This window comes from Thalassotalea loyana (assembly GCF_030161435.1).
Classification (GTDB): Bacteria; Pseudomonadota; Gammaproteobacteria; order Enterobacterales; family Alteromonadaceae; genus Thalassotalea_G; species Thalassotalea_G loyana.
The window spans coordinates 115,344-346,029 of sequence record NZ_BSSV01000001.1; the positions used below are offsets into that span (position 1 = coordinate 115,344).

209 protein-coding genes and 2 pseudogenes (2 of these 211 only partly in view) are annotated in these 230,686 nt (G+C 40.2%); 123 read left to right on the forward strand and 88 right to left on the reverse strand.

The genetic code is table 11. The features are described 5' to 3' along the window. Window positions 1-1,609, forward strand: the 3' portion of a protein-coding gene (gene prsK / locus QQK05_RS00470) for an XrtA/PEP-CTERM system histidine kinase PrsK (protein WP_284295377.1). The gene continues 440 nt to the left of window position 1, outside the view; the window shows 1,609 of its 2,049 coding nt (coding positions 441-2,049); its start codon lies beyond the left edge, outside the window; its stop codon occupies window positions 1,607-1,609. A 19-nt stretch (window positions 1,610-1,628) separates the two neighbouring features. Beyond that, on the forward strand, window positions 1,629-2,978 hold the full coding sequence (gene prsR, locus QQK05_RS00475; protein ID WP_284295379.1) for a PEP-CTERM-box response regulator transcription factor: 1,350 nt from the start codon (window positions 1,629-1,631) through the stop codon (window positions 2,976-2,978). A gap of 25 nt (window positions 2,979-3,003) precedes the next feature. Here the strand turns inward: prsR and QQK05_RS00480 are convergent, their stop codons facing one another. From QQK05_RS00480 to QQK05_RS00505, 6 genes are read right to left on the reverse strand one after another with little or no spacing between them, the layout of a single operon-like run. Beyond that, a complete protein-coding gene (locus QQK05_RS00480; protein ID WP_284295380.1) occupies window positions 3,004-3,942 on the reverse strand; it encodes a glycosyltransferase in 939 nt (312 codons plus the stop codon). A gap of 10 nt (window positions 3,943-3,952) precedes the next feature. Beyond that, on the reverse strand, window positions 3,953-4,996 hold the full coding sequence (locus QQK05_RS00485) for an XrtA/PEP-CTERM system-associated ATPase (RefSeq protein WP_284295382.1): 1,044 nt from the start codon (window positions 4,994-4,996) through the stop codon (window positions 3,953-3,955). Window positions 4,997-5,000: 4 nt separating this feature from the next. Further along, entirely contained in the window at window positions 5,001-6,587 is a 1,587-nt protein-coding gene (locus QQK05_RS00490; protein WP_284295383.1) for a TIGR03016 family PEP-CTERM system-associated outer membrane protein, read from the reverse strand. Then, window positions 6,556-7,452 (reverse strand): XrtA-associated tyrosine autokinase, encoded by an 897-nt coding sequence (locus tag QQK05_RS00495; RefSeq protein ID WP_284295384.1) that lies wholly within the window; start codon window positions 7,450-7,452, stop codon window positions 6,556-6,558. The genes QQK05_RS00490 and QQK05_RS00495 overlap by 32 nt, the downstream gene beginning before the upstream one ends. Before the next feature lie 3 nt (window positions 7,453-7,455). After that, window positions 7,456-9,045 (reverse strand): XrtA system polysaccharide chain length determinant, encoded by a 1,590-nt coding sequence (locus QQK05_RS00500; protein ID WP_284295385.1) that lies wholly within the window; start codon window positions 9,043-9,045, stop codon window positions 7,456-7,458. Window positions 9,046-9,078: 33 nt separating this feature from the next. Next, window positions 9,079-9,681 (reverse strand): XrtA/PEP-CTERM system exopolysaccharide export protein, encoded by a 603-nt coding sequence (locus QQK05_RS00505; RefSeq protein WP_407704856.1) that lies wholly within the window; start codon window positions 9,679-9,681, stop codon window positions 9,079-9,081. Between the two features lie 250 nt (window positions 9,682-9,931). Between QQK05_RS00505 and QQK05_RS00510 the strand changes: the two genes are divergently transcribed. Next, a complete protein-coding gene (locus tag QQK05_RS00510; RefSeq protein WP_284295387.1) occupies window positions 9,932-11,335 on the forward strand; it encodes a TIGR03013 family XrtA/PEP-CTERM system glycosyltransferase in 1,404 nt (467 codons plus the stop codon). A 51-nt stretch (window positions 11,336-11,386) separates the two neighbouring features. Further along, a complete protein-coding gene (locus tag QQK05_RS00515) occupies window positions 11,387-13,093 on the forward strand; it encodes an asparagine synthase-related protein (protein ID WP_284295388.1) in 1,707 nt (568 codons plus the stop codon). A gap of 14 nt (window positions 13,094-13,107) precedes the next feature. Here QQK05_RS00515 and QQK05_RS00520 read toward each other — a convergent pair whose 3' ends face one another. The 7 genes from QQK05_RS00520 to QQK05_RS00550 all read right to left on the reverse strand — a co-directional run bounded on the left by QQK05_RS00520 (window position 13,108) and on the right by QQK05_RS00550 (window position 22,073). After that, window positions 13,108-14,271 carry a carboxylate--amine ligase gene (locus QQK05_RS00520; RefSeq protein WP_284295389.1) on the reverse strand — a complete coding sequence of 388 codons (1,164 nt, stop codon included), beginning with the start codon at window positions 14,269-14,271 and terminating at the stop codon, window positions 13,108-13,110. Between the two features lie 9 nt (window positions 14,272-14,280). Continuing rightward, window positions 14,281-15,258 (reverse strand): polysaccharide deacetylase family protein, encoded by a 978-nt coding sequence (locus QQK05_RS00525; RefSeq protein WP_284295390.1) that lies wholly within the window; start codon window positions 15,256-15,258, stop codon window positions 14,281-14,283. A 3-nt stretch (window positions 15,259-15,261) separates the two neighbouring features. Next, the gene (locus QQK05_RS00530; RefSeq protein ID WP_284295392.1) at window positions 15,262-16,425 is read right to left on the reverse strand and encodes a hypothetical protein; all 1,164 of its coding nucleotides are present in this window, start codon (window positions 16,423-16,425) and stop codon (window positions 15,262-15,264) included. A 306-nt stretch (window positions 16,426-16,731) separates the two neighbouring features. Beyond that, window positions 16,732-17,853 (reverse strand): glycosyltransferase, encoded by a 1,122-nt coding sequence (locus QQK05_RS00535; protein WP_284295393.1) that lies wholly within the window; start codon window positions 17,851-17,853, stop codon window positions 16,732-16,734. Further along, entirely contained in the window at window positions 17,843-19,189 is a 1,347-nt protein-coding gene (locus QQK05_RS00540; RefSeq protein ID WP_284295394.1) for a phenylacetate--CoA ligase family protein, read from the reverse strand. The genes QQK05_RS00535 and QQK05_RS00540 overlap by 11 nt, the downstream gene beginning before the upstream one ends. Before the next feature lies 1 nt (window position 19,190). Continuing rightward, window positions 19,191-20,699 (reverse strand): oligosaccharide flippase family protein, encoded by a 1,509-nt coding sequence (locus QQK05_RS00545; protein WP_284295395.1) that lies wholly within the window; start codon window positions 20,697-20,699, stop codon window positions 19,191-19,193. Window positions 20,700-20,717: 18 nt separating this feature from the next. Further along, the gene (locus QQK05_RS00550) at window positions 20,718-22,073 is read right to left on the reverse strand and encodes an O-antigen ligase family protein (RefSeq protein ID WP_284295396.1); all 1,356 of its coding nucleotides are present in this window, start codon (window positions 22,071-22,073) and stop codon (window positions 20,718-20,720) included. Window positions 22,074-22,179: 106 nt separating this feature from the next. Between QQK05_RS00550 and QQK05_RS00555 the strand changes: the two genes are divergently transcribed. From QQK05_RS00555 to QQK05_RS00565, 3 genes are read left to right on the forward strand one after another with little or no spacing between them, the layout of a single operon-like run. Next, window positions 22,180-23,280, forward strand: a complete 1,101-nt coding sequence (locus QQK05_RS00555) for a glycosyltransferase family 4 protein (protein WP_284295397.1) — start codon at window positions 22,180-22,182, stop codon at window positions 23,278-23,280. 12 nt (window positions 23,281-23,292) lie between these two features. Beyond that, window positions 23,293-24,801, forward strand: coding sequence for a hypothetical protein (locus tag QQK05_RS00560; protein WP_284295398.1), 1,509 nt, complete (start codon window positions 23,293-23,295; stop codon window positions 24,799-24,801). Continuing rightward, window positions 24,798-26,741, forward strand: a complete 1,944-nt coding sequence (locus QQK05_RS00565) for an acyltransferase family protein (RefSeq protein WP_284295399.1) — start codon at window positions 24,798-24,800, stop codon at window positions 26,739-26,741. Before QQK05_RS00560 ends, QQK05_RS00565 begins: the two co-directional genes overlap by 4 nt. A 72-nt stretch (window positions 26,742-26,813) precedes the next feature. Here the strand turns inward: QQK05_RS00565 and QQK05_RS00570 are convergent, their stop codons facing one another. From QQK05_RS00570 to QQK05_RS00600, 7 genes are all read right to left on the reverse strand, one after another. Then, entirely contained in the window at window positions 26,814-27,929 is a 1,116-nt protein-coding gene (locus tag QQK05_RS00570; protein ID WP_284295400.1) for a glycosyltransferase, read from the reverse strand. A gap of 115 nt (window positions 27,930-28,044) precedes the next feature. Continuing rightward, window positions 28,045-29,049 (reverse strand): THxN family PEP-CTERM protein, encoded by a 1,005-nt coding sequence (locus QQK05_RS00575; protein ID WP_284295401.1) that lies wholly within the window; start codon window positions 29,047-29,049, stop codon window positions 28,045-28,047. 153 nt (window positions 29,050-29,202) lie between these two features. Beyond that, window positions 29,203-30,462: an exosortase gene (gene xrt, locus QQK05_RS00580; RefSeq protein ID WP_284295402.1), complete on the reverse strand. Its 1,260-nt coding sequence runs from the start codon at window positions 30,460-30,462 to the stop codon at window positions 29,203-29,205. A gap of 114 nt (window positions 30,463-30,576) precedes the next feature. Next, window positions 30,577-33,291, reverse strand: coding sequence for an XrtA/PEP-CTERM system TPR-repeat protein PrsT (gene prsT, locus QQK05_RS00585; RefSeq protein ID WP_284295403.1), 2,715 nt, complete (start codon window positions 33,289-33,291; stop codon window positions 30,577-30,579). Between the two features lie 49 nt (window positions 33,292-33,340). After that, window positions 33,341-34,192, reverse strand: a complete 852-nt coding sequence (locus tag QQK05_RS00590) for a ThiF family adenylyltransferase (RefSeq protein WP_284295404.1) — start codon at window positions 34,190-34,192, stop codon at window positions 33,341-33,343. A gap of 13 nt (window positions 34,193-34,205) precedes the next feature. Further along, the gene (locus QQK05_RS00595; RefSeq protein WP_284295405.1) at window positions 34,206-35,033 is read right to left on the reverse strand and encodes a PEP-CTERM/exosortase system-associated acyltransferase; all 828 of its coding nucleotides are present in this window, start codon (window positions 35,031-35,033) and stop codon (window positions 34,206-34,208) included. A gap of 126 nt (window positions 35,034-35,159) precedes the next feature. After that, window positions 35,160-35,993 carry a patatin-like phospholipase family protein gene (locus QQK05_RS00600; protein ID WP_284295406.1) on the reverse strand — a complete coding sequence of 278 codons (834 nt, stop codon included), beginning with the start codon at window positions 35,991-35,993 and terminating at the stop codon, window positions 35,160-35,162. Window positions 35,994-36,109: 116 nt separating this feature from the next. On the opposite strand from QQK05_RS00600, the gene QQK05_RS00605 reads away from it, so the two are divergent. Next, window positions 36,110-36,868 carry a S1 family peptidase gene (locus QQK05_RS00605; protein WP_284295407.1) on the forward strand — a complete coding sequence of 253 codons (759 nt, stop codon included), beginning with the start codon at window positions 36,110-36,112 and terminating at the stop codon, window positions 36,866-36,868. Between the two features lie 12 nt (window positions 36,869-36,880). Here QQK05_RS00605 and QQK05_RS00610 read toward each other — a convergent pair whose 3' ends face one another. The 3 genes from QQK05_RS00610 to gpmI form a co-directional block, all read right to left on the reverse strand. Beyond that, window positions 36,881-37,564, reverse strand: coding sequence for a divergent polysaccharide deacetylase family protein (locus QQK05_RS00610; protein WP_284295408.1), 684 nt, complete (start codon window positions 37,562-37,564; stop codon window positions 36,881-36,883). A gap of 156 nt (window positions 37,565-37,720) precedes the next feature. Beyond that, on the reverse strand, window positions 37,721-38,857 hold the full coding sequence (locus QQK05_RS00615) for a murein hydrolase activator EnvC family protein (protein ID WP_284295409.1): 1,137 nt from the start codon (window positions 38,855-38,857) through the stop codon (window positions 37,721-37,723). A gap of 7 nt (window positions 38,858-38,864) precedes the next feature. Then, entirely contained in the window at window positions 38,865-40,406 is a 1,542-nt protein-coding gene (gene gpmI / locus QQK05_RS00620) for a 2,3-bisphosphoglycerate-independent phosphoglycerate mutase (RefSeq protein WP_407704840.1), read from the reverse strand. A gap of 185 nt (window positions 40,407-40,591) precedes the next feature. Here gpmI and QQK05_RS00625 point away from each other — a divergent pair, with 185 nt between their 5' ends. From QQK05_RS00625 to gpsA, 4 genes are read left to right on the forward strand one after another with little or no spacing between them, the layout of a single operon-like run. Further along, entirely contained in the window at window positions 40,592-41,020 is a 429-nt protein-coding gene (locus QQK05_RS00625; RefSeq protein ID WP_284295411.1) for a rhodanese-like domain-containing protein, read from the forward strand. 4 nt (window positions 41,021-41,024) lie between these two features. Further along, on the forward strand, window positions 41,025-41,282 hold the full coding sequence (gene grxC, locus QQK05_RS00630) for a glutaredoxin 3 (protein WP_284295412.1): 258 nt from the start codon (window positions 41,025-41,027) through the stop codon (window positions 41,280-41,282). 40 nt (window positions 41,283-41,322) lie between these two features. Further along, complete coding sequence (gene secB, locus QQK05_RS00635) at window positions 41,323-41,814, forward strand: protein-export chaperone SecB (protein WP_284295414.1); 492 nt, start codon at window positions 41,323-41,325, stop codon at window positions 41,812-41,814. 5 nt (window positions 41,815-41,819) lie between these two features. After that, window positions 41,820-42,824, forward strand: coding sequence for an NAD(P)H-dependent glycerol-3-phosphate dehydrogenase (gene gpsA, locus QQK05_RS00640; RefSeq protein ID WP_284295415.1), 1,005 nt, complete (start codon window positions 41,820-41,822; stop codon window positions 42,822-42,824). 40 nt (window positions 42,825-42,864) lie between these two features. Here gpsA and trmL read toward each other — a convergent pair whose 3' ends face one another. Continuing rightward, entirely contained in the window at window positions 42,865-43,329 is a 465-nt protein-coding gene (gene trmL, locus QQK05_RS00645) for a tRNA (uridine(34)/cytosine(34)/5-carboxymethylaminomethyluridine(34)-2'-O)-methyltransferase TrmL (protein ID WP_284295416.1), read from the reverse strand. Between the two features lie 139 nt (window positions 43,330-43,468). Between trmL and QQK05_RS00650 the strand changes: the two genes are divergently transcribed. Continuing rightward, entirely contained in the window at window positions 43,469-44,350 is an 882-nt protein-coding gene (locus tag QQK05_RS00650; protein ID WP_284295417.1) for a cation diffusion facilitator family transporter, read from the forward strand. On the opposite strand, the gene QQK05_RS00655 is transcribed toward QQK05_RS00650, so the two are convergent. The 6 genes from QQK05_RS00655 to rsgA form a co-directional block, all read right to left on the reverse strand. After that, entirely contained in the window at window positions 44,351-45,424 is a 1,074-nt protein-coding gene (locus QQK05_RS00655) for an alpha/beta fold hydrolase (protein WP_284295418.1), read from the reverse strand. Between the two features lie 27 nt (window positions 45,425-45,451). After that, on the reverse strand, window positions 45,452-47,272 hold the full coding sequence (locus tag QQK05_RS00660) for a M56 family metallopeptidase (RefSeq protein ID WP_284295419.1): 1,821 nt from the start codon (window positions 47,270-47,272) through the stop codon (window positions 45,452-45,454). 8 nt (window positions 47,273-47,280) lie between these two features. Beyond that, on the reverse strand, window positions 47,281-47,670 hold the full coding sequence (locus QQK05_RS00665) for a BlaI/MecI/CopY family transcriptional regulator (protein ID WP_284295420.1): 390 nt from the start codon (window positions 47,668-47,670) through the stop codon (window positions 47,281-47,283). 92 nt (window positions 47,671-47,762) lie between these two features. Next, window positions 47,763-48,509 carry a glycerophosphodiester phosphodiesterase gene (locus QQK05_RS00670; RefSeq protein ID WP_284295421.1) on the reverse strand — a complete coding sequence of 249 codons (747 nt, stop codon included), beginning with the start codon at window positions 48,507-48,509 and terminating at the stop codon, window positions 47,763-47,765. After that, window positions 48,509-49,336, reverse strand: coding sequence for an archaetidylserine decarboxylase (gene asd, locus QQK05_RS00675; protein ID WP_407704857.1), 828 nt, complete (start codon window positions 49,334-49,336; stop codon window positions 48,509-48,511). Before asd ends, QQK05_RS00670 begins: the two co-directional genes overlap by 1 nt. Before the next feature lie 57 nt (window positions 49,337-49,393). Then, the gene (gene rsgA, locus QQK05_RS00680) at window positions 49,394-50,428 is read right to left on the reverse strand and encodes a small ribosomal subunit biogenesis GTPase RsgA (RefSeq protein WP_284295423.1); all 1,035 of its coding nucleotides are present in this window, start codon (window positions 50,426-50,428) and stop codon (window positions 49,394-49,396) included. 126 nt (window positions 50,429-50,554) lie between these two features. Between rsgA and orn the strand changes: the two genes are divergently transcribed. The 3 genes from orn (at window position 50,555) to QQK05_RS00695 (ending at window position 55,346) form a co-directional block, all read left to right on the forward strand. Then, on the forward strand, window positions 50,555-51,103 hold the full coding sequence (orn, locus tag QQK05_RS00685; RefSeq protein WP_284295424.1) for an oligoribonuclease: 549 nt from the start codon (window positions 50,555-50,557) through the stop codon (window positions 51,101-51,103). A 128-nt stretch (window positions 51,104-51,231) separates the two neighbouring features. After that, entirely contained in the window at window positions 51,232-51,720 is a 489-nt protein-coding gene (locus QQK05_RS00690) for a DUF4442 domain-containing protein (protein ID WP_284295425.1), read from the forward strand. A 125-nt stretch (window positions 51,721-51,845) separates the two neighbouring features. Then, window positions 51,846-55,346, forward strand: a complete 3,501-nt coding sequence (locus tag QQK05_RS00695) for a hypothetical protein (RefSeq protein WP_284295426.1) — start codon at window positions 51,846-51,848, stop codon at window positions 55,344-55,346. A gap of 8 nt (window positions 55,347-55,354) precedes the next feature. Here the strand turns inward: QQK05_RS00695 and queG are convergent, their stop codons facing one another. Next, window positions 55,355-56,497: a tRNA epoxyqueuosine(34) reductase QueG gene (gene queG / locus QQK05_RS00700; RefSeq protein ID WP_284295427.1), complete on the reverse strand. Its 1,143-nt coding sequence runs from the start codon at window positions 56,495-56,497 to the stop codon at window positions 55,355-55,357. Between the two features lie 23 nt (window positions 56,498-56,520). Here queG and QQK05_RS00705 point away from each other — a divergent pair, with 23 nt between their 5' ends. The 12 genes from QQK05_RS00705 to QQK05_RS00760 all read left to right on the forward strand — a co-directional run bounded on the left by QQK05_RS00705 (window position 56,521) and on the right by QQK05_RS00760 (window position 70,093). Beyond that, complete coding sequence (locus QQK05_RS00705) at window positions 56,521-58,071, forward strand: NAD(P)H-hydrate dehydratase (RefSeq protein ID WP_284295428.1); 1,551 nt, start codon at window positions 56,521-56,523, stop codon at window positions 58,069-58,071. Continuing rightward, on the forward strand, window positions 58,043-58,516 hold the full coding sequence (gene tsaE / locus QQK05_RS00710; protein ID WP_284295429.1) for a tRNA (adenosine(37)-N6)-threonylcarbamoyltransferase complex ATPase subunit type 1 TsaE: 474 nt from the start codon (window positions 58,043-58,045) through the stop codon (window positions 58,514-58,516). The genes QQK05_RS00705 and tsaE overlap by 29 nt, the downstream gene beginning before the upstream one ends. 14 nt (window positions 58,517-58,530) lie before the next feature. Beyond that, entirely contained in the window at window positions 58,531-59,853 is a 1,323-nt protein-coding gene (locus QQK05_RS00715) for an N-acetylmuramoyl-L-alanine amidase (protein ID WP_284295430.1), read from the forward strand. A gap of 99 nt (window positions 59,854-59,952) precedes the next feature. Further along, a complete protein-coding gene (mutL, locus tag QQK05_RS00720) occupies window positions 59,953-61,791 on the forward strand; it encodes a DNA mismatch repair endonuclease MutL (RefSeq protein WP_284295431.1) in 1,839 nt (612 codons plus the stop codon). Window positions 61,792-61,797: 6 nt separating this feature from the next. Beyond that, window positions 61,798-62,733 carry a tRNA (adenosine(37)-N6)-dimethylallyltransferase MiaA gene (gene miaA, locus QQK05_RS00725; RefSeq protein WP_284295432.1) on the forward strand — a complete coding sequence of 312 codons (936 nt, stop codon included), beginning with the start codon at window positions 61,798-61,800 and terminating at the stop codon, window positions 62,731-62,733. Window positions 62,734-62,820: 87 nt separating this feature from the next. Then, window positions 62,821-63,090 carry an RNA chaperone Hfq gene (gene hfq, locus QQK05_RS00730; RefSeq protein WP_284295433.1) on the forward strand — a complete coding sequence of 90 codons (270 nt, stop codon included), beginning with the start codon at window positions 62,821-62,823 and terminating at the stop codon, window positions 63,088-63,090. Between the two features lie 33 nt (window positions 63,091-63,123). Continuing rightward, window positions 63,124-64,404 (forward strand): ribosome rescue GTPase HflX, encoded by a 1,281-nt coding sequence (hflX, locus tag QQK05_RS00735; RefSeq protein ID WP_284295434.1) that lies wholly within the window; start codon window positions 63,124-63,126, stop codon window positions 64,402-64,404. 122 nt (window positions 64,405-64,526) lie between these two features. Next, window positions 64,527-65,669 (forward strand): FtsH protease activity modulator HflK, encoded by a 1,143-nt coding sequence (gene hflK, locus QQK05_RS00740; RefSeq protein WP_284295435.1) that lies wholly within the window; start codon window positions 64,527-64,529, stop codon window positions 65,667-65,669. A 3-nt stretch (window positions 65,670-65,672) separates the two neighbouring features. Next, window positions 65,673-66,554, forward strand: coding sequence for a protease modulator HflC (gene hflC, locus QQK05_RS00745; RefSeq protein ID WP_284295436.1), 882 nt, complete (start codon window positions 65,673-65,675; stop codon window positions 66,552-66,554). Between the two features lie 59 nt (window positions 66,555-66,613). After that, complete coding sequence (locus QQK05_RS00750) at window positions 66,614-66,802, forward strand: DUF2065 domain-containing protein (RefSeq protein WP_284295439.1); 189 nt, start codon at window positions 66,614-66,616, stop codon at window positions 66,800-66,802. Between the two features lie 283 nt (window positions 66,803-67,085). Beyond that, window positions 67,086-68,381: an adenylosuccinate synthase gene (locus QQK05_RS00755; RefSeq protein WP_284295441.1), complete on the forward strand. Its 1,296-nt coding sequence runs from the start codon at window positions 67,086-67,088 to the stop codon at window positions 68,379-68,381. A 470-nt stretch (window positions 68,382-68,851) separates the two neighbouring features. Next, window positions 68,852-70,093, forward strand: a complete 1,242-nt coding sequence (locus QQK05_RS00760) for a malic enzyme-like NAD(P)-binding protein (protein ID WP_284295443.1) — start codon at window positions 68,852-68,854, stop codon at window positions 70,091-70,093. Window positions 70,094-70,148: 55 nt separating this feature from the next. Here the strand turns inward: QQK05_RS00760 and metJ are convergent, their stop codons facing one another. After that, complete coding sequence (metJ, locus tag QQK05_RS00765; RefSeq protein ID WP_284295444.1) at window positions 70,149-70,484, reverse strand: met regulon transcriptional regulator MetJ; 336 nt, start codon at window positions 70,482-70,484, stop codon at window positions 70,149-70,151. Window positions 70,485-70,651: 167 nt separating this feature from the next. Here metJ and metB point away from each other — a divergent pair, with 167 nt between their 5' ends. The 9 genes from metB (at window position 70,652) to argA (ending at window position 83,543) form a co-directional block, all read left to right on the forward strand. After that, window positions 70,652-71,812, forward strand: coding sequence for a cystathionine gamma-synthase (metB, locus tag QQK05_RS00770; RefSeq protein WP_284295445.1), 1,161 nt, complete (start codon window positions 70,652-70,654; stop codon window positions 71,810-71,812). 35 nt (window positions 71,813-71,847) lie between these two features. Then, complete coding sequence (gene metL, locus QQK05_RS00775; RefSeq protein WP_284295446.1) at window positions 71,848-74,286, forward strand: bifunctional aspartate kinase/homoserine dehydrogenase II; 2,439 nt, start codon at window positions 71,848-71,850, stop codon at window positions 74,284-74,286. Window positions 74,287-74,473: 187 nt separating this feature from the next. After that, the gene (locus tag QQK05_RS00780) at window positions 74,474-75,964 is read left to right on the forward strand and encodes a hypothetical protein (RefSeq protein WP_284295447.1); all 1,491 of its coding nucleotides are present in this window, start codon (window positions 74,474-74,476) and stop codon (window positions 75,962-75,964) included. 240 nt (window positions 75,965-76,204) lie between these two features. Beyond that, on the forward strand, window positions 76,205-77,245 hold the full coding sequence (argC, locus tag QQK05_RS00785; RefSeq protein ID WP_284295448.1) for an N-acetyl-gamma-glutamyl-phosphate reductase: 1,041 nt from the start codon (window positions 76,205-76,207) through the stop codon (window positions 77,243-77,245). Beyond that, window positions 77,245-78,018, forward strand: coding sequence for an acetylglutamate kinase (gene argB / locus QQK05_RS00790; protein ID WP_284295449.1), 774 nt, complete (start codon window positions 77,245-77,247; stop codon window positions 78,016-78,018). Before argC ends, argB begins: the two co-directional genes overlap by 1 nt. 51 nt (window positions 78,019-78,069) lie before the next feature. After that, on the forward strand, window positions 78,070-78,984 hold the full coding sequence (locus tag QQK05_RS00795; protein WP_284295450.1) for an ornithine carbamoyltransferase: 915 nt from the start codon (window positions 78,070-78,072) through the stop codon (window positions 78,982-78,984). 61 nt (window positions 78,985-79,045) lie between these two features. Beyond that, complete coding sequence (locus tag QQK05_RS00800) at window positions 79,046-80,281, forward strand: argininosuccinate synthase (RefSeq protein WP_284295451.1); 1,236 nt, start codon at window positions 79,046-79,048, stop codon at window positions 80,279-80,281. Between the two features lie 2 nt (window positions 80,282-80,283). After that, complete coding sequence (gene argH, locus QQK05_RS00805; RefSeq protein WP_284295452.1) at window positions 80,284-82,218, forward strand: argininosuccinate lyase; 1,935 nt, start codon at window positions 80,284-80,286, stop codon at window positions 82,216-82,218. 2 nt (window positions 82,219-82,220) lie between these two features. Next, a complete protein-coding gene (gene argA / locus QQK05_RS00810) occupies window positions 82,221-83,543 on the forward strand; it encodes an amino-acid N-acetyltransferase (protein ID WP_284295454.1) in 1,323 nt (440 codons plus the stop codon). 55 nt (window positions 83,544-83,598) lie between these two features. Here the strand turns inward: argA and QQK05_RS00815 are convergent, their stop codons facing one another. From QQK05_RS00815 to QQK05_RS00845, 7 genes are all read right to left on the reverse strand, one after another. Next, complete coding sequence (locus tag QQK05_RS00815) at window positions 83,599-84,612, reverse strand: alpha/beta hydrolase family protein (RefSeq protein WP_284295456.1); 1,014 nt, start codon at window positions 84,610-84,612, stop codon at window positions 83,599-83,601. A gap of 80 nt (window positions 84,613-84,692) precedes the next feature. Continuing rightward, window positions 84,693-85,571 (reverse strand): AraC family transcriptional regulator, encoded by an 879-nt coding sequence (locus QQK05_RS00820; RefSeq protein WP_284295458.1) that lies wholly within the window; start codon window positions 85,569-85,571, stop codon window positions 84,693-84,695. Window positions 85,572-85,691: 120 nt separating this feature from the next. Further along, window positions 85,692-87,443, reverse strand: a complete 1,752-nt coding sequence (locus QQK05_RS00825; RefSeq protein ID WP_284295460.1) for a sugar phosphorylase — start codon at window positions 87,441-87,443, stop codon at window positions 85,692-85,694. 31 nt (window positions 87,444-87,474) lie between these two features. Continuing rightward, window positions 87,475-88,695, reverse strand: a complete 1,221-nt coding sequence (locus QQK05_RS00830) for a glycosyltransferase family protein (protein WP_284295461.1) — start codon at window positions 88,693-88,695, stop codon at window positions 87,475-87,477. Then, the gene (locus tag QQK05_RS00835; protein ID WP_284295463.1) at window positions 88,688-89,560 is read right to left on the reverse strand and encodes an HAD-IIB family hydrolase; all 873 of its coding nucleotides are present in this window, start codon (window positions 89,558-89,560) and stop codon (window positions 88,688-88,690) included. The genes QQK05_RS00830 and QQK05_RS00835 overlap by 8 nt, the downstream gene beginning before the upstream one ends. Further along, a complete protein-coding gene (locus tag QQK05_RS00840) occupies window positions 89,553-90,419 on the reverse strand; it encodes a kinase (RefSeq protein ID WP_284295464.1) in 867 nt (288 codons plus the stop codon). The genes QQK05_RS00835 and QQK05_RS00840 overlap by 8 nt, the downstream gene beginning before the upstream one ends. A 155-nt stretch (window positions 90,420-90,574) precedes the next feature. Then, window positions 90,575-93,163, reverse strand: a complete 2,589-nt coding sequence (locus tag QQK05_RS00845; protein ID WP_284295466.1) for a penicillin-binding protein 1A — start codon at window positions 93,161-93,163, stop codon at window positions 90,575-90,577. A 125-nt stretch (window positions 93,164-93,288) separates the two neighbouring features. On the opposite strand from QQK05_RS00845, the gene QQK05_RS00850 reads away from it, so the two are divergent. The 9 genes from QQK05_RS00850 (at window position 93,289) to QQK05_RS00890 (ending at window position 102,226) form a co-directional block, all read left to right on the forward strand. After that, window positions 93,289-94,368, forward strand: a complete 1,080-nt coding sequence (locus QQK05_RS00850) for a pilus assembly protein PilM (protein WP_284295467.1) — start codon at window positions 93,289-93,291, stop codon at window positions 94,366-94,368. After that, window positions 94,356-94,940, forward strand: a complete 585-nt coding sequence (locus QQK05_RS00855; RefSeq protein WP_284295468.1) for a PilN domain-containing protein — start codon at window positions 94,356-94,358, stop codon at window positions 94,938-94,940. The genes QQK05_RS00850 and QQK05_RS00855 overlap by 13 nt, the downstream gene beginning before the upstream one ends. Then, window positions 94,937-95,530: a type IV pilus inner membrane component PilO gene (locus QQK05_RS00860; protein WP_284295469.1), complete on the forward strand. Its 594-nt coding sequence runs from the start codon at window positions 94,937-94,939 to the stop codon at window positions 95,528-95,530. The genes QQK05_RS00855 and QQK05_RS00860 overlap by 4 nt, the downstream gene beginning before the upstream one ends. Further along, entirely contained in the window at window positions 95,527-96,063 is a 537-nt protein-coding gene (locus QQK05_RS00865) for a pilus assembly protein PilP (protein ID WP_284295470.1), read from the forward strand. Before QQK05_RS00860 ends, QQK05_RS00865 begins: the two co-directional genes overlap by 4 nt. Window positions 96,064-96,080: 17 nt before the next feature. Next, window positions 96,081-98,117, forward strand: a complete 2,037-nt coding sequence (locus tag QQK05_RS00870) for a type IV pilus secretin PilQ (RefSeq protein ID WP_284295471.1) — start codon at window positions 96,081-96,083, stop codon at window positions 98,115-98,117. Window positions 98,118-98,393: 276 nt separating this feature from the next. Beyond that, entirely contained in the window at window positions 98,394-98,912 is a 519-nt protein-coding gene (gene aroK, locus QQK05_RS00875) for a shikimate kinase AroK (RefSeq protein ID WP_284295472.1), read from the forward strand. A gap of 3 nt (window positions 98,913-98,915) precedes the next feature. Then, window positions 98,916-99,983, forward strand: a complete 1,068-nt coding sequence (aroB, locus tag QQK05_RS00880) for a 3-dehydroquinate synthase (protein ID WP_284295473.1) — start codon at window positions 98,916-98,918, stop codon at window positions 99,981-99,983. Between the two features lie 13 nt (window positions 99,984-99,996). Further along, complete coding sequence (locus QQK05_RS00885) at window positions 99,997-101,343, forward strand: SPOR domain-containing protein (protein WP_284295474.1); 1,347 nt, start codon at window positions 99,997-99,999, stop codon at window positions 101,341-101,343. Window positions 101,344-101,395: 52 nt separating this feature from the next. Further along, complete coding sequence (locus QQK05_RS00890; protein WP_284295475.1) at window positions 101,396-102,226, forward strand: Dam family site-specific DNA-(adenine-N6)-methyltransferase; 831 nt, start codon at window positions 101,396-101,398, stop codon at window positions 102,224-102,226. A 6-nt stretch (window positions 102,227-102,232) separates the two neighbouring features. On the opposite strand, the gene QQK05_RS00895 is transcribed toward QQK05_RS00890, so the two are convergent. Beyond that, entirely contained in the window at window positions 102,233-102,424 is a 192-nt protein-coding gene (locus QQK05_RS00895) for a DUF2970 domain-containing protein (RefSeq protein WP_284295476.1), read from the reverse strand. Between the two features lie 240 nt (window positions 102,425-102,664). On the opposite strand from QQK05_RS00895, the gene QQK05_RS00900 reads away from it, so the two are divergent. Then, a complete protein-coding gene (locus QQK05_RS00900; protein ID WP_284295477.1) occupies window positions 102,665-103,282 on the forward strand; it encodes a PEP-CTERM sorting domain-containing protein in 618 nt (205 codons plus the stop codon). 111 nt (window positions 103,283-103,393) lie between these two features. Then, complete coding sequence (locus QQK05_RS00905; protein ID WP_284295478.1) at window positions 103,394-104,500, forward strand: MltA domain-containing protein; 1,107 nt, start codon at window positions 103,394-103,396, stop codon at window positions 104,498-104,500. A gap of 44 nt (window positions 104,501-104,544) precedes the next feature. Here QQK05_RS00905 and QQK05_RS00910 read toward each other — a convergent pair whose 3' ends face one another. The 4 genes from QQK05_RS00910 to QQK05_RS00925 all read right to left on the reverse strand — a co-directional run bounded on the left by QQK05_RS00910 (window position 104,545) and on the right by QQK05_RS00925 (window position 108,445). Next, a complete protein-coding gene (locus QQK05_RS00910; RefSeq protein ID WP_284295479.1) occupies window positions 104,545-105,696 on the reverse strand; it encodes a UDP-N-acetylglucosamine 4,6-dehydratase family protein in 1,152 nt (383 codons plus the stop codon). 33 nt (window positions 105,697-105,729) lie between these two features. Beyond that, on the reverse strand, window positions 105,730-106,539 hold the full coding sequence (locus QQK05_RS00915) for a nucleoside-diphosphate sugar epimerase/dehydratase (protein ID WP_284295480.1): 810 nt from the start codon (window positions 106,537-106,539) through the stop codon (window positions 105,730-105,732). Between the two features lie 94 nt (window positions 106,540-106,633). Next, a complete protein-coding gene (locus tag QQK05_RS00920) occupies window positions 106,634-107,812 on the reverse strand; it encodes a DegT/DnrJ/EryC1/StrS family aminotransferase (RefSeq protein WP_284295481.1) in 1,179 nt (392 codons plus the stop codon). A 21-nt stretch (window positions 107,813-107,833) separates the two neighbouring features. Next, window positions 107,834-108,445, reverse strand: a complete 612-nt coding sequence (locus QQK05_RS00925) for a sugar transferase (protein WP_284295482.1) — start codon at window positions 108,443-108,445, stop codon at window positions 107,834-107,836. A 189-nt stretch (window positions 108,446-108,634) separates the two neighbouring features. Here QQK05_RS00925 and QQK05_RS00930 point away from each other — a divergent pair, with 189 nt between their 5' ends. The 6 genes from QQK05_RS00930 to QQK05_RS00955 are packed head-to-tail and all read left to right on the forward strand — an operon-like array spanning window position 108,635 to window position 115,170. Further along, window positions 108,635-109,006 (forward strand): serine O-acetyltransferase, encoded by a 372-nt coding sequence (locus tag QQK05_RS00930; protein WP_284295483.1) that lies wholly within the window; start codon window positions 108,635-108,637, stop codon window positions 109,004-109,006. Beyond that, window positions 108,999-110,126 (forward strand): glycosyltransferase, encoded by a 1,128-nt coding sequence (locus QQK05_RS00935; RefSeq protein ID WP_407704841.1) that lies wholly within the window; start codon window positions 108,999-109,001, stop codon window positions 110,124-110,126. Before QQK05_RS00930 ends, QQK05_RS00935 begins: the two co-directional genes overlap by 8 nt. Then, the gene (locus QQK05_RS00940; RefSeq protein WP_284295486.1) at window positions 110,119-111,225 is read left to right on the forward strand and encodes a glycosyltransferase; all 1,107 of its coding nucleotides are present in this window, start codon (window positions 110,119-110,121) and stop codon (window positions 111,223-111,225) included. The genes QQK05_RS00935 and QQK05_RS00940 overlap by 8 nt, the downstream gene beginning before the upstream one ends. Before the next feature lie 6 nt (window positions 111,226-111,231). Next, complete coding sequence (locus QQK05_RS00945; protein WP_284295487.1) at window positions 111,232-112,545, forward strand: O-antigen ligase family protein; 1,314 nt, start codon at window positions 111,232-111,234, stop codon at window positions 112,543-112,545. A gap of 1 nt (window position 112,546) precedes the next feature. Further along, on the forward strand, window positions 112,547-114,058 hold the full coding sequence (locus QQK05_RS00950; RefSeq protein ID WP_284295488.1) for an oligosaccharide flippase family protein: 1,512 nt from the start codon (window positions 112,547-112,549) through the stop codon (window positions 114,056-114,058). Beyond that, entirely contained in the window at window positions 114,055-115,170 is a 1,116-nt protein-coding gene (locus QQK05_RS00955) for a glycosyltransferase family 4 protein (RefSeq protein ID WP_284295489.1), read from the forward strand. The genes QQK05_RS00950 and QQK05_RS00955 overlap by 4 nt, the downstream gene beginning before the upstream one ends. Window positions 115,171-115,222: 52 nt before the next feature. On the opposite strand, the gene QQK05_RS00960 is transcribed toward QQK05_RS00955, so the two are convergent. Both QQK05_RS00960 and QQK05_RS00965 read right to left on the reverse strand, forming a co-directional pair. After that, the gene (locus QQK05_RS00960; RefSeq protein WP_284295490.1) at window positions 115,223-115,576 is read right to left on the reverse strand and encodes a hypothetical protein; all 354 of its coding nucleotides are present in this window, start codon (window positions 115,574-115,576) and stop codon (window positions 115,223-115,225) included. A gap of 22 nt (window positions 115,577-115,598) precedes the next feature. After that, complete coding sequence (locus QQK05_RS00965) at window positions 115,599-116,717, reverse strand: heparin lyase I family protein (protein WP_284295491.1); 1,119 nt, start codon at window positions 116,715-116,717, stop codon at window positions 115,599-115,601. Window positions 116,718-116,934: 217 nt separating this feature from the next. On the opposite strand from QQK05_RS00965, the gene QQK05_RS00970 reads away from it, so the two are divergent. From QQK05_RS00970 to QQK05_RS00995, 6 genes are all read left to right on the forward strand, one after another. Next, window positions 116,935-117,774, forward strand: a complete 840-nt coding sequence (locus tag QQK05_RS00970; protein WP_284295492.1) for a mechanosensitive ion channel family protein — start codon at window positions 116,935-116,937, stop codon at window positions 117,772-117,774. Window positions 117,775-117,846: 72 nt separating this feature from the next. After that, the gene (locus QQK05_RS00975; RefSeq protein ID WP_284295493.1) at window positions 117,847-118,569 is read left to right on the forward strand and encodes an AzlC family ABC transporter permease; all 723 of its coding nucleotides are present in this window, start codon (window positions 117,847-117,849) and stop codon (window positions 118,567-118,569) included. Continuing rightward, window positions 118,562-118,879, forward strand: a complete 318-nt coding sequence (locus QQK05_RS00980; RefSeq protein ID WP_284295494.1) for an AzlD domain-containing protein — start codon at window positions 118,562-118,564, stop codon at window positions 118,877-118,879. The genes QQK05_RS00975 and QQK05_RS00980 overlap by 8 nt, the downstream gene beginning before the upstream one ends. A gap of 36 nt (window positions 118,880-118,915) precedes the next feature. Continuing rightward, on the forward strand, window positions 118,916-119,473 hold the full coding sequence (locus QQK05_RS00985; protein WP_284295495.1) for a YSC84-related protein: 558 nt from the start codon (window positions 118,916-118,918) through the stop codon (window positions 119,471-119,473). A gap of 54 nt (window positions 119,474-119,527) precedes the next feature. Then, complete coding sequence (locus tag QQK05_RS00990; RefSeq protein ID WP_284295496.1) at window positions 119,528-120,013, forward strand: hypothetical protein; 486 nt, start codon at window positions 119,528-119,530, stop codon at window positions 120,011-120,013. Window positions 120,014-120,032: 19 nt separating this feature from the next. Next, window positions 120,033-120,968 (forward strand): alpha/beta hydrolase, encoded by a 936-nt coding sequence (locus QQK05_RS00995; RefSeq protein ID WP_284295497.1) that lies wholly within the window; start codon window positions 120,033-120,035, stop codon window positions 120,966-120,968. A 13-nt stretch (window positions 120,969-120,981) separates the two neighbouring features. Here the strand turns inward: QQK05_RS00995 and QQK05_RS01000 are convergent, their stop codons facing one another. Next, window positions 120,982-121,683, reverse strand: a complete 702-nt coding sequence (locus QQK05_RS01000; protein WP_284295498.1) for a DUF2306 domain-containing protein — start codon at window positions 121,681-121,683, stop codon at window positions 120,982-120,984. A 178-nt stretch (window positions 121,684-121,861) separates the two neighbouring features. On the opposite strand from QQK05_RS01000, the gene QQK05_RS01005 reads away from it, so the two are divergent. From QQK05_RS01005 to QQK05_RS01020, 4 genes are all read left to right on the forward strand, one after another. Further along, complete coding sequence (locus QQK05_RS01005; RefSeq protein ID WP_284295499.1) at window positions 121,862-123,049, forward strand: helix-turn-helix domain-containing protein; 1,188 nt, start codon at window positions 121,862-121,864, stop codon at window positions 123,047-123,049. 206 nt (window positions 123,050-123,255) lie between these two features. Further along, the gene (gene ompR, locus QQK05_RS01010) at window positions 123,256-123,981 is read left to right on the forward strand and encodes an osmolarity response regulator transcription factor OmpR (RefSeq protein ID WP_284295500.1); all 726 of its coding nucleotides are present in this window, start codon (window positions 123,256-123,258) and stop codon (window positions 123,979-123,981) included. Between the two features lie 44 nt (window positions 123,982-124,025). Then, window positions 124,026-125,318, forward strand: coding sequence for a two-component system sensor histidine kinase EnvZ (envZ, locus tag QQK05_RS01015; RefSeq protein WP_284295501.1), 1,293 nt, complete (start codon window positions 124,026-124,028; stop codon window positions 125,316-125,318). Then, complete coding sequence (locus QQK05_RS01020; protein WP_284295502.1) at window positions 125,315-125,620, forward strand: SelT/SelW/SelH family protein; 306 nt, start codon at window positions 125,315-125,317, stop codon at window positions 125,618-125,620. Before envZ ends, QQK05_RS01020 begins: the two co-directional genes overlap by 4 nt. Here QQK05_RS01020 and QQK05_RS01025 read toward each other — a convergent pair. The 4 genes from QQK05_RS01025 to QQK05_RS01040 all read right to left on the reverse strand — a co-directional run bounded on the left by QQK05_RS01025 (window position 125,617) and on the right by QQK05_RS01040 (window position 130,782). Beyond that, window positions 125,617-127,464 (reverse strand): sensor domain-containing diguanylate cyclase, encoded by a 1,848-nt coding sequence (locus QQK05_RS01025; protein WP_284295503.1) that lies wholly within the window; start codon window positions 127,462-127,464, stop codon window positions 125,617-125,619. The two genes, QQK05_RS01020 and QQK05_RS01025, sit on opposite strands and share 4 nt — an antisense overlap. Window positions 127,465-127,592: 128 nt before the next feature. Further along, window positions 127,593-129,203, reverse strand: a complete 1,611-nt coding sequence (gene pckA / locus QQK05_RS01030; protein ID WP_284295504.1) for a phosphoenolpyruvate carboxykinase (ATP) — start codon at window positions 129,201-129,203, stop codon at window positions 127,593-127,595. A gap of 299 nt (window positions 129,204-129,502) precedes the next feature. After that, window positions 129,503-130,363 carry an Hsp33 family molecular chaperone HslO gene (hslO, locus tag QQK05_RS01035; protein WP_284295505.1) on the reverse strand — a complete coding sequence of 287 codons (861 nt, stop codon included), beginning with the start codon at window positions 130,361-130,363 and terminating at the stop codon, window positions 129,503-129,505. Window positions 130,364-130,368: 5 nt separating this feature from the next. Then, window positions 130,369-130,782, reverse strand: coding sequence for an RNA-binding S4 domain-containing protein (locus tag QQK05_RS01040; protein ID WP_284295507.1), 414 nt, complete (start codon window positions 130,780-130,782; stop codon window positions 130,369-130,371). Window positions 130,783-130,994: 212 nt separating this feature from the next. Between QQK05_RS01040 and gspC the strand changes: the two genes are divergently transcribed. From gspC to QQK05_RS01100, 12 genes are read left to right on the forward strand one after another with little or no spacing between them, the layout of a single operon-like run. After that, a complete protein-coding gene (gspC, locus tag QQK05_RS01045; protein WP_284295508.1) occupies window positions 130,995-131,873 on the forward strand; it encodes a type II secretion system protein GspC in 879 nt (292 codons plus the stop codon). 22 nt (window positions 131,874-131,895) lie between these two features. After that, entirely contained in the window at window positions 131,896-133,998 is a 2,103-nt protein-coding gene (gspD, locus tag QQK05_RS01050) for a type II secretion system secretin GspD (protein ID WP_284295509.1), read from the forward strand. 9 nt (window positions 133,999-134,007) lie between these two features. Continuing rightward, window positions 134,008-135,582, forward strand: a complete 1,575-nt coding sequence (gene gspE, locus QQK05_RS01055; RefSeq protein ID WP_284295510.1) for a type II secretion system ATPase GspE — start codon at window positions 134,008-134,010, stop codon at window positions 135,580-135,582. A gap of 6 nt (window positions 135,583-135,588) precedes the next feature. Further along, window positions 135,589-136,809: a type II secretion system inner membrane protein GspF gene (gspF, locus tag QQK05_RS01060; RefSeq protein WP_284295511.1), complete on the forward strand. Its 1,221-nt coding sequence runs from the start codon at window positions 135,589-135,591 to the stop codon at window positions 136,807-136,809. A 49-nt stretch (window positions 136,810-136,858) separates the two neighbouring features. Beyond that, window positions 136,859-137,302 carry a type II secretion system major pseudopilin GspG gene (gene gspG, locus QQK05_RS01065; protein WP_284295512.1) on the forward strand — a complete coding sequence of 148 codons (444 nt, stop codon included), beginning with the start codon at window positions 136,859-136,861 and terminating at the stop codon, window positions 137,300-137,302. Then, complete coding sequence (gene gspH / locus QQK05_RS01070) at window positions 137,302-137,895, forward strand: type II secretion system minor pseudopilin GspH (RefSeq protein ID WP_284295513.1); 594 nt, start codon at window positions 137,302-137,304, stop codon at window positions 137,893-137,895. The genes gspG and gspH overlap by 1 nt, the downstream gene beginning before the upstream one ends. Further along, window positions 137,885-138,259 (forward strand): type II secretion system minor pseudopilin GspI, encoded by a 375-nt coding sequence (gene gspI, locus QQK05_RS01075; RefSeq protein ID WP_284295514.1) that lies wholly within the window; start codon window positions 137,885-137,887, stop codon window positions 138,257-138,259. The genes gspH and gspI overlap by 11 nt, the downstream gene beginning before the upstream one ends. 8 nt (window positions 138,260-138,267) lie before the next feature. Continuing rightward, window positions 138,268-138,909, forward strand: a complete 642-nt coding sequence (gene gspJ, locus QQK05_RS01080; RefSeq protein ID WP_284295515.1) for a type II secretion system minor pseudopilin GspJ — start codon at window positions 138,268-138,270, stop codon at window positions 138,907-138,909. Further along, entirely contained in the window at window positions 138,909-139,904 is a 996-nt protein-coding gene (gspK, locus tag QQK05_RS01085; RefSeq protein WP_284295516.1) for a type II secretion system minor pseudopilin GspK, read from the forward strand. The genes gspJ and gspK overlap by 1 nt, the downstream gene beginning before the upstream one ends. Then, entirely contained in the window at window positions 139,904-141,118 is a 1,215-nt protein-coding gene (gspL, locus tag QQK05_RS01090) for a type II secretion system protein GspL (RefSeq protein ID WP_284295517.1), read from the forward strand. Before gspK ends, gspL begins: the two co-directional genes overlap by 1 nt. A gap of 2 nt (window positions 141,119-141,120) precedes the next feature. Beyond that, on the forward strand, window positions 141,121-141,591 hold the full coding sequence (locus QQK05_RS01095; protein ID WP_284295518.1) for a type II secretion system protein M: 471 nt from the start codon (window positions 141,121-141,123) through the stop codon (window positions 141,589-141,591). A gap of 5 nt (window positions 141,592-141,596) precedes the next feature. Continuing rightward, window positions 141,597-142,340, forward strand: coding sequence for a type II secretion system protein N (locus tag QQK05_RS01100; RefSeq protein ID WP_284295519.1), 744 nt, complete (start codon window positions 141,597-141,599; stop codon window positions 142,338-142,340). Between the two features lie 27 nt (window positions 142,341-142,367). Here the strand turns inward: QQK05_RS01100 and yrfG are convergent, their stop codons facing one another. Next, a complete protein-coding gene (yrfG, locus tag QQK05_RS01105) occupies window positions 142,368-143,042 on the reverse strand; it encodes a GMP/IMP nucleotidase (protein ID WP_284295520.1) in 675 nt (224 codons plus the stop codon). A gap of 98 nt (window positions 143,043-143,140) precedes the next feature. Between yrfG and nudE the strand changes: the two genes are divergently transcribed. The 3 genes from nudE to QQK05_RS01120 are packed head-to-tail and all read left to right on the forward strand — an operon-like array spanning window position 143,141 to window position 145,097. Beyond that, a complete protein-coding gene (gene nudE, locus QQK05_RS01110) occupies window positions 143,141-143,701 on the forward strand; it encodes an ADP compounds hydrolase NudE (RefSeq protein ID WP_284295521.1) in 561 nt (186 codons plus the stop codon). Further along, a complete protein-coding gene (cysQ, locus tag QQK05_RS01115) occupies window positions 143,694-144,518 on the forward strand; it encodes a 3'(2'),5'-bisphosphate nucleotidase CysQ (protein WP_284295522.1) in 825 nt (274 codons plus the stop codon). Before nudE ends, cysQ begins: the two co-directional genes overlap by 8 nt. A 9-nt stretch (window positions 144,519-144,527) precedes the next feature. Continuing rightward, complete coding sequence (locus QQK05_RS01120) at window positions 144,528-145,097, forward strand: YceI family protein (RefSeq protein WP_284295523.1); 570 nt, start codon at window positions 144,528-144,530, stop codon at window positions 145,095-145,097. A gap of 4 nt (window positions 145,098-145,101) precedes the next feature. Here the strand turns inward: QQK05_RS01120 and QQK05_RS01125 are convergent, their stop codons facing one another. The 6 genes from QQK05_RS01125 to QQK05_RS01150 form a co-directional block, all read right to left on the reverse strand. After that, window positions 145,102-145,344 carry a YheU family protein gene (locus QQK05_RS01125; RefSeq protein WP_284295524.1) on the reverse strand — a complete coding sequence of 81 codons (243 nt, stop codon included), beginning with the start codon at window positions 145,342-145,344 and terminating at the stop codon, window positions 145,102-145,104. Beyond that, the gene (locus QQK05_RS01130; protein ID WP_284295525.1) at window positions 145,341-146,315 is read right to left on the reverse strand and encodes a hydrolase; all 975 of its coding nucleotides are present in this window, start codon (window positions 146,313-146,315) and stop codon (window positions 145,341-145,343) included. Before QQK05_RS01130 ends, QQK05_RS01125 begins: the two co-directional genes overlap by 4 nt. Window positions 146,316-146,367: 52 nt before the next feature. Then, window positions 146,368-147,057: a flagellin gene (locus QQK05_RS01135; protein WP_284295526.1), complete on the reverse strand. Its 690-nt coding sequence runs from the start codon at window positions 147,055-147,057 to the stop codon at window positions 146,368-146,370. 102 nt (window positions 147,058-147,159) lie between these two features. Continuing rightward, window positions 147,160-147,288 carry a hypothetical protein gene (locus tag QQK05_RS01140; RefSeq protein ID WP_284295527.1) on the reverse strand — a complete coding sequence of 43 codons (129 nt, stop codon included), beginning with the start codon at window positions 147,286-147,288 and terminating at the stop codon, window positions 147,160-147,162. Window positions 147,289-147,448: 160 nt separating this feature from the next. Next, the gene (locus tag QQK05_RS01145; RefSeq protein WP_284295528.1) at window positions 147,449-148,168 is read right to left on the reverse strand and encodes a tetratricopeptide repeat protein; all 720 of its coding nucleotides are present in this window, start codon (window positions 148,166-148,168) and stop codon (window positions 147,449-147,451) included. Between the two features lie 77 nt (window positions 148,169-148,245). After that, a complete protein-coding gene (locus tag QQK05_RS01150; protein WP_284295529.1) occupies window positions 148,246-150,144 on the reverse strand; it encodes an ATP-binding cassette domain-containing protein in 1,899 nt (632 codons plus the stop codon). A 130-nt stretch (window positions 150,145-150,274) separates the two neighbouring features. On the opposite strand from QQK05_RS01150, the gene QQK05_RS01155 reads away from it, so the two are divergent. Then, window positions 150,275-150,469, forward strand: a complete 195-nt coding sequence (locus QQK05_RS01155) for a YheV family putative zinc ribbon protein (RefSeq protein ID WP_284295530.1) — start codon at window positions 150,275-150,277, stop codon at window positions 150,467-150,469. Window positions 150,470-150,498: 29 nt separating this feature from the next. On the opposite strand, the gene QQK05_RS01160 is transcribed toward QQK05_RS01155, so the two are convergent. Both QQK05_RS01160 and QQK05_RS01165 read right to left on the reverse strand, forming a co-directional pair. Next, window positions 150,499-150,735 carry a SlyX family protein gene (locus tag QQK05_RS01160; RefSeq protein ID WP_284295531.1) on the reverse strand — a complete coding sequence of 79 codons (237 nt, stop codon included), beginning with the start codon at window positions 150,733-150,735 and terminating at the stop codon, window positions 150,499-150,501. Window positions 150,736-150,760: 25 nt separating this feature from the next. Then, entirely contained in the window at window positions 150,761-151,759 is a 999-nt protein-coding gene (locus QQK05_RS01165; RefSeq protein WP_284295532.1) for a WD40 repeat domain-containing protein, read from the reverse strand. Window positions 151,760-151,881: 122 nt separating this feature from the next. Here QQK05_RS01165 and QQK05_RS01170 point away from each other — a divergent pair, with 122 nt between their 5' ends. Further along, entirely contained in the window at window positions 151,882-152,649 is a 768-nt protein-coding gene (locus tag QQK05_RS01170) for an FKBP-type peptidyl-prolyl cis-trans isomerase (protein WP_284295533.1), read from the forward strand. Window positions 152,650-152,715: 66 nt separating this feature from the next. Here QQK05_RS01170 and QQK05_RS01175 read toward each other — a convergent pair whose 3' ends face one another. Continuing rightward, on the reverse strand, window positions 152,716-153,570 hold the full coding sequence (locus tag QQK05_RS01175; RefSeq protein ID WP_284295534.1) for a S1/P1 nuclease: 855 nt from the start codon (window positions 153,568-153,570) through the stop codon (window positions 152,716-152,718). After that, a complete protein-coding gene (locus tag QQK05_RS01180) occupies window positions 153,567-153,947 on the reverse strand; it encodes a GFA family protein (protein ID WP_284295535.1) in 381 nt (126 codons plus the stop codon). The genes QQK05_RS01175 and QQK05_RS01180 overlap by 4 nt, the downstream gene beginning before the upstream one ends. A gap of 388 nt (window positions 153,948-154,335) precedes the next feature. Here QQK05_RS01180 and hemE point away from each other — a divergent pair, with 388 nt between their 5' ends. Further along, window positions 154,336-155,403 (forward strand): uroporphyrinogen decarboxylase, encoded by a 1,068-nt coding sequence (gene hemE / locus QQK05_RS01185; RefSeq protein ID WP_284295537.1) that lies wholly within the window; start codon window positions 154,336-154,338, stop codon window positions 155,401-155,403. 150 nt (window positions 155,404-155,553) lie between these two features. On the opposite strand, the gene putA is transcribed toward hemE, so the two are convergent. Next, the gene (gene putA / locus QQK05_RS01190) at window positions 155,554-159,357 is read right to left on the reverse strand and encodes a bifunctional proline dehydrogenase/L-glutamate gamma-semialdehyde dehydrogenase PutA (RefSeq protein WP_284295538.1); all 3,804 of its coding nucleotides are present in this window, start codon (window positions 159,355-159,357) and stop codon (window positions 155,554-155,556) included. 147 nt (window positions 159,358-159,504) lie between these two features. On the opposite strand from putA, the gene QQK05_RS01195 reads away from it, so the two are divergent. The 5 genes from QQK05_RS01195 to QQK05_RS01215 all read left to right on the forward strand — a co-directional run bounded on the left by QQK05_RS01195 (window position 159,505) and on the right by QQK05_RS01215 (window position 165,355). Beyond that, window positions 159,505-159,981, forward strand: a complete 477-nt coding sequence (locus QQK05_RS01195; protein ID WP_284296409.1) for a winged helix-turn-helix transcriptional regulator — start codon at window positions 159,505-159,507, stop codon at window positions 159,979-159,981. A 91-nt stretch (window positions 159,982-160,072) separates the two neighbouring features. Beyond that, the gene (locus tag QQK05_RS01200) at window positions 160,073-161,716 is read left to right on the forward strand and encodes a M28 family metallopeptidase (protein ID WP_284295539.1); all 1,644 of its coding nucleotides are present in this window, start codon (window positions 160,073-160,075) and stop codon (window positions 161,714-161,716) included. A gap of 131 nt (window positions 161,717-161,847) precedes the next feature. After that, entirely contained in the window at window positions 161,848-162,684 is an 837-nt protein-coding gene (locus QQK05_RS01205) for an HDOD domain-containing protein (protein ID WP_284295540.1), read from the forward strand. Window positions 162,685-162,978: 294 nt separating this feature from the next. Further along, window positions 162,979-164,403 (forward strand): sodium-dependent transporter, encoded by a 1,425-nt coding sequence (locus QQK05_RS01210; protein ID WP_284295541.1) that lies wholly within the window; start codon window positions 162,979-162,981, stop codon window positions 164,401-164,403. Window positions 164,404-164,470: 67 nt separating this feature from the next. Then, window positions 164,471-165,355, forward strand: a complete 885-nt coding sequence (locus tag QQK05_RS01215) for a class I SAM-dependent methyltransferase (RefSeq protein WP_284295542.1) — start codon at window positions 164,471-164,473, stop codon at window positions 165,353-165,355. A gap of 1 nt (window position 165,356) precedes the next feature. Here the strand turns inward: QQK05_RS01215 and QQK05_RS01220 are convergent, their stop codons facing one another. Both QQK05_RS01220 and QQK05_RS01225 read right to left on the reverse strand, forming a co-directional pair. Further along, window positions 165,357-165,965 carry a LysE family translocator gene (locus QQK05_RS01220; protein ID WP_284295543.1) on the reverse strand — a complete coding sequence of 203 codons (609 nt, stop codon included), beginning with the start codon at window positions 165,963-165,965 and terminating at the stop codon, window positions 165,357-165,359. A gap of 20 nt (window positions 165,966-165,985) precedes the next feature. Beyond that, window positions 165,986-166,837 (reverse strand): DNA ligase, encoded by an 852-nt coding sequence (locus tag QQK05_RS01225; protein WP_284295545.1) that lies wholly within the window; start codon window positions 166,835-166,837, stop codon window positions 165,986-165,988. Between the two features lie 100 nt (window positions 166,838-166,937). Between QQK05_RS01225 and QQK05_RS01230 the strand changes: the two genes are divergently transcribed. Next, window positions 166,938-167,423, forward strand: coding sequence for a hypothetical protein (locus tag QQK05_RS01230; protein ID WP_284295547.1), 486 nt, complete (start codon window positions 166,938-166,940; stop codon window positions 167,421-167,423). A 129-nt stretch (window positions 167,424-167,552) separates the two neighbouring features. Next, window positions 167,553-167,774 (forward strand): PGPGW domain-containing protein, encoded by a 222-nt coding sequence (locus QQK05_RS01235; protein WP_284295548.1) that lies wholly within the window; start codon window positions 167,553-167,555, stop codon window positions 167,772-167,774. Between the two features lie 41 nt (window positions 167,775-167,815). On the opposite strand, the gene QQK05_RS01240 is transcribed toward QQK05_RS01235, so the two are convergent. Together QQK05_RS01240 and QQK05_RS01245 are read right to left on the reverse strand one after the other, a co-directional pair. Next, a complete protein-coding gene (locus QQK05_RS01240) occupies window positions 167,816-168,523 on the reverse strand; it encodes a DUF3581 family protein (protein WP_284295549.1) in 708 nt (235 codons plus the stop codon). A gap of 91 nt (window positions 168,524-168,614) precedes the next feature. Next, the gene (locus tag QQK05_RS01245; protein WP_284295550.1) at window positions 168,615-168,890 is read right to left on the reverse strand and encodes a GIY-YIG nuclease family protein; all 276 of its coding nucleotides are present in this window, start codon (window positions 168,888-168,890) and stop codon (window positions 168,615-168,617) included. 102 nt (window positions 168,891-168,992) lie between these two features. Between QQK05_RS01245 and QQK05_RS01250 the strand changes: the two genes are divergently transcribed. From QQK05_RS01250 to QQK05_RS01275, 6 genes are all read left to right on the forward strand, one after another. After that, window positions 168,993-169,820 (forward strand): DUF2797 domain-containing protein, encoded by an 828-nt coding sequence (locus QQK05_RS01250; RefSeq protein ID WP_284295551.1) that lies wholly within the window; start codon window positions 168,993-168,995, stop codon window positions 169,818-169,820. A gap of 83 nt (window positions 169,821-169,903) precedes the next feature. Continuing rightward, entirely contained in the window at window positions 169,904-170,764 is an 861-nt protein-coding gene (locus QQK05_RS01255; RefSeq protein ID WP_284295552.1) for an HDOD domain-containing protein, read from the forward strand. Window positions 170,765-170,974: 210 nt separating this feature from the next. Continuing rightward, on the forward strand, window positions 170,975-171,313 hold the full coding sequence (gene glnK / locus QQK05_RS01260) for a P-II family nitrogen regulator (RefSeq protein WP_284295553.1): 339 nt from the start codon (window positions 170,975-170,977) through the stop codon (window positions 171,311-171,313). A 17-nt stretch (window positions 171,314-171,330) separates the two neighbouring features. Continuing rightward, entirely contained in the window at window positions 171,331-172,575 is a 1,245-nt protein-coding gene (locus tag QQK05_RS01265; RefSeq protein WP_284295554.1) for an ammonium transporter, read from the forward strand. A gap of 209 nt (window positions 172,576-172,784) precedes the next feature. Further along, window positions 172,785-173,705 carry a Dyp-type peroxidase gene (locus QQK05_RS01270; RefSeq protein ID WP_284295555.1) on the forward strand — a complete coding sequence of 307 codons (921 nt, stop codon included), beginning with the start codon at window positions 172,785-172,787 and terminating at the stop codon, window positions 173,703-173,705. 50 nt (window positions 173,706-173,755) lie between these two features. After that, on the forward strand, window positions 173,756-174,136 hold the full coding sequence (locus tag QQK05_RS01275) for a hypothetical protein (protein ID WP_284295556.1): 381 nt from the start codon (window positions 173,756-173,758) through the stop codon (window positions 174,134-174,136). A 25-nt stretch (window positions 174,137-174,161) separates the two neighbouring features. Here QQK05_RS01275 and argR read toward each other — a convergent pair whose 3' ends face one another. After that, window positions 174,162-174,635 (reverse strand): transcriptional regulator ArgR, encoded by a 474-nt coding sequence (gene argR, locus QQK05_RS01280; RefSeq protein WP_284295557.1) that lies wholly within the window; start codon window positions 174,633-174,635, stop codon window positions 174,162-174,164. 208 nt (window positions 174,636-174,843) lie between these two features. On the opposite strand from argR, the gene mdh reads away from it, so the two are divergent. Then, window positions 174,844-175,779, forward strand: coding sequence for a malate dehydrogenase (gene mdh / locus QQK05_RS01285; protein ID WP_284295558.1), 936 nt, complete (start codon window positions 174,844-174,846; stop codon window positions 175,777-175,779). A 223-nt stretch (window positions 175,780-176,002) separates the two neighbouring features. After that, window positions 176,003-177,994 (forward strand): methyl-accepting chemotaxis protein, encoded by a 1,992-nt coding sequence (locus tag QQK05_RS01290; RefSeq protein WP_284295559.1) that lies wholly within the window; start codon window positions 176,003-176,005, stop codon window positions 177,992-177,994. Here the strand turns inward: QQK05_RS01290 and QQK05_RS01295 are convergent. Continuing rightward, the gene (locus QQK05_RS01295) at window positions 177,978-178,388 is read right to left on the reverse strand and encodes a hypothetical protein (protein ID WP_284295560.1); all 411 of its coding nucleotides are present in this window, start codon (window positions 178,386-178,388) and stop codon (window positions 177,978-177,980) included. The two genes, QQK05_RS01290 and QQK05_RS01295, sit on opposite strands and share 17 nt — an antisense overlap. Window positions 178,389-178,527: 139 nt before the next feature. On the opposite strand from QQK05_RS01295, the gene QQK05_RS01300 reads away from it, so the two are divergent. Beyond that, the gene (locus tag QQK05_RS01300; RefSeq protein ID WP_284295561.1) at window positions 178,528-179,478 is read left to right on the forward strand and encodes a hypothetical protein; all 951 of its coding nucleotides are present in this window, start codon (window positions 178,528-178,530) and stop codon (window positions 179,476-179,478) included. A gap of 75 nt (window positions 179,479-179,553) precedes the next feature. On the opposite strand, the gene ispB is transcribed toward QQK05_RS01300, so the two are convergent. Then, window positions 179,554-180,525: an octaprenyl diphosphate synthase gene (gene ispB, locus QQK05_RS01305; RefSeq protein ID WP_284295562.1), complete on the reverse strand. Its 972-nt coding sequence runs from the start codon at window positions 180,523-180,525 to the stop codon at window positions 179,554-179,556. 222 nt (window positions 180,526-180,747) lie between these two features. Between ispB and rplU the strand changes: the two genes are divergently transcribed. The 4 genes from rplU to folA all read left to right on the forward strand — a co-directional run bounded on the left by rplU (window position 180,748) and on the right by folA (window position 183,303). Further along, window positions 180,748-181,059: a 50S ribosomal protein L21 gene (gene rplU, locus QQK05_RS01310; protein ID WP_284295563.1), complete on the forward strand. Its 312-nt coding sequence runs from the start codon at window positions 180,748-180,750 to the stop codon at window positions 181,057-181,059. An 18-nt stretch (window positions 181,060-181,077) separates the two neighbouring features. Then, complete coding sequence (gene rpmA / locus QQK05_RS01315; RefSeq protein WP_284295564.1) at window positions 181,078-181,335, forward strand: 50S ribosomal protein L27; 258 nt, start codon at window positions 181,078-181,080, stop codon at window positions 181,333-181,335. A gap of 211 nt (window positions 181,336-181,546) precedes the next feature. Continuing rightward, window positions 181,547-182,704 carry an Obg family GTPase CgtA gene (gene cgtA, locus QQK05_RS01320; RefSeq protein WP_284295565.1) on the forward strand — a complete coding sequence of 386 codons (1,158 nt, stop codon included), beginning with the start codon at window positions 181,547-181,549 and terminating at the stop codon, window positions 182,702-182,704. A gap of 107 nt (window positions 182,705-182,811) precedes the next feature. Next, entirely contained in the window at window positions 182,812-183,303 is a 492-nt protein-coding gene (gene folA / locus QQK05_RS01325) for a type 3 dihydrofolate reductase (protein WP_284295567.1), read from the forward strand. Between the two features lie 48 nt (window positions 183,304-183,351). On the opposite strand, the gene QQK05_RS01330 is transcribed toward folA, so the two are convergent. The 8 genes from QQK05_RS01330 to lptD all read right to left on the reverse strand — a co-directional run bounded on the left by QQK05_RS01330 (window position 183,352) and on the right by lptD (window position 193,428). Continuing rightward, complete coding sequence (locus tag QQK05_RS01330; RefSeq protein ID WP_284295568.1) at window positions 183,352-184,533, reverse strand: MFS transporter; 1,182 nt, start codon at window positions 184,531-184,533, stop codon at window positions 183,352-183,354. A 99-nt stretch (window positions 184,534-184,632) separates the two neighbouring features. Then, on the reverse strand, window positions 184,633-186,651 hold the full coding sequence (locus QQK05_RS01335; RefSeq protein ID WP_284295569.1) for a HAMP domain-containing methyl-accepting chemotaxis protein: 2,019 nt from the start codon (window positions 186,649-186,651) through the stop codon (window positions 184,633-184,635). Window positions 186,652-186,817: 166 nt separating this feature from the next. After that, complete coding sequence (locus QQK05_RS01340; protein ID WP_284295570.1) at window positions 186,818-187,630, reverse strand: symmetrical bis(5'-nucleosyl)-tetraphosphatase; 813 nt, start codon at window positions 187,628-187,630, stop codon at window positions 186,818-186,820. Window positions 187,631-187,646: 16 nt separating this feature from the next. Beyond that, window positions 187,647-188,033: a Co2+/Mg2+ efflux protein ApaG gene (gene apaG / locus QQK05_RS01345; protein WP_284295571.1), complete on the reverse strand. Its 387-nt coding sequence runs from the start codon at window positions 188,031-188,033 to the stop codon at window positions 187,647-187,649. A 5-nt stretch (window positions 188,034-188,038) separates the two neighbouring features. Further along, the gene (gene rsmA, locus QQK05_RS01350) at window positions 188,039-188,848 is read right to left on the reverse strand and encodes a 16S rRNA (adenine(1518)-N(6)/adenine(1519)-N(6))-dimethyltransferase RsmA (protein WP_284295572.1); all 810 of its coding nucleotides are present in this window, start codon (window positions 188,846-188,848) and stop codon (window positions 188,039-188,041) included. Next, complete coding sequence (gene pdxA / locus QQK05_RS01355; protein WP_284295573.1) at window positions 188,845-189,825, reverse strand: 4-hydroxythreonine-4-phosphate dehydrogenase PdxA; 981 nt, start codon at window positions 189,823-189,825, stop codon at window positions 188,845-188,847. The genes rsmA and pdxA overlap by 4 nt, the downstream gene beginning before the upstream one ends. Continuing rightward, window positions 189,826-191,136 (reverse strand): peptidylprolyl isomerase SurA, encoded by a 1,311-nt coding sequence (gene surA, locus QQK05_RS01360; RefSeq protein WP_284295574.1) that lies wholly within the window; start codon window positions 191,134-191,136, stop codon window positions 189,826-189,828. Between the two features lie 15 nt (window positions 191,137-191,151). Further along, window positions 191,152-193,428 (reverse strand): LPS assembly protein LptD, encoded by a 2,277-nt coding sequence (lptD, locus tag QQK05_RS01365; protein ID WP_284295576.1) that lies wholly within the window; start codon window positions 193,426-193,428, stop codon window positions 191,152-191,154. Window positions 193,429-193,574: 146 nt separating this feature from the next. On the opposite strand from lptD, the gene QQK05_RS01370 reads away from it, so the two are divergent. Genes QQK05_RS01370 through djlA form a run of 3 tightly spaced genes read left to right on the forward strand, consistent with a single transcriptional unit; the run spans window position 193,575 to window position 196,117 of the window. Further along, window positions 193,575-194,618: an aminoglycoside phosphotransferase family protein gene (locus tag QQK05_RS01370; protein ID WP_284295577.1), complete on the forward strand. Its 1,044-nt coding sequence runs from the start codon at window positions 193,575-193,577 to the stop codon at window positions 194,616-194,618. After that, window positions 194,615-195,304: an N-acetylmuramate alpha-1-phosphate uridylyltransferase MurU gene (murU, locus tag QQK05_RS01375; protein ID WP_284295578.1), complete on the forward strand. Its 690-nt coding sequence runs from the start codon at window positions 194,615-194,617 to the stop codon at window positions 195,302-195,304. The genes QQK05_RS01370 and murU overlap by 4 nt, the downstream gene beginning before the upstream one ends. Before the next feature lie 15 nt (window positions 195,305-195,319). Continuing rightward, window positions 195,320-196,117, forward strand: coding sequence for a co-chaperone DjlA (gene djlA / locus QQK05_RS01380; RefSeq protein ID WP_284295579.1), 798 nt, complete (start codon window positions 195,320-195,322; stop codon window positions 196,115-196,117). Between the two features lie 77 nt (window positions 196,118-196,194). Here djlA and QQK05_RS01385 read toward each other — a convergent pair whose 3' ends face one another. The 3 genes from QQK05_RS01385 to rapA all read right to left on the reverse strand — a co-directional run bounded on the left by QQK05_RS01385 (window position 196,195) and on the right by rapA (window position 200,731). Then, on the reverse strand, window positions 196,195-197,088 hold the full coding sequence (locus QQK05_RS01385; RefSeq protein ID WP_284295580.1) for a DUF3530 family protein: 894 nt from the start codon (window positions 197,086-197,088) through the stop codon (window positions 196,195-196,197). Window positions 197,089-197,160: 72 nt separating this feature from the next. Next, entirely contained in the window at window positions 197,161-197,826 is a 666-nt protein-coding gene (locus QQK05_RS01390) for an RluA family pseudouridine synthase (protein WP_284295581.1), read from the reverse strand. 4 nt (window positions 197,827-197,830) lie between these two features. After that, window positions 197,831-200,731 (reverse strand): RNA polymerase-associated protein RapA, encoded by a 2,901-nt coding sequence (gene rapA / locus QQK05_RS01395; protein WP_284295582.1) that lies wholly within the window; start codon window positions 200,729-200,731, stop codon window positions 197,831-197,833. Window positions 200,732-201,123: 392 nt separating this feature from the next. Between rapA and QQK05_RS01400 the strand changes: the two are divergent. From QQK05_RS01400 to QQK05_RS01430, 7 genes and pseudogenes are all read left to right on the forward strand, one after another. Further along, window positions 201,124-201,996: pseudogene (locus QQK05_RS01400) on the forward strand (PIN domain-containing protein); the annotation flags it as partial. A gap of 219 nt (window positions 201,997-202,215) precedes the next feature. Next, on the forward strand, window positions 202,216-202,416 hold the full coding sequence (locus QQK05_RS01405) for a hypothetical protein (RefSeq protein WP_138522003.1): 201 nt from the start codon (window positions 202,216-202,218) through the stop codon (window positions 202,414-202,416). Between the two features lies 1 nt (window position 202,417). Then, on the forward strand, window positions 202,418-203,800 hold the full coding sequence (locus QQK05_RS01410) for a PhoH family protein (protein ID WP_138522005.1): 1,383 nt from the start codon (window positions 202,418-202,420) through the stop codon (window positions 203,798-203,800). 194 nt (window positions 203,801-203,994) lie between these two features. After that, entirely contained in the window at window positions 203,995-204,360 is a 366-nt protein-coding gene (locus tag QQK05_RS01415) for a hypothetical protein (protein WP_138522007.1), read from the forward strand. Window positions 204,361-204,565: 205 nt separating this feature from the next. After that, complete coding sequence (locus QQK05_RS01420) at window positions 204,566-205,603, forward strand: hypothetical protein (protein ID WP_284295586.1); 1,038 nt, start codon at window positions 204,566-204,568, stop codon at window positions 205,601-205,603. Then, window positions 205,600-205,917 (forward strand): hypothetical protein, encoded by a 318-nt coding sequence (locus QQK05_RS01425; RefSeq protein ID WP_284295587.1) that lies wholly within the window; start codon window positions 205,600-205,602, stop codon window positions 205,915-205,917. The genes QQK05_RS01420 and QQK05_RS01425 overlap by 4 nt, the downstream gene beginning before the upstream one ends. A gap of 13 nt (window positions 205,918-205,930) precedes the next feature. Continuing rightward, entirely contained in the window at window positions 205,931-206,278 is a 348-nt protein-coding gene (locus QQK05_RS01430; protein ID WP_284295588.1) for a hypothetical protein, read from the forward strand. A 157-nt stretch (window positions 206,279-206,435) separates the two neighbouring features. Here QQK05_RS01430 and QQK05_RS01435 read toward each other — a convergent pair whose 3' ends face one another. The 4 genes from QQK05_RS01435 to QQK05_RS01450 all read right to left on the reverse strand — a co-directional run bounded on the left by QQK05_RS01435 (window position 206,436) and on the right by QQK05_RS01450 (window position 212,628). Then, window positions 206,436-209,636: an efflux RND transporter permease subunit gene (locus QQK05_RS01435; RefSeq protein WP_284295589.1), complete on the reverse strand. Its 3,201-nt coding sequence runs from the start codon at window positions 209,634-209,636 to the stop codon at window positions 206,436-206,438. An 11-nt stretch (window positions 209,637-209,647) separates the two neighbouring features. Continuing rightward, window positions 209,648-210,937 carry an efflux RND transporter periplasmic adaptor subunit gene (locus QQK05_RS01440; protein ID WP_100912751.1) on the reverse strand — a complete coding sequence of 430 codons (1,290 nt, stop codon included), beginning with the start codon at window positions 210,935-210,937 and terminating at the stop codon, window positions 209,648-209,650. Between the two features lie 53 nt (window positions 210,938-210,990). Further along, the gene (locus QQK05_RS01445) at window positions 210,991-212,208 is read right to left on the reverse strand and encodes a TolC family protein (RefSeq protein WP_100912752.1); all 1,218 of its coding nucleotides are present in this window, start codon (window positions 212,206-212,208) and stop codon (window positions 210,991-210,993) included. A gap of 84 nt (window positions 212,209-212,292) precedes the next feature. Beyond that, window positions 212,293-212,628 (reverse strand): hypothetical protein, encoded by a 336-nt coding sequence (locus QQK05_RS01450; RefSeq protein ID WP_284295595.1) that lies wholly within the window; start codon window positions 212,626-212,628, stop codon window positions 212,293-212,295. Window positions 212,629-212,821: 193 nt separating this feature from the next. On the opposite strand from QQK05_RS01450, the gene QQK05_RS01455 reads away from it, so the two are divergent. The 5 genes from QQK05_RS01455 to QQK05_RS01475 all read left to right on the forward strand — a co-directional run bounded on the left by QQK05_RS01455 (window position 212,822) and on the right by QQK05_RS01475 (window position 220,245). Then, window positions 212,822-213,724 carry a cation transporter gene (locus tag QQK05_RS01455; RefSeq protein ID WP_284295596.1) on the forward strand — a complete coding sequence of 301 codons (903 nt, stop codon included), beginning with the start codon at window positions 212,822-212,824 and terminating at the stop codon, window positions 213,722-213,724. Window positions 213,725-213,829: 105 nt separating this feature from the next. After that, window positions 213,830-214,432, forward strand: coding sequence for a class I SAM-dependent methyltransferase (locus QQK05_RS01460; RefSeq protein ID WP_284295597.1), 603 nt, complete (start codon window positions 213,830-213,832; stop codon window positions 214,430-214,432). Between the two features lie 438 nt (window positions 214,433-214,870). Then, the gene (locus QQK05_RS01465) at window positions 214,871-216,163 is read left to right on the forward strand and encodes a TolC family protein (RefSeq protein ID WP_138482544.1); all 1,293 of its coding nucleotides are present in this window, start codon (window positions 214,871-214,873) and stop codon (window positions 216,161-216,163) included. 52 nt (window positions 216,164-216,215) lie between these two features. Further along, the gene (locus tag QQK05_RS01470; protein ID WP_284295598.1) at window positions 216,216-217,106 is read left to right on the forward strand and encodes an efflux RND transporter periplasmic adaptor subunit; all 891 of its coding nucleotides are present in this window, start codon (window positions 216,216-216,218) and stop codon (window positions 217,104-217,106) included. 10 nt (window positions 217,107-217,116) lie between these two features. Next, window positions 217,117-220,245, forward strand: a complete 3,129-nt coding sequence (locus QQK05_RS01475) for an efflux RND transporter permease subunit (protein WP_138478163.1) — start codon at window positions 217,117-217,119, stop codon at window positions 220,243-220,245. 67 nt (window positions 220,246-220,312) lie between these two features. Here QQK05_RS01475 and QQK05_RS01480 read toward each other — a convergent pair whose 3' ends face one another. The 3 genes and pseudogenes from QQK05_RS01480 to QQK05_RS01490 all read right to left on the reverse strand — a co-directional run bounded on the left by QQK05_RS01480 (window position 220,313) and on the right by QQK05_RS01490 (window position 222,604). Beyond that, window positions 220,313-221,218, reverse strand: a complete 906-nt coding sequence (locus QQK05_RS01480) for a cation diffusion facilitator family transporter (RefSeq protein ID WP_284295599.1) — start codon at window positions 221,216-221,218, stop codon at window positions 220,313-220,315. After that, window positions 221,211-221,936 (reverse strand): transglutaminase-like domain-containing protein, encoded by a 726-nt coding sequence (locus QQK05_RS01485; protein ID WP_138478159.1) that lies wholly within the window; start codon window positions 221,934-221,936, stop codon window positions 221,211-221,213. Before QQK05_RS01485 ends, QQK05_RS01480 begins: the two co-directional genes overlap by 8 nt. 10 nt (window positions 221,937-221,946) lie before the next feature. After that, window positions 221,947-222,604: pseudogene (locus QQK05_RS01490) on the reverse strand (cation transporter). Window positions 222,605-222,682: 78 nt separating this feature from the next. Between QQK05_RS01490 and cadR the strand changes: the two are divergent. The 6 genes from cadR to QQK05_RS01520 all read left to right on the forward strand — a co-directional run. Continuing rightward, on the forward strand, window positions 222,683-223,072 hold the full coding sequence (gene cadR, locus QQK05_RS01495) for a Cd(II)/Pb(II)-responsive transcriptional regulator (RefSeq protein ID WP_138478157.1): 390 nt from the start codon (window positions 222,683-222,685) through the stop codon (window positions 223,070-223,072). Window positions 223,073-223,559: 487 nt separating this feature from the next. Then, window positions 223,560-223,940 carry a hypothetical protein gene (locus QQK05_RS01500; protein ID WP_284295601.1) on the forward strand — a complete coding sequence of 127 codons (381 nt, stop codon included), beginning with the start codon at window positions 223,560-223,562 and terminating at the stop codon, window positions 223,938-223,940. A gap of 106 nt (window positions 223,941-224,046) precedes the next feature. Beyond that, complete coding sequence (locus QQK05_RS01505) at window positions 224,047-224,544, forward strand: DUF411 domain-containing protein (RefSeq protein ID WP_138478153.1); 498 nt, start codon at window positions 224,047-224,049, stop codon at window positions 224,542-224,544. After that, window positions 224,544-225,956, forward strand: coding sequence for a TolC family protein (locus tag QQK05_RS01510; protein WP_284295602.1), 1,413 nt, complete (start codon window positions 224,544-224,546; stop codon window positions 225,954-225,956). Before QQK05_RS01505 ends, QQK05_RS01510 begins: the two co-directional genes overlap by 1 nt. Next, the gene (locus QQK05_RS01515; protein ID WP_284295603.1) at window positions 225,956-227,713 is read left to right on the forward strand and encodes an efflux RND transporter periplasmic adaptor subunit; all 1,758 of its coding nucleotides are present in this window, start codon (window positions 225,956-225,958) and stop codon (window positions 227,711-227,713) included. The genes QQK05_RS01510 and QQK05_RS01515 overlap by 1 nt, the downstream gene beginning before the upstream one ends. Window positions 227,714-227,727: 14 nt before the next feature. Continuing rightward, on the forward strand, window positions 227,728-230,686 hold the 5' portion of the coding sequence (locus QQK05_RS01520) for an efflux RND transporter permease subunit (protein WP_284296411.1). It continues 215 nt past the right edge of the window; only the first 2,959 of its 3,174 coding nucleotides appear in the window; its start codon is at window positions 227,728-227,730; the stop codon falls past the right edge of the window.

The window sequence follows — 230,686 nt, forward strand, 5'->3', positions numbered from 1 at the left end:
AGGGGAAGTTCGCTGGGCTATTTGGCCATTGGTGATTGCTATTGCTGGTGTTTCGTTGTTTGACTTCGTGCTATATGCGCAAGCCTCTATGCTAGGGCAGTTAGATTTCGATTACTGGTACAGTCGTGGCTTTATTGCTGTGATGGTCGCGCCGTTATTACTCATAAGTACTCGTCGTGTGCAAAATGGACAAGTACGCGTTTTTGTTTCACGCAATGTCGTTTTCTATTCTTCGATGCTATTAATTGCTGGCCTTTATTTGCTGGTAATGGCTTTCGCCGGATATGCAATAAACTATTTCGGTGGCGAGTGGGGAACTCTTGTATCAGTATCTTTCCTGATGTTAGGCGGTGTGGTTCTTGCTGCACTGTTGATGACTGAAACGTTGCGCAAACAAGTAAAGGTCTTTATTGCTAAAAACTTTTTTGCAAATAAATACGAGTATCGGGAAGAGTGGTTAGAGCTGATTGAGGAGCTTGAAACAACAAGCGCCGATTCGGCTTATCAAATGGCTAGCCAAATAATGATGGCCAAGCTTCAGGCAAAATCGAGTGTATTGATCAAAGACAATAGCCTTCATTATGGTGAATTGAAATTCGTTCATCAATGGGCGCTAAATGAAGTTGATATTGAAGAGTTTCAAGAGCAGTATGCATTAATTGTGAGCTTTGTTAAGCAAAACCAATGGCTGATTGATGTCGCTGAATATAAAAACTCGCCGAACCTTTATCAAGGGTTAGTGATTGATCACTCTTGGTGTGACAAACATCATGTCGAACTTATTATTCCATTATTTGTTGGTAAAGCGTTCTACGGCCTATTTATGTTAGGCAATCGTACGGAGACGAAATCATTGAACTGGGAAGATAGGGATCTGATTTTTGCGATTTCTAAACAGTTGATTAACTATATTTCATTACATGAAGCCAACGATAGACTTGCTGAGTCCAAGCAATTTGATGCCTTTAATCGTATGTCGGCATTTCTTGTCCACGATCTAAAAAATGTTCAGGCTCAGTTAGCGTTGATTAACGCTAATGCTAAAAAACATCGCGATAATCCCGAATTTATTGATGATGTATTTGAAACGATTGACTCTGCTACCTCTCGATTGGACAAGATGCTCTATCAATTGCGTAACAAAAAGGTCTTATCATCAAAACAAGGGCGTGTTGAGCTGAACGAGCTCATTTCTGATGTGGTAAAACAATGTAACGTGCGTCAGCCAGTTGTTGAGTATGTGTCGATTGAGCCCGTTGAAACCTTTATTGATGGTGAGACGATGCATTCTGTTTTGAATCATTTGATACAAAATGCGCAAGAGGCATCAGAGGTTGATCAAAAAGTTAGTGTGATGTTGTCGGTTGACAATGATATAGTAGAGTTAGTCATCTCAGACAGTGGGTGTGGCATGACAGAAAGCTTCATTGAAAAGCGTCTTTTCAAGCCCTTTGATACGACTAAAGGAAATGCCGGTATGGGTATCGGTGTGTATGAAGCCAAGCAATTTATTGAGTCATTAGCTGGTCGTTTAAGTGTGTACAGCCGCCCAGGAGAGGGCAGTAAGTTTACTTTACGTTTCCCAATAACCACTCGAGAACAAGAATAAATAAGGTTTAAAGTTGAACATGGAAAAAATACTTATCGTTGATGACGACAAAGGCATCCAAAAGCAATTGAAATGGAGCTTGTCAGACTATGACGTTGTATTGGCAGATGATCGAGAAAGTGCGATTGCTGCCGTTAGACGCTTCGAGCCAAGTGTTGTGACACTTGATTTAGGGTTACCACCTGATGAAGCAAATGCTTCAGAAGGTTTAGCATGCTTGCAGGAAATTCTAACAATAGCGCCAAATACGAAAGTGATTGTTATTACCGGCAATGATGACCGGACAAACGCACTGAAGGCGATTGCAGCTGGTGCTTATGACTTCTACCAAAAGCCGATAGAGCAAGAGGTTATTGAAGTCATTGTTTCGAGAGCAATGTCACTTTCGAGTATTGAGCTTGAAAATAGAAAAATGCGTGCTGTCGCAGGTAGTGACATTGGCATTATTGGTAATAGTGCAGCAATTGAACGCTTACGTATGATGGTCAAGCGGATCGCACCAACGAGCATTACTGCGCTATTGTTGGGTGAGAGTGGTACGGGTAAAGAAGTTACCGCCAATGCAATTCATTTAGCGAGTGATCGCAAAGAGAAGCCATTTATTGCAATCAACTGTGCGTCAATTCCTGAAACGCTACTAGAAAGTGAATTATTCGGTTTTGAAAAAGGTGCTTTCACCGGTGCTCACAAAACAACGAAAGGTAAAATTGAGTGTGCCGAAGGTGGGACACTATTTTTAGATGAAATCGGCGATATGCCGTTTAATCTTCAAGCCAAGTTATTACGATTTTTACAAGAAAAGAAAATTGAACGATTAGGTGGTCGTCAAGAAATAGCTGTGGATGTTCGTGTGGTTTGTGCAACAAACCAAAACTTACAAGAAATGGTTAAAGAAAAGACGTTCCGTGAAGATCTATTTTATCGTGTCAGCGAGATTACACTCGACATTCCACCCTTAAGAGCAAGGGATGAAGATATTATTATCTTGGCACAATATTTCTTAAATCTATACGCGCAAGAATACAACGCAAAAGCCAAAGGGTTTGCCGAGGATGCCTTAAAGGCACTTAGAAAGTACAATTGGCCAGGTAACATCCGAGAACTGCAGAATAAAGTGAAGAGCTCTGTCATTATGAGCACCGGGATTCAGGTTACGGCTTTAGATTTAGGCTTTTTTGATGATGTTGATGAAGACTATACGCTTGATTTGAATTTACGGAGTGTACGTGAGTCGGCAGAGACAATCGCTATTCAAAAAGCGTATGCTTTGGCAGAAGGAAATATGTCAAAAACGGCGGACTTACTTGGGATCACACGACCGACGTTATATAGTTTAATTGAGAAATACGAATTAAATATTAACAGTTAAAAAAAGTCGCTTTAAGCGACTTTTTTTATTTCCCATGAATAGTATTGTATTCATCGTGTTTGATGCCGAAAAAGCCGGCGATGGTACCTACTGCTGACCCTATTCGGAATAACCCATTAACAAAGGTTGTCTTATTTAGAGTAACCGTACCTACAACGAGATAAGCTAAACCACGCAATAATCGAACACCAGACAAGACACATGAGCGGGCAATCGCGGTTGCTTTGCTTTCCTCAAACAAATGGCTTCTTGTGTAACCTATGCCAGAACGGAAACCTCTGCGGATAAACCACTTTATTGTCGCGCGACTTGCTGGGAATTCTTCTATGACAGGAGCGTCAGTGTAGGTTGCGCTTGCCCCTCCTTTAATTGCTTTTAAAGCAAAGTGGTAATCACTAGAGCCCGTCATTGCAAAGCGAGAATCAAATAATGGCACATGCTTCTCTATGATTGCCCTAGTGAGCAGCAAGTTACCTGTATAGAAGGTTTGCATTGCTTGGCCTTCAACAAAAGGATTATTACCATAGATTAGGTCTATCGCCCATTTAGGTGTATCTTCTTCACCAACAGAAATTACATGACTTGCGATAACATCCGTTTGATACTTGTGCTGAGCGCTAATCATATTCATCGCCCAATGCTCATCTGATGGCCACTCGTCATCATCAATAAACAATAAATAGTTTGAATCAGTCACTAAAAACTGCTCTACACACTTGTTTCGCGCAGCAACAATGCCAGGGGTTTCTTCAGTATGATATGCAATTGGAAATGGTGATGCTTTATTAACATCATCCACGACAAGCTTGGCTTCTTCTTGGCAGGCGTTATCAACCACCAAGATTGTTAACTCAGTAGTTTCATTGGCTTGCTGCTTGGTGAGTGCAAGTAGCAAGCGTTTGAGCCATTCAGGACGACGGCAAGTAATAATTGCAATCGTTGCTTTTTGTTTTGTGTCTGTCATTGCGCGATCATTACTCTGGAGCGTCATTAGTATTTTGCTTGGCTAATTCATCAGACTTTTGTTTGAGAAGCTTATCAACATATCGAGCCATTTTAACTTTCTGCTTAATTGAACTATCTAAATAATCATCAAGCTCTTTCAATGTTGTTAGCATATGTTCAACATTAGTGTTATTGGCCGTAGGTAATTCAGCTTGTTTACTCGGTTCGATGCTCGGTAAGTTTTTGCCAGTTAATGAACCTGTTAACTCTATTTCCATTTCCTCCGCAACTTGACTCACAGACTCTACGTCGATGACTTCAAGTTCTTCTAGGAAACCAAACAGTAAAATTCGATCGACGAAAATGTTGATTTTACGCGGAACGCCCATCGTTTTTTGATGGATCACTTGATAAACACCCTCGGAAAAGACGTTTTCTTTTTGACAGTTAGCCTGCATCAACCGATGGTCAATGTACTCTCTAACTTCATCTTCTGATAAAGGCTTTAAGTGAGCCGAGGCGATAATTCGTTGTCTAAACTGTTCCATATCAGGCGCTTGAATGATGTCTTTTAACTCTTCTTGCCCTAATAAGAAACTTTGAATTAGCGGTTTATTATCGAGCTGGAAGTTAGACAGCATGCGTAGCTCTTCGACAGTCTCAGATGGCAGGTTTTGCGCCTCATCGACAATTAACAGCGCACGTTTTCCTTGCCTATTTAATTCAACCAAAAAAGACTCAATTGCTCGTAACAAATCGGCTTTTGTTGTCCCTGGATCTTTAATTTTAAACTCAGATGCAACTAACGCTAATAGTTCTTGCGGGTTTAAAATAGTGGTTACGAGTTGAACTGCAACGATATTATTATCATCAATATTACTTAATAGATTTCGAGCGATGGTTGTTTTTCCGGTGCCGATTGGACCTGTAATAACAATAAAGCCCTCACCTTGATCCAAACCATATTGAAGATAAGATAATGCACGTTGATGATGATTTGAGGCGAAGAAAAATCGCGGATCTGGGCTTAACTGAAATGGCCTTTCTTTAAAGCCATAATAACTCTCATACATGAGTTTAAAAATCCTTAACTACACTAATGTAAACTCGGCTTTCTTTGTAATTGAAACTAGCTTCATTAGATTGACGATTAATATGTGTTAGGCCTAACTTGGCATTGAACGATGCATTTAGCTTGCGATTATAGGTTGCGCTATATCGACGGTATCTATCCAGTCGCTCGTTATCTGTATCGATGTTAAAGTTCTCTTCATTGAACTCGATATTAAAGTCGACTGTTGAATAACCACTCACTTTTCGGCTAATTGAAAAGCTCGCTCTTTCTGATTTATCTGAAATTCTAGTTTCTAAGCTTTCTTTATCACCATGGCTTAATTGCAATGAAAAAGTCGTTCTCGCTAATGAAAGTGTCGAATTCCAAGAGGCGACTTTGTTTAAAGAAAATGTATTATCTTCTAATAGTTCATATTCATTTAATGTAATTAGCCTGAAATCGTCGAAATTGAAATCAGAGCCTGGTTGTACGTAACACTCTGAAGCTAATGTGAATTCAAGTGGACACCAAAATGCGCCTTGTGGCGTTAGTTGATAGTTATTACGCGTAAAGCTTTCAACTTTTTCATTGTAAGTGATTTTATTGGTTAGACGTCTGTTTCTGTGAGTAATGTTCAAGCCATAACTCTCACCATAAAAACGTTCACCGTAATCAGCTTCAACTTGGGTATGGGCTGTAGGTTGCCAACTAACACTCGCGTTTACATAGTCTTCTTGCGTGTTGCCATCTAAGTCTAACTGATCAGACTCAGGTCGGTTATAACTTACGTCCAAGAACAAGCGAGGGTTGACTAGCCAGCGAAGGCCAAGACCATATGAGTTTGATTCAAATGTTTGTCTGTTAGCAATTTGACCTGAATTATCTTCATAGAAATAGCGAACAAATGGATTGATCTTATAAGGGGTGATCAAACCAAGTTTGACATCTGCCACCGTTTGATTCGAATCGGCATCATCATTTTCGTAGTCAATATAGTTAGTATTAAGTGACCAAAACATTTTGCGCGATGCTTTACCGCTAGTCGTTGATAATTGAGCGGTTAAACCGTCTCTTTCACCAACACCGTCCTCAGCTTTTCGAATATTGTAAGAAGTATCGAAATTCAATAAAAAGTCGCTGTTTTCTATCGCGTACTCGACGCCTGCACTGTAGTTTTCTACTTGAACAGTATCGGCCGATACTAAGTCTGCTAGTGCATTCCTAGCACGGTTACGAGATTGGTTTTCTACAGTTGCACTAGCCGTTAGTGCGATACCATTAGGCCAAAGTAAGAAGCGACCAGATGTATTGAGGGTTAAGTAATCATCATCAAGATCGTGATCATGACTATAAGTTGCGTAAATATTCGAAGAATTAAACTCGAACTCAGCATGTTGAGAATAGTAAGCTATATCAAAGTTAACGCCTAACTGATTAACGAAACTTGAATCTTCATTACTACTTACTAAACCGACATTGTCGGTATAATTTCCTTCTACAAGCAATTGTGGAGTAATTTGTAAGTCACCTGCAAGCGCACTTGCAGATGACATCATTAAGCCACAAAAAACAAATTTTCTATTTACCGTACCCATAGCCATAATAGCCATACATATCCTTGTGTGATCTTATTGCTTTATTCACAACCAATCCTAGCGCGAGGTTCTCGTTTAAATTCTCAGTTGCTTTTTGAATGTCAGCTAATTTAGTTTTATTTTCTTCGACAACGACTACTGCTTGCCCCATTAGATTTGCTAGTACTAACGTTTCCGTTACACCAATCAATGGTGGGCAATCAAAAATTACGATTCGGTCAGGGTAGCGATCAGCGAGCTCTTGCGCTAATGAAGCCATTTTATCACTTGCAAGTAATTCGTTTGAAAGGTGATGAGGTGCGCCAGCAGGAATAAGTTTTAACTTTTCTATGCTAGTACTATAAATGATTTCATTAATGTTTTGCTTTTCACCGAGCAAGTATTCCATTAAACCGGGCTTAGTGGTGATCCCTAATTCTCGGTTAACACTTGGTCGTAAGACGTCGGCATCAACAAGCAACACAGTTTTATCTTGCTCAAGTGCAATACTCAAAGCCAAGTTAATAGAAACAAATGTTTTACCCTCATTCGGGGTCGAACTTGAAACCATCACCAAATTACTGTTGTTCAGTGTTTTGGCTGCGCTTCCGAAGGCATTGTTTAATAACTTACGCTTAATCTGGCGAAATTCGTCTTTGATGCTTTTACGTTCACCACTGTCGATCAAGTACCCTCGCTCTTCCATACTCTGAGTATTGATTTCTAAGCGTAAATCTTTACTCGTAATAGAAGAACTTGTTTGTGGTTTTACTTCTTGTTCAGCTGATGAAGTCTCTACTTCATTATTAACAGAGTTTTCTTCTGCATCCTGCTGGCCTGCTTTTTTGCCAGCTTTTTTGCCAGCTTTTTGTTTAGCTAATGCTTTTTCGATAGTACTCATGAGTTAAAAAAGCCTCTTAATTGGTGCTTGGATAGCCTCTGGGAAAAGGGAATATGCAACAAAGAAGCATAGTAAGCAGAGTAATAGAGAATTAGACAGGATAAATATCCAAGTTTTCTTTTTGTGCCATTGTTGTAAGCCCAAGTTCTCTGTTGCAGACACGATACCAAATACTGGGATCCCTGTAGCGCGAGATACTTGAGAGCTTGATGTAACAACAGGTGCTATTTGGCTGAATAATAATGATAAGCCAATACCTACACCAAAGCCAAAAATAGTCACAACGACGTATAGTAATAATCTTTTCGGACCTACAGGTTCTGTACCTGTTCTCGGTGGATCTATCACACGAAATTGAATCTTATTCGTTGTTTCATCGGCTTGTTGTGCTAATGAAGCGGTTTCTTTGCGAACTAATAACTCTTCATATTTCTTTTTCGTAATCTCATAGCCACGGTTAAGGGCTATTAACTCAGCTTCAATCTCAGGAAGAGTGTGGATTTTATTTTCTAAATCACTGACTTCTGCACGATAGTTTTGTGCGCGAACTTCTAATGATGCCACTTGATTTTCAAGGCTGTTGATTTGTATCTGAACACTTTGTACTACAGGGTTATTGCTAATCACTGTACTGCCACTTGACGAGGCTTGTTGAGCCGCTAAGTAGTCATTAATTTCTTTTGCACGTTGCTCTTTTAAGCTATCTAAGCGACGAGATACTTCAATAACCTCTGGGTGCTTGTCAGTGTAACGTAGATTTAATAAATCCAAGTTAGCTTCCAACTCTGCGATTCGCTGGTCATACGTTGTTTCTATGACGGTATTTTTAACCGCATTATCTGGATTTATTGTGTTTTGTGGCGTTGTATTAAGCTGTTGTCGAGCAGAGCTCAATTCAGTTTTTGTCTCTAATAACACTAACTCAATGTTTTTCAGTTGCTCTTTCGCAATATTGAGTTTTCTATAGTAACCACCTGTTTGGTCTGGCAATACGTCACTATATTTTTGTTTGAAGTCGGTTAGACGATCTTCAGCCGCAAGAAGACGTGATTCATATTCTTTAATTTGAGTATCTAAGAATCTTTGCGCAGCATCAGAATCACTGCGGTTTTCGCCTAAGGTATTTTCAATAAAAACAGTAAGTGCAGATTGGACAACATTTCGTGCCATTTCAGGATCTTTGTTTTTATAAGAGATTGTGAAAATATTCTCTCGGCGGCCACCCGTCTTCTTGATCGAGATTTCTTCTTTCAACTCGTCAATAAGCTCTTCATACTCTTTTGGCGTATTGGCTTGAACGTCGAGGTCTGTCATGCGAGTAATACGCTCCAGATTTGGACGACTCAACAATGTTTTTACCATCAGTTGAATCTGCACATCTGGATTGTTTTCTACCGTTATTCCTTTCAACAATGGGCGCAGTATAGACTGAGTGTCCGCGTAAACACGAGACTCAGACTCGTATACATCATTCAACACCGCTGTGATAGACCATCCTATTGGGCAGATAACCCATGTGGCAATCATGATGTAACGTCGCTTTATCCAAATTCCCTTCAGATAATCGATTACTTGCTCAAAAAGCTCTTGCATTCCTGACCTCTAACTACAAAATACTAGGAAAAATTAAAACCAAGTCTCAGGGATAACAATGATATCGCCTGGAAGAACATCAACATTTGCAGAAATGTCACCGTTTTTGATCAAATCTTCGATTGCAATGTCATATTGTTTTTGAACACCGCTTTCTATTCGTACTAATACAGCATCATTGCCGTCGGCAAACTCTGTTAAACCGCCTACTTGAATCATTACATCTAGTAATGTCATGTTTTGTGTATAACTAATTGCTTGAGGCTCAGCTGCTTCACCGATTACTCGTACTTGTTCGCTGAATGGGCCAACAAAATTATTCACTGTTACAGTGACAATTGGATCACGAAGGTAGGTGCCAAGTTTTGTTTCGATTAATCGAGCAAGCTCACTTGGTGTTTTACCTGATACTTCGATATCTTCAACGAGTGAGGTAGTGATCATGCCATCTGGACGAACAACGAATGTTCCTGACACTTCTGGGTTACGCCAGACAAAAATATTCAAAACATCTGCTGGACCGATTAAATATTTGTAATCTGCTACATTTTTAGTACCAGAAGAGTGGAGTGTAGCGCTTGGTAACGTTGAGTTACTGCTGCAACCTGCAAATAGTACTGTAACCACAAGTACCATAAAAGCATTAAGGGTTTTAGTTATACGTTTTTCCATGGTAACGACCTGTTTCAAAATTATTATTTCAATTTTTTACAATAACGTAACAGATTGTATTTTATTTTTATATACGTTGCACTGATTTAATAGTGTTAATGTTTTGTGATTAAATCACATCTAAAAGTATTGCTCTCCTTTACATTTACCTATCAATCAATTCTAATATTGTCTCAGGAAAATTAAGTAATAAATATAGGAAGACAATTCTCACATGGCTAGCCCCAAGTTTAGAGATGTATCAACAGGTAGTAAGTCTCTAGTTTTATTAGAATTACTTATATTTGCCGGTGCATTAGTAAGCACTATTTATCTTAACGGTAAATTAAATTTTGTAGAGCACAAAGAAATACCAACGAATGTTATTGTCATTTACGCGTTAGTCTTTTCGTTAATTGTTCAACTTTCTTCATTGGCACTTGGCTTATATAACTCTAAATTACGCGAGAGCTTTAGAGGTGTTTTGCGTCGTGTATTGGTCTCTGTCGCAATTGGCTTTTTCATCGTTACGATAATAAACCCGTTTTATGGAGATAATGCGTTACCAATTGAATTGTTGGCTATCGCTTCCTTTATAAGCTTTTTTGAAGTTGGAATTTTAAGGGCTATTACCTTTAAAGTTGACTTTTTTGGCTTTAATAAACGTAAAGTTCTTGTACTTGGCTCAGGCGAGCGTGCTTCGATTATAGAAAAAAGAATGCGTCGTGATGTTGACCGACAAGGATTCAATATTCATGGTTTTATTATCATGAATGGCGATATTGAAGACGGTATTCGCCATGAAACAAAAATAAGATTAGAAGACTCACTTGTTTCTTATGCATTAGAACATGAAATTGATGAAATTGTTGTTGCGAATGACGAGCGAAGAAATAATCTACCGGTTGATGAATTGTTTGCATGTAAGATTCGCGGTGTAGAAATTACGGAAATCCTAGATTTTATTGAACGTGAAACAGGCCAAATCGCGGTAAACTTGATCTACCCGAGCTGGGTTATTTATTCGAATGGTTTCTCTTCAACCAATTACTTGCGAAATACATTAGATTGGATCTTCAATGCCAGCATGGCTTTCTTCTTGTTTATTTTTGTTTGGCCAATTATGTTGATCACGGCCATCTTGATTAAGCTGGACGAGGGGATGAAAGCTCCTATTTTCTATCTTCAGGAACGCGTTGGCCTAGATGGTCAAGCATTCAATATTATCAAGTTCCGAAGTGTGCGCGTTGATGCCGAAAAACACGGTGCTCAAATGGCGACAGAAAATGATGACCGAACAACTAAAATTGGTAAGTTTATTCGTAAGTATCGCATTGATGAATTACCGCAAATTTACAACGTAATGCGCGGTGATATGGGATTTGTTGGTCCCCGTCCAGAGCGTCCAGAGTTTGTTCAAGGGTTAATCAAAAACATTCCTTATTACAATGAACGCCACAATGTTAAACCAGGTTTAACAGGTTGGGCTCAACTCAAATATCCATATGGTTCAACGGAAGAAGATTCATTGGAAAAACTAAAATATGACCTCTACTACATTAAGCACAGAAGCTTTTTATTAGATATGTTGATTCTAATTAGAACAGTAGAAATTGTCTTATTTGGTAAAGGTCGATAGTCGACCTTTACTTTTTCCTCACTGCAATATTTAGTCGAGAGATGTTCACGCATGAAGCATGATTTTTTATTAAAGTTACATCGGGTCAAGGATGGCAAAGCGAGTGAGGGTAGCCATCAATTATCTCAAAATATAGAACTCATCTTTGATAGTTCATTACCCCATTCAATAGAAGAAACAGATTCATACTTTTATTGCCGTATTGGCTTTCTCAATTGTTTCTCAGATGAAAGTGAAGCCGAGTTTGATCGCCAAATAGCGAAGCAGCTGTCAAATGCTGAACACTCAGCACCTGCATTAAACAGAGGGTATATTAACGTTTTCTTTTTTGATAAGAAAACGCAGAAAAGTCAGTTTTATTGTGATCGAATTGGTATCCATAAAACCTATTTTGAGTGCCATGATGGTACGGTGTTAATTTCTAATAATTTGAGTCATTTCGACTTTAATTCAATCGAAGCAGTGGACAACAATTGGTTAACTGAAGTTGTTAATTTTAAGATCTGTGCCGGTTCTCATACGGCAAATCCAAATGTAAGGCAGATGCCTGCAGGCCAATATGTCTCGTTTGACGAAAAGTTGGCATGCAGTGGCAATCATGTTTATTGGGAAACCAAAGACAGGGTTGAGCACAGTGAGTTATCAATAGAAGACGCGACGAGTGAAAGTTATCAGCTGTTGGCTAATCACCTCGCTTCGTCTGGTATCAAAAATAAACGTGTAGCGGTTCTGTTAAGTGGTGGCGTAGATTCATCTCTATTGGCAGCGTTAACAAAAGAACAAAATACTGACGTCGTTGCAATTACTCCAGTTTTTATGACCGGTGAAAACCCGGAACGTGAAGCTGCGCAGCTTATGGCTCAAGCGATCGACATCAAGCATGAAATCATGGAGATTAGCGACCAGGAAATTGGTGACGAATTCTCAAGTGTAGTCGACTTTATCAAACAGCCTATTCGTAGCCCACAAACGATAATTTTTTCAATTTTGATGAAAAAGTTTGAAGGTCGATTTGATGCTGTTGTATTTGGTGAAGGCGCAGATATGATCTTTGGCTATCATGCTGTTGCATTAGCTTCTAAACGTTATGAAAAATACCGCAAAGTAGCCTTCTTAAAGCCATTTTCTGGTCTTTTAAGGAGTCTGAGTAGTATCCCTCAAGTGAAGAAATTAGCTGAGCTTGTTGATGAGACTGTTGCCAGCCAAGTATTAGCCTCTTGGGCGATTGAATATCCGGATACGTTGAAAAAGCAGCTGCCAAATATGGAAGCGCAAGGCAACGATATAGAAATTATCGAGCAGCTAAAGTTGTTGGACTACGATGCAAAGAACTTAGATTGTCACGGTATCGAAAACCTTGTCCGAAAATTCATTATTCACGAAAGTTGTTTGTATCACTTTTATACGATGGGTGCTTTGGCAAATCGCAGTGGTATTCAACTCGTTTCGCCATTCTTTGATACGGATGTGGTAGAGTTTGCATCAAATTTTGATAACCGACTTTACTTTGGTGATGAATTTACTAAGCCTATTTTGCGTAGAATTGGTGCTCAGTTTTATGACAAAGCATTAATTTATGCGAAAAAGAAAGGGTTCCCAACGCCACATGAAATATGGCTAAATGGCCCGTTAAAAGACAAATCGGAAAGCGCTCGACAATATATCCTAGAGCGATTTGGCAAAGAAGCGAGCCAAAACAGTGAGTTCGTTTGGGTTGTGATGGCCTTTGACGAACTCGGCGTAAGAGATAAGTTCTAGGTAAGGTTCCTTACCTAGAATATTTTCTTAAAGACCGCTTTAAACAAACTGCCGAGCTGACGTAAACCTAATTTGATGGCCGGGAATGGGTCTCGCCACGAAAAATAAATAAAAATATGTCGTTTAGTCAGTCGGTTTTTGGTGTATTCCTTCAATATTGAGAACAGCTTTTCGCCGTCACGTAAGCGAGAAAAGAAATCTTCATAAAAACTAACAAACATCACATTCTCGACCATTTGTTTTTCTTGCTTCACAAACGTTCCCGATGCCATTTGATGAGTTAATAACGCATTATTAATACCACATGAAGTATCAAAGTAATTGCACATCCCTAAGCGAGGGTTGATTTCGATATATTTATAGACACCGTCTTTAGGATCTTTTTTAAACTCTATCATTGCAGGCCCGCAATAATTTAGGGCTTTACCAAGTTTTCTTGATAGTTCGATAACGTCCTGGTTGAGTTGGCTAACCGCATAACTTGTTACACCATAATGAGATGGTGATAATCTGAGACGGTTAAATGTGAACGCTTGAGTCAACTCACCTTCTTGATCAAAAAAGCAGTTACATACCCACTGGTTACTGTCTTCGCCACCGATGATTTCTTGGGCGATAACACTGGTTAGTACATCGCTAAATTTATCGAAGAATGCGTCAAGCTCTTGATCTGTGTTTATCACGATATTTTTGCTACCAAGCACCATATGTTTATGGGAACGAGGCTTAACAATGATAGGTAATTCAATACTCGCTAGCAGTTGTTCCTTACTCTCAATATGCTGAATGGTTTTTGGTAACGGGATGATTTCACCAATCGTCTTCGTCTCAGCTGCTTTATCTATCAAAACGTCGGATAAGTTTTCATCAGGGATGATAAAACGACAGTTTTGGCTCAATTGTTCCTGATATTCAGTGAGAAAAGATACAAACCAATCAGAAGTAGGAATAACAATTGTATCGCTTGGTTGTGCAGTTAAAAACTCAAGTAACCAACCATACTGCTCGCTATCACCTTTACCAACGATAGTATGTTTTGCGACTGGCAATCGAGATAAATGAGCCACATCGTCTGCTGTTCGGGTTACTATTTGACACTTGATGTCAGCTAAATCTAAACTTCTTAGTACCCCTAATCCATTTGGACCAGCCGCAAGAATAATAGTGTTTTTCATCATACTTCCTGCCTATTTATTGCGAACGACGACTGTTTTGAGTTGTTCTACAGTGCAGTTATCATCGACAGGTAGTCGATGGATTTGAAATTGGTTTTCTTTGGTTAATTCTGTCTCAATACCAGGAATAAAAGAAAATGCTACTTTGTAGTCTGCGTTTTTCGCCGCATTAATCGTTTTTGAATTAAAGGCTGCTGAACCACCAACAGGGTACGCAATGCTCGTAACTGGTTTACCGATGTGCTTCTCAATAATCGACTTTGACTGAGACACTTCATGATGTTGTGCGTCGTCTTCTAAATGAGAGAGGATATTATGGCTCATCGTATGTGAACCAATATGCATACCACTATTTGCCATTTCTTCGACTTGCTGCCAGTTAACAAAAAGTTGGCTTTCACGAATTTCCGTTGGCATTTCAGCATCACAAACTTGCGATAGTTCCTGGATTTTGTCTTCCATTGTACGGCTTTGGTCTTTCTTAATCGCTTTTAAGATAGCGCGTATCTGATGCTTTACGGAAAGGTTTGCAATATCAATCGCTTCATTCCAGTTAGATAACTTGATTACCGTTTGTTTAGAGTGACGAATAATCCATGCAATTTCATCCCACCATGGGATGTGTGGATCATCTAAGTAGTCTGTTGCGATATAAAATGCCGCCGGTGTGTTTAATCGTTTTAAAATTGGAAAAGCTAAGTTGTAGTTGTCAATATAACCATCATCAAAGGTTATCAGCGCATATCTTTTATCAAGTTTCTGATTTTTAGTGTACATCTCAATGAGTTGCTCAACGCTAATGACCGTAAAATGCTGATTATAGAAATTTACGTGCTTTTCAAACTGCGCTTCTGTGCAGCTGAAAACATTTGGGTCAAAGTCACTTTTATTGTGATCACCAATACGGTGGTAATTGAAGCAGTATAAGCCATTGGGTAAAAGTGGCCATGCGACAGTGGTATATAGTCTACTTAATATTGCTTTTAACATAGATTAAACAACCTTATAAGATGGAGCGCCTACAACATAATCACGATATTCGTTTGGATTCTCAGTTTCTCCAGCTTCCGCTGCCTTAACAATATTATACATTTCCCTAGCTGAAACATAATGTAGCGCATACTCTTTACCATCGTTGTATTTTTCATCGAGGTATTGACACATATCGTAAAATGGCTGGCCTAGTAATGTATCCATGTCTTGCTCTTGCGTGCCGTGAGTATGGATTTTAATAAATAGCCAATCTGGCTTTCCTTTTACTGATATGGCCGTATCAACCCATAAATCAATTCTATCTTTGGTTGGAGGCATCGATGCTCTAACATCACTATTTTCAATTTGCGGCATAAAACCTTTTTTACGCTGTTGCCAGTTTAAGCCCACAGGACCTGTGATTAACATAATATCACCCCACGGTGTACCGCCAACCTCGACAGGTCGACCTACATTGTGTGATTTAGGTCTTTCAGGGTCATCTTTTGCGTAATAAATTTCATTAACCATTGCAGGTTGGGTAGGGCTTGGCGCTGACGGGAAAGTAAAGTCAGCAAAACAACCTGTTTCACGTAAAATTATTAACTCATCATTCACGCCACACATTCTGCCGCTTGGTAGGCTGTTATCTAAACACCAGTTTCCATGGATGAAGGTATATTGTAGCTTGCCTGAGTCAGGGCATCTTACGAATGCACCATGGTTCTCATGGAGCGTTTCAGTAAACCGTTCAAGCGTGCGGCGCAGGTTCTCACTTGTATCATTATCATGATGCAAATGAACTTCTAGTTCACCCATTCCCTCTGCACACAGCTCAGTGATCTTATTTAAGTGTTCTACGCGATATTCTTCTTCAGGATAGAAAAAAGAATGCTTAGGATAGCAGCCATCGGCGTCTTTAAATTGTTTGGCAACTTTAGGGTAGTCTTGATACCAACGGTCAACACGAGCACACTCCTGCTCATAAGAAATATCTTTGCCCCACATCGGCTCGTAATGATCGACAAAACAAAACATGATGTGTTTTGTGCCTGCTACTTTTTCTTTTTTGCGAAGTCTTCGCTTTAAATAATGACCAAGCCATAAATGCATATGTTTCTTTCTAATAATCAACGTCACGGCGACGATGATGAGGAACAAAACAATAAAAAACGTGGACAGCATGATTCAATAATTCCTTAAAATGCCCTTTACTAAGGTTTGTTTGCTATGGCGTAAAAACACTTAATGACTATTCTTCGAGGTGCAGAAAAACAAAAATATATTAAGTAGTTTAGTTTTTAACACAATGCATTGTTTCGTGTAAATTTTTCGCTCACATCACACGTAAAATAATGTCTGTGGAAGCACAATTAATACATTGCTCATTTGTCTAGCGAACTTATCATATTAACTGATAAAAAGCAGTCATCTTAATGATAATTAATTACCTTAATAACTGATTTTTCAATATGCCCTGTGCATAGGGTGCTATTGAGATAATAGCTCAACAAGTTGTTGCTGGTTTTTTTCCCAAGAAAATTGCTGAGCATGTTCTTGGATATCTGCTTTAGACCAGTCATTAGCACTGATATGGTTCATCGCTAGATATACAGCGTCAGCACTTTTGATCGCGATGAGTTTGCCACATGTCGATTCGTTGACAACTTCTGGTATACCTCCGACATTAGACGCTATAACAGGGACACCACTGGCCATGGCTTCAAGTACAACATTTGGAACACCTTCGTGATAGCTTGGAAGACAAAGTGCGGTAGCGTGCTGCAACCACTGCGATACCTCACTGTGATTAATCCCGCCTAACAATGAAACTTGTTCAGATAACCCCAATTCTTTTGCGCGTGCTGTCAGAGTTGCTTTCATAGGACCATTGCCGGCAAAAACTAATTGATAGTCCTGTTGCGACGTGCCAAATTGAGCAAAGCCCTCTAATAACTCCATCACGCCTTTGTCAGGTTTCAAGTTACCGATAAATAGAAAATACGGTTTGTCTATTGGGCGAGGGTGCGCTTTCGAGAATCTTTCGTGATTTACACCGTTATAAATGACTTTTATTTTTCGCTCACTGACCCCAAAGTCGACCATCTTCTTTGCTAGCGCTTGGGATACAGAAAGAATTCCACGCGCAAAGGTACTTGCCTTTACGACTTGATTTGCGCGCTCTGGATGTTGGCACTGAATATCAATATCACTTCCGTGAACCTTAAAATAAAACTGAGCTTTGAGTCGTTTGCTAAATTTTTGTGCGGCCACCGCATCAGGAAATGCCCAACTCGCTAACACCTTTTTGGGTGATTTACGTTTGGCCCAACCGAATGAGTGCATCATCAGAGATATGAACATGAATATGCTGTAGAAGCGTCGGCCAATTTTAGGTGTAAAAAAGTAAGGGCAATATCTAATGTTGTCTGTTTGTTTGATGCTTTTTCTGTGCTTAAACCATTCAATGAACGCAACAGGGATAATGAAGGATGTGTCAAATTCGCTTTCTAATAAAGCGAACTGTTGCCGATTAAAGGTCGCACGATTAGGCTCCCAAGGTAAAGGATAAAGGTTAGTAATAATCAATAAAGCGTCTTTTTTAGATTTCACAAATAGTTACCTTGTGTTTACCTGCTTTTGTGAGTGGGATTTCATCAACAATATCAAAAACAACATCTAATGCGCCGTTATCGTATTTATTAATTTCAGCACGTATCATTTCTTTATCAGCGTCACTAAATTTGTCGTTACAAACCAACTTTATCGTAATGCCCGTTATTTCTTTTTGAATCACCTGAAATCGCTCTATCCCCTCAAAGTCCTTGAACATATGAGGAAATAATTCACCAGGAATTTTACCGCCATCGTTGGTTTTTATGATGTCTAACTTTCGACCATCGATACTACTGATAATGGGCAGAGGGTTACCACATGGACACGGTTGATCATCAATTGTCGCTTTGTCGCCATTTGCATAGCGAATAAATGGCATACCGTAATTGTACAGATCGGTGATGATCAGGTCTCCCGAGCTACCTTTGATAGGCGTTTGATTTTCATCTACCACTTCCACGATTAAATGATCATTGTTGATATGGAGAGATTTGTGCTCTTTGCACTCTGCCGCAATCAACATAAACTCACGACAACCAAACGTATTATATACGGGCGCGTTAAATGCTTTTTCTATCACTTCTCGCTGGAATTCATGTAAAGGTTCAGCACCGGTTAAGATTGTTTTGGGTGCATGTACCTTAATGTTATTGCTCAGAATGTATCGAGCAAGCTCAAAAAGCGGGTTAACATAAGAAACAATGGCAGTTGGTTTATAGCTATTTATGTCGTCGACATAGGTGTGCATATTACTGTTATTCATCGCAAAAGAGTTAAGCATTTTGCGATTATAAAAGCCGTGATAAAGCGCGTTTTTCAGCGTTTTAGATTTACTAGGGTTGCCAAGATCAGCGCCCCATAAGTAGAGGGTCTTTACACCTAAGCCTGCACCAAGCCAACCATAGCCTCGCCACATCACAGCTTCTCTGCGAGTATTGCTATTTAAATCTAACTCAAAAGAAAAGGGTTGTCCGGAAGAGCCACCTGTCGCTTTTTTTACATTATCTAAATGTTTATCACTTTGGAACGACTGATAATGCTCTCGAATATCCGATTTGGTAATAATTGGTAATTGCTCGAACGCCGCCATAGATGAAATATCTTCATAGGAGTCGATCCCCACTTCTTTCCATGCTTTTTTATAAAACTCGGTATGTTCATAGGCGTGTTTTAACAATTTTTGTAGTTGCTGCCATTGCCAATTCTTCAATTGTTCCGGAGACCACTTTAAATGACTCTCATAGTCATTTAGATGTTTAATTAATCCTTTGCCTTTTAGGTGATCATAAAATGGCATGATCACCTGACGAAATGCTGAAGTGTATAAATCCATATTATCTACTCGGTTTTAATAACGGTAGTTTGCTTAACACAATATCAAGAGACTTCCGTTTCATATCTTTGTTGAGGATTAGCAGCCAGTTAATAACGATTACACAAGGGAAAATAAGCAGGCCATAGACGACCAACATAAACCAACTATTTCCAACTTGTTCCATAATGACATGTTGACCAAATCTAGTAATAAGATAGGTGATAGTCACTGCAACTAAAAATGACTTAACGATTGGTAATAAATTGAAGTCATTATATTTTTTCACTAGCAACATATTTAAAATACAGTCAGTGACAAAAAAGCCAATACAGCAACCAATCGCAATACCCATAATACCGAAGTACTGAGACAATATAATGGAACTGACGATATTGATTAGGGCACCAAAGAGGTTCGTTAACGCAATAAATTTATGATTAGCTTGTGCAAGTAAAACACCTTTTATAGACCAGCTAAGTGCGCGACATAAAAATGAAAAAGCTAATATATTCATTAAGAAGATAGATTCAGTAAAATCTTCACCTACCCATAGGATGATAAATGAACCGCCAAAAATCAGTAACAGTTGATACAAAATGCTATAAACAGTGATATTGATTGTCGTAACATCAATAAACATTTTTTCCATGTCAGCATTCCGCGTCACCATTCTCGTAAATATTGGCTGGAAAATTCCAGTAATTGAAGAGGCAAACCCCTCGGTCAGCGTAGCTAAACGATTTGCAATGCTATAAATTGGGACCAAGGTCAGCTCGAAGAGCTTGGTGACTAAAATCGGCGCCGAGTTATTATTGATCGCGCGGGCAATACCACCAGTAATAACGTGTTTGGAAAAGTTAAATAGATCTTTGAGCTCAGCTACAGATACAAGTTCTCGGCTGAACTTTAATGGTTTATATAGTTTTTTAGCATAATAGACTTTTAATACGTTGCTAATGAAGTCCGCAGCTAAAGTTGCCAAAACCGCACCGAATATATTCATTTGAGGAATTAATAAATAAACCAGCAATGCTTTAATTAAAGAGTTGAGCGTTGAGATGTTCGCGTCGATGTCATATCGTAACATCCCAGCAAAAAAGCCATTAAAGGCATTCATTAAAAAGTCCCAAACCACTTTAATTGCTAATATCATTAAAGCGTAGGTAAAAGGCGTCATGCTATCGCCTTCAACACCAAATAGAGAAGGGTAGTTAGCGATAATAAGCAAGCTACCTGCAGAAAATAGTCCTAAGCCACCAAACAGCACAATACTGGTAGAAAATACGGTATTGACCTGTTTATCGTCGGCTTTTTCTAATGCGATGGTAATACTTCTTTGCACAGCCGCCGGAAAGCCCAAATCAATGACGTTAAACCAGCCTAGAATAGATAACGTGAGTAGCCATAAACCGTAATCTGCTTTACCTAACGTATCGATAAAATATGGTGTCAGCAATAATGATATTGCCACCATAATTATGTTTTCTAAAAACCTAAATGCTGAACTAGCGAACAACTGCTTTTTCATTGAAATCTCTTGTTTAAGTTATAAGCCGACTTTCATCGCGATGAATACCGTGAGAATAATAATCCAGCTGTACCACATACATTTGTGTATCATTTCGCCAGAAAATAGCGATTTGAGTTCAGGGTTTAATTTAAATACTCGAAGGAAACTTGCAGTTTGCAATCCTAAAAATACGAATAACAATATTGAGTAACTTCTACTCAAAAAGAAGGCGGTGATCATAAAACCAACCATAGAGAAAAACAGCGTTTTGTTAACTTTAAGCTCGGCCAAATAGTTTGCTTTTTCTTCGTCTGTCGCATCGGCTTTTTCTAATGTTTGGTATTTCTTCATTAACAAAAAGCTAGCTAACATAGTAACGATCAAAACGCTGCCCCAAATCGAATAGCCAATAAAGCCTAATTCTGCAGCAATATGGATGTACGAGTTATGCGCTACTAAGGAATGTTCCTCGATAAAGTTACCCATCCCTATGCCAAAAATAGGATGACTCATTAACATGTGAACACCCACATACCAAGCGTCAAGTCGGCCATTTGCTGAAGACTCTGAAGATGACATACCACCAAATGAAGCAAGCAAGGTAGCCACTAGAGGAGCTGAAATCATCGCGAAGAGTATTAATTTGGTGCCCGCTTTGGTGATAAGAAAGTACACACCGATTATGCCTACTACGCCTAATATTGTACCGCGAGAGCCTGTCATATAGACGCCATAAATTAACGCACTCATAACACCAAGCATAAGTAGCTTTTTAATAAAGCCACCTTGGTTGAATAGGTAGGCTGCGATAGGGAAGCTCATCACAAGAAACATCCCTAAGTCGTTCGGATCACTGAAAAACCCGAAATAGGTAATCCTTATTTCTTGGCGAGCGGCACTACCTACACTGTAACTATTACCAATACCTGTTCCGTATTGGCCATTATACGATTGGTATTGCAAGTGGCCGTTGTAAACCATCATCAGTGCAGCGGCCAAGCAAACATACATGATGATGTGCTGCCGCTTAATACTGGTTATACAATTACTGAATAAAAAGTATGGGATAACAGCACTTACTATCATTATATTGGCAAAGTGAATACCGCCGCCGAACCAACCGTTGAATATAGATGACAGCATTAAGACCGGTATTAATGAGAAGATTAAATAGTGCTGTGGTAGCAGGTGAATCGGGCGAAGTGTCATCACCGTTAATAAAATAGTAATAATTGCCAATACTTTAATGATTGCCATCTGTTCTGTTTGTGCAGAAAATTCATGCGGTCGAATAAAAATGAAAATCGTGTAAAGGAACAAAAAGAAAAATGCTAAAGACGCATTTTGTTCTTTTTTGATGGGCATGCGTCGGCGCTCGAATGAAGTTTCCATATGTACTATTTAATTTCTACTATTGGCAATTTATTGCATCCTAGACGCAATAAGAAAAATAACTCACCAATATGATTGGAAGTTAAAACAATGTTACAGCATAATAATGAAAATTTTGAGAACAAAATACGCAATGGGCAAAAATTATCAACTAAATTCAGTAATACATGTGGTTTCTAGTTTAGAAGTAGGTGGTGCCGAACGCTTTGTTATTGACTTATGCCAGTTGCAAAAGAAAGCAGGGATGTCTGTAGCGATTTTGTCTTTTGGCCAAGAAACTGATCCGTTAGTGGCTGAATGCAACGCCTTTAATATTGATGTATTCCACACGAGAGAAGGTCGCATAAAAAAGTGGCGTGATGCGATAAATGCATTATCGTCATTTGATATCGTGCATTTCCATACCCCTTATCCAGTCAAATTCCTATTACCATTTCTACCTATGCTTGCGAGCAAAACGTTAATATATACGCGCCATGGCGCTTCACCATTAGCTGGTTTAGGTTGGTCGGTTACGCATAAAGTTGCTAATTTTTTCATTGACCATATTACATTCGTTTCACAAGAAGGGGCTGAAATATTCACCGCGTCTCATGGGTGGCACAAGAAAACAAAGCATGTGATCGATAACGGTGTTAACTTAGACCAAGTGCAAGTCTCTCGTAAGCCAACTACGTTTCTTCGACTCGGCTCAGTTGGTCGGATGGTTGAGCTAAAGCATCAAATTTGCCTCTTGAGAGCGATTGCGATGCTGGCTCCCGAAATCCGCGAACAAGTCAAAGTAGAGTTTTTTGGTGATGGTCCGTGCAAGAGTGAACTCACGGCTTTTTGCCAAGATGAGGCACTGGATGATTTGGTAACGTTCCATGGCATGGTCAGTGATCGTGATGTGATATATAACAGCTTTGATGTCCTAGTTGTTGCTTCGGAAACAGAAGGCCTATCGTTGGCAATTATGGAAGCAATGGCCTACGAGTGTGCTGTTATTGCGACCGATGTGGGTGGGAATTCTAAATTAGTGCAAGACCAACAGAATGGCTACTTATTTAGATATGATGATCATGAAACATTGGCTTCGCACATTAAATCATTAATTGAATCACCTGATCGTATCAATGAGTTTGCTAGCAAGAGCAGGGGATTGATAGAGGAACAATTTTCTCTGGCGGTATCCTCAGATAAATATCAAAAGATTTATCAATCATAAAGGAGGTGATTAATGCGCTTATCGCTCGTGTTATGTTTATTCGTCTTTCTTTACACAAGTTCAAGCTTATCTAGTGTCCATGCAGACAATAAAACTGTTATCTTCTTGCCTGTTGAGGCTACAACGTATGCGTTACCTGTGCCTCATCAAAAACTGCCAATCAATTCTTATGTCGAGGTTAAAGTCGATGGAGAGCCTGTACAGTCAACGATAAGTTACGACCATTTATGGCCTGACCGACAAAGTGTCAGAACGCTAAATATTAGATTTAATAAAGCGCCGCTGTCATTTAGTAAGTTGTCACTCACTTGGTTTGAAGCAAACTCAACAATTAGCGCAAATACATCCCTAGATACTAGTGCTGTATTAATATTTCCTACGAAGACGTGGTTAAGAGAAGCATTTATGCTTACATCCAATGAAGCCACTAATGATGACTGGTACAGAGCCCCGCAAATTTTAAGAGCCGAATATTTAGCTAATGAACAGTTACTTACAAAAGATGGCTACCCGCCTGAAGTGGCTAGTCAGTGGCTTTATGATCGTGGGCAAGCATTTTATCAACTGTATTTTTCTAACCTTGAAGAAGAAAGGAAATCTCAGGCGGATGGTTTTGTCGCTTTTTACAAACAACATGTGAATGAATATGGCTTTTTTAGTTTAGCGAAAGATAAAGATGTTAAATATCTAATGGGTCGATCACTAGTTTATGATTATTTCTTGAACCCTGGTTCGGATGCTCGATCTGTCTTAGCACGCATGTTTAAAGCTTCATTAAGCTGGCGAGACCAATATAATGGTAGAGGCTTTTGGACCGAGCGTCATGCCGCAGCGGCATTAAATATTGCGGTAAGTTATTGGGAAGTTACCGGTAATAAAGACGCTAAGGAAAGAGTTAACCGCTTAATTTCTGGGTTAACACAAATGACGATGAATCCGGAATTTGGTTGGCAACAAGCAGGTTGCCCACAGCATACCTTTAAATCTCATGAAGGGTGGGGAGATAATTCTCCAGCTTGTTCACCGTGGATGATGGCGTTAGTTACCGATAGTTTATGGCGCTACTACCAGTTAACACAGTATGAACAGGCAAGTAACCTCATGCGATTGTTTGCCGATTTCGTAACGAATAAAGGGACGTATGTAGCGAATGAAGGAAAGATTAAAGGCCATATCATTCCTAAATATATCGTTTCGCTACATAATCCCAAGCAGGAAGAGCTCGATCCTTGGTCGGATAGGGAACATATGTGTGATGTTGCGACTATGGTTGGCCGAGGCGTTTACTTGAAACGATTATCAGGTCAAAAACATGAACGTTCGCTTCATTTATTCAGTCAATTAGCTCAGCAATGTAAAGCGATGTCGCTCGCAACGATCGAAAAATACAAGTATGTAAATATTGATTATCTTCGGAGTAAGCCGCCAAGAAAGTTTAATTGGCAGTACTCCACTACAGACGATTTACCATGGTTATTGGAAAAGTTGAATACAACAAAAGGGAAAGAGGAAGTTAAGTGAAATATCGTAGTGACATAGACGGCTTAAGAACCATAGCGGTTTTTACCGTGATCTTAAACCATGCTGGTTTTAGCTTTTTTTCTGGCGGGTTTGTTGGCGTCGATGTGTTTTTTGTGATTTCGGGATTTTTAATCACGTCAATTATCTACCCTAAAATTGTTGATAATACCTTTAATTTGGGCTGGTTCTTTTCAAGGCGTATTAAGCGGCTAATGCCAGTACTTTTTGTCGTCATCGGGGTTACTGCGGCTGTCTTTACTTTCGTTATGCTACCCCAAGATTTGATGAAGTTTTATCACAGTATCATTTGGGTTTTGTTGTATGCCGCTAATTTCTTTATGTGGATACATCACGGTGGCTATTTTGACGGTAATTCACAAGAAGTCCCATTGTTGCATATGTGGTCTCTCGCAGTTGAGGAGCAATATTATTTCGTTTGGCCGATAATGCTTATCTTGTCGATTAAGCTTTTTGGTCCGAGGTTAACTGCTTGGTTTTCTGCCGCGCTCTTTGTCGCCCTTACTGTGTTCTCACAGTGGGGTACTGAGGTAACGATTGGTGCAGCATACTACTTATTGCCAACCCGTTTTTTTGAATTGTTATTAGGATCATGCTTAGCGATTTTTTGGCATAAGCTACCGTCGCTGAACCAGGTATCGAAACATGGTCTTTCCTTGATTGGTTTAGCGCTTATTATAGGTAGTTCAATCCTACTTAATGACCATTCCCCATTCCCAGGCTATAACGCACTGTACCCGATTATTGGTACTGCGTTGATTATTTATGCTCAAGGTGGGGTTGTTAATAAGCTACTTTCAACCAAGCCGATGGTGTACACAGGTAATATATCGTACTCACTTTATTTATGGCATTGGCCTATTTTTTGTTTGATGCGTTACATGTCGATTGAACTAACATTAGGTGTTCAAATCGCATGTATAGGATTGACATATATCTTATCTGTAGCGTCTTATCACTATGTTGAACAGCCGTTTAGGCAAGCCAGTTACAATAATTTTAAGCCTGTCTTTCTTAAGCTTTATGCGCTTCCGACAGTGTGTATTGCATTATTTGCTTTTGCCGGAATTTACAAATCGGGATTTGAAACCAGATTTGCGCCTGAAATTGTTGCGATGGAGAAGTCACTAAATACTTTTAGTAGTGAATCTAGAGCGCGTTGTCATGCAGCATTCAGAGATCACGAGAGACAGCCCGATGATAGCTGTGTTTTCGGAGAAAAAAGCGAAGATAAAGGTGGTGTTTTCATTTTTGGGGACTCTCATGCAAATCATCTCGTTCCATTTGTGATAGAGCTTGCCGAAGATGCAAATACGTGGGGACAGGATTATACGTTAGACCGTTGTTTGCCTTTATATGGGCTCAACTGGGGCGGAAATCTTTATAAATCTCAACGTTGTAAAGCGCGAAATGACGTTGCGATTGAGCATATCCAACAAAATAACTTTAAGTATGTTGTCATGGCAGCATCTTGGCCGAGTGTTGAAACGCGTCGCATGTTTAGCGAATCCGGGCGTATTGAAATCCGTGATGAGAAAGCGCGAGTTTTTGAAGAGCAGCTTTTAGAAACAGTTGCCATTATTGTGGACAGTGGTGCGATTCCCGTATTGGTGGAAGATACACCTACTTTAATGGGAAAAAGCCCTAAGTGTCCTATCAAACAGCAAGTATTTAATGACGAGTTAGATTGTAATATCACTCTGACGCCCAACCCATTTATTACGGATATGTTTGAGTTAGCTAAAAACAAGCACCCAGAGATTGTCATAGTTAAGCCAAGTGAGTTATTTTGCCAAGGCGTCGAATGCGCAATGATGCTCGACAGCACGCCGCTATATCGAGATGATGATCACCTTAATGAAGATGGCTCAACGGTACTTGCAACCAAATACCTCAAAGAACAAGGTAACTTTATTCGTTAGGTTTAATTGGGCTTTAATGAAAAAAACCACCTTTATCTGAAGGTGGTTTTTTTTGAATCAACGTTAATGGGACTAGTGTTTTTTCCACAAGGAGGTTAAATCATCTGTTGTAAAATATTTCCACGTCGCGATGAGCGAGGCGTAATTTAGGCTACAAAAACTGATAGCAACACTGACAAAAGGAAGTTTGATTTGTCTAAATAAATAGCCAAAGGAAGCATATAAATAAAATGAAATTTGCAGCCAGAAAAAAACCTGGATTATATCGTGTTCGACATAAAAACTACTTATAAGTAATGCAATTAGCGCAAAAGGCATCACCAAGCGAAGTACTTTGTGTGAGATAAATTGGATAAACAAAGGATTTTGAGTAGGAGATAACAACCAAGGCAAATGCGAGATCAATTGGAAGTTACCGGCTAATGTGCGAACTTTTCGAGTAAATTCTTCTTGTGTTGTTTTTGAAGGAACATCATATGCGATTGCCTCTTCACAGAATTTTACTTGCTTACCTTGTTTGACGATATTTAAAGGAATGAACATATCGTCGAGTAACGAATCTTTTGGTATTTCAGGAAGCAAGTCTGTTTGTGCAATATAAATTGCGCCAGTTACACCAAGTAAGGAGTGTAAGTCGCTCTCTTTCTTTCTAATGGCTTTCTCGTATCGCCAATAAGCGCCAGGTTCTTCGCTACTGTCGCATGATTTTATTTCCAAGTTGCCGCTGGCTGCGCCAATATTGTCTTTGACAACAAGTGATGCTAACGCGCGTAACGCATTCTCATCGAATGTTTGTCGTATGTCTGTAAAGACAGTATATGGCGTAGTTATGAATTGCTGTGCAAAATTTAAAGCAAACGATTTGCCTTTATTCTCTTCATAACCTTTTATAGTAACGCGACTGTCACCAAGTTCATCTATCACATTTTCTGGGCAATCGGTAGAACCATCAGAAATGACCAAAACATTTAGTTTTTCAGCAGGGTAATCACTTGCTAATAAGTTGTCGATTCTCTGTCTTAGACTCTTCGAGCCGTTATAAATACAGAGCACAATGGTAAGGTCTGGTAACTTATGGTCCTCTAGTGGTTCACAAGGCTTTGTTGCTTTGACAAGCCTTAACAGTATTGGGTAACCAATAAACGTATAAACGATAATAAAAAAACTAATGTAGAAAAGAGTAAGCATTATTTAACAAAAGAAAAAAATATCTAATTGATATGTTAGAGGAAAATAGACAGGATGTATGTTTTTTTTACATAAAAAAAGCCGACAACTGTCGGCTTTTTAATTTTTCTATCGATTAAGATTTTTTGCGGCGAGCTAAACCGAAACCAATCATACCTAAGCCGAAGATAGCTAAAGTAGAAGGCTCTGGAACAGCTTGAATCTTAAATTGTGCGCTTAATACGTTTTGTTGCTCTTCAACAGTTACGAAACCGTAACATGTAGGCGCGCCGTTAGCACAAGTGTAGTTATCAGATAAAGTTGATAAACCTGATAAACGTGTAGTTACTAAGTAAACAACATCGCCCCAACCAGCTAATGGAAGGCCAGTGTTTTTGTCAGTAAGAACAAATGGAACTGTGAATTCAATGAAGTCGTCACCAACAACTGGTAAGAATGGAATTGCTTCTAAACCAGTGATTTCAAAGATGTCACCACAACCGTTAATGTTGTCACCAACACCGTGTGCGTTACCGTCAGGACAACCGTCGTTCTCAGGGTCGCCGTTAGGAGTTTCTAAGAAGTTGATGCCGAATTGTAATTGCGGTGCGAAGTACGGTGCGTTGTCTAATAAATCATCTTCATCAGAACCGTATGTGTTGTATGCAGTCGGTTGTAATGCTAATGCATCTAAAACTGTAGCAGATGTTAATGAGTCACCTACGATAATCCAGTTTTCGTGAGTGATGTCTGTACCGTCTACGTAATCAGTGTCGCCTGTTACGATAGTACCTTCAACAGGGCTGTCGATGTGCATACTGCTGCGTGGATCTGAGCTTAAGTTAGCTGGAGTACCCCAAGCAAGGCTAGTATTTAAAGCGTCGTCGTCACCGTTAATCATACCGTTAAGGTCTGTATCGATGATGTTACCAGCGTCGTCTTCAAGGTCTGTGCCTGAACCGCCTGCTGAGTTCATTGCTTGCGCGTTACCTAGTGAATCTTCACCAGCAGTAGCTTCTGGGCTCCATGCTGAAAAACCAGCTTGGTTAACGTATGTCCATTCTGTTACTAAGCCAGCATTAGCTGCGCCTGTAACACTGGCAGCTAAGATTGCTGCGCAAAGTTTAAGTTTCATTTTCATGCTATATCCTTAAGCCTAATATAATTTGGTCAATTGGGTAATTCTCACTCTAATAAGCATGAACCGTTCCAATATTTTATTTTTATTTAAAATCAAAGGTTTACTGAATTTGCGTTTAAGCCGATTAACATCGATGTAAAAAAAACTGACAATCTATTTTTCGCTGTTTTGTCGACTAACTTCCCATATCAAGCTAGTGTCACGCGTCCCTGTGAAAGCGTTTAATAGCATGGTTTTATTCAGATCTCGATACTGTCTTACTGGGGTATCACCACTCTTGAACAGCATCTCTACGGTAAATTCGTTCAAGCCATCTGTAACGATTAGCTGTTCATCATTACTTGTCGTTTTTACAATCTTAAAATCATTGGGAATAAATTCATTGGCGTAGTAATTAACTGCACTATCTAACTCAGCACCATCGAAAAAATAGGTCACTTGGGTTTTATTGCCTTCACTAACAACACATTGAACTGATTCATTTGCGATCGTTGGCAACGGAATGCCCTCTAAGATCGCGGTATTGCATGTTTGCGGTAACGTTTTTACTGGGTATAACATTTGCCACAAGTAAGTAGAGGTATAAAATATGATTAAACTAGGGATAGCAATACTGACTTTATTGATCGGTTTATCCTGCTTAACAACCTTTTCCTCTTTTTCTGTGGAAACAAGATAACGATTACCAAATGCAAAGAGAATGATGATGAATGGGATATAGATATACCAACCAAAGGTATTATGATCTTCCATTAAACCACTTTCCATATTGGTATAATTGCCAATCAATATAAGCAATGTAATTCTTATCCAGTTCGTTAATAACGCGCCTAAAATTGCTAATGTTAGAAAAGTAATTCCTTTGCCCCAGCTTCTAATGTTGAGGAAAATATAAAGACTTGAAACCGCTAAAGATACAATCATATAGCGTAAACCGCTGCACCCACCTGCTATTTCGAAAATACCAACAGGAATCGTAATGAAATTACCATCGACAAAAACCGGAATCGTCGTTAACGACATAATTTTTGTCACTGCGAAGGTCGAAAGGTTCTGTAACGGAGCAATTAACGCTCCCCAAATTGGGACAAGGAACACCAAATAAAAAGCAGGAAATAAAACCTTGATGGACGGTTTAAAAACACTCGCGATGAGTGCCATATAGGCGACAACGAAAAAGAGTCGATAACCAAAAGAAAAATGCGCAAAACTGAAAATTAACACAAGTGCAGTCGAAATAGTCAGGGCGACCAAAGCGACGATATTAATTTTTTTATTTACGGTGAGTATATTTTCTTTGTGTAGTTGCCAATATAAGAATGCAGAAATAAATGGAATAAGGTACGCATGTGAATAGGTACCATCATCAAAGCTATATTCCCAGAAGTTTTGCAGAATAGAAAATTGGCTCAAAAAGAAAAAAAATGAAACAGCAATTAGTATTATTAATTCTTGGTATTGCTTTATTTTTATCACAAAAATGCCCTGTTAAAGTTGAAGGCGGTGCATTTACCGCCTTCATTGCGCTTATTTGTTGTTAATCTGTTGTTCTAATTCATCAGCTAATTGAGGTTGATTATTCGCTTTATAAGCGGCTATCAAATGCTGGACTAATTCCTTGTTGCTAGGCTTAAGCTCTATCGCCTTTTTTAGGGTGTCAATGGCTCGTTCATATTGTCCAGTACTTGTCAAAGTAACCGCTAATGTATCTAACACTTGAACGTTGTTTGGTGCCAAGTTAACAGCTTTTTCAACGTATGTTAGTGCCTCGTCATAGTTTTCCATGCTGTGGTAAATCCAGGCGATGTTGTTAAGAGCGATAACATTATTCGGTACTTGTTGAATTAACTGTTTATAGTTTGCAATAGCTTTTTCTGGACTATTACTAATATAGAGCTCTGCAAGTAAAGATTGATAAGCATATAAATTCGGAGAAGACTGTAATTGTGTCTCCAAAAAGTCAATTGCTTCAGACACTTGATTAGAGTTCTTATACGAGATTGCAAGAAACAGTGCCGTGTCTTTATTTTTCTTTAGATCGAATGATTGCTTTAAGAAAGGAACAGCAGCTTGGTAATTACCTCTTGCCATTTCAAGTTGACCCTGAAGCCTCATGACAAAGGCATCATCTTTGTTACTTCGAGCTAAGCTATCTATCTTTTTAGCGGCAGACTCAAATTGCGATGTTGCAAGTAAATAATATGCTTGAAGCGACAGAAACTGGAAGCTTCTTGAGAATTTTGAAATTGATAACGCTCGCTCAGCTTCTTCTAATGCTTTTTGGTACTTATTTAATGAGTCGTAATGATTAATTAAACCAAGATAAGCCGATTCATTGTCAGATTGAGCTGTTTGCCACTTTTTATACATCGAAGGAATTTCGTCTAGCTGTTGCGATTTTTTGAGTGCATTAGCGTAAGCATAGAAAAATGCTACCGGTAATTCTTCATATGAGCTGAGCTGGCCAAGTAATTCCGCAGCATCATTTGGTTTATTCTCGATTACGTAACGTCTAGCCAGTGTTATGCGAGGCCAAACTGATTCAGGTGCTCCTTCGATCAACTTACTCAGCTTCTTCTCTAGAGACTCACTTTTATTTTCAGCCAAGGCGTTGGTGATTGCTAAACGGTAGGCATATGGATACTCGAGATTAGTCTCGAATATTTTGTCTAAATAATCATTTGATGCCTGATAATCTTTTGCGTCTGTTGCAATGACTGCCAGGTTGTACAATGGAACTATGTTGCTTCGATCCAATTCATAGGCGCGAATAAAGAAATCTTTAGCTGAGTCTGTCTTGTTAGAGCGCAATGCAACATTACCGTTTAAGATAAGTGCAGCAACACTTTCTGGGTTATCCGCTAACCACTTACTTGCAATTTCTTGAGCTTTCTGAGGTTCGTTATTTTTTAAATACCCCATTGCTAAAGCAATATTGGCAGTAACCGAGTTAGGATCAATTTCAAGTGCCTTTGTGAGCTCTTCGGTACCTGATTTATCATTTGTAGAGAGCTTAAAGATACCAAGGTTGGTATGAAGCTGGGCATCGCTAGGCGCAAGGTTTCGTGCTTTCTCAAACATTTCCTTGGCAGCTGCAGAGTCACCTTTATTAACAAGTTCGCGGCCAATGTTGGAATATAAGTAAGCATCTTCTCCTGACGATTCAGCAAGACTTGCTAAATTACTGCTTAACTCGTCTTCATAGCCAAGTTTTACCTGTAAAATAGCTAAAACTTTATTGACTTGATGATCTCTAGGTAAGCTATCGGCTATCGCATTCAACTGGTAATATGCTTGCTCATCTTCACCTAGGTTAAAGCTACTGAGGCCCGATATCATCTGGGCCAATCCATTATTAGTTTGGTTACTTACCATATTCGAAAGTTCTTTTGCTAAGGCGTAGTTTTCTTCAAAATATGCTATTTGTGATGCCAATAAATTAATGGTTGGGTGATTATCGTTAAGACTTCTCAGTGCATCGACATGGACTTTCGCTTGCTCAAATTCTCCTGCTCTGATCAGGTTGTGAGCAACTAACGTTCTAATACCAAAGTTTTCTGGCTGTTTTTCGAAATAAGTTAAATAAGCTTTCGCGGCCTTATCAAACTCCTCAATATTGCTATGAATACTGCCTTTTAGTAACCAAGCTTCTAGAAAGTCTTTATCATTCGCGACAAGAACATCCAGAATATCTAGGGCTTCGGCATATTTCTCTTCATAGCTTAAAATCAGCGCGGAACCTAATAGTGAGTATGGCGCATCTTCTGAAATAGCTTTTGCTTCTGCAATTTTAGTTTTCGCTTCGTCTAATTGATTTAACGATAAATTTGCTCTTCCTTCAATGAACAAGGCTTTTACTTGGAAGCTCTGGTTGCTGAAGGTTCTATTTTTTAATGTGTTGAGTGCATCATCAAAACGATTAAGTGTTAGTTGAGTGTGTGCTAAGGTCAATATAGCTTCATCTAACGTTGGTGCTAGCTCTACGGCTTTGCTTAGTTCTTTTTCTGCACTTAAAAAATTACTTTGTTCGAAGTAAAGCTTACCGAGCAACAGACGGGCTTGAGCATTTTGAGGATTTTCTTTGATGACATTCTTGATATTGATAGAGGCTTCAGCGATTTTACCTGCCTCAATATTTTGCTCCGCTAACGAAAGTGTTTCTTCTTCAGATAGAGGCTTAGAGCAAGCAGAAAGAATGGATAAGGTTAATGCACTTAATAGAACCTGTTTGCGAAAGTTCATATGGATAAATTCCTTTTAACAACGCAGTAGCGATAAATTAAAAGGAATATTACTTCGCAACTACCTTTTTAGCAATCATAAACATGATTCTGGGCAACAAACCTGCGTTGCCGAATGGACGCCATGTTTTGACAAATTTATTTCGATAGGCATCAAAATGCATGCCGTATGGAGCATGAAGAATTTCTCCGCGATTGAGTAGAATTTTCAGCGCATAGGTTTCGGCTATGCCAGCACATAAATTGACAGCCATGCCCGTCGATGGCCCTCGCTTTTCGTGAAAGCTTACTGCCGTTTCGTCGACGAGGTAAGGACGTTGAAGCATCGCTGGAGATAATCCAATAAGAAATTGGATAAGTTGATCATCTTCACTTTTCCCCTCAAAACGAAAATATTCTTCGTAGCTCATTTTTCCTGGCATAAAGCAAAGAAACGCGCAGCCCATACCTAAAGGAGCAGCGGTAACAACAGGGATGTTCTTTTCATAACATTTTTGAAATACAACTTTCCGTGCTTCTAGCGCAAAAAAATCGAGACTGTCAACGTATAAGTCAACGCCATCTAAAAAATCATCAACGTTGTGAGCAAAAATACCTTCTGGGTACGAGCGAATGTCAGCTTCTGGGTTGATATCTCTTGCCATTCTCTCCATGACGGCGACTTTATCTTCGCCAATTGTCGACATAAAAGCGCCAAATTGGCGATTGAAATTGTGAACTTCAAAGTCATCGAAATCAGAAATGCAAAAATTGCCTACGCCTAATCGAGCAAGGGTTAGCAAGTGTGCACCGCCAACACCACCGGCACCAGCAATTGCAACGCGTTTATTACGTAATGTTGCTTGCTCGTCTTTAGTTACCCAGCCAATGTTTCGGCTAAACGCTTTGTCGTAATCGAACATAGGTATCCTTGATTTACCCTTCGTTTGCTGTCAATAACAACTGCTCAGCTAAATCATCGTGAATTGCATCGTATAGCGCTCTAAATCCAGGCGTTAAGTTACTTAAAAAGATATCTGGATTGATATAGTAAGGACCTCGGGTACCATGATATTCCACGGGAGTACCCAAGGCTTCGAATTTTATGCCAACAAACTTCATACTGCGAGCAAGGCGAGGTTCCATCATTACGTAAACATGCTTAATGCCTGAGTCGATTGCCATTGAGGCGGCAACCATGTATAAACCGATTGCAATAAACGGGAAGCAACGAAGTTCTTTTTCCGAGTAGTTATGTTCACTGATAACACCCGTTGCTGAGCCTTTGAACTGATCCGTACGACGACGACGGAATTCATTTCTTACCGCAAGACGCGAAATTTCACAGATTTCATTTCGATTAAAATTGCGGGGATCGAGTTTTGGGTTTTCAATGGCCGCCGCACAATACTTCTCAATAGGCAGCAAGTCGCCCTCGTTTAGCGTTCGAACAATTCTTACACAACTTGCAAAATTATCTGACGGCTTGTGTTTGATCATGGCAAACAAAGCTTGCTTATCAAACTCATCAGTTTCCATACCATCGTGTCGAATTGGTTCAAAGCCTAACTCTTCACAATAAACGTTGTGTCTAATTTTAAATACTTCGTCTCGGAGTTCAGATGAATTGGCAAAAACAGGCTGCAAAAACTGCGTGAAATGCGAAGCAATATTTTGCGCATCACTATTGGCCTTCATAGAAGCAACTTTTTTAGTTACATCTCCAATGATGGGAGCGTTGAGTAGTTTTTTACTCCAGTTCATCCTGATTTTGTCCCCTTTACCCTCTATTGCAAACCATATTATGAAGAGGTGGCTTACATACTACATGTAAATTTAGTATATCGTACATTTCTGACCTAGCTAGCTTTTTTCTAGAATAATTGGTTTTTAAATATGATCTACACCCACTTTAACTGGTAAGACATCACATGCAGTTTGATATCCTGTTTGGTACAGCATTTCTTTTTTTTCACTTGTCATTGTAAAGTCAACCGCTGAGCTGTTTCCTGTATTAACAACAACGGTGTTATGCCAAAATGCTTCGTTAATGTATTCACGTGAAATTGTTGTCATAAATGTACGGATTAACAGTGTGATGTAGTTGAAAATTGGAAACATACCACTTGTGCTTAGCTCATCCGTTTCGTGTTCACCCCTCAATCTAAAGCATAGCACAGGGGTTCCATCTTTTGCCCAGTCTCTATGCAAAGCGTCTTCAGAAAGAATACTGCCATCCACCATTAGGTGTTTACCGAACTTCTTAAAGCTAAACACAAGCGGGATCGACATTGAAAATCTTACCGCTAATGATACTTTTAGATCAGGCGTGCGTTCCGCATCAAAAATTACCGGGCTTCCTTTTTTCACATCAGTGGCAACAATATGTAATTCTTTGTCTAATTCGCGAAAGGTTTTTCCTCGCAGCAAACGGTCAATCCATTGTTCAAACAAGTCGCCAGAGCTTAGTCCACCATTTCTAAGTAATTTAAATAACGAGAATTCGCGAAATTGGTTGTAGTTGGTATTAAGCGCTATGTGCTTGATTTCTTCACAAGTTAATCCGCTAGCATACAAGCTACTGATTATACTACCTCCTGACACACCAACGACATGATCAAAATCAACTTGATGCTCTTCTAGCGCTTTTAATATACCAACATGAGCAGGCAAACGAGTTCCTCCACCTGCAAAAATAGGCACGACTTTTCTTCTAGCTTGCATTTTACCCTTTGACTTGCTTGATTTTCTTTACATGTTATTAAGTATGGTCAAAAAGAGCATTTTTGCTCAAAATAAACGACAATTTTGTCTGGGCATATAGCCGGTAGGGGATTTAAATGAAAAAATGGGTTTTTATTGCGCTGATGTTGTTCATCACCAAATTCACTTTTGCCAACGAATTGGTGAATAAAATTAAGCAAATTAAACCATCTGTTGTCGGCATAGGAGTATATACGCCTACGGGCCGGCCACAAAGTCAAATTAATGGTTCAGGATTTGTCATTGGAAATGGTCGCTATATCGCGACAAACTACCATGTTTTGCCCGAATCTTTAGATGCCTCGCTTAATCAACAACATGTTGTTTTTGCTGGCAGTGGCAAACAAGTAAAAACAATCTTAGCAACGCTTGTTGGTTTCTCGAAGCAATATGATTTAGCAATTTTAAAATTAAATAAAGGTGAGCTCCCTGCCGTCAAATTGTCTGATACCCAGATGCTCGAAGAAGGCATTGATATTGCGTTTACAGGCTTTCCTATTGCGAGTGTCTTAGGGCTTTATCCAGTCACTCATAAAGGGATTATTTCGAGTGTCACACCAACAATTTCGCCAGTTGCTGATAGTAGGCAAATTAATGCCCACATGTTAAAGCGGCTCCGCAACCCTTACATGGTATATCAACTTGACGCTACCGCTTACCCTGGCAACAGTGGTTCAGCTATGTATCGTGTTGATACAGGGGAAGTTGTCGGTGTTATTAACAAAGTCTTTGTTCAGAAAAGCAAAGAAGGCGTTATCAGTAATCCAAGCGGCATTACCTATGCAATTCCGATCAAAAATTTAGTGACGTTGATGAACGAGCTAGGGGTAGAATAATTACCGACTGCGTTATTCAGATATAGCCACTTTACTATTCGATGAATCAGCATTAGCAAACAAACTTGAAATGGGTACAAGCTCGATATTGTGATTCGACAGTGTCGGTAATAGCGACTTTAGCGCTTTTATCGTTTCTGGGTGTGGGTGCGCTATCCCTATTGCAAATTCACTTCTTTTGGCTTTCTCAACTAGCTGATTAAATTGTTTTTCGATGTAGTCTGCATTTGTATGGTTGTCTAAAAATACATGACGGTGTAAGTGGGGTACTTCATAGATATGAGCCAGCGCGCGGGTTTTTGTTTGTGGTGTAGTCATACTATCGACAAAGAAGAGCTTGTGGCGCTTTAAAAACTTCATTGTGCTCGCCATTGGTTTTCTTAGTTTAGTCAGGTGACTTCCCATGTGATTATTAATACCAACAGCAAATGGAATTTCATCAAGGGCTAATGAAAGCTTATGGTTAATTAGGTCATCGTCCATGTCACTGGTGATTGCACCTGGACCTAATAATTTTCCACTCGTCGCTTCCATTGGAATGTGTAGCAAAACGTCTTTTTTCGATTGATTGACTTGTAACGCAAGTTCTTTAGCAAAAGGCGTGTGTGGTAAGAAAGCGTATGAAACATTCCCAGGGAGTGTTAATGCATGCTCATCTGTTTTACGGTAACCAATATCGTCGATAATAATCGCCACTTGTCCTGCATGAGCAGGTACCAAAAGTAAACAGATAAAGGTAATTAGGAAGAAAATTCTCACGGCGTTTATTATTATTTTTTATTTATTGTTAAGTAGCTTATCAGTGCAAATGATGAGAGTAAACCCATCCGGTTTGGCTCGTTGAGTAGGTTGTTATTTACACCATAACCTCGGATTAACGGCTTTACCTTTGTGACGAATTTCGAAATAAAGTCCTGATTCTGCTCTACCACCACTTTGTCCTGCAAGCGAAATAGGCTCGCCAGGTTCGACGCGATCGCCAACATTGCGTAATAATGTTTGATTGTGTCCGTATAAACTCATGTACCCATCACCATGATCGATAACAATGACCAGGCCGTAGCCTTTTAGCCAATCGGCGAATAAGACAGTGCCGCTATGAATCGTAGAGACGGTTCGACCCACGGGTGTGGCGATCATTACCCCTTTCCATTTTAGGTAACCTTGCTTTTTGGTGCCAAAGCGGTTGAGATGTCTACCTTTTACAGGCCAGGTTAATTTTTTCTTTAATTTGCTCAACCCGTTAAGCTCAGCAGCTTTACGAGAGAGCTTTTCTAGTTCTGCGAGTGCAGCAACTAAACTCTCTTCTTCGCGTTGTAAACGTTTAAGTTTATCGCCGTCTGATTCGATTGATTTATTGAGCTCTTTTATGCTTTCTGAGCGCTTACTCTTTTGTTGTTTAAGTGCTGATTGTTGATCTAATTGAGTCGCTTTTAATGCTTGGAGTTTTTCGGATTCTGCTTGTTGTTGTTCGGTAACATTGATCAATTTGGCGATGGTCGCTTCAAAGGCTTCAATTTCTTCAACACGAGCATCATTTAAGTATTGATAATACTTAAGTGTTCGTTGGACATCGCTGGTTTTTTCTTGATTGAGTAACAACTTCAAATAATCATGTTGGCCACTTGAATAGGCCGCTCTGAGTTGTTTGGCAAGTAAGCTCTCTTGTTGCAACTTCTGCTGACTTAATTGTTGTTGCTCTTTTTTTAATTCAACAATTTTAATACTCGTTTGCTTAAGTGATTGTTGCGTATTGTTTAGTGATTTAGCAACCTGAGCGATTGCAATATCATCTTGCCTCAATTGTTTAAGAATCTTTGCTCGTTGTTTGTTTGATTCCTTTAACGCCGCTTGCTGTTTAGCAATCGCCTTTTTGACGTCATCGAGCTGTTGGTTTGTCGAAGCTTTATCGTCTCCATAGGTAACAAAAGGCACTAATGCAGACAGACTGCTTAGTGCCAAAAGGAAAATTAAAGCGTTCATTTTCATGGGGGAGTTATTTTAATTGCATCAAGTTTTTACCAGTCATTTCTGCTGGTTGCTCTATTCCCATTAGGTTTAAGATCGTTGGTGCAATATCACTTAATGTACCTGAGTCTGCCGGCGTAGCGTCTCTACCAATATAAAGTAAAGGCACAGGCTCACAGGTGTGAGCAGTGTGAGCTTGCCCAGTTTCAGGGTTAAGCATCTGCTCTGCGTTACCATGATCTGCGGTAATTAAGCACTCGCCGTCGACTTTTTCTAATGCAGATAAAACACGGCCTATAGCTGTATCTACTGCTTCACATGCCTTAACTGCTGCATCAAATTTACCAGTATGGCCAACCATATCACCATTTGGGTAATTGCAGGCGATAAAGTCATATTCGCCACTCTCAATAGCAGCAACAAGCTCGTCTGTTAATTTTTCTGAGTTCATTTGAGGCTGCAAGTCGTAAGTTGCTACCTGCGGAGAAGGGACTAAAATACGTTTTTCACCCTCAAACTCATCTTCACGACCACCTGAAAAGAAGAAAGTAACATGTGCGTACTTTTCCGTTTCTGATATACGTAATTGTGTTTTGTTATGCTTTTCTAACCATTGGCCTAATACGTTATTTAGTGACTCTGGTGGAAATGCACAACTGGTGTTGATATCAGCGGCAAACTCAGTGAGCATAACAAAGTCAGATAAAGCTGGGCTAGATTTTTTGGTAAATCCGGTAAAATTTTCCTCGGTAAAACTACGCGTAAACTGACGTGCTCTATCGGCTCTAAAGTTCATAAAAATGATACTGTCATTATCATTGACTTTGATTGTTTCGCCTGCAGAGTTCGTAATCGCGGACGCACTAACAAACTCGTCATTTTCATCACGTTCGTAGGCAGCAGTTAAGGCATCAACGGAATTGGTAAATTGATACTTAGCTTCGCCACACACAACAAGATTATATGCTTGTTCAACGCGTTCCCAGCGCTGATCCCTATCCATTGCAAAATAACGACCACTGATTGATGCAACTTGACCACACCCCAGTGCCTTGAACTTTCCTTCAGCTTTTTCCAATGATGATTGAGCACTGCGAGGAGGGGTATCTCGACCATCAAGAAAAGCGTGTAGGTAAATTTTCTCAGCGCCCTTCGATTTAGCTAAGTCAATCATCGCAAATATGTGCTCTTCATGGCTGTGAACGCCACCCGGAGACATAAGGCCACAAATATGGACTGCGGCATCTTTTTCGACAGCTTTTTCTACTGCTGATACTAACGCTGGGTTATGATTAAATTCGCCATCTTCGATTGATTTAGTAATACGCGTAAAGTCTTGATATACGACGCGACCAGCCCCCAAATTTACATGGCCAACCTCAGAGTTACCCATTTGACCTTCGGGAAGACCAACCGCCATACCAGAAGTGTTTATTAACATATGTGGGTATTGTGCATTGAGCTTGTCCAAAACGGGTGTCTTTGCATGAAAAATTGCATTAGATTCTGTTTTTTCGCTGTAGCCCCAACCGTCTAAAATTAATAATACCGTTGACTTCTTGTTTGGCATTGCCATGTTCCTACTAGGTAAATGAAAAGTTGATAAGAAATTTAGCTTCTATTTTACACACAACAGGTAAAAATACACTGGCAAAATCATAGAATTTATATGATGAAAAGGAAATTATTATTCAGTTTGGTATTAGCGATTAAGCCTGTATACTGTAGCCAGTTTTTAACTTCTGGGAATTCTTTATGGAAGAGTTTTTTACCTTTTTAGCTAATAACCCGATACTTACAGGTGTTTGGCTAGTGTTATTTGGTTTAATTATTTTTACCAGTATCAAAATAAAAATGTCACCAATAAAACAATTATCTACACAAGAGTTAACGTTTTCCGTTAACAAAGAAGATGCGGTAGTTGTTGATATTCGTAGTGAAAATGAATTTAGAAAGCAACGCATTATCGATTCTGTTAACTGCACTAGTGAAAAAATAAACAAAGGTGAGTTAACAAGCCTTGAAAAATTTAAAGACAGACCCATCATTGTGGTATGTGCGCAAGGAATTTCGGCTAATAAAGCTGCTAATGATTTAGTAAAAGCCGGTTTCTCGCAAGTAAGTTTATTAAAAGGTGGTATGAATGCATGGGTTTCAGCAGGATTACCAACAATTAAGAAGTAAGATTATGGCAACTGTAGAAATTTATACTAAAGCGTATTGTCCATATTGTGTACGAGCTAAAGCGCTACTTGAGCAAAAGAATGTAACCTTTACCGAATACAAGATTGATCAAGAACCTCAACTGCGTGATGTTATGATTGAACGTAGCAAGGGTGGTTTTACAGTGCCACAGATATTTATTGATGATCATCATGTAGGTGGTTGTGATGATTTATATGCATTGCATGCCCGTAACAAATTAGATGAATTGTTAAACCCGTAATTTTTAGTATTGAGCCCCAAATTAACTATAGGAAGTAAAAATGGCTGACGAAATTCAATCAGGTGCAGAGCAAAACGAGCAGGCGCCACAATTCCACGTTCAACGTATCTACACAAAAGACATTTCTTTTGAGACGCCTAACTCTCCAGCTGTTTTTCAAGCTGAATGGAAGCCGGAAATCAAATTAGATTTAGATACGCGCTCGAATCGTTTAGCCGATGATGCATACGAAGTTGTTTTAGCTGTAACTGTAACAGCCGAGATCGACGGTAAAGTAGCATTTTTAGCGGAAGTACAACAAGCTGGTATCTTTATGATTGCTAACATGCAGGAAGGTCAAATAGCACACGCTATTGGCTCTTTATGCCCTGCAACTTTATTCCCGTACGCACGTGAAACAGTTGCGAGCTTAGTAAACAAAGGTTCATTCCCACAATTGAATTTAGCGCCAGTTAATTTTGACGCTTTATTTGCGCAATACGTTGAACAACAACGTGCTGCAGCTCAGGCGCAAAATACTGAGACTCACTAATTATTATGCAACCTTCGCATGATATCGTCGTAGTAGGTGCAGGATCATATGGTACTGCACTTGCTATTTGCTTGGCTCGAAACGGTAACAAAACCTTACTTTGGGGTCGAGATGAGCAACATGTTGCAAATATGCAACAACAACGTAGCAATGAAAAATACCTACCAGGGGTATCATTTCCCGAAAATCTAACGATTTCTAATAACCTTGAGCACGTTATTTCTTCAAGTAACACTATTCTTGTGGTTGTACCAAGTCATGCCTTTAGTGACATGCTGGATCAGATTAAGCCATACTTGCTATCTGAGGCGAAGCTCGCTTGGGCAACAAAAGGCTTAGATCACAAAACAGGGCGTTTATTGCAAGACGTTGCACAAGAAATTTTAGGAACCGACATTTCATTGGCCGTTTTATCTGGGCCAACTTTTGCAAAAGAAATGGCAGCAGGCTTACCAACAGCAATTTCAATGTCATCAACCGACGAAGATTTTGTCGAGGAACTGTCGCAAAGATTGCATTGTGAAAAGCGTTTTAGAGTGTATCGCAACAATGACTTTATCGGCATTCAGTTAGGTGGTGCGGTTAAAAATGTAATTGCAATTGCCGCTGGAATGGCGGATGGCATTGGTTTTGGTGCCAACGCTCGAACCGCGTTGATTACCCGTGGTCTAGTTGAAATGACGCGCCTAGGCGAAAAGCTTGGTGCACAACCGACGACATTTATGGGGATGGCAGGTTTGGGTGACTTAGTACTCACCTGTACAGACAATCAATCGCGTAACCGACGTTTTGGTCTCGCCTTGGGTAAAGGCCAAGATGTGGACACGGCGCAACAAGAGATTGGTCAAGTTGTTGAAGGTTATCGAAATACTAAAGAGGTGAGCATGTTAGCCCATCGACTGGGCGTAGAAATGCCTATCGTTGAGCAGGTTTACCAAGTGCTATATCAAGGAAAATCGGCAAAGGCAGCAGCACAAGAGCTGCTAGCGCGCGCACCTAAGACAGAGTAAGTTAGAGCGGTTTTGCACTCGCTCTAACGAAACTTATGGTCTAGACCGCGTTTGGAAAACCAAGTTGGCGCCAGCTTTCAAAGATAATTACAGCCGTAGCATTCGATAAATTCATGCTGCGGCTTTCTTTTAACATCGGAATTCTTATTTTATCTTCATCTGGTATTTGTTGTCTGACAGATTCAGGTAAGCCTTTTGTTTCACTGCCAAACAATAAATAATCGCCCGCTTTAAATTCGACGTTATGATGATAGTTAGTTGCCTTAGTTGTGATCGCGTAAACGCGCTGTGGCTGCTCGTTTTTAACGAAATCTTCATAGCTTTTATGGCGTTTTAAGTTGGCGAACTCATGGTAGTCTAATCCAGCGCGTTTCAGACGCTTGTCATCGATATCGAAACCTAATGGTTCAATAAGGTGTAAGCGATAACCTGTATTAGCACACAGGCGAATAATGTTACCTGTGTTAGGTGGAATTTCTGGCTGAAACAAAACAACGTCAAGCATAAATTAACTCTCAAATTTCTTTTCTGGCGGCAGTATATCATCAGCAATGTGTTTTTCTGTAATCAGTTTTGATTTAACGCATGAATATTTGTGCGCATTTAGACTATTCTTTGGATATAAGCTTTTGAAAAACAATCTGATGAATCAAGAATACTCAGCTGATAGCTACGCAAAATATGTTCGCTTTGCTGCGATTAGCGCCTTTATTGGTGCACTGTTGATGATCGTGATAAAGCTAAGTGCTTGGCTTATTACCGATGCGAGTGCAATGCTGGCCTCGGCAAGTGACTCTATTCTCGACCTCTTTGCTTCAAGTATTAATCTAGTCATTTTACGATACGCATTGGCGCCGCCCGACGAGCAGCATAAATTTGGCCATGGTAAAGCTGAAAGCTTAGCAGGGTTGTTGCAGTCAGCCTTTGTGATGGGGTCGGCTGGAATATTGATATTAGCTGGTATTGAGCGAATTATTGAGCCTGTTGTTATCAAGCAAATGTCGGTTGGTATTTGGGTAACACTAGCATCGTTGGCGATAACATTTATCGTGGTGCTTATTCAGTCGTGGGTGATTAAAAATACCAATAGTGTAGCGATAAGTGCCGATTCTTTGCATTACAAGTCTGATGTTGTATTGAACATTGGTGTTCTTGCTTCTTTAGTCCTTACTCAATATTTAGCACCAGAAGTTGATGGCTTGTTTACTGTACTCGTCGGAATTTATTTGTTTAAAGGGGGCTTTAGTATCGTCTCTACAAGTGTTCGCACATTAATGGATGAAGAACTGCCAGAAGAAGATAAAAAGAAAATCTCAACGATCATCAACCAGCACAAGCACGCTATCGGCTTTCATGATTTACGCACGAGAAAATCGGGGCCCACGCCTTTTATACAGTTTCACTTGGAAGTGTCCGGAAATATCACGCTTTATCAAGCACATGAAATTAGTAATGACGTTCAAGCACAAGTGAAGGCGCAATTTCCAAGTGCTGATATCATCATTCACTTGGATCCAATATGTTAATTAGTGATTGTTGCTATGTTGATTAAACCAGCCAATTACAGCATCGATCGCGGGATTTCTGATCTCGTCAACCTCAAAGAATAACTCATGATATGCACCGTCAAATACTTGTGGCTTGCCATTAAGACACGATTGAGGTTGAGCTTTATGTAGTTGCTCACAAAATTCGAATTGATCGAGGTTATCAACGACTGTATCCGCACCAGATTGAAGCACTGTCACAGGTGTCGTGATGTTGTTTAGTGTTGAAAATATTGTATCGCGCGCTATTAAAGCTTGTTTTAACCACATGTTAGTTACACCACCTAGTTGCAACTCAGGTGTCACATCGTACGTGTTTTTAAAGAACTCGAATCGTATTCTTGATTGTGTAAGAGCATTATCTTCAAAAGGATAATTACTATAATCGCCTTGGCCAATGAAATAGTTACTTTCGTCGTTGAAGTTATTATCCCACCAGACACGAGTATTGATGATTGATCGCCCTAGCCATACAGGAAGACCGCCAGTGTTGATGCCGATCATTGGCGATGCTAAAACTGCCGCTTGAATCTTTTCGCTGTATTTTGTCAAATAAAGTGCAGAAATGTTGCCGCCCATCGAATGGGCAAGAAGAAATGGCTTATTTTGAGAATTGCATGCTGGCGTTACTACGTTATCAACAAAATGATTCAGGTCGTCGACATAGTGTTCAAATGAATCAACATAGCCCTTGTGAGGGTTTTGTAACATACGGCCAGAAATACCTTGGCCACGATGATCAATAATGAACAGATTATATCCTTGATTGAACAAATCAAATGCTAGCTCTTGATACTTTAAATAACCTTCTGTTCGACCTGGCACAATAATTAAGCATTCTTTGTTCTCATTACGTGTAAACGACGCATAATTAATGCGAATGTTGTTCACACCTTCAAACGTCGAAAACTCTCCTTGTTTCCAAAAACCGTTGATCGCAGGAAGAGTCTGCTCAAAGTTATCTTCTTGAGTGTAATTGCTGGCGTGAATCGTCATGGTAAAAATGAGTGAGATAAAAATGCAAAGTCGAGTAAATGATGACATGAGTGGCATCGCAAATCCATTAGCTAATTATTGTTATTAAGGCACTAAACTAAATGAAAAAATCTTCGCCATTTGGCTCTCGACAGCTTCACCATTTTTCTGTGCTGGTTTAAAACGCCATTCGCTTAATGCGTGACGAATTGCTGTTCTAAAATAACTGACCTTAGGTTGGTATTCAAATTTTATATCTTTGACATAGCCCTGTTTATCGATTGTAAAGTTTACCAGCATTTCAATCTCTAGCTTTTTACGCTTAGCGGCGATTGGGTACTTAGGCTCCTGAGAATGAATCAGTTGAGCGGCAACTTCACGTGGTATTTCTTGCTTTGATTCAACAGGGAGAGCAATCGGTGCAGTTGAAGCTGCTGTTGGAGCAATAGATTTACTAACAGGTGGTTTTGCCAGTGCTTGTATTTCCTTCGCATACTTATTTGTCGGCATTGAGACGCTTGCTAATGGCTCAAGTTTTTGTGCTGGTTGCTCCGTAATTTGTTTAGTTACAGCAACATGTTCCGAAACTACGTTTTTGTTAGCGATAGTCGTTTGCTTTGGCTTTGAAAAGTCACTCGTTTGATGTTGTTGCGCAACCGTTTCTTCTTGTTCTGTGATAATGCCTTTCTCATTATCGTATTCAGAAGGAATCGTCGCTGGTCGAGAGTAACTGTTCGGTAATGAAGCGTACTCATCATCATTGAGCAATTGTTGCGCAATAGATAGAGGTGGCAAGGTTTGTCTATCAAATAATGCATTGCTTGCTTCAAATACGGTTAAGCTTTGTGGTTTAGCAACGCTATTAATGAGCAAACTTGGTGTCGAACTCAATACTAAGGAGTTTACTTTCGCGAACTGACTCGCGGCAAATAAACTAATTGATGTGATGATCACGATCGATGCAAGCCATTTACTCGTTTCATTGTTTTGCGTGCAATGGTGTGGTTGAACCAACCTTAAAATGCGCGCTTTCAAATCACCGCCAGATGCTGCCATAGCCATCATTGGAATAGAGTGGTTTCTGTGTTTATGACAAAGCGATGCAGTATCTGCTAATGTGTGAGCGTAAGCGATTGCATTACCACATTGCTTCACTGCCATGTCATCACTACAGAACTCTCTTTCTACTCTCATTTGCTTTGATATCCAGTAAATTACCGGATGGAAAAAGAGCACTATTTCAGTCACCGATTGTAATAAGTTAACTAAATAATCGTGGCGGCGAATATGTGCAAATTCATGCAATATAAGCATATCTAGCTGAGCTGGAGTTAAGCCAGTGATCATTGCGGCAGGTAACACGACCACAGGCTTAATGAAGCCAATCGCCATCGGTACTTTTGTTTTTAACGAGATTCGAAGTTTTGGTAACTTCGTTGTGAATCCCATGCGGTGACAAAGCTCAATAAAACGCTGTTCAAGCGATACACTCGCCTCGACGCTTTTTTCAAAGGGTAATCGCGTGACACTGCGCATTTCAAGTAGCAATTTAATTGCTAATAAGAACACAACGCTAAACCAAATGATGGTTAAGTGAGGAAGAGTTTCCGCAAAGTTTTGCTGCCAAATAGGTTGTTGACCTTGCTGTGATTGCAAATCAAATAGCGTAGCAATTGGCGCTAAGTGCGTTATTTGGTTGGCAATATGCTCTGGCTGGTATATATAGAAAAACGTAGCAAACGGTAATAGTAAGCAAGTGAACAGTGCAATAGTTGAAGCTAGATAGCGTGCTTGTGCATTAGACTTTGGCAGTAAAGCTAAAGCTATTTTTAGTGCGACAGCAACGGCTACACCTTGCCACAAAAAGTGGACAAGTGTTAACCCTATACTTGAAAGTAAAATGCTCTCGTCTAAAAATATTTGCATATCAGATGTTAGCTAACTTCTTGTTCGTATTTGTTTAATAAAGTTTTGATATCTTCAATCTCTTGCTTAGTTGTAGAGTCATCAAGTGCTCTCATGACTAAGTTTGATGTTGAGCCACCAAATGCTTTAGCGATTAGATCTTTTAACAAAGATGATTGTGTATGTGTTTGACTATTTGCAGCCGCATATACGTGTGCACGTTTGCTTTCGTCACGAATAACAAGATTTTTATCGTGCATTATTTGTAATATTTTGAGTACAGTTGTATAGCCAGTTTTTTGAGTTTGGCTAATTTTCTCGTGTACTTCTCGAACTGTCGCTGGACCTAAGTCCCACAGTACGTTTAACAACGAAAGTTCAGCTTCAGTTGGCTTGATTGCAGACTTATCTCGAGCCATTATGAGGATCCTTTACCTAAATTCTAAGACGTATTACGATGTTAATCGTATACGCTGGTGAAAATATCAGCAAGCAAAATGTTACATTTTGTTTAAATGCTACTACCTAGTTTTTCGATTACTTGGCGACTTTGTTTCGGAAAGTCGGTAAAAATACCGTCTACACCCAACGACATACACCATTTAATATCTTCTGGCGTATTTACCGTATAAACCCAAACGAATATCCCTTGGCTATGTGCATGGTCAATCATATCTTGATTTATACAGTCTATTGCAAGATTAACCGATGTTGCCGATAGTTCTTTTGCAAATGTTGCATAGTTAACGGGACAAGAAGCCGATAACGCGCCCAAATTAATTTCAGGGATGAGATTTCTAGCTTTTTGTAAAACGTGGTGATTAAACGAAGAAATGCTTAATTGCTGCCACGAATAAAGTTCTTGTGCCACAAGCTTTCGTACAATTGCATCAATTGCCAGTAACACTTGTTCGACTTGTCCTTTGGGGTGCTGTTCACTGTACAGTGATGCAGACTTTATCTCTATGTTCACATCACAGCGACCTGCAATTTTAATTAAGGCCGCATCAAGTGTTGTAAGTTTGGAGCCATCATGAAAAGTAATGGATGCTACTTCGGTCAACGATAAAGCGTTTAACGGCTTTACCTGTCCATTAAACATAACATACGCATCATGGCTGAGGACTAATTCACCACTTGGATGCAACTGCACGTCTAACTCAATTCCATCACAGCCCTCTATGATCGCTTGCTCGAAGGCGACGAGTGTATTTTCAACATGTGTGCCACTGGCGCCGCGATGAGCAATAACTTTCATTAGCCGATCAAATCTGCGTAATGTTCGCCCAAGCGTGTTACCGATTTCGGCCCCGCCGCTTGGTTAAATTCGACCATGTTCGGTGCAAACGTCGTGATCACGGTTGAACCCAGTTTAAAACGACCCATTTCATCACCTTTTTTGAGCTTAATCGCACCATGACCTGATGTTGGGTATGTCCATCTAAAAATATCCTTGCCCGCAGGTGGAGTGATCGTCCCCGCCCACACGGTTTCAATACTGGCAACAATAGTCGCACCAACAAGTACCATAGCCATCGGGCCTTTTTCAGTATCAAATACTGCTACTACACGCTCATTTCGGGCAAATAAGTCAGGTACATTATTTGCCGTAAGTGGATTAACAGAAAACAGTTCACCCGGCACGTAGATCATTTCCTTTAATGTCGCATCAATTGGCATGTGAATTCGATGGTAATCTTTTGGTGCTAGGTAGATACATGAAAATTTACCACCTTGAAAAGGCGCTGCTGTCTCTTCATCACCACCTAACAGGCTTTTGAGGCTGTAATCAAAGCCTTTCGCTTGAATTAGTTGTCCATCGACAATATCGCCTTGTTGGCTGATAGCACCATCAACTGGATAACAAATTGTATTTTCGTCAGCCAAAATTGGACGAGCACCTTCTTCTAACTCACGGGTAAAGAAGTCATTAAACGTTTTGAAGTCACTAGCATTTTTGTGTTTAGCTTCAGCCATATTGATATCGTAAGCTTTTATAAACCAAGCAATTGCTTTGGTGGTCAATGTGCCCATTTCGGCTGCGGCGAACTTGCCCACTAACCTTGAAATAAGGTGCTTAGGCATTATGTATTGTAAAGTGATTTTTAGTTTATCAATGAACACTTAACTATCCTTCAAAAATTACTGATTAAATCTTGTTGTTTGTAAACTTTCATGGATGCTATCCATGATACGTTGAAAGCTGGCGAGTCTTTCAGGATGAATCTTACCTGCTTCCATTGCTGCCACTAATGCACAACCTGGGTCGTTTTTGTGCTTGCAGTCACGAAATTTGCAAGTGCCGATAAAGTCGGCAAACTCGACGAAGCCATCACAAACCTGCTCTGGTGTCATGTGCCACAAACCAAATTCTCGAATACCGGGAGAGTCTATCAGATCTCCGCCCTCTGGAAAGTGATATAACCTAGCGACCGTTGTCGTATGTTGGCCCAATCCTGAATTTTCTGATACTTCTTTAGTTTCTAGTCCTAAATCAGGCATTAGAGAGTTAGTAAGTGTTGACTTACCTACGCCAGATTGACCAACGAAAATACTTACTTTATCTTTTAATTGCGCTCTGATGTCATCTAAGCCATCGCTACTTTCGCTGCTTGCGAGAATCACCTTATAGCCAATATCAAGATAGATTTGTAAGCTCTCTTGAATCACCTCAAAAATTTCTTCATCAAGTAAATCGATTTTATTTAACACAATAATCGGGGTGATCTGTGTTTGTTCACAGGCAACGATGTATCGATCGATAATGTCTGGATTGAATGCTGGCAATACCGATGAAACAATAAATATTTGGTTAATGTTTGCCGCTACTGGTTTTACGCCATCGTAAACATCTGGCCTAGAAAGTACGCTATCACGTTCGTGTACTGCTTCAATGACACCTGAAATAGCATGTTGCGTTTCTTTCCCGCGACGCCACATTACTTTATCGCCGCACACGAGAGAATCAATTGATCGACGAATATTACACCTAACAATTTCACCATCGGGGGCTTCGACATCAGCATGTTGACCGAACCGGCTGATCACTAAACCCTGCAACGGCTCAGACAATTCATCATCTTGCCATTGAATTTGGTCTTGTTTAGCGATCTTTTTCTGTTGATTCGCTTTTATGCGACGCAATTGACCTTTAGTTAATTTTTTTGATTTAGCCACGAATACTCAATAATGTTGGTGATTTTTGTGTTGTACTAGGGTACATCTGGCGTATTATACTGTTTTATTGTTAAATCATCTAATGCTTGTCTACATTTAGAAGAAGTAAAGTATTTAAGGAAAGTTATGAGCCAAAGCAATGACAGCAATTTAATTTGGTTGGATCTGGAGATGACGGGGTTAGATCCGGCGACTGATGTTATTTTAGAGATTGCGTCTATTGTTACCGACAGCCAACTAAACATTCTAGCTGAGGGACCAGTCTTTGCTATCCACCAAAGCGATGACGTACTTGATAATATGAGTCAATGGTGTATTGAACATCATGGCAAATCAGGGTTAACTCAACGTTGCCGAGAGAGTAAAACTGATTTAGCAACAGCAACGAAAGAGACCCTTGCCTTTGTAGCAGAATATGTACCGGCAGGTAAGTCGCCAATGTGTGGTAACAGTATCGGACAAGATCGTCGATTTATTAATCGTTATATGCCTGAATTTGAAGATTATTTTCACTACCGGAATCTCGATGTTTCAACAGTTAAAGAATTAGCTCGTCGTTGGAAGCCTGACGTATTAGCGAAAGTTGATAAGAAAGGTGTTCATTTAGCACTAGACGATATTCGTGAATCAATTGAAGAGTTAAGAGTGTATCGAGAACATTTTTTTAATGTGTAAATATTGTCGATAAAAAAGCCCCTGTTTGGGGCTTTTTTCTTCTCTGTGTTTGCAGGTCAGACCAGTTTCGTGCAGAATGTGATGACATACATTTTCGAAACGGTACTAAAAGGCGAAAGGACCATATCATGGCAAATAGATTTTCAACGATTGTTAATCGTATCAATAAAGGCCCAGCATCACTGCGCTCGTTCTTATTGACGAAGGTGTTTAACTCACAAGTAAAATACGCGAAAACTTCTAATATCAAGCTTATTAGCGTGACGAATCATGCCGTTGAGTTAAAAGTCGAAAACAAGAAACGTGTTCAAAATCATATTGGTGGTGTTCACGCGATTGCCGCTTCTTTATTGGCCGAATCGGCAACAGGAATTGTGTTTGGAATGAATGTGCCTGATTCTCATTTGCCGTTATTGAAATCAATGAAAGTCGAATATCAACGACGCATGGTTGGCGATTTGACCGCACATGCAACTTTATCTGACGAGCAAATTAAGCTTATTGAAAATGAAGAGAAAGGTGACATGATGGTACCAGTGACAATTACTGATGAGTCTGGCCAGCAACCGATTGAGTGTTTTATGGAGTGGGCTTGGGTGCCTAAAAAACGCAAGTAATAAACGGTAACCGTGACAAAATGTGTCGATAAACTGTTAAAATTCAATTTCCCTAAAAACCTACTTATTTTATAGTAGGTTTTTTTATTGCAAAAATAGCTAACTCTTCAAATAAGGAAATTGTTTTGACTGATCATAAGTCAAGCTCACAACTACTTCAGCCAAAAGCTTTAATCATCGGATTGCTTGTAATTATTATCGTTGCGCTCAGTGGCGTTTTTTTGTGGCAAAGCTTCGAATATGATCGCCAGGTAAGTCAAAATTATTTACCTAAATTGGCGAAGCAAAAAGCGATATCGATAAAAATATCTGAATTACAAGATGAGCTTTCTGAGTTATCGATTGGTAATGGATCGGTTTCGTTATCGAGTACGCATCAGCAAATCATTGAAAACCTGAGAAATTTAAAATCTGAAGGGCGCTATTCCAGGGAGTTTTTTCCGCTATTAGAAAATGATGAGATTGATAACCTTGCTAATCGACTTGTCAGTAATGAAACACGAAATAGCACCTTAACGGATGAAGCACTAGGTTTAATTAATCTTATTAATCACTCCATGATTGATTTGTTGGCGGTCATGAGAGATCGTCAAGCGAATCTTTATAACCAAGTCTTAGCCGATAAAGTGAGCGATCGCGTGACGGCTTCAAGAGCGATTGCTCATACGAATGTCAGTCATGATATTCAAGACTATCAAGAAGCAAACCGTCATTTAAATAAAGTCTCGGCGACACTTGAGGAAATGTCATTTCTGTCCAAGTCTGATGATATTGATCTGCTTGAGCAAAGTGCTGAAAAATTCAATCAATGGCAAGGCGTTTATCAGGATCAGTTAGCAGCAGAAAATGATGAGCTTGCCAAGCAATTAACCTTATTAGATGATTTACTGTTTAATGATGACCGATTGATAGCCAAGTGGCGAGGGCAAGTTCGTCTAGCACAGGACTACTTAATCGCGATTGATGAACAAAATGCGAAACTTGGCTTGTTGTTTGAGCGCAACCAACGAGCTATTTCACCACCGATTCCAGCATTATCTAATTTCCTAAAAAGTTACCAACTCAACTTAGCGAATCAAGACATTTATATTGGATTGGCTATTGTCATTACGATGCTGCTCTTTGCAGTTTTCCTTGTATTAAACGCGATATTGCGACGTACTACCAAGCTTGAGCAAGAAACTGAGCAACTTGTTGGTGTATCAATAGGGAAAAATGAAGCGACTCTTCAAGCACTGTCGACACAGAGTCAACACCAAATCCAGTCAATGCTGAATGATGTGATTCAGCCGGAGCATGATGAATCAGCCTACCAAGCGTTAAAGCAGCAATTGGAACTATTCCATCACATGTTATCGACTTATGGTAATGGGTTATACATTCAGGACGACGCATTTAAGGGAAGTAATATCTCACTTAACGAGAGCTCGTTTAATTGGTTAATAACAATGACAAGTGTCGATTTATCATATCGATCGACATTTAGCTGGAGGCGTCTGGTTAGCGTTAAGCAAGCTCGTGAAATTGTCGAGAGCGTTCGTCGACTTAAACAGAATAAAGAGTTGGCTACACAACTTAATTTAGCCTTTGATAATGGGAAGTATGCTTGTCTTAACTTAATAGCCACTGAACGTGGTATATCCGTTTTCATTTTCGATGAAACCGAACGAAGCATCGAGGTTAACGAGTTAAATCAAACGATCGAACAACTACAAATCGACGAACAAAAACAGTGGCAAGGCGAGCAACAAGTATTTAGCCATATACATCGTAAACTGGCTTCTGCCTGTCTCTCGCAACAGAGTTTGGCTCGAATCGATAGGGCTTCTTTGCGTCATGCACAACAATTGAATCAATTACTTAAATGGTGCGAAGGAGGGCAACTTTGGGCGAGAAATCACATAGACAAAACCAACCCAGAGTTTACCGAGGTGAGACTAGCTCAAGCGCTCTCGGGCATGGTATGTGAAGCGCAATATCAACGAAATCACTTATTTGAAGATCTTCAACAGTCGTTAATATTTGAGCATTTAGACAATGAAAATATGGCCTTAGAAAGCGCGACTGTATTGCTTGATATGGCTAATTATCATTATGTCCTGTCATATTTACTCGACATTCAATTTGTTAGACAGCACGGTGATCTGACATTAAAAACTAAAATTGTTGATCAAAATGCTGCACAGCTAATGGTTAAGTATCATTTCACCTATGAACAAGAACAACCATTAGAAAACCTGCCGGCAGCAATGTTATTAATTAGTCATCAAGTTGAAAGCCAGCCAAAAGCATCGACGTTTGATCAAGGTTACTTTGCCAGAGCGTTACTAGACTACTTGCATGTTGATAAAATTGAGCTGACTCAACAGTCCCACGGCTGGCAATTTTCTTTCGAATTGCCGCATTCAACGCGCCAAAACATTGAAAAAATTAAAGCCGAATATGAAGCGCCAAGTCTATCAACTCGCATCGTATTAATCGTCAAAGAGGAAGCTAATCGCAAACATTTAGACTCGCTCCTCAAACCATATTCAACGGAAGTGATTGCCGTAAGTAGCTTAGAGCATGCTCGCGGATTTTTTGACGTTAATCGCTTGGAGAAAAAGAAAATTGGCCTTGTGATAACAGCTGATGAAGCAGGGCATCATGATACTCACCAATTGTTATCCTTGATAGAGCAACTGCCAGAACGCTTGACGCCAAAATTGTTCGTGCTTGATGATGTTTCGACACTACCATTAAGCCAGTACGACACCCATGGTTTCAATCTTAATCTAAAGCTTGGTGCGAATTTATTAGACGTGCTCAGTCAGTTTATGCAGTCTGAGGCATATTATAACCGAGTATTCGATCATCAAGATTTACAATCACTGAATTGTCAAAAAAATAATATCAGTGTGCTTGTTGCGACGGACCGATTTAGTGAGCAACATTACATTGGGGCATTATTGAACTGGCTTGGGTTTAAAGTGTGTGTCGCAACGTCAATAGAACAAGCTAAATCACAATGGCAAAGTGGCTTACATCGTATATTGGTAACTGATTACCCATTAACCGATGTAAACTCGATAAAATTGAAAAAACAGCTTAGGCGAACAGCTATTTCATTATCTAAGACAGAATTTAAAGGAAGTGATGCGCTAAGTGTTTTCAATATGCAAGCCGATGCATCAGTTAAAGAATGGCTTGAAACTTTATCGCCATGGTTGGCTATTAAACCTCAAAAAGTCGCTAAGACTATAGCTCATGAGGCACCAACAGCTAGCGTCATCGAAAGCCCGAAGCAAAACGAAGCGTCATTGCTAAGCTTCGATGTGTCTCAGTATGCCCAGAATGTTGGGGGCCCAGAACTCGCCGCAATAATGGCAGATGAGTACTTTGAGCAACTAGAAACTTTAGTTGAGCAATTAAAATATTCTCTAGCAGTCAAATCAATGGTAGGCGCGAAGGATCAGGCCGTTAAGCTTGAACAAATTAGCAAAATAATAGCGAGTAAAGAATTGTTAGCCTGGAGTGAGCAATTAAGCCATTGTATTGAGCAACAAGCAATGAGCGACGCAAGTCATTTGCTTCCTGAGATCGCGCGAGATATTCAAGATCTGAAACGCTTCGCAGAGGCAATTTAATCTCGCGTTTATGCGTCTCTAGGCATGCCTTTTTCTATACTGCGAATGAGGCGAGCTTGGAGTCGCTCATTGGTTGGGATGATTTGTTGCTTCGCCTTTATCTCATGCTGTTCCAATGCCCAATCGATATGTTCGATAACCATTGGTGTGGAATGCTCCCGCTTGGCCTTTAAGGCTTGTACTATCGACAAATCATAGGGGGCATTGCCCAGTGCAACTGCAATATTTCGTTGCCAGCACTCAAAGCCGATACGTCTGATTGGTGAGCCTTGCGTTTTCGATAAAAAGCTATCTTCGTCCCATGCAAATAAGGTTAGTAACTCAACATTGTCTAAATGCTGTCTTGGACTAAAATCATCTTCTTGGGTTAATTGACCAAATTTATTCCACGGACAGATAAGCTGGCAATCATCACAGCCATAAATTCTATTACCCATTAAAGGTCTTAATTCTTTAGGAATAGCATCACGAAGCTCAATTGTGAGATAGGAAATACAGCGTCTAGCATCAACAACATAAGGTGCAACGATCGCTTGCGTTGGGCAAATTTTTAGGCATGCGACACAATGTCCACATTGATTATCGGCAGGTGTATCAATAGGGAGTGGTATGTTGACTAATAGCTCTCCCAAGAAAAACCATGAGCCTGCTTTGGGATTAATCAACAGGCTATGTTTGCCTACCCAGCCCAATCCGGCATTTTGAGCTAATGGTCGTTCCAAAATAGGTGCAGAATCAACAAAAGGTCTGAATTCGAACTCTTGACAGTAGTCTTTTATGCGATCACCTAGTTGCTTGAGTCGCTTACGCATTAATTTGTGATAGTCACGCCCCAATGCATAACGACTGACAAATGCGTGCTTGGGTTGCTTTAGTATTTTGGCAAACTTAGCTTCAGCAGGTAAATAATTCATTCGTGCGCTAATAACGCGAATCGAGCCGGGGTGAATAGCTTGTGGTCGAGCACGGTCCAAGCCGTGTTTGGCCATATATTCCATATTGCCATGATAGTTATTGTCCAACCATGCTTGCAGCTTTTCTTCATGTTCTGTCAAGTCAATATCACAAATACCAACCTGCGCAAAGCCAAGCTCTTGTCCCCAAAGCTTGATTTTTTCAGCCAGTTCTTGATAGTTAATAGATGAATTCACAAACACGTAAATGACGAATAATTATGGTGACGCGAAGTTTACCACAGCATGCCTATTCAGGCACGGCCGTGTTACGTAATGAATCAAAAGTGGCACATCAGGAAAATGTTCCGATGTTCGAGTTAATGAAAAGTGCAGGTCAATCGGTATTTGATTTTCTTCAACGGCACTACTGTCAGCAATCAATGATGATTTTTTGTGGCAAAGGCAATAACGGGGGAGATGGCTTTATTGTTGGTTATTTAGCATTGTGTCATGACATTAATGTTGAAGTTATCCTGCTCGCGCAAGACGCTGATTTAAAGGGAGATGCGCGATTAGCTTATCAGCAATACATAGATGCTGGCGGAACCGTGACTGCATGCCTGTCCATTGAGGAATCACAAAACCTTCAATTTGGAAAGAACAACACCATAATAGTTGATGCTATCTTTGGTATTGGGTTTACTGGTCAACTACCTGAGTTAATCGCAAGCATTAGTCGAGCGATTGAATTGTCAAATCTTCCTGTCATCAGCATTGATGTTCCTTCCGGTATCGATGCGTCTTCTGGCGCAGTATCACCTTTTGCTATTGAGGCAGACGCAACGGTCAGTTTTATTGCCTTAAAACAAGGGCTATTAACGGGAAATGCAACGCATAATGTTGGTAAGCTCATTTTTGAACCGCTATTAATTGGCGACGTATTTTGCCAACGTGTTGAAAGTCAGTGTTTTGTCCAGCGGTTTAATAATCTTCCGTCGCTTAGTGCGAGACATAAGAACCAACATAAAGGAAGCTTAGGGTTATTGTTGACCATAGGTGGTAAAGCAGGAATGCCCGGTGCGATTCGTCTTGCAAGTGAAGCTGCGCTGAGATGCGGTGCTCCTCTTGTTGCTGTCGCAAGTGCTCAGGAAAATCACCAAGCCATTACAGCCAACCGTTATGAACTTATGTTAGCTGAATCTAGCCCTGAATTGCTGAGCAAAAGTGGACATCTCGATAAAGCGAAAGCCTTGTTAATTGGTCCAGGCCTAGGGCAATGTCAATGGGCGAAGGCATTGTTTACTTGTGTCATATCAGACGATAAACCGGTGGTGATTGACGCCGATGGACTGCATTTGCTCAATGCGTATATGCCTAATGGGGTGGCCAAAGGCACAAATAATCAATGGGTATTAACGCCGCATCCAAAAGAAGCAGCTGCATTGCTCAATACCTCTGTAGCAAACATTGAAGCCAATCGCTTTGATGCTGTGGTAAAAATAGCTAAGAAATATCGTTGTATTTGCGTGTTAAAAGGTGCTGGCTCTCTTGTTAGTGACGGTAACCAGACATGGGTGAATACATCAGGAAATCACGGCATGGCAACGGGTGGAATGGGGGATGTACTGGCTGGTGTCATTGCCGCGACCTCGATGCAGACTAAAAATTTACTCGAAGCAACCCGATTAGCAGTTTATCTTCATGGGAAAGCAGGTGATAATATTGCTGCTAAAAAAGGCCACATAGGTTTGTTAGCAAGTGATTTATTTGAACAGTTTCCACGATTATTGAAAAGTGTATATGAACCAATATCAAGCGACATTAGTTGATGAGCAGGCTACGATAGCTTTGGGCTCAACGTTAGCTAATATCATTAAAAATGAGTTAAATCATGGTGTTGTTGCCTATTTAAATGGGGATTTAGGCGCCGGAAAAACAACATTAACAAGAGGTTTTGTCCAAGGTATGGGACATTCAGGCCATGTTAAAAGTCCAACCTATACGCTCGTTGAGCCATATGAACTGACTCCATGGCAGGTTTATCACTTTGATTTATACCGGCTGGCGGATCCTGAAGAGCTTGAATATATGGGCATACGAGATTATTTTAATGAAACTAGTTGCTCGTTTATCGAGTGGCCAGAGCGTGGTGGTGGCATGATTCCATCAGCTGACTTTATCATCAACTTATCGTATTGTGGTGAACATCGTGAGGTTGAGGTGGTTGCTCAATCAGCATTGGGTGATAAATTAGTTAATCAACTTAAGGCGTAAGTAGTAGGAAAAGTATGGGTTTTCAGCGTAACGTTGGCAATATAATTCGCTTTGTATTATTGAGCTTGTTGTTACTTTCATTTGGTAGCAAGGCCGCGAATACTATTGACTCTGTGCGTGTCTGGCCTGCGCCCGAGAATACCCGAGTTGTATTTGATTTAGGTAAAAAGCCGGAATACAAATATTTTACACTGACCGCGCCTCACCGATTGGTTATTGACTTTGAAAACTCAAAAAGAAATGTAAATCTCGCTAAAATTGGTAAGAACGACCCTCGTATCCGAAAAATCAGGACGAGTAAGTCAAAGAAAACGGGCACAACTCGGCTTGTTTTAGAGCTCAACGCAAAGTATAAAACAACGGTTTTTCCACTGGCGCCCGCTGGCCAGTATGGTCATCGTCTAGTCATCGATTTATTCGATAAAGAACAAAAAACACATGTCGCCGTTTCTCCACCAAAGCAAAAACAAGATATTGTTATCGGCATAGATGCAGGTCATGGTGGTGAAGATCCAGGCTCGATCGGTAACAAAGGGACGTATGAGAAACATGTAACCCTCGCTATCGCAAAACGCCTGAAAAAGTTAATCGACAAAGAAAAAGGATTAAAGGCAGTTCTCATTAGATCTGGGGATTATTACATCCACGTTAACGACCGCTCGAAGATTGCCCGAAAAAAGAATGTTGATTTCTTGGTTTCTATTCACGCAGACGCTTTCCGCACACCTCAGCCTAGCGGCGGTTCAGTATGGTTAGTGACAAACCGACGTGTTGAATCAGAATTATCTCGATGGTTAGTGAATCGAGAAAAGAACTCTGAACTGTTAGGTGGCGGTGGCAGTGTGATAAAAAATACTGCGGATGACAATTTGGCGATTACGATAGCGGATATGAGTAAAGAGTATTCACTTGAAGTAAGTCACGGTGTCGCCTCAAGTGTTATTAGCCGTATGCGTAAAATTACCAAAATGCACAAACGAACGCCGCAAAATGGTAATTTTGCCGTGCTTAAAGCATCTGATATTCCCTCAATTTTGGTCGAAACGGGCTTTATTTCTAACCATCAAGAAGAGCGCAACTTGATATCGCCAAAACATCAGCAAAAGCTGGCTAAGTCGATATTTGATGGCATTCGAAATTATTATTTAGATAATCCGCCAGCAGGCAGTTATTACGCAACTATTGCAACCAAGAAACATACGGTTAGTAGAGGAGAGTCTTTATCTGTGTTGGCACAGCGATATAACGTTTCCGTGAGTAAACTGAAAAAGGCAAACAATCTACGCTCAAATGTTGTTAAAGTTGGTCAAACGTTAAAAATACCACGTGCCGATTAGCAAACGTGATCTCGAGATTATATCTGTCGATTCAATAATAAAAAGTAAGTTTATGATGGCGTTAGCTAACTCTTTAACCAGTACTGGGGTTATTTTTTTATGACAATTCAAATATTACCTGCACGTTTAGCTAACCAGATAGCTGCAGGTGAGGTTGTGGAGCGCCCAGCATCGGTTGTTAAAGAACTCGTTGAAAACAGCTTAGACGCCGGTGCAACCAAAATTAAAATCGACATTGAAAAAGGTGGCGCTAAGCGAATACGTATTGTTGATAATGGCAAAGGCATTATTAAAGATGAGCTAACGCTGGCATTAAGTCGTCATGCAACATCAAAAATTAAAGATCTCGATGACTTGGAAGCTATTGCAAGTTTGGGCTTTCGAGGCGAGGCGCTAGCAAGTATCAGCTCAGTCGCGCGCTTAACATTGACGGCTAAACCTGAAGCGCAAGATCAAGCATGGCAAGCCAGAGCGGAAGGCCGGGATATGGCTGTAGAAGTGCTGCCAGCTGCTCATCCCAATGGAACAACTGTTGATGTTGTTGATTTGTTTTTTAACACGCCCGCCCGTAGAAAATTTTTAAGAACAGAAAAAACTGAATTCACCCATATTGAAGAAGTCATTAAACGCATCGCATTAGCGCGTTTTGACGTGAGTTTCATATTGACTCACAACGGCAAACAAGTGAAGCACTACAGACAATGCACCTCTCCAGAGAGCTTTGCCAAACGCATCGGACAAGTTTGTGGACAACCTTTTCTCAATAATTCTGTTGAAGTAAAAACGGAACATCATGATATCAAGCTATGGGGTTGGATTGGCTTGCCAAGCTTTTCACGTAATCAGAATGACCTATGCTATAGCTATGTAAACGGTAGGATGATGCGTGATAAGTTAATTAATCACGCGATTAAACAGGCATACAGCGAATATTTGCCAAGTGATCAGTATCCGGCATTTGTTTTGTTTCTTGAGCTTGATCACCGTGAAGTTGATGTTAACGTGCATCCAGCAAAGCATGAAGTGAGGTTTCATCAGGGACGTTATATTCACGATTTTATTTATTCTGTATGCCACAAGGCGATTGTACAAAGTGCAGAATTGATAAACGAAGCGCTGCCAGAACACACAGGTAACCCTATAACAACTGACTTTACTGGTCTGCAATCTCAGCAAGGTGAAGTACGTGATTATGTGAGCCCGTTGAAGAGTGCTCAGACGAGTGGTTTAGGTGCTACTGGATCACAGTACATACCAGAATATCGGAGCGCTCCGGCGGTATCAAAACAAGCCGCGACAAATTATCAACAACTAATGACACCAGCTCGTTCGGGTTCTGAAACGCCTAATGCTAACGACATTAATGTCACCGGTGGAGAAGATGAGACGCTTCAGTTAGTGGGCGTTATCGAAGATGACTACGCTGTAATTATTGATCAGCGTAAGTTGCGAGTATTCCATGCGCCTACTTTAGCGAAACAATCAAAAGTGGCATTGCTCACTCAAAAGTGGTCAACAGGACTGGTGAGTCAACCCTTGCTATTACCAATAAAAATAAGTCTTGAGAAAGAACAAGTTGAATTGCTTACTCAATTTGAGCGGTTACTAAAACAATCAGGCGTCCAGCTAGCTTATCAGCAAGGCGTTATTGTGAAGCAGTTTCCTGCATTATTTCGTCAACTAGATATTAATGAATTTTTTCAAAAAGCATTAACTTTCTTAAGCCAATTGACGGATGTCCAGCAGCAAGAAAAGACCGTTGATGACTATTGGTTAGGCTTCTTAGCTGACTATTTATTACCAGAAGAATACACGTTGAATGCTTACTTGCCGATATGGCGAGACATGCAAAATCAGCATCCAGATGATTTTAATCAATATATTGGCTTGAATTCGACTATAGTTGACCTTACATCCATAGTGAGTCAATTAAAGTAGTAAGTTATGTCCACTGAAATAAAATTACCGCCCGTTATTTGTTTAATGGGGCCAACAGCATCAGGTAAAACTGCATTAGCAATGGAGCTATATGATGCGTTGCCGTGTGAAATTATCAGTGTTGACTCTGCGCTCGTATTTAAAGGCATGGATATTGGTACTGCAAAGCCCACGTTGGCTGAACAAGGAAAATATCCTCACCGGTTAATCGATTTGATTGACCCAGCTGATAGTTACTCGGCGGCGGAGTTTTGTAAGGACGCTCTACAAGCAATAGATGAAGTTCGTCAAAGTGGTCGGATTCCTTTATTGGTTGGAGGCACTATGATGTACTTTAAGAGTTTGATTGATGGAATATCACCACTACCAGAAGCTGACCCGAATATAAGGCAGCAGATTGAGTTAGAGGCAAACGAAAAAGGCTGGGATGCTTTACACCAAGAATTAGCGATGATCGATCCAGAGTCGGCTGCTCGTATTCACCCCAATGACCCTCAACGTTTGACTCGTGCGCTTGAAGTGTTCCGAATCACCGGAAATACTTTGACACAATTAACTGCAATTAAAGGTCAACGTTTGGAAGGGGATGTTTTACAATTCGCGATTACGCCAAAAGAGCGTAAAACCTTGCACGAACGCATTGAGTTACGTTTCAATCAGATGATTGAGCAAGGATTTAAAGACGAAGTTATTAAATTGAAAGCTCGTAAAGATTTGCATGAAAATCTGCCATCGATTCGCTGTGTAGGCTACAGACAGATGTGGCAGCACCTAAATGGTGACTATGATTTTGATGAAATGATCTTTAAAGGGGTATGTGCCACTAGACAATTGGCTAAACGTCAATTAACTTGGTTGAGGGGATGGGATGGACTTACTTGGTTGGACATGGAAGATAACAACAATTTACAAGTAATTACATCGCAGATAAGCAAATTATAAACAATTGTGTATAATGATTGTTAACAGTAAGTTAACTTACTGAATTGAAAAATTTATTTTCACTAACAATAAGAAAAGGGGCCAATAATGGCAAAGGTGCAATCTTTACAAGACCCATTTTTGAATGCATTACGTCGTGACCGCATTCCAGTGGCAATTTACTTAGTAAACGGCATCAAGCTACAAGGTCAAGTCGAGTCTTTTGACCAATTTGTTATTTTATTAAAGAACACGGTAAGTCAAATGGTGTATAAGCACGCTATTTCGACGGTCGTACCGGCACGTGCTGTAAACACTAATCCTGCTCCAACTGGTAACCAAGGTGGCTATAACCAGCCAATGGACAATCAGGATTAATGCTTGTAGTACCAACAATTAGGAGTACTTCATTTGTTTGATCGTTATCAGGCAGGTGAGCAAGCAATATTAGTTCATGTAGATTTTCCTGATGAAGGTAGTCGAGAAGATCTACAAGAATTTGAAATGTTAGTGTCATCATCAGGTGTTACGGCACTTGATGTGATTACTGGCAAGCGAAACACCCCCCATAGCAAATACTTTGTCGGTTCAGGTAAGGTTGAAGAAATTGCGGAAGCAGTAAAACTACACAATGCTAATGTTGTGTTATTCAATCATAGTTTGAGCCCATCACAAGAGAAAAATGTTGAAGCAGTTTGTGAGTGTCGCGTTGTTGATCGCACAACACTCATTTTAGATATATTTGCTCAGCGAGCTCGTACCCACGAGGGTAAGTTGCAAGTTGAACTTGCTCAGTTAAGGCATATTAGCACACGTTTAATTAGAGGCTGGACCCACCTTGAGCGTCAAAAAGGTGGTATCGGGATGCGTGGTCCAGGTGAAACACAGCTTGAAACTGACCGTCGCCTTCTTCGTGAGCGTATGAACAGTATTCAAAAGCGCTTGGATAAAGTTGAGAAACAAAGGCAGCAAGGTAGACGATCTCGAACGAGAGCTGAGTTACCAACTGTATCGTTAGTCGGTTATACAAACGCCGGCAAATCAACCTTGTTTAATACGATTACTCAGGCTGATGTTTATGCCGCTGACCAACTGTTTGCAACACTTGATCCGACTTTGCGTCGTATTGACGTAGAAGATGTTGGACGCGTTATCTTAGCGGATACTGTGGGTTTTATTCGTCATTTACCACATGATTTAGTGGCTGCGTTTAAAGCAACATTAACGGAAACGAGAGAAGCACAATTGTTACTTCATGTCGTCGATATTTCTGATGAAAGACGCCAAGAAAATATGGAACAAGTAGAAGATGTGCTTACCGAAATTGATGCTGGCGATGTCCCACAATTATTAATTTGTAACAAAATAGATAACCTAAATGATATTGCGCCACGTATAGATAGAGATGAAAATGGTGTCCCTATTCGGGTGTGGTTATCTGCGAGAGCCAATCAAGGTATTGAGCTGCTTTATAAAGCGTTAGCAGAACGTTTAGGGATACAGATTGTACAGCACACATTAAGGATTCCGCCATCTGCAGGTAAGTTACGAGGTGAGTTTTACCAACTCAATTGTATAACGAAAGAGACCTACGATGAGCAAGGCAACTGTATTTTAGCAGTTAAGTTACCGGAAAAAGAGTGGAATAGGATCGCAAAGACAGAAACGCTCGAACACTTTATTGAACATTAATGGCAATGATATTTTTATTTTCATTGCTATAACAGCCTGATATATTGTTTTTTCTTCCTGTTTTGTCGAAAATGACAATATCATCAGCATAATAATTTTTTAGTTACTATTCGGAGAGCATCATGGCTTGGAATGAACCGGGGAAAGACGATAAAGATCCCTGGAAAAATAAAGGTGGTAATAACCAGGGACCACCTGATTTAGATGATTTATTTAAAGACTTAGGTAATAAGTTTGGCGGTGTTTTTGGTGGCTCGGGTGGCTCATCAAGCAAATCAAATAATAGTTTCCCAAGCGCTGTCATTATATTAGCTATGTTAGTGGCAGTGGTTGTTTATGCTTATTCTTGTATCTATACCATTAAAGAAGCTGAACGTGGTGTTAAGTTACGTTTTGGTGAATATGTTGGATTAGTAGAGCCTGGTTTGAGCTGGAAGTGGACGTTCATTGAAACGATCATCCCTGTTGATGTTCAAACAACTCGTGATTTACCGGCTGCTGGTTTCATGCTAACGCAAGATGAAAATGTTGTGCGTGTTGAAATGCAAGTTCAGTATCGTGTAGTTAACGCGCGTGATTACATCTTTAGCGTGACAAATGCTGATGATAGCTTAAGTGATGCGCTTGATAGTGCGCTACGCTATGTTGTTGGTCATGCGAATATGGATGATGTATTAACGAGTGGTCGTGAAGCTGTTCGTCAACAAGTTTGGGCAGAGCTTGACAGTATCATTGAAACCTACAACTTGGGTTTATTGGTGGTAGACGTTAACTTTAAAGATGCACGCCCACCTGAAGAAGTTAAAGATGCGTTTGATGATGCAATTGCAGCTCAAGCGGATGAAGAACGTTACATTCAAGAAGCAGAAGCGTATGCATTAAGTATTGAGCCACGTGCACGTGGTCGTGTTAAGCGCTTGGAGCAAGAAGCATTAGCATACAAACAACAAACCGTTTTAGATGCAGAAGGTGCTGTAGCTCGATTTGATAAGCTACTCCCTGAATATCAAGCTGCTCCTGAAGTTACACGTCAACGCTTGTACATTAATACAATGGAAAAAGTGTACAGCAATACTTCAAAAGTTATGGTTGATGTCGATGGTGGCAACAACATGATGTATTTACCACTTGATAAGATCATGACGCAACAGCAAAATGCGCCTCGCGTTATTCAGCAACCGGTGCAGTCGGTGCCGCAGTCAGTACCTAGTAAAGTGAATACTTCTACTGGTCGTAACGATCGTTTTAACAGTGGGAGAAACTAAGCAATGAAGAACTTTTCTGTATTACTACTTGCTGTTGTTTTTGTTCTTGGTGTTTCTAGCGTTTTTGTTGTCGCAGAAGGCCAACGCGGTATTGTATTCCAATTCAAAAAAATTAAGCGTGATAGTGCCGGTGAGATGGTTGTGTATGAACCAGGCCTACACTTTAAAGTCCCGTTTATTGAATCAGTTAAAAAGCTTGATGCTCGTATTCAAACACTCGATGAAGCGCCAGATCGTTTTGTAACGGCAGAGAAAAAAGACTTGATGGTCGATTCTTACGTTAAATGGCGTATCGTAGACTTCTCTCGCTTTTATTTACGTACATCAGGTAACTTTGATAATGCATCGGCACTATTGAAGCAAAAAGTGAACAATGGTCTTCGTACTGAATTTGGTACACGCACTATCCAAGAAATTGTTTCTGGTGAACGTGACGACCTCATGGCAAAAGCACTAGAAAGTGCGGTAAGTAGCCGTGATGATCTAGGTATTGAAGTAGTTGATGTTCGAGTAAAAGCGATTAACTTACCGAATGAGGTGAGTAACTCAATATTTGAGCGTATGCGCGCAGAACGTAACGCGGTAGCAAAAGAGCATCGCTCGAAAGGTCAAGAGCAGTCTGAAGTTATTCGTGCAACCATTGATGCTAAAGTGACAGTTATGTTAGCCGACGCACAGAAGAGCGCTTTTGAAATTCGAGGTGAAGGTGATGCATTAGCAGCGAAAGTATACGCGGATGCATACAACAAAGACCCTGAGTTTTACAGCTTCTTCCGTAGCCTAGAGGCTTACGAAAAGAGCTTTAATAGCAAAAATGATATTATGGTTGTTAAACCAGACAGTGATTTCTTCCATTATTTGAAAGATACCGCTAAAGCGAAATAAGCAATATTTAAGAAGCCATGACAGTGTCATGGCTTTTTTGTATCTGTGACATAGATGATATGACGATAGAACTTTTTATCACAGCTCTTGCATTCGCATTTATTATTGAAGGCATTGTACCGGCATTGTTTCCCAATAAATGGCGTGCATATGTTGCAAGAATGGCCCAAGAGCCAACAACGACTATTCGAAATACCGGTGTATTGATAATGGCAATCGGCGCAATCGTATTATGGCTGGTGAGCTGAAGCATGAAATTAAATAAGCTCAAACGCTTGCCGTCGAAGTTAAAAGTGCTGCTGTAATTTTTACATTGGTAAAAACACTGCCCAATGACTTATCAGTGCAGGATTAATATTTATTTTCATTCTAATTATCTCCTCAATCGACATTCAACTTAGCTAAAACAACCGTTTACAGACCTACCAAATTATTAAATGTTGGTTTGGTTAAAAAGTGGTCAATAAATGCTTTTACTAGCAAGCGATATTTGTTAGAATCCCCGCCTAATTTTCTTACCAACATGTGAAAATGGGTAAAAACGTCGTAGTTCTGGGCACCCAATGGGGTGACGAAGGTAAAGGTAAAGTTGTTGACTTACTAACGGATAAAGCAAAATTTGTTGTTCGTTATCAAGGTGGTCACAATGCAGGTCATACATTAATCGTAAACGGTGAAAAAACCGTTCTTCACTTAATCCCATCAGGTATTTTACGAGATAACGTAAAGTGCTTGATCGGTAACGGTGTTGTGCTTTGTCCAAAAGCGTTAATGACAGAAATCAAAATGTTAGAAGACCGTGGCGTTCCAGTGCGTGAACGTTTACTTATTTCTGATGCTTGTCCATTAATTCTTCCATACCACAATGCATTAGATGCTGCTCGTGAAAAAGCACGTGGTAGCAAAGCTATTGGTACAACAGGTCGTGGTATCGGTCCTGCGTATGAAGACAAAGTTGCACGCCGCGGTTTACGTGTAGGTGACTTGTTCTGTCAAGAATCATTCGCCGCTAAGTTAAAAGAAATCATGGAATACCATAATTTCGTATTAACGTCATACTACAAAGCAGAACCAGTGAGCTACGATGAAGTTTTAGCTGATGTAATGGCTGTTGCAGATATCATTAAAGATATGGTTGCAGACATTGCTGAAACACTTGATCAAGCGCGCTTAGCTGGCGATTCAATTATGTTTGAAGGTGCACAAGGTACTTTATTGGATATTGACCACGGCACGTACCCATACGTAACTTCTTCAAACACGACCGTAGGTGGTGTAGCAACCGGTTGTGGTTTCGGCCCTCGCCATATTGACTACGTTTTAGGTATTACAAAAGCCTACACAACACGTGTTGGATCAGGTCCATTCCCTACTGAATTAAACGATGAAGTTGGTAATCACCTTGGTACTGTTGGCCATGAATTTGGCGCAACCACAGGCCGTGAGCGTCGTTGTGGTTGGTTTGATGCTGTAGCTATGCATCGTGCAGTGCAAGTAAACTCTATCAGCGGTTTCTGCTTAACTAAGTTAGATGTTCTAGATGGCTTAAAAGAGTTAAAGATCTGTACAGGTTATAAAACTGAAGACGGTGAAGTTATTACTGTTCCGCCGACAGCTGCTGAAGGCTACGAGAAAATTACGCCTGTCTATGAAACGCTTCCTGGTTGGACTGAGTCAACGGTTGGCGCAACTACCGTTGAACAATTACCGGCAAATGCTCGTGCTTACATTAAGCGTCTTGAAGAAGTGACTGGTGTACCGATTGATATCATTTCAACCGGCCCAGACCGCGTTGAAACAATGATTTTAGTGAATCCATTCGAATAAGCTAAAATTTATTATCGCACTGAAAAAGCCAGCTATATGCTGGCTTTTTTGTATTCACGTCATATCAATTTTATAGAACATAGCAAAAAATTATAAATATATCTGCGTACATATTTATGTTAACTCGCCTCTATCTACAGTGCGTCATTAGTGAAAAATACGGCAGCGAATGTGCAAAAAAAAATCGTCGATCTCAGGCGAATATTCACTATTTGGTGTAAATCGTCGAAAAACGTCGTGAACTACGTTTTGAAAGTTTTTAAATTATTGGCTTGTTTGATAGCGAATATTTAACAAAATAATGTGAATTTTACGTAGAGCTGTTGCACTATTTTCTTGGTACTGGCAACTGGTAGGCTTTGTCAGCTCTTGAATTGCGAGAAAGCAATCACTTACCATATACATGTTTGGAAGTCTCGAGAAAACTTTCACCTTCATTTTTATCTACCGTTAGCATTTTAGGAAAAGCCATGACAGATATTCGTCAGCAAGCTCTGGATTATCATGAATACCCAACACCGGGCAAAATTAGCGTTGAATTAACAACACCTGCGGAAACATCGAAAGATTTATCGCTCGCCTATAGTCCAGGTGTCGCAGAGCCAGTGCGTGAAATAGCTGAAAATCCTGACGACGTATATAAGTACACAGGTAAAGGAAATACTGTAGCGGTTATCTCAAATGGTACGGCTATCTTAGGATTAGGTAATTTAGGTCCTATGGCATCGAAACCTGTAATGGAAGGGAAGGCTCTTTTATTCAAGCGATTCGCAAATATCAATTCTTTTGACATTGAAGTCACTCACAATACGGTGGAAGAATTCATTTCTACGGTGGCGAATATTGCAGATAGTTTCGGTGGAATAAATCTAGAAGACATTAAAGCGCCAGAATGTTTTCAGATTGAAAAAGCGCTAATCGAACGCTGTAAAGTGCCAGTTTTTCATGATGATCAGCATGGCACTGCGATAGTGACTGCGGCAGGCATGATAAACGCGTTAGAGATTCAAGGTAAAAATATTCGTCATGCTAATATTGTTTGCATGGGCGCTGGAGCAGCGGCAATAGCTTGTATGGAGCTATTAATTAAATGTGGTGCTCAACGTGAAAGAATATATATGCTCGACACGAAAGGTGTCGTTCATACGCGTCGCGATGATTTGAATGAATATAAAAAGCTTTTTGCCAACAATACTGATAAACGCACATTGGAAGAAGCAATTGATGGTGCGGATGTCTTTGTTGGTGTCTCTGGACCAAACTTATTATCAGCTGAGCAATTAAAACTAATGGGCCCTAACCCTGTTGTTTTTGCCTGTTCGAACCCGGATCCTGAAATTAAGCCTGAGTTAGCTAAGTCAGCTCGCGATGATGTCATTATTGCAACAGGCCGCTCTGATTACCCTAATCAGGTGAATAATGTTCTTTGTTTTCCATTTATTTTTAGAGGGGCACTAGACGTACGTGCAACGAAAATAAACGACGAGATGAAGATCGCCGCAGTGAATGCTATTCGTGAGCTTGCTAAAGAGCCTGTACCAGAAGAAGTCTTAGCGGCAAGTGGTGAAGATTCACTGGTATTTGGCAAGGACTATATTATTCCTAAGCCAATGGACTCTCGCTTGTGTGCAAGAGTTGCTCGCGCGGTAGCAAGCGCTGCTGTTGAGTCTGGTGTTGCACAAATAGAGATGCCAGAGAACTATTTCTTATAAATGAAGTCCTGTGTATAAAAAAAACGCGCCGTTTGGCGCGTTTTTTATATCGTTTCTATGATTCGGCTTCGTCATCTTCAAAGATAGAGAAGTCAGTAATCCCATTTTCTATTAGGACTTTTCTTACACTCTCAGGGATTTTTTCAGGGTTGTCTTTAGCTAAATCTGCGTCATTTGGTAGCGGTTGACCGGTAAAAGCGTGAAGAAACGCTTCGCAAAGAAGTTCACTGTTGGTAGCGTGACGTAGGTTATTTACCTGGCGGCGCGTGCGTTCATCAGTTAATACTTTAAGGACTCGTAAAGGAATGGATACCGTTATTTTTTTTACTTGTTCGCTTTTTTTACCATGCTCGGCATATGGGTTTATATATTCGCCATTCCACTGCGCCATGAAAATACCTCTAAAAGTTTTTAAACCATAAGAATTGTACTGGTTGTACAACAACAGTCAACTATGAATGTGTAGAAGGTTAGACGGCTAAAAATCGCTTGACCCAAAATATGTTTGCGTTTAGAGTTATAGACGTCTAAACGCCTATTTGAATCTGGATATCAGTTATGAGCAAACAACACATCGAAACACAAGCTGCGCGCGGTGGTATAAATATTGATAAGCACCATGGGGCAGTGGTTGCACCGTTACATTTATCCAGTACGTACTCATTAAAAGGCTTTAATGAAAAGCGTGACTTCGATTATTCACGCACAGGAAACCCTACACGTGCGACATTTGGTCAAACAGTAGCTGAACTTGAAGAAGGCTCGACTGGTATCGTGACGAGTACAGGCATGTCTGCCGTTCATTTATTACTTCAACTTGTCAATGTTGGCGATAAGGTGCTCATTCCTCATGATTGTTACGGTGGAAGCTATCGCTTGTTTTCATTTTTGGCAAAGAAAGGCAATTTTGAATTAATTGTAGTCGACCAAAGCGATGATCTGGCGCTTGAGCAAGGTTTGTCGCAACAACCTAAATTAGTGTTAATTGAAACCCCAAGCAATCCGCTATTACGCATTGTCGATATCAAAAAAATTGCTTCACAAGCAAAGGCTAAAGGTGCACTTGTTGCGGTAGACAATACTTTTTTGTCGCCTGTTATTCAAAAGCCCCTATTACTGGGGGCGGATATTGTGTTCCACTCAACAACGAAATATTTAAATGGGCATAGTGATATTGTTGGCGGCGTGTTGGTGACCAAAGATGAGTCACTTGGCGAAGAGTTGGCATGGTGGGCGAACTGTATCGGTATTACTGGATCTCCATTTGACAGTTATTTAGCGTTACGAGGTCTGAAAACATTACCTTTGCGCATTGCTCAACACCAAGAAAATGCCAAGGCTGTTGCACAATTTTTGGCAACTCACTCTGCCATTGAAACTGTTTATTTTCCCGGCCTTGAAGATCACCCTCAGCATGACTTAGCAAAACAACAACAAAACGGCTTTGGCGCAATGTTAAGTTTTGAATTAAAAGGTGGTGTCGATGCTGTTAAGGCACTGTTTGCTAATGTTTCCTTGTTTACTTTAGCGCAATCGTTAGGTGGCGTTGAAAGCCTAATTAGCCATCCATCAACAATGACGCATGCTGGCATGGACATTGAGGCGCAAAAAGCAGCTGGAATAAGCCAATCTTTAGTAAGAATTTCCGTCGGTATTGAACATATTGATGATATTATTGCAGATCTGTCACATGCGTTAGCATGTAGTCAACAAGCCTAATTAAATTCAATAACCGATTTATTAGTTGAAAAAACATGACCATTGAAAACCTAATTAAACACTCAAATGCTAAACCTGGGAAGCTCGCAGTAAACGTCCATAAATTTGGTGGTAGTAGTCTAGCAACGAGTGAGTGTATTGAGCGTGTTATTGATATTATTTGTCGTCATTGTCAGATTAACGATATCGTTGTGGTGTCTGCCAATGGCGGTGTTACTGATCAGCTTTTTACCCTTTGTCAGTTAGCAAAAGATGATTTAAGCGTTGAGGAACCTCTTGAGAGTTTGCAATTTCAATTACAAGGGCTGATTGCACAATTACTCAATGAACAAAATAGTGCCTACTTAACTCAACAATTACATGATGATTTTCAATTGTTGTCCTCTTGGCTCGCTACTGACGTTAAGTCTCATCGTAATGATATTTTAGCGTTCGGTGAAATATGGTCTGCTAGGTTATTGTCTGCCGTTCTAAATGAACGAATCTGCCCAAGTCATGCCGTTGATGCACGTGATTTCATTCAAATTCAATCAGAACAAAACACAGCGGTAAATTATGACATTAGCCGAAATCAATTTGAGCAGATAAAACAAGCTCATCAACTCACGATAGCGACAGGCTATATTGCAAGAGACCTTGAAGGGCGCTCATGTACACTAGGTCGCAACGGTTCCGATTATTCTGCGACTATAATGGCTGCGCTCACAGGGGCTGCGAATGTTACCTTGTGGACTGATGTTGACGGAATATATAGCGCTGATCCTCGTATAGTGCCAGCTGCTAGAAAACTACATAGGCTTCCTAATGGTGTTGCCAGAGAGTTAGGTCGTCTGGGTAACCCAGTTTTACATGTAAACACATTAAAGCCGCTTGATGAGCATGCCACTCATTTGCATGTGGCAAGCTCATTTGACAGTGAAACCAGTGGAACCGAAATAGGCAAATTTGGTTTTCTTGCCAAACAAGAACTTTCAGTGACTTATTCTAATGACGTGCTGTTGGTTTCTAGTGAGCAATTGAACTCGATGACATTAAGTGAAGCAACGGAACGCTTTTCACCGATTTGCTTTGATGAAAGAAATGCGTTGATGGTCATTAAGCAAGAGCAACAAAAGACCGTCAGCCAATGGTTTGCAAGCAAAGTAGGTGAAGTCACCTTTAAACCTGTCGCAATTATTGCTGCGGTAGGACACAAAGTTGCATCGAGAGGTGACGTAAAGGCAAGATTTAAGCGCGCATTAGAAAATACTAAGACCTTAGATATTGTATCTTCGACATCAGAACATAGCATTATTAGCGTACTGCCTGACACATGTAGTCCAGAACTGACGAATTTGGTTCATCATGAGATGACGAAAGACGCTAAACATATTGGCGTTATTGTCGCTGGTTTAGGTAATATTGGTGAGCGGTTCTTAGAGATTTTACCTGCTCAGATCAAGAACCAATCCGTGTTAGAAAATGTGCATTTAGTTGGGTTACTGAGTTCACAAAAAGCATTGATTAACACCGATGGAATCAACCCAAAACATGCGTTGGTCCAATTTGAAAAGCAGGCGAAAGACTACGATGAAGAACAGTTACTTACCTGGTTAAAAAGTCACCCCTATGATGAACTTATTGTCATTGATATTACGCCAAGTGAACGTTTTAGTTTGCTCTACCGTGAGTTTTTCAAAGAAGGGATTCATGTGATTGGTGCAAACAAATGGGCTGCATCGAGTTCTACGGAATACTTCAACGGTCTCACGGCCTTGGCTGCACAAAATGGTAGTGTGTGGCTGGGTAACACTACCGTTGGTGCCGGCCTGCCAGTAAATTTTGCGATTAATGATTTACGTCGAAGTGGAGATGAAATAGGCGCCATTTCAGGTATCTTTTCTGGCACCTTGTCCTGGCTTTTCGAACAATATGACGGAAGCCAACCGTTCTCGAAATTACTTTTAAGTGCACTTGAGCAAGGCTTAGCTGAGCCAGATCCAAGAGAGGACCTATCGGGTCGAGATGTTCAGCGTAAGTTGCTGATTTTAGCACGATTAGCTGGTTTTACGTTGTCGTTGGAAGATATCGAGTGTCAGTCACTGGTACCCGAAAATTTAAGCCACTTGTCGACACAAGAGTTTCTGGCGCAAGCGGATGAATTAGATCAACCTTTTGCCGAGGAGCTCGAGCGCGCAAAAGAACAAAATAATTGTCTTCGTTATATTGCTAAATTTACCATTGAAGATGGTAAGTTGAATGCTAAAGTCGGCCTAGCGTTTGTTGACCTCGAGGATGCTTTTGCCAACCTGAATCCTTGTGACAATATTTTTAAGGTAGAAAGTCAGTGGTATCAAACGAATCCACTAATCATACAAGGACCTGGTGCAGGTAGGGATGTTACCGCAGGTGGGATACACTCAGATCTTGTGGCAATTTGTGAACAACTCTCGACTAAGCAGCATCAAGTAAAAATTAAGGGTATTAACGAATAACCAATTAGCAGCTAACGCGATGCGATCTAAAAGTCGTGTGTTTCTTACATCAATTTTATGACCTTGTTGCTTATCAAATTTGTTAAGTAACAAGGTGTAATAATTCACAGGAATAGCTTGTTATTGTTGGGTTTATTAACTAGCATTTTTGTATAAATTCAAAAATTTATGCTAATTGACATTTTTAATGGTAAAGCAAGTACTCCAAGATTTAATCATCACAACCCAGATCAAACGATTGCTAAACAAAATATATGGTTTAGGGCCTAGTGATGATTCCATTCTTAAACGAGCGATTGATTTTTACGATCAACAGCCAGCACGAGAGAGCCAGCTCCTTGAGCTCGAAGATAACGTCATCGAACAAAAAGCTAAGCTTGAAGCTGCTGTTACGAGTAAAGTCAAAAATCGACAAAATGCGTTCGAACATGCCCAATTGCAATTGGAAGAGCTTAAACAAGAATTGGACGCAGAACGGTTTGATAGGCATCGACATTTTCTTGAAATAGCGAGAGAAGTGATTAGTTTAACTGAAGGGGATAATCACGAAGATACGATCAGAAAATCCTCTTTATTGCTTGGGACTATTCAACTATTAAGCCCGACCGAAGGGAGTAAAATCGCTGAATTGAATGAGAAGCACAAGCCGTTATATAAAGCAGTACTGTCATTGCGATTACTTGATGAATTATTGGCACAGGAACAGCTTGCTGACGAATTTATCAATAATTATTTAATCGATATTCCGGCAGAGCAATACCACGAATTCCAGAGTATCAACCCAGAAGCATATGAATATTTCTGTGAGCAAGTGAAGATCAGTGTAGTAACCGCCGCACTTGCACAAGACATTGGAAACTTTCACCCTGAAGCTAGACTGATACTTTGTGGAGAAAGTGGTAAAGAAAGTCCATATCGCATGCTAGAGATGGAACAGCGAAAAGCGTTATTGCAAGTTTCTTTTCGTGAAACGATGAAATATGTCAATGAAGGTTTAGGAACGCTGAACTATATTGGCAATTCTAAAGAAGATCGTGACCGCTTTGTTAGGGACGAAAAAGCCAAGTTATTGTTTGTCAAAAAATTACTGAAAAGAGCGGTGAACCCGCAACAAAGTATTGGCAATGTTTTAAAAGTACCACAAATCTACACATCGATAGTGCTATCGACAAAAGATAGTTACAACTACAAAGTATTACCTAAAGTGTTCAGTGTATTAAATACCAATGCTGAAAGAGGAGCGTGTCATCAAAGAGTCGTTGATAGCTTTTATAAAGTTGTTGGTATGTTTCCACAAGGATATGGTGTCACTTATATTCCTAAAGCGTCAGACGGTAACTATATGGAAAGCTATGAATACTCTATTGTCTGCTCTTTATATCCCGAAAACCCAGAAGAGCCTATTTGTCGACCGGCGACAAGGGGCTTAACCTTTATCAGCCATGGACAAAATACCGTGATTGATACTGCAAGTAATTTACATTTTACTGACACCGCGAAACGGTTAGCACGGGTGAGCAAGAAGCGCTTACTCGAGATTTTAGAGGTGATTTCCTCTAACTATGAGGAGCGTAAGGAGCTTGATGTGCTTCCTCGGTGCTGGTATCCCAACGATTATTTTTCAATAAAAAACAACCAAAAACTATGGAATCGTTCTGTTTATGAACAAGAGCGATAACTAATAATACCTTTTTAATAAATAATTATTCATTTTTATTGCATTTATATTTTGTAATTGTTATCTTCACCCTAAATATTACATAGCCATGTTTTTAGGTAGATAAAATGCACACACTAAAACTTCGACGATAAGTCTTATTTCATGTTGTTTATGCGTAATACGCAATTCGCGTATAAGCGCACTGTCGTTTTCTTGTTTGAATTTTTTAGTGAATAAAATTGCATTTTAGAGGTTTTCGTGAAAAAAGTAGCAATAATTGGTGCTAGTGGTTATGTCGGTGCTGAGTTAGCAGGGTTGTTAGCTCAACACTCAAAAGTTTCGATTGAACATTTAGTGATATCGGAAAACAGTACTTCCTATGGAAAACACTTTGCGGACTTACATGCTCGCTGGCAGGGGGTTATCGATGTACCTCTGCTCACTTTTTCAACGCAATGGTTTGAACAGTACGGAAGTCAATTAGACGCAGTTTTCTTTGCGACACCACATGAATTTAGTGCGCAATGGGCGACTAAATTCGTCGAATGTGGCGTTAAAGTCTTTGATCTTTCTGGAGGCTTTCGTTTAAAAGATATTTCTGCGTACAGTCAATACTACGGGTTTGATCATCAATACCCCTCTTCTGTAGCACAAGCTGTTTATGGATTGGCAGAATTCAATGCCAATGCGATAGAAAGAGCTTCTTTAATTGCTGTGCCTGGGTGCTATCCAACAGCAAGTCTTTTGGCAATAAAACCATTAGTAAATGCTCATTTAATTGACGAACAACAACTTGTCGTAATCAATGGCATCAGCGGTGTGAGTGGTGCAGGTCGAAATGCAAACTTAGCGACAAGTTTTAATGAGGTTAGCCTTAAGCCATATAACATTCTTCAGCACAGACACCAGCCAGAAATTTCTCAAGAAGCAGGCTGTCAAGTCATCTTTAATCCGCATTTGGCGCCTTTTAAACGTGGATTACTATCAACAGTGACCATGTCTTTAAAAGCAGGTGTTACCAAAAGTGATGTTAAACAAGCGTTGACCAACGCATACAGCAATGCGCCGTTGATTAGGTTGAAAAACAACTGGCCCCAAATTGATCATGTTGCTCATACCCCATTTGCAGATATTTATTTTGAAGTTGATGAGAAAAACCAAGTAGCAGTTATTAGTTGTGCGATTGATAACTTATTGAAAGGTGCGGCATCTCAAGCTGTTCAGTGTTTTAATTTAAGCTATGGCCTACCTGTGCAATTACACCTATTACCTAGCCAAGTCACTTTAGGAGAAGGCTAATGAAAAAACCTTTAGTCATTAAAGTCGGTGGTGCGATCTTAACAAATGAGGATGCGTTGACATCTTTGTTTGGCGTGATCAAACAAGCAAAAGATCAGCAGATCGTTTTAGTTCATGGTGGTGGTTATGTGGTGGACAACATGTTATGCCAAGCAGGATATAGCACAAAGAAAATAGATGGCCTGAGGGTTACACCTAAAAAGCAAATTCCGACCATTACTGGTGCACTTGCTGGCTATGTTAACAAAACGCTGGTGGCAAAGGCCTCGCAACAACAGTTATCTGCGGTTGGCTTGTCATTAGCTGACGGCCAAATGACAAGCTGTACACTAGCTAATCCAAAACTTGAAGCGGTAGGTCAGGTAGCCCCTAACTCAAGCCAGTTATTAGATACACTATTAAAGTCAAAATGTTTGCCGATTATTTCATCAATAGGTGCGTTAGAAGATGGTCAACTTGTTAACGTGAATGCAGATGACGCGGCTGTTGTTATCTGCCAATTGTTGAATGCTCAATTATTACTGTTAACTGATGTTAATGGTGTTAAAGGCGCCGATGGTGAGTATCTTTCGGCATTAACTCAATCTCAAGCCAATCAACTGATAGAGCAAGGTGTTATTGCTGGGGGCATGACGGCCAAAGTTAACGCCGCTTTTGAGGCTGCCAATCATTTACGACGAAGTATCGCGGTTGCTAGTTGGCAATCGCCCGAGCAAATTTTATCGCTCGTTGCTGGACAATCTGTAGGTACAAAAATCCAACCTAACAGCTAGTCCGTTATTTTCAAACTTTGTCTCAATAATTTAAGAATTTAAGGAACCAAAATGTCTTTATTACATTTTTTGGCAGATGATCAGCAGTCTCAAAACCAAGTCAACGAGCTAATCGCATTAGCAAAAAATATCAAAGCAAAGCCAGAGGATTACACACAAGCATTAGCGGGAAAATCCATCGTTATGCTTTTCGAAAAGCCTTCGTTACGCACACATATTAGCTTTGATATTGGTATTCAAAAACTTGGTGGTCACGCACTCTATATCGGGCAACAAAATGGTCAACTAGGTGAACGCGAGCGTGTCTATGATGTTGCTAAAAATCTCGCTTGTTGGTCAGACGCTATCGTTGCTCGTGTCTTTGAACATCAGGTATTAGAAGAGCTCTCAACACATTCGGGAATTCCTGTCATTAATGCACTTTGTAACCTGCATCACCCTTGTCAGGCGTTGGCGGACTATTTAACGGTTGCTGAACACTTTGACGATTTATCTCAAGTGAATTTTGCTTATGTTGGTGACGGTAACAATGTCTCAAATTCGTTAATGCTTACGGCTGCTGTACTAGGCATGAATTTTACTATGGCAAGTCCTAAAGGCTTTTCGGGAGAAGCTCAAATCTTTGCAAAAGCACAACACATCGCCGAGAAAACAGGTGCGAATATCAAACTCGTTAGCAACGTTGCAGATCTTGGCCAGCAAGATGTTATTTACACCGATACATGGGTATCGATGGGAGATGATGCTAAGAGTGCAAAAATATTAGATAAATTTGCAGCATTCCAGGTCAATCACCAACTCATGAAAGCTTGTGGTGCGAAATTTGTCATGCATTGCCAACCTGCACATTTAGGGCAAGAAATTACACAAGAGCTGTTTGACAGTGACTATTCGCTAGCCGATCAACAGGCAGAAAACAGAATGTGGGCACAAAACGCTGTTTTAGTCACTTTATTTGGCGAATAAACAGCACACTGACAAACAGACAAAGAATTAAACGATATTAAAACGAATTTAGGTAAAGAAAATGGCTTTAGCAAAAAACAAACAAGTAAAGAAAGTAGTATTAGCGTATTCAGGCGGTTTAGATACGTCAGCAATCATTCCATGGTTAAAAGAAAACTATGATGGATGTGAGGTTATTGCCTTCTGTGCCGATGTAGGACAAGGCGAAGAAGAGCTTGCTGGAATCGAGGAAAAAGCGCTCGCATCAGGAGCGAGTGAGTGTCATGTTGTTGACCTTAAAGAAGCATTTGTAAACGATTATATCTACCCTATTCTAAAAACGGGAGCAGTTTACGAAGGGCAATACCTATTAGGTACATCAATGGCACGTCCTGTTATCGCAAAAGCACATGTAGAGGTTGCCAAGAAAGTGGGTGCTGATGCACTTTGTCACGGATGTACGGGTAAAGGAAATGATCAAGTGCGCTTTGAAGCATGTTTTGCTGCTCTAGCTCCTGAACTTACTGTTATTGCACCATGGCGTGAATGGGATATGGTGTCACGTGAAGACCTGCTGGATTACTTAGCAGAGCGTGATATTCCGTGCTCTGCATCACTAACAAAAATATACTCTCGTGACGCAAATGCTTGGCATATTTCTCATGAAGGTGGCGAGCTGGAAGACCCATGGTGTCAACCATCAAAAGAAGTTTGGACAATGACCGTGGATCCGTTGGACGCGCCAAATACCCCAGATTATGTGACATTGAGCTTCAATCAGGGCGTGCTAACGCAAGTAGATGGTAAATCTTTATCACCATTTCAAGCATTGATGTATTTGAATGATAAAGCCGGTGCACACGGTGTAGGTCGTATCGATATTGTTGAGAACCGTCTCGTCGGTATGAAATCGAGAGGTTGTTATGAAACTCCGGGTGGTACAGTGCTAATGGCCGCCTACAAAGGGTTAGAGAGCTTAATCTTAGATAAAGAGTCGTTGAAATTTAGAGAGTCAGTTGGCTTAGAGTTTTCACACGTGATTTATGACGGTCGTTGGTTTACACCATTAGCAAAAGCTCAGTTAGCGGCAGCCGAATCACTATCTGAAAATATTACGGGTGATGTTGTTGTTCAATTATACAAAGGCCAAGCAACAGTAACTCAACGTCAATCGCCAAACAGCCTATACTCAGAGGCATTCGCTACTTTTGGTGAAGACGACGTTTACGACCAAAAACATGCTGAAGGATTTATTCGTTTATACAGTTTATCAAGTCGCATTGCAGCATTATCGAAGCAGGCGAAATCGGAGAAATAATTATGGCGTTATGGGGTGGTCGCTTTAAAGAGCAAGCGAGTGCGCAGTTCAAAAAGTTCAACGATTCTTTGCCCGTTGATTATCGTTTGGCAGTGCAGGATATTGTCGGTTCGATTGCTTGGGCCGGCGCTTTGAACCAGGTTGGTGTGCTGAGCGACGAAGAAGTTGCAACGCTTGAGTCTGCTCTACTTGAACTTAAAGTGTCAGTTGAAGAGAACCCAAAGCAAATTCTGCTATCTGATGCAGAAGATATTCACAGCTGGGTTGAAATTCAACTCATTGAGAAAACCGGAGATTTAGGTAAAAAGCTTCATACGGGCAGAAGCCGTAATGACCAAGTTGCCACTGATCTTAAGCTTTGGTGCAAGGAAACTGGCGGGGAGCTTCTATTTGCGTTGGTTAATCTTCAACAGGCGCTGATGAATTTGGCTGAACGCGAAAGCAATACGGTTTTACCCGGTTATACCCATTTACAGCGTGCGCAACCAGTGACTTTCGGTCATTGGTGCCTAGCTTATGTAGAAATGTTTAATCGTGATATCGGTCGTTTGAAAGATGCGTTATACCGTGCTGATACTTCACCTTTAGGGTCTGGTGCACTCGCTGGAACAGCTTATCCAATTGATAGAAACCTATTGGCGCAGAACCTAGGCTTTAGAACTGCCACGATTAATAGTTTGGATGCGGTCTCTGATAGAGACCACGTCATTGAATTACTTGCGACGGCAAGCGTAAGCATGATGCATTTGTCACGTTTTGCAGAAGACTTAATTTTTTATAATTCTGGGGAAGCTGGCTTTGTGGAAATGAGTGACCTGGTAAGCTCAGGTTCATCATTAATGCCCCAAAAGAAAAACCCAGACGCATGTGAGCTAATTCGGGGTAAAGCAGGGCGTGTCTTTGGCTCGTTAACTGGCATGCTAACGACGATGAAAGCCTTAGCATTGGCATATAACAAAGATATGCAAGAAGACAAAGAAGGCTTGTTTGACGCATTAGATACTTGGCAGGAATGTATGGAAATGGCTGTACTTGTTGCTCAAGGGTTAAAGGTTAATAGCGCCAGAACATTAGCTGCAGCTCAACAAGGTTATGCAAACGCAACAGAGCTTGCTGATTATCTTGTCAGCAAAGATGTACCATTTAGAGAAGCTCATCATATCGTTGGTGAGGTTGTGTTAGCGGCAATTGATAAAGGTGTACCGCTTGAAGACCTGACATTAACTCAGCTTCAGAATTACAGTACTAAGATTGAGCAAGATGTATATCAGCACCTGACAATTGAGTCTACGTTGGATAAACGTGAAGCGTTAGGCGGTACGTCTAGAGCACAAGTTAAAAAAGCGATTGCTGATATTCAAAGTGACCAACAACAACTGTTAAATACACAAGTTGTCGGGGCGCCAGGTAAAAAGCAGATAGCGTTTGCATTAAGACAAGTTCAACAACGTTTGAATGCACAACGTGCAGCGGCAATGTCCGTGCGCCGGGCAAAAATGTCAGACGTTGATAAGATTCACCAACTCGTCGATGACTGGTCGAATAAAGGCGAGATTTTGCCAAGAACTCGTGACAATATCATTCATGATATCCAAAATTTCGTTGTTGCAGAACTCGACGGTCAGGTGGTTGGCTGTGCGTCGCTTTACATCTATCAAACGGATCTAGCAGAAATCCGCTCGGTCGTTATTGATGAGGCATTTCATGGTCAAGGACAAGGTCAAGCGCTTGTACAGTACTTGCTTGAGTTTGCTCATCAAATGGAGTTAGGAAAAATAATTGTCTTAACTTATATACCAGAGTATTTCAGTCAGTTAGGTTTTAGTTTGATTGAGAAATCGAGTCTTCCTGAAAATATTATTGAAGATAGCGAACCGAGCCCACATAAAAACCCTGAAGATGAATTGGCAATGGAATATTCGGTGGGTGCCTCGTAATAATGAACACCCCGAATATTGATCAGCCTAGTTATGTAAAATGGTTCAGAAATGCTGCGCCATACATTAATGCTCACCGAGGTAAAACGGTGGTCATGATGTTTGGCGGAGAAGCGGTTTTGCATCCCAACTTCTCTAATATTATTCACGATATTGCCTTGCTCAGAAGCTTAGGTGTAAAGCTAGTATTAGTGCATGGCGCAAGACCGCAAATTGATCAACGCATGCAGTTATTGGGTGCTGAGCAACAATTTGAGAACAACTTAAGAATTACGGATAGCGAAAGCTTGATGGCCGTTAAAGATGCGACGGGTGCGTTGCGGCTTCACATTGAAGCATTGCTTACCATGGGGTTGGCGAATTCACCAATGCACGGCAGTGAAATAAGAGTGAGTTCAGGCAACTTTGTGATTGCTAAACCTATCGGGGTCAAGCGCGGCGTTGACTACAAACATACTGGATTGGTTCGTCGTGTCGATACAAAAGGGATTAATAACCAACTTGATTTAGGGTCGATTGTTTTGCTGTCGCCTGTTGGCTATTCACCAACGGGTGAAGTCTTTAATTTGGCATTAGAAGATGTCGCGACTCAAGCTGCAATTTCGCTAAAAGCTGACAAACTTATTGCCTTTACGGAACAGCAAGGCTTGTTGTCATCATCTGGCGAATTGATTCGTAGTTGTAGTGTGCGAACAGTTAAATCCATGTTGTCAGAGAATGAAGATTTTACGCAAGAATTACTCCTTCGAGCGATTATTCAAAGTGGCGAAAATGGCGTAGAACGGTGTCATTGTGTTAGTTATCAAAGTGACACAGCGCTGTTGCAAGAGCTATTCACTCGAGATGGGGCAGGCACACTTATTGCGAAAGATCATAAAGAGCAAATCTCAACCGCATCAATTGATGATGTCGGTGGGATATTAGAGCTTATTGAACCTTTGGAAGAAGAGGGTATTTTAGTCAAACGTTCTCGTGAGCTTTTGGAATTAGAAATTGACCGCTTTTTAGTGCTGAAAAAAGAAGATGTGATTATCGCTTGTGCAGCATTATATCCTTATCCTGAGTCAGGCGTAGGGGAACTCGCTTGTGTTGCTATTCATCCAGATTATCGTAAAGGTAGCCGAGGTGAGCATTTACTCAATGCCATTGAAGCTTTTGCTAAACGACAGAAACTCAATGAGCTATTCGTTTTAACAACCGTCAGCGCGCATTGGTTTTTAGAGAAAGGATTTATCGAAAGCTCTGTTGATTACTTACCTGAGAGTAAAAAGCAGATTTATAACTTGCAGCGCAAATCTAAAGTCTTTGTAAAACGCCTACTATAAATTCAAGAAACAGCCCCAATAGAAATACTTCTGGGGCTGTTTTAGTTAAGAAATTTTAGCCGTGCTCACGCGCTATAAAGCTAAATACATGACCTAGTAATTGTTGTTGAATGGCTTTGCGGTCAACCCCTTCTCTGTCTTTGCATAATGAAACACCTTTTGCTTTGTGTTCGTGTTGACATGTATTGATGTAAACAAAGTGACCAGCACCTTGCTTAATACCTATTAACTGAGCGTTATCAATATGTTCAGCGTAATGTTTTGCATGCTGTTCATAGGGTAAGAAATCATTTTCAACGGAACCAATGATCAAGGTAGGCACGTTAATTTTTTGTAGGCTGTTATCATTAACTGCATGACCTAAGGCTGGGTCTAGGGCAATGATGGCATTAATCCTATTATCAAACATTTTTGCTTGATGAGTGGTCATTTCCGCTAAGTTCAATGCGTTTGATTTAGGCGTTGAGCCATAATCACAGCTTTTATCTCGTGCTGCTTTTACTGATTGGCAATAGCGTTCAGTTTTTCCCGCTTCTAAAGTAGAGCCAGCCAGCGCTAACGCTGTAAAACCACCTGCAGAATGCCCTAACATCAAGATGTTATTGGTGTCGACAGTAATACTCAGCAAGCCGGGCTCTGAGAGTTTATCGATAGCAAAACTTATCTCTTGCGGTCGTTGCCAAAACCTCATTAGCACACTTGGATCGATAGACTGTTTTCCGTACATCCAAGACTCACCATAATGGGCAACGCCAGCGACTAAGTACCCTTGCGAAGCCAAGGCATATCCCAGCCAATTCATTTCAATTGGCGAGCCAAATGCGCCGTGTGAGATCATCGCAACTTTCCGCTTACTTTGATGAGCCGCTAAACAGATTTGAGCACTGCATTCTTCAGCTTGGCTTTGATACCAAAATTTCACTTTTACGGGCTGCTGTGTTGTTTGGTTGTAAAAATCCACTTCAGTGCTTTTTAGCGGAAGCTGAGAAGATGCGAACACATGAGTACTGAAAACTAAGAGTCCAATTAAAGCGATAAATTTTAGCGTATTCATAGTGTTGCAAGTCATTATTATTCCTTGTTTGTCATTTCTTAGCATACTGTACCGACAATTAATATTGAGATCTGTGCAGAAAGTGCGATCTTCAGTCATGGACTTTCTGGGTTCTCGATAGCAAAGTAGAGTTTGGTAAGTAAACTCTCTTCGGGAGTTTGTAGCGGATTGTTGATATAACGCTGAACGATTTGCTGGTCTTTTAGTTTGATATTGTTTGGAAGAACCCATTGGGCATAAACTTGAGAAATGGTCTGCCACATCGTTGCGTGACTACCTATATGAGTAAAACACGCCCATTGACCTGCTTGCCAAGCAAATTCCTCTAACCGATGATCCGCGTTGAGACCATGGGTAAAGCCAGCAAAAAAAGTACTTTGAGTTTGTTCACCAACCCACGGATTATCGATGGATACTCCAATAGGTTTCAGCTGCTCAAATGTTAAGGGTAATGCCATGTCAGTTAGTTGCTTATAGAGTTCAGCAGCTATTCGAGAAAACGACTGTTGATCGAAGCCTTTTCCATAAAGTCCAAGGATAGTTTGTTTGGGGAGAGTTAATAATTGCGGCTCAAGCACACGGCTGAACTCTGAGTGTTTGGGTGCTAATATTCCCGCTCTTGGAGTGTTCGGCAACAAGCCCTGATTTGCTTGGCGAGGCGTTATCCCAAAGTTTTTCTTGAACGCACGAGAAAAAGAAGATGGAGAGTCATAGCCTGTTATTAATGCGACTTCGAGAATTGATTTATTACCCTGTTTAATTAGGTGCATTGCTTTCTCGAGCTTTTGCCGTTGGATGAAGTCTCCTAACTGAAAGCCTGTGGCAGCGGCGAATATTCGATTAAAATGGTATTTTGAATAGCCGGTATAGTTAGCTAATTCCTCAAGGCTAACTTTTTCTTCACTGTGATCAAAAACATATTGAGCCACTTGGCTAACAATTGTCGAGTGGGCTTGGCTAATAGAGCAATCCATCGCGCTTGATAAATTCCATTAAAAGTAAAAGTTACAATAACTTATCTTAGAGCATGATGGATTATCAAGTAGGTTTTATCTAAAGTCTATTTCACAACCTAAAGTAAACTGGGCGATGTATTACTCATTAGTATTGGTCAGCCATACAGTTTGATAGGGCGCGAGCGTTAGTTGTTGATTGAAACTATCGATCTCATCACCACTGATTAGGTCAAACCAAGATTCCGTGATAATCAAATTGAGTTCACTTACCGGTACTATCTGAACGTCCTTGGTAATGTTTGAAATGCAGAAAATACTTTGCTTTCGATCTAACGATTGTCGCCAAAAACCAAATAACGATAAACCGACATTGAGCGTAAACTGAGTTGCATTTGGGTGAAATGCGCTCTGTGCTTTTCGGATGTCGATTAACTTACGCATCGTTTGTAGAATGCGGGCGTGTTGGCTATCTTCGTTTTGTAAATGTTCGTCTAACAAGTGTTGATGCCAGCGTCGTCGGTTGATAGAACGGTTATGGTGTGTGTGATTTAATTTTTCATAATCATTGTTAGTGCCTAAGAGGCTATGAATATAAATACCCGGTATGCCTTCAAGCCCCAACATAATTGCATGTGCACAAATAAAACGTTCAAAACCGAATTCATCAGCACCATCAACGGTCCCTTTTAACGCATCTACTAGGGCAATATTCATTTCATAAGCTTTTTGTTTACCATCTGGTGTAGAACGCCAAGAAATGACACCGCCAAAACTTTGCATGGTTGAAATAAGGCTGTCGGTTTCATCTTCAGATAATATGCCTTCTACGGGCCGTAAACCAACACCATCATGAGAGGCGATAAAATTAAAATAGGTCGTACCGTTTTGTGCAGGTGGCATACTCATTAACCAACGTTTCAAGTGTAAGCAATTACCGGTAATTAAGGTATTGATGAGCAACGGAGGTAATGAAAAGTTGTAGATACAATGCGCTTCATTGGCGTTACCAAAGTACGTTAAATTCTGAGTGTTAGGAATATTTGTTTCGGTAATAATGACGGCATTGGGTTCAGCATGTTCAATTAAGCTTCTTAGCAAGCGAATGATTTCATGCGTCTGTGCCAAGTTGATGCAGGTCGTGCCCAGTGCTTTCCATAAGAATGCGACAGCATCGAGCCTAAATATAGTCACGCCTGCGTCCAAGTATTGGCGAAAGATTTTAACGAATTGTGCGAGCACAGCAGGATTTCTGAAATCAAAATCTACTTGATCGTGACTGAATGTACACCATACATGCTTTTCACCATTTGCAGTCATTGTCGGTCTAAGCAATGGCGATGTTCTTGGTCTTACAACTTTACTGGTATCGACGTTCGGATCACAAGTAAAGAAATAATCATGTCCGGTACCTGAGCCCTTAATAAAATTTTCAAACCACATGCTTCGACTTGAACAATGATTAATGACAACATCAGCCATTAATCGACGTTCATTGGCAATCGCTCGAATATCAAACCAGCTGCCGTGTGCTTCATTAACGCTAGAGTAATCGATGACTGAAAAGCCATCATCTGAGCTATAAGGAAAAAATGGCAGGATATGAACACTATTGACTGAAGAACCCAAATACTGGTTCATGAAACTGCGAAGGGTAACTAATGGTAGTTGCCCTTCTTGGATCAGACTATCCGCATAGGTGATCATGATTATATCCTGCTCTGACCAATGATTCTTATACGGTTCTGGGCTTTTTACGGACACAGATATTTGCATCAATTCAATGAGCTCTTGAGCAAAACCAGCGTAATCTAAGTCAATATCGACATCGCGATATATGATGTCGAGTTGACCACTAATCTTCTGGGCTAAGTTATCTAATACCGTTGTCATTTTTATTCCTTGAGTTTGAACTGATTAAGAATTAACTAAATTCCATGTGATCTTGTTCAACCGCATCTTTTAGCTCTTCAAGAATGTCCGGCACAGCGCTTTGTACTCTGTTCCATGTTGGCATAAAAGGAGTTTCCATCGGACGATCTAAGAACATTTGTCCTGCTGCCACAATATTTTTAGCAAACATTTCGATTGCTTTTTCTTCATTGTGAACGTCCAGTGTTAAGCCATTCATCAGGGCGTCATGTCGATAAGCTTCGACATAATCGAGCGCGATTCGAAAGTATGTCGCCTTTATCGAGCGGAATGTTTCTGTGCTAAATGTCTGTCCTTGTGTTGCTAACTTTCTAAAAAATGCTTTGGTAATATCTATCGACATTTTCGATAGTCCGGCGTTTTGATTGTCCAAGGAGAGGTCTTGATGTTTATGATCGTAGATATCTGCGATGTCGACTTGGCAAATACGATTATGTGCATAATTGCGTTGCATCTCACTTAACACACCGATTTCTAATCCCCAATCACTTGGAATACGAAGATCAGATAATACGTCTCGTCTAAACGAAAATTCGCCAGCTAACGGATAGCGAAAGCTGTCCATATAATCTAAGTATTCATTGCAGCCTACTGTGCGTTTTAATGCTTTTATTAACGGGGTGACAAGTAAACGTGATACGCGACCATTGATTTTTCCATCGGCAATACGCGCATAAAAACCTTTACTGAATTCATAGTTAAATTGTGGATGCGCGACCGGATATATTAGTCTTGCGAGTAAGGACTTTTCGTAGGTGACTATGTCACAGTCATGTAGGGCGACAGACTCTGCTTTGTCTGTTGCTAAAATATAGCCCATGCAATACCAAACATTTCGACCTTTTCCTAATTCCTTCGGCGCGAGTCCGAGTTTTTCGAGCTTTGCATCAAGCGCTTTTAAACGTGGGCCATCATTCCACAAAATACGATGATGTTGCGGTAATTTGTTGAAGAATTTTAATGCGTGCTGATATTGGGCTTGGTCAGCTCTGTCTAAACCGATAACTATTTGGTTTAAATAGGGCACAGTGGTCAACTCATCTACGATAGCTGGTAATGCTTCACCTTCTAATTCTGAAAAGAGTGAAGGAAGAATAAGTCCCAGTGGTCGCTGCTTTGTGAATTTAAGTAAGTCTTGCTCAAGAGATTCATGACTACGTTTTGATAAGTTATGTAAGGTGGTAACGACCCCGTTTTGATAGAAATCAGCCATACTTTCTCTCCTCTAGCATGATAGTGGTGTTGTCTGGATTTAAAATGTCCTGTGTTAAAAAGGTAATTGCCTCTACCCAACCTTGTGGGCCATATCCTTGTGTTTGGTAGATGAAACTTGCGTTATTGAGTGTTGGAAAACTGTGAACGGGTGATCGCACTTGAACCGATAGGTGAGCTGCTTCTAGCATGGCGGTATCATTATCGCCATCACCAAGGGCAATCGTTGTCTGCTGTTGTGATTTGTCAGTGTGGTACAGGGAAGCAAGCCATTCCAAGGCGCGGCCTTTGTCCGTGAAGTCCCCAACATGAATGAAGCGGCCACCACGAAGTACGTTGGCACCGTGTGCTTTTATATGGCTAATGAACTCGTCAGCTTTATCTTCATTGTCGTGCCACAATACAGGCTCATTGAACATGCGTTGATTTGCTTTTTCTGCATCTTCTAGCGCTAGTCCTGTTAAGTTTGCAATCGTTTTTGCGGATAACTCCGAGAATCCTTGAAATTGATCACTATAGATAGCGCCTTGTGCTTTCAATAACTCAATCCATGTTTCTCTGGGTTGGCTAAACGTTTTCATCCAGTAGTTTTGGTAGCTATGGCACTCTTTTGGACAATCGATGAATAATGACTTAGGCAAGAAAACCGCGGCGCCATTCTCGACAATAAAAGGTGCCTGTATACCAAGCTTTGACTGCAAGTCAGTCACTTCGGCGAATGTCTTGCTGGTATTGATAATAATTGGAATCCCAGCATGCTGTAAGACGGGGATGAGTTGATCAGCTGGTGCATGACTGTAACTAAAATGGTCAAGCAAAGTACCGTCTAAATCGGTGAATATTAGGTAACTTGGTTTATTAGACATGCTTATTCCTTAGCGCTGATATTGTGCGGTTGTGTGATAACTCAAAGACGAAATCGCAAGTAGCAGGCAACGAGTTCAACCCATGACAGGTCAGTCGTTGAAAATATTGAATAAAGCGGGCGACATCAGATTGACTCATGATCTTGGTATTTTGAGTCGTGCCTTGGCTTTCCATCAGTTTTTGCTCCTGCTGCCAACGCCATTGATGAACACAGTCAAAAGAGGGAGCTTTGAGCATCAGCCAAGTATCCATTTGCTGATAAAATGCAAGGTAGTGTTGTAGTTGCTGATTGACGTAATGACGCCATTTGCCTTGAGTATCTTCATTACGCTCGAGGTCATTACAAGGCAAATCAAGCTCGTTACTGTTTTGAGGTGCAACACCCCAACACCATCCCTCCATGATAACAACATCAACAGCTTCAACTTCCGGCCATAGTTCATTAGGATGAGGATTATCTGTCGCTTTATTAAAACGAGGTAACTTGGTTTTTTGATTATTTGCTAGCTTGTTTAAGACATCGTTAAGCAAATCAAGATCGTGTGTCCCAGGCACTCCCCTTGTGCTCAACAACGGATGGATATCTTTTGCTAATAATTGTCTACGCTGTGAAGTGAGGTAAAAGTCGTCTAATGAAATTACGGCTACATTGACCGCAAAATGTTCTGCGAAGTATTGGGCAATAAAATCAGCAAGAGTTGATTTACCCGAGCCCTGACAACCGTTAATACCAATAAAGAAAGGCTTTTTTTGTGAAAGGTGGCTAGATAGTTCTTTTGTGACAGGTATAAACCATTGTGTTGCTGTTTCAGCAAAACTTGCCGGTAACTTGTGCTGTAAAATGAAATTATCAAGCATACGTGTTCCTTTTCTCTCTAAGTATGAAGAGAAACAACTAATATGCCACTAATAAATAAGCCCTAAAAATCAGTGTGTTACTGATTTTTAGGGCTAAGTGATGTAGTTTTTCGGTGAATTAATCAGCCTTTTTGCACCATGATGGTGCGAATTAGCTAAAATATTTCTTCTTCTTCCGCTGTCTCGAAAATCTCGTTACTGGTATCTTTGCTAACAAACTCTGTTGGTTCAGTACCTAATTTGAAATATTCGAATACTGTTGTTTTATCCGTTTTATCGGTGAGCTTACCTGTTGCCTTATCAATGCGAACCGTCACAATATCGACAGGTTGTTCAAAAGGCTCGTAAGGATATTTCTCAAGCGCTTTTTCCATAAAGGTAATCCAAGCGGGTTGGGCCGATTTTGCACCAAACTCTTTACCGGTTATCTGGTTTTCACCAAGGTTACGGTTGTAAATTGTTTGACCAAGGTCTCTAGAAGGATCATCAAAACCAATCCAACTGGTTGCTACGATTCTACGACTATAACCAGAGAACCATGCGTCCTTTGCCGCATTAGTGGTCCCTGTTTTTCCTGCAATATCACGGCGTTTTAGTTTACGACCTCTAAATCCCGTACCTTGCCAACCAGGCTTATAGGACCAATCTGCACCCCATATCGCACTATTTAGTGCTTCAGTCATTAGGTACGCATTTTGTGGACTGATAACGCGTTCTGCTTGAATAGTGGGTTGCTCATTGGCGATATCTTGATCCTGTGCTGATTGAGACAATTCGCTGACTAAGCCTGCTGGCGTTTTTATTTCATTCATTGTCTTGGTTTCTTCAGCGACTTCCTCCTTTTGATTGACGATTTCGCAAGGATCGCAAGCTAAAGCAGGATTAGCTTGATAAATTGTATCGCCAAAAGAGTCTTCAATACGCTCGATCAGGTAAGGCTGTACTAAGAAGCCACCGTTAGCGAAAGTTGCGAAACCTGTGACAACCTCCATAGGTGTTAATGAGGCTGAACCAAGTGCTAGCGACTCATTACGCGGTAATTCGTCAGGTGCAAAGCCAAATAATGATAAATAATCAATGGTATTGCTAATGCCAACTTCTCTTAATAATCGAACGGCAATAACGTTTTTGGATTCAGCGAGTGCTTGTCGAATTCGAATAGGTCCAGCATATACTGCTGGCGAGTTTTTCGGGCGCCATGCAATGCCAGACTTTCTATCCCATTTGTTAATCGGTGCATCATTAACAAGCGAGGCTAACGTCATTCCTTTCTCCAAAGCGGCAGAATATAGGAATGGTTTAATATTTGAACCAACTTGACGTTTGGCTTGCGTTACTCGGTTAAATTCACTTTGCTTAAAGCTGAATCCACCTACGGTAGCTAGAATAGCACCGTTATCTGGATTCAAGGCGACAAGCGCACTTGATACTTTGGGTAACTGGCTTAATGCAAATTGCTCGTCATTAATTGACTTAACAAAAATTACGTCGCCAACTTTAATAATGTCATCAGGTGTCTGTGGTGGTGGACCTTGCTTATAGTCGCTAATAAACTCTCTAGCCCAGCTCATGCCACTCCATGGAATTTCACCTTGACTTAAGTCTTTGAAGGTTATCATCGCCATTTCTTCATCGACGTAAGTGACAATCGCAGGAACAAGCGATTGGAACCCTTTCATTTCTGATAATGTTTCAACAATTTCTTCCTCAGATAATGGGGTATCAGGAGAAACTTCAAGCGTTTGACCCACTTCAAGTGTTTCAGGAATCGGGCGTAATTCCTTAAGCGGTCCACGATAGCCATGGCGCAAATCATATTCGAATAAGTTTTTCACCACGGCTTGTTGAGCTGCCATTTGCAGGTCTGCAGGCACGGTGAGAAATACTTTATAGCCGCCTGTATAGGCCTCTTCTCGACCGTAGCGCGTTAACATTTCTTGATGCGCCATTTCTGCAACATATGGAGCATTAACCTCTATTTCAGCACCATGGCGTTTACCTGTTATTGGCGCATTTTTAGCTTCGGTATACTGTGCCTGAGTAATTTTTCCCGTTGTTAGCATTCGCTCAAGAACAACAGCTCTGCGGTCCTTTGCTCGTTTTGGCGAACGTATTGGATTCATGGTTGATGGTGCTTTAGGTAAGCCTGCCAATACGGCGATTTGTGCTAACGTGAGATCTTTGACTTCTTTCCCGTAATAAACTTGAGCGGCAGCACCAAATCCAAAGGAACGATGACCGAGTGCTATTTTGTTCATGTATAGCTCAAGAATTTCGTCTTTTGTTAATAGACTTTCGATATGCAAAGAGATGAATATTTCTCGAATTTTACGCGTATAGGTAACTTCGCGTGTCAGAAAGAAGTTTCTTGCTACCTGCATTGTGATTGTTGAACCACCGCCTTTGTTTTGGCCAATGATCTGGCCGAACACAGCACGAGATAGGCCAATTGGATCAATACCAAAATGATAGTAAAAGCGTTCGTCTTCGGTTGCTAATATAGCATCGATGAGCTGTTGAGGCATGTCATCGAGTGACAAAGGAATTCGCTTCTTCTCGCCAAATTGCGAAATCAATTTGCCATCAGCCGTAAAAATTTGCATCGGTGTTTGCCACTTTATTTCTTTAAGTGACTCTACACTTGGCAATTCATCACGCATACTGATATAAATTACTATAAGTGCGATAACACCAGCGAAAAATCCAATGCATGCTAATTTAAATAAGTTTTTTAACGAAAACACAAATTAAGCCTAAAAATTTGTCAAAAAAGTTCATATATCGCTAGTATATCGTGTAAAACCATGTAATAAATGTATTTATACATATAAAATGTCATAAATAATTATAAAAAAGCTAGTAGGACGTTATGCTAAGCAGCCTATGGAAAAAGAAAGCACCGATGATGGTGGGCATTGATATTGGGTCTCACAGTATCAAGGCAGTATTGCTAGGGCAAGATGCTAACGGCTATACCTTAGAGGCTATAGCCGTTGAAGCGATGCCTCGCGGGGCCGTTATCGACAGGGAAATTCAAGATATTGAAGCTGTCGGTAAAATTCTATCTAAAGTGCGCAAAAAAATCGCCAGTAGCATCAATCAAGCTTCTGCGGCGGTGTCTGGTCAAACCGTTATCACAAAAGTGATATACATGGATGTCAATCTGACAGAAGAAGAATTGGCGAACCAAATTGAAATTGAAGCCGATAGCTTAATTCCTTACCCTCTCGATGAAGTTAGTCTCGACTTTGAAACGCTCGATGTAAACGAGTCTGATCCAAGTAAAGTTAATGTTTTATTAAGTGCAGCGCGGACTGAGTCTGTTGAAGCACGTGTCTCGGCACTTGAGGCTGGTGGTTTTCAAACTAAAGTGATTGATATTGAATCATATGCCGTTAGTCGCTCTTATGATCTGTGTTTACCTTTGCTGCCTAGTGACGCTGAAGAAAAAGTCGTAGCGCTTATTGATATTGGCGCAACGATGATGTTGTTTTCGGCAACAGATAAAGGCCAACATATTTACAGTCGCGACCAAATGTTTGGTGGTGAACAGTACACTCGCTCTATCGTTTCATACTACAACAAGTCTTTTGAAGAAGCTGAATTAGCAAAAATATCTAAAGAGCTGCCGCCGAACTATACTTTTGAGGTACTTGCTCCATTTCATACCATGTTAGTGCAACAAGTAAGACGTGCAATACAGATGTTTTTGACGACAAGTGGTAAGAGTAAAGTAGATTACGTTGTTGTTTCTGGTGGAACAGCGATGGTGGAAGGTTTACAGGAACTATTATCAGAAGAGTTAGGTATTCATACGGTGATTGCTCAGCCGTTTAAAGAAATGATGATTGCAGAAACTGTTGATAAGAACTTACTAGCGGGCGTGGAACCTCAATTAATGGTTGCCGCAGGTTTAGCAATGAGGAGTTTTAGCCCATGGCATATATAAACCTTCTCCCTTGGCGTGAAGAAGCGCAAAAGGCAAAACAGCGAGAGTATTTTAGCGTTCTCGCAGCCGTGGTTTTTGGTGCGCTTGCGATAATTTGGTTAATTGGTGAATTTTACCAGCTTAGAATCAATGGTCAGTCTACTCGCAATCAATATTTACAAACGGAAATTCAAAAGCTTGATGTACGCATTGGTCAAATTCAGAATTTGAAAGAGAAAAAGTCTGAATTGGAAAAGCGTATTGCAGTAATTGAGCAACTGCAGTTGAGCCGTAATGTGGGTACACAGGTATTAGATGAGTTAGCTAAAATAGTACCCAATGGTATTTATCTTACGAGCCTAGAGAAAAAAGCTAATATGCTTGAGGTGATAGGAAAAAGTGAATCCAATAACCACTTAGCCAATATGATGAGAGCGATTGAACGCTCAGATTTACTAACAGATGCTAGCTTGGAATCTATCGTCAATAACGACAAAGAAAGTAAGTTGTTAAGTAATTTCACAATGAAAATTAGAATCAAAGGGATTACTGACAATAAACCAGCACCACAACCTCAAGGAGATAATGCGTGAACATAGATCTTTCGCAATTTGACAACCTTGAATTAGACAACATTGGTCAATGGCCCAAGGCTGCTAAGATTGTTTTAGCGGTTTTTCTTGGCGTGTTAACCATTGCATTGGGTTTCTTTTTAGTTATTAGTGACAAAATTAAAAATTTAGAGTCAGTGACTCAACAAGAGCAAACATTAAAACAAGAGTTTCAGGCAAAATATCATATCGCGGCCAATTTAGAGACATTTCAACAGCAAATGATTGATGCTGAGGCAATGTTTGCATCTCAATTAAAAAGTTTACCCGAAAGTCATGAAACACCAGGTTTACTTGATGATATTACGTTTGTTGGCACGACGAGCGGATTGAATTTTAAACATATCAACTGGCAACCAGAAATCACTCAAGAGATATACATTGAATTGCCAATAGATATCGAAGTGATTGGTGACTACCATGATTTTGGTAACTTCGTTTCTAAGATTGCAGGCTTGCCTAGAATCGTAACGATTCAAGATTTTAAGATGACGATCAATAAAGAGTCTAAAGATATATTAACGTTGAAGATACAAGCCAAGACCTATCGTTATAGGGAGAGCCAATCATGAAAAAGCTTTTAATTGGTTTATCTTCAATTGCATTAACGGGCTGCTTTGGTGATACGTCTGACTTAAATACCTATACCGAACAGGTAAAAGCTAATACGACAAATTATGTTGCGCCAATGCCTGAAGTCATGCCATTTAATCATTTTTCATATTCTGCCCAGCAGTTGCGCAGTCCGTTTGTTGAGCCTCAACCTGAAGCTATTCAAGAGAAAATGCAACAAATGGCAGGTTGCTTAAGCCCAGATCCTCGTCGAAGAAAACAACCGCTTGAGAAGTATGCGATTAGTAGCTTAACAATGCGTGGAACTTTAGGAGAGTTGGGTGTTACGTGGGCACTGGTAGAAGCATCCGATGCAACATTGCATAGAGTGACAATCGATAGTTATTTAGGCCTATACCATGGTCGAATTACCGATGTTACAGACGATTATGTTACAGTGATTGAATTAATACCTGATGGCACAGGTTGTTGGTCTGAAAGAGAAACTACGATTGCTATTAGCGATTTAGCGTCACAAGGGCAAGGGAAGTAAACTTGTTAGATAACATTATGAATAAGAATAATTTAAAATACAAAATGCTAAGCTTACGTGCACTGTTGGTGACAACACTGCTGTTACCATTTTCTTTATTAGCTGCGCAATTAAATGGTATTTCCTACAATACATTGCAAAACGATGAAATCGAACTTCGTTTTAGTCTATCTGAGAATATTTCAAAACAGCCGACGGTAAAAACGTCGATGTCTCCGGCGCAAATAAAAATTACATTCGAAGCAGATAGTTACGACCCTCAATTAGCCAAAACAATGGTTGAACATGCTGGTGTTAATCATGTCACGGTTGAAAAGCTTGCAGGCAAAGTTGTCGCGACAATTCATTTGAACAGCTTAAGTATTTTTGATGTTAAACAATCTCAAAACACGTTTTCATTGTTGCTGAATAAAGCGGTAGAAAGCTCACCAGTGACAAAAATAAGCCCGGTAGGTAGCAACTTCATTAACCGTGTAGATAGCATTGATTTTCGTAAAGGGCGAAACGAAGAAGCTCAGTTATTGGTGTTTCTTGAAGACTCAATGGTTGCGGTCGATGTAAGCGATAAATTAGGTAAGTTATTTATCGAATTTCACAATACACAAATTGCGGAAGACCTACTGTATAAATTAGACGTTACAGATTTTGGCACTGTTGTATCGGGTATCGAAACGTTTAAAGATGGTCGCAACGCACGTTTAGTTGTTGATATTGATGGACCTTTCACTTTTAAACACCAGCAAGTAGGTAATGTATTTTCGTTAGCGGTGGTTAAAGAGGTTAAAGTGCCTGGGTACCTGGGTGATAGTGAAGACTTTACAGGTCGCGCAATTTCATTAAATTTCCAAGACATCTCAGTTCGTACCGTGCTACAAATCATTGCCGATTATAATGGTTTTAACCTAGTAACCAGTGATACGGTAAGTGGTAACATAACGTTGCGTTTAGATGGCGTACCTTGGGACCAAGCACTTGATATCATCCTTAAGGTCAAAGGTCTTGATAAGCGTATGGAAGGCAACATACTGATGGTTGCTCCAAGTGATGAACTAGCTGCACGTGAAGCGCGAGACCTACAAGCGAAGCAGCAGGTTGCTGAGCTGGCACCACTTTATTCTGAGTACGTGCAAGTAAACTATGCAAAGGCAACGGATATTGCTGATCTGGTTAAAACAGAAGAAAACAGTATCCTGTCACCACGTGGCAGTGTGAGTGTTGATGAACGTACAAATACGCTACTTATTCGTGATACTGCAAAAAGTATTGAAGATATCAAACGTATGGTAACTGTTCTTGATATTCCAATTCGCCAAGTTGTTATTGAATCACGCATGGTTACTGTAAGAGATAATATCAATGAAGAAATTGGCATTCGTTGGGGTATTACAAGTACTAATGGCGAAAACTCAAGCTCAGGTTCATTAGGTGGTGCTGATACAGCAGGTACTGGTGCCGTGCCTAGCATTAATGACCGTATGAATGTAAACCTACCAGTAGCTAACCCAGCAGGTAGCATTGCATTTCAGGTTGCTCGTTTAGCAGACGGGACGATTCTTGACTTAGAGTTAAGTGCGTTAGAGCGTGAGAATAAAGGTGAGATCATAGCGAGTCCACGCATTACCACGTCTAATCAAAAACAAGCGTATATCGAGCAAGGTGTCGAAATTCCATATCAAGAAGCTGCATCAAGTGGCGCAACAACGACGCAGTTCAAAAAAGCAGTATTAAGCTTAACGGTAACGCCTCATATTACGCCAGATGATCGCATTATTTTGGATTTAATTGTGACGCAGGACACTGTATCTGAAATTTCAAACGGTAGTGCACCAGCGGTAGATACTCAGCGAATTGGTACGCAAGTATTAGTCAACAATGGTGAGACAATTGTGTTAGGTGGTATTTACCAACAATCGATTGTTAATACGGTTTCTAAAGTGCCGGTTTTAGGTGATATCCCATATTTCGGTTGGGCGTTCAGAAATACTAATAACTTTAGTGAAAAGAAAGAGCTGCTTATTTTTGTAACGCCGCGCATCGTTACAGAACGTTTCTAAGCATCACAAAAAGCGCGAGTAAACATAAATAGGTAAATGCTAATTTACCTATTTAACGAGAAGTCTTAGATTTTTCTTTAAGATATTGAAAAATCTTTGATTTTATCTCGCTAGTAGAGCACGGCTGGCTTGAGTTTGCAGGTAAGTAACTACTTTTATTAACACCTACTTGCATTTTACCCTCAACAATTGCGATAATTGCGCCCTTGAAAAAATCGCGAGGGAGTTCCCTCTTACCCTAAATCAAATTATTTAAGAGTTGTAAGTAAGTCGAAAATGGCAGAGAAGCGTAATATTTTCCTTGTTGGCCCAATGGGCGCTGGCAAAAGTACCATCGGTAGAGAATTAGCAGATAAATTGCATTTAGAATTTTTTGATTCGGACCAAGAAATTGAGCGTCGCACAGGTGCTGATATTTCGTGGGTATTTGATCTTGAAGGTGAAGAAGGATTTCGCAAAAGAGAAGAATCAGTAATTGACGATTTAACTGGTAAGCAAGGTATCGTTTTAGCAACCGGTGGTGGTTCAGTAATTAGTAGTCATGTTCGTAACCGTTTATCAGCTCGTGGTATTGTTGTTTACTTAGAAACGACAATTGATAAACAAGTAGCGCGTACGCAACGTGACCGTCGTCGTCCTCTTTTACAAACTAAAGAAGACCCTCGCACTGTATTAGAAAACTTAGCAAAAGATCGTAACCCTCTTTATGAAGAAGTCGCAGATGTCGTTGTTCAAACTGACGATCAAAGTGCGAAAGTTGTTGCGAATAAAATTGTTGAGCGTTTAGACTTTTAATCAATGGCTACTTTAGTTGTTGATCTGGATGATCGCAGTTACCCAATTTACATTGATTCAGGGCTATTATCTGACAATAGCCCTTTAGCTTCACATATCAAATCAACACGCGTTTGTATTATTACTAACGATGTTGTTGCCCCCCTTTATCTCGATAAAGTAAAAGAGTTACTTGATGGCTTTAATATCGATGAAGTGATTTTACCCGATGGTGAAGCAGAAAAGAGCCTAACTAACTTCGAAAAAATCATGTCTCACATGCTCTCAAAAGCGCATGGAAGAGATACTACCGTTATTGCATTGGGTGGTGGTGTTATTGGTGATATCACTGGCTTTGCTGCCGCATGTTATCAACGTGGCGTACCATTTATCCAAGTGCCAACAACATTACTCTCACAAGTGGATTCTTCAGTTGGCGGCAAAACGGCCGTCAATCATCCGCTAGGTAAAAACATGATCGGTGCATTTTACCAGCCTCAAGCCGTGATTATTGATACTGACAGTTTACTGACTCTGCCGGTACGTGAGTTTAATGCGGGTATGGCAGAAGTAATCAAATACGGTATTCTTGGTGACGGCCAGTTTTTCGATTGGTTAGAGCAGCATAAAGAGGCCATTAAAGCAGGTGATAAAGCAATACTTGCAACAATGATTGAACGTTGTTGTCAATGTAAGGCTGACATTGTTGCTTGTGATGAAACCGAAGCAGGTGTTCGCGCCTTACTAAACCTAGGTCATACATTTGGGCATGCGATTGAAGCCGAAATGGGATACGGAAATTGGCTTCATGGCGAAGCTGTTGCTACTGGCATGGTACTTGCCTCTTCTTTAGCAGAAACGTTAGATTTGTTAAGTACGTCAGATTGTCGACGCATTGAAACGCTTATCAAGTATTTTGATTTGCCAATTGAAGCTCCGGACAGCATGGGTTTTGAAGAATTTATCAAGCATATGCGCCTCGACAAGAAGAACTTAGCGGGAAAAGTCCGCTTGATTGTGCCAACTGCGATTGGTCAATCAGAAATTCGCGATGATATAAGTGAGGATGTGCTTAAACAAATCTTATCTTAATTGAAGGTTTGTTATGTCAGCACTGAAAAGCTTTACCCAAATTGCTCAAGCATCTGAGACAAAGGCGCCTACGCCTAATCAACCCGTAACGAATATCAGTGTGCATGCTCGCGTCGATTACACGCTAAGATTTTCGACACCTGCCGTTTATGTACTTGGTGAAGATGCTTCAGCATATAGTCACGTAGCGTCTCATTATATTGGCTCAATCGACAATGCTCGCAATGTTGCATTTATTGCGTGCTCTAGCCAACTTAACAACATTCAAATTCGTTGCCGCATCGTAGAACAGCTTTTTGGTGACCAGTTGTTCGATCCTGAGCAGCCCTTATCTGTTAGCATCATTAATTTAATGAAAAAACAGGTGCAACCACTTGCCATTGTCTTAGAGCATAGTCAGTTTTTATCACTACAAATTACTCACGAGCTATGCCAACTGGCGCAAATTGCAAAGAAAAGCCATCTCGATATTCAGGTCCTCATGGTAGGGACGGCCGAAACCGGGTACTTGATTGGCGAAAATGCGTTACTTTTCAAAGATAAAGTAACCATTGTTCAATCAGATAATGCACAGCTTATCAATCTTCAGTCAAAAGTATTAAAGCGACCTTCAAGCTTTATTGCATTACCCAAAAGTGTCAAAGTTATCTCATCGTTTGCGCTATTTTCCGGTCTAGTGCTCGCTGCAACTTATGCGTTGTGGCAACTTGACGTTGTTAACTTTTCATCATTGCCTTCAATGACTCATAGCCAACCGCAAGATAGTACTAATGAGATGGTTTTAGCCAATCAAAAAAGTAATCTAAACGGTAATAATGCTTCGATTCAACAACCTATCGTTAGTGCAAGTACACAAGACATTCTTAACGCGATAAATGGTGTTATTGAGTTACCTAAACAAGAAACAACACCTGCACAGCCTGCTAAACCACAAGATATTCTGTCTGCAATAGAAAGTCTTGATAAGGTTGCAGAAGCGCCGGCGCTAGATACGAGCAAGACTATTGCCTTATCTAGCATTGAAGAAAAGGTTGAGGCACCTGCTCCTGTCTGGGCAGAGCATGACGTGTTTACTCGTGAAGATAGTGGATTTGTTATTCAATATGGTGCGTTCACTTCAGACGCAGTGAAAGCTGGGTTTTTAAGTCAATATCAAGTGGGTGAGTATCATACTTATCAACGAGAGCTGAACGGTAAAAATATGTCTGTTATTACATCACCAATATATAAGACAAAGGCGCAAGCTCAAGAGGTTTTGCTTAATCTTCCATCAACGCTTCAAGATAGAGGTATTTGGGTGAAAGACATTAAGGCAATAAAAGATGAAATCTCTGCTTTTGAAAGCTCCCAATTGCAGTAAATACAAGATACAATCTAGTCTTTGTGGTTAATATTAGGCAGTTAAGGCTGTAATGAAGAAAAAACAGCGGGCATTTCTGAAGTGGGCTGGTGGTAAATACAGCTTAAGTGATGTTATCAATAAAATGTTGCCTAAAGGGGAAAGGTTGATTGAGCCTTTTGTAGGTGCTGGGTCAATTTTCTTAAATAGTGATTACGACAACTATTTACTTAATGACATTAACCAAGACCTTATTAACCTGTATCAAATTCTTCAACAAAAGCCTGATCAATTTATCGAAGATGCTCGTCAGTTTTTTACGCCTGAAAATAACGACGCTGAAGTCTATTATCAATTTAGAAAAGAATTTAATGAAAGCGAAGATAAGTACTTTCGTTCATTGATGTTTCTATACATGAACCGTCATGGTTATAACGGTTTATGCCGATATAATAAGTCAGGCGGGTTTAACGTACCGTTCGGCAAATATAAAAAGCCCTATTTCCCTGAGCAAGAGCTCAATTTTTTCGCAGAAAAATCACAGAAAGCGACATTTGTATGTGAAAGCTATCGCCAAACCTTTACTCGTGTGAAAAGCGGAGATGTTGTTTATTGTGATCCTCCTTACGTGCCGCTGAGCAAAACAGCAAGCTTTACAAGCTATGCGGGTAATGGTTTTGGATTAGATGAACAAGCAGACCTAGCGAACGCTGCCGAAGAGGTCACTACTGATGTTGAAAATACATCTGTGTTGATCAGTAATCACGATACGATTTGGACGCGGAAAATTTATGAGCATGCCAATAAAATTAAAAAGCTAAAAGTTGCCAGAACGATTAGCCAAAAAGGCAGCAATCGTAAAAAGGTTGGTGAATTGTTAGCGCTGTATAAATCTAAAAGTTAACATTTGCTACGTTAATACCAACTTTACAATCAACACTAAGCTTAATACGAATAATACGACTGCAATTAATCCGATAATGATAAACGTTATAGGATTACCTTGAGTGAAGTCCTGTTCTCTATTTTGATCGCTTTGGACGCCCAAAAGTGCCCAAAGCACACTTTGGATGGTTTTACTTAACCGCTGTTCATTTCGCATAACTATTTCCTTATATGAAAGCATTTATTGCTTTTACATGTCTTCTTAATTGAAACCTATAACGGGCTCAATCTTTTGTCTAGTTTTTGACCGATCTTTCGCATGGTTATATGAAATAAGGAAAAAATGTGAAAATAAATTGTAAAAATTCTTGTTAATTTTCTGTAAAAATGAGATAAAACGCACAATCGAGGTTGTACCAGATCAACGAATAAAAAGAATCTAGGCTGGAGAGAGCAAATGAAGAAGTTTATCTTAGCTATTGTTGCTTGTTTTAGTATGTCTGCGAATGCAGGGTTAATTGAAGAGTCAAATTACGTTATTGATACTGATCAGGGTCTAGATTGGTTACGTTGGGATGAAACTAATAATCGCTCGTACAATGATGTGCTGAGTAATTTAGGTGCCGGTGGTGATTTTGAAGGTTGGCAGTTTGCAACAGCCGATCAAGCTGAACTATTTTTAGGTGGGCTTGGATTAACTAATTACTCATCAGCTACCCAAGTAACAACGTCAGATATTTTCCAAGAACTCGCGAGATTGATGGGTGTTGAGATGACACCTACACAGTCATGGATTTATGGTATGGTTGAAACGAGTGGCACGAAAGCACGTACCTACAGCCAATACGATTATTCGTGGAAAGCAGCGCCAGAGTATAAAATTTTCAACCTAAACAAAACATATTCTGCAGGTTTCTTAGGGAGCTTCTTGGTGCGTGACACATCATATGTCCCACCTGGCACTCCGTTAGTACAGCCGATTAATCTACCTGTTCAAGTTACCGAGCCAGCAACCTTGATGTTACTTGTTCTTACACTTGGTGGATTACTTACTTTTAGAAAGCGCCGTCAGTAAGCCACAGCATAATTCTTATATCTCGCAAAAAAGTAGCTTCGGCTACTTTTTTGCGTTTTAGCGTAAGGAGTATGTTATCTTGCTTTTATCTTTACAAAACCAATTTTCATTATGTTGAAGCAAGCCATATCGTTGATCATTGTCGCTCTCTCATTCTTTTCCGTGCACGCATATTCTAATATTTTTATTAAACAAACTAACGTCGATATCCCGCCGTTTGCCAAGCTAAATACCGATGACTTATGTAAAGTTGCACAGAGTGTCGTTGACTATCAATCAATAGAGCAATCTGATTATGCATGGCGTGAAACACCGCTAATACCTGATGAGTTTTCCCCAGAAAGGGTAAAGGACACGTTAACGTTTATTTGTAAGCTTGTGAAAGAAGGTCGCGGTGATTTATTGACTAATACCGATTTTCTTAATCAGCATTTTACTTTCTATCAATGGATGCCTGACCTAGTTAAAGCAGGTGAGCTTGCTACTGCCAGTAAGAATAAGCGTAAAGCAGAAATGCTTAACGCGATCCCTTCGGATAAGATATTTCTGACTAAGTATTACACCAAACGACTGTTAGGTAGCGATGTTAAAACAGCTGAATTTCCCGTTGCCTTATATCAATTGCCGTATGATGAAATCGGTATGTCAAAGAAAGAGGCTGTAGAGAAAAAGAACACGTTAACCCGATTCAAGTATACGCGTCAGGAGATTATTAGTGGGATCTTAGAGCAAAAGAACCTGGCTAAACCCTTGATTTGGTTATCGGAGGAGGGTTTGCACGATGTATTACTTCAGGGGACTGGTGTTTTAGACGTTGATGGTAAAATTAGATACTTTAATGTCCATCGCAATAATGGGATTGCCTACGACTATACGTTAGGTAAATCGGAGCAAGCTAGGTATTGGTATTTTTCAGAGGTAAATGGTATCAAAGGCTATGGCCATGCCATTGAATCGAAGATAGATTTAATGCCTAGAGTCAGTTTCGCAGGCAATATTAAGCAATTAGGGTTAGGTAAACTGATTGTGGTAGGGTTTAACGACAAAAAGCTAAGACGTTCATTTATGGGGGTGTTAGCTGACGAGGGCGGTGCCTTTGATAATAATTTATTTCAATTGGATTGGTTAGTTGAGAGCTACTTCGGTTGGCATGATTATCATCAATCTAACAAGCAATACCCTGACTATGCCAACGCATGGTTATTAATTAAAAAATAAAAAACGCCTCTTCATGAGGCGTTTTTTTAAGTATTATTGACTGACTATGGTTGTTGAAAAGCAACGACGTTAGAAGTAAACGTTGAGGCCGCTTTGAGTTTCGCCTCTGCTTCCGCAATATCCACTTCGGGAACAAGCTCATCTTTTTCAATAGGTGCCTCTGCCGAGCTTACAACTGGCTTGTCGCTGTCTTTTGGTTGATAACCTAAAGGCGCATCCATTAAGAGCTGTTTTATCTTACTAATGTCCTCTTCTTCCATTGCTTCTGTTAATCGCAACAGAATTCTCGACACTTCCATCCAACTAATCGACTTTTCGTTGGCAGTAAGAATTCGCTGATGATAGGTTTCTTGTGCATTATCATCAATTAGCAGTTCCTCGTAGAGTTTCTCACCAGGACGAAGACCACTAAACTCGATTGCAATTTCACCGTCAGGATTTTCTTTATCTTTAATGGTTAAACCCATTAAGTGAGTCATCTTATAAGCAAGATCGACTATTTTTACTGGGTCACCCATATCTAGCAAGAATACGTCACCACCTTTGCCCATGGCACCAGCTTGAATTACTAACTGAGCGGCTTCAGGGATCGTCATAAAGTAACGGATAATATCTGGATGAGTAACGGTTATTGGTCCACCCGCACGTATTTGTTTCTTAAAGAGTGGCACAACAGAGCCTGATGAACCTAATACATTACCAAATCGCACCATGACAAAACGCGTACTATGATCACGCTTTGCTAGCCCTTGAAGCACCAACTCAGCCATGCGTTTTGTCGCACCCATGACATTGGTTGGCCTTACTGCTTTATCGGTAGAAATGAGCACAAAGGTTTCAACTTCACAAAACACGGCGGCTTGTGCGATTTCATAAGTACCTAAAATATTGTTGGTAATACCGGCAATAACATTGTTTTCTACCATAGGAACATGTTTGTAAGCGGCCGCGTGGTAGATAGTCTCTACGTTATGCTGCGTAAAAATACGCGTCATTAGCATACCGTTTTGTACATTACCAATCAGGGGAACAAGTGGGATACTTAGCGATTGCTCCGCCAGGTATTCGGTTAGCTCTTGGTTGATTTCGTACAGGAATGCTTCACTAACATCGAGAAGGATTAATTTGGTAGGTTTTTGTCCGATGATTTGACGACAAAGCTCTTTACCAATGGAACCACCAGCACCTGATACCATAACCACTTTTTGGTGGATGTTTTCTGCTAGCAGCTAAGGAATTGGTGTAACGGCTTCGCGACCTAATAACTCGTCGACAGATACTTCTCGTAACTCATCGATTTTACGTTTACCCGAAACAATATCTTGCATACTTGGTATTGTTAAGAGCTCGAGTGCATAGGGTTCAAGTAGCGCGATAATATCGTGAATTCGAGAAGGCTCTACATTACTCAGTGCTAAAAGGACTTTAAACTGGCCATGTTTCTTCACAAGCTTATCTAAGTCTTTCGTAGAATAGGCTTTTAAACCGTTAAGTGTTCGGCCATGAAAGCGGCTCTTCTGGTCAATAAAGGCAAGCGGTTGATATTTCTTACCTTGCGCTAAAGTAGCTGCAAGTTGACGGCCAGTTGATGTCGCACCATAAATTACCACGCCTTCGCGCTCTTCTAGCCAATGCTTCTCTGCGGCTAAACCGACAAGTGCACGAGCGCCAGCAATCAAAAAGAATGAGAGTACGAAGAAAATGATTGGGATTGAGCGAGGAACAAAGGCATCGAAAATAAACCCTGAAATAGAGCATACGATGCTAGTAAACAATAGTAAGAATAATAACTGAACCTTGTTCTTGGCGTTAAAATAACGCACAACAGCACTATATATGCCTGTGAAATAAAACAAGCATATTGCAGTTACAGCGGTTATGGAGAAGGTTATAAACTCTCCGCTGCTGAAGGTTACTTCGGCAATCCCTAGCCTGATTATATAAGCTGAAAAAAATGCTAGCGTTAGTGCGAATAAATCGTAACTGATTGATAGCATTAATTTTACTGAGCTTGGAATTAAGTCAATTGGTCTTGCCATTACATCCAGCCTCTATTTTAATGTAGATAAGGCTACTACCTCTCCCCATTGTGACAACATTTTGTTACAAAGTCATTAACTGATTTGTTACATCTTATAATTCAGATAGTTTTATAAACACCTGATGTATGACGTCACAGGTTTTTTCAATTTCTAGTTCAGTTAATGTTGGGTGAACTAAAAACATTAAACTGTTGTTACCTAAAGTGACCGCATTCGGTAGCGGTTCGGCAGGTTTAAAACTTGTATTATCAAACGCTTTTTCTTTATAAACCTCAGAACAACTACCACTAAAACACGGCACGCCTGCTTGACTGAATTCAGTGATAATATCATCTCGAGAGACGCCATTTGGCAATAATTCTGGTTTTACTTGGACATAACATTTGTAGAACGCATGCTCGATATCTTTTGGTATAACGGGAACATCAATAAAGTCGAAAGGCTTACAGGCATCGAAAATACGCTGAGCGTACTTGTTTCGCATCGTAAACCACGATGGCATACGTTTAGTTTGGATGCGACCAATTGCCGATTGCATCTCGGTAAGGCGCCAATTCGTACCAAACGATTCGTGTAACCAACGATAGCCAGGCGGATGTTCTTTCTCATAGACCGCGGCATATGATTTACCGTGATCCTTATATGCCCATGCTTTTCGCCACAGTGACTCATCATTGGTGGTTACCATGCCACCCTCGCCACCAGTCGTCATAATCTTGTCTTGGCAAAATGACCAAGCACCGAAATGACCAATAGAGCCGACAGAGCGCCCTTTATATTTAGCACCATGTGCTTGTGCACAATCTTCAACAATATAAATACCACGTTCTTCAGCAAGTGCCATAATTGGGTCCATGTCACACGGCCAGCCTGCTAGATGGACGCATACAATGGCCTTAGTTTTTGGTGTTAACACTGCTTTGATTGTTCGCGCACTAATGTTTTGACTGTCGAGTTCTACGTCAGCAAAAACCGGTGTTGCGCCGGCATTAATGATTGAGCTTACTGAAGCGATAAAGGTTCTAGAAGTCACAATAACCTCGTCGCCCTCGCCAATATCCAACGCCGCGAATGCTAAATCTAGCGCTAACGTCCCATTAGCCACTGCAATTGCATAGTTGCTATCGGTATAACGCGCGAATTCCTGCTCAAATTGTCTACCTTCTTGCCCCGTCCAGTAATTAACTTTGTTCGAAGCAAGCACTTTACTTACAGCATCAATTTCTTCTTGTGTAAAGCTTGGCCAAGGTGAGAATGGGGTGTTTAACATATTGATAACTCTTTGAATAATTTATTGATTAGGCTTTGAACCGGTAAACTTGGGCATGGTAACTTCGCCCTCAGCACTAATGCCTTCTTTGATAAAAACTTTTTTAACCGTTAAAAACAAAATTTTAATATCGAGCCAAAGTGACATATGTTCAACATACCAGACATCGTATTCGAACTTTTCTTCCCAAGTTAAGGTGTTACGGCCATTAATTTGTGCCCATCCTGTAATTCCTGGTTTCACGTCATGGCGTTTTGCTTGATGCTCGTTATAAAGCGGCAGATACTCCACTAAAAGTGGTCGAGGCCCGACTAAACTCATATCACCTTTTAGTACGTTCCATAGCCCAGGTAACTCATCTGCGCTTGAATTGCGTAATTTGTGGCTAAATGGTGTCATGCGTTCTTCATCAGGTAACGGCTGACCGTTTGCATCATTTGCATTTTTCATGCTTCTAAATTTATGCATGTTAAATACTTTGCCTTTTAGGCCTGGGCGAGGTTGTGAAAATATGACGGGACTACCAAGGTTCTTTTTTACTTTAAAATAGACAATTATGTACAGTGGTGAAAGCAATAGTAGTGCGCTTGCAGCACAAATAATATCAATCAAGCGCTTAACAAATGGGTACATCAGAAACTCTTTTTGTTGTTATTGTGGTTTTAATACCTTGTTTAGCTGTTTTACATCGTTTTTACTTTATTTTCCACAATAACCAGAGTAAATTGGCGAAACAACAATAAAAATTTTCAATTAGTCATGCATGCAGTAGTTCGTTGGTATTATCTATCTCGTCGCCTTTATCTAAAAGGTGTGCCCATATTGCCTCAAATTATCTGGAAACTTATTCGAATTATTTTTGCATGTGACGTCAAATATACTGCCCAAATAGGTCAGAATGTCGGTTTTTTTCATAATGGATTAGGTGTTGTTATTCATAAGGATGCAGTGATCGGTGACGGTTGTATGCTGTACCAAAATGTAACAATTGGCGGTAATGGAAAAACTGGTGACGCCAATGGTGCTCCCGTAATAGGCAATAACGTGTTTATTGGTGCTGGTGCCGTTATTTTAGGGCCAATAACCATTGGCGATGGTGCTAAAATAGGTGCCAACTCAGTTGTACTGCATGATGTGCCTGAGGGTGCAACTGTTGTCGGTATGCCAGCTAAAGTGGTTAAAATGCATGATTGAAACCCCATCAGATAATCAAACAAAAAGAGTGCTACATGTTTTAGTTACTCTAAATCTTGGGGGCGCGGAAAGTCGGGTTATGGACTTGTTTCGCAATCAAGAAAACAGTCAACTGCAACATGATTTTGTTATCATGACCGAAGACCCCTGTTATTACACAAATGAAGTATTGGAATCTGGTGGCGTAATTCACATTGTTAGAAATCCAAGGCAGGAGTTTTTCAGTCATATATTTGACTTATATCGGCTGTTAATAAAATCTCCTAAGTATGATGCGATTCATGTTCACACTTCTTTTCATGCCGGTATTTGTTTGTTTATAGCAAAATGTGCTGGTATTAAAGCGAGAGTCAGTCATGCTAGAAACATCAGCACGAGTACTCCTTCCAAATTTTATAAAGGGATGATGTGTATTGGTCGAACTCTTATTTCTATGTTTTCGACCCATCGATTTGCAATCTCAAAAGACGCCGGCAAGTATCTATTTGGTGACAGGGATTTTGAGGTCATTCCAAATGCTTTTCATTTCGAAAAAATCAAACATAAGTCGGAAGTGACTCAAAAAGATCGAGACGATTTAGGCCTATTACCTGGTATTAATATTGTCGCTATTGCTCGATTTTACCCTGTAAAAAATCACGCATTTATGTTGCAGGTCCTTGTTGAATTGCTGAAAGTTAGATCGGATATCTACGTACACTTTATCGGAGATGGTGAGTATCGAGAAGAAATTGAGCTGCAAGTTGCAAGTATGAAGTTAGAAGAACACGTCACTTTTTGGGGTAGAAGAAGTGATGTCTATCAGATTTTGCCATGCTTCGACCTCATGCTAATGCCAAGTATTACGGAAGGCTTAGGGGTCGCAGCGTTGGAAGCGCAAAAAGCAGGTGTGGCTTGTTTAACTTCTGATGCGCTACCAGAAGAAGCGGATATTGGCGCAGGTTTATACGCTAAACTGCCTCTTTCAGAGCCCGCTAGTACTTGGGCAAAGCAATGTTTATCAATGATAGAGCGAGATGTCGCGAGCAAAGCGCAATTAGACTCGTTATATAAGCAAAAAGGCTATGAGCTTAGTTATAGCGAAGAGAAATTTTATAAGGCGTATTCTTACGATGGCTAAACCAATCAGAGTATTGCAAGTTATTCCTCAACTAGGTGCCGGTGGTATTTCATCTGTTGTGATGAATTGGTTGAGGGAAATAAATAACGAAACGGTTACATTTGATTTTATTTGTTTTAATGATGGCCAATACCGTGAAGAGTTAGAAAACTTAGGGTGTAGCGTATTTTTACTTCCTACCTTTAAAAGCTCACCCATTAAACACGTTAATGAAGTTAATCGTATTTTCAATGAAAATACCTACGATGTTATTCATGTTCATAACAGTTTTAAGAATTTCGTCATGCTTGGCCTAGCCAAGCGTCACAATATTCCTGTCCGGGTATGTCACTCACATACCTCTGGTTTAGAAAGCACGTGGCTTGCGCCAGTGTTTGGTGTGATTAAGCAGATCACCAAAAGCTTCAGTAACCAATACGTTGCATGTGGCGATAAAGCCGGTAAATTCTTGTTTGGCAGAGACAATTTTATCGTGTTAAACAACGCGATAAAGGTCGAAAAGTTTCTACCTGCAGAAGACAAAAAACAACAATATGCTGACGTTTTAAAGAAGTACAATTTACCAACGAACAAAAAACTCATCTTACATGTTGGACGTTTTAGTACGGTAAAAAATCATCAATTCTTGTTAGTGTTAGCCAATAACCCTTTGCTAGGGAAAGACATTCATTTTGTTTGTGTCGGTGATGGGCCCTTAAAGCAAGATTTTGCAGCAAGTATTGTCGAGTCTAGACAAAGCGAACGTTTCTCATTATTGCCTGCAAATGATGACATTCCACAGTTATTGGGTGGAGCGTCGGCATTTATTATGCCGTCTTTGTTTGAAGGGGTTTCTGTGGCATTGCTTGAAGCACAGGCGGCAAAATTACCATGTTACATCTCAGATACTATCTCGCTGGAAGCAGATATGGGATTAGCATTGGTAGAGCTTTTGCCTCTAGATAGTCCTGAAGACTGGGTACAGCAACTTAACCATCTTCAGCCGGCATTATTAGATGATCAGATGGTAAAGCAAGCCTTTAATATCAAAAATTATAGTATCGATGCGGTGACGGAACAGCTAATTAAACTATACAAAGACGGCATAGAGGTATCTTAAGCTATCATGCTTAAAAGACTGGTATATTGTCCTGAGCTGATAGTCATTGGCATTCTTATATTATTGTTTGGCATCACCCAAGCGCATGCTTTGCTGCTTATCGTCGTGTTAATGGGTGTGGCGATAAGCTTCGCATTACCGTTTTACCGTTCAGTCCAGTTAGCCTTCTTTTTGATTCCTTGCTTGAATGTCTTTGTTGGCTCTCCTTACATATCGATTTCATTAGCGACCCTGATTTATTTGGCTATTTTTGGGCGCTACATCATGACACAGTTATTTCATACTCAATATTTCATTCCTGGTGTAATAGCGACCATTGTTGTCGTGGGGTATGAATTGATGCACCTAATTTATAATCCTGTGATGCTATCGACACAGACAGTGCGCTGGATGATTTTATTCGTTTTTGTCTCTTTATTATTGTTTGATAAGCGAAAATACATCGAGTTTGGCCAATTGCGCTTTGTCGTTTTGATAGGTTTTATTACGTCGACATTCTATGGTCTGCTCAAAGATATATTTCATCCAGTTACGTTTTACCATGCAGACGCCATCGCGCGGTTTGCTGGTGGTGCGGGTGATCCGAACAATTTCGGTTTGCTGTGTTTATTGTTGATCTTTTTTTATTTACCAAGCGTGCCAAAACAGCCGATCAAATTAAGTCAATTGATGATACTTGTTGGTCTGCTCGCTGCAGGTTCACTTACCGTATCGCGTAGCTTTTTCTTAGTATCGTTTTTCAGTTTGTTTTTGTACTTTTTATTGTATTTTCGGGCCGCGATAGGGGAGATATTTTTTAGAACCTTATTCGGTATTTCTTTGGGAATACTCGCAGGTATATTTGTTGTACTTTCTGGAGCAACGGAGCATATCAATTTAGATATTATGTCTCGTTTTGATTCTGATAATTTATCTGAGTTGACGGGGGCTAGGAGTGATATCGCTAAAGAATACGTTAAAATGTTTTTGGCCCAAGAGCCTGACTATATGTTGTTTGGTGGCGGTATTAACGGCTACTTAGGCTATTACAATTATTATTTTGGCGTAGAAAAGATTTTTGAAGAAGTTGTTGGCCCACACAATACTTTTCTGGAAATGCTAGTAAGCTTGGGCATTCTTGGTAGCTTCGTATTTATCTATTTTGTATATGCAGGGTTTAAAGCGGAGAAAATACGGACGCGAAATTATTCGTTTTATCGCTTGTCCTATTTGCCAATCATTGTTTTTTTGTTGTATTGCCTTAGTCTGCAAAACCTTGGTAAATACAGTAGTTACTTTATCGTTATGATGATCATTTATAACACTTACCGGAAAGATTAAGATGGAAGCAGCACAACAACGTAAATTTGGTGTTTTGCTCGGCTATCTTTCGATTGCTATTCGCAATATTCTTGGGCTATTGCTGATTCCTTTTATTATCCATCATGTTGGTGTCGAACAATATGGTGTTTATAGTCTTGTTTCATCGATTATTTTATATTTGATTATCTTGGAAATGGGGCTGGCGAATACGGCGATTCGATTTCTTTCCAAGTATCAGGCACAAAAAGACTTGTCCGGGCAGGCCAGATTCATTGGCTTAATGCTGATTATATATAGCCTAGTAACTGTTATCGCAATGCTTGTTGGCGGTGTTTTTTATCACCAACTACCTGATATTTTCTCGGGCTCGATGTCAGTTGATGAAATCGCTTTATTGCAACAGACCTTTTTCATTCTGCTCATCAACATTGCCATTACCTTGATGAGTAATACGTTTACTGGTGTTATCAGCGCAAAAGAGAAATTTGTCTTTGAGACCGGCACTCAAATTCTATTGTTTTTACTCAGGTGCACAGCAGTTGTTGTTGCGCTATACCAAGGTGGAGACATCGTCGACATTGTTATTATCGATACGTTAATCAACCTAACGCAATTAGTAATAAGACTTTGTTTTGTTTTTGGTCGACTAAAAATTAAGGTATCGTTTACATCAATAGATTCTGATTTAGTGAAAGAAGTCTTTGGCTACACGTTATTTATTGGTCTAAATGTAATCGTCAATCAAATTAATTGGCGGGTAGATAATTTTATTATCGGCGTGATGGTAAGTAGTGCAGCAGTTGCAATTTACAATATTGGCAACCAATTGGTATTAAGTTTTATCGCTTTTGCAAGTGCGATATCCAATGTTTTTGTCCCGAAAATTGTAAAGCTTGTCACCCTTGATGCGCCATTATCACAAGTCACAGATGAATTGATTCGCATCGCACGCATGCAGATGATGGTGCTCGGTTTCGTATTATCTGCATTTATTGTATTTGGGCCATTATTTATTTCCTTATTCGTTGGCGAAGAATTTAAACAGGCATTTTTAGTTGCACTTTTACCTATGGTGCCATTTATATTTGTTTTGGCACAAAGCTCAACTAATGCTGTTTTACAAGCGATGAATAAACATAAAGTAAGAAGTTTAATATTACTAGCAACAGCAGTAATGAATATCTTAGTTTCCATACTACTGGTTAAGCAGTATGGATTGATAGGCGCAGCGTTTGGCACCATGGTTACGCTTATTATCGGAGAGTTGGTTTGCGTTGGACTCTACCTGTCCCGTGTAATTGGCTTAGAAATGTCACGTTTTTATCGCCAAGGTTTAGGCTTTATTTTACCTACAATGTTCGTTGTTGTTGGGTTGGGTTCATTTATTGAAAGTTATTTTTCAAGAGACTGGATAGGCCTTATGCTTGGTGTCTTTATTCTTCTGGTATGCTACGCGGTGCTTGTGTTCTTTATCGCAGCGAATTCCGCAGAGCGCCAATTTCTCGCATCAATAATAAAAAGAGCAAAATGATGAAAGTAGCTGTAATAGGGGCTTACCCTGACTCCATAATGAGTTTTCGTGGTGCAATGATAAAAGCGATGGTTGATGCTGGGCACGATGTCTTGGTTATGTCTGCACCCGCTTCAGCGAAAGTTGTCAAGGATGTGGAGTCATTAGGTGCGAGATTTCAAGCGTATGATGTACAACGCAACGGTTTAAACCCCATTGCTGATTTAAAAACGTTTTGGCAATTAAGGAACATGCTAAAAAGCTTTCAACCAGATAAAGTATTAGCTTATACCATCAAACCCGTTATATGGGGCGGCTTGGCATGTCGGCTTCATCGCAATGTTGAGTTTTATGGCTTGATCACGGGTTTAGGTTACGCGTTTGAAAAAGGCAGCTTGTTACGTAACCTGGTTAATGGATTAGTGAAATTTCTCTATCGTATTAGTCTTAAAAAAGCGCGACATGTTATCTTTCAAAATAATGATAATCTGGCACTTTTTGTCAAGCTTGCGCTTTGTAAAGACGCACAAACTAAACGAGTGCATGGTTCAGGGGTTAGCTTGAGTCATTACCCATTCACCCCGCTGCCTGAACAGCCTCCTACCTTTTTGTTGATTGCTCGATTGCTTGGCGACAAAGGAATTCGTGAATACGTGGCGGCAGCTGAGACCGTTAAGAAATCCTATCCTGACTGCCGTTTTGTTTTGGTGGGGCCTGAGGACAGTTCCCCGGACAAAATAGAAATGAGCTTGATTCATCAATGGCATGAGCAAGGAGTTATTGAATATTTGGGAGAAACCAAAAACGTATTACCCTTTATTCAAAGCTGTCATGTTTATACCCTTCCTTCATATCATGAGGGACTCCCGAGAACCGTACTTGAAGCAATGTCTGTTGGACGGCCTATTCTTACAACCGATGCTGTTGGGTGTCGTGAGACCGTTATTGATAATAGAAACGGTCGATTAGTCAAAGTGAAAGACAGTCAAGCATTAGCAGAGGCTATGCAATGGTTTCTAGCAAACCAAGAGCAGTGGGGAGAGATGGCGTCAGCTAGCAGAGAGTTTGCAACAGAATTATTTGATGCCGATAAAGTAAATACTGAAATTTTATCTATTTTGAATTTAAACTGAGGCTAATAGTAGCCTGCATAATGCAATAAGGTGCAGGCTACTAGGTGGTTTTTTACTGATGGACATAGACCATGCTTGCCGATGGAAATGGGCCTCCGACCATTGCAGGTGTACAAGCACCATCTAGCCAAAATGCGATCTTTTTATTATGTGCATGTGCGAGCATAATCGAAGCGTATAGCTCATTAAAGTTGTCTCGTGACGTTGAAACCGCGACAGCTGTAGACTCACCAGTACCATTACATTGTGCGTTATCAATGAACTTTGTTGGAGAAAGCGCATAGACCACAATCCTGCTCTCATCTATTTTGTAATAGTTAATATTTGCCTGTCCAGAGTTGTTTTGAGCAAAACTCGCATGACTCATAAACACGAAGGCAGCTATTAGGATAAGTGTTAGACGCATGAATTTTTCCTTATTGTTGTTTTTATCTTGGGGTAACGATTGAAAAGCCAGTATTACTGTCGCCTTTCCAGAGCCTCAAAGGGCCCAAATACTTAGTCATGTAACGATGAGCAGCATCGACTTCTTCTTGCACGTTGGTACGCTCATGTCGATAAACACCTAATCTAAGATCAGGACTCGGTATCGGGAATTGGTAGTTGCTCGGGTATGTGTACATTGTGGGACCATAAAAGCTCCAGTTAGGTGCCGTTGAGCTACTTGCATTGCTTATTGGGTTATTGGTTTGATCAAATATCCAAATTTTCAAAAAGCCATCAGCCTGCTGAGAATACTTAATTTGTGCAATAAAATCATACCATTGATCCGTTTGAACCTCGTGAGGATGGAGATAAACATTATTCTCTGGTACTTGCCATGACAATGGTGTTCCTTCTCGGATTGAAACTTGATAGTGCAATTGACCATTAACCGGTGTTGTAATAATGCCGATTGCTGGACCTCCCGTTGTATAACCAGCTTGTGTGATGCTATTGATTGAAGCTTCGTCATAGCCTTTTTCAGCAAGGTCCGTGTTATTTGGTTGATTTCGGAACTGAAACACGGTGGTTATTTTTTCTTTATCAAGGTGCGAGTATTTTTCTGACCAACCTATCCAGAGAGTCGTGCCCTCTGCAATATCCATTTTTTTTAATGTACTTTTGATATGGATTTCTGCGCGCGACATACCAATCACACCAGCGTTAGTTTGACCGAAGTCAGTATAAAACTTGACGTTTTTACTGTTATTACTTCTCGGGGTGATAGAAGTATCGCCAAACTCGATTTCTATACCAAACTCCTCACCGTTAGGGCCTGAAAACCCTGGATCAGTTTCTGAATATGGCCTTACATTGGGAATCGGCATGCCTTGTGTGCCTGGATACCTATCACTAACTCCCCAGAGCTCATAAATCGGTCTGTTCCAGTTTCTGGTTGCTTCGCTAACGACTGTATCGTTTGGACCGTCCCATAAAAATTCTTGGAAGTTGATTTCTTTTTTATTGAACGCGAGTAGGTATTGGGTAGCAATTAAACTTGAGTTTGCTGAGCATGAAAAAATGAAAGCTACGATTACTACACAGAGATTAATTATACATCTCATATCATTACTTATTGTTATTATTATAAAATTTGGTTTAATGATGTTAATTCTTTATGGCAGCATCGTAAACTACTTGATTCAATTATTTTACAGTGAGGCGCCACAAAGTCATTGAACGTCCATCAAGCGATGGTGTTGTAGATTAATGGATTTGTCACATACTAATTCATTATTTATCTATACTATTTGGAAAGAACAAAAACAGGTGAATCTCAAAATGGATTTCAAAACAGAAGAAATAGAACAGTATGCTCAGCTTGTGACCGAGATGGGTATTCAATTTGGCACTAAGTTACTAACGGCAATAATCGTATGGTTTATTGGTGCCTGGATTATTAAAAAAGTTGTGAAGTTATTAGACGTTGCGATGACGAAAAAGAAAGTAGAGGTCACGCTTCATCAGTTCCTGTTGAGCATTTTCAATATTACGTTAAAAGCCATTCTCGTGATTATTTTTGCGTCCATGGTGGGTATTGAAACAGCGTCATTAATTGCAATGCTTGGTGCAGCTGGTTTAGCCGTTGGCTTAGCATTACAGGGGAGTTTGTCTAACTTCGCTGGCGGTATCTTAATCTTATTCTTTAAACCGTTCAAAGCAGGGGATGTCATTGATGCCCAAGGTTATGTAGGTACTGTTGATGAGATCCAAATTTTTAATACCATTATTAGAACACTAGATAATCAACGTGTGATTATTCCTAACGGCTTATTGTCAAATGGTTGTGTGAAAAATGTATTTGTTGAGCCAACACGCAGAGTTGATATGACATTTGGTATTAGTTATGACGATGACTTAACGAAAGCAAAAGCCATTTTACGCGACATTTGTGATAATGATGAGCGCATACTTAAAGATCCGATTGCAGACATCTTTATTTCAGCTCATGCCGATAGTTCAATTAATATCTTAGTGCGTCCTTGGGTTGCGTCTGAGCATTATTGGGAAGTTCACTTTGACGTTATAGAAAAAGTGAAATTAGCCTTTGATGAGCAAGGTATTACGATTCCTTATCCGCAGCGCGACGTACATATTTATCAGCAAAATACTAGCAATTAACACGCTTTGTTTTGGGGTGGTTATAAAAGCAAGTAACGTTAGTTACTTGCTTTTTGTTTTTAGGGACAAAACATGAATCAACAATTTCGTGTCATGTTAAAAGGTGCGCAACAATCAACACCTTTGATTGTTGCTGCAATGCCTTTTGGCATTATTTATGGCGCACTAGCGCAATCTGCTGGCTTATCTGAGTGGGCGATCATTGCTATGTCAGTGTTTGTTTTTGCAGGTAGTTCGCAATTTATTGCAATAGGGTTACTTGCTGCTGGCGCAAGTGTACCTGTCATTATTTTAACGACGTTTTTTGTCAATATTCGTCATATGTTATATGCGGCCAACCTCTTACCTTTTGTCAAAAAGTACAGTCAGAGGGTCCGATTGCCAATGGCCTTTTTACTCACTGATGAAACGTTTGCCGTGTCGTCGCACTACCTGCGCAAACACCCAAAGACTGAGTACTTTAGTTGGTTCTATTTTGGTTCAGCGTTGTTCATGTACGGTAACTGGATATTTTGTAGTTTGATTGGCCTTTATCTATCGCAAACTGTACCTAATATGTCAGAGTGGGGCCTTGATGTTGCGATGGCGGTTGCCTTTATCGGTATTGTTGCACCAAGTCTTCACAATAAACCTACTGTTATGTGCGCGTTAATTGCCGCGATACTGTCTGTACTAACCTATCATTGGCCAAATAAAGTGGGTTTGTTGGTTTCTTCCATTTGTGCGATTGCAATCGCTTTGTATTTGGAAAAACAGGCATCAGCTACACTAGTTAAGGAGCAAGCTCATGAATGAAGTACTATTGATCGTTGGTATGTTAGTTGTCACGTTTTCTACTCGTTATGTGCTTTTTGCGTTTGCCAACAAAATTGCATTACCAGAGGGGCTGCAACGCGCGTTGAACTACGTGCCTATTGCTGTGCTATCGGCCATCATTGCGCCAGCAGTATTAATGCCAAAGGGAAGCGTGGATATATCGATAACTAACGCTTATTTAATCGCTGCAATCGTAGCTGTTGTTGTAAGCTGGTATAAAAAGAATATGTTATTGACGGTAGTGTGTGGGTTAGTCGCTTTTGCTTTAGCAAAGTATTTTATAAGCTAACCTTATTTATATTAATCATTTAGTTGAGAGCATCGTATGAGAAGCCTGATTGTTTTAACCTTATTGTTATTTTTACAAGCGTGTCAATCTACCAGTGATGATTTGACTCCTGCACAGGAACGTTCTGAGATCAGATTAATGCGTCACAATGTTTTGAATGAACTGACAAAAATATCGCCTCAAGCTAAGCAAGAAATTGAACGCAGTGCAGGTTATGCCGTGTTTAGTAATGCACAAATCAATATTATTTTTGTCGCGGCGGGCACAGGGTATGGCGTTGTAAAAAATAATCTTACTGGCAAAGAAACGTTCATGGAGATGGGAGAGGCAGGTCTTGGTTTGGGCTTAGGTGCGAAAGACTTTAGAGCTGTTTTTGTGTTTCATACAGAAAAAGCGCTTAACCAATTTGTTGAGAAAGGCTGGGCTTTTGGTGCAGAAGCAGATGCCGCGGCAAAATCCAATGATAAGGGTGACCAAGTTAGCTACGGTGTAACGCTTGGCAATATTACTGTCTATCAATTAACTGAAAATGGTATTGCATTGCAGGCGACAGTCAAAGGAACTAAGTATTGGCAATCTGCAAGATTAAACTGATAAATCAGGTGTGATAAAATCAGGCGTTACTAATAAATTAATTTGGGTCATGCAATGAAATCGTATGCAATCAAATATCTATTGCTGAGTTTTGGGATTTCTCTTACTGTAAATGCTTCTATCGCGCAGGAAAATTTATCTGAACAAGAATACCATCAATGGTTGAAAGATAAGTTTAGTGATCAGCATGAGCGGCTTATCCCTGTTGTTGCTGTAGCTGATATGTATTTTGCTTGTAATAAAGTGAAAAAGATCGACCCTGTCCCATATCGCGTTCCAGATTTGCTTAAACGAATGGATCGTGAACAATTGGCAGAAAAGCTTATTGAATGCCTTGGGACTAATGATATTCAATCAGATATTGCTATTAACTATGGTTTAGAAGGTTGTTTTTATGAGCAACTTGCAGATAAGCCAAAACAAGAGCGCGATGAAAAAATGAAATTGGTTAGGAAAGCAATAGCGTCACTATCTCGAGAAGAGAGGCAGAAAAGTTTGACGCAATGTGTAACTAGCCAAGCTATTGCATATTTAAAGTAACTTTTAAGATAAATCCTGTATGAAAATCATTGCTTCAATTGTTTTATGCTTTGTTGTTTGGGTCGCAAGTGTTGATGCTCAACAAGTCACCAGTGGTCGGTTAGTTGAGATTACAAAGGATGTTCCTTCATCTCTTGCACCACGTAAAGTTCATGTTTGGTTACCTGACGACTATGAGCAAAACGGTAAACATGATGTGTTATATATGCACGATGGCCAAATGCTGTTTGATGCGAAAACAACGTGGAATAAACAGGACTGGGGTGTTGATGAAATAGCAGGACGTTTAATCAACGAGCAAAAAACTAGACCATTTATTGTTGTTGCCATAGATAATGGCGGCACTTCTTTGCGCCATAGTGAGTATTTCCCTGAAAAGCCGTTGTCATATTTAACACCTAGTTTTAGGGAAAGTTTGTATGAAATAAAAAGGGGGCCTAATACTCCATTATTCGGTAAACCTGTTCACAGTGATGACTATTTATCATTTATAGTGTTTGATTTAAAACCCTATATTGATAGCAATTTTAATGTCAATACTGGCCGTGAGTACACGTTTTTGATGGGCTCAAGTATGGGAGGGCTTATTTCCCTATATGGCGTTTTAGAATATCCAAATATCTTTGGCGGTTCAGCGAATATGTCGACGCACTGGCCAGGCATTTTTCCCAAGAATATTGGTGATGTAAACCCAGTGTCTGGTGCATTTTTTAGCTACATTGCAGACCATTTACCCAAACCAAATCAACATAAAATTTACTTTGATTACGGTGACAAAACATTAGATGCCTTTTATCCTCCGCTTCAAAAACAGGTCGATAAGCTTTTCATTGAGCAAGGCTATGATAAAGAGCACTTCACCAGCGATTTTTATCCTGGAGCTTTACACGATGAAGTCTCGTGGCAAAAACGCTTAGACCAACCTTTACTCTTTTTATTTGGTAAAGAAAAATAATCATTTACACCATTTAGGCGCAGTGATGATATTGCGCCTTTTTCACGTCTATATTTACACCTTTTCGCCATATCAATTCAACAATAAACAAGTTCATCCCTATTCCAACTAAACGACCATAGTCATATTGAAACGTTGTTAATATAGTTAATATCTCGGGAAAATTGGTAAATAACAGATAGATTACAATATCAAGAAATAATGGTGTTACGGCGGCTAAAGTAATAGCGACGGCGCGCGCCATCCAACGTTTATGCTCGGTAATATTTCTTTTCAATACATAACCAAGCGCAATACTAAAGCTAATGCAAATTAACAGGCTTGTTATGATTAAAACGAAGTAACGTGCTCCTTGTGATTCAGGTGATAAAACGTTGTGCATCCAAATGCCTGACAACGCCATTGTGTAGGCTGAGGCTATAGCAAATTTGCCTAAGGTACGATGATATCGGGGAAACTTAATTCTAAGTTTGGAGGAGAATTGAAATGGCATGGTTAAAAAGAAAACAATGCCAGAGCCCCCGTGAACGATAACGGCAAGCGGGGTATTGAAATGTGCTTGATTAATAAAAGCTGAGGCGCTTCCCATTGTATCGGGCCCCATGGCGACGAGTACGACAATAAAAATGGCTGGAATTCCAGCAATACCTGTAAGGAACAAAAGGCCACCGACGACGGGCCAGTTATAGGTATGTGTAGCTGTGTTGTTATTCATGCGTTTCATTCTGATGTTGTGGCTTAGATGAAACTGATTATGTATGATTGTTAAAACGCAGGCGTCCGGGCGTGTTAACTCATACCTTTTGGGCGTTTGAATATGTAGGATTGGACGGTTTTTTGTCTGATAACTCTATGAAATATATAGTCTTACAAGGTAGTATGAGAAAAAGTATATGGATAGCCCAGTACTCTTCGCACTGAATTTATCAACCCTAGTCATCATTATTTTTAGTGCTAATCTGTTATTTTTACGCGCGACGAAACGCCAAGTTTATTTTCCGCTCGGGCTATGTTTGTTGTGTATTGGAATCGTCGTGTGTCAACCGACATTAACATCTCTTCTGCCCAATTTACGCCCAAATGTGTTGATCCTTGCATTGCCGGCAGTATTACTTATCGCACCCTGTTTTTGGTTTTACGTTGAAGGTATTACGGCTAAATCGCCTTGGCAAATTAAGGCAATCAAACGAAGACATTTTATCTTATCTGGTTTAGGGGTAATCATTGCATTACTCGCTGTGTTGTTACCCCCAGAACTGAAATATTCGCTGCTAATTGAGGGCAACGAAAATGTATTGAAGGATCAAGAAGGGGTCTCGCGCTATGTTGCCGTTTTTTGTCTCATTGCAACATTGATCTTAGTGCTTGCTTGGGTAGTCCAATCGGGCTTTTATTTTATAAAAATAGTGAACCGTTTGAGGCAGTACCGTTTGCAATTAAAAAACGTGTTTGCCAGTACTGACACTAAAGAGGTGAGGTGGTTAAGCTGGGTCATGTTAGCTATCGGTCTTGTTTGGACAGCAGCCGCGGTAAATATTGTGCTTGATAATCTATTTTTTACGACACAATACAATGCGACAGTCGCTCATGCTGTAATCTTGATCATGATATGGAGCGTTGCGCTTTGGGGATTAAGGCAAAAGCCTGGGCTAGAAGAGCTATATAGTGAAAACGAAGCTATCGATGTTTTGGTTGATGAGACAACGCCTCCTCGTGAAAAATATCAGCGCTCTGCATTAGAGCATGCTCAATCACAAAAAATAGCGGAAAAGCTTGATGTCGCGATGAAACAAGACAAGCTATACCTTGACGCTTCACTTTCCTTGCCAAAACTTGCGAAGAAAATAGGTAGTACCCCAAACTACATCTCTCAAACCCTCAACGGCCAACTCAACACCAGTTTCTTTGACTATATCAATCATTATCGTGTGCTAGAGGCCAAAGAAAGATTGACCAACACTGAAGATACGGTAGTGGAAATTGCGATGGCCGTCGGATTTAACGCGAAGTCATCTTTTTATAGCGCGTTTAAGAAAGAAACACAGCAAACGCCTAGCCAGTTCCGGAAATCTGGGCTGTAAGTCAGGGCGTTTATGTCGTGTATTTACGGATTAGATCGGGTAAATGTTTCAAAATAATAATTTTTTAGTCTCAATTTTGGGTTTCTTATACGGAATAGTTTATATTTTGTAACAATTTGCCGAGTCAAATTACGGCATTGTTGTTTATTAAATCAGCTTTTTTCACTTATAGTGTTACCAATGCAAGATAAAAGAATGGAAATGTTATGGGCCAAGAAACTCCAAAAATACTCGTTGTTGACGATGATATGCGCTTAAGAGCGCTTTTAGAACGTTACTTAGTAGAGCAAGGTTTTGTTGTGAGAAGTGCTGCTAACGCTGAACAGATGGACCGATTATTAGAGCGCGAGAACTTTCACTTGCTTGTGCTTGATTTAATGCTACCTGGTGAAGATGGTTTATCAATTTGTCGTCGTTTACGTCAGCATAATAATGATATTCCTATCGTGATGCTGACAGCTAAAGGTGACGAAGTCGATCGTATTATTGGTTTAGAGCTAGGTGCTGACGATTATATGCCTAAACCATTTAACCCTCGTGAATTATTAGCGCGTGTAAAAGCGGTATTGCGTCGTCGTGTGCAAGAAGCCCCAGGTGCTCCTTCACTTGAAGAGAACATTGTTTCATTTGGTGATTATCAGTTGAACTTAGCGACCCGCGAAATGCGCCAAGGAGAGACGAACATGCCATTGACCAGTGGTGAGTTTGCGGTACTAAAAGCGCTTGTTCAGCACCCTCGGGAGCCGTTATCACGTGATAAACTAATGAATCTCGCACGTGGTCGCGATTATTCTGCGCTAGAGCGTAGCATTGATGTTCAGGTTTCACGTTTGCGTCGAATGTTAGAAGATGACCCAGCAAAACCTCGTTATATTCAAACAGTTTGGGGCCTAGGTTACGTATTTGTTCCTGATGGGCAAAAAGTAGCTTAATATTATTATCTTTTTGAAATTTGACTGTGAACATAGGTGAATAAATGAAGTTAATGCCTCGTAGTGCTTTTGGGCAAACGGTTTCATTAATTGGGGTACTTTTATTGGTAAACCAAATAGTCGCTTATGCATCGATGGCTATTTATATTATTCAGCCAAGTTCACAACAAATAAATCAGTTACTCGCGAAACAAATTCGTGTTGTTTTCATCGACATCAAGGATGTTGTAATGAGCCCTCAAATGGCTCAGGCTTTTCATCGTGAAACCGGTATCGGTGTTTACCGTGAGCATGAAGCCATGCAATTAGGGTTGGCAGAAGCCGATTATTATCCTTATCGTTCGATGGAAATGAGTAAATTATTGAATGGTCCAGCAGAAGTAAGAATCTCGCAGGGAGAAGAGTACTTGTTCTGGATACGACCGCCTCAAGCACCGTCATTGTGGGTCAAAATCCCATTATCAGGCTTGGAAGAGGCAAATCTGCTACCGTTAATTGTCGTTTTGATGGTGATAGGCGGCATGAGTGTTGTTGGGGGCTGGCTCTTTGTTCGGCAACTCAATCGACCGTTAAGAGCACTTCAAAGAGCTGCCAATCAAGTTGGGCGAGGTGAATTTCCTGAGCCATTAGAGCCTCAAGGTACCAGCGAAGTTGTTGCTGTAACGCATGCATTTAATCACATGTCTAAAGGGATTAAACGATTAGAGGCAGATCGAAACCTGTTAATGGCAGGTATTTCTCATGATTTACGTACCCCGTTAACACGTATACGTCTTGCGAGTGAAATGATGTCAGAGCAAGAAGCTTTCTTAAAAGAAGGAATAGAAAGCGATATTGATGACATGAATAACATCATTGACCAATTTATTGATTATATTCGCCACGACACTTTGGATAAACGAGAGCTTGCTAACGTTAATGAGTTAGTTGATGAGGTTGTTCAAGCTGAACGAATTTCAGGGCGAGAATTTGAAGTGAGTATGGACGACACACCGCTAGTGCCGATTAAATATATCGCAATTAAGCGAGCACTCGTTAACTTAGTGCAAAATGCCTTGCGGTACACTCAGGGTAAGATTTACATCTCTACCGGTTTTGATAAACAAGCAAAAATGGTTGCCATTTGTGTTGAAGATGAAGGTGAAGGCATGACAAGTGAAGAGGTCGAGCTGTTATTTACGCCTTTTACACAAGGTGATAAGGCCCGTGGAACAGAAGGCTCAGGCTTAGGTCTTGCGATAATCAAACGAATTGTCGACTCTCACGGCGGCCAAATTACCTTAGCGAACCGTGAGCAAGGCGGTCTTAAAGCAACCATGAAATTACCAATAAAATGAATAAGATAGCGATAAAATATTGTGCAAAATGCCGCTGGATGATGCGCTCTACGTGGATGGCACAAGAACTGTTGACCACCTTCGATGGTGATATTGATGAAATGTCTTTATTACCAGGTACCGGAGGGGTATTTGAAGTCTATGCGAACGACAACCTTATTTGGTCGCGCAAAGATCAAGGACGCTTTCCTGAAATCACCGAGTTAAAGCAGAAAGTGCGAAATGTTATCGCGCCAGATAAAGATCTCGGTTGTATAGATCGAAAAACACAACACGCAAAAGCACAGCTCGAAGATAACTAGTTAGCACTGACCTTGGATGCTTGAATAATGTTGTTTGTCGCGTCAAGTTGTTTGGCAATGACAATATTCTTGCCTTGCTGTTTGCCTTGGTAAAGTGCTTCGTCAGCTGTGTTCATTAATTGCGTTAAGCCTATACCATTTTGCGCTTGTGTTACGCCAAACGTTAGCGAAATCTTAAATTTTTGATCTTTATATTCAAACTCTTGTGCTGCAATGGTTGCTCTTACTTTGTCGAGTAAGAACTGTGCATTTTCTAAATCTGTATTAGGCAACATGAAAACAAATTCCTCGCCTCCCCATCGTGCAACAATATCTTGCTTGCGAATATTTGAGATAAAGGTTTTTGCTACGGTTTTGAGAACAAAATCGCCACAGTCATGACCATAGGTGTCATTAAAAATTTTGAAATTATCGATATCGGTAATAGCAACACATAACTGGCTGTTGTTTCGTTCGACTACGGCAAGTTGATATTCTGCTTTTTCAACGAATGCCCGGCGATTTCTTAGCTTAGTTAAATAGTCAGTATTTGATGCTAACTTCAATTCACGGTGAGTGAGTGCATTGTCAACAGCGATTGCAGTATATGAGGCAATGCTTTGCATCATGTTAAGTTGAAATTCATTAAAACTACCCACTTGCTCTCGTTGCACTGTTATACAACCGACGATGTTTTGCTCAACCATCAAAGGAATATAGACAATCGACTGCATCATACCACCCGCTGCAGCCGTCTGTTTTGTTTTAACATATTTATCACTGTCTGATATTTGGCTCAATACAACTTCCTTACGATTACTGATACACCAAACAGCTAGTCGTTCAGTATCCTTCATATGGATTTGGTAGTCTTCAAGGGCCTTTCCTTTTTCTATTGTAAAAGGAAAATCAATGAGCTCTCTATTTTTATCGTAGATACCTATTGAAAATACATCTGCATCAAACAACTCTTTTATATGACTATAGACATATTCAGCGACAGTATTGAGTTCTAAACTTGAGGTCACTTGTCGACCGATAACGCTAATGGTGTTGATGTGCTCTTGTTGTTGGGCAATACGTGTGTCTAAGTGTGCTATTTCTCTTTTTTTAGAATAAAGGTGCCAGATGGTAATACCAAGTATTAGTAACGCCAAACCACCAAAAGACTGCCATACAGCGACATTGTTTAAAAAACCAATAGCAGAGTTAGTTTGCTCTGGCGGCACCAACAGTGCCAAACGTTCTTGAGCATGACTAAATTGAGCGATTGAATCATCTATCCATAAATATGGCTCAGCTATACCATAGTAAATACCCACTAACTGATTCCAACGCTGATGCTGCAAAATGATTTTGAAGGAAGATAAATACGCGCTCATTGCCTTTTCATTTTGATTTAACGCGCTATAACTTCTTGCCATTGCGACATAGATATTGGCCAACATTTTCTGATCATTTATTTGTTTAAAATAAAGTAAGCTAGTTTCTAAGTAGGCGAGTGCCATATGATGGTCACGACTATCAAAAAAGTTATTTGCAATAACATAATTAGCTTCAGCTAGTTGGTTTGGGTGGTTGCTTTTTGTCGACAGCTCTACAACATATTGAGCATTGCGAATCGACTCATTAGTTTTCCCTTGTAAATAGGTAACTTGTGCCAATAACAAGTAGGCATTGATTTTATCGTCGAGTGTCAGGTTCTCAGGCTTAGTGAGTAAACCATTGAGTTTTTGTTCCGTTTGTTGAGGAGCTTGCAAGGCTTGTTGCTGCAATATGTCTAACGTTTGCTCAGAAGCCTCACTGTTGGTCATGAGGAATGCTAGTAATAGGGCTGCAAAAATTGCTTTAGCAGTAGTCGTCATAAATACTTAATAAATGAATTTTAACTAACTATAGCTGATATCTTGTTGACTAGGACACTAATTACAAAAATATTGGGTAGAAAATAAAAAAAGCCGCAATAGCGGCTTTTTTTACGTAGAAAAATTAATTATAACTGAGGACCAGCTGTAACTAACGACTTGCCGTGCTCTGTATCAGTAAACTTGTCGAAGTTGTTTACGAAACGACCCGCTAAGTCTTTTGCTTTACCTTCCCAATCTGCAGCATTTTCGTATGTATTACGAGGGTCAAGGATATTGCTATCTGCACCTGGTAATGCTGTTGGAACGTTTAAGTTGAACATTGGTAATTCAACCATTTCTGCATTCTCAATTGAACCATCTAAGATTGAATCAATGATGGCACGCGTATCTTTGATTGAAATACGTTTGCCAGTACCATTCCAACCTGTGTTTACTAGGTAAGCTTCAGCACCTGCCGCTTCCATACGCTTACGTAATACATCTGCGTATTGTGTTGGGTGTAGGCTTAAGAATGCCGCACCAAAACAGCTTGAGAACGTAGGTGTTGGTTCAGTAATGCCACGCTCAGTACCTGCTAATTTAGCCGTGAAACCTGATAAGAAGTAGTACTCTGTTTGCTCAGGCGTTAGCTTAGCAACTGGTGGTAATACGCCAAATGCATCTGCCGTTAAGAAGATAACTTTCTTTGCATGACCTGCACGAGATACAGGCTTAACAATGTTATCTATGTGATGGATTGGGTAAGAAACACGTGTGTTTTCAGTTTTTGAGTTGTCGTCAAAGTCAATTTTACCATCAGCATCAACCGTTACGTTTTCTAGCAATGCATCACGGCGGATTGCATTGTAGATATCAGGCTCGTTTTCTTTTGAAAGGTTGATGGTTTTTGCGTAACAACCGCCTTCAAAGTTAAATACACCGTTGTCATCCCAACCGTGCTCATCATCACCGATTAATTCACGTTTAGGATCTGTAGATAATGTTGTTTTACCTGTGCCTGATAAACCAAAGAATACTGCAACATCACCTTCTTTACCTACGTTTGCACTACAGTGCATTGACGCGATACCTTTAAGCGGAAGTAAGTAGTTCATCATTGAGAACATACCTTTTTTCATTTCGCCGCCGTACCATGTACCACCGATTAACTGCATTTTCTCAGTTAAGTTGAACGCAACAAAGTTTTCTGAGTTTAAGCCTTGTGCTTCCCAGTTAGGGTTTGTTGTTTTTGCACCATTCATTACTACGAAGTCTGGTTCGTAGTTTTCTAATTCTGCATCTGTTGGGCGAATGAACATGTTTTTCACGAAGTGTGCCTGCCATGCTACTTCCGTAATAAAGCGCACTTTTAAGCGAGTATCTTCATTTGCACCACAGAATGTATCTACAACGAATAAACGTTTGCCAGATAATTGAGTCACCACTAGATCTTTTAAACTTGACCACGTTTCTGGTGTCATTGGCTTGTTGTCGTTTTTACCTTGGTCTGCCCACCAAACTGTATCACGAGTCACATCGTCGCGAACGATGTATTTGTCTTTTGGTGAACGGCCTGTAAATATCCCTGTATCAACTGAAACTGCGCCAAGTTCAGTTACATAACCTTTGTCATAACCTTCGAGGCTAGATTTCGTTTCTTCTTCAAACAATAAATCGTAAGACGGATTGTAAACAACCTCAGATACGTTAGTGATGCCGTATTGAGTTAAATCAATCGTTTTTGCCACAGTTGACATAGTTCATACTCTCCAATGGGTATAAATAAGTTAAAGGTTATGTGTCAGAGGTTTTGTGGATCTCTCTGAGGGCGCCAATTCTAGGGGATAATTAGCTAAAAAAAAAGCAATAATTTTTTGTGACTGAAAGTTTTCATCTTTTACTACAGTCTTTGGTTAATTTGTACGTTTTTGTATGTAAAAAAACTACAAAATAAATAATTTGACCTGAGTTTCTAGAATTCGCGAGTGCGTAAAAGACAGGGGAAAGATATAAAAAAGGGCGCAAAAAGCGCCCTTGATATTAAATATTCATGAAACTAATGTTTTTTATCAGAAAAGTAGTCAGCAAAATGGTCTTCAGTGAAGCGATAAGTTGTTAAACAGAAGTCACAGCTTGTTGCAATCTCGCCTTGTTCAGCAAGAATATCTTTGATCTCTTCTTGGCCTAGCTGGCTGATGGCAGTTAACACCTTGTCTTCGGAGCACGAACATTGGAAATTAACATTTTGCGGCTCAAAAATGCGAACCTCTTCTTGGTGGTACAGACGGTAAAGTAACTCTTCTGCTTCTAATGAGAAAATTTCTTCTTCTTTGATGGTTTGGGTTAATTGACATAAGTGATTGTAGTCAGAAAGCTGTTGCTCTTTGTCATCACTGTCAGGCAAAAGCTGTACTAATGCTCCGGCAACTTTTTGAGTGCTCATATCAGTAAATAACCAGACCGACGTTGGAATTTGATCTGAGGTTTCAAAATAGTTAGCTAAACAGTCGGCTAATGTATCTTTCTCTAACGCAACAATACCTTGATACGGCTCACCTGACTTAGGGCGAATCGTAATAACCATAGTACCTTTACCGATCAGATCTTTAAGACCAAAAGCATTTGTTTGTTGTGCTAATTTTGCAACACCACGCATGTTTTGCTGATCGTCACCGTTTATCGCAAGGTAACTCACCGGGCCGTCACCTTGAATTTGCACGGTGATTTCACCTTCAAATTTTAACGTGGCCGTTAATAAACATGTCGCAGATAGCATTTCACCCAATAAAGCTTTTACGCCTTCAGGGTAATTATGGTTAGCGATAATATCTTGATACGTTTTTTCTAATTGAACAAGCTCGCCTCGTGCGTGCATGTTATCAAATAAGTAACGATGTAAAACATCTTGCGTTGACATAAAGGTTATATCCTTTCTTTCAATTGTCGAATTTGTCGACGTTGCTTTTTATCTGGTTTTGTTTCACTTGCTGGGCTAAAAAGAATGCCTTGTTTACGAGCAAGCGCAGTGTCCTCACGTGTCTTGAGGCTCGAATCTGTCTCTTCATAGAGTGTTTGGGCAAACGTTGCGTTACTGCGTTTATCAGCGAGCGCGATAACAATAACTTCTTTTTCATCATAGCCCTGGCGCAATTTTATTTTGTCACCAATTGTGACCGCTTTACCTGATTTTGTGCGTTGGCCATTATAAAATACTTTACCACCATCAATCATTTGTTTTGCGATGGCGCGTGTTTTATAAAAGCGCGCTGCCCACAACCATTTATCGAGGCGGGTAACGCTGTTTTCAATAGTGTTGTCGGGATTTTTTTTACCCATAAATTCTCATTCCAAAGCTCGTTAATCTCTTTGTCATTTTTCAACGATACACTCACTGAGCGAGCCAAATTAAGCGAAAAAATCGCTAGGTGCTTGTTGATACGTAAAACGTCAAGTATTATCGAAGCGGTAAAAGACAATATATACCTGAACTATTATAAGAAATGTCACTCCAACAAACCATTAAACCTTTAACATCTGCATTGGAAAAAATGCCTCAGAAAACAGTTGCGACTTTAATTAGTGGTGCGTTGCTTATATATGTTGCCTTTTTGCTGGCGAAAATGACTTGGTTACTGATGCCCAATGAGCAAGTCGCTAACCAACTTCCTGCCACTAAACCGGGTGTCCAAACGAATGCTAAGACGTCATCGTTAGATGTTGCCGGTATAAAAGCATTGAATTTGTTTGGCCAATTTAACGGTCAAGATAATAAACCTAAGGTTGTTGAAGTAAAAGATGCTCCACAAACGAAATTAAATCTAACGTTAACTGGTGTAGTTGCCAGTAGTGATGAACGTTACGCATCTGCAATTATCGAAAGTGGCGGCAGTCAATATACCTATGGTATTGGCGATAAAATAGAAAAAACCCGCGCTACCTTAGAGCAAGTATATAGTGACCGGGTATTAATTAAACAGTCCGGTACACTTGAAACCCTAATGCTTGATGGTGTTCGCTACAAAAAAAATGATAGTCGCTCGAACAAGCAAACCGCTAATCGAGAGCGCTCACTGGCACGTAAACCAGTAATAGATCAACGTCGAAACGAAGACTTAGCACGCCAGGCAACCGTATTAAAAAAAGATTTAACGCAAAATCCAGCAAAAATAGCGGATTATTTACGTATTTCTCCTCAACGCGCTAATGGCCAGTTGTTGGGATATCGATTAAACCCTGGTAAAGACCCAGAATTTTTTAAGTCATCAGGTCTAAGAGCTGGTGACATTGCTGTTCAAATGAATGGCTTAGATTTAACCTCGCCACAAGAAGCGAGTAATGCTTTAAAAGCATTGAGAACAGAATCAGAAATTACGCTACTCGTCGATCGCGGTGGTGAGTTAACTGAAATTCTATTTAGTATTAATTGATTTCATAAAAAGGATTACATTGATGCGCAACGCTAATCGCGCGAGTTTGTTTAAAGCCATGGCATGTTCAGCACTAACTGCAATTACAGTGAGTGCGGCATCTTTGAGTCTCCCACTGCAAGCGGCAGAGCCTACGACGTTTTCGCCAAACTTTAGAAATACTAAAATAACTGAATTTATTAATACCGTTGGCAAAAACTTACAAAAGACAATGATTGTCGATCCGCAAGTAAAGGGCACGGTAAATGTTCGTAGTTATGATTTACTTACTGAAGAGCAATATTATCAATTTTTCTTAAACGTGCTTGAAGTACACGGCTTCTCTGCAGTCGAGATGGATAATAATATCGTTAAGATTATCCGACAAAAAGATGCAAAGAGCGCGTCTATTCCTGTTGTTGATGAAGTCAATGCCGGCATGGGTGACGAAATGATCACGCGTGTTGTTGAAGTAAAGAACGTGACGGTGCGTGAGCTTGTACCATTGCTACGCCAGCTTAATGATCAAGCCAGTGGTGGTAACGTGACAAACTACGACCCAGCCAACGTTATCATGATCACTGGTACGGCTGCTGTCGTTAATCGCATTGTTAAGATTATCGAAAAAGTTGATAAAGCGGGTGACCAAGACGTTCAAATTATTCGACTTCAGCATGCGTCTGCTGGCGATATGGTTCGTATTATCGAGTCGATGAACAAAGTGTCGGCAAGCAAAGCCGCAGCTAAACCTACTTTCTTAATTCCTAAAATTGTTGCTGATGACCGTACCAATAGCGTCATCATTTCAGGTGAAGTTCAAGCCCGTGACCGTGTTGTAAAGCTTGTAAAGCGCCTTGATGCTGAATTGGAAACTAACGGAAACACCAGAGTTTACTATTTAAAATACGCAAAAGCTGAAGACATTGTCCCTGTACTTAAAGGGGTGAGTGAATCAATTGAAGCGGAAGAAAATGCCAATAAAACGGCGAAAAACCGTTCAAGCAAAAGCCGAAATATTTCGATTGAAGCACACGCTGATACCAATACTGTCGTGATCACGGCAAAGCAAGACATGTTACGTTCACTTGAGGCTGTAATTCGTCAATTGGATGTACGTCGTGCACAAGTACTTGTTGAAGCGATTATTGTTGAAGTATTCGAGGCTGATGGCGTTAATTTAGGTGTTCAATGGTTTACGGAAGAAGGTGGCTTCACGCAGTTTAATAATGGTCCTGTACCTATTAGCCAGTTAGCGGCTGCAGCTGAGGCAGCTCAATCATCTCCCGGTACTCCAGGCTCTACCTTCACTGATGGTAATGGTAATGTTGTTGTTAATGATCCAGGTCCAGATGTTGAAGGTGACTACACGTTATTGGCCCAAGCACTAGGTTCAGTGAGCGGTATGATGTTTGGAATTGTGCAAGATGATTGGGGTGCAATTATTCAGGCGGTGAGTACTGACACCAACTCAAATATTCTTGCTACACCGAGTATTACGACGTTAGATAACGAAGAAGCGTACTTCATTGTTGGTCAGGAAGTGCCGATTCTGACAGGTTCAACAACCGGTAATAATAATGACAACCCATTCCAAACGGTTGAGCGTCAGGAAGTTGGTATCAAACTTAAAGTAACGCCGCAGGTAAATGAAGGTTCAGGTGTTCAGTTAACGATTGAACAAGAAGTCTCTTCAGTAAGTGGCGCAACGGGCGTTGATATTGCAATCAACAAACGTGAAATCAAGACTACTGTGATGGCAGATCACGGCGATACCGTTATTCTTGGTGGTTTGATCGATGAAGATGTACAAGAAAGCCAGCAAAAAGTACCTTTATTAGGTGATATTCCGCTACTAGGTCACTTGTTTAAGTCAACAGGTAACACAACGCGTAAGCGTAACTTGATGGTGTTCTTACGCCCGACGATTATTCGTGATGGTGAAATCATGAATGAAGTGACGAAAAACAAATACAACTACATTCGTGCGCAAGAAATTTTGCAACGACAAGAAGGCTTATCGTTGATGGATGATGAGAAACTTCCTTTGTTACAAGAATGGAATGATCAATTGACCTTGCCACCATCATTTGATGAGTACATGAAAGAAAAAGCGCAAGATAAAGCTGAAAAAAGTAATAAAGAATAGGGTTGATTGATGAGCCAAACACCAGAATCAACCCAAGAAAGTACGTTAGACGTTGTTGACACCGTTGTTGATGCATTTGATGAGGCTGATGAAATCGAAGCATCTGATGAGCATCATTTAAAGTATCGACTGCCTTTTGGTTTTGCTAAGCGCAACAGCGTTTTAGTACAAGAACAAGAGGCTGGCTTTGATGTTTACTGTTTAGCACAGACTTCTCCTGATGTGCTAAATGAAGTACGACGTGTACTAAAGCAGTCATTTACTATTCACTGTTTATCAGAAGATGAATTCGAGGCTATGTTAACGCAAGCATATCAACGTGATTCATCTGAAGCACAACAGATAATGGAAGATATTGGTAACGAAGTTGATTTGTATTCCCTTGCTGATGAAGTCGGTGAAACACAAGACTTGCTGGAAAATGAAGACGATGCACCAATCATCAAGATGATTAATGCAATGCTATCAGAAGCGATCAAAGAAAATGCCTCTGATATCCATATTGAAACATTTGAATCTAGCCTACAAATTCGATTTCGTGTTGATGGTGTCTTGCGCGAAGTCTTAAAGCCAAATCGAAAACTTGCCTCTTTACTGGTATCTCGCATTAAGGTCATGGCAAAGCTAGATATTGCTGAGAAACGTATTCCTCAGGATGGCCGAATCTCTTTACGTATTGCGGGGCGCGCCGTTGATGTGCGTGTATCGACAATGCCTACGGGGCATGGTGAGCGTGTTGTATTGCGTTTACTCGATAAAAATGCCGCCCGTTTAGATTTACAAGACCTTGGGATGACGGATAAAAATCGTGCGTTGTTCTCTGAGCTTATCGATAAACCACATGGCATAATCTTAGTTACAGGTCCTACCGGTTCAGGTAAATCAACAACACTTTATGCGGGCCTTAGTCAAATTGATTCTCGTGAACGCAACGTACTAACGGTTGAAGATCCTATAGAATTTGCAATTGAAGGTATCGGTCAAACACAGGTCAACACCAAAGTTGATATGACCTTTGCTCGCGGTTTACGTGCAATATTGCGTCAAGATCCTGATGTGGTAATGGTTGGTGAGATTCGAGATCTAGAAACAGCGCAAATTGGTGTACAAGCCAGTTTAACGGGTCACCTAGTTTTATCTACCCTGCATACCAATACAGCGGCTGGCGCTATAACGCGTATGGAAGATATGGGCGTTGAACCATTCCTACTGTCTTCAAGCTTACTTGGTGTTTTAGCACAACGCCTTGTACGGACCTTATGTCCAGATTGTCGTGAAAGTCATATGCCAGATGATGAAGAGCGCAAGTTATTACAGTTAAGTGATGATGACCAGCGACCTATTTATCGTGCAACGGGTTGTAGCGAATGTAATTTTAAAGGATTCAAAGGACGTACTGGTATTCATGAACTGTTAGTCGTGGATGATAAAGCCCGCGAAATGATTCATAACGGTAAAGGCGAACAGTCAATCGAAAAGTATATTCGTAAATCTACACCGAGTATCCGCCAAGATGGTTTTGATAAGGTCATGGCAGGAATTACCACGATAGAAGAAGTATTGCGCGTTACCCGAGAAGATTAACCTGTTATGGCAGCATTTGATTACCAAGCGGTTGATAGTCGCGGAAAAAATAAAAAAGGCGTTATTGAAGGCGATAGCGCCAAGCAAGTGCGTGGGTTACTGCGAGAGCAGGGGTTGATTCCAATGGAAGTGAACCCTGTACTTGCTAAAGCAGAATCAACTGACAAGACCAAACGCTTTGGCCGAGGAAAAATATCAGCAACTGAGTTGGCATTAATAACCCGTCAATTATCAACCTTGGTGGAATCTGGGCTTCCCATTGAAGAGTCCTTAGTTGCCGTTGCAGAGCAGTGTGATAAGAATCGCATAAAAAGCATGATTATGGCTGTTCGAACCAAAGTTACCGAAGGTTATAGCCTTGCAGAGAGCATGGCAGAATATCCTCAGATTTTTAATCGCTTGTTCAGGGCGATGGTGGCTGCTGGTGAAAAGTCAGGACATTTGGATAAAGTACTGAGTCGATTGGCTGACTATACTGAGCAACGACAACAAATGCGCTCTGCATTGATACAAGCGTTGGTATATCCGATTATCATGACGGTCATCGCAATATCGGTTATTGCTATTTTGCTTACTTATGTTGTTCCCGATATTGTTGGTCAATTCGAGCATATGGGGCAAAATCTGCCTGGAACGACGTTATTTTTGATTGCAACCAGTGATTTTTTAAGAAATTACGGCCTCATTATCTTGTTACTGATATTTGCGTCAGGGTTTATCTTCGGTCAGGTAATGAAGAAGCCTGCAATTCGTATAAAAGTACATCAAAAACTATTGAAGCTTCCTTTTGTTGGCCGTGTTGCAAAAGGCATAAATACCGCGCGTTTTGCTCGTACGTTAAGTATTCTTACTGCATCGGCAGTGCCCTTGCTTGAAAGTATGCGTATTGCTGGTGAGGTGCTGGATAATTTATATATTAAACAAAGAATAAAAGAAGCTGGTGATAAGGTCCGTGAAGGAACGAGCTTACGAGTTTCTCTTGAACAGACGAAATTATTTCCGCCGATGATGTTACATATGATAGCAAGTGGTGAAAAAAGTGGTCAGCTTGAACATATGTTGGGCAGGGCCGCAGATAACCAAGATAGAGACTTTGAAGCACTCGTTAATATTTCATTAAAAGCGTTTGAACCCGCGTTAATGGTAACAATGGCGGCAGTCGTTTTATTTATCGTATTGGCAATTCTGCAGCCAATTTTGCAATTGAATACCATGATCGGCGGATAACTATTTAGTTTGTCCGACGATTAGAGAATTTTAGAATAGAGGATGTATCATGAAAGTTAATTACTCTCCAAAAAAAGTACAAGGTTTTACCCTTTTAGAAGTCATGGTTGTGATCGTGATTTTGGGTATTTTGGCTAGCCTTGTTGTTCCAAACTTAATGGGTAGCCAGGACCGCGCGAATATTCAAAAAGCTGTTTCTGATATTACCGCTTTAGAAACGTCATTGAGTATGTACAAAATGGATAATTATAACTATCCATCAACAGAGCAAGGTTTAGAAGCGTTGGTTGAGCAAACGGATATTGATCCGATTCCTCGTCGCTTCCCTGAGGGTGGCTATGTTAAACGTTTACCAAAAGATCCATGGGGCAATGATTACCAGTTACTAAATCCTGGTGAGCAAAGCAAAATGGATGTGTTTTCGGTAGGTCCAGATGGTGAAGCTGGTACCGAAGATGATATCGGTAACTGGAACTTAGGCGAATACCAGTAATGAATCATAGGCAATCACATTCAAAATCAAAAGGTTTTACCCTGATTGAAGTCATGCTTGTGATTGTCTTGATTGGCATCTTTGTTACTACTGTCCAGTTTAATTTCTTCTCAAATAAGCCAGAAAAACAACTTGAGCAACAGGCGCAAAAATTCTATGCGTTGTTTACCCTCGCAGCAGAGTATTCGTTGCTGAATAATGTTGAGCTTGGCATTTTATTTACAAAACACAGTTATCAGTTTGTTGGCTATGATGGTAAGGAATGGGTCGCGTTACCTGACCAAGAGCATTTGACCTTGGTAGAGTTACCTGAAGAAATCATGTTGAAGTTAAAACTTGATGATTTACCACTTGATGACGGCCCATTGCTTTTTGATCCTAAGGCATTAGTGCCTGAAGAAGATAATTTTAGAGATGAGGAAACACCACCAACACCTCAAGTGTTTATTCTTTCGGGTGGTGATATCAGTCCTTTTCAACTAACTTTCTCGTTTGATCCTGTCGCCGATATTGATTTCGAACAATATTACCAAGTAACCGGTGTATATAGTTTACCGATAAGCCTTGAAGGTCCATTGACGGATGATAGCTAAACCACGAGGGTTCACGCTTATTGAAGTACTGTTAGCAATGGCATTGTTTGCAATTGCTGGAGTTGCTTTGCTTGGTGTTGCAGCAAATAGTGGTGGAAACCTTCAGTACCTAGAGCAAAAAACCTATGCGAATTGGGTCGCGTCAAACCAACTCACTGAAGCGGTTTTAAATACTCAATGGCCACCTCAAAACAATAAAAAAGGTAAAGTCGAATTGGCTGGGCGCGAGTGGTTTTGGCAACAAAAAGTGTTGAAAACGACGGATAATAGTTTGCGGGCGGTTGTCGTTGAAGTGCGTCTCAACGAAAAAGATGAATTGCCAAGCGCAAGTTATATGACCTACGTAGCGAAGCCTTCATCATGACCAGGCCAATGACTGTTAGGAAATCGCGTCAACAAGGCTTCACTTTATTGGAGCTACTTTTGGCGGTCGCTATTTTTGCCTTAGTTAGCTTAGCCGGCTTTTCTGTTTTTGATACAGTGCGAAATTCAGATCAACTGAGCAAACAGAAGCTAAATGAGTTGAATCAGCTTCAAACACTATTTCTATTGATGGAGCGTGACTTTAGCCAGATCGCTCGTCGTCATGTACGCCTTGATGGCAATGAGTCAAGTGAAGACTATATCCATACGCAATCATTCAGTTTTACTAGCCAAAGTGATGCCATCGCTTTTGTACGTCATGGTTGGACTAATCCTAATCTCGTCATTGCACGAAGCTCTTTACAGTCAATTGCTTATCGAATTGAAGATGATGTGCTGCAGCGCCTGCACTTTAATCACGTCGATGCAATACCCGGGGAAGAACCTAAACAACGCGATTTATTGACGGATGTGACTGATTTACGTTTTAAGTTTTACTATCAAAATAAATGGCAAGAAAACGCGCCTAAAGGCGGTTTACCTAAAGCGATAGATGTTGAAATTGTCAGTAATCAATTTGGTACAATTAATCGAAAGTTTCTGATTGCTGGCGATGAAGTGATTGCAACTAACCAAGGAGATGATGGTTAGTGAAACGCATCGTAAATACCCGACAAAAAGGGGTCGTGTTGATCTCTGTGCTACTCATTGTTGCGTTGGCAACAATTGTCGCCACGCAAATGAGTACACGCATTATGGGACAATTACAACGAGCATCAAATTTAGAGCTCAATCAACAAGCATATTGGTATGCGCTAGGTGCTGAAGCATTTGCCAAGCGCGTTATCCTGACGGTTGTTGATGAAGACCCTGAATTTATCAATTTGAGTCAAATTTGGGCGCAGGGGGAAACCACTTACCCTGTTGATAGTGGCCAAATCGTCGGTGAGATTAGTGATATGCAGGCGTGTTTCAATTTAAATGCGTTACGCACTGATGAAGACAATAGCGATAATACGAATAAGTCTGTCCAACGACTCGGATTTGAAAGGTTACTTGTGAATTTGAGCTTAGATGATATTGATGAGTTTACGGCAGAATATATGGCGGATGCTTTGGTTGATTGGCTTGATAAAAACTCTAGCATTGTGAGCGCGGGTGGTGCAGAAGATAATGATTATGCGGGAAGAGAGTTTCCTTATTTAGCGGCAAATCATTATTTAGCCGATGTCTCCGAACTTCGGGTGATAGAGCATTTTACGATGCAGGCGATTAACGATTTAAAAGAGTATGTTTGTGTCCTACCCAATACAGACTTACACAAATTAAACGTCAACACTATTTCGGAAGAACATGCGGTACTATTGCAGTCTTTCCTTGATATTTCACTTGAAGATGCTCAAGAGATTATTAGTGAGCGCGGTGAAGACGGTTTTGAAAATATTGATGATGTGTTAGCTTTGCAAGTATTAACAAATGCAAAGTTAACAGCAGAAGAAAAAGAGCAACTTACAGTAGATAGTGATTACTTTAAGCTTGCTTCACGCGCTAGTTTTAATAACAGCTACTTTACGCTAGCCTCGACGTTTAAAGTTGAAAATAATAAACGTGTCGATGTGATTAGAAGAAGCATAGGAAAAAATTAATGGTTGAAACCTTATATATCAGATTAGGTAGTCAAGTGCAGGACCCGATATCTTGGTTGATATATTCGTCACGTGAGCGCGAAATTATCGCAAGTGGTGAACTGCCTAATGCTAGTGCCTTATCTGAATTAACAGAACGAGCAAAAGAGCGCCAAGTCACCGTGTTCGTCAATGCAAGTGATATTAGTTTTCACAGTTTAAAAGTGCCAGCAAAATCACAACGTGCAATGCGCCAAGCTGCTCCATTTATGGTTGAAGAACTTTTAGCTCAAGATGTTGAAGAGTTGTTCTTTGCTTATGGTCAGCTACCTGACGATGAAACCGGCCATAATTGTTATCTGGCGGGGGTTGCTAAACCACAACTCATGGCTTGGCAAACATGGTTACAAGAAGCCAAGATAAAAACAGATACGATGATCCCTGATGCGCTCGCATTACCGTATACGCATGAAAAGTGGAGCCTGATTAGCCTTGGTGACCAAGTATTAGTTCGTCAAGGTTTATGGCAAGCCATGTGTTTGGATGAAAATACGTTCAATCATGCAATGTCGCAGTGGCAAAATGATGAAAACATCACGTTGGCAAATTACTCACCATTTGAATTTACGCAACGGACGCTAGCTTGCGCTGTCGAACCTCAAGAAGAAGAGTTACCGCTTGCTTTACTTGCTCAACATGCTGACGCAGCGCCAGTCAACCTGTTGCAAGGCGAATTTCAAGTTAAATTGACAAAATCGAACAATAAACAACACTGGTTAATTGCAGCGAGTATTGCTGGTTTTGCATTGTTTGCCCACTTAGCTTATACCGGCTTGACGCTTTATAAAGTTAATCAAGAACAGCAAGCGATAGAGCAAACTATCGTTGCTACATATAAAAAAGCTTTTCCAGACGCTAAACGTGTCAAGGTAACCACAGTTCGTTCTCAAATGAATCGTAAATTAGCTGAACTAGGTGCTGGTGGACAAGATGCGAGCTTTTTGAACCTGCTTAATAAAGTCCAACCCGCTTTTGCTAGTGTTCCTCAAATTAAGCCTGAATCCGTTAAGTATGATGGCAAGCGCAATGAGATTCGATTAACGGCGGTTGCACAAAATTATCAAGCATTTGACCAATTCAAAGCAGCACTTGAAAAACTTCAATTGGAAGTTAACATTGGCTCGCAAAACAACCAAGGTCAGCAAGTGGTTGGCTCGATGAGTATTAAGGGGTAACCATGAAAGAAAAATGGCAAGCACTGCAACCAAGAGAGCAACAGCTTGTTGCTGTTATGGCGATATTTGTTGGTCTCTTCCTGTTTATCACTTTGGTATGGCAACCGTTACACAGTGGTTTAGAGGCAAGTCAGAAGAAGTTGACGCGTCAACAAGAATTACTGGTATGGTTACAAGACAAAACTGCTATATATCAACAAAATGCAGGTAATAGTCAGGTTCGCCCAAGTTCAGGCAGTTTATCGAGTATTACGAATCGAAGTGCGACTCGCAATCAAATCACGATTACGCGTATCCAACCACAAGGGGACGATCTCCAAGTTTGGATAGATGAAGTGAGTTTTGATCGCTTGGTAGATTGGTTGGCCATGTTATCTGCCTCAGAGGGTATTCGCGTCAAAGGTATTGATTTAACCAATACCGATCAAAGCGGTGTGGTAAGAGTACGCCGACTACAATTAGGAAAGAGTTAACCAACATGAAGAAGTGGTTTGGATTTGGTGCTGTTTTTATCGTTTGTTATCTAATATTTTTAATAGCAACAGCACCTGCAAGTCTTGTATTAAACCAAGTTAAGTTACCTAAGGATGTCATGGTTCAAGGCCTGTCTGGGTCAATTTGGCATGCTAAAGCACAAAAGGTGTATGTGCAAAACACGGTTATTGAAAATGTTAATGCTGAACTCGATGTAATCTCTCTATTGAGTTTTAGTCCAAGCGTTGATGTCACTTTTGGTGACGCTATGTTACCTGGGCCGGAAGGCGCTATGGCGGTTAGCTTTGTTTCTGGTAACCTTCATATCAATGATGCCAATGTGTTATTACCTGCCAATATGATTGCTCAGCAATTACCTCTTCCAATACCTATGGCCGCACAAGGCGTTGTGGAACTTGATATTCCAAGCTATGAGCAAGGTAAACCCTTGTGCCAAAGCTTAACGGGGTCAGTTAACTGGCGACGTGCTAAAGTTAATGCGATGGAACAATCTATTACTTTAGGTCGAATCGGTGGGGATTTACGCTGTGACAAAGGTGCCATAGCGTTAGAAATAAAACCTGATAACACACTAGGCTTGTCATACAACGCGTTTATCGGTGCTAATTTTAAGGTGTCGGGTAATGGTTATTTGACGCCGGGAAATGAATTTCCTGAACAGTTAAAAGACGTGCTTCCTTTTATCGGCTCGCCAGACCGTCAAGGCCGTTATCGATTGCGCCTGTAGCCATAGTTTACAGACGCAGATTTGCTACTATGACACCGGATTTGCATTAATCTGTGATAGTAAATCAGAAAAATCTTCAATAGCCGGAAATTGCGTAATTGTCCGGCTATTTTTTTTACTATCGGGGTTAGCAACTGCCAATAAATGTTTGATACCAAAGGTTTGCGCAGATTGAAGAATATCGAGGTTGTCATCAACAAATAACGTTCGCTGCACATCAAAAGGTTGTTTGTTTTGTAAACGCTGCCACAGCACTTGGGACTCTTTTGTTGCGCCAAATTCATGGGTTGAATATAACTTGTCAAAATACCGATCTAACTGGGTTTGCTCGATTTTCAACGATAAGCTATCAGGGTGAGCATTGGTAACGAGGATAACCTCCCGACCAGTATTTCTTAAGCTGGTTAGAAAGTCATGTGCATCATCTCGGAATCGAATTAAATGCTGTACTTCTCTCTTTAAATCATTAATTGGCAGGTTTGTTTGCTCCGCCCAGTAATCTAAACAATACCAAGCGATCGTACCGGATACTTTTTCATAGTGAGATGTTAAATCTTGTTGTGCTTGTTCAAAAGAAATCTGCTTTTGTTGGGCATAACGTTTTGGTAAATGTTCGAGCCAGAAGTGATTGTCATAATGTAAATCGAGAATGGTGCCGTCCATATCGAGCAAAACAGTTTTAATTTCTGACCAATCAAGCATAGATTTATTCCTTAAAAACAATTTATGATAGACAGTATATCGAACATGTCTCGTGAGTGTGGCATATTCTTTAAAGAACAGAACATTAGCAGGATGTTATGACTAAAAATAAAACACTACCTACGATTACCAATACAGAAGAATTAGTGCAGAGTCGATTTTTTGCGGTCGAACAACTCGCGTTAACCTTTTCTAATGGTGAAAAGCGCTTGTATGAGCGAATGAAAGGTGGTGGCAGAGGTGCTGTGATGGTCGTGCCTTTTAAAGACCATGAGACTGTTCTACTCGTGCGAGAATATTGCGCAGGCACACATAGTTATGAACTGGGTTTTCCCAAAGGTTTAATTGACCCAGGTGAAGAGGCTGTTGAATCAGCTAATCGTGAGCTTAAAGAGGAAATTGGCCTTGGCGCAAAGCAGTTTGAACACCTGCAACAAGTGATGCTGGCGCCAGCATTTTTTAATGCAAAAATGGAAATTTTTGTCGCGCAAGATTTATATCCAGAACAATTAGAGGGTGATGAACCGGAGCCACTTGAAGTCGTAGAGTGGCCAATAGCTGATTATCATCGTCTTTTGGCGCAGCCTGACTTTAATGAAGCCAGAAGTATAGCCGCATTAATGCTCGTTGTTGATCGGTTAAGGGGGGCTAATGAATAATGAAACGTATTTAAATATCGCAATCGAAACCGCTAAAAAAGCAGGCAAAGAGGTACTCGGCTATTACAAAAAAGGCGACTTTACTGCTGAGCTAAAGTCAGATGAAAGCCCGGTAACGAGTGCGGATATCGCCGCAAATAACACAATTATTGATTGTCTTAAAACGCTTACGCCAGATATTCCGATTATTTCGGAAGAGACATCCGCAGAGGATTTGTCTAAACGTGCTAACTGGTCTAAATATTGGTTATTAGATCCCATCGACGGTACCGGCGAATTTATTCTCGGAAGTGGTGACTTTGCTGTAAATATTGCTTTAGTTGAGAATAATTGGCCAACGATAGGCGTTATTCATGCACCCGATCATAAGTTAACTTATTTTGGACAATCTGGTGCAGGCTCTTTCAAAGAAAATGCGCAAGGTGCAAAACAGATTTTTGTTAGCCCTTATCAAGCGGGTAAACCAATTAAGGTGGCAATTAGCAGACGACAAGAGTTGGGATTAATGGGCCAGTACTTGAGAGATGATTATGCCTATGAGTATGTGGCATTGGGTAGTTGTTCACTCAAAAACTGTTTGATTGCAGAAGGGGGCGCTGATTGTTATTTGCGCATTGGGCCAACCGGAGAATGGGATACAGGGGCGAGCCAATGTATTTTAGAAGAGGCTGGTGGCACGATTTTAAGTAGTAACTTCGACCCGCTCAGTTATAATCTACGAGACACCTTAATGAACCCAGACTTTATCAGCTTAGGTGATCAGCAGTTCCCATGGCGCGACATTGTTATTCCGCATGTCGCTAGTCGAAAGTTATAAGGAAATATTATGCGTATTTTGCTCTTAATTACAGGTTTATTGTTGTCTAATATTGCGCTTGCCGACTGGCAAGTAGATAACAGCAAATCAAGTCTTCACTTCATCTCAGTGAAGAAAAATAGTATCGGTGAGACCCATACTTTTGAAACCTTATCAGGTTCGGTAGCTACCAACGGCGACGTTAAATTTGACATTGATTTAGCCAGTGTAAATACCAACATTGCAATACGTGATGAGCGTATGCGTAAGTTTTTGTTTGAAACCAATCAATTTGCAAGTGCCACGTTCAACGGAAAAGTTGATAGCAAAGCATTGGCTGCACTCGCCAAAGGTAGTGTGACGACGATGGCGCTTTCAGGCGATATTTCATTACACGGTCAATCACAAAAAGTGAGCTTATCTGTAAGCGTTGTAAAACTTGCTAATGGCGATTTAATCGTCAGTAACATTAAACCTCTCGTTATCCAAGCAGAACAATTTGCGTTAACTAAAGGTTTAATGAAGCTTCAAGAGCTTGCTGGCCTGCCAAGTATTAGCTCAGTTGTGCCCGTATCGTTTAGCTTATATTTAAAGAAGTAAGATGCTAATCGTTTAAATCTAGTGCCTGCATTTGTTCATATTTATCTGCAGGCACAATATTGACGGTCTCATGTAATTGAGAGTAAACCAGTAATGCCGTTTTTTGCTTCAATTGACGTTTTACAGCGGCAACCTTCTCCTCCAAACTAACATCATGTAAGCCATAGTCGGTTCCTTCCTGTAGTACGTGTGCTTCGACAATATTGTTGAGAATTTCCTCAGATAACTCTTCTAATGGAATAATCATAAATGTTCCGATAAAAAGGCAGGAATACGTTGCTCTAACCAAAATGTTGGCTTGAATGGGTTGTTGCCACTGACAAAACCCACATGTCCACCTTTCTTGCTAACTTCGAATCGAATGTGGCTAGGCAGTGGAGTAGGTATGTCGACGATATCAGCGTGACTCAAAAACGGGTCGTCTTCCGCATGAATAATCAAGCAAGGCTTATTAATCTTAGCCAAGAACTGCTTGCCACTTGATTTAGTATAGTAATCAATTGCATTTTTAAAGCCGTTAATTGGCCCCGTCACGTAGTCATCGAATTGCCAAATTGAACGTAAAGCGTTTACTTTTTCGCTGCAAAGTTCAGGCAGCTTCTTGGCTTGCATCTTGGCAACAGTGCTTTGTTTAAGCATATTCAGCAAATAGTTTTCGTAAACTTTTGAAAACCCTTGGCTAATTCGTTTGCTACAACTTGCTAAATCAAGCGGGGCACATATAGCGCTCGCAGCTTTATATGGTGAATGTTCTACCTCACCCAAATATTTTATTGTTACGTTCCCACCCAGCGAGAAACCGATCAGTGCTTTAGGCGAAGTAGGGAATTGCTGTTCTAGCCAACGACTAAATGAGTGGATATCTCTGGTATCGCCACTATGATATGAAGCGCCAAATCGATTTTGCTCATCACCGCACCCCCTAAAATGCATCAATACACCATGCCAGCCTTTTTCTGCAATAGCACTGAGCATCCCTTTGGCATAGTGGCTATCTTTAGAGCCCTCTAAACCATGTAGTAACACAACAATTGGCGTGTTGTCATTGGCTAATGGTTTACTCGTCCAGGCTAGCTCGACGAAATCACCGTCTGTCGTCGGAAATTGCTCGGTAATTAATGGGACTTTTTGCTTACGCTTTAAGTACTTTGCCAGCATTGTCTGGCTATGGGCATTTGACAGCCACCATGCGGGTTTAAATTGACTAACTGAAATCACAATTTGTTATTAATAGTTAACTAAATGTTTATTATCGAGCAAAACTGGTTAGTTAAACAAGCTGATTTATTAGTAACCCTTTACGGGCCTCTTCTTCTTTTTTGGTCGTAATAGTTGCTTGTAGTAATGCGTCAAGTTTTGCCTGTTCACTGCTCGCTTCGGCGAAATCTGTATCTACTATACGAGAGCGTGACTCAGATAGATTCACAACAGAGGTTTCATTGGTAGCCACTTGGCTCGTTAGCGCGTTGCTCGCTGCGCCAGTTTGGCTAGCTGAGGTGGCTACGGTATCTAAGGCCGACTCAATCGCTGCTTGACTGGCCGCAGGATCACTGGCATCTAGGCCTGAAAGGAAATTATCTTGGCCCAGTGCGTCGCTCGCTAGCGCATTAACTTCATCCGTTATTTGGCTAAATTCATCTTGAATAGCGCTTTGATCGGCGAGTGGATTACCCGCTTGTACAGCCAACACACTTGCTCGTTGCAAGCTATCAGTAATTGACGAAAACTGGGCGCCTTGAATGTTGTTGAGGTTAATTTGATCTTGCGCGTTTACACTCAGCTGAGTATTACCATTGATTTGACTGGTTAAGCGATTTGATATTTGCAAGCCTGCAGGATCATCTGCGGCATCGTTAATACGCTTACCAGAGGCAAGTTGTTCTTGCTTTTCATCCTTTTCTTCATTTAAGCGATTTAATGTATTAATGCTTGATGAAGGTGAGTTGATTGTTAATGGCATGAGCTGCTCCAGCGACAACAGTTATTTTCATTATAGCAAAAAAGTTGTCGCGCGCAGCTATAGTCGTTTCTCAACGTTTACAAGGTTAAGTCACGTACTCAGTTAATTGTTTTGTTCAATATTCTTAATGAAAAAGTAAACGTAGTATGCACAAATTAACAGAACAATTGCTAAACCGCCGAAAGAGAATAATACGACAGGATCGTTTAATAACATTTGGAAAAAGTTCATGAGAAAGCTCCTTATTTACTAACTGTAACCATTGTATATAAGGAGCAAATTTCGAACTGTGATACAGATCAAATAGTCGTTAATATTATGCTAATTGGTCTTGTGCTAAATGCCCTAGATTAGATGCGACACATAGTGATAAACGTAGGGCATCTATTCATTACAAAGAGCGTTGTGCTTTCAACTCTTGCTGGTTCTTAATTTGTCGACGTTTACGTTCAACGTCTGAGCGAATCTGTTTGATTTGCGTTTCATTCAATTGCCTTTGGTCCATTTCGGCACTTGTAATCGCATCTTTGTAGCCACTATAAGCAGCCATCAGGTTCCAAAAGTATGACTTTTTAACATCACGATTAACGCCCTTACCTTCGTAGTACATTAATGCGAGATTAAACTGCGCAAGCACATAATTTTTATTCGCCGCTTGCTCATACCACCACACTGCTTTTTTCTCATTCTTATGCACGCCTTCACCATTGGCATACATCACACCAAGATTAAACTGAGCCGCAACAAGATCTTTGTTGGCTGCTCTTTCCATTAACTTAAACGCAGTGGTTAAGTCTTTTTGTGTCATTTTACCTTCAGAGTACATCAAGGATAATTGAAACAACGCATCAGGATAGTTTTGTTCGGCAGCTAAGGTGAATAAATCAAAAGCTTTGCGTGCATCCTTTTTTACGCCCCACCCATTTAGGTAGACCTCGCCCATTTGATATTGGGCAGGAGCATATCCTTCGGCGACAAGTGGTTCAAACTCAGAAATCGCCTGATGAAATTCACCTTTGTTTAGTTTCGATACACCTGCATCATAGTCTGCAGCATAAAGTGGAGTTGTTACTATGCTTAGTAACAAGATTGATTTTATAAGTGTTTTCATAATCAGCCTCGACAGCTATTTCCTTGATTTTAGTGTAGCAAGTGTTTGCAACTTGCACCGCATTTGTTTGTAAATGATTATGACCCTGACATGATCTCTTCTATTTGTTCAGCGAGCTCAAGCCATAACATTTCATGTTCTTCAATATTTGATTTTAGACTGGCTTGTTGTTTCAGTAGTTCATTTAATTTTTCTTTATTTTCAGCATTATAGAGCTCAGTATTATTTAGGGAAAGCTCTATTTCAGCCAGTTCTTCTTGCCATTTATTGGTTTTCTTTTCTAATTTATCTGCTTGTTTTTTTAACGGCGCAGCTTTTTGTCTCAATTGTGCTTGAGCCTGGCGCTGTGCTTTTTTATCAGCCGTTGCTGGTACGGCTTTTTTACTTGCCTGGCCCGTTGCCTTTTTATCATCGTTTAACCATTGTTGGTAATCGTCTATGTCGCCTGAAAATGGCTCAGCTTGATCATTGGCAACAATATAAAATTCGTCTACACATGATTCGAGCAGGTATCGGTCATGGGCAATCAGGATGATTGCACCAGTAAACTCTTGTAAAGCGAGCACAAGTGCTTGACGCATTTCTAAATCTAAGTGGTTAGTTGGTTCATCAAGCAGCAGCAGTTGAGGCTTTTCTAACACGATAAGCGCTAACACGAGGCGTGCTTTTTCACCACCTGACATTGTCGCAACATCACTGAGTGCTTGTTCACCTTGGAAGCCGAAGCTACCAAGATGGGTGCGTGCCTGAAGATCTGTCATGTCTTTATGGACACGAAGAATATGTTCGACGCCATTTGAACCGTGGTGCAGTTGCTCAAGCTGATGTTGTGAAAAGTAACCTATTTTTAGCTCTTGTGCTTGATGGCGGTCACCAGACAGAATTGGAATGTCACCAGCCAATGACTTAATTAAGGTGGATTTACCTGCACCATTTCTACCAAGTAAACCAATACGGCTACCGGGTACGAGAGTGAGTTTTGCATGGTTAATAATTATGGTATCGGTGCCGTAACCACAGTTTGCTTCATCTATCGAAAGTAACGGATAAGGCATATGGTCTGGTTGCTTGAAGCTAAACGTAAATTGGCTGTCGACATGAGCAGGCGCTAAATCGGGTAATTTTTGTAAACGCTTTAAACGACTTTGAGCCTGTTTAGCTTTACTGGCTTTAGCGCGGAACCTATCGACAAACGCTGTTAGATGCGCCACTTCTTTTTGTTGCTTTTGATATTGGGCTTCTTGCTGCGCTAACTGTTCGGCTCGTTGACGTTCAAAGCTTGTATAGTTACCGCCGTATAGCTTGGCTTTTTGGTGCTCAAAATGCAGGATTTGGCCGACAACGTCATCTAAAAAGTCTCTGTCATGGGAAATAAGTACTAGTGTGCCTTCATAACGCTTTAACCAGCGCTGTAGCCATATAACCGCATCTAAATCCAAGTGGTTAGTCGGTTCATCAAGTAGTAATAAATCAGCACGTGAAATCAAGGCTTGTGCTAAATTTAAACGCATTCGCCAACCACCAGAAAATTCTTTTACTGGCAGCGCCAATTGCTGTTGTTCAAAGCCTAAACCATGTAGTAACTCACCTGCACGCGCTGGTAAGCTATATCCATTTATCGTATCAATTTGGTTAATAATTAAGGCTTCTTTGTTGCCGTTATCCTCTAATCGCGCTTGCTCTAGTTGAGCCTCTAATTGGCGAAATTCAACATCACCGTCCATCACGTAGTCAATTGCTGATTGCTCGAGTGCCGGTGTTTCTTGCTTAACTGTTGCTATTTTCCATTGGCTTGGCAATGTAAGGTCACCCGCTTCTGGTTGCAGGTGTCCAAGCAATGCTGCAAAAAATGACGACTTACCACAGCCATTTGCGCCAACCAAACCAACTTTATGTTTCGGGTGAATGGTAAAGCTTGCATCCGTGATCAGGTTTTTCGTTCCGCGATCAAGTGTAAGTTGGTTGGCATTAATCAAAGGATTTCCTCAAAGATAAGATTGGTAAAGCAATTAATACTATTGTCGCTTTTACCCGTAGTGTTATTCAAGGTAAAATACAATCACTAGCTAATTATTTATTAGTGATAGACAAACATAAGAGAAGATTGTGAAAAAACGATTTATTGCTGGCGCAGTTTGCCCTAAGTGTAAAGCGATGGACACCATGGCTTTAACGAAAGAAAACAATATTGAAAAAGTTACGTGTGTTAGCTGTGGAGAGCAGATGGTGCAGCCAGAAGCTCATGTTGAAAAAGCGACGCGTGAAAATGAACAAATGATTGGCATTTTCACGCCAGAATAAGCGAGGAGGTTTTCCTCGGCGAACACCAATTAATAGTGTGGTGGTGGTGGCTCATCTTCTGGGCGAGCCATAATACTGTTGTTGGCATTTGATTTAATTCGTTGTGCAATAAGCTGAATATGCTCCTGCAATTCAGCAATATGTTGTTGATGGATGGCCAACTCTTGATTCAGTTGCTCAATAACATCATCTTGAAATGCATTTCTAGCTTCCAGAGCATCGATACGCTCTACAAGGTGATCTAATTGAGTGTGCTTATCTGTCATTTAAGGTTACTTCTGCTTTATGTGATTAGTTGTCGAGTAACCAGCGCTCAGCGTAGCCCGACGAACTCTCGGTGATAATGACATTATTATCGCCAAAAGCGGCAGCGTAAACAACTGCACCAGCAGGCCTAATGTCTTTGCGTGGTGTTACTCTCCATGAGGTTAAACGTTCACCCGTCGCTATATCCCAGACACTGACTTTACGAGATGGAGCACCTGTTAGTAATCGCTTACCATCTGGAGAGAAGCTGACTGAGCTGAATACCTCCTGGCGATTAGTATACTTCAGCGAACTAATTTTCTTACCTGTTTTTAAGTCCCAAATATGTGCATCTTTTTTGCTATCTGCACTAAAAGCAAATCGGCCTTTTGGATCCAAGGCAACTTTGGTAACGCGAGATGGGTGATTAAATCGATAAACAACCTGACCTGATTGTGTATCCCAAACATAGGCGACAAAGTCATTTGAGCCTGACATGGCAATCCGCCCATTAGGTAACATGTCGATAGAGTTGATCTTTTCTTGGTGGCCTAAAAATTCTAACCGACGGCCTGTATCGATAGTGACATGAACGACTTTTGCATTTGATTGGCCAATGAGGACATAGTTGCCGTTATTCGCCACCGCAACATCTCGAATATTAGATTCACTAATTTGCCAAAAACCTTCTGACTGACCGGTTTCCATATTCCAGAGGGAGAAGTTTTCTCGGCTTGCTGTTACAGCGTGACTATTGTTATCAGCGATATCGATAGCTAACACTAAGTTATCGCTCGTGTTTTGTTGCTGAGACCATGTGTACTTTAACGCATTGTCTTTTAAGTCCCAGACACTAATCCCATGATGAATTGATGAAACGACAGATAGCGAGGCATCGTTTGATATATCAGCATCATAAGCCCCTTCTGCAGCATGCTGCCATTGGGAGAGTGGTTGCTTACCGACGTCTTGACATGCAAGTAAAAACGAAGAAACAACCACCAATTTTAAAGTTCTGAAACACTTATTGCGAAAGCACAACATATTAATACTTTTTTATCCTTTTGTTTCTCGTTAGTATAAGGTGTTTTTCACTATATAGATCAAGATATTTATCGTGGTACTTGAGGAATTTCTTCAAGCAAGCGGTTTAAACGGAGAATTCGATGAAATTATTAAAACCTACCCTAGTAGCGGTAGCTCTTGTATCAGTATTAGGCTGTCAGCAGGAAGCCAAAAAAGAAGAAGTGGTCGCAAAGCCAGTATTAGAAACTGAAATTCAAAAGCAGGCTTACGGTTTAGGTGCGTCAATCGGTATGTACATGGAGCGCAACTTAGAAGAACACCAACGTATGGGTTTAGCGCTTGATAAGCAATTAATCATTGACGGTTTTGTAGAGAGCATCAATGGCGAATCACAAATTGCTAAAGAAGATATCCAAGGCTTATTAATGGCTTTAGATCAGCAAATGAAAGCTAAGCAATCAGAAATGGCACAATTAGAAGCAGAGAAAAGCTTAGCTGAAGGCCAAAAGTATTTAGATGAAAATGCGAAACGTGAAGGCGTTGCAGTGACTGAATCTGGTATTCAATATGAAGTGTTAGTGCCAGCTGAAGGTGACAAGCCGGCAGCAACTGACACGGTGGTTGTTCACTATAAAGGTACTTTCTTAAATGGTGAAACGTTTGATAGCTCATACGATCGTGGTCAGCCAGCAGTATTCCCTTTAAATCGTGTGATCGCAGGTTGGACTGAGGGTGTTCAGTTAATGTCTGTAGGTTCGAAGTACAAGTTTACGATTCCTTCAGACTTAGCATATGGTCCACAAGGTAACCCACCACGTATTCCTGGCAACTCAGTGTTAGAGTTTGAAATTGAATTGTTAGAAATTCAAAAGCCTGATGCACCAGCTGAAGTAGGTGCGGGCGAGTAATTTACTCGACATTATCGAGAAAAAAGCCAGTCGTATGACTGGCTTTTTTGTTTCTGATTTATCACTTTAAAGACTTTGCGCGAGTATGTTGGCTAATCGTAACGCTGCGCGTTTTATTTGTTGTTCAGCGATGGGCAGATGTTGATCTATATAAGTTTGGTCTATCACTAGTTTTTCTTTATAGGGAAGACATTGGCCATCTTTGTCTTGGCAATAGCTGACTGATTCTGACTTTACTAGATGATAACTTTCATCCGCCCAATGCCAAACCAGTTCAGGTGACCATGGTGTTGTAAGATCAAAGCGTAAATCTTGACTGAGCACATTAGCGTATTTTTCTACACTCAAATTTTTAAACATGACCAAGCATTCATCCCAGTACCAATGTAGGTTTGTGCATTTGGCCTTTGACAGCGTTTTGTCATAAGTGATTTTTGTTCTATTACCACCTAGGTCACTTGCGTAGCTGACGTGTAGCGGTTGATGAAGATCTGCAATCCAGTGGCCCAAAAATGATAAGGCCTGTGCTTTTTTTAAGCCAGATTTTGCCTGCACAAATTGTTGTTGGTGATAAATAATGCCCTTAGCTACACAGTTTCCTTTGCAGTCTAATGTTGTTATTTCTTGGTCATCACGTGCTGTGTTTAAATAATGCCAAGGCTTGTATTTGTCATATTTGCTGAAGCGTTTGATTTTATCAGGCCAACTGCATGCTTTAGCAAAGGTTAAAGGCTTATGTCCCTTAACGAGTAGTTGCTTCTCTTTATTGGGCAATGCTTGAACGATCGTATTTAATGTTTGCTGCTGGTCTTGGGGCAAGGCATTAAAGGCCATTTGACAAATTAATTCGTGACCGTAGCCGCCAAAAGCAAAGGCCTTCGGGCAGGCGATGACTAAGAGAGTAAGGAGAATTTTCTTCATTGTTGACTCTTGTAGGCTAATGTATGTGCGTTCTCTTCCCAGTTTTGACCATCGAATTTCACGATCGTCATGCTTTTCGGTTTTGTGTCCAAACAGCGAACATTGATATCAACACCGTCAGGATTAGAGCGTGGGATATAAAATGGTTTCACCCCGCAATGCTTGCAAAATGTGTGCTTGGCAATACCGGTATTAAACGTGTAAGTCGAAATATCCTCGTGACCGGTGAGCAAGGTGAATTTACTTTTCGGGACAATCAAATGCAAAAAGCCGACTTTATTGCATATTGAACAATTACAATCTTCAACTTCCAGTTCTTCGGCTGCCTCAACTTCGAATGTTATGGCATGACAATGACAGCTGCCTCGATATATCAAAACTTCACCTTTTTTCAGAAGATTTACGTTTGATTATTTTAGAGTTATGAGAAAATTGCAATGAGGAAAATAAAAAGGCCTTACCAAGGTAAGGCCCGAAATGCTCGCTGTGTGGTCTAGTTAAAATCTAGCTTCTTGTATGTTGTTCTTTACTAGCGCAGACATTTTATAACAAAGCGTTTTCGTCATAGCAACAAGTTTATTAGAGCATTTATACCACGAGTTTTTTCGTAAAAAAGCCAAATTCCCGCTAGCCTACGACAGTATTGCTGGTTAACCAGTAAACAATTTTTTAAATAATTTTGAATAGCTTTTGACCTGCCTCATGGTACTTGTATTGAGACAATGGTAGAATGCGCCCCATCAAATTTTGGAGAGCTAGATTTTAATGACTGAATTAAAAAACGATACGTATTTGCGTGCATTATTGCGAGAGCCTGTTGATTACACGCCGGTATGGATGATGCGTCAAGCAGGTCGCTATTTACCTGAATACAAAGAAACGCGAGCACAAGCAGGTGACTTTATGTCGCTATGTCGTAACACCGAGCTTGCTACTGAGGTAACAATTCAGCCATTAAGACGTTTTGATTTAGATGCTGCTATTTTATTTAGTGATATCTTAACTATTCCTGATGCAATGGGCTTAGGTTTATATTTCGAAACAGGTGAAGGCCCTAAATTTGAGCGTCCAATCACATGTAAAGCAGACGTAGAAAAAATAGGCTTGCCGGATCCTGAAGGTGAGTTGAAATATGTGATGGATGCAGTGCGTTCAATTCGCAAAGAGTTGGATGGCAAAGTGCCACTTATTGGTTTTTCTGGCAGTCCATGGACATTGGCTACCTATATGATTGAAGGTGGTAGCTCAAAGGCATTTACGAAAATCAAAAAAATGATGTTTGCTGAGCCGCAAACGTTACACCTTTTGTTGGATAAATTAGCTGATTCTGTCATTGAGTATTTAAATGCTCAAATCGCCGCAGGTGCTCAATCTGTTATGGTTTTTGATACCTGGGGTGGTGTGTTATCTCCGCGTGATTACAATGACTTTTCTCTACAATATATGGCGAAAATCGTTGATGGTTTAACGCGTGAAAATGATGGCCGTAAAGTGCCAGTGACGTTATTTACTAAAAACGGTGGTATGTGGTTAGAGAAAATTGCGGCGACTGGTTGTGACGGTGTTGGTCTTGATTGGACGATTGATATTGAAAACGCAGTTGCTCGTGTTGGTGACAAAGTGGCGCTTCAGGGTAATATGGACCCATCAATGCTATATGCGCCAAAAGAACGTATTGAGCAAGAAGTGGCTAAAATTTTAGCTGGCTTTGGTGATAAGGCAACTGGTCATGTCTTTAACTTAGGTCATGGTATTCACCCAGATGTTAACCCTGAGCATGCTGGTCACTTTATCGAAGCGGTGCATCGCTTAAGTAAGCCATACCATAAGTAAAACGACTATTTAGTTTAAAAGGAAAAACCCGTATTCATTGAATACGGGTTTTTTATTATCTGACTACTAGGGGAGTGTAGCCAGACAAACTGGAGGCCAAACTACAAAGCGTATGGTATACACTCGCTTGTAGCTTGGTAATACCTAATGTTATGCAACGTTAGATTCCATTGTCATCAGCGATGCATTACCACCAGCGGCTGTTGTATCAATGGTAATCGTTTTCTCAGTCACTAAACGATGTACTAATCCATGATTTGTATACGCAGTGATGAGTGGCAAAATAGCGCCTGAACGAGCAGCAACAGCTTCACCAGCAAATGGCTTTAACTTAGAGCTATTATCTACTACTGCACCTGCTAGTTCAGGGGCAGCTAAAATATTAGCAACCTGGTTTAGCTCAACGACGTCAAATGCGCCTTGAGTAATGCCAATCTGCTTCAATAACTTCGCGATTGCTAGTGTTTCTTTTGTGAAGCTAGGTTCTACCACGGCGATTACACAGTTACCCGTTGCTAATGCACTGATTAATGACGTTAACCAGAAGGCAAAAGGTGTATCTTTGCAGCGTAAACAAGCTAATGTGCCACGTGCTTCTAAGTGCAACGTGTTAGACTCACCGGTAGGCCCTGGTAGTTGTGTTGGATTAGCGAGTGTTTTCTCGATAAAGGCTAATTGCTCCTGACTGTCCTTTAACGCAACTTCAATATCTTGCTCTTGCGCCAAAATTACTTTGTTTGACGCAAGCTGTGCTAATAGTTGACGTAAAATCGATGTACGATCGTTGAGTGAACTAAATTGCCAAGCCAACTCTGCGTGTTTAGCTTGATTCACCATCGCCCATGTCTTACTGGCGCTCGTTTGGTCAATTTGGAACAATTCACGTAGTTGCGCTTTCTCTTCGTCACTCATGGTCACATCGACTGAAGGCATGTTGTCTTTAACTAGGCGAGTTAAATACATTGGGCCACCAGCTTTTGGACCCGTACCAGATAGGCCGCGACCACCAAATGGTTGAACACCAACGACTGCACCAATCATGTTACGGTTAACATAAACATTACCTGCACGCGAGCGCGCTGCTAAATAGTGGCTCTTTGCTTCAATACGCGTGTGGATACCCATTGTTAAACCAAAACCGGTGCCGTTGATTTGCTCAATGACTTGCTCTAATTCATGAGCTTGGTAGCGAATAACGTGAACACATGGACCAAAAACTTCTTTTTTCAGCACTGATAAGTTATCAATTTCGTATAAGCGTGGTACAAAGAAGTTGTGATCAATGTCGTCAGCCAGTTTTGGTGCATCGCAGGCATAGTGCAATGTACCACGAGACTTCAAGTACTCAACGTGCTCGTTAAGTGCGCCAAGCGCTTTTTTGTCGATAACTGGACCAACATCCGTAGAGAAGAATGCAGGGTCACCAACGGTTAATTCAGCCATTGCGCCTTTGATCATCTCAATGATTTTATCGGCAACGTCGTCTTGTAAGAACAATACACGTAATGCAGAGCATCGTTGACCAGCACTTTGGAATCCTGATGCAACTACGTCATCAACGACTTGCTCCGGAAGGGCTGTTGAGTCAACTACCATACAGTTTTGACCACCTGTTTCAGCAATAAGTGGTACAGGATCACCATGACGTTCAGCAAGTTTACGTGAAATCCAGCTACCCGTTTCTGTTGAACCGGTAAACATCACTGCTTGAATGCGTTCGTCAGGTACAATGTTTTCACCAACAACACGGCCACGAGCAATAACAGGCTCAACAACACCGTCTGGTAAACCAACTTCTTTCATTAGCTCTATTGTACGAAGCGCTACTAAGCTGGTTTGTTCTGCTGGTTTTGCAACAACGGTGTTACCTACAACGATCGCTGCAGCAACTTGGCCTAAGAAAATTGCTAATGGGAAGTTCCAGGGGCTGATACACAAGACGACACCACGTGAGCTGAATTTGTCATCACACATTAGTTCTTGCGCTTTTGCCGCATAGTAACGACAAAAATCAACAGCTTCGCGTACTTCGGCAACACCATCTGGCATTGTTTTACCCGCTTCTTTGGTACAAAGCGCCATTAACTCATCGATATGCTCTTCAAGCTTGTCGGCTGTTTTGTTGAGGATTTCAGCACGCTGCGCAACGGATGTTGTTGACCAAGAGGCAAATGCATTGTCAGCACGCTCAACAATAGCTTTCATTTCTTGCTCATCAGCGTGTTCAATGTAGCCAATAATTTCGCCATTATTCGCTGGATTAGTAACTGGTTCTGCACCATCTACAGCTGTAGTTGCAAGTAATTTTTCAACCGTAGCGCTCATGTTGTCACGCATTTTTGTAACAGCATCAACGTCGGTTAAATCAATACCTTTTGAGTTATTACGTTCAGCGCCGTATAGCTCAATTGATTGTGGAATTTGTGGATTGTATTTGTTAACCCAAGCTTTCACTGTATCAACCGGATCGGCCAGCAATGATTCTACTGGAATTGTCTCGTCAACGATGTTGTTTACGAATGAACTATTCGCGCCATTTTCAAGTAAACGACGAACTAAATAGGCAAGTAAGTCAGAGTGTTCACCTACTGGTGCGTATACACGACAAGGCACATTTTTGCCTGTAACGACTTGGTCGAATAAAGATTCACCCATGCCGTGCAATCGTTGGAACTCAAAGCCTTTAAGTTCTTTAGCCATTTCTAAAATGGTTGCGACTGTATATGCATTGTGAGTAGCAAATTGAGGGTAAATGGTATCGCGGTAGCTAAGCAGTTTTTTAGCACATGCTTGATACGATACGTCAGTCGATGGTTTACGTGAAAATACAGGGAAATCATTATAACCTTCAACTTGGCTATCTTTAATTTCACTATCCCAGTATGCACCTTTAACTAAGCGCACCATCATTTGGCGGCCAACTTTTTGCGTTAGCTCTCGAACCCATTCGATAACAAACAAACCACGCTTCTGGTAGGCTTGAACAGCGATACCAAAACCGTCCCAACCATCTAAATCGTTGTCGGTAAATACTGCTTCAATGATGTCTAATGAAATGTCTAAACGGTTTGCTTCTTCTGCGTCAACGGTAAACCCGATGTTGTATGCTTTAGCGGCTAACGCAAGTTTCTTTAAACGAGGAATTAATTCATTGATAACACGCTCACGGTGTGAGAATTCGTATTTCGGGTGAATGGCAGAAAGCTTGATTGAAATACCTGGGCTCTTCTGCGGGCCTTTATTATTCGCTGCGCGACCAATCGCATCGATTGCCGTCATGTAGCTGTCGAAGTATCGATCAGCATCTTTCATGGTACGTGCACCCTCGCCAAGCATATCGTATGAATATGTATAACCTTTGGCTTCTGTTTCACGAGCACGTTCGATGGCACCGTCAATGTTGTGGCCCATAACAAATTGCGTTCCCATGATTTTCATGGCAAAACGAACCGCTTTACGGATCACTGGCTCACCTAAGCGACCAACAGTGCGTTTAAGTAAGTTAAATTGCTCTTTTTTCTTATTGTCAGAATAGTTAACTAACTTACCTGTGAAGAGTAAACCCCAAGAAGATGCGTTTACGAATAATGAATCACTATTGCCAATATGAGAGCTCCAGTCTCCATTGGCTAGTTTGTCGCGAATTAAGCTATCTGCGGTTGTCTTATCTGGCACACGAAGAAGCGCTTCAGCCAAACACATCAACACAACACCTTCTTCTGTTGAAAGTGAGAACTCATTTAACAGCGCATCAACGCCGCCTTTACCAACTTGATCTATACGAATGTTCTCTACCAAGATTCGAGCGTAATCCCATGCTCTTGATTTTGCATCAACTGAAATTTCTGCAATAGGTAGTAAATTTTCAAGTACTTTGTTTTCGTCAGCGCGGTAGTGATCGCGAATCGTCTGACGAATTTGGCTAGTTGCCGTTAATGAACCTTCAAATAACATAAGTTTACCTGTTTTTTGTGCAATTAAGCGTAAAAAATTGATACCGCATTTTAATGAATAAGATACAGAATGTGTTGGCGAAATATGTATTTATACGATATTTTGTATGGTGAAATTTTTAAATGGCCATATAAAATACTAAAACTAATGAATGATAAAACTCGCCCACTCGATCGTATCGATCTAACAATTTTAGACACTCTGCAAAAAGATGGCCGAATTTCTAACGTAGATTTGGCAAAAAAAGTGAACCTCAGCCCAAGTCCGTGCTTGGAACGTGTGAAACGTTTAGAAAGTGACGGATATATCGAGCGTTACGGTGCGTATCTGTCGGCAGATAAACTCAAATACGGTATGTCTGCCTTTATACAGGTCACCCTTGATAGAACAACAGGGGATGTATTTAATCAATTCCGTGATGAAGTGGTTAAAATAAAGGAAGTGGCTGAATGTCATATGGTTGCTGGTGGTTTCGATTACCTATTGAAGCTCAGGTTTGAAAATATGGCCGCTTATCGTGTGGTATTAGGTATTATTGTAGAATTGCCAGCCGTCTCTCAAACTCATACTTATGTTGTGATGGAAGAGATAAAACAAGATTTAGGTGTACCCGTTATAGATTAACGAGAGCCTGTTGCACAATTCTTGGCTAATACTGGCGTTTTGAACTCGGCAAAGATATAGTGCACAAGATTACCTTAGGAACAAAAATAAGATGCATAAAAGAACACTGTTCGCTGCGACATTTGCAGCCCTCTTCTCCTTAACTGCTTGCACTGAAAAAGCAACTGAAACACAGCAAAACGAAGTTAACCCAGAAAATATAAAAGCACACATTGCTTTCTTGGCTGACGACACTTTGAAAGGTCGTGATACAGGTAGTGATGGCTACCAAATTGCCGCGAATTATGTGAAATCACACTTTAAACAAATGGGCTTAAAGCCACGTGGTGAGTTCGACGGTTTTGAGCAACAAGTTACCTTCCGAAAAGCCTATCTACAGGCTGATTCGGCAAAAATGATTGTTGAAAATGAAGGTCAAACGACTGAAATTACCATGCCGGATCAGTTTTTTACTTCTGGCTCGGCGCTTTTCACTGATTCAAGTGTAACAGCAGATACTGTATTCGTCGGTTACGGTGTTGTTTCTGAAGACTTTGGTTATAACGATTATCAAGGTTTAGACGTCAAAGGGAAAATTGTGGTTGCCTTAACGGGACGTCCTGCGGATCTGCCGTCTGAAGAAGGTGCTCATATTGGTTCTGGTAGTGAAAAAGCGCGTCATGCTGCAGAGCGTGGCGCTGTGGGTTACATCACTTTACATTCACCAAAGCGCGATAAAGTACGTCCTTTTGCAACGTCGGCAAAGTACGCCAATGGCCCTCGTTATAGTTGGTTAGATAATAACGGCAAACCTTACGGTAAATATGAAGAAATTAAAGGCGGTGGATATTTACATTTCGATCACGCAAACGCATTGTTTGCTGGTGCAGAAAAAACGGCTGAGCAAATTTTTGCTGCTGATTCTGCTGATGAAAAAATAAAAGGTTTCGCATTAAATGCAAAGGTGACCTTGGCTGCCAAATCACGTCATGAAGAAATTACTAGCCCAAATATTATTGCCGTGCTTGAGGGAAGTGATCCTAAGCTAAAAGATGAATTTGTTGTTTTTAGTGCTCACCTAGATCATATCGGCATGTCGACTCACGGTGATCATGAAGACAAAATTAATAATGGTGCATTAGACAATGCTTCGGGTGTGAGTATCTTATTAGAAACGGCGCGTATGCTAACGTTACAAAAGCAAAAACCTAAGCGCTCTGTTTTATTTGTTGTCGTGACAGGGGAAGAAAAAGGTTTATTGGGTTCAAGTTACTTCGCCCAAAACCCTACAGTACCTGTGATGAATATGGTGGCAAATGTGAACTTAGACATGCCACTTATTTTATACCCATTTGCTGACGTTATTGCGTTTGGTTCAACACATTCAACGTTAGGTCCTATTGTGGAAAAGGCAGCAGGTAAAATTGATATTAGTTTAAGTGAAGACCCTATGCCGGAACAGGCTTTGTTTACGCGTAGCGATCACTACAGCTTTGTAAAAGCGGGTATTCCTTCAGTCTTTTTGATGACAGGTTTTAAGTCTAAAGATCCTAATGTCAATGGTGGTGAAATTTTCAGAGACTTCCTGAAAAATCATTATCACCAACACAGTGATGAAACTGACCTACCAATTCGCTACGACGTCGCTGCTGAGTTTGCGAAAGTAAATATGATGATTGGTTTAGAAATCGCGAACCAAGAAGAAAAGCCAAAATGGAATGAAGGTGACTTCTTCGGTAAGACATTTGCTCAATAATCTTAAATGAGCGTCAAAAAAAGCGTTTAGTTTAACTAAGCGCTTTTTTTATATAAGAAATTTATGAAAACTGACTTTGATTGAATACCTCTTCAAGATACACTGAAGAAAAACGTTCAGAGAAAATAATAATGAATGCGCACCAATACGCTGAACAGGCAAATGGTTCTTTTGCTTTGCCTGATGCTTGCTTTAAAGTTAAAGCATTAATGGAAGACGAATCATCCACTATTGAAGATTTTGCTAATGTCATTAGTGTCGATCCTTCAATGACCTCGAGACTATTAAAAATTGCTAATAGTGCGGTTTATAGTTTTAGTGGTGAAATTAGTACGATTTCTAGAGCCATCACCATTATCGGTACGCAAGCAATCTATAACATGATGTTAGTTGATGTTGCAGCAAGCGCATTTAAGCACTTTGAAAATCAAGCGATAGACTTAAAACGCTTTTGGCGAAGCTCTGTTTACTGTGCATTGGTCTCAAAGAACCTCGCAGTAAAAGCGGGTATTCGAGATATAGAACGTTTATTTGTCGCAGGGTTATTGCAGAATTTCGGCGAATTGATTGTTGCTAAAGAAAACCCGGATATCGCTAAAAAAGCAGAAAAATACATTGAAAAAGCACTGCCTTGGGCAATTCAACGTCATTACCTTGGCTTTACTTATACAGATATTACGGCTGAGCTTTTGTCGATGTGGCAAATCCCAGAGAAAATTATTTTACCTGTGCGCCATTTTAATCAAGCCAAAGATATTCAAATTAATAAAGATGTTAAGGTGCTTTACCTTGCATCTCGGTTAGCATTAGTTGACAGTCATCCCGATCTATACCCTTATGATGATACCGTCGATGAGCAAATGTGTAAGGCACTTGGTGTCACGAATGATGACCTGAACCAAGCCGCGGAATATGCATCGAATGAAGCCGAAGAAATCCTAAATATTATGAACGCGAAGTTTTTTTAATTTAAGGTTTTACGGCATTTTTGAAAGTGGTAACAATGAACTTTGTTACCACTTTTTTGTTACAAAAGTATTTAATTCATTTGTAAAAAGTACTTTGAATTCAATGGTGTTTGTAAACTATTTGTGTCAATTGCACCGAAATCTATACAGTTTGCTTATTAACTATACAGTTAGGGGGCAGACAGGGCTTGAAATCCTTGCTAGAGTCATTGACCACTAAAATAATGCGAGGTGTGAGATCAGACAACATGATCAAAACACCCAATATAATAATTATTACATCGAAGGAAATTTATGAGCGCAAACAGAGAACATTTTAGCTCGCGCATTGGCTTTATATTAGCTGCTGCCGGCTCAGCTGTAGGTATCGGTAATCTGGTTGGCTTTCCCGTCAATGCAGCAAAAAATGGCGGTGGTGCATTTTTACTTATCTACGCAATTTTCGTCTTTTTAATTTGTTTACCTGTCATGATGGCTGAAATGGCCATGGGTCGTAAGTCACAAAAAGAGCCTGTGGGTGCGTTTACCTTTTTAGGTGGTGAAAGTAAGTTATGGTCATTTGCCGGTTTATTAGGGGTTATTACACCCTTTATGATTGGTGTGTTCTACATGGTGATCACCGTGTGGTTATTTGGTTACCTTGTCATGATTCTCGGTGGCAATCTCGATTATCTTGCCGACCCATCGTCGTTCGGTACATTTATTAACAGTGGTTGGGTATTCTTAGCGTTAATTGTTGTTGCCGGTATCGTTAATTTTATCTTATTAGCAGGGGTAAAAGACGGTATTGAAAAAGCGGCAAAAATACTGATGCCTTCGTTATTCATTATGTTAGTAGCGTTAGTGATTTTTGTGTTATTCCAAGACAACGCAATGGCAGGTGTTGAGTTTTTCGTCATTCCAGAGTTTGACAAAATTACACCGTCGGTTGTTAACGGCGCTTTATCTCAGGCATTCTTCTCGCTGTCACTCGGTATGGGTATTTTAATAACCTACGGTTCATATATTGATAAGCGTACCGATATTGTAGGTTCAGCAAAATTAGTCGCTATTACTGATACCGCAGTAGCGTTTACTGCAGGCCTAATGATTTTACCAGCCGTGTTTTCATTTAACCCTGATGTTAATCCAACTGAATTAAGTGATAGCTCTGTATCATTGATTTTCACTTTCTTACCGAAAATTTTCCTCGCGTTACAAGTATCGATTGGTTATGTAGGCGCAAGCATTGTTGCCGGTGCGTTTTTCTTATTGGTTTTCTTTGCGGCGATTACATCATTAGTATCGATTATTGAAGTGCCGGTTTCGTATCTTGTTACAGAGAAGAAGTTCACACGTAAGAAGTCTTTAATCGCGTTGTTGGCGACAGCGGGTATTTTAACGTTATTCGCAACGGTTTCTTTTGGCATGGTGGCATTCTTTACCGAGTTTGTGAGTTACGCTGGCGCTCCTAAGTCATTTTTTGACGTAATTTACGATATTTTTTACGACACAATTCTGCCGTTAAATGGTCTTCTCGTGTGTCTATTTGTTAGTTACCGTTGGAAGCAAAAGAAGTTAAGCGAAGAATTAGCGGAAGGTGGAAATAACTATATTGGTTCCTTAAGTGAAAAGTACATTAACTTTGCGCTAAGTACATTTATTCCTGTGATTTTACTGGGTATCTTTTTAAATACCGTAGCAGTGAAATTCTTTGGTATGAGCTTATTTGGTTTTTAAAAATAACTAACTGAATTGAAAGCCGTGCAGTGTTATCATTGCGCGGCTTTTTTATTGGAACCGATATATGATTGAATTTATCCGTTGGCATGATTTGTCACAAGCTCAGCGCCTTTTTCATGGCAGAGGACACGCGTATAAGGGCTATGAGCACATCTGTGTTGATTGGTTCCCTCCTGTCGCGTTGATTACGCTTTATAAAGAGGAAGAGGGCACCTTTGTCGAATCTTTGGCTAATTGGCTAAACGAAAACATTGAAACCTGCCAATCTGTTCAAGTTCAATATCGTTGTCGAGAAAAAGCACCGCAGGAAGTCATCATTGGAGAAAGCATTGACGAAACAGTCGTTGATGAGAACACGAGAAAGTATCAAATTCGTTTTGGCCGCTCGCAAAATCATGGGCTGTTTCTTGATATGATAAACGGTCGCGATTGGCTTCAAGCTCGCGCCAAAGATAAGAAAGTATTAAACCTCTTCTCCTATACTTGTGCATTCTCAGTGGCAGCAATTGCTGGCGGTGCGAATGAGGTTGTAAACGTCGATTTATCAAAGGCATCACTGTCAGTTGGTCGAGAAAATCATAAGCTTAATCAACATGACTTAACCAAGGTAAAGTTTCAAGGCATTGATATTTTCAAATCGTTTGGTCGACTAAAAAAATTGGGGCCTTTCGATATTTCGGTCTGCGATCCACCTTCATTTCAAAAAGGTAGCGTTAATATTCAACGCGATTATGGCAAAATCATCCGGAGAATTCCTGATTTTATGAAGCCTGGTGCCGATCTCTTATTGTGTTTGAATTCACCTGATTTAGATGAAGAATTCTTGAAAGCGCAGGTGGCTGAATATTGCCCGGCATGTCATTTTGTTGAGCAGCTTAAAAACCCCGATGTCTTCATAGAATCACATCAGGGCAAAGGCTTAAAAGTACTGCATTATCGCTTTGATTAGACTATTGAAGCACGACCCGAGCGGCTAAACTAATTAAGACAACGCCTGTTATTTTGTCGACGATATGACTATTGCGTTTTAGTTTTGTAATGATATTGCCACGCGTTAATGTAAACGTGACGAGGCAGTACCAAACTGCATCGATTAAGCCAACGGTGCTTGTCATGATGATTTTCTGTTCAAGGCTTGCATTTGCATCAATAAATTGACTGAATAACGCGATAAAAAAGATCGCTAATTTGGGGTTTAAAAACGCAATAAGAAAGCCATCTCGCCAGCCATTGACGTTGATGTCTGTTTCAATCGTTTCTTCGGTAACGGGTTGCTTACTGGCAAGTAATGCTTTGATACCAAGGTAAACCAAAAATGCTGCTCCGCCATACTGCAATACAGAAAACAGTATGGGTGAATTAACAATAAGTATACCTAAACCAGCGATACAGGCTGCTGCATAAATCGCTACGCCAATACCATGACTGATGGCGGTTGCATAACCTTGTTGGCCGCTACCGTTAATCGTGTTTTTGATCACTAATGCTAAACTTGGTCCCGGTGATAGCGCACCTAACATACAAACGACAACAAGTGACACCCACAAATGAAATTCCATGACTTACCTTTTTAATGCTTTTATTGCTGATTTGGAGAATCGATTAAACTGGCAAATCTTGGCATATCTTGACTTGTTTTTCCAAAGTATTTGTAGTGAATTTTCTGACCAATAGCGGGTGGGAATTTTCTTTGTTGAATTGATAGGCCTGAACCTATCTTGAAGGTTTTTCCTGAAGCGTTGACCACGATAAGAGCGCCTACCATATGTTGATATTTTCCAGTTCCTTGGGTGTAACCTTTAACAACAGCGGTATCGGTGTATACAGGCTTTAACTTGAATAAATGATTTACTCGTTTTGCTTCGTACATAGCTGTTGCTAAGTGCAGCATTAAACCCTCACCACCTTGGTCTATTACTTTTTGTAATTTGTCATTGAGTGCTGCGATGCTATTGACTTTTGACTGTTCAATGCATCTGATTGATGTTTTCCTATATGATTGACATATCGTCTGCATTGCATCGACACGTTCGGTGAAGGTGCCATTGTGTTTCGGTAGGTCAAAAATGTTGAAAGTGATGTGTTGCCAGCAGGGTTTAATATCTTTACTTCGAATACATCCACTTGTTTTATCAAAGGCACCACGCTCCCACCATAGTTCTCCGTCCAATGAAACCTCAGGCCAACCTGCGGTGAATTTCGTCGGTGCGATAATCTCATGACCATTTCGTGTCATTAGTTTACGTCCATCCCAGTAACCTCGTACGCCATCTAATTTCTCACTAATCAAATACGCATCAATATTTTCGATATATTTTGGTGCAGGCTTACCGTGCTGAAGTGGAAGTGGCTTAGCTGAGCTTGTGAATGAAATAAATACGATCAAGGTAAGGTAGGCCAATAAATTCGATGGGCCATATGTAAAGATCATGAGAACGCTCCTTGTTCTTATGTTTAAGCTGTACTAATACTTTAGGCGTTAATTCGCAATTTTGCTGAAAATTTTTAGTCAATAATTCAAGGATGAATTTATGAACAATGTGTTAGTTGGACTATGTCTACTATTTCTGAGTGGTGGGCTGAGTTTCCCTGTGTTAGCAAAAACGGCTTGTGATGGTGAAAAATCAAAACATCGAAGTTTACAACTTAAACTCCGTCAAGGAGGGAAGCCACAAAGTCTTGAAAGGCTCAGAGCAAGAGAGCGCAACGCTTGGCATAAGTGGTGGCAATGCCAGAATGGCAAGAAAAGTAAACCGAAGAAAAAGGGTAAGCTTCGCAAGCCAGTTATCGCTCAAAAGCCGAGAGAAGTAATCGACTCACCTCCAACGTTTATTGATAAGCGCGCGCTGTCAATAAAAGGTGCCTTTAGTGGGAAAAAACAACAAGCATGGTTAAATTACTATCGTAAGCCCGCACAATGTATCGCGCCGAAGTCTACCCAGACCTTCGCATACTGTATTGAGCATGCGAATAAACACAAAGATATATTCAGCCTGCAATATGATGAAAATCGCTAAAAAACTGTGTTTTTGACAAGTGTAAATTAGTTGAGCTTTTATAAGTCTATGTTTTTTTTGGTTTTATTTTTTTGGCTTGGTGTTTGCTGTAATTGTAACTAACTAAAACTAATACAAAGGGTAGAAGTAATGAAGAAAATTGCGATAACGGTAATCGGTGGCTTTTTAACATTTATTGGCGCCGTATTTATTCTGGTACCAGGACCTGCTTTTCTTTTCTTACCTATTGGCTTGGCTGTACTTAGTCTTGAATACCCACTTGCAAGACAATGGTTACGAAAAACTCAAAGGGTGATGCGGGACTCAGCACGAAAGCTTGATGAATGGATATATCGACTAAAAAGAAGGTAAAAAAAAGCAGGCATTAACGCCTGCTACAATTTAAGGATATTCTATTGTTGGTACGCACGTTTTATTTCTTTGTATTCGTCAACGACAGTACCCATGGTGTCGTTACAGTATGGGCGTAAACCACTTAGCATCATGTATTTTTTGCCATGACCAATAACTTTACCATTTGCAGTTAAATCAAAGGCTAAGCAAGCACTACCTCGTTTGCCATCGAGTGTTAACGTATTCTTATCCGTCACTAGTTCGATGTTATCACCTTCAAAACTCTCCAGCGCTAATGTCATGCGTTCATACATGACCATTGGTCGCGTTGGGTTAATCATCACTTGATGCTCTTCCATTAAGCTCACGAGTATATGAGGAAAAGTATGACCGGAAAACTCGACATAAGCTTTGGTTAGTTGATCAATAAACCCTTGATTAGTCGTTTTATCGCCTGAAGCATTCACGTGGAGATATTCTTTGTCATTATCATCTGTCACACACGCTGATTCTTCTATGGTGTTTGGAAAATTCAAAGCAATGTTGTCAGTAACCATACCACTAAACGTGAATTCCATTTGCTGATGCAAACCAGCTTTCGCTAACGTAATTGCGAATAATAAGTCGCCAGGGACACAAAAACGCTTCGCGTCGATATTGTGTATCGGGTTAAAGTCGTCTGCTATTTGCTTAGCAAAGCTGCTTGCTTGCTCGCGTGAAAAAATAACTTGTTCGTTATTTTGTGTATAAAACGGGGTAATCAACATGTAACTCTATAAAACTACTTAAACTGCTGAAAATTTTACCAGTAAAACGAACAATGACGAATAGAAAACACAGCCGACCAGTAAACAATGGTTACTTTTTTTCATCTTGGATAATTAGCGCTTCTTTAGCTTTTTTAGATAACTTTTTAACGGCATATTCTCGCTTTGCAGCGCTGGACTTATCAGGCATGGACTCGCTGTAAACAAGTGAAACAGGACGTCTCGGTCGTGTATATTTAGCGCCTTTTTTATCGTCATTGTTATGCTCATGGACACGCCGATTCAAATCGGTCGTAATGCCACCGTATAACGAATTGTCTGCACATCGAACAAAATAAACGAACCAACTTGAAGATTTATTAGACATCTAATTTTTTGTTTTTCAAATACTAGTGAAGCTTTCACGCTGGCTTAGCTTCAGATTTTTTCTTAAAATACCATATAACTTGGAGCTAAAGAAACACGAATTATGATAGGACCTGGACCTATAGCTAAGATGACCGCTTTACTCGGTAAAGAGGGTGACGTTCAATACAAACTGCCTATTGGTGATGAGTCGTTACCGTTAAATGATGTTATCGGCAGACAACTCACGCTAACTTTTCATGACAAGATCACCTGTAGCCATTGTGGTAAAAAGACCAAAAAGAGTTATTCACAAGGCTTTTGTTTTCCATGCATGCAAAAATTAGCAAAATGCGACATGTGTATTATGAAGCCGGAAACTTGCCATTTTGATCAAGGGACATGTAGAGAGCCAGAGTGGGGTGAGGCAAATTGCATGATTAAGCATTATGTTTATCTTGCGAATACTTCTGGCTTGAAGGTAGGTATTACCCGTCATACTCAAATACCTACACGTTGGATTGATCAAGGTGCTACACAAGCGTTACCAATTTTCGCCGTTAATACGCGATTACAATCTGGCTTAGTTGAAGTTGAATTGGCAAAGCATATTGCCGATAAAACAAACTGGCGCGCTATGCTCAAAGGGTCAGGCGAAACTGTTGACTTAAAGGCGAAGGCGAAAGAGTTGTTGCCGTTAATAAACGAAGCTATTACTGAACTGCGAGCTAAGTTCGGTGATGACGCCATCGAAATCCTTGATGAAAACGTGGTAGATTTATCGTTTCCAGTCACGGAATACCTGACAAAAATAAGTTCATTTAATTTTGATAAAACACCTCAGGTTTCAGGGGTATTAAAGGGAATAAAAGGTCAGTATTTGATCTTTGAAAATGGCGTTATTAATATGCGGAAATTTACTTCTTATCACGTTAGTGCAGAAGTCGATTGAAGACTCATTGATTATAGCTATACTTAAATTTGTTGGTGAATCAACTCCTTGTTTTATCTTTAGCGGATGAAACGCATATATGAATGTTTGAGGTAATATTAATGGATGCAAAGGCATATGCGGAACAAGCAAGTGAAATCTTTGTGTTGTCAGATTCGTTTATCAGAATAAAAGATCTAATAGATGATGAAGCATCGACGATAGATGATATTGCTGACGTCATATTACTTGATCCTGCGTTATCAGCGACCGTTCTAAAGTTAGCTAACAGTTCCTTTTTCAACTATCCCGGAAAGATCGACACAATTTCAAAAGCCGTGCTGGTGTTAGGCATTACTGAAGTCTATAACTTGGTGATCGCGCACTTTACAGCAAAAGCATTTGAATCGATTTCTGCGGATGCAGAATACTTGACGCAATTTTGGGAAAAAAGTGTTGATTGTGCATTAATTATCAAACAACTAGCATTGCAGCTCAACGTACCACGTGGCGAACGTTTGTTTATTCTTGGCTTATTGCATAACTTGGGTGAGCTTGTGGTGAAACAGATTTCGCCTGATAAAGTTGCCGATATTTATGAAGATCTTGAAATTTATCCTTGGTTACGTGAGCAGGAAACGTTAGGTTTTACGTTTGGCGAATGTACTGCTCATTTACTGCAATGCTGGCGCTTGCCAATCAGTCTTGTTGAACCGATAAAGCAGCAAGACAATCAAAGCGGCGATTACAGCATTAACGATGTTAACCTCCTATATGTTGCAAAGCGTGTGATGGCAAAGAACACCTTTTTTCCTAAAATGTTCTACCAAGAAGTCGTCAATGAAGAACTGTATGAAGGTATGGGTCTAGATAAAAAAGCGTTTGATGATGCGCTGAAAGTCTGTGATCTTGAGCGCTTTGACGTTCTTGCTATTTTAAATCCAGGTGCAGCAATGATTTATTAACCCGCTTTTTGCGATGTTTTAAAAGGTAGCTCAGGCTACCTTTTTTTGTGCCTAAAGTTTGTGCAAGCTCCGACTACCAGAGCACCAAAACAGTGCATCTTCACGGTCTTATCATTTCTCTTAAGTCTTAAGTTTATGTTTTTGTTTGTTTTTTATATCTGGCACAAGCTTTGTAACAAGTTATTAAAAAACACTTGTAGGGGAAATAACATGAAACTTGTCAGTGCGATCATAAAGCCATTTAAGCTTGATGATGTAAGAGAAGCCATCTCAGAAATTGGCGTCGAAGGTTTAACAGTGAGCGAAGTCAAAGGTTTCGGTCGCCAAAAAGGTCATACAGAGTTGTACCGCGGTGCAGAATACCAAGTCGACTTTTTACCAAAAGTAAAATTAGAAGTTGCTGTTAACTCAGACGTTGTCGAGCGTTTAGTTGAAGCAATTAGTAAAGCGGCTTACACCGGAAAAATTGGTGACGGTAAAATTTTCGTATACGACCTTCAACAAGCAGTACGTATTCGCACCGGCGAATTAGATACTCAAGCTATATAAGAATAAGGGGATAAAAAATGGAAGAGTTAGCAACAGTATCAACAACGGTGACGGAACTACGTTTCGCCCTAGATACGTTTTACTTTTTAATTTCGGGCGCATTAGTCATGTGGATGGCTGCAGGTTTCGCAATGCTTGAAGCTGGTTTAGTGCGTTCAAAAAACACAACTGAAATTTTAACAAAGAATATTTGTTTATATTCTATTGCCTGTGTGATGTTCTTACTTGTTGGTTACAACATCATGTACGTAGATAATGCTGAAGGTGGTATTATTCCGAGTCTTGGTGCATTAATCGGCACACAAGCAGCAGATGCTGATCACTCATTAGAATCAGATTTCTTCTTCCAAGTAGTGTTCGTAGCAACAGCGATGTCTATCGTATCTGGTGCGGTAGCTGAGCGTATGAAGTTATGGGCATTCTTGATTTTCACTGTTGTCTTAACTGGTTTTATCTACCCTCTTGAAGGTTACTGGACATGGGGCGGTGGCTTCCTTTCAGAAGCAGGTTTTAGTGACTTCGCTGGTTCTGGTATTGTTCATATGGCAGGTGCTGCAGCAGCATTAGCTGGTGTGTTATTACTTGGTGCTCGTAAAGGTAAATACGGTGAAAACGGTCAAGTATTCCCAATTCCTGGTTCAAACATGCCATTAGCAACATTAGGTACATTCATTTTATGGATGGGTTGGTTCGGTTTCAACGGTGGTTCTCAGTTAATGGTATCTGATGCTGAAAACGCGACTGCTGTTGGTAAAATCTTCCTAAATACAAACGCAGCGGCAGCAGCTGGTGCAGTAGCAGCATTACTATTAAACAAGGTTGTTTGGGGTAAAGCTGACTTAACGATGATCTTAAACGGTGCGTTAGCAGGCTTAGTCGCTATTACGGCTGACCCGCTTTCACCATCACCACTGTTTGCTTCTTTAATTGGCGCATTAGCAGGTGTATTAGTTGTATTCTCAATTGTTGGTTTCGACAAAGTTAAGATTGACGACCCAGTAGGTGCAATCTCTGTTCACGGTGTTGTTGGTTTCTTTGGTGTAATGATTGTTCCATTTAGCAACGCTGACGCTAGCTTTGGTAGCCAGTTATACGGTGCATTAGTTATTTTCGGTTGGGTGTTCGTAGCAAGTTTAGTTGTTTGGACAATCTTAAAGAAAACTATGGGTATCCGTGTAAGTGATGAAGATGAATACAACGGTGTTGATAAGTCAGACTGTGGTATTGAAGCTTACCCTGAGTTTGTTTCAGTAAACAGCTAATACTATTTAGTTTGTGAGAAAAAGCGGCTTCGGCCGCTTTTTTTGTATTTGAACCTAGATTATTTGTGAAATACCAAGCCCGGAGTCTTGTAAACTTTTTTGATTTCTAGCAATTATCATCCGCTATTATTGCTAAACTATTGGTATTGATAAAATAAAACTGTGTAGAATACCCATTAATAATATTGTCTTCATTTTAGGTTTTTAGCATGGCAAGAGAGCAATTTGGAATTTGTGCAGAGCCAAGTTTACATGGCTACTATTTATTATTTAATGTTGTGGATGATGACAATAGCTACTTAAGGCAAGCGCTAAGTCGAATGCCTGAATTGTTTGACAATTACGCCGATAGATTTTCAGAATCTAACCTCACTGGTGTGATAGCGATTGGATCGAATTATTGGGATGAACTGAGTCCAGAAGCAAGGCCTAGTGAACTAAAACCGTTCCCAAGCATGAATAATGATGACCGCATTGCACCATCAACAAGTTTTGATTTGTATATTGAAATTCGCAGTGACCGAGCCGATGTGAACCATATCGTGAGTACTAAAGTTTGTGAGTTGCTTGGTTCTAGTGTAGAGCTAATTGAACAAGTACGTGGCTTTAGATTTCTTGATGGTCGAGACTTAACTGGGTTTGTTGACGGTACTGAAAATCCGCAAGGATATCACCGACGTGAAGTCGCGCTAGTGGCAAATGAGCAAGATGAAGCCTTTGCAGGTGGTAGTTACCTTCATATTCAGCGCTATCGTCACAATATGAAACTATGGCAAACCGTTGACTTGAAAGAACAAGAAGACGTTATTGGCCGAACTAAAATGGACAATATCGAACATACTGGGGAAGAAATTCACCCTTGTGCGCACATTAAACGTGTTAACTTGAAAGATGATGAAGGTCAAAGCATAGAAATTTTACGCCAAAGTATGCCTTATGGTGATATGAAGGTTCAGGGGTTGTTCTTTGTCTCATACTGCAATAATGCAAGTGCCTTTGAAATGATGTTGGAAAAAATGATTCACAGTGACGGCGAAGGTAATTTCGACCACCTGTTAAAATATACGCAAGCTGAAACGGGTAGTGCGTTCTTTGCCCCTAGCTTGAACTTTCTCAAATCACTCGCGTAGTTATGTTGCCCGCCAATTCCAACATTCGAGTGTACTTTAGCGCAACAATTTTGAGTATTGTTTTTGCGGTTGTTGGCTTTAGTTACAATGCATGGCGGTTAGAGCGCTCTGAAGCCAATACAACAATTAGAACAGCTTCTTTTGAAGTACTAACGCAATTGGCTGACTTAGAGCAGACATTGTATATCGCTTTTTATGATAATAATGAAGTACAAGGAAGCCCCAGAAAAGCTTGGGTGAAGGTAGGATTAATCGCGGATCTTAGTGTACTAATCTCACCTGAAGTGGAATCCCAAAGCCAGGAGTTAAAAAGTTATTGGGCAGAGAATTGGCAAGGTGCAAGTGACCAACAAATCGTTGTTGATCAACTTATTTCACATATTGATGGTGTGCGCAGCCAGATCAAAATAACGTTGGCGACACTTGAATAGGCCGCCAATGTTAGATTATTCCTTTCTATGATAGGTTTTTCGAGAATAGCTCTTCAAGCTTGTTAATTGTTGTCGAAATTTCGCTAACATCTGTCGGTGCAATAAAAATTGTATCGTCACCAGCAATTGTACCTAATACGCCATCACGCTTGCTTAAACTATCCAACAAACGTGCAATTAACTGTGCCGCGCCAGGGCTAGTTCTAATAATTATCATGACATTGTTATGTTCTATATCTAATACCAATTGCTTTAATGGGCTTTTAGCGGTTGGTACGCCTAGCTCAGCAGGAAGGCAGTAAACCATTTCCTGGCGGGCGTTGCGCGTGCGAACAGCACCAAATTTACTCAACATACGCGAGACTTTTGATTGGCTGATATTGTCAAAACCTTGCGCCTTTAACGCGTCAACGATGTCACTTTGAGAGCCGAACTGTTCTTGTTTTAATAAGTCTTTAAACGCTTGTACTAATGCTTCTTGTTTTTGTTGAACTGTCATGTTTTTCTTCAATCTTGTGGAGAGGTATGTCATACCAAAGTCTTATGGGGTATTTAGCCATATTACGTTATCTTTTGCCAGTAAAAGCCATGTTGTAAACAAACAAACGACTTTCATAAGGCGCAATATTGATTGTTTTTTCGTGGTTTATGCTATATCTTTTGTGCACGAAAATTTTACGTAAATACTCAAATTTTGGAGAGTCCCAATGAAAGTAGCTGTTTTAGGCGCAGCTGGCGGTATCGGCCAAGCGTTATCTTTACTATTAAAAACTCAATTACCAGCTGGCTCAGACTTAGCGTTATATGACGTTGCTCCTGTAGTTCCTGGTGTAGCAGTAGATTTAAGCCACATCCCGACGGCTGTTAACGTTAAAGGTTACGGTGCTGACGATTTAGCGCCTGCTTTAGACGGTGCTGACATTGTAATTATCCCAGCGGGTATGCCACGTAAGCCTGGTATGGACCGTGCTGACTTATTCAACGTTAATGCTGGTATTGTTAAAACATTAGCTGAAGGCATTGTTGCTAACTGTCCTAAAGCGTTAGTTGGTGTTATCACTAACCCAGTAAATGGCACAGTACCAATCGTTGCTGAAGTATTCAAAAAAGCGGGTACGTACGAAGCTAACCGTGTATTTGGTGTAACAACGCTTGACGTTATCCGTTCTGAAGCGTTCATCGCTGAATTAAAAGGTGTTGATGTAGCATCAGTTAAAGTACCTGTTATCGGTGGTCACTCAGGTACAACAATTTTACCGCTTCTTTCACAAGTTGAAGGTGTAGAGTTCACTGAAGAAGAAGTTGCAGCCCTAACTCCACGCATTCAAAACGCTGGTACTGAAGTTGTTAATGCGAAAGCTGGCGGTGGTTCAGCGACATTATCAATGGGCGCAGCAGCAGCGCGCTTCACAATGTCTTTAATCAAAGGCTTACAAGGTGAAGAAGTTGTTGATTACGCATACGTAGCTGTTGAAAATGGCGATGCAGAATACTTCGCTCACCCAGTACGTTTAGGTAAGAATGGCGTTGAAGAAATCTTATCTTACGGTGAGTTAAGTGCTTTTGAACAACAAGCTAAAGAAGATATGCTTGCTACATTAAACAAAGACATCCAAGAAGGTGTTGATTTCATCAACGGCTAATTGTTTGACCTTTGTCATAAAAGCCGCATTTGCGGCTTTTTTTATACCTCAAATTTGACTAAACTGACGCTGTAACAAAACTGTAATATAAGTGCAATTGAAATAGTTTCAACTGTCTCAGCAACGAATTTTTGCTATAAGTTGATTCATGTACTAATTGTTATATATGCGCTAAACGGACTTTCCTGCGGGATGATCCAAATGGACTTATATAGAGGTCAATATGTTAAATGCTATGACGCTCAAGCAAAAGCTCATTTTGCTGGCTATTATCCCACTTCTTTCTGTCATCTTATTTTCTTCTACGCTTATTCAAAAGAGCTTCCAAGTTAAAGAAAACTCTAATGCTCTTCAAGTGCTTATGCAGCTTGCAGTTGCAAATTCTGAGTTGGTTCACGAATTGCAAAAAGAACGGGGCTTAACAGCCGGCTTTTATGGTTCAAACTTTTCAGCAGAATTTCAACAGCGTCTCAATAAACAAAGGCAAAGTACCGAACAATTAAAAGCGGCCAAATTACGCAAAAATAGTGATGTAAAGGAACAAGTTGAGCGTCTTGGTTTAGCCTCATTACTGCAACAAAATATGGCGCAGTTAAATCAAGTGGATAAGATTCGTCAACAGGTGGATCGCAATCAAATTACACTGGCGCAAGCGTTAGCTTTTTATACAAATTTAAATGGCGAGTTATTAAGTGTTATTTCAGCTATTGCTGAAATGGCCGAAAATTCTGAAGTAAAACAACAAGGGCTTGCTTACTTCTATTTTGTTCAAGGTAAAGAAAGAGCAGGGATTGAACGTGCAGTACTAAGTAGAGCCTTCGCACAGGATTCAATGGATCTTGCATGGTACAAAAAATATAGTGCGTTGGTGCTGCTACAAAATACCTATCTGGCTGAATTTGAAAACCTTGCCGATCAAACGTCTTTAAGGTTTTATCAACAGCAGATGAAATCGCCAGCGATTACGACGGTTAATAATTATCGTGAAATCGTTGAACAAAAAAATATTTCAGGTGGTTTTAATCAGGAAGCTAGCCAATGGTTCGATGCGTCGACGCAACGGATTAATATTTTAAAGGATATAGAAAACCATACCGCGACTCATCTACTTGATTTAGCAACTGAGCACGGCAGCAATGCAACCAATGCATTATGGTTTTACGTTGTAACTATGGTAGTAGTATTAGCACTGTGCTTTTTAATTGCACTGGTCGTGATTAGAAAAATAGATAGTCAAGTTGGGAACTTAGTCGAAACACTTAACTATTGCGCAGATAATAATGCGTTAGATAGAACTATTGATATAACGAGTAACGACGAATTTAGTCGCATATCTCGTGGTTTGAATAAGTTACTGACAAGCTTTAATAGTGCGATTAAGGAACTCGCGACATCGAGTGATTCGTTGGCTACCTCATCGATGCAAAATACAGCAGCAGTTGCACAAACGACACACGCATTGACCTCTCAAAAAGACCAAACATTGATGGTCGCCTCTGCGGTAGAGGAGATGACTCTGACGATCAATGAAGTTTCAAAGAACATTACTGACACCTCCGATGCTGCGAGAAATGCCGAAGTTATTGCAAATGAGAGCAATGCAACGGTTAACAAATCAATCGAACAAATCAGCAAAGTGTCGAACGATGTTGAAGAAGTCCATGTGATTATTGCAAGGCTCAACGAAAGTAGTACAGAAATAACGAATGTGGTCGATGTGATTAAATCAGTTGCAGAGCAAACAAATTTACTAGCATTAAATGCGGCTATAGAAGCTGCTAGGGCGGGTGAGCAAGGTAGAGGGTTCGCGGTTGTTGCGGATGAAGTTAGAACGCTTGCCCAACGAACTCAAGAGTCGACTAAGCAAATCGAAGATATTATTACGCATTTTGCCGCATCGACAAATGATGCATTTAATCTCATTGTTCATTGTAAAGAGGATGCACAATCTAGTGTTGATGCCGCTAGCGAAATGACATCAGCGATTGATGCGATAAAAGAGTCAATAACGACTATTTCAATGATGGCTGCTCAAATTGCTAGCTCAGCAGAAGAGCAGGTTAGTGTTGCTCAAGAGATAAGTCATAACGTAAATCAAATTAGTACAGCGGCCGACGAATCTGCTGTTGCGGCGCAACAAATCTCTGCAACCAGTCAAAATCAATCTAGTTTGGCGGATAATTTAAAGAGCTTATCTGCTAGCTTTGTTGTCTAGATTGGTGTTGCTCAAGCTTCTCTTTTAACCAACTAAGAGCAGCGCCTTGGTCGGCAAAGTCAGCAATCACTTGTTGATTTAACGATGGTGAATGTGCTTTGACAATACCTGTTGTAATTGATGTTTTTACGACAAAAGCTTTTGCAACTAACTTTTGACTATTTAACCATTGGTTGTGTTGTTCGAGTATTTGAAATGCTTCGGGTGTAGCACCTTCCATTCTCAGATTATTCACTAAAATTGCAAAAGGGGTATTGTTAAAGTCGTTAATTAACTTTCGTAATCCACCCGTATAATGCAATGCACCACCTTCATTGAAGGACCCTATTGCTGTTGCAATGATGATGTTGCCTTCGACTGCGAACTCTACTTCGCCATGTTGTTCGCCAAGCATTGATAACTACCTACTTAAATACCTATTCTCATGCCTAAAAAGTAACACACATTAATAGTTTACGTCATTCCGACGACTTAGACAAAGTGTAAATATATTGTTAATCTTGTATCGCGTTAACTCACTTTAAGGGATTATTATGGCGAAAGCCCTCAACATTATATTAGCGATAATTGTTGTAGTTTTAGGTTATAGCAACTATCAACAAGGTCAAAAAATTGAAGAGCTTTACATTAAGAACGCAGAGCTCTCAAAATCAAAAAATAACGAAGTCTCGTCTCCATCAGAAGCGGCTCAAAATAACACCAGTAAAGAGCTTACCGCCAAACTCTCGCCTCACTCTTCCGTAGCAGAGGATGATGAAGTTCAAGCGGATGTCGACCCGGCTCAAACTGAACAAGCCGATAATCCTGCTCAATCAGGTACGCCATTAGAAAGCATGGTTAAGTCTGATGAAATGAAAGAAATGATGCAATCAGACTTTATGAAGCAGCAGCTTAAGTTTCAAATGAAAAACCAGTTGCCCCCATTATATGAAGATCTGTTTGATGAGCTCCAACTTGATGAAGAACAACGTCAAGCATTACTCGATTTAATGATTAATGACAAGGTTGAAGAAGCGCAGTATGCGATGGCATTTGCGTATAAGTCTGGTGATGAACTTGATAAGTTAGAAGAATATCAATCAAGTGATGAGTACAACGAACAACTTGAAGATTTATTAGGCTCAGATGGTGTCGGTGCGTTGGATGAATATGAAAAAACGTTACCCATACGTCAGGAAATGATGATGTTTAATGCGCAAGTTGCACCAGACTTAGCGTTGTCGAAAGAGCAGGTTTCAATGATGATTGATTCTGTGAGCCAAGTAAGAAAACCTGAAAGCTTTGACGATAGTAAGAATATGATGGCGTTGATCAAAGATGGCAATATGGAAGAGGTGCGAGCTATGTTGAAACAAAAGCAGGATGCAGCACTTGAACAATCAGCTAATATTTTGACTGAGCAACAGCAAGCGAGTTATCAAAATTATTTGAATCAACAATTGGAAATGCAAATTGTTGGTCTGAAAATGATGTCTAAGATGTAGTTTGTCTGACGCTAATTACAAACCAAAAGGGGTATGAATCATCATACCCCTTTTTGCGTTGTTATTGTTACGTTTCTATACTGAACGGTTTGCTGCAATATGAGCGAGTGCTATAAGTGCTTGCTTGTGCTCTGAATCAGGCAATATTGAAAGTGCTTGAATGGCTTTATCAGCTTCAATTTCAGCTTGTTTTTGTGTATATGTTAATGATCCCGTTTCGGCCATAGCGGCTAAGATATCGTCTAAATGATCCATTCCAGTGCAGTGTTCGATCGCTTCAGAAATTAATTCTCTTTGTTGTTCGTTTCCATTTGCCATTGCATATAACAGAGGTAAGGTTGGTTTGCCTTCGGCTAAATCATCACCAACATTTTTCCCCATTTCTTTGGCATCAGCGGTGTAGTCCATGATGTCGTCTACAAGTTGAAACGCTGTTCCAAGGTGTTTGCCATAGTCAGCCATTGCGTTTTCAATAGCTTCGCTTTGATTAGAAACGACTGCTGCAAGACGAGTTGCTGCCTCGAATAACTTAGCTGTTTTACAGTAGATAACTTCCATATAGCTTTCTTCTGTGGTCGAAGGATCATTACAATTCATTAATTGTAATACTTCGCCTTCTGCAACGATATTTGTCGCATCGGAAAGGATCTTCATGATCTTCATGTTATCCAAGCCAACCATCATTTGAAATGAGCGGGTATATAGAAAGTCACCAACAAGTACGCTTGCACTATTGCCGAACAGCGCGTTTGCTGTTTCTTTTCCACGTCTCATCATAGATTCGTCAACAACATCATCATGAAGTAAAGTAGCCGTATGAATAAACTCAATGATCGCAGCGATCGAAATATGATCCTTACCTTGATAATCCAGTGCGCGAGCGGCTAAAACCGATAACATTGGGCGCATTCGTTTACCGCCAGAGTTGACGATATAAATTCCAAGTTGATTAATTAAAGCAACATCAGATTGTAGTTGTTGATAAATAAGATCGTTAACACTTGTCATATCGTTTTGAGCAAGTGCTTGTATTTGTTTAATTTCCATTCCAGGTGATCGCGCTTTAAAACAGCAAAATTGAGCAGATAATATGGGTGAAGTTTACACCAAAAATTGAATAAAAGAACAGTTCAAATCAAATGATAAAAAAAATACAGAAAACATGATATTTATACTTGCGATCAATTCATCCTTCGCGTAGAATTCGCGCCCTATATTTTTAAATTTAAAGCGTCTTTATGTACAAATAAGACGCAGTACGGAGTAGCTATGTACGCGGTATTCCAAAGTGGTGGTAAACAGCACCGTGTGACTGAAGGCCAAGTTGTTCGCTTAGAAAAGTTAGAACTTGAAGTTGGTGCATCAGTAGATTTCGATAACGTTTTAATGATCGCTGACGGCGAGAACATCAATGTAGGTGCGCCTTACATTGCTGGCGGTAAAGTAACAGCTGAAGTTGTTGCTCAAGGTCGTGCAGACAAAGTTAAAATCGTTAAATTCAAACGTCGTAAGCATTCACGCAAGCAAGCGGGCCATCGCCAATGGTTCACTGAAGTGAAGATTACTGGTATTAACGGCTAATTTTAGGAGCATTTTAAGATGGCACATAAGAAGGCAGCAGGTAGTACCAAGAACGGTCGTGATTCAGAAAGTAAACGCCTAGGTGTTAAGCGTTTTGGTGGTGAGTCTGTATTAGCAGGTAACATCATCGTTCGTCAACGTGGTACTAAATTCCACGCTGGTACTAACATGGGTATCGGTAAAGACCACACATTATTTGCTTTAACTGACGGTAAAGTTCAGTTTGAAGTAAAAGGTCCTAAGAACCGTAAGTTCGTTAGTATCGTAGCTGAATAAGTTTCGAAACTGTATTGAAAAGCCCCGCAGTTGAGCGGGGTTTTTTTTTACCTACAGAAAGTAGAGTAGATAATAATTGTATGTGCTTTGTTGCTTGTCAGAGTAAATACAATTGATATGAATACATTACCTAACAAAGATCTTTTTAACGAAATCATTAAGATCATTTATAATAGGTTAATGCGTTAAGTTTGGAGTGTCTTAAAAGACCATGAAGTTTGTTGATGAAGTTGAAATCAGAGTAGAAGCTGGTGATGGCGGTAACGGTATCGTTAGTTTTCGTCGTGAAAAATATATCGAATTTGGTGGCCCAAATGGCGGTGACGGCGGCGATGGCGGCGATGTTTATCTGATCGCTGATGAAGGCTTAAACACGCTTATTGATTACCGATTTGAACGATTTCACCGAGCTAAGCGTGGTGAAAATGGCGGTAGCCGTGATATGACAGGTAAAAGTTCTCCAGCGCTTTATTTAAAAGTGCCTGTTGGAACGCGCGCTATTGATGTTGATACTGGTGAGCAAATTGGTGATTTAACCAAGCATAAGCAAACGTTAATGGTAGCGAAAGGCGGTTGGCATGGTTTGGGTAACACGCGCTTTAAGAGCTCAACTAACCGTGCTCCTCGTCAATGTACTAAAGGCACACCGGGCGAGATTCGTAACTTACGCTTAGAGTTATTGCTACTTGCTGATGTAGGTTTATTAGGTTTACCTAATGCTGGTAAGTCAACGTTAATTCGCAGTGTTTCTGCTGCTAAGCCTAAAGTTGCTGACTACCCATTTACGACATTAGTACCAAACTTAGGTGTGGTTCGCTTAGATTCACAACGGAGCTTTGTTATTGCCGATATTCCTGGTCTTATTGAAGGTGCAGCTGATGGCGCAGGTCTTGGTACTAAATTTCTACGTCATTTAGAGCGTTGCCGTATCTTACTCCATGTCGTTGATGTAATGCCTGTTGATGGTAGTGATCCAGTAGATAACGCTAAGACGATCATTAATGAGCTTGAAGAGCATTCGCCAAAACTTGCTGAAAAACCACGTTGGTTAGTATTAAATAAACTTGACTTAATGCTTGAAGAAGAAGCTGAGGAAGTTAAGCAACGTATTATTGATGAGCTGAACTGGGAAGGCGATGTTCATTGTATTTCTGCGTTTACTAAGATTGGTACAGATCAGTTAACGTCAGAATTAATGACCTTTATCGAAACGTTACCTAATGAGTTAGAGGAAGAGCAAGACGAAGAATCTGTAGAGTTTAAATGGGATACCTACCATGAAGAAACTATCGCAGATTATGATGACGATCTTGATGATGACGATTGGGATGAAGACGATTATGACGTTGAAGTAGAATACAAACGTTAGTCGAGAATAAGTATTTTAAAAGGCGCAATAACCTACGTTATTGCGCCTTTTTGATTTAATCAGCATCTGTTAACATGCTTACCAGTTTCGATAGCGAGTTATAATAGATGACAATATTATCAATGATTGTTGCGCACGCCGATAATCGCATTATTGGTAAAGACAACGATATGCCATGGCATTTACCTGCCGATTTGGCTTACTTTAAAAAAACGACTTTAGGAAAGCCTGTAATCATGGGAAGAAAAACCTATGATTCAATAGGAAGACCTCTACCAGGTAGGCAAAATATAGTCATCTCCAGAGATGAATCATTGAACATTGAGGGTGTTGAAGTTGTTCAAAGTGTTGAACAAGCACTTGCTGTTGCCTCTGGCGTCGATGAAATCATGGTCATAGGTGGTGGAGCTATCTACGCTCATTGCATGCCTAAAGCAGATAAATTATACATCACGCATATCGATGCAAAAATCGATGGCGATACTCAATTTCCCGATTATGATCTGGAAAATGAATGGCAAATGTTAGCGAGTGAAACCCGACAGGCTGATGAGAAAAATGCTTACGTGCTTCATTTCAACGTTTATCAACGTCGATAAACAGCGCTAAATTGCTTTATCTATTAAAAATGGCATAACGGTATAAAGTTATGCCATTTTCTTTTTAAATCGCCATTCATGGCCTTGCATCGGGGTATGTGGAATGAGTGTCGATAATATCAGTGAACATGCCGCGAATCCTGCACCAACAAAGAAAACAAGTGAACTATCAACCATCCAAACAGCACCTAATATTGCAGGGATGACAACGGCAGCTATGTGATTAATTGAGAAACTGACACCTGCCGTTGCTGCGATATCTTCGGGGCGAGCTATTTTTTGGAAATAGGTTTTTATTGCTATCGCCAATGCAAAAAAGAGATGGTCGACTACGTAGAGTACAGCTGCTGCCATACCACTATCTACTAGGCCATAGGCGATAAAAAGAATCATTAAGCCAACATATTCGAATATTAATACGTTACGTTCGCCTACCTTTCCAATTATTTTGCCAATTCGTGCCGCAAATAACCAATTAAACACGTAATTAATCAAGAATAATGCACTGATATCAGCGACACTGTAGTTGAACTTTTCAACCATCAAAAAGCCTGCAAATACAACAAATATTTGGCGTCGAGCGCCGCTAAAAAATGTCAGCGCGTAGAACAACCAATAATCTTTGCGTAAGATAAGTTTCTTGCTTTGACTATGCGGTTGCTCAAATTGCGAGAAGGCAAAATACATGAGTAGTGCCATAACTAAGGCGAAGAAGCCAAACAGTGCATAGGTGGCTTGATAATCCCAACCGGCATAATCCATCAAGAACCAAACACTTCCGTATGCCAATAGCGAGCCAACAGATTTAGCAGACAGTAATCGCCCCATAAAGTGAGCCGTTTTATCTTTATCTATCCATTGTAGAGTGAGTGACTGATTGACCGTTTCAAAGTAGTGAAACCCTGTCGACATTAGTAGCGTCGTTAAATATAAACCATAGGTTGTTGGGAAGTAGCCGGTTATTGCGACACCCAAAGCAGTAATAGCTAACGATAAGATCGCAAGTTTTTGCTCTTTGATGAAAAGCAAAAGGTACACCGCTGTAAATGCTAAAAATCCCGGGATTTCGCGAATGCTCTGTAACATCCCAATTTCTTTACCAGTGAAACTTGCCTTCTCAATAACAAAGTTATTGAGTAATACCATCCATACCGAAAAGACCAATGGCATGGTAAACGCCATTGCCATAAGCAGTACTTCTGGTTGGTTGTATTTAGATGATAGTTTCATAGGTATTTTGGTGATGGAATAATAAACAAATATTATGGCAATAAAAAAGGTCGGTGAATACCGACCTTTTAAAATATTTGGTAAAAACTTATGCTGATTTTAAAGCTTAAATTCTTGTACCGATTGTTGCAGCTCTTCTGCCAAACGAGCAACTTCAGAACTTGAAGACGCGGTTTGCTGTGAACCTGCCGTTGTTTGTTCTGCAATTGCTACAATCGACTCTAAGTTTTCACTAATCTCGTGAGCGACGACACTTTGCTCTTCAGCTGCGGTCGCGATTTGGCTTGAACGATCATAAGCTTCATGAACAGCATGCGTGATTGTTTCGAGTGCTTTATCTGCCATTTCAGATTGCTCAACACAATTAACCGCTTGCGATTTGCCCGTCTCCATTACCGATACAGCTTTTTCTGCACCAGTTTGAAGCGCTTCAATCATATTCTGAATCTCTTGTGTTGATTCTTGAGTGCGGCTCGCTAGTGTGCGAACTTCGTCAGCAACAACGGCGAAGCCACGACCTTGTTCACCAGCACGTGCTGCCTCAATTGCTGCGTTTAGTGCAAGTAAGTTTGTTTGCTCGGCAATACCGCGAATTACGTCAAGGATACCACCGGTAGAGGCGCTATCTTGCTGAAGCTTATTGATAACTTGTGAAGCGGATTCAACTTCTTGAGCAAGTGCTTCAATCGTTTCACGGTTCTTATCCGAGATACCTTTTACGCGTTCTGCTTCATCGTCAGCTTGCTTGATCTCGCCAAGTGCATCGTTGGCACTTGAAAGTACGCTTTGCGATGTTGAACTCATTTCGGTCGTAGCAGAAGCCGCTTGTTCAACTTGGTTACGCTGCTCTTCTATGGCCGTTGTGCTTTGCGCCGTAACAGCAGATGTTTGTTCTGCCGCTGCCGCTAATTGTGTAGAGCGACTGACGATACCTTGGATCAAGTTGCGTAAACTATCGATTAATAAGTTACAGTTGCGTGCCAGTGTTGCAAACTCATCTTGGCCACTATCATCTAATTTGTGAGATAGATTACCTGAGGCAACAACTTTCAGCATATCGTTAACTTGACGAAGTGGGCGAGTGATACTGATCAGAGTAAAGAATGAAATAATCACGGCTAAGACAACAGAAACCAACATGATTCCTATCGATTGAATTGAGCCAGAGCTTACTGCGTCTTCCACATCTGTAGCTGCTTGAGATGCTGTTTGGTTGGCTAAATCTACTTGCTTGGCAAGGATTTTATTTGCAGCATCAATCAAATTTTCTGTTTCAATTAACTGAGCGGTAGCTGCAGCTTCTGATGACAGCTGGCCATTTTTCACCCCACTAATTGATGCCGATTCGCCGACAAGTTCAACAATCTCACTGATCAAATCATTTAAATCAGTTGAAATGCCAGAAACACCGGCTGAATCTAAAATATTGGTAATATATTTAGTTTGAGCAAGCATTTCATTTTTTGAACTATCTAACTCACGACCAAGAAATTCAACAGTTTGCGCTGATTTTGTATCACGGTATTCATACGCAGATGAAACCATTGCATTTAGAATACTCTCTAAATTCTCACCGGCTGAAATTGCTGGTTCAAGTGATGACTCCGCAAGCTCGTGATCAGCTAAGTCTAACAAGATAGTTGCAGCGTCATCGGCTTTCTCTTCTAAGACGTCAACTTGATCTGTTAGCTGAGATGTCAGGCTAATGTTTTCTGCTCTAGAACTAAAAACTTGATTGCTAGCACTTTGTAATGACTTAAATGAAGCTTCAGCAGATTTTACATTTGCAGTAAGCTGAGGTTCTGATGAAACAACAGATTTTAGCTTTCTCAAAGTCTTATCAAATTCAACTTCAATCGCTTCAAACTCAGCTTTATTGTTATTTAAAGCATCAAGTTCACTTTGATAAAACGCTTTTAAAGTTACGTTGCCCATCTTAGCAATTGCCGTTGCTAACTGATTACTACCCTGTAATGTTGGCGTTGCAAGTTCATTTTGCTGTTTTGCCGAGTCACTGATCGTGCTTAAATTCATGATCGACATGGAACTTGTTATGATGAGTAGGAGAGATAAAATGGCAAAACCACCAATTATTTTCATCGCTACAGTTAATTTCATAGATACCACCAATTTTAAATGCTAACTCAATGAAGGATATTGTTTTTGTCTAACTTTACTTATCGGTAATGTTAGAAAAATATTTAGAGCTTTTTGGAGATTATAACAAGTGTTGGAAGTTTTACACCTTTAGTTACAAAAAGAATGAGGAAATCCGAGCTCTCGACTAAGTATGTGAATTTTCTGTAAACAGTTTATTGGTCGAGTGGTCGATAATTGTTAAGTGATTACCCCAGACACATCCTGTATCTAATGCAATCGCATTCTTGCTTGATGTTTGCCCCATTAATGCTGCCCAATGGCCAAAGTACCATCGGTAGGACGTTTGTTCTGAGTTCATTAAGGTAAACCAGGGCCTGACGCCTTTGGGCGCGTCAGAAGGCGAAGATTTGCAATCAAACTCCAAACTACCGTCGTCATAGCAAAAGCGCATTCTCGTGAAGGCATTTATCGTAAAGCGAAAACGGTCGGTCTTTGTGGATATATCGTGCCAGTTATTTGGCTGATTACCATACATGCGTTCCAGCCATTTCGCTCTGTCTTTACTTTTTATTTTCTTTTCTGCAAATTTGGCATTCTCGAGCGCTTCGGTAACTGTCCACTGGGGAGATATGCCAGCATGAGACAGGAAGGACTTGCCGTCTGGCAACGGTAGTATTAATGGGAATTGTGCAAGCCAATCAATAATCTGCTCGATATTCTTGCTGGCCAATAACGAGTCAATTTTATCTGACTTCTTCGCTTTTTTGAGGCCATGGTAAATGGCCATTAGGTGTAAATCGTGATTACCTAGAACGCTATTAAAACTTGTTCCTAAGCTACGCAAATACTCGATAGTTGCTAGGGAATCTTGTCCCCGCGCTACAAGGTCACCAGCGGCCCAAAGCTGATCGTGTTCAGGGTTAAAGTTTACACGCTTAAGTAAAGCTCGAAGTTCACTGTAACACCCTTGAATATCGCCAATTAAATATAGAGCCATTTACTCTTTGTCCTGACTAATTGATGATATTGGGCATTGCTAGTGTAAAAACATCTATCGGGGCTTTAACTTTTTTGCCATCTTCTTGAACAAAAATATAGAAACCTTCCATTGTTCCTAAAGGGCTTTTTAAAATACAGCCACTCGTGTACCGGTAGCTTTGCGAAGGCTGCAAAATGGGTTGTTGACCAACAACCCCATCTCCTTCGACGGTATTAACCTCACCATTCGAATCGGTAATCAACCATGAACGAGAAATTAACTGAGCTGACAGCTCACTTTGATTGGTAATTGTGATGGTGTACGAAAACATATAGCGTTCTTCGTCCACCATTGATTGTTCTGGTAAGTATTGTGTTTCTACCTGAACGTCAATTGTCTCTGTTGTGTCCATGTCGAGCATATTGATTAAGCTTGTTTTTGTTGTGTCACAATATTAGCAAGGGTGATGTATTGATCGATCGTCAGATTTTCAGGTCTTAGTGTCGGGTCAATATTGTTGTCAATGAGTGTTTGCTCATCGAGTAGTTTCTTAAAGCTATTCCGAATTGTTTTTCGACGTTGATTAAAAGCGGTCAAACAAACATGATTCAAATCTTCTAAGCTATCCACAGGATTATTTATCACCTGATGTGGAATCAGTCGAACAATTGCTGAGTCAACTTTTGGTGCAGGTTTAAAGGCTTCTGGACCAATTTCCATCACAGGCATGACTTGGCATTGATACTGGGTCATGATCGATAAGCGACCATAAGCTTTCGTATTTGGTGCTGCTGCCATACGGTCAACTACTTCTTTTTGTAGCATAAAGTGCATATCCTTTACGCTATCTTTGAAGCTGAGTAAGTGAAAGATCAACGGCGTAGAAATGTTGTAAGGTAGGTTACCAAAGATTCGTAGTGGATTGTCGTCACTTGCCAGCTTGCTAAAATCAAATTTCAGTGCATCTATTTCATGGATGGTTAGTTTAGGTGCTAGAAAAGGGTGGTGACGCAAGCGCTCTGCTAAATCTCTATCTAATTCAACAACACTTAAATGACCGGCGCGGTCAACAACAGGTTCTGTTAAAGCACCTAATCCTGGGCCAATTTCAACTAAATTTTCACCTGGTTCAGGATTGATTGCGTCAACAATGCGTGAAATGATGGCATCGTTGTGGAGAAAGTTCTGACCAAAGCGTTTTTTGGCCTGATGACCTAAATGACTATTTTTACTCATGATTTATTTTGACTTAATAAAATGGCGCTATTGATAGCTTCGATAAAGCTACCCTTGTCTGCTTGATTAGTGCCAGCCAAATCTAATGCAGTACCGTGATCAACAGAGGTTCTGATAAACGGTAATCCTAGGGTAATGTTTACTGACTGACCAAATCCTTTGTATTTTAACACAGGTAGACCTTGGTCGTGATACATCGATAAGATAGCGTCAGCTTCACAGAGGTATTTTTCTTGGAAAATAGTGTCCGCAGGCAACGGACCAATAACATTAATTCCTTCAGCGCGTAAGCAATCGAAGGTAGGGTTCATCACTTCAATTTCTTCTTTGCCTAAATGACCGTCTTCACCCGCATGCGGATTTATGCCACATGCATAAATCTTAGGCTCGGCGATGCCAAATTTAGTTTGAAGATCATGATGTAAAATGCGTGTGACTTTGCTGAGTCGTTCTGGGGTAATAGCTTTTGAAACATATGCCAGTGGAATGTGCGTTGTCACTAATGCCACTCTTAATCCTTCAGTAGCGAGCATCATAACAACATCCGTGCAGTTGGCTTGCATGGCAAAGTATTCTGTATGACCACTAAAAGCTATACCTGCCTTGTTGATCAGGCCTTTATGAACAGGACCGGTTACAACCGCCGCAAACTCGCCTGACATATTCTTTTCACTCGCTATGCGAAGTGTTTCAACGACGTAATGACCATTATTTGGATTGAGTTCACCAGCTTGACATGTATCACCTAATGGCACATCAAGGACAGTAATTGTGCCAACTGGCGTTGGTTGATTATCATCTGGATCATAATCAACCATGTTTATTGGTAGGTTCATTAACGCTGCTCGTTCTACCAACAACTGTTTTGAAGCAACTACGACTAGTTGAACCGGCCATGCTTGTTGCGCAATATTAACAACTAAATCTGGGCCGATACCCGCCGGTTCACCTGGCGTAATTGCAATTCTTTGACTCATTTATAAATCCTGATCAAAAATTTCAATAAAGGCTTCGTCGCGTGTTTCTTTAATCCAACGAGCGCTTTCCATACCGAATTTACGGTTATAAATTAATTGGTATGCTTTATTTTCATTGATTTGTGCAGTTGCATCTAACATTCTTCGACCCGTCAATTGGGTGATATGCCATCCGAACGATGAACGAAATGGTTTACTGTACTCATCAATTTCTAAGCTAGCTAACATATCTCTAAACGCTGGATCATATTTATTTGGATCAGACCAACCTAAATCACCGCCACGTACCGACGTCGGACCGTCTGAATGTTCCTTCGCTAATTCTGCAAAATCAGCCTCACCAGCAGCGATTTGATCTAAAAAGCCTTGCAGCATTTCTTCAGCTTTTGCTTCACTTAATATGATTGTTGGTTTAATTAAGATATGACGCGCTTGAACTTCTTCAACTTCAACAACTTCTCGGCCACGTACATCAAGTATTTTTACAATACTGAAGCCAAGGCCTGTTCGGATTGGACCAAATACATCACCTTTTTTCTTACCGTCGATAACTTCAGCAAATAACGTAGGTAGCTCGTTTATCGTTTTCCAGCCTAAACTACCACCGTCTAGTGCATTGGCATCACCAGATGACGCTATAGCAATTCGGCCAAAATCTGAGCCTTCGTTTAACAGCTCAATAACTTTTTCCGCACGACCTTTTGCAGCATCTAAATCTGCTTGGGTTGGCTCAGGCGGAAACTCGATTAGGATATGACCAATATTATATTCTTCGTTTTGGCTTGTTTGTGCCTTCATCGTCTCAAGTAAGTTGCTCACTTCTTGCGCCGAGATATTAATACGACGACGAACACTCGCACGGCGCACTTCACCAATAATTAGTTCTTTACGAACACTTTCACGGTAGCGCTCGTAACTCAATCCATCGTTGAGAATTACTTGGCGAAATTGTTCAAGTGACATGTTATTTGATTGGGCAAGATTAGCGATTGTGTCGTCAAGTTGAGCATCACTCACTTGAACACCCATACGCTCGCCTAACTGAAGGATTAAACTTTCGTTAATTAATTTATCCATGACTTGGATACGAATAGCGTTGTCAGATGGCAACGTTTGGTTATTCTGTTTTGCCTGCGCTTTGATGTTCGCGATGAGTTCTTTAACTTCAGATTCAAGCACAACACCTTGGTCGACTATCGCAGCAACACGATCTAACTCTTGTTCTGCGCTGAAGCTCTTCGTTGGGCTTAATGCACTGATACTGATAAGTGCAACTGCAAATAAGCTTTTTAGAGGTAGTAAAGTTTTCATTAAATTTCTTTCTAGTTAATTTTTAAGAAAATACGGTTTTTTATAGCCAAAGATACTTGAATTTAACATATCTAGGGCAGTTGACGATGACTTATTTCCACTTAGGCCAGTTATTACTAATTCTAACCTGAAACCGCTATCGAATTCATCGCGATCTTGGTTAGTAAAGTCTGAATCGTCAATCGTGGTGTTTATATGTCGGTGGTAGGCTAACCTAACAGCCCAACAACAGCTTTCATATTGCACACCTAAATAACTTTCTAGGCTGCGGTTTTCCCTTAAATCTTGAGTAATGCGGCCGACTAATTGCCAGTCATGACCAATTTTGGTCGTGCCAAGCAACGAAAGTTGTTCCAATGTTTGAGTTGAGACATTGCGAATGTATCGATGGTTCAATTGAATTGAATGTTTTCTACTTGGTAGATAGTCGACACTAAACTGACTTTTGTTTGTTTGACTGGCATCCGTATCATATTGAATATCGCCACTGAATTGCCACTTACGGTGCAACTGGAAGTAGATATCCGCAGCAAGTGCCGAGGTCTCTTCGTCAACAATCAAGCCATTGGCATCTATAGTTTGGTCTGAATCAAAATAGTTGATTTGACCAACACTCGCTCTGAATACTTCATTGGATTTAGGATCTAAAATACGTGACGTTAAACCCCAAGACAATTGATTTGCTGCTGCTATGCGGTCTAAACCGCTGTAACGTTGGTCTCTAAATAAACCATCATAGTCATCTTGTAGTGGCGCTGAGTCGTAGATACCGATATTACTTTGATCTTCTTCGCCAACGTATAAATATTGTAGTTGTGGCTCTAAGGTCTGCGTATAACCGGGTTTACTCATGGCACGGTCAAAGTTAATCCCACCATGGATTCGTGCTTTTGGTAGGGTTCGATTGACTGATTCTTCGAGTTGACTGTCTCGGGTTAAATTATCTTGCTTATAGCTTGTTTGTAGTAGCTTGAATTCTGAATTTAAGAAATAAGCCGGTGTCGCAATTGGAAAAGTCATGCCAGCTTCAACATGATAACGGTCCGCTTCGGGTAATGATTTGTCGCGGTTGGTAAATCTTGATATCTCTGAATATAACTCAAATACACCACCAACACTGTTTAACTCAAAAGCCCCATCAAATTCAATTTGTGGCAAGGTTTGATAGCTTTGAATGTGATTACCTAAAATTTCAAAATCTTGCACTTTTGCTGTTAGCTGCCACTCTTCTGCGAAATAAGAAAGCTCGCCCACTTGATAAAGGTAAGCATCTGACGAGTTATAGTGCTCACTACCGATATCAACAAGGTAGTTATCATCACTAATCGTGGTGTAATCAACATAAACCCTAAAATTATCACTAAAGGTACCAAAATGCTGCACGCGGCCAAGATATCGAGCTTCTCTCCCAGCTTGGCCGGTTAACGCTTTATCCCTATTTAAATATTCAAAGTTTATTGCCCCACGCTGTTGGTCATGTAGGTATCTGAACTCTGAATTGAGTGACAAGCCACGTTTAGACATGTAATGCGGGGTAAACGTAGCGTCCATATTTGGCGCAATATTCCAATAAAACGGCGCCTCAAATTCAAAACCAACGTTACTTGAAGAGCCTATTTTAGGGTATAAAAAGCCTGTTTTTCGTTGATTAGTCACAGGAAAGTTGAAATAAGGTACGTATAACACCGGCACATCAAACACTCTTACCACAGCATTATAAACTTCACCTACATTGTCTTTTTCTGAGATATATATTTGGCCTGCAGAAATCTGCCAATCCGGCACTTCACCAAGGCAAGTCGTGTAGGTTGAGTCGACTAAACTTAATGAGCCATCTGCATTTACGTAAATTATGCTAGCGCCACCATGTCCGGGGTTTGCGCTGAGTTGGTAAGAAGCGTTACTTAATGTTGTACTTTGATTTTGTTTATCTGCGTTCAAATGCTCGGCAAATACATTCACTCCCTCACTTTGAAAATGAATGCTTCCCGACGCATCAAGACTTAAGGTATCGCGATTAAATGCGAGTGATTCTGCTTTTATCGACTGCCCATTCTGGCTCATAATGACGTTACCATCAAATTTGGCTAAACGGTTCTTTTCGATATACGCGCTATCTGAACTAATTTTAATGAAATCTTCAGGCAACATATCCGCCGCATCAACAACTTGAGCATATGACGGAATTGGGCATGTTAATTCATCTGTTTTTTCGGTAGTGTTTGCTGCATGAGATAAACTTGGGAAAAGCACACAGCTAAACGCCCATTTTAGGAAACGGTGGCAGAGCATCTAATGTCCGAAATAATATTAAATCTTGGGTTATTGTTATAATTTTTGCATTATAACACGAGTTTTTTCGATTAAACGTTTATCTTAGAACAATTTTTATCAGTTTGATAACACAAAATATATTGTAGTGCAGGAACTAATTACTCGTGGCAATCGCTCCTTCTTCAGATTTTATTCAATGGCTTCTTCAGCAACTTAGCCAAATTTACCGTCATTCATTCCAACGTGAGCATATCTCAATAGATGGGCTAACAGGTGACGCGGGGTTTAGGCAGTATTTCAGAGTCACGGTTCCTGGGGGAACAACAGTCATTGCCGTTAACGCACCACCGAATTTATCTAATAATCTTGGCTTTGTGAGTGTTTCCAATGTATTGAGCCATCATCGGGTTAATGTACCTAAGGTATTGTCTTTCGACGAGCAGCAAGGTTTTATGTTGTTAGATGACCTCGGAGATCGTCAGTTTTATGATGTACTCGAGCAAGAGAGTTTGGTTGCATGGTATAAAAAAGCGATTGATGAACTTGTTAAAATTTCTGGAATTAATTGTTCAAAGTGTAATGTTGAACTGCCTGAATATGATGATCAATTTGTTTTAACTGAGTTAACAATATTTGTTGAGTGGCTTGTCGAGAAGTATTTATCTATTTCACTCACTCAAACAGAACGACAGAATTTATCTGATTGCTTTTCTGTACTTACACGCAATGTGGCGCAGCAACCAAAGGTATTTATGCATCGAGATTATCATAGCCGTAATTTGATGGTTGTTAACGGTGATATTGCGGTAATCGATTTTCAAGATGCGGTACATGGTGCGCTAACCTACGATATTGTCTCACTGCTTCGTGATTGTTACAAAAAGCTCGACAAACAAGTGGTTGATGAGCTACTTGATTATTATTTTTCACAACTGCGGTCTCAAGACACAACATCGCACTTAGTTGGTGATGTTGAGCGAGTGAATTTGCAACGTTGGTTCGATCTGATGGGCATGCAGCGTCATATTAAGGCGAGTGGTATATTTGCGCGGCTCGCGCTTCGAGATAATAAGTTTGGTTATCTAAAAGACATTCCTTTAACGCTAGATTATATTGTGGAGGTAAGTGCTCACTACTCTGAACTGTCATGGATAGGTGAGTTTGTTGAGTATTCTGTTAAGCCAAAACTTGTGGAGATGACTCGATGAAAGCAATGATTCTAGCGGCGGGCAAAGGTGAACGGATGAGGCCTCTAACCGAGCGCTGTCCTAAACCTATGCTAGAGGTCGCCGGTAAGCCGATGTTAGAGCATCACATTGAGCAATTAAAAAAGGCAGGCGTAACCGATATTGTTATCAACCATGCATGGTATGGTGAAAAAATCGTTGAATACTTTGCTGATGGGGCAAAATGGGGTGTTAGTATCCACTACAGCGAAGAAGAGATAGGGGCGCTTGAGACAGCAGGAGGGATCATTAAAGCGTTGCCGATGTTAGGTAAAGACCCATTTATCTTGGTCAATGGTGACGTTTTTTGTTTGTTGGATTACCAGAAACTACCTGCTTTGGGTGATAAGCTCGCGCATTTATGTTTGGTTGATAACCCACTGCATAATAAAGCTGGCGATTTCACGCTTAAACAAACCAACGTTGGCGTACCTCAAGGTAAGGATGATCAAACATACACCTATGCTGGTATCGCTGTACTGTCACCGTTGCTATTCAAAGAGTTTAAAGCGGAAAAGGGACCTTTACCTTTAGGACCTATATTGAAATCAGCAAGTCGATTAGATCAAGTTTCTGGGGAAGTGATTGTGCAAGACTGGACAGATGTTGGCACACCTGAGAGATTAACGCTGCTAAATCAACAGATAGAACAAAGTATCGAGAAATAAGGAAACTGAGAGTAGATGAAAGTTTGGGGCAAAGTATTTGGGTTTCTTTTTGGCTTTATGTTATCGAAAAGCATCATTGGAGCCTTGCTAGGATTATGGCTTGGTCATAGTTTTGATCGACGCCGCCATTTGAACTTTCAGTTTAACTCAACAAGTGATGAGTTAAATTCACAAGCCGCTTTTCTTTATACAACGTTTTCTGTCATGGGGCATATAGCAAAAGCCAAAGGTCGAGTTAACGAGCATGAAATAAAGTTTGCTAGCCAATATATGGATAAAATTGGCTTAAAAGGTGAATTAAGACAACAGGCTCAAGATGCTTTTAGGGAGGGAAAACTTGCTGGGTTTCCTTTAGAGCAGAGGATCGAGAAGTTCAAGCAAAGCTGTAAGAGTCGTCACGATCTCATATTGATGTTCTTGGAAATCCAAGTACAGCTTGCACTCGCTGACGGCAAGTTAGTCGCAGAAGAAAAAGAAGCGCTTGGTCAAATAGCAAGTTTGCTTGGGATATCCTCAAGAGAGCTCGACCGTTTAATTGATATGATAAGCGCTGGCGCTCATTTTCACTCTGGACATCGAGATAACGCGCGTCAACCAAGCTCGAGACAACAGCTCGCTAATGCTTATAAACTACTTGGCGTTAAAAAAGGCTCAGATAAGAAAGAGATTAAGAAAGCACATCGTAAACTTATGTCACAACATCATCCAGACAAATTGGTCGCTAAAGGATTACCACCTGAAATGATGGATGTCGCGAAACAAAAAGCACAAGAAATACAGGCCGCATACGATTTGATAATGGAGCACATTTAATAGCTCCATGGAAAGGTTCACAGAAAAGAAAATGTTTCACTAAGATGCATTGAAAAAGGCCAGTAGAACGAAATTACCTACCACCCCATTGAGGTTAGCCAGCCAGTAATGGCTCCCAACATCGCTTTTTCAGGATAGAAGCCTGTTTCAAAGTTATTAATCTTATGTTGACGAAATTCTACCTTTAAATTGCGCGTACTTTCTTGCTTTCTAAGAGCAATATTCGGTGCGACTAGCTGGTTATCATGCTTTAAATACATGTCTAAGGTAGGTATTTCATTTTCACTGAGCTGTTGAGCAAATAGTTTATTATTTTCGTCTGTTAAAAGGTGAGCACTTAGCATAATTAATGCTTGTGGCTCGGGTATTTTTTGTTCTGCAAACAGGCGTGTTAAAAAGCCTGCGTTACTGCCAGCACTTACAATAAGAATAGCCCCTTGTTGAGCTTGTGCTTTCTCCATGACACTTGTCATTAACGCTTGTAATTGACGCAAATAGTCATCAATAAGCGCTTTGTTTTGTGTTGTTTGTGCTTCTTCATCCAGCGCTATTGAAGGGTAATTCTCCGGTTTAGCTGGCGGTTGAATACTGATGGTTGAATAGCCTAAATCGGGGAAGGATTTTTCTAAATAAGCAATGTGCTGGCTTGGTGAAATAAAGTCATGCCAGTCGGGTAATAAGAGAACGACACCTTTATTGATTGGGGTATTACTTTTTCGTTCGAGAAGCGCGTAACTTTGGGTGCCCACTAACACCTCGGAAACCTCGGTCAAATAATGTTTGATATCACTTTGTTGCTGAGCGAAATAATCTGGTGCAGGCACAAGTTTAGGGACCGTTGCTTTTGACGCTGGAGCTGACTCTGCTTGAGCATGACTTGCCAACACAAGCAATACCAGCAAACATAACAAGGAAAGGCTATGCGTATTTCCGTCAGTTAAAATGGTCGGTAAACGTTTAGTTAGCATCATAGGTATCAAATAAAAGTGCTTTGATTATTTAATCGGTTTATTTAGCAAAAACTTTATAGAAAAGCGTCATTATTAGAAAGGACATTCTGCTTTTAGTGCAATTTTATCGTTGGTTACTGGGTGGTGAAACGCAATTGTAAAGGCATGCAGTTGCAATCGCTCACTCAACTCAAGCGCTTTATCATGAGCATACAGTCGGTCACCCAATATAGGGTGGCCAAGAGATAGCATATGCACGCGTAATTGATGTGAACGACCGGTTATAGGCGTTAGCTCAACTAATGTCGTCTCTGTTTCACGCGCAAGGACCTGATATTGTGTCGTTGACGGTTTACCATGTTCATGACATACCTTTTGCTTTGGTCGATTTGGCCAATCACAAATCAGTGGTAAGTTAATTTCTCCTGAGTCGTGTTCTAGTTTGCCGTAAACGCGTGCGCGATATTTTTTACTTACTTTACGTTTTTCAAACTGTTGTTGAATATGGACGTGCGCGGGTTTATTTAGCGCCATAATCACTAAACCGGACGTTGCCATATCTAATCGATGAACAATGGTTGCCGTAGGAAGAACCGATTTTACTCGGTTCTCTAAACAATCTTGATGCTCAGGTAATCGCCCTGGTACTGTCAACAAACCACTGGTTTTATTAAGCACAACAATATCGTCATCTTGATAAACAATATCAAGATACGGCGTCATTGGTGGGCGATAAATAAAGTCTGGATTGGCTACCATAGTTTTATTGGCCCGCTACGATCAGGCGAATTGCTTCAAACTTTAACATCGCATGATCAATATAATGAGCAAGTTGCGCTTGCTGCTCTTTAATAAAGGCCAATTCAGAAGCGCGAACATTCGGGTTGATTTTCGACAACGCGTGCAAGCGTTCGTACTCTTCGGTTAATGACTGAGTCATTTGCTCAAGTGCTTTGGCTTGAATCTCGCCTACCTGTTTTTCAGCGTGATTTTCTGCGGCAGTCACCAATGGGGAAACTTGTGATTTAAGTGCTTTAACCAGTTGCAATGCAACTTGCTTTTTCACTGGCGATAATTGCTTGTCAAAAACATTCGACGGCACTTTTTCTGCTAAATCATTACCGTTTTTATCAACCAAAATACGAATTGGTGTCGTTGGTAAGTAACGCGGTAATTGCAATTGGCTTGGCGCAGTAGCTTCTACGGTGAATAAACATTCCACGAAGAAAGTACCTGCTGGAATCGCTGGGTTTTTCAGGATGCCAATGCTTGAATTGCCAATATCATCTGAAAGAATCAGATCCATTGAGCCGCGCACCATTGGGTGGTCCCATGTCAATAATTGGTAATCTTCGCACGCTAAAGCCGTTTGTCTATCAAAGGTAACCGTGGTGCCATCTTCCGGTAGGTTAGGGAAGTTAGCGTTTAACATATGCTCAGTCGGATGCAGGGCAATTGCATTGTCTGCCTTGTCATCCTGTTGAATGTTAAAGACATCAAAAACGTTGAACATAAAGCTTGGTAACTCAATATCATCATCTTGATCTTCGATTAATTCGACAAGTGCTTGTGCTCGACCTTGGCCTGAAGAGTTAAGTTCTAATAGTTTATCGCGGCCAGCTTCTAAGTCAGCTTTGATTTCAAGGTGTTTTTGGTGGCTGTCAGCAATTAACTGATCGGCTTGCTCTGATTGCCAGTTTGCAGTCAGTGCGAGATGAACCAGTGTTTCACCATATTGCTCGTAGACTGCGCGCCCTGTTACACAAGTGTGCTCAAATGCATTTAAACCTTGGTGATACCAGTTAAATAAGAGTGCTTGAGCCGACTGTTCAAAATATGGAACATGTAATTTAATCGTTTGTGTTTGACCGATACGGTCTAATCGACCAATACGTTGTTCAAGTAAATCTGGGTTCGATGGTAAATCAAATAATACTAAGTGATGAGCGAATTGGAAGTTACGACCTTCACTACCAATTTCAGAACATAACAATACTTGTGCCGAATCTTCTTCTTGAGCAAAGTAAGCAGCCGCACGGTCTCGCTCGATAATTGACAAGCCTTCGTGGAAGACTGCTGCGCGCATACCTTCTTTAATACGCAATGCATTTTCTAGATCAATTGCCGTTTGTGCATGAGCGCAAATGACCAATACTTTTTCTTTACCTAGGGATTTTAACAGCTCAATCAGGTAATCAACTCGTGGATCAATGTCATACCATGGGTAGTCGTGATGATCTAATTCAAACAAGCGCTCTGGTGTATTTAACCATTGGCTTTGTGGTGAATTCTTTAGTGTTTCAATATCATGTGATTGAATGTATTCAACGACTTTATCTTGGTAGTCGTCTGGCATAGTCAATGCCGTTGGCATTAACTTGCGTTCTGGGAAGCCTTTGATGGTATTACGCGAATTCCTGAATAAGATACGCCCAGTACCGTGACGGTCAAGTAGTTGCTTAACTAGGCCTTGGCGAGCTTCAACGCGCTCTTCGCCGTCGCTATTGGCTAGCAATAGTTGATCTGAAACATCACTTTCTTTTAATAGTGCAGACAGCGTGCTGATGTCATCTGCAAAAAGCTCATCTTCACTTAATAGCTTATTGGCACTTTGCGCAACCTCTTGATAGTGACTTTCTTCTTCAACGAATTTTGCGTAATTGAAGAATCTATCTGGGTCTAATAGACGTAAACGAGCAAAGTGACTCTCGTGACCAAGTTGATCTGGCGTTGCAGTGAGGAGTAAAACGCCCGGGATAGTTTGTGATAGTTGTTCAATACACTGGTACTCTAAGCTTGGCTTTTCAGGTTGCCAATTAAGATGATGTGCTTCATCAACGACCATTAAATCCCACTCTTCAGCAATAATTGCTTCATACCATTGTGGGTTTTGGCAAACAAAGTCCAAATTCACCAACACTAATTGTTCTGTACTAAACGGGTTTTCTTCGCCAGACTCAACGCAACGTTCTTCATCAAAAATGCTAAAGGCAAGATTAAAACGACGAAGCATTTCTACCAACCATTGATGCATAAGTGGTTCAGGAACAATCACTAATACGCGGTTTGCGCGTCCACTCACCAACTGTTGGTGAATAATTAACCCTGCTTCGATTGTTTTACCTAAGCCTACTTCATCAGCCAGTAAAACACGTGGCGCAAAACGCTTACCAACTTCTTCAGCAATATATAATTGGTGAGGAATAAGGCTTACTCGGCCACCTATTAATCCCGATAAATCAGATTGCTGCTGGTCAAATTGTTTGTTTAAACAGTTTTTTCTTAATTGAAACCAATCGAGTCGATCGACTTGACCGTTGAGCAATCGGTCATGCGGCTTATTAAATTTAATAAAGTGATCGATCATCACTTCTTTTAAGCTCGCTGGTTCTTGGGTATCAACACGGGTACCGTGGTAAGTCAGCAATAAGTTTTGCTCTTCAATACGCTCAACTTTTAATTGCCATCCTTCATGGCTTGGGATTAAGTCACCTTCATTGAAAATTACTCGGGTAAGGGGCGCATCAGCTTTGGCATACTGGCGAGAATCGCCTGTTGCGGTAAAGACAATCGTAACGAAGCGATTTTCAACCGCTGTAACTGTTCCTAAACCTTGTTCTGATTCGCTATCGCTGATCCAGCGTTGGCCGAGTTGAAATGACATTAACCTAAGTCTCCTAAAAGCTTGCTCAAAAAATGGCGCGCTATATTACCGTTAATCATAGTTGTAATCATTAAAAATATCTTATTAATGACGATTTACTTGGATTATTGGCAGAGAGACAAAACTAACGAAGAATCTGGTTAGCACAGGAGAAGACTAATTAACCAGTTTGCCACTGATTTTTGACAAGTCAATGGCCTTTGATAGCAAGATAAAATTTAATATTAAATCGTTAAATTTTGCTTGTATCGCTGATCGGTTAGTGCGACAGTGGAGATGAAGTTATTCACCTTTAATGAATGACTTTGTAACTTGTCCGTTCGCTAACAGATGGGACAATTGCCACTCTTTTTTTACCATCTGTTGAGCGTTCTCATGTAGAAGGATGTGCTATGACAGATAACAAAATTATTTACGTACTAGACACTAATATTTTACTCCACGAACCTTTCGCGTTTCTCTCCTTTAAAGAACATGATGTTGTTATCCCAATGACTGTACTTGAAGAACTTGATTCGATAAAAGACAGAAAGAAAGACGTTAGCCGAGATGCAAGAGTCGCCATTAGAGCGCTTGAAGATACCTTAGCCAATGCAACGCCGGAAGAAATCGTAGCAGGAGTTTCCTTGGCTTCTGTTGGAGGTGAAGGTGAGCCAACAGGAACGCTGGCGATTTTCAATGATTACGCGCTTGATAAAGACAGTTCACAAGTATCCACAATGACCAGCAGCAAGCTCTCGTTTAATGAAAACGATAATCGCATTATTACAGCTGCACTGCACTTACAGTCGACCAAAGAGAGTAAAAGGGTCGTGCTTGTCACAAAAGACATTAACATGCGTCTCAAAGCAAAAGGTGCAGGACTCAATTTTGTTGAAGATTATCGTACCGACCAACTCATTGATGACATTCAATTTTTAACAAAAGGTTACCAACAATTTGAAGGGGACTTTTGGCAATACGTTAAGGACTGTGAGAGTGAAACTGAAGGCAGAACAACGACCCATTATGTCGATAAATCCTTATTAAAAAGTACTTATATGAATGAGTATATTGTCGATGAAACTGAACACTTTGCCGGTAAAGTCACTGGGTGGGATGATGAACGCGTCGCGATTCAAGATATCTCTCGTGAACGCTTAATGGGGAAAAATGCTTGGGGTATTAGCCCTAAAAATATATACCAAGGTATGGCAATGGATGCTCTACTTGATCCCAATATCGATTTAGTGATTCTCACAGGTCCAGCAGGTTGTGGCAAAACAGGTATTACTGCAAGCTTTTTTTCACTATTTGTGCAGACCTATCTACAGACCTTATTCTTACTGAAGAAATTGAGTATTTATAACAGGCTCAGATCTAATCTCTCTAACATGTCATTACGTGTGACTTAAAGGGTAGAACCATTAATCAATAAATATAAATAACGGATTTAACCTGCAAGAAGGCACAAACAAAAATAATAAAGCTAAGGTAAATCTAAAATGACAATAAATAGAAATCAACTCGATACCTTTTCAGTTAACTGGTATTTGAACGAAGAAAGAAAAAGAAAAGAAAGAATCGCAAGATTCAGGAAAGCAACAGACAAAAGCTCATGTGAAGATGGGTTTGATGAATATTGTGATGACGAATGTTTAAGTGAACAGAATCATCAAGAAAAAGAATTAAATGAGGGAATCTAGTATGAAGAACCCAAATGAAAACAGAAGTCCGCGAGTATTAGATACATCGGCATTAGTTCATGATCCAAAGTCATTGCTCGCTTACAGTGAAGATGTATACATTTGTCTAACAGTCCTAGAAGAATTAGATAATTTAAAAGAAAGAACTAATAAATCGGTAAGTGCTGATGCTCGTGTATGTATTCGTATGCTTGAAGACATTATTAATGGACATAGCGCCGAAGAAATGGAAGCGGGAATTCCTCTGCCTTCTACTGAAACAGCTAAAAGAGGCAAGTTGTTCATTGGCATTGATACTCAATTGGACATGGCAAAAGAGTTAAAGCACACGATTGGTAGCGATGCTGACAACAGAATAATTAACTATGCACTACATCTTCAGAAAGAGTTAGATAAAGACGTTACCATTGTTAGCCGCGACATTAATATGCGACTAAAAGCTCGAACTGTTGGTGTTATGGCTGAAGATGTATCCGTTGATAATCAAATCGCAGATATAGATTTGTTATATACAGGAGTGCAGGCATTTGAGGGAGATTTGTTTGATCGAATTGAATCAGATAAAGATTTCAAAGTGTCAGGAGAGGTTTATACATTCCCAATAAGCTTGTTCAACGATGAAGTTCAGCCAAACATGTATTGGTACGATGAAGCCGGACACATTGGCCGGATTTCAGAAGTAACTGATACTGAGGTTTACACAAAGTTATTGCCGCGTAAGCAAGAAAAAGTATGGGGCATATTGCCTAAAAACCAGCGTCAGGCGGTAGCTTTAAGTCAATTAACAGACCCTTACTATGACTTAAATATCATCCTTGGCCCTGCTGGCTCCGGAAAAACTTTTTTGGCAGTTGCTTCGGCGCTGCATCAAGTATTGGAGTTGAAAAAGTACAAAAAAATTGTTGTGGTGCGGTCAAGAGACTTTATGGATGACGATCCGGGATTCCTACCGGGGGATTTAACCGAAAAATCAATGCCTCTTCTAGCAGGTATTACTGATGCCTTAATTTCGATGCATTCAGATGATAATCATGAAACAAATATTCATGCAACAGTCGAGCATGTGATTGAAAAAGCCAATATAGAATTTACTAGCATGGCTTACTTTCGTGGCCGTTCAATAGACGATGCTGTGTTAATCATTGATGAAGCTCAAAACATGACTAGAGCGCAAATCAAAGGCATGTTAAGCCGTGGTGGGAAAAATTGTCGGACAATAGTATTGGGAAACCTAGCCCAAATTGACGATAAGTTTGTAACACCAGCTTCGTCAGGTGCAAGTGCGGCTGTTAATGTATATAGAAATTATGAGAAAGGATCAGTTCTGATTTTTGATGAGGTAGAACGTAGTAGCTTGGCTGAGTTCACTGAAAAGAATATGTAGACATCAAACTACAATTCACATTTCCTTATAATATTGCGACAATAGCCACTGCTTTTTGCAGTGGCTTTTCAGAGAAGCCAGTTTCCACACAAGCGGACGAAATGGATTTACTCTGGGTTTAAAAGATTAATCATACATTGAAGATGTAATGACTTGGGTGCTGTGGACCTTAGTTGTTATGTTTTGGTGTGCGTATGTCTTTTGAATCAGAAGCGCTTATAAGCAATGTAAAGCGTCAGGCAAAGAGGTTGTCAAAAAAATTATCACTTCCCCTTGGACAGGCCCAAGAAGGGGTATCTATTTGTCTTTACGGCTGTGACAGTTACAGCGATTTACTAGTAAAAATAAAAGCTGAATCCTTTGACAATCCTTTGATAGCACTGTCTGCTCTCTCACCAAACTCGGAAATATTTTTAGTAAAAATATTAGCTAGCCACCTAGATAGCATCATCGGAAATTTTGAAAAAAAATTTCCCGGCTCCAATATTAATGAAGAAATGGTCGTATCCCTTTTCGGGCTTAACATTGAAGAGTTCAACGTCAAAGTATCTAGCCAATAATTGTACAAATACGTAAGTTGTTATTTTATTTTTTGACGATAATATGAGGTGAAGGCTGAACGGACAGCCTACGCCTACACATGTTTTTCGCCTGAAGAACGTGAACAGTGAAGCGGAGCATCCGTAAAAATTTGGTTATTTGAACAATAAATAAAGCAATGTGTTGGTAGGCCATTGTTTATTGGAAAGTTGTTTGGAGAACTAAATGATCTCACTTTATCAATTAAAGAATAAGCTTAACAAACAAGCAAAAGAGTTTGCTGAGTTATTAGAGTTTCCTGATCTTTACGCCCAAGGTCTGTGGGCGAGAGGTGTTTATAACAGCCCTCATTTTTCTGACACCCATAGCTGTCTCACTGAGGCATTTGAACAGAAAAAGCTGGACTCAATTCTAAAGCACGATTCCCTGAAATACTTATTGATCAACGAATATGATGATCAAGAAATTATTGAGTCGCTTCATAAAGAAATTGAGTCAATGGCAAACCGTATTGAAAGCCTAATGCTAGTCGATATCGAAACGCTAGAGTTAGTTTCGGTTATATATCAAGTTTTAGGACTACCTGATGACGCTAAATTTGTAATAAATACAGGTCCTGATTTCCGTCTAGAATGGCGACCATACTTTGATGCCTTTGAAGATCCGTTGATAGTTCAATATGCAGATTTAAAAGTTCATGGTTGTTATTTCAGGCTCATAGCTTCAAAGTTTCCGTTTGAAAAGCTTTCCTTGGATAACATTAAAAAATACATGTACATCAATCATGTAAACCATAATGGTGAGTTTGAAGGCTGTATTTCTGAAGGAAATACATTTTCTAAGCATGAGCACTGGCTGGTGTTGACACTTGAATTATTCAGTAGAGACAAAGTAAATAAGGCTCAGTTCAACCCAACAACTTTCAAAATCGAAGGCATGCGCTATTTGGTGTATGGCTTCCCACTGCTCCCTTCTTTTGCATCTGACTGGCATAAGCCGGAGCTTTGTTTGCAAGTCAAAAACGTAGATGGCGATCAAAAATTCATTGTTCACATTGATCAGCAGACACTTGTTTTCCATGCACGCCGTGTCGATACCAATTTTTTTAACACCATCAATTATGAAAAATATATTTCGTTGTATCAGTCTAGCGTTCTGTCACATTTTGATGCTGACAACAATTTACTAAAAGTTAATGGAGTTAAGTACCTTAGTTTTTTCCGCCCGTTTTGCCTAGAAGATAAGAAGGAAGCAAAAGCATGAGACCAAGAGTAAAACTAACTAACGCAACACTTATCTCAATTAAATCTGACTTAGAAGATAAGGTTGAACAGGTGCTTTACGCTACCTTTGCTGAGGATAATGAAAGCGGTAAAAAAGGTGAGGCTTTGTTCACTACAAAAATTATGGAAGTCAATGGTCTCGAATATAGAACCTTTGGCGCTGATTTTTATACCTTAGATGCTGAACCAAAAGAGTTCGATGTAAGTGTATTTGAGTTCAATTTAATGCATGAGTGTATGTACTCTCCTGAGGAGTTATTAGAGTTGCGAGATATGCTCCCGGCTAGCTATTAGTAAGGAGTAACAAATGGACAAAACACATTTAAAGGATGCTTACATACTCTCGGTCTATGACGATAAAAAATTTGAAAAATCATTTATTGGGGAGTTTTTATCAGGAGTTGTTATTGACGATGAAACATTCAGGTTTAGGCCATTTGAGCAAATCGTGACTTCAAAGATTGTTAGCAAATCTGATGTCGAGGATAAATTAGAAATCATCACACATAATGGGAGTTATTATGTGATTGATGCTGACCATAAGTTAATTGATATTTCGTTTGTTGAACTGGTTGTTATGAGAGCAGGAGCTTATTCAGCAGATCGAGTTTTAGAAATGAGGGAACAACTAAAGTCTCGAAATAAAATTCATTAAATAACGAAAATAAGGAGTCTAGAATGACTTCAACAAATTCAATATTCGATCAGATTAGTAATTTTACGTAATAGCTAGCTTTTTAGTGATAGCAATAAAGTGAAGCTTCCAATTCATATTCCTTGATTCGGAAGCTTCACAATTGATGAAAATTGAATTAGCGGGATAACTCCTCAATTTTCTTTTTGGAGAACCAGCGATATAAAACAGGCAAAACAAACAATGTGAGTAATGTTGCTGTTATCAAACCACCAACTATAACACTTGCCAGTGGTCGTTGTATTTCAGCTCCTACACCATTTGACATTAACATCGGTATTAAACCTAATGCAGATGTTATTGCTGTCATAAGAACAGGTCTTAAACGCGAAGTTGCTCCTTCAAATACTGCTTGGGCAACATCCAAGCCATCCCTAATTCGTTGGTTTATACTCTCAACCATAACCACACCATTTAACACGGCAACACCAAATAGTGTAATGAAGCCAACGGAGCTTGGCACGGACAAGTATTGCCCAGACAAATATAAGGAGAAAACACCGCCGATAACAGCTAATGGGACATTAACTAAAATCAACATGGCTTGACCAACTGAGCCAAATGCGAAGTAAAGCAAAAGAGCAATTAGGGCTAAAGATAGAGGAACCACTATAGCTAACCGTTGTTGTGCTCGTTGTTGACTTTCAAATTGACCACCTATTGAAACAGAGTAACCAGCAGGCAAATCAACCTTTTCTGCGATGACTTTACTGATGTCGGTAACAACACTACCCATGTCTCTATTTTGCACGTTGGCTTGGATAACAACACGCCTTTGCACGTCGTCTCTTCTCACTTGTGGTGGGCCAGATTCAAAGGAGACAGTTGCTACATCACCCAGACGAACCCAAGCCCCTGTTGGAGACTGAATGCGAATATCAGAAATAGCTTCTTTATTACTACGATATTCTTTTTCTATACGCACATATATATCATAACGCTCATTACCGTTGATGATTTGTCCTGCTTCTATACCACCAATGCCATCTCGTACAATTTCCATAACATCACTGACAGAAAGGCCAAAGCGAGAAAGCTCTTGTCTGTTAGGCTTTACAACTAACTGAGCTTCACCAGCGATTTGTTCAAGAGCGACATCTCTAGCGCCTTCAACGTCTTTGATTGCCAATTCAATTTCCTGCCCTTTAGCTGCCAATATGTCTAGATTTGGGCCAAAAAGTTTTATCGCTAATTGTGCTTTTACACCAGATAATAGTTCGTCAACTCGTGTCGCAATAGGTTGAGAAAAGTTGAGTAAAAGACCCGGAAACTCTTCTAAAGAACGTTCCATTTTATTTTGCAGTTCATAGCGATTCGAGGCAGAGGTCCATTCGGCGACTGGCTTTAAACCTATATAAATTTCAATATTATTAACAGGCTCAGGATCACCTCCGATTTCGGCTCGTCCTATTCGGCTAAGCGCATAGGTTACTTCAGGAAATGCCATCAATTTATCCTCCAAGATAGGTGCGACACTTAATGCTGTATCCAAGCTTGAAGAAGGAGCGAGTGTAACCCTTAAGTTAATTGTACCTTCTTCCAGTTCTGGAACGAACTCTGTGCCAATATAAGGCACGATTGAAAATGCAGACACAACCATTATTAAGGATGCTGATACAATTAATTTGGTGTGTTTAAGTGCGAACTTAAGCCCTTTTCTATAAAGGTTATTTAATGGTTTAAGTACAAAGCTTTCTCTCTCCTTCACTCCTTTTTTGAACATATAAGTAGCAAGTGCAGGAACGATAAATAAAGCAACTACAATGGCCGAAATAATAGCCAAAATGATACTAACAGCCATCGGTTGGAAGAGTTTGGCTTCTACGCCTTCAAAGCTAAACAAAGGTAAGAACACTATCAAAATGACAGATGCAGCAAAAAAGACAGGTCTTGCAACTTCTTTCCCTGCTTGTTTTAGTCGTAATTTAATTCCATGATCGTCTTGCTCTACAGCATGTGGATCAATATCAGAACTTGGTACGCGTTCTTGCACATTTTGTTTATGATTAGCGTCTGGTCGGTTTAAATGTTTAAACATGTTTTCAACCATCACAACCGAGCCATCGACCAGCATACCAATTGCTACCGCAATGCCACCTAGCGACATAAGGTTTGCCGATATACCCCACCAAGCCATTATCATCAGCGCAATGCCTATTGAAATAGGGATCGAAATAAGGACAAGAAAAGTCGCTCTTAAATTCATTAAGAAAAGTGCTAGTACGATACAAATAAAGATAAAGGCAAGTGAGAGTGCATTTACTACGGTACTGACTGCTTTTTCGATTAAATCAGCTTGATCATAGAAGGGTTCGAAGCGAACACCGTTAGGTAACGCCTGATTGATCAAAGGGATTCTTGCGTTAATACCATCAATGGTTGCTTTTGTATTTGAACCCATACGTTTTAGCACAATGCCTGATACGACTTCACCCAAGTTTTCAACCTTTCCATCTGCTGTTTTTCGGGTCATAGTGACCGCACCTTGTCGAATCTCACTGCCTAATTCGACTTTGGCGATATCGGAAACTGTCACGACTGTACCATCAACGGTTTTTACAGGTACTTGCTTAATGTTGCTAATGCCTGCTTCACCACTTTCGAACCAGCCTGTTCCTCGGATGACAAGTTGCTCTTGCCCTCGATTCATATACCAACCGCCAACGTTGGCATTGTTACTATCAAGCGACTTAACGATATCTTCTTGTGATAATTTATATGCAAGGAGCTTAGATGGATCTACGTTAACTTGATACTGCCTAACGTTTCCGCCGAAAGATAAGACGTCGGTGACACCATCGACTGGCATAATGAGCAATTTAATTATCCAATCATTTAAACTTCTTAATGCCATTGAGTCATATCCTGCGTCTTTATCTGACACGAGCAAGTATTGAAATACTTGTCCTAGCCCAGACGTATTTGGTCCCATTTCAGGCGTACCTACACCGTCAGGTATCAACTCTTTTGCTGCTTGAAGCCGTTCAAAGACGAGCTGCCGAGCAAAATAGATATCTGTCCCTTCTTTAAAGACGACAGTAACGCCAGATAATCCTGTTTTGGAAATTGAACGTACTTGTTCAACATCAGGTAACGCATACATGACCGCTTCAATCGGATAAGTAATGAGTTGTTCCACTTCTTCTGCTGCAAGCCCCGGTGCTTCAGTGTTAACAGCGACTTGAACATTGGTTACATCTGGGAAAGCATCTAAGTTCAGTTTGGGGATCACCATTATTGCGCCAACAATAGTGGCAAATAAGGCAATCAATATAAGGAGTCGGTTGTTTACAGACCAATCTATAATTTTATTAAACATAGCGTCTCTCCTTAATGGTTATGCGGATCAAATCCGCCTTTAGCTATTTCAGAAGCAACAAAAAACGCTCCTTGAGTTACCACACGAGTACCACTTTCTAAACCAAAAATTTCTCTGAAATTACCTAGTGCACGACCTAACTCAACCTCTTTCGCTTTGAATTCACCGGGATGATCCTCAACAAAGACGGTCCAGTCTCCGTCCGCACTTCTAATTAAAGCTTCTTCTGGAACAGCCATAACTTTTTGTTCAGTGGCAAATTGAAAATATACTTTAACAAACATGCCTGAATGGAGATTGTCATCTGCATTATTAACACTTAGGCGAATGATTCGAGTTCTAGTGATGGGATCAATCGTGTGGGCTTCCTGAATAACTTTTGCCTTATAATCCTCTCCTTCTAATTTAACTATTGCCGGAGAGTTGATTGATAGATTGAGCTTTTTGTTGGGTGATACTTTAGCTTCCACCCACAGCTTATTTTCATCTGCCAAAAGCATGATAGTATCACCCGCATCGACTCGTTGGCCTTGGGTGAAGTCATCTTGTAAAACTACTCCTTCTCGCTGAGCTACTAGCGAATATTGGCCAAACGAAGTTATGTCTTTATTTGATATGTCTTTTATCGCTTTTTCAGTTAACCCTAGTGCGATAAGTTTTCCGTATGTGGCGTTAAATGTGGTTTGAGCCTGAAGTAAACGACTTTCACTTACTGTTTTGTTGCCTAATTTCTTTACTCGCTGCCATTCAGTTGACGCAATCAAGTAGTCAGCTTGAGCTTGAGCCATTGCTTCACTAAATAGGGTGACCAGCTTTTGTCCTTTTTCTACGTGTTCACCGAGTGCAGTATGTCTGCTTATTATCACTGACTCGGTACGGGGAGAAACGACATAGCTGCTATAACCATCTACTTTGACCTCTCCGGGCGCATAGATTGTACTGAATTGATAATCAGGTCTTATGCTTTGAACTTTAATATTGGCTAGTGACATTTTTTGAGGGCTTAGAGTAATACCTTCTTCATGTTCCTCTTCAGTTTCTTTATTTTTGCTCTCTTGGTCGTGACCATGTTCGTCATGTTCTGTGTCTTTTTCAGAATGGTTGCCTTCATTTTCCTGATGGCCTTCTTCTACATGATTTTCTTCACTTTCCGAGTGTTCGTGTTTATGTTTTTTGGGATTTGCTGTTACAGGTTCAATTGTATTTACTTGTAGAGCATACACTTCACCGCTTAATGTCCCACCTAAAAAAAGTCCACTAATTACTATTGCTAATAATTTTTTGCTAAATAATGTATTCATTTTTTACCTATATTCTTTTAACGTTTAAGATTTCTAATTGCCGTTTTAACTAATTAAATCTTAAACTTAGATAATTGACCCATGCTCCAAATGAAGGCTATTTCAGAGAGTCTAAATTGTTTTTCTAGTTGAATGCCCGAGTGCAATCCATCAGCTCTTTGGCTCAACGCTATTAGATAGTCTGAAGTATTGATGTCTCCAGCCTCCCAACGAGCGTTTAGCAACCTCGCGCTATTATCAATTCGGTTTTGCATAAGGTTTTGCCATCGCTGATAGTATTTTTTACTGATCATGAGGGATTCATAGTTGGCCTGAGCTTCAAAAGAGCGTTTTCGATAAATGGATTGGAAATAAGCTTCCGCAGCAACGGCTTCTGAATATGCCGCTTTAGTAGCATCGGAATAGTTATTTCTGATATTCAAAGGCATAGAGAATGTTAAGCCAACGATATTATCGTCACTATTTTTTCCTGCGCTAATCCCTATGGTGGGATTAGCTTTATTCTCTATGGTTGTTAGTTGTGCTTTAGCTTGTTGCTCTTTCCATTTTGCTTTAGCCAATTGTACTTGGGGGTGTTGTTCAATCCATTCAGCTTTGTATGAATAGTTTTCAACATCGAAATCAATAGAGATTTTACTGGCTAACTCTGGTGTCCAATCAGGCAGCAGCTCTTTAACTTTAACCTCAGCATTTTTTAGCTCTATTTGATATTCAGCTATTTCACTAAAAACTTGAGACAAGTTTAAGTAAACCAGCTCAGCATCTAGAGGCTCAAGTATTCCCGCCTTTTGTTTGTCTTCCACAATACTAAGTAAGGTTTGCAGTTGACTTTCTCTCTCCGTAGATAGCTGTGCAGTATCTTTCGCTGATTGCCAATTTGTCAAAGCAATTAACGCATCGGCCTTTTTTGAATCGATTAAATTCAATAAGTGCTGCTGGCTGGCATAAAGAGTTATCTCGCCAATTGACGTATTGGCAGAGCGTTTATCCCAAAAATCAATGGTCTGACTCAAACCGATTGAATAGTTATTAAAATCACCTTCTTTCTCAAAACTTGCGTCAAGCTCAGGGTTATAAATTGCCTGAGTTAAGCTTTTTGCATGATGATTGCTTGCGATTAACAACTCTCTCGCTTCAATGATTTCGGGATCTTTGTTTATTTGAGCATCTAGCCACGAAACGTTTTTTTGCTTGCTATAAGCCACATTTGAAATGCTTACAAGCAGGCAAAATGACAGGCATACGCCTGTATTTTTTAAATATTTATACATAGGACTTCTTAAATTTTTAATTAATAAACATCAACCCATTTACCGATTTTTAATCGATGAATGGATGGTTATAAATCTACAAATTTAAGAAATAGGGGGGCGCAGAATTGCGTTTAAAAACTCTTCTGTCTGATCAAACTGATAAGGAATATTAGTGTAAGTGAATAACTTGGTGGAATTGTTAATATTATTGATCAGAATCCATGATAAATGACTGCCACTGCAATGACCGCAGTGATGACAATCTTTGATGTCGTGGTCATCTTCCCCAATTTCTTCAGCATTATTGCTCAAGTCATCACTATGATCATGTTGAGTTTGAAGGTGCTCAAAGTCTATCTGGTGGCTTTGTGAAGTGGCAGACGCAATAGAGCTTATCGATTGCAAAGCAATCGAAACTATTAACAGTAGTTTAAGCACAACACCAAAGTTCAAAGTAACCACTCAGTGGGAAAATAACACAAAAACGATAGCATATAGTTTTATGAGGAGCTAGTAATTTCAGTCAAGTTCATACCGTACCTTGCAAAAATCTAATTGTTTGATAAATATTCTTGACTCTATAGTTGGTATAGAGTCTACACTGATTGCAAAAATTTAATGGAATGATTTTATGTCTGAAAAATGCACTGGGCAATGTCAGTCCTCTCCAACTAACAATGACCTGAATAATAACCACATCGATTCAGACGATTTTGGCGGAAAGTTTGTCAGTACATTTAAGGTTCCCAAAATGGATTGTCCTTCTGAGGAGCGTTTAATTCGACTGGCTATAGAAGGAATTAGCACAACTATTGGGTTGCAGTTTGATATTCCCAGTCGGTTAGTTAAAGTTTTCCATGATGACAATTTAGATGAGATTACTAACAAAGTGCAATCTCTCAATTTAGGTGCTTCACTAGAATCAACAAGTGAAAGTTGCAGTAAAGAAGCTGCAAAAGCGAGAAAGTTAGATCAATCAAACAAAGCAAGTGAAATGTCAGCACTTAGATGGCTGTTATTGATTAACGGAGTTATGTTTCTTGTTGAAGTGGTCGCCGGAGTTATTGCTCAATCTGCCGGACTCATTGCGGATTCTTTGGATATGTTTGCGGATGCTGCTGTGTATGGACTAGCTATATATGCTGTTGGTAAGACAGTTAGCCTGAAATTAAGGGCAGCACATATATCTGGATTATTGCAGGTTATTTTAGCGCTTGGAGCTTTAAGTGAGGTAATTCGACGTTTTATTTATGGGAGTGAACCGATTTCATCGTTGATGATGATATTTGGTGGGGTTGCACTAATTGCTAACGTAGCTTGTTTGTTTTTAATTTATAGAAATAAAGAAGATGGTGCTCATATGAAAGCGAGTTGGATATTTTCAGCCAACGACGTTATTGCAAATGTTGGTGTTATCTTAGCTGGCCTTCTCGTGACGCTGACAGATAGCCGTTATCCAGACTTAGTTATCGGGTTAATAATTTCCCTTGTTGTATTGAACGGCGCACGCCGAATTCTACAGTTAAAGTACTAATAGCCATTATTCATGACTGTTTGAAAGCAACGTATTCAGTATCAAGGCAGGGAAATTTACAATGAAAAAAATACACCTTATATACCTCCGTTACGTTTTCACTGGTTGACTCGTTACTATGACAGAATCGTTGCAATTACTACACGAGAAAAATTTTTTAAAAGTTTAATTGTGAAGAAAATAGCTCAAACCAAAGGAAATGAACTGTTAGATGTGGGCTGTGGTACAGGAACATTAACAAAAACAATTGCTGAAAATTTTCCTCATTTTAAGGTGACAGGTTTGGATGCTGACCAAACAGCATTAGATATTCTTCGAAAAAAACTCAGTGAGAAAGAACTCAATATTTCGCTGATACAAGGTTTTGGTCAAGAAATGCCTTTTGGTGAAAACTCTTATGATATAGCTGTTTCGAGTTTGTTTTTTCACCACCTTACTCGTTTAGATAAAATAGCAACACTAAAAGAAATTCGTAGAACGCTCAAACCGAGCGGGGCATTGTACATTGCTGATTGGGGCAAGCCGACCTCCATTTTACAACGAGCATTATTCTTAATAGTTCAATGTTTAGATGGTTTTAAAACGACAAAAGATAATGTGGATGGATACCTCCCGTCATTGATAGTAGAAGCGGGGTTTGTCAACGTTTATGAACAAGATGCTATTCCTACTGTATTAGGGACAGTTAGATTGATTAAAGCATGTTAGACCTGCAATGACCTTTCTACGCTTACCTAGTTTCACAACATATTTAACATATGTGATGCTGCTATTAATCGCAGCACATTCTGTGATTTGTTCGCCGAATGATTTTGATGATCTTTCTTTTTTTACGCCAATTAATTCTTCATATGTTTTAGAGCAATCAACAGAAGCTACGGAGCTTACTCAGCTCCAGAATAGCAGCTCGTTAGTAGATGAGTGCAATTTTTGTTGTTGCCAATTATTCATATATACAGATGTGCCTTCCGAGCCTAACCAAGTGATTGATTTTCCTCTTGCTGAGACCATAGTTTCTAGCGAGCAAAAAGGTTATATATCCTTGCCATTTCGACCACCAAAACTAGCTTAGATTACCCCGAAAATTAGGTAGAGCCATCTTCTACACCCACAGTTTTATAGAATAAAATTAATAGGAAAGTATACATGAGACTTAATGTATCACCGCACCGAAAGGTAGCGAAGGTGAGGTGTATAACACCTCGATATAAATATTTTGCGTGCTTAATGATTTCGCTTTTAACATTTAATGTTAACGCTTTTGAAAAGGAGCTTAACCTGCAAGAGGCAATACGTTGGACACTCAAGCAAAATCCAGAGTTAAAAATATTTGATTTCAAGCAACAAGCTTTAATTGGACAAGAACAAACAGCAAGCTTAAATCCGGCATTTGAGCTTGAAGTAGAAGCTGAGAACTTTGCAGGTTCAGGTGACTTCAATAAATTTGATAGTGCTGAATTAACGATTGCTCTTTCTTCCGTGATTGAAATGGGAGATAAGCGTTCTGCAAGAATTGGACTTATTTCTAATTCTAAAAAGCTGTTGAATGCTAAAACGGAAGTTGAGGCGTTAAATTTGATAGCTCAAGTTACTCAACAATTTATCGAGGTACTCGCTTCACAAGAAAGAGTCTTATTAGCCGATAATGCGTTAAGTCTAGCTCAAGAAGCATTCAATGTTGTTGATGAACGTAATCGTGCAGGAGCAACCCCTAATGCTGAGGTAAAGCGAGCGAGGGCAGCGATTGCCCAAGCTAAGCTAACCTCTCAATCAGAAAAGAAACGCCTAGAATATTTAAGGCTGTCTTTAGCCGCTTTTTGGGGAGAATCAACGCTGAACTTCTCGAAGGTAACAGGTGATTTATTTCAATTTGGAAATGATAGTGATTTTGAGACGCTTTTTGCAAAGTTAGAAACAAATCCTGCCATTCAAATTTACGCCAATGAGGAGCGACTTAAGGAAGCTGAGTTGCGTTTAGCCAGAACTGAGTCAACTGCCAATATTCAGTGGTCTGTAGGGGTTAGACGCTCTCAAGAAAGTAATGATACTGCCTTAGTCGCAGGCTTTAGCCTACCGTTATTTGCTGACAAGCGAAACTCAGGAGCAATCGCGAGTGCCTTAGCTGAGCGTGATCAAGTTGCCATTGAAAAAGATGTAACGAAATTAAAGCTTAGAAATCATTTGCTGCGAGCATACTCGAATAGGCAGCAAGCTATTTTGACGACAAATGCACTAAGACAGTCGGTAATTCCAATGTTAGATCAGGCACTAGATGATACCCAAATTGCTTATCAAAAAGGTCGTAATGGCTATCTTGACTATGTATCAGCTAGACAAGAACTACTAAACGCTCGTCGCACGCTGATTGATGCTGCTTCTGCTGCTTTGTTTTACGGGGCCGAGATTGAAAAATTAACGAATGAAGCGTTATCACTTTAATTTAAAAATTGATTTTTAATTCGACCGATAATCGAATTACTTAGGAAAAAAAATGAAAAACTATTTAATTGCATTATTTATTTTTGTAGGGATTTCGTCGCTGTCTCAATTGGTTTGGGCAAGTGATGAGGACTCCGAAGAGAGTATAAGTAAAATAAAAAACGAGATGTCGGAAAAAGTAGGCATAGAAACAACTAGGTTATCACCTAGAAGACTTAATCAAGAAATTTCTGTTTATGGTAAGACAACCATAGGGGTAGAGCAACTGTTTCAGATAAACGCTAGATACAATGGCGTTATAAAGACGATTAATTACACTATTGGAGATAAGGTAAAAAAAGGAGATCTTCTAGCTGTTATTGAATCGAATGAAAGTTTAAATACCTACGAGGTAAGGTCTCCGGTATCAGGTTTAGTTATACAAAGAAATGGGAATGTTGGAGCAACAACACAACAACGAATTTTATTTGAAATAGCCAATGTCGATACGCTGTGGGCGGAATTTAGAGTTTTTGCTACTCATTTTAATAAAGTTGAGGTCGGTCAAGAAATCGAAATTGAATTTAATGGGGAGGCAATCACCTCAACAGTAACCAATATTATTCCAACTAAAGATCAGCCATTCGTCTTTGTTCGAGCACTTTTAGATAATACAAAATTTAACCTTTCTTCAGGCCAACTGTTAAAAGGATATATTACGACAAATCAATTCGACGTTGACTTAGCAATCGAAAAGCTTGCATTACAAGAACTAGGTGGGCAGCTAGGTGTATTTGTTAAAGAAGGTGAAGAATACGAATTTACGCCGTTAATATTGGGCCGTTCAGACAAAAATTACATAGAAGTTATCGATGGACTTGTACAAGGTTCTGAGTATGTAAGTAAAAATAGCTTTTTGATTAAAGCGGATATTTTAAAATCTGAAGTAGAAGACGACGATTAGGAGACGTAAGATGATTGAATCAATTCTGCGTCTAACTATAAATAGGCGCTATCTAATATTAAGTATGCTGTTTGTCATTGTTAGTGTTGGCTTATGGAGCTATCAAAAACTCCCTATTGATGCAGTTCCTGACATTACCAACGTGCAAGTACAAATTAACACGTCTGCCCCCGGTTATTCTCCTTTAGAGGCTGAACAACGGATAACGTTTCCGATAGAAACAGCATTGGCTGGGTTGCCAAAGCTTTCTCACACTCGATCTCTGTCAAGATATGGCTTGTCTCAAGTAACTGTCATCTTTGAGGAAGGGACAGACATTTACTTCGCAAGAAATTTAATCAATGCCAGATTAGGGGCGATTAAAAGTGTTCTCCCTAATGGATTGGAGCCGGAAATGGGGCCAATTTCGACAGGACTTGGCGAAATTTTTATGTATACCGTGCAAGCTTTACCTGATGCAAGAATGCCTAATGGTAAAGAATATACGGCCATAGCATTAAGAGAAATACAAGACTGGATCATAAAGCCTCAATTGGCCCAAGTTAAAGGGGTCATTGAAGTCAATAGTATTGGAGGATATAACAAGCAATATCATATCACTCCAAGCCCAGAGAAGTTGTTATATCATCAAATAAGCTTTGAAGACTTGTCTAACGCGTTGCGAAATAGTAACGATAATCGTGGAGCGGGTTATATAGAGCAAAACGGAGAACAAGTGCTTGTTCGTTCTGTAGGTCAACTTGCTAAGATTGATGAAATTCTCAATGTTGTTGTTAAAAAAGATAATGGCGTTCCAGTAAAAATTAGCGATGTTGCCAGTGTCGCCATTGGTAAAGAGCTTAGAACTGGGGCCGCAACTCAAAATGGTATTGAAACCGTTTTGGGCACCACTATGATGTTGATTGGCGAAAATTCTCGCACAGTTGCTTTGGAAGTTGAAAAGAAGCTTAAACAAATTCAAACATCCCTCCCTAAAGGTGTAATTGCAGAGCCTGTTTATAATCGAACAACGCTCGTTGATAAAGCAATTGCAACAGTGACAAAAAACCTTGTAGAAGGGGCACTTTTAGTCGTTGTAGTTCTATTTTTATTATTGGGGAATTTACGTGCTGCCCTTATTACTGCGGCGGTAATACCTTTATCAATGTTGATGACAATAACGGGAATGGTAAAAACAGGCGTCTCTGCAAACTTGATGAGTTTAGGCGCATTAGATTTTGGCTTAATCGTCGATGGTGCCGTCATCATCGTCGAAAACTCAGTTCGTCGTCTTGCTGAAGCTCAACACAATGGGCATAGGCAAGATTTAAGAGAACGACTCAATACCGTTTTCGAAGCGACCTCTGAAGTTATACGACCCAGCTTATTTGGTGTTGCCATTATCACAGTAGTTTATATACCGATTTTCACGCTCACAGGTGTAGAAGGCAAGATGTTCCACCCAATGGCAGCAACAGTAGTCATGGCTTTAATTTCTGCAATGATCTTATCAGTTACTATCGTGCCTGCTGCTGTCGCAGTGTTTATGAAAGGTAAGATTAGTGAAAAAGAAAGTGTTGTGATCAGTTCAACAAAATCTGTGTACAAGCCACTATTAATTCTGGCATTAAAATTTCGCTGGGTCATTGTATCAATATCAATTGCTTTAATGGGGTATAGCCTGTGGATAGCGACAACGCTGGGTACAGAGTTTGTCCCGCAGTTAAATGAAGGCGATATAACCGTGCAGGCTTTAAGAATACCATCAACCAGTCTAGAGCAGTCTGTTGAAATGCAGGAAGTATTAGAACAGAGAATAAAAGCTTTTACTGAAGTTGATAAAGTCTTTTCTCGAATAGGGACGCCTGAAGTGGCGACAGATCCAATGCCACCGAGCATTGCTGATATTTTTGTCATCTTAAAACCTCGGAATGAGTGGAGCGAACCAACAAAGGCGAAGAGTGAACTTGTTGAAGAAATGGAAGAAGCATTAAAAAGTATTCCCGGAAATAATTATGAGTTTACTCAACCAATTCAGATGCGTTTTAATGAGTTGATTTCTGGTGTTCGAGCAGATCTAGGTATAAAGGTATTCGGGGATGATTTGGAGCAATTGTTATTTACTGCTAACGATATACTCAATATTGTCAAAACAGTTGATGGAGCTGCCGATGCACGTATGGAGCAAGTTACAGGAATACCTTCGTTATCCATTCTTCCTAAAAGAGAATCTTTAGGAAGGTACGGGTTAAATGTAACTCAGCTTCAAGATTGGGTAGCCGCTGCAATAGGAGGTGAGTCAGCCGGGATTATATATGAAGGTGATCGCAGATTTGAATTAGTGGTGCGCCTCCCTGAATTAATCAGAATGGATATTGAAGGGTTGAAGTCACTACCACTTCCACTTGGCAACGGTAATTATGTACCTCTTGAAGAAGTTGCATTACTTAAGTCGGAGTCATTGCCAGCACAAATTAGCCGAGAAAATGGAAAGCGCAGAGTTGTAGTTACCGTCAATGTTCGTGGCAGGGACTTAGGAAGCTTTGTGAAAGAAGTAAAGGCCAAAATAAGTAGCGAGGGTGAAGTCCCAGCAGGCTATTGGCTTGATTATGGAGGTACATTCGAACAACTTGAGTCGGCAAGTAAACGATTGAGTCTAGTTGTGCCTATTACATTGGTTGTTATATTGGGTATTTTAGTTATTGCTTTTGGTTCGATTAAAGATGCTTTGATCATTTTTAGTGGTGTGCCTTTGGCTTTAACTGGTGGGGTATTTTCGCTCTATTTACGAGATATGCCACTTTCAATTTCAGCAGGTGTTGGCTTTATTGCACTGTCAGGAGTCGCTGTATTAAACGGCTTAGTTATGTTGGCTTTTATTCGCGATTTATGGCACGAAAAAGGCGATCTTTATTTAGCTATTGTAGAGGGAGCTATTGTTCGTCTTAGACCAATATTGATGACAGCCCTAGTGGCAAGTTTAGGTTTTATACCAATGGCTTTAAACACAGGCATTGGTGCAGAGGTGCAACGTCCACTTGCTACTGTGGTCATTGGAGGCATTATATCTTCGACCATTTTAACTCTGTTTGTATTACCAGTATTATACCAATGGGTACATGGCTCAGATAGCAATAAGCAACTTTCAAATGATATATAAGTAAATCCTAGCAGCTTAATTCTCTATTAAAATTAAGCTGCTTTTTTAAGGCTAAAGGACGGAAAGCTTAAAGTTTAGATATTTTATCTCGACAATTTTCATTAGGGAATTCAAATTCAATTGTTGTATGTGACAAATTATATGATGAAAGCTCTGTCGATACTTCTTGTTTAAGCTCGATAAGTTTATCTATATCTAAATCTTGAGCTAACTCTAAGTGCGCCGTTAATACATGACTCTCTCCATCTAATGACCAAAAGTGCATATGGTGAACGTCATTAACTTCAGGTAATTTAATAAGAGATTGTTTGATACTTTGTTGAGTTTGTTCATCCGGTGCGGCTTGAAGAAACAAAACAAGTGTAGATTTTAGATTTCTGAAAACATTAAATAAAATAAATAATGTAAAACCAATTGATAGCAGTGGGTCTAGTATTGGCAGTTCTACAAATAACAACACAATTGAAACAATTAGAACGGCGACCCAACCCAGAACATCTTCCAGTAAGTGCCAAGTTAGTACTTTTTCATTTAAAGTTTCCCCAGCTTTTAATTTGAATACGGCATACCCATTTACGGCAACACCGAGTATCGCAAGCCCTAACATTCCTTCAACTACAGGCATTTCAGGGTTGGTTAGCCTTGGAATTGCTTCAAACAACACCCAAATTGAGCCAATTACTAATACAACGCCATTTACCAATGCCCCGAACAGTGTAAGTCGGCGGTAACCATAGCTGTATTTATCTGGCGCTGCTTTGTTTGAAAAACGACTTAATATCCATGCAAAGCCAATCGATAAACTATCTCCTAAGTCATGCACCGCATCAGCCATAATAGCGGTACTGTTGGTGAGCCAACCACCAATAAATTCGATGATCGTAAAGGTAACATTCAGAAAAAATGCCCAACCAATCCTGTCGTCTGTTCCATGTTGATGACTATGACTATGACTATGACTATGACTATGCATTTTGTACCTCCAGCGCTTTATTTTTTCTTAGATTAGTGACATTGAAATTTATTAGGTGGCGGATCACTTTTTGATACATCCAGCGTTTGACTCCAGACAAATTAGTGCCTTTTTCAAGATAAAACTCATCAGGGGAATTATAAAGTCCAAAGTCGTCGTGAATCCCTTCTTTTTGAATATATGTGTCGGTTCCGCGCCAATCTGTATCTGGTGATGAAAAACATTTTGTTGCAACACCATAACCACAGAAATTGTCTTTTATTTGATTAAACTTTTGCTGTATTGAAGTGAGATATTGATTGTCTAAAATAAAGCCCTCTAAGTTGATCCAACGTCCTTCAAAGTAAAATTCAACCCAACTGTGAATAATGTATTTGGGCGCTAACCAAAAGACATAGGTAGGAATAGCTCCTTTTTGTAATTGCTGATCTATTGTAAACCCGTGAAATCGGCACTGAATTCTTAATCCACGTAATAAGGCCATTAAAAGGTTGCCCTTAGTGTTACATTGCCCGTATCCGTCAGATAAAACTTCACTTGCGGAAATATCGTCGCTTTCGTTATAGCCAAATAGTATTTCGTCTTTTACAAACTGATAAGCAGTGCCAATCTTGTTGTAGTCATCAAGTTCATGCCATTTTCGCTCTGTTATTAATGATTGGATAGTGGGGTGTTCAAAATTAACTATCTCAGTTTTTTTAAGATATTCTTGATTCATAAGAGCTTCCTTACTTTGAATTGCAGCAGGTTGATTGTTTATTTTTATCTGATACTTCAGATGTATATTGAGCCGATACTAATTCTTGTTTGGCATCCGTTAATATCATGTAAGCACCTCGAAGAATTAACATTGAAATGATGCTACCAATAACAATATCAGGCCAGCGTTGTTCTAGCACCATGACAAGTATGCCAGCAAGTACGACACCAAGGTTTGCGATCACATCATTAGCTGAAAATATCCAGCTAGCCCTCATATGCACTTCATCATTGTTGTGTTTTCGTATAAGCATCAAACAAATGACATTAGCGATTAAAGCCACAGAACCAACTCCAATCATAAACCAAGAATGAGGCTCACTTTCTCCAACTAGTCTCCTAGCTATATCGAGAAGAATTAGACCCCCTAACCCCAATTGGAAATAACCACTTACTAATGCTGCATTAGCTTTATGTTGGATTGACTTCCCCACGGCATATAAGGCAATGGCATAGACGATAGCATCAGCTAGCATATCTAACGAATCAGCAATTAATGCGGTTGATTCAGATAACCAACCTAAACCAATTTCATACAAACATCGTGGCATTTATAGCTAAAAGCCAATAAAGCACTGTTTTTTGTTGGTCATCTTTTAATTCTACTTCACAGCCACAACCGCTCATTTTTTAACTCCGCCTTACTTGTATAATTCAAGTGTAAAACCTATAGTAACTATAGGGTCAGGTTTAAAAGAAAATATTATGAAAATAGGTGAATTATCGAAAACATCCGGTTGTTCTATACAAACGATCAGATACTATGAAAGAGAAGGCTTACTTTCTGAGCCTGAGCGGACAGAAGGTAACTTCAGATTGTATGACGTTACCGCTTTGAAGCAATTAGAATTCGTAAAACATTGTCGCAGTCTCGATATCTCTCTGATTGATATCAAACGTCTTATCGACCTAAAAAATAAACCAGAAGAAAGTTGTTCAAGTGTAAATGAACTGATTAAACAGCAATTAGATTTAGTTAATAAACGCATAAAAGAATTAAAAGCCTTAAAAATCGAATTACAACAAATGGCTAGTACGTGTAATTCTGATAATACCATTGAAGGGTGTGGGATAATTAAGTCATTAGATAGCTAAAGTGATGTATAAAAGACTCTTTTTTAACTCACCTTGATTATTGATACAGGCTAATTAATAGTTATTTTCTTACCCACACGAACAGATTTGAGTTCCCCGGCAAAATCTCTCTCAACTAACAATAGAGATTTGTCGCTAGTATAGTGAGCACCTAACGTGACCATTTTGAGTCTACGAGACATTAAATTTATGTCACTAAAGACGTATTGTTTATCAATAAGCGAGCATACTCCTTCGCTGTATATCAATACCTTTGACGGGGATGTATATGCATTTACAAGATAAACGAGTCAGAATTAGAGATGTATCAACCATGTGCACTGGTATAACTTTTGACTACTAACCGTCAAATGAGATTATGAATGCTACATGTACCCCATTGAAAAAATTGATGAATATCAAATATTCACAAATGCTCACATGACATCAATTTACTTCTTCAATAATTTGTATTAGTATAAAGAGTGTATATTTTTGTGAGAATTTTATGTCAAGAGCATTTTCAAAAGTCTTAGTAATGACGCTTATGCTGATTGCCTTTGTTGGGCAAGTATTTGCGTATTCTGCTATGTCTTGCGAAATGTCATCAAGTTCTCACGAGTCACACATGAACATGGAACATTCCAAGATGAGTCATCATGAAGGAATGAATCATGGTGATATGAATAAAAGCAGTAATGGTCAATCAGAAGATTGTTGTGATGTTGAATGTATTTGTCCTGCAAATGCTTGTTCATCTTCGACAGCCCTAAATTCCAGTATTGATTCGACAGATATTCAAATATTGAGTGAATCAGTAGCAGAACTGCAATCTAACAGACCTTATTCAATTTCAACCTCTCTTTACCGTCCACCGATTTTTGCCTAATACAGGATTAGTGCGCCCAAATTTTGCGCACATGTAATTAATTTTTCTGTTAATCAATATAGCGTCGCCGCGCTATAGATATTTTCCAGCGAAGTCTGGGGGCAAAATGATCAATATGTATTTAAAAATAGCAGTCGTGATGCTGCTTTTACCTACGTTTGCAAATGCTAATGAATATAACCATGTAAGCAATCACACCGTATCACCTTTGGAGTTAATCGTTTATAAAACCCCTACTTGTGGGTGTTGTAAAAAATGGATAGCTCATATTGAAGATGAAGGTATCGTTGCGCATTCCAAAGATTTTCGAAACATCAGCAACATCAAAACTAAGTATGGTATTAAGCCTAATTACCGTTCCTGCCACACGGCAGTTAGCAGAAACGGGTTTGCCTTTGAAGGTCATGTACCTGCTAAATTTATTCAGCAGTTTTTATCAGAAGAACATCCCAATGCGATTGGGCTTTCAGTTCCAGCAATGCCAGTTGGCTCTCCCGGTATGGAAGTTGACGACCGTTTTATGCCATATAACGTGTTAATTCTATTTAAAGATGGAACGAGCGAAGTCTATGCAAAAGTTAGGACATACGAGGAGCAACTTTAATGAAATTGAACGTTTTAAACCTTACTTCACTTTCAACTGCACTATTACTCGGCTTATCTGTATTCTCAGCTCAAGCTGAGAAAGTAGTGTCACTTGAACAAGCAATAACCTTAGCTCAGCAAAATGATCCTTGGCTTCATGGTAGCCGATTGAAACAAAGTGCGGTTGAAAATAGAAGTATCGCTTCAGGTACTATGCCTGATCCGAAAGTATCGCTTGGGATAATGAATTTACCAACAGATACTTGGGACTTAGATCAGGAAGGAATGACGCAGCTAAAGGTTGGCGTCTCTCAAATGTTTCCGAGAGGAGATAGCCTAGAGATCAAACAAGACCAGTTAAAAATTGAGTCTACGAAATTTCCCCTGCTACGCGAGGATCGTAAAGCGAAGTTGAAAAGCCAAGTGTCACAACTTTGGCTAGATGCTTACTTAGCACAACAGACTATTAATTTGATTGAGGCGGATTGGGCGCTTTTTGAGCAGATGGCGGAAGTGGCTAAAGCTAGTTACTCAAACGTTGTTGGTAAAACCAGACAGCAAGATGTTATTCGTGCTCAGTTGGAAATTGTGCAGTTAGATGACAGATTAACTTCGCAAAAGCAGAAACTAGAAATGACAATCGCTCGTCTCAATGAGTGGCTTCATATTTACGATGCAGAACGTTTGAATGAATCATTTAATTTTGACGCTCTACCTCTTGAGTTTAGTGTATCAAAAGAATTGCCCTCGATTCGATTGAAGAATCCAACCGTCCTTAAAGCATCTAACTACTCAAGGAATGTATTGGCTCAGGAACTTGCGGATCATCCAGCCATACTTGCAATTGATGTAAAACGCAAAGCTTCAGAAAAAGGTGTTGAATTAGCTAAACAGCAATATGAGCCACAATGGGGTGTCAATGCAAGCTATGCATATCGTGACAATATGCCTTCAGGTGATAGCCGAGCTGACTTATTTTCTGTTGGCGTAACATTTGACTTACCGTTGTTCACTGAGAATAAACAAGATAAGCAAGTTGCAGCTTCTATTGCTGAATCAGAAGCGGTTAAAACCGAGAAGTTATTGCTGACAAAACAAATGATCAGTGCAGTGGAAAAGGAGCTTAGACAGCTTAAGCGTTTATCTGATAGACAATCTATCTATCAAGAACAACTCCTTAAACAAACTCATGACCAAGCGGAAGCGTCTTTGACGGCTTACACCAATGATGATGGCGATTTTGCCGAAGTTGTTCGAGCAAGAATTGCCGAATTAAATGCCAGAATATCAGCTTTAAGAATTGATGTTGATGCACTTAAAACAGTTGCTCGCATCAACTATTTCTTTACGCATTCTAAATCTAAATCAAATGCTGAACATAAGCCACTGCAAACTCAGCACTTATCCAATCAGCAATTTGGAGAAAAATAATGTCAACGAATACGAAAACAATTATTGCCGTCATAATTGGAGCTGCATTGGGTGCAGGAGCATTGAGTTTAAGTCAAGGTACAGATTCAAACAGTAATACTGATGAAGCGACATCAGCAGAGAAAAAACCGCTGTACTGGGTCGCACCGATGGATTCTAATTACCGCCGGGACAAGCCCGGTAAGTCGCCTATGGGGATGGATTTAATTCCTGTGTATGAGGAAGAGTCATCTGGCGATGACTTTGGTCCCGGAGCAGTAAAAATTGCGCCTCATGTAGTGAATAACCTTGGGGTTCGCACTGCACCTGTTGAACTGAAAAATATGCATACTGAAATCTCAACAGTAGGTTACGTTCAATATGATGAAGATAAGCTAATTCATATCCACCCACGTGTTGATGGTTGGATTGAAAAACTTTACATCAAAGCAGCAGGTAACCCTGTAGAAAAAGGTCAGCCTCTTTATACGCTGTATTCTCCTCAGTTAGTTAACGCGCAAGAAGAACTGTTAATAGCTTTAAAGCGTAATAATAGTTCCTTAATTTCGGCGGCGAAAGATCGCCTTAAAGCATTACAGCTTTCATCAGACTTCATTCAAAAGCTAGAAAAGACACGAAAGGTACAGCAAACCATCACCTTTTACTCCCCTCAGGCGGGTGTTGTTGATGACCTGAAAGTTAGAGAAGGCTTCTACGTCAAACCGGGTAATACTATTCTAAGCATTGGTCAACTAGATCAAGTGTGGGTTGAAGCAGAGGTGTTTGAACGGCAAGCCGCCCTGATTAAAAAAGGTCTGCCAGTATCAATGACTCTGGATTATTTACCCGGTGAGGACTGGGCTGGTGTCGTTGATTATATCTATCCAACATTGAACAGTAAAACACGCACACTCCGAGTGCGACTGAGATTTGATAACCCAGACTATCAATTAAAACCGAACATGTTTGCACAAGTATCTATTCACTCCAATCAAGCTGAAAGCACCATACTCGTACCTAAAGAAGCTGTCATTCGTACAGGTAAACAAGACAGAGTTGTGCTTGCTTTGGGGGATGGGCAATTTAAGTCTATCGAAGTGACAATTGGCCGGGTTGATATGGATAGTATCGAAATCTTAGAGGGTCTTAATGAGGATGATGTTGTGGTGACATCAGCTCAATTCCTGATTGATTCCGAATCAAGCAAAAATTCTGATTTCAAACGAATGACTCATGATGAAGTGCCTAACTCTGTTTGGATGGAAGGCGAAATCAACAGCGTTATGGCGGGTCATCGCATGGTTAACATTACTCATGGTCCTGCTGAAGCTTGGGATTGGCCGGAGATGGTTATGGATTTTACTGTGGCTGAAAAAGTCGATATTGACTCATTAAAGTCTGGTCAATCTTTGCACTTTGAAGTGAGTAAAACCGAAGATGGTGGATATGAAATTACTGGAATTCATATCATGAGTGAGTCTGTTGATATGAGTGAAGAAGTATCATCAGCAACCGTATCAGGTTTGATCAATGCGATTGATATTGATACACGGATTCTAAATATTAGCAGAGGCCCAATAGAGAAATGGGATAGACCTGCTGCGACGATGGATTTTATCGTCGCGGACAATATAGAAATGGTTGATTTCAATGTTGGTGATAATGTCACTTTCACCTTTGAGGTAAGAGATGACTTAGTGATCACTGAAATCTCCCTTGAATCAGGCGAACAACACGGCAAAGAAAATAAGCCTGTAGTTGATCACTCGAATCATTAAGCTGGGAGTAAATGATGATTGAATCAATTATTAGATGGTCAATCGGCAATCGTTTCTTTGTATTGCTGGTTACCTTAATTATTGCTTTTGGCGGTTTGTATTCTTTACAAAAAACGCCTGTAGATGCAATTCCAGATCTTTCAGATGTACAAGTCATTATTAAGACGAGCTATCCGGGACAAGCGCCACAGGTTGTTCAAGATCAAGTGACTTTCCCACTGACTACAGCGATGTTGTCTGTACCGGGAGCACAAACTGTTCGTGGTTATTCATTTTTTGGTGATTCCTACGTCTATATCATTTTTGATGATGATACTGATTTATATTGGGCTAGAAGCAGAGTGCTTGAATACTTAAGCCAAGTCGCATCAAGCCTTCCTGATTCAGCAAAGCCTCAATTAGGTCCTGACGCAACAGGTGTGGGCTGGGTGTACATCTATGCTTTAACAGATAAGTCAGGTAATCATGACCTAAGCCAATTAAGAAGTATTCAAGATTGGTTTTTAAAGTATGAACTGCAAACTGTTGCTGGCGTTTCAGAGGTTGCAGCCGTTGGGGGCATGGTTAAGCAGTATCAAGTGCAAGTAGATCCTGACAAATTGAGAGCTTACGGTATTCCTTTAAGTTTAATACAAATAGCTTTACAAAAAGGGAACAAAGAAACTGGTGCATCAGTTATTGAAATGGCGGAAGCTGAATATATGGTTACTGCTACAGGGTATATTCAATCTGTCAGTGATATAGAGAAAATACCACTTGGTATTAACGAAAAAGGCACGCCGTTGCGTATTGGTGATGTTGCCAACGTTAACCTTGGTCCTCAAATGCGCCGTGGTATCGCAGAACTTAATGGTGAAGGCGAAGTTGTTGGTGGGGTTGTTGTCATGCGCTTTGGTGAAAACGCTCAACAAACCATAAATGGGGTAAAAGAAAAGCTTGAGTCGCTCAAATCATCTTTACCTGAAGGTGTAGAAATTGTTCCTGTCTATGACAGATCGAAGTTAATAGATCGTGCAGTTGACAATCTTTGGAGCAAGTTGCTTGAAGAGCTTGCTGTTGTTGCTATTGTCTGTGTTGCTTTCCTGTTTCATCTTCGCTCATCAATTGTTGCTGTTGTTACTCTACCATTGGGTATTTTGGTGTCGTTTATCATCATGTATATGCAAGGCATCAATGCCAACATTATGTCATTAGGCGGTATCGCTATCGCGATTGGTGCGATGACTGATGGTGCAATAGTGATGATTGAAAATATGCATAAGCATATGGAGAAAACACCATTAACAGATGAAAACCGTTGGCAAATTGTAGCCAAGGCTGCGAGTGAAGTCGGACCTGCATTATTTTTTAGCTTGCTGATCATAACTGTCTCATTCTTACCAGTGTTTATCTTGGAAGCGCAAGAAGGCAGAATGTTCTCACCGCTTGCCTATACTAAAACCTATGCAATGGCGGCATCAGCAGGTTTGGCGATAACATTGGTGCCTGTTTTGATGGGCTACTTTATTCGAGGCAAGGTTGTTTCTGAAAAGAAAAACCCGTTAAACCGATTATTGATTGCTATTTACATGCCTGTTTTGAAGCAAGTCATGAAGTTTCCAAAATCGACAATAGTAGCAGCAGTATTAGTGACTATCGTTGGTTTTTGGCCTGTCGATAAAATTGGTAGTGAATTCATTCCTCCGTTGGATGAAGGCGATCTCATGTATATGCCTACTACTTATCCCGGTATTTCTATTGGTAAAGCAAGAGAGTTATTGCAGCAAACAGACAAGCTTATCCGCACTGTTCCAGAGGTTGAAAATGTATTTGGTAAAGTAGGACGAGCTGAAACCGCTACGGACCCTGCGCCTCTAACCATGATTGAAACCTTTATTCAATTGAAGCCGCAAGATCAGTGGCGAGAAGGTGTGACTACAGAATCATTAAAAGCTGAGTTTGATAAATTAGTTAAATTTCCGGGCTTAACCAATGCTTGGGTTATGCCAATCAAAACCCGCATTGACATGTTAGCTACAGGTATAAAAACGCCTGTGGGTATTAAAGTCGCTGGACCAGAGCTTGATGTTATTCAGGATATCGGCCAACAAATAGAACAACTCTTGCCAAAAGTGACAGGCACAGCGTCAGTTTACTCTGAGCGTGTTGCAGGTGGACGATATATCAAGGTTGATATTTCACGAGATAAGGCAAGTCGCTTTGGGCTAAATATTGAAGATGTCCAACAAGTGGTTTCTACTGCAATAGGCGGTATGAATGTGACGCAAACGATAGAAGGGCAAGAACGCTATCCCGTTAACTTACGCTATCCACAAGATTATCGGGACTCTCCTGAGCAGCTATCACAACTACCTGTTGTAACACCAAATGGTCAACGCATTGCGCTAGGTGATGTTGCAGATATTCGAGTAGAGAATGGTCCACCGGGTATTAAGAGTGAGAATGCCAGAATCAATGGCTGGACTTTCATTGATATTGATGGCGTTGATGTTGGTACTTATGTTGAAAATGCTAAGGAACACTTAGCGAATAACCTGACATTACCAGCAGGTTATTCGATTACTTGGGCCGGACAATACGAATATATGGAAAGAGCGAAAGAAAAGCTCACTTATGTATTGCCTTTAACACTAGCCATTATTGTTATTCTGCTTTACTTAAACTTCAGAGCGTTTAGTGAGGTGGCTATCATTATCGTTACCTTGCCTATGGCAATGATTGGTGGCTTATGGTTGATGTATCTAGAAGGGTTTAATTTCTCAGTAGCCGTTGGAGTGGGCTTTATAGCTCTGGCTGGTGTAGCCGTTGAGATAGGCGTGATAATGTTGGTATATCTCAATCAGGCGCTTGCTGAGCTGAAGGAAAAAGCGGTTGAGCGAGCAGAACCCATCTCAGATGATGCATATCAAGATGCATTATTGCACGGTGCTGGCTTACGAGTTCGTCCAGTAATGATGACTGTTGCCACAATTA

Bases quoted from the DNA above. Each gene is read 5' to 3' on its own strand.
- QQK05_RS01025 (WP_284295503.1), bottom strand. From the start codon at position 127,464: ATGACGACTACTGCTAAAGCAATTTTTGCAGCCCTATTACTAGCATTC.
- cgtA (WP_284295565.1), top strand. From the start codon at position 181,547: ATGAAGTTTGTTGATGAAGTTGAAATCAGAGTAGAAGCTGGTGATGGC.
- QQK05_RS00490 (WP_284295383.1), bottom strand. From the start codon at position 6,587: ATGGCTATTATGGCTATGGGTACGGTAAATAGAAAATTTGTTTTTTGT.
- hslO (WP_284295505.1), bottom strand. From the start codon at position 130,363: ATGTCAACGCAAGATGTTTTACATCGTTACTTATTTGATAACATGCAC.
- QQK05_RS01435 (WP_284295589.1), bottom strand. From the start codon at position 209,636: ATGTTTAATAAAATTATAGATTGGTCTGTAAACAACCGACTCCTTATA.
- QQK05_RS01340 (WP_284295570.1), bottom strand. From the start codon at position 187,630: ATGGCTCTATATTTAATTGGCGATATTCAAGGGTGTTACAGTGAACTT.
- QQK05_RS00545 (WP_284295395.1), bottom strand. From the start codon at position 20,699: ATGAAAAAGCAGTTGTTCGCTAGTTCAGCATTTAGGTTTTTAGAAAAC.
- apaG (WP_284295571.1), bottom strand. From the start codon at position 188,033: ATGCTCGACATGGACACAACAGAGACAATTGACGTTCAGGTAGAAACA.
- cysQ (WP_284295522.1), top strand. From the start codon at position 143,694: ATGAATAATGAAACGTATTTAAATATCGCAATCGAAACCGCTAAAAAA.
- argA (WP_284295454.1), top strand. From the start codon at position 82,221: ATGAACACCCCGAATATTGATCAGCCTAGTTATGTAAAATGGTTCAGA.
- QQK05_RS01255 (WP_284295552.1), top strand. From the start codon at position 169,904: ATGTTTGAGGTAATATTAATGGATGCAAAGGCATATGCGGAACAAGCA.
- QQK05_RS00950 (WP_284295488.1), top strand. From the start codon at position 112,547: ATGGAAGCAGCACAACAACGTAAATTTGGTGTTTTGCTCGGCTATCTT.
- surA (WP_284295574.1), bottom strand. From the start codon at position 191,136: ATGAAAACTTTACTACCTCTAAAAAGCTTATTTGCAGTTGCACTTATC.
- QQK05_RS01095 (WP_284295518.1), top strand. From the start codon at position 141,121: ATGAAAGAAAAATGGCAAGCACTGCAACCAAGAGAGCAACAGCTTGTT.
- gspL (WP_284295517.1), top strand. From the start codon at position 139,904: ATGGTTGAAACCTTATATATCAGATTAGGTAGTCAAGTGCAGGACCCG.
- gpmI (WP_407704840.1), bottom strand. From the start codon at position 40,406: ATGCCAAACAAGAAGTCAACGGTATTATTAATTTTAGACGGTTGGGGC.
- QQK05_RS00515 (WP_284295388.1), top strand. From the start codon at position 11,387: ATGAAGCATGATTTTTTATTAAAGTTACATCGGGTCAAGGATGGCAAA.
- pckA (WP_284295504.1), bottom strand. From the start codon at position 129,203: ATGTCAACTGTGGCAAAAACGATTGATTTAACTCAATACGGCATCACT.
- QQK05_RS01335 (WP_284295569.1), bottom strand. From the start codon at position 186,651: ATGAAATTAACTGTAGCGATGAAAATAATTGGTGGTTTTGCCATTTTA.
- QQK05_RS00865 (WP_284295470.1), top strand. From the start codon at position 95,527: ATGAAAAAGCTTTTAATTGGTTTATCTTCAATTGCATTAACGGGCTGC.
- QQK05_RS01220 (WP_284295543.1), bottom strand. From the start codon at position 165,965: ATGGAATTTCATTTGTGGGTGTCACTTGTTGTCGTTTGTATGTTAGGT.
- QQK05_RS01225 (WP_284295545.1), bottom strand. From the start codon at position 166,837: ATGATCTTTACATATGGCCCATCGAATTTATTGGCCTACCTTACCTTG.
- argH (WP_284295452.1), top strand. From the start codon at position 80,284: ATGGCGTTATGGGGTGGTCGCTTTAAAGAGCAAGCGAGTGCGCAGTTC.
- QQK05_RS00650 (WP_284295417.1), top strand. From the start codon at position 43,469: ATGAATCAAGAATACTCAGCTGATAGCTACGCAAAATATGTTCGCTTT.
- metB (WP_284295445.1), top strand. From the start codon at position 70,652: ATGAGCAAACAACACATCGAAACACAAGCTGCGCGCGGTGGTATAAAT.
- murU (WP_284295578.1), top strand. From the start codon at position 194,615: ATGAAAGCAATGATTCTAGCGGCGGGCAAAGGTGAACGGATGAGGCCT.
- miaA (WP_284295432.1), top strand. From the start codon at position 61,798: ATGTCCACTGAAATAAAATTACCGCCCGTTATTTGTTTAATGGGGCCA.
- QQK05_RS01120 (WP_284295523.1), top strand. From the start codon at position 144,528: ATGCGTATTTTGCTCTTAATTACAGGTTTATTGTTGTCTAATATTGCG.
- QQK05_RS00885 (WP_284295474.1), top strand. From the start codon at position 99,997: ATGTCAGCACTGAAAAGCTTTACCCAAATTGCTCAAGCATCTGAGACA.
- QQK05_RS00655 (WP_284295418.1), bottom strand. From the start codon at position 45,424: ATGCCACTCATGTCATCATTTACTCGACTTTGCATTTTTATCTCACTC.
- QQK05_RS00520 (WP_284295389.1), bottom strand. From the start codon at position 14,271: ATGATGAAAAACACTATTATTCTTGCGGCTGGTCCAAATGGATTAGGG.
- QQK05_RS00890 (WP_284295475.1), top strand. From the start codon at position 101,396: ATGAAGAAAAAACAGCGGGCATTTCTGAAGTGGGCTGGTGGTAAATAC.
- QQK05_RS01445 (WP_100912752.1), bottom strand. From the start codon at position 212,208: ATGTATAAATATTTAAAAAATACAGGCGTATGCCTGTCATTTTGCCTG.
- ompR (WP_284295500.1), top strand. From the start codon at position 123,256: ATGGGCCAAGAAACTCCAAAAATACTCGTTGTTGACGATGATATGCGC.
- QQK05_RS00970 (WP_284295492.1), top strand. From the start codon at position 116,935: ATGGATTTCAAAACAGAAGAAATAGAACAGTATGCTCAGCTTGTGACC.
- QQK05_RS00980 (WP_284295494.1), top strand. From the start codon at position 118,562: ATGAATGAAGTACTATTGATCGTTGGTATGTTAGTTGTCACGTTTTCT.
- QQK05_RS00955 (WP_284295489.1), top strand. From the start codon at position 114,055: ATGATGAAAGTAGCTGTAATAGGGGCTTACCCTGACTCCATAATGAGT.
- metL (WP_284295446.1), top strand. From the start codon at position 71,848: ATGACCATTGAAAACCTAATTAAACACTCAAATGCTAAACCTGGGAAG.
- QQK05_RS00605 (WP_284295407.1), top strand. From the start codon at position 36,110: ATGAAAAAATGGGTTTTTATTGCGCTGATGTTGTTCATCACCAAATTC.
- argB (WP_284295449.1), top strand. From the start codon at position 77,245: ATGAAAAAACCTTTAGTCATTAAAGTCGGTGGTGCGATCTTAACAAAT.
- QQK05_RS01385 (WP_284295580.1), bottom strand. From the start codon at position 197,088: ATGATGCTAACTAAACGTTTACCGACCATTTTAACTGACGGAAATACG.
- QQK05_RS00760 (WP_284295443.1), top strand. From the start codon at position 68,852: ATGACAGATATTCGTCAGCAAGCTCTGGATTATCATGAATACCCAACA.
- QQK05_RS01210 (WP_284295541.1), top strand. From the start codon at position 162,979: ATGAGCGCAAACAGAGAACATTTTAGCTCGCGCATTGGCTTTATATTA.
- metJ (WP_284295444.1), bottom strand. From the start codon at position 70,484: ATGGCGCAGTGGAATGGCGAATATATAAACCCATATGCCGAGCATGGT.
- argR (WP_284295557.1), bottom strand. From the start codon at position 174,635: ATGACAGTTCAACAAAAACAAGAAGCATTAGTACAAGCGTTTAAAGAC.
- QQK05_RS00815 (WP_284295456.1), bottom strand. From the start codon at position 84,612: ATGACTTGCAACACTATGAATACGCTAAAATTTATCGCTTTAATTGGA.
- QQK05_RS01330 (WP_284295568.1), bottom strand. From the start codon at position 184,533: ATGAAACTATCATCTAAATACAACCAACCAGAAGTACTGCTTATGGCA.
- QQK05_RS00850 (WP_284295467.1), top strand. From the start codon at position 93,289: ATGCTAAGCAGCCTATGGAAAAAGAAAGCACCGATGATGGTGGGCATT.
- gspD (WP_284295509.1), top strand. From the start codon at position 131,896: ATGCGCAACGCTAATCGCGCGAGTTTGTTTAAAGCCATGGCATGTTCA.
- QQK05_RS00575 (WP_284295401.1), bottom strand. From the start codon at position 29,049: ATGAAAATGAAACTTAAACTTTGCGCAGCAATCTTAGCTGCCAGTGTT.
- gpsA (WP_284295415.1), top strand. From the start codon at position 41,820: ATGCAACCTTCGCATGATATCGTCGTAGTAGGTGCAGGATCATATGGT.
- QQK05_RS01510 (WP_284295602.1), top strand. From the start codon at position 224,544: ATGAAATTGAACGTTTTAAACCTTACTTCACTTTCAACTGCACTATTA.
- QQK05_RS01515 (WP_284295603.1), top strand. From the start codon at position 225,956: ATGTCAACGAATACGAAAACAATTATTGCCGTCATAATTGGAGCTGCA.
- rapA (WP_284295582.1), bottom strand. From the start codon at position 200,731: ATGTCATTTCAACTCGGCCAACGCTGGATCAGCGATAGCGAATCAGAA.
- ispB (WP_284295562.1), bottom strand. From the start codon at position 180,525: ATGGAAATTAAACAAATACAAGCACTTGCTCAAAACGATATGACAAGT.
- QQK05_RS00925 (WP_284295482.1), bottom strand. From the start codon at position 108,445: ATGTACCCATTTGTTAAGCGCTTGATTGATATTATTTGTGCTGCAAGC.
- QQK05_RS01170 (WP_284295533.1), top strand. From the start codon at position 151,882: ATGAAATTATTAAAACCTACCCTAGTAGCGGTAGCTCTTGTATCAGTA.
- QQK05_RS01200 (WP_284295539.1), top strand. From the start codon at position 160,073: ATGCATAAAAGAACACTGTTCGCTGCGACATTTGCAGCCCTCTTCTCC.
- QQK05_RS01425 (WP_284295587.1), top strand. From the start codon at position 205,600: ATGAGACCAAGAGTAAAACTAACTAACGCAACACTTATCTCAATTAAA.
- QQK05_RS00705 (WP_284295428.1), top strand. From the start codon at position 56,521: ATGGTGACGCGAAGTTTACCACAGCATGCCTATTCAGGCACGGCCGTG.
- QQK05_RS00480 (WP_284295380.1), bottom strand. From the start codon at position 3,942: ATGACAGACACAAAACAAAAAGCAACGATTGCAATTATTACTTGCCGT.
- QQK05_RS00895 (WP_284295476.1), bottom strand. From the start codon at position 102,424: ATGCGAAATGAACAGCGGTTAAGTAAAACCATCCAAAGTGTGCTTTGG.
- QQK05_RS00960 (WP_284295490.1), bottom strand. From the start codon at position 115,576: ATGCGTCTAACACTTATCCTAATAGCTGCCTTCGTGTTTATGAGTCAT.
- hflC (WP_284295436.1), top strand. From the start codon at position 65,673: ATGAAGAACTTTTCTGTATTACTACTTGCTGTTGTTTTTGTTCTTGGT.
- QQK05_RS01295 (WP_284295560.1), bottom strand. From the start codon at position 178,388: ATGCTTGGCGAACAACATGGCGAAGTAGAGTTCGCAGTCGAAGGCAAC.
- QQK05_RS00995 (WP_284295497.1), top strand. From the start codon at position 120,033: ATGAAAATCATTGCTTCAATTGTTTTATGCTTTGTTGTTTGGGTCGCA.
- aroK (WP_284295472.1), top strand. From the start codon at position 98,394: ATGGCAGAGAAGCGTAATATTTTCCTTGTTGGCCCAATGGGCGCTGGC.
- QQK05_RS01390 (WP_284295581.1), bottom strand. From the start codon at position 197,826: ATGGTAGCCAATCCAGACTTTATTTATCGCCCACCAATGACGCCGTAT.
- QQK05_RS00660 (WP_284295419.1), bottom strand. From the start codon at position 47,272: ATGCAAATATTTTTAGACGAGAGCATTTTACTTTCAAGTATAGGGTTA.
- rpmA (WP_284295564.1), top strand. From the start codon at position 181,078: ATGGCACATAAGAAGGCAGCAGGTAGTACCAAGAACGGTCGTGATTCA.
- glnK (WP_284295553.1), top strand. From the start codon at position 170,975: ATGAAACTTGTCAGTGCGATCATAAAGCCATTTAAGCTTGATGATGTA.
- rsmA (WP_284295572.1), bottom strand. From the start codon at position 188,848: ATGAGTAAAAATAGTCATTTAGGTCATCAGGCCAAAAAACGCTTTGGT.
- QQK05_RS00510 (WP_284295387.1), top strand. From the start codon at position 9,932: ATGGCTAGCCCCAAGTTTAGAGATGTATCAACAGGTAGTAAGTCTCTA.
- QQK05_RS00555 (WP_284295397.1), top strand. From the start codon at position 22,180: ATGAAAATTTTGAGAACAAAATACGCAATGGGCAAAAATTATCAACTA.
- QQK05_RS00590 (WP_284295404.1), bottom strand. From the start codon at position 34,192: ATGTTCGATTACGACAAAGCGTTTAGCCGAAACATTGGCTGGGTAACT.
- QQK05_RS00715 (WP_284295430.1), top strand. From the start codon at position 58,531: ATGGGTTTTCAGCGTAACGTTGGCAATATAATTCGCTTTGTATTATTG.
- QQK05_RS01100 (WP_284295519.1), top strand. From the start codon at position 141,597: ATGAAGAAGTGGTTTGGATTTGGTGCTGTTTTTATCGTTTGTTATCTA.
- QQK05_RS01480 (WP_284295599.1), bottom strand. From the start codon at position 221,218: ATGCATAGTCATAGTCATAGTCATAGTCATAGTCATCAACATGGAACA.
- QQK05_RS01300 (WP_284295561.1), top strand. From the start codon at position 178,528: ATGGCGAAAGCCCTCAACATTATATTAGCGATAATTGTTGTAGTTTTA.
- gspJ (WP_284295515.1), top strand. From the start codon at position 138,268: ATGACTGTTAGGAAATCGCGTCAACAAGGCTTCACTTTATTGGAGCTA.
- grxC (WP_284295412.1), top strand. From the start codon at position 41,025: ATGGCAACTGTAGAAATTTATACTAAAGCGTATTGTCCATATTGTGTA.
- QQK05_RS01290 (WP_284295559.1), top strand. From the start codon at position 176,003: ATGTTAAATGCTATGACGCTCAAGCAAAAGCTCATTTTGCTGGCTATT.
- yrfG (WP_284295520.1), bottom strand. From the start codon at position 143,042: ATGCTTGATTGGTCAGAAATTAAAACTGTTTTGCTCGATATGGACGGC.
- QQK05_RS00525 (WP_284295390.1), bottom strand. From the start codon at position 15,258: ATGTTAAAAGCAATATTAAGTAGACTATATACCACTGTCGCATGGCCA.
- QQK05_RS01165 (WP_284295532.1), bottom strand. From the start codon at position 151,759: ATGTTGTGCTTTCGCAATAAGTGTTTCAGAACTTTAAAATTGGTGGTT.
- QQK05_RS00550 (WP_284295396.1), bottom strand. From the start codon at position 22,073: ATGGAAACTTCATTCGAGCGCCGACGCATGCCCATCAAAAAAGAACAA.
- gspE (WP_284295510.1), top strand. From the start codon at position 134,008: ATGAGCCAAACACCAGAATCAACCCAAGAAAGTACGTTAGACGTTGTT.
- QQK05_RS00780 (WP_284295447.1), top strand. From the start codon at position 74,474: ATGGTAAAGCAAGTACTCCAAGATTTAATCATCACAACCCAGATCAAA.
- QQK05_RS00615 (WP_284295409.1), bottom strand. From the start codon at position 38,857: ATGAAAATGAACGCTTTAATTTTCCTTTTGGCACTAAGCAGTCTGTCT.
- QQK05_RS00530 (WP_284295392.1), bottom strand. From the start codon at position 16,425: ATGCTGTCCACGTTTTTTATTGTTTTGTTCCTCATCATCGTCGCCGTG.
- QQK05_RS01440 (WP_100912751.1), bottom strand. From the start codon at position 210,937: ATGAATACATTATTTAGCAAAAAATTATTAGCAATAGTAATTAGTGGA.
- nudE (WP_284295521.1), top strand. From the start codon at position 143,141: ATGACTAAAAATAAAACACTACCTACGATTACCAATACAGAAGAATTA.
- envZ (WP_284295501.1), top strand. From the start codon at position 124,026: ATGAAGTTAATGCCTCGTAGTGCTTTTGGGCAAACGGTTTCATTAATT.
- QQK05_RS00495 (WP_284295384.1), bottom strand. From the start codon at position 7,452: ATGAGTACTATCGAAAAAGCATTAGCTAAACAAAAAGCTGGCAAAAAA.
- QQK05_RS01420 (WP_284295586.1), top strand. From the start codon at position 204,566: ATGATCTCACTTTATCAATTAAAGAATAAGCTTAACAAACAAGCAAAA.
- QQK05_RS00940 (WP_284295486.1), top strand. From the start codon at position 110,119: ATGGCTAAACCAATCAGAGTATTGCAAGTTATTCCTCAACTAGGTGCC.
- QQK05_RS01430 (WP_284295588.1), top strand. From the start codon at position 205,931: ATGGACAAAACACATTTAAAGGATGCTTACATACTCTCGGTCTATGAC.
- tsaE (WP_284295429.1), top strand. From the start codon at position 58,043: ATGAACCAATATCAAGCGACATTAGTTGATGAGCAGGCTACGATAGCT.
- QQK05_RS01470 (WP_284295598.1), top strand. From the start codon at position 216,216: ATGAAAAACTATTTAATTGCATTATTTATTTTTGTAGGGATTTCGTCG.
- QQK05_RS01475 (WP_138478163.1), top strand. From the start codon at position 217,117: ATGATTGAATCAATTCTGCGTCTAACTATAAATAGGCGCTATCTAATA.
- QQK05_RS01405 (WP_138522003.1), top strand. From the start codon at position 202,216: ATGACAATAAATAGAAATCAACTCGATACCTTTTCAGTTAACTGGTAT.
- QQK05_RS00910 (WP_284295479.1), bottom strand. From the start codon at position 105,696: ATGGTATCAGGTGCTGGTGGTTCCATTGGTAAAGAGCTTTGTCGTCAA.
- QQK05_RS00870 (WP_284295471.1), top strand. From the start codon at position 96,081: ATGAATAAGAATAATTTAAAATACAAAATGCTAAGCTTACGTGCACTG.
- QQK05_RS01485 (WP_138478159.1), bottom strand. From the start codon at position 221,936: ATGAATCAAGAATATCTTAAAAAAACTGAGATAGTTAATTTTGAACAC.
- hfq (WP_284295433.1), top strand. From the start codon at position 62,821: ATGGCAAAGGTGCAATCTTTACAAGACCCATTTTTGAATGCATTACGT.
- QQK05_RS00830 (WP_284295461.1), bottom strand. From the start codon at position 88,695: ATGGCTGATTTCTATCAAAACGGGGTCGTTACCACCTTACATAACTTA.
- QQK05_RS00595 (WP_284295405.1), bottom strand. From the start codon at position 35,033: ATGAACTGGAGTAAAAAACTACTCAACGCTCCCATCATTGGAGATGTA.
- QQK05_RS00855 (WP_284295468.1), top strand. From the start codon at position 94,356: ATGGCATATATAAACCTTCTCCCTTGGCGTGAAGAAGCGCAAAAGGCA.
- QQK05_RS01195 (WP_284296409.1), top strand. From the start codon at position 159,505: ATGAATGATAAAACTCGCCCACTCGATCGTATCGATCTAACAATTTTA.
- asd (WP_407704857.1), bottom strand. From the start codon at position 49,336: ATGCCTAAGCACCTTATTTCAAGGTTAGTGGGCAAGTTCGCCGCAGCC.
- QQK05_RS00485 (WP_284295382.1), bottom strand. From the start codon at position 4,996: ATGTATGAGAGTTATTATGGCTTTAAAGAAAGGCCATTTCAGTTAAGC.
- gspC (WP_284295508.1), top strand. From the start codon at position 130,995: ATGCCTCAGAAAACAGTTGCGACTTTAATTAGTGGTGCGTTGCTTATA.
- mutL (WP_284295431.1), top strand. From the start codon at position 59,953: ATGACAATTCAAATATTACCTGCACGTTTAGCTAACCAGATAGCTGCA.
- putA (WP_284295538.1), bottom strand. From the start codon at position 159,357: ATGTTATTTGAAGGTTCATTAACGGCAACTAGCCAAATTCGTCAGACG.
- QQK05_RS00600 (WP_284295406.1), bottom strand. From the start codon at position 35,993: ATGCAAGCTAGAAGAAAAGTCGTGCCTATTTTTGCAGGTGGAGGAACT.
- QQK05_RS01175 (WP_284295534.1), bottom strand. From the start codon at position 153,570: ATGAAGAAAATTCTCCTTACTCTCTTAGTCATCGCCTGCCCGAAGGCC.
- gspG (WP_284295512.1), top strand. From the start codon at position 136,859: ATGAAAGTTAATTACTCTCCAAAAAAAGTACAAGGTTTTACCCTTTTA.
- QQK05_RS00945 (WP_284295487.1), top strand. From the start codon at position 111,232: ATGCTTAAAAGACTGGTATATTGTCCTGAGCTGATAGTCATTGGCATT.
- folA (WP_284295567.1), top strand. From the start codon at position 182,812: ATGACAATATTATCAATGATTGTTGCGCACGCCGATAATCGCATTATT.
- secB (WP_284295414.1), top strand. From the start codon at position 41,323: ATGGCTGACGAAATTCAATCAGGTGCAGAGCAAAACGAGCAGGCGCCA.
- QQK05_RS01410 (WP_138522005.1), top strand. From the start codon at position 202,418: ATGAAGAACCCAAATGAAAACAGAAGTCCGCGAGTATTAGATACATCG.
- QQK05_RS00915 (WP_284295480.1), bottom strand. From the start codon at position 106,539: ATGGCAAGACCAATTGACTTAATTCCAAGCTCAGTAAAATTAATGCTA.
- QQK05_RS01160 (WP_284295531.1), bottom strand. From the start codon at position 150,735: ATGACAGATAAGCACACTCAATTAGATCACCTTGTAGAGCGTATCGAT.
- QQK05_RS00975 (WP_284295493.1), top strand. From the start codon at position 117,847: ATGAATCAACAATTTCGTGTCATGTTAAAAGGTGCGCAACAATCAACA.
- QQK05_RS00840 (WP_284295464.1), bottom strand. From the start codon at position 90,419: ATGCTTGATAATTTCATTTTACAGCACAAGTTACCGGCAAGTTTTGCT.
- rplU (WP_284295563.1), top strand. From the start codon at position 180,748: ATGTACGCGGTATTCCAAAGTGGTGGTAAACAGCACCGTGTGACTGAA.
- QQK05_RS01240 (WP_284295549.1), bottom strand. From the start codon at position 168,523: ATGTTGATTACCCCGTTTTATACACAAAATAACGAACAAGTTATTTTT.
- QQK05_RS00665 (WP_284295420.1), bottom strand. From the start codon at position 47,670: ATGGCTCGAGATAAGTCTGCAATCAAGCCAACTGAAGCTGAACTTTCG.
- trmL (WP_284295416.1), bottom strand. From the start codon at position 43,329: ATGCTTGACGTTGTTTTGTTTCAGCCAGAAATTCCACCTAACACAGGT.
- QQK05_RS01125 (WP_284295524.1), bottom strand. From the start codon at position 145,344: ATGATTATTCCATTAGAAGAGTTATCTGAGGAAATTCTCAACAATATT.
- QQK05_RS00905 (WP_284295478.1), top strand. From the start codon at position 103,394: ATGTTGAAGCAAGCCATATCGTTGATCATTGTCGCTCTCTCATTCTTT.
- QQK05_RS01230 (WP_284295547.1), top strand. From the start codon at position 166,938: ATGAACAATGTGTTAGTTGGACTATGTCTACTATTTCTGAGTGGTGGG.
- QQK05_RS01020 (WP_284295502.1), top strand. From the start codon at position 125,315: ATGAATAAGATAGCGATAAAATATTGTGCAAAATGCCGCTGGATGATG.
- QQK05_RS01505 (WP_138478153.1), top strand. From the start codon at position 224,047: ATGATCAATATGTATTTAAAAATAGCAGTCGTGATGCTGCTTTTACCT.
- QQK05_RS00560 (WP_284295398.1), top strand. From the start codon at position 23,293: ATGCGCTTATCGCTCGTGTTATGTTTATTCGTCTTTCTTTACACAAGT.
- QQK05_RS01040 (WP_284295507.1), bottom strand. From the start codon at position 130,782: ATGGGTAAAAAAAATCCCGACAACACTATTGAAAACAGCGTTACCCGC.
- QQK05_RS00795 (WP_284295450.1), top strand. From the start codon at position 78,070: ATGTCTTTATTACATTTTTTGGCAGATGATCAGCAGTCTCAAAACCAA.
- hflK (WP_284295435.1), top strand. From the start codon at position 64,527: ATGGCTTGGAATGAACCGGGGAAAGACGATAAAGATCCCTGGAAAAAT.
- cadR (WP_138478157.1), top strand. From the start codon at position 222,683: ATGAAAATAGGTGAATTATCGAAAACATCCGGTTGTTCTATACAAACG.
- QQK05_RS00920 (WP_284295481.1), bottom strand. From the start codon at position 107,812: ATGTTAAACACCCCATTCTCACCTTGGCCAAGCTTTACACAAGAAGAA.
- prsR (WP_284295379.1), top strand. From the start codon at position 1,629: ATGGAAAAAATACTTATCGTTGATGACGACAAAGGCATCCAAAAGCAA.
- QQK05_RS01500 (WP_284295601.1), top strand. From the start codon at position 223,560: ATGTCAAGAGCATTTTCAAAAGTCTTAGTAATGACGCTTATGCTGATT.
- QQK05_RS00800 (WP_284295451.1), top strand. From the start codon at position 79,046: ATGGCTTTAGCAAAAAACAAACAAGTAAAGAAAGTAGTATTAGCGTAT.
- gspI (WP_284295514.1), top strand. From the start codon at position 137,885: ATGATAGCTAAACCACGAGGGTTCACGCTTATTGAAGTACTGTTAGCA.
- QQK05_RS00900 (WP_284295477.1), top strand. From the start codon at position 102,665: ATGAAGAAGTTTATCTTAGCTATTGTTGCTTGTTTTAGTATGTCTGCG.
- pdxA (WP_284295573.1), bottom strand. From the start codon at position 189,825: ATGAGTCAAAGAATTGCAATTACGCCAGGTGAACCGGCGGGTATCGGC.
- aroB (WP_284295473.1), top strand. From the start codon at position 98,916: ATGGCTACTTTAGTTGTTGATCTGGATGATCGCAGTTACCCAATTTAC.
- QQK05_RS00755 (WP_284295441.1), top strand. From the start codon at position 67,086: ATGGGTAAAAACGTCGTAGTTCTGGGCACCCAATGGGGTGACGAAGGT.
- QQK05_RS01000 (WP_284295498.1), bottom strand. From the start codon at position 121,683: ATGAATAACAACACAGCTACACATACCTATAACTGGCCCGTCGTCGGT.
- QQK05_RS01145 (WP_284295528.1), bottom strand. From the start codon at position 148,168: ATGAAAACACTTATAAAATCAATCTTGTTACTAAGCATAGTAACAACT.
- QQK05_RS00820 (WP_284295458.1), bottom strand. From the start codon at position 85,571: ATGGATTGCTCTATTAGCCAAGCCCACTCGACAATTGTTAGCCAAGTG.
- QQK05_RS00935 (WP_407704841.1), top strand. From the start codon at position 108,999: ATGATTGAAACCCCATCAGATAATCAAACAAAAAGAGTGCTACATGTT.
- QQK05_RS01005 (WP_284295499.1), top strand. From the start codon at position 121,862: ATGGATAGCCCAGTACTCTTCGCACTGAATTTATCAACCCTAGTCATC.
- QQK05_RS01205 (WP_284295540.1), top strand. From the start codon at position 161,848: ATGAATGCGCACCAATACGCTGAACAGGCAAATGGTTCTTTTGCTTTG.
- prsT (WP_284295403.1), bottom strand. From the start codon at position 33,291: ATGAACTTTCGCAAACAGGTTCTATTAAGTGCATTAACCTTATCCATT.
- djlA (WP_284295579.1), top strand. From the start codon at position 195,320: ATGAAAGTTTGGGGCAAAGTATTTGGGTTTCTTTTTGGCTTTATGTTA.
- QQK05_RS01265 (WP_284295554.1), top strand. From the start codon at position 171,331: ATGGAAGAGTTAGCAACAGTATCAACAACGGTGACGGAACTACGTTTC.
- QQK05_RS00500 (WP_284295385.1), bottom strand. From the start codon at position 9,045: ATGCAAGAGCTTTTTGAGCAAGTAATCGATTATCTGAAGGGAATTTGG.
- QQK05_RS00750 (WP_284295439.1), top strand. From the start codon at position 66,614: ATGACGATAGAACTTTTTATCACAGCTCTTGCATTCGCATTTATTATT.
- QQK05_RS01140 (WP_284295527.1), bottom strand. From the start codon at position 147,288: ATGAACTTTTTCCAAATGTTATTAAACGATCCTGTCGTATTATTCTCT.
- QQK05_RS01250 (WP_284295551.1), top strand. From the start codon at position 168,993: ATGATAGGACCTGGACCTATAGCTAAGATGACCGCTTTACTCGGTAAA.
- gspF (WP_284295511.1), top strand. From the start codon at position 135,589: ATGGCAGCATTTGATTACCAAGCGGTTGATAGTCGCGGAAAAAATAAA.
- orn (WP_284295424.1), top strand. From the start codon at position 50,555: ATGAGCCAAAGCAATGACAGCAATTTAATTTGGTTGGATCTGGAGATG.
- QQK05_RS00570 (WP_284295400.1), bottom strand. From the start codon at position 27,929: ATGCTTACTCTTTTCTACATTAGTTTTTTTATTATCGTTTATACGTTT.
- QQK05_RS01465 (WP_138482544.1), top strand. From the start codon at position 214,871: ATGAGACTTAATGTATCACCGCACCGAAAGGTAGCGAAGGTGAGGTGT.
- QQK05_RS01245 (WP_284295550.1), bottom strand. From the start codon at position 168,890: ATGTCTAATAAATCTTCAAGTTGGTTCGTTTATTTTGTTCGATGTGCA.
- QQK05_RS00825 (WP_284295460.1), bottom strand. From the start codon at position 87,443: ATGACAACGGTATTAGATAACTTAGCCCAGAAGATTAGTGGTCAACTC.
- QQK05_RS00625 (WP_284295411.1), top strand. From the start codon at position 40,592: ATGGAAGAGTTTTTTACCTTTTTAGCTAATAACCCGATACTTACAGGT.
- QQK05_RS00965 (WP_284295491.1), bottom strand. From the start codon at position 116,717: ATGAGATGTATAATTAATCTCTGTGTAGTAATCGTAGCTTTCATTTTT.
- QQK05_RS00670 (WP_284295421.1), bottom strand. From the start codon at position 48,509: ATGAAAGTTATTGCTCATCGCGGCGCCAGTGGCACACATGTTGAAAAT.
- hemE (WP_284295537.1), top strand. From the start codon at position 154,336: ATGACTGAATTAAAAAACGATACGTATTTGCGTGCATTATTGCGAGAG.
- lptD (WP_284295576.1), bottom strand. From the start codon at position 193,428: ATGCTCTGCCACCGTTTCCTAAAATGGGCGTTTAGCTGTGTGCTTTTC.
- QQK05_RS00505 (WP_407704856.1), bottom strand. From the start codon at position 9,681: ATGGTACTTGTGGTTACAGTACTATTTGCAGGTTGCAGCAGTAACTCA.
- QQK05_RS01415 (WP_138522007.1), top strand. From the start codon at position 203,995: ATGTCTTTTGAATCAGAAGCGCTTATAAGCAATGTAAAGCGTCAGGCA.
- QQK05_RS01455 (WP_284295596.1), top strand. From the start codon at position 212,822: ATGTCTGAAAAATGCACTGGGCAATGTCAGTCCTCTCCAACTAACAAT.
- QQK05_RS00540 (WP_284295394.1), bottom strand. From the start codon at position 19,189: ATGGATTTATACACTTCAGCATTTCGTCAGGTGATCATGCCATTTTAT.
- QQK05_RS00835 (WP_284295463.1), bottom strand. From the start codon at position 89,560: ATGTCTAATAAACCAAGTTACCTAATATTCACCGATTTAGACGGTACT.
- QQK05_RS01215 (WP_284295542.1), top strand. From the start codon at position 164,471: ATGATTGAATTTATCCGTTGGCATGATTTGTCACAAGCTCAGCGCCTT.
- mdh (WP_284295558.1), top strand. From the start codon at position 174,844: ATGAAAGTAGCTGTTTTAGGCGCAGCTGGCGGTATCGGCCAAGCGTTA.
- gspH (WP_284295513.1), top strand. From the start codon at position 137,302: ATGAATCATAGGCAATCACATTCAAAATCAAAAGGTTTTACCCTGATT.
- QQK05_RS00990 (WP_284295496.1), top strand. From the start codon at position 119,528: ATGAAATCGTATGCAATCAAATATCTATTGCTGAGTTTTGGGATTTCT.
- QQK05_RS01270 (WP_284295555.1), top strand. From the start codon at position 172,785: ATGGCAAGAGAGCAATTTGGAATTTGTGCAGAGCCAAGTTTACATGGC.
- QQK05_RS00690 (WP_284295425.1), top strand. From the start codon at position 51,232: ATGGCAAATAGATTTTCAACGATTGTTAATCGTATCAATAAAGGCCCA.
- QQK05_RS01135 (WP_284295526.1), bottom strand. From the start codon at position 147,057: ATGCCATTAACAATCAACTCACCTTCATCAAGCATTAATACATTAAAT.
- QQK05_RS00985 (WP_284295495.1), top strand. From the start codon at position 118,916: ATGAGAAGCCTGATTGTTTTAACCTTATTGTTATTTTTACAAGCGTGT.
- QQK05_RS01235 (WP_284295548.1), top strand. From the start codon at position 167,553: ATGAAGAAAATTGCGATAACGGTAATCGGTGGCTTTTTAACATTTATT.